This is a genomic window from Priestia sp. VA7 (assembly GCF_055710015.1).
In genome coordinates, this window is sequence record NZ_JBVQPN010000003.1 from 224,109 (window position 1) to 445,122 (window position 221,014).

General features: G+C 38.7%; 267 protein-coding genes and 3 pseudogenes (2 of these 270 only partly in view). 174 read left to right on the plus strand and 96 right to left on the minus strand.

Annotated features, from left to right (window positions below; translation table 11 throughout):
- Together AC0C45_RS13680 and AC0C45_RS13685 are read right to left on the minus strand one after the other, a co-directional pair.
- Positions 1-178: the 5' end (the start) of a DUF2812 domain-containing protein gene (locus AC0C45_RS13680; RefSeq protein ID WP_128820216.1), read on the minus strand. It extends 362 nt beyond the left edge of the window; the window shows 178 of its 540 coding nt (coding positions 1-178); the start codon lies at positions 176-178; the stop codon falls past the left edge of the window.
- Positions 179-505, minus strand: coding sequence for a PadR family transcriptional regulator (locus AC0C45_RS13685; protein WP_028409358.1), 327 nt, complete (start codon positions 503-505; stop codon positions 179-181).
- Positions 506-1,021: 516 nt separating this feature from the next.
- Here AC0C45_RS13685 and AC0C45_RS13690 point away from each other — a divergent pair.
- The 3 genes from AC0C45_RS13690 (at position 1,022) to AC0C45_RS13700 (ending at position 3,554) form a co-directional block, all read left to right on the plus strand.
- The gene (locus AC0C45_RS13690; RefSeq protein WP_472928205.1) at positions 1,022-2,224 is read left to right on the plus strand and encodes an aminotransferase-like domain-containing protein; all 1,203 of its coding nucleotides are present in this window, start codon (positions 1,022-1,024) and stop codon (positions 2,222-2,224) included.
- A 65-nt stretch (positions 2,225-2,289) separates the two neighbouring features.
- The gene (locus AC0C45_RS13695) at positions 2,290-2,829 is read left to right on the plus strand and encodes a dienelactone hydrolase family protein (RefSeq protein WP_472928206.1); all 540 of its coding nucleotides are present in this window, start codon (positions 2,290-2,292) and stop codon (positions 2,827-2,829) included.
- Between the two features lie 110 nt (positions 2,830-2,939).
- Positions 2,940-3,554 carry a GNAT family N-acetyltransferase gene (locus AC0C45_RS13700; RefSeq protein WP_472928207.1) on the plus strand — a complete coding sequence of 205 codons (615 nt, stop codon included), beginning with the start codon at positions 2,940-2,942 and terminating at the stop codon, positions 3,552-3,554.
- Positions 3,555-3,602: 48 nt separating this feature from the next.
- On the opposite strand, the gene AC0C45_RS13705 is transcribed toward AC0C45_RS13700, so the two are convergent.
- The 4 genes from AC0C45_RS13705 to AC0C45_RS13720 all read right to left on the minus strand — a co-directional run bounded on the left by AC0C45_RS13705 (position 3,603) and on the right by AC0C45_RS13720 (position 8,087).
- A complete protein-coding gene (locus AC0C45_RS13705) occupies positions 3,603-5,546 on the minus strand; it encodes an ABC transporter permease (RefSeq protein WP_472928208.1) in 1,944 nt (647 codons plus the stop codon).
- Positions 5,536-6,297 carry an ABC transporter ATP-binding protein gene (locus tag AC0C45_RS13710; RefSeq protein ID WP_098112392.1) on the minus strand — a complete coding sequence of 254 codons (762 nt, stop codon included), beginning with the start codon at positions 6,295-6,297 and terminating at the stop codon, positions 5,536-5,538. The genes AC0C45_RS13705 and AC0C45_RS13710 overlap by 11 nt, the downstream gene beginning before the upstream one ends.
- A 100-nt stretch (positions 6,298-6,397) precedes the next feature.
- Positions 6,398-7,402, minus strand: a complete 1,005-nt coding sequence (locus AC0C45_RS13715) for a sensor histidine kinase (RefSeq protein WP_237892594.1) — start codon at positions 7,400-7,402, stop codon at positions 6,398-6,400.
- Entirely contained in the window at positions 7,395-8,087 is a 693-nt protein-coding gene (locus tag AC0C45_RS13720) for a response regulator transcription factor (protein ID WP_026106650.1), read from the minus strand. The genes AC0C45_RS13715 and AC0C45_RS13720 overlap by 8 nt, the downstream gene beginning before the upstream one ends.
- A 170-nt stretch (positions 8,088-8,257) precedes the next feature.
- Here AC0C45_RS13720 and AC0C45_RS13725 point away from each other — a divergent pair, with 170 nt between their 5' ends.
- From AC0C45_RS13725 to AC0C45_RS13735, 3 genes are all read left to right on the plus strand, one after another.
- Entirely contained in the window at positions 8,258-9,172 is a 915-nt protein-coding gene (locus AC0C45_RS13725; protein ID WP_257061914.1) for an NAD(P)-dependent alcohol dehydrogenase, read from the plus strand.
- Between the two features lie 477 nt (positions 9,173-9,649).
- Positions 9,650-9,883 carry a hypothetical protein gene (locus tag AC0C45_RS13730; RefSeq protein WP_237892593.1) on the plus strand — a complete coding sequence of 78 codons (234 nt, stop codon included), beginning with the start codon at positions 9,650-9,652 and terminating at the stop codon, positions 9,881-9,883.
- A complete protein-coding gene (locus tag AC0C45_RS13735; RefSeq protein WP_257061915.1) occupies positions 9,861-11,045 on the plus strand; it encodes a M20 family metallopeptidase in 1,185 nt (394 codons plus the stop codon). The genes AC0C45_RS13730 and AC0C45_RS13735 overlap by 23 nt, the downstream gene beginning before the upstream one ends.
- A 472-nt stretch (positions 11,046-11,517) precedes the next feature.
- On the opposite strand, the gene AC0C45_RS13740 is transcribed toward AC0C45_RS13735, so the two are convergent.
- Positions 11,518-11,991 (minus strand): hypothetical protein, encoded by a 474-nt coding sequence (locus tag AC0C45_RS13740; RefSeq protein WP_257061916.1) that lies wholly within the window; start codon positions 11,989-11,991, stop codon positions 11,518-11,520.
- 93 nt (positions 11,992-12,084) lie between these two features.
- Here AC0C45_RS13740 and AC0C45_RS13745 point away from each other — a divergent pair, with 93 nt between their 5' ends.
- The gene (locus tag AC0C45_RS13745; RefSeq protein ID WP_216875418.1) at positions 12,085-12,630 is read left to right on the plus strand and encodes a GNAT family N-acetyltransferase; all 546 of its coding nucleotides are present in this window, start codon (positions 12,085-12,087) and stop codon (positions 12,628-12,630) included.
- 36 nt (positions 12,631-12,666) lie between these two features.
- On the opposite strand, the gene AC0C45_RS13750 is transcribed toward AC0C45_RS13745, so the two are convergent.
- Entirely contained in the window at positions 12,667-14,055 is a 1,389-nt protein-coding gene (locus AC0C45_RS13750; RefSeq protein WP_472928209.1) for an alpha/beta fold hydrolase, read from the minus strand.
- Between the two features lie 162 nt (positions 14,056-14,217).
- On the opposite strand from AC0C45_RS13750, the pseudogene AC0C45_RS13755 reads away from it, so the two are divergent.
- The 3 genes and pseudogenes from AC0C45_RS13755 (at position 14,218) to AC0C45_RS13765 (ending at position 17,265) form a co-directional block, all read left to right on the plus strand.
- Positions 14,218-15,817, plus strand: a pseudogene (locus AC0C45_RS13755) (gamma-glutamyltransferase family protein).
- A gap of 297 nt (positions 15,818-16,114) precedes the next feature.
- Positions 16,115-16,615, plus strand: coding sequence for a CBO0543 family protein (locus AC0C45_RS13760; protein WP_016764921.1), 501 nt, complete (start codon positions 16,115-16,117; stop codon positions 16,613-16,615).
- Between the two features lie 38 nt (positions 16,616-16,653).
- Positions 16,654-17,265: a CBO0543 family protein gene (locus tag AC0C45_RS13765; RefSeq protein WP_237892589.1), complete on the plus strand. Its 612-nt coding sequence runs from the start codon at positions 16,654-16,656 to the stop codon at positions 17,263-17,265.
- Positions 17,266-17,294: 29 nt separating this feature from the next.
- On the opposite strand, the gene AC0C45_RS13770 is transcribed toward AC0C45_RS13765, so the two are convergent.
- A complete protein-coding gene (locus AC0C45_RS13770) occupies positions 17,295-17,633 on the minus strand; it encodes a hypothetical protein (RefSeq protein ID WP_047932183.1) in 339 nt (112 codons plus the stop codon).
- Positions 17,634-17,859: 226 nt separating this feature from the next.
- On the opposite strand from AC0C45_RS13770, the gene AC0C45_RS13775 reads away from it, so the two are divergent.
- From AC0C45_RS13775 to AC0C45_RS13795, 5 genes are all read left to right on the plus strand, one after another.
- Positions 17,860-18,042 (plus strand): hypothetical protein, encoded by a 183-nt coding sequence (locus tag AC0C45_RS13775; RefSeq protein WP_013084028.1) that lies wholly within the window; start codon positions 17,860-17,862, stop codon positions 18,040-18,042.
- A 32-nt stretch (positions 18,043-18,074) separates the two neighbouring features.
- A complete protein-coding gene (locus AC0C45_RS13780; RefSeq protein WP_095379190.1) occupies positions 18,075-18,275 on the plus strand; it encodes a hypothetical protein in 201 nt (66 codons plus the stop codon).
- A gap of 90 nt (positions 18,276-18,365) precedes the next feature.
- Positions 18,366-18,704, plus strand: coding sequence for a zinc ribbon domain-containing protein YjdM (locus AC0C45_RS13785; protein WP_016764918.1), 339 nt, complete (start codon positions 18,366-18,368; stop codon positions 18,702-18,704).
- A 201-nt stretch (positions 18,705-18,905) separates the two neighbouring features.
- The gene (gene gltP / locus AC0C45_RS13790; RefSeq protein WP_016764917.1) at positions 18,906-20,150 is read left to right on the plus strand and encodes a glutamate-aspartate/proton symporter GltP; all 1,245 of its coding nucleotides are present in this window, start codon (positions 18,906-18,908) and stop codon (positions 20,148-20,150) included.
- 189 nt (positions 20,151-20,339) lie between these two features.
- Positions 20,340-20,819 carry a DUF2798 domain-containing protein gene (locus AC0C45_RS13795; RefSeq protein ID WP_237892588.1) on the plus strand — a complete coding sequence of 160 codons (480 nt, stop codon included), beginning with the start codon at positions 20,340-20,342 and terminating at the stop codon, positions 20,817-20,819.
- Positions 20,820-20,846: 27 nt separating this feature from the next.
- Here AC0C45_RS13795 and AC0C45_RS13800 read toward each other — a convergent pair whose 3' ends face one another.
- Positions 20,847-21,716 carry a LysR family transcriptional regulator gene (locus AC0C45_RS13800; RefSeq protein WP_171776942.1) on the minus strand — a complete coding sequence of 290 codons (870 nt, stop codon included), beginning with the start codon at positions 21,714-21,716 and terminating at the stop codon, positions 20,847-20,849.
- Between the two features lie 109 nt (positions 21,717-21,825).
- Here AC0C45_RS13800 and AC0C45_RS13805 point away from each other — a divergent pair, with 109 nt between their 5' ends.
- From AC0C45_RS13805 to gvpU, 16 genes are all read left to right on the plus strand, one after another.
- Positions 21,826-23,046: an MFS transporter gene (locus tag AC0C45_RS13805; RefSeq protein WP_257061926.1), complete on the plus strand. Its 1,221-nt coding sequence runs from the start codon at positions 21,826-21,828 to the stop codon at positions 23,044-23,046.
- 108 nt (positions 23,047-23,154) lie between these two features.
- Entirely contained in the window at positions 23,155-23,640 is a 486-nt protein-coding gene (locus AC0C45_RS13810; RefSeq protein ID WP_013084021.1) for a general stress protein, read from the plus strand.
- 442 nt (positions 23,641-24,082) lie between these two features.
- Entirely contained in the window at positions 24,083-24,343 is a 261-nt protein-coding gene (gene gvpA / locus AC0C45_RS13815) for a gas vesicle structural protein GvpA (RefSeq protein WP_013058000.1), read from the plus strand.
- A gap of 60 nt (positions 24,344-24,403) precedes the next feature.
- Entirely contained in the window at positions 24,404-24,907 is a 504-nt protein-coding gene (gene gvpT / locus AC0C45_RS13820) for a GvpT/GvpP family gas vesicle accessory protein (RefSeq protein ID WP_047933715.1), read from the plus strand.
- A 25-nt stretch (positions 24,908-24,932) separates the two neighbouring features.
- Positions 24,933-25,406: a gas vesicle protein GvpQ gene (gvpQ, locus tag AC0C45_RS13825; protein ID WP_025751002.1), complete on the plus strand. Its 474-nt coding sequence runs from the start codon at positions 24,933-24,935 to the stop codon at positions 25,404-25,406.
- Positions 25,407-25,425: 19 nt separating this feature from the next.
- Positions 25,426-25,692, plus strand: coding sequence for a gas vesicle structural protein GvpA (gvpA, locus tag AC0C45_RS13830; RefSeq protein WP_013057997.1), 267 nt, complete (start codon positions 25,426-25,428; stop codon positions 25,690-25,692).
- A gap of 75 nt (positions 25,693-25,767) precedes the next feature.
- On the plus strand, positions 25,768-26,034 hold the full coding sequence (gene gvpO / locus AC0C45_RS13835; protein ID WP_013057996.1) for a gas vesicle protein GvpO: 267 nt from the start codon (positions 25,768-25,770) through the stop codon (positions 26,032-26,034).
- A 28-nt stretch (positions 26,035-26,062) separates the two neighbouring features.
- Entirely contained in the window at positions 26,063-26,989 is a 927-nt protein-coding gene (gene gvpN, locus AC0C45_RS13840; RefSeq protein WP_034650430.1) for a gas vesicle protein GvpN, read from the plus strand.
- A 14-nt stretch (positions 26,990-27,003) separates the two neighbouring features.
- Positions 27,004-27,771: a GvpL/GvpF family gas vesicle protein gene (locus AC0C45_RS13845; protein ID WP_016764909.1), complete on the plus strand. Its 768-nt coding sequence runs from the start codon at positions 27,004-27,006 to the stop codon at positions 27,769-27,771.
- 1 nt (position 27,772) lies between these two features.
- Positions 27,773-28,039, plus strand: a complete 267-nt coding sequence (locus tag AC0C45_RS13850; protein ID WP_013084016.1) for a gas vesicle protein GvpG — start codon at positions 27,773-27,775, stop codon at positions 28,037-28,039.
- Positions 28,040-28,849: a GvpL/GvpF family gas vesicle protein gene (locus tag AC0C45_RS13855; RefSeq protein ID WP_016764908.1), complete on the plus strand. Its 810-nt coding sequence runs from the start codon at positions 28,040-28,042 to the stop codon at positions 28,847-28,849.
- A 17-nt stretch (positions 28,850-28,866) separates the two neighbouring features.
- Positions 28,867-29,154: a gas vesicle protein gene (locus AC0C45_RS13860; RefSeq protein ID WP_013057991.1), complete on the plus strand. Its 288-nt coding sequence runs from the start codon at positions 28,867-28,869 to the stop codon at positions 29,152-29,154.
- Entirely contained in the window at positions 29,108-29,392 is a 285-nt protein-coding gene (locus tag AC0C45_RS13865; protein WP_013057990.1) for a gas vesicle protein K, read from the plus strand. The genes AC0C45_RS13860 and AC0C45_RS13865 overlap by 47 nt, the downstream gene beginning before the upstream one ends.
- A gap of 21 nt (positions 29,393-29,413) precedes the next feature.
- Positions 29,414-29,716, plus strand: a complete 303-nt coding sequence (locus AC0C45_RS13870; RefSeq protein ID WP_013057989.1) for a gas vesicle protein — start codon at positions 29,414-29,416, stop codon at positions 29,714-29,716.
- A 36-nt stretch (positions 29,717-29,752) separates the two neighbouring features.
- Complete coding sequence (locus AC0C45_RS13875; protein ID WP_257061928.1) at positions 29,753-30,628, plus strand: YtxH domain-containing protein; 876 nt, start codon at positions 29,753-29,755, stop codon at positions 30,626-30,628.
- A 23-nt stretch (positions 30,629-30,651) separates the two neighbouring features.
- Positions 30,652-31,068 carry a gas vesicle accessory protein GvpU gene (gene gvpU / locus AC0C45_RS13880; RefSeq protein ID WP_013057987.1) on the plus strand — a complete coding sequence of 139 codons (417 nt, stop codon included), beginning with the start codon at positions 30,652-30,654 and terminating at the stop codon, positions 31,066-31,068.
- Between the two features lie 30 nt (positions 31,069-31,098).
- On the opposite strand, the gene AC0C45_RS13885 is transcribed toward gvpU, so the two are convergent.
- Entirely contained in the window at positions 31,099-31,998 is a 900-nt protein-coding gene (locus tag AC0C45_RS13885) for an AraC family transcriptional regulator (protein WP_237892584.1), read from the minus strand.
- A gap of 108 nt (positions 31,999-32,106) precedes the next feature.
- On the opposite strand from AC0C45_RS13885, the pseudogene AC0C45_RS13890 reads away from it, so the two are divergent.
- Positions 32,107-33,028: pseudogene (locus AC0C45_RS13890) on the plus strand (DMT family transporter).
- Positions 33,029-33,062: 34 nt separating this feature from the next.
- Here AC0C45_RS13890 and AC0C45_RS13895 read toward each other — a convergent pair.
- A complete protein-coding gene (locus AC0C45_RS13895) occupies positions 33,063-33,278 on the minus strand; it encodes a hypothetical protein (protein WP_013057984.1) in 216 nt (71 codons plus the stop codon).
- A gap of 273 nt (positions 33,279-33,551) precedes the next feature.
- Between AC0C45_RS13895 and AC0C45_RS13900 the strand changes: the two genes are divergently transcribed.
- The 3 genes from AC0C45_RS13900 to AC0C45_RS13910 all read left to right on the plus strand — a co-directional run bounded on the left by AC0C45_RS13900 (position 33,552) and on the right by AC0C45_RS13910 (position 35,704).
- Positions 33,552-34,487, plus strand: a complete 936-nt coding sequence (locus AC0C45_RS13900) for an aldo/keto reductase (protein ID WP_472797048.1) — start codon at positions 33,552-33,554, stop codon at positions 34,485-34,487.
- Between the two features lie 366 nt (positions 34,488-34,853).
- Positions 34,854-35,237, plus strand: a complete 384-nt coding sequence (locus AC0C45_RS13905) for a MerR family transcriptional regulator (RefSeq protein ID WP_472928210.1) — start codon at positions 34,854-34,856, stop codon at positions 35,235-35,237.
- Between the two features lie 20 nt (positions 35,238-35,257).
- On the plus strand, positions 35,258-35,704 hold the full coding sequence (locus tag AC0C45_RS13910; RefSeq protein ID WP_472928211.1) for a GNAT family N-acetyltransferase: 447 nt from the start codon (positions 35,258-35,260) through the stop codon (positions 35,702-35,704).
- Positions 35,705-36,018: 314 nt separating this feature from the next.
- Here the strand turns inward: AC0C45_RS13910 and AC0C45_RS13915 are convergent, their stop codons facing one another.
- Entirely contained in the window at positions 36,019-36,165 is a 147-nt protein-coding gene (locus tag AC0C45_RS13915; RefSeq protein WP_013057978.1) for a YjcZ family sporulation protein, read from the minus strand.
- Positions 36,166-36,681: 516 nt separating this feature from the next.
- On the opposite strand from AC0C45_RS13915, the gene AC0C45_RS13920 reads away from it, so the two are divergent.
- The 4 genes from AC0C45_RS13920 (at position 36,682) to AC0C45_RS13935 (ending at position 40,508) form a co-directional block, all read left to right on the plus strand.
- Positions 36,682-36,975, plus strand: a complete 294-nt coding sequence (locus AC0C45_RS13920; protein WP_257061931.1) for a hypothetical protein — start codon at positions 36,682-36,684, stop codon at positions 36,973-36,975.
- 457 nt (positions 36,976-37,432) lie between these two features.
- Positions 37,433-38,641 (plus strand): NAD(P)/FAD-dependent oxidoreductase, encoded by a 1,209-nt coding sequence (locus AC0C45_RS13925; protein WP_034650446.1) that lies wholly within the window; start codon positions 37,433-37,435, stop codon positions 38,639-38,641.
- A gap of 77 nt (positions 38,642-38,718) precedes the next feature.
- On the plus strand, positions 38,719-39,291 hold the full coding sequence (locus tag AC0C45_RS13930; RefSeq protein ID WP_034650450.1) for a GNAT family N-acetyltransferase: 573 nt from the start codon (positions 38,719-38,721) through the stop codon (positions 39,289-39,291).
- A gap of 80 nt (positions 39,292-39,371) precedes the next feature.
- Complete coding sequence (locus AC0C45_RS13935; RefSeq protein ID WP_034650452.1) at positions 39,372-40,508, plus strand: GAF domain-containing sensor histidine kinase; 1,137 nt, start codon at positions 39,372-39,374, stop codon at positions 40,506-40,508.
- A 57-nt stretch (positions 40,509-40,565) separates the two neighbouring features.
- On the opposite strand, the gene AC0C45_RS13940 is transcribed toward AC0C45_RS13935, so the two are convergent.
- A complete protein-coding gene (locus AC0C45_RS13940) occupies positions 40,566-41,339 on the minus strand; it encodes a DUF2628 domain-containing protein (protein WP_128820247.1) in 774 nt (257 codons plus the stop codon).
- Between the two features lie 190 nt (positions 41,340-41,529).
- On the opposite strand from AC0C45_RS13940, the gene AC0C45_RS13945 reads away from it, so the two are divergent.
- The 15 genes from AC0C45_RS13945 (at position 41,530) to AC0C45_RS14015 (ending at position 55,276) form a co-directional block, all read left to right on the plus strand.
- Positions 41,530-41,874, plus strand: a complete 345-nt coding sequence (locus tag AC0C45_RS13945; RefSeq protein ID WP_047933725.1) for a YunG family protein — start codon at positions 41,530-41,532, stop codon at positions 41,872-41,874.
- Positions 41,875-41,888: 14 nt separating this feature from the next.
- Entirely contained in the window at positions 41,889-42,767 is an 879-nt protein-coding gene (locus AC0C45_RS13950) for a PhzF family phenazine biosynthesis protein (protein ID WP_257061937.1), read from the plus strand.
- 163 nt (positions 42,768-42,930) lie between these two features.
- Positions 42,931-43,605, plus strand: a complete 675-nt coding sequence (locus AC0C45_RS13955; RefSeq protein ID WP_472928212.1) for a response regulator transcription factor — start codon at positions 42,931-42,933, stop codon at positions 43,603-43,605.
- Positions 43,602-44,984 (plus strand): sensor histidine kinase, encoded by a 1,383-nt coding sequence (locus AC0C45_RS13960; RefSeq protein WP_237892575.1) that lies wholly within the window; start codon positions 43,602-43,604, stop codon positions 44,982-44,984. The genes AC0C45_RS13955 and AC0C45_RS13960 overlap by 4 nt, the downstream gene beginning before the upstream one ends.
- Before the next feature lie 72 nt (positions 44,985-45,056).
- A complete protein-coding gene (locus tag AC0C45_RS13965; RefSeq protein ID WP_171776951.1) occupies positions 45,057-46,142 on the plus strand; it encodes an ABC transporter permease in 1,086 nt (361 codons plus the stop codon).
- Positions 46,142-46,837 (plus strand): ABC transporter ATP-binding protein, encoded by a 696-nt coding sequence (locus AC0C45_RS13970; RefSeq protein ID WP_034650470.1) that lies wholly within the window; start codon positions 46,142-46,144, stop codon positions 46,835-46,837. Before AC0C45_RS13965 ends, AC0C45_RS13970 begins: the two co-directional genes overlap by 1 nt.
- Before the next feature lie 247 nt (positions 46,838-47,084).
- Positions 47,085-47,540, plus strand: coding sequence for a hypothetical protein (locus AC0C45_RS13975; RefSeq protein WP_095379215.1), 456 nt, complete (start codon positions 47,085-47,087; stop codon positions 47,538-47,540).
- An 11-nt stretch (positions 47,541-47,551) separates the two neighbouring features.
- Positions 47,552-48,103, plus strand: coding sequence for a shikimate kinase (locus tag AC0C45_RS13980; RefSeq protein WP_472928213.1), 552 nt, complete (start codon positions 47,552-47,554; stop codon positions 48,101-48,103).
- A gap of 14 nt (positions 48,104-48,117) precedes the next feature.
- The gene (locus AC0C45_RS13985; protein ID WP_257061944.1) at positions 48,118-48,528 is read left to right on the plus strand and encodes a VOC family protein; all 411 of its coding nucleotides are present in this window, start codon (positions 48,118-48,120) and stop codon (positions 48,526-48,528) included.
- Between the two features lie 215 nt (positions 48,529-48,743).
- Complete coding sequence (locus tag AC0C45_RS13990) at positions 48,744-49,103, plus strand: hypothetical protein (RefSeq protein WP_047931972.1); 360 nt, start codon at positions 48,744-48,746, stop codon at positions 49,101-49,103.
- 441 nt (positions 49,104-49,544) lie between these two features.
- Entirely contained in the window at positions 49,545-51,047 is a 1,503-nt protein-coding gene (zwf, locus tag AC0C45_RS13995) for a glucose-6-phosphate dehydrogenase (RefSeq protein WP_171776954.1), read from the plus strand.
- Between the two features lie 28 nt (positions 51,048-51,075).
- On the plus strand, positions 51,076-53,070 hold the full coding sequence (tkt, locus tag AC0C45_RS14000) for a transketolase (RefSeq protein WP_047931974.1): 1,995 nt from the start codon (positions 51,076-51,078) through the stop codon (positions 53,068-53,070).
- 30 nt (positions 53,071-53,100) lie between these two features.
- Complete coding sequence (gene gnd / locus AC0C45_RS14005; protein ID WP_034650489.1) at positions 53,101-53,994, plus strand: phosphogluconate dehydrogenase (NAD(+)-dependent, decarboxylating); 894 nt, start codon at positions 53,101-53,103, stop codon at positions 53,992-53,994.
- A 49-nt stretch (positions 53,995-54,043) separates the two neighbouring features.
- Positions 54,044-54,712, plus strand: coding sequence for a fructose-6-phosphate aldolase (gene fsa, locus AC0C45_RS14010; protein ID WP_013083988.1), 669 nt, complete (start codon positions 54,044-54,046; stop codon positions 54,710-54,712).
- Between the two features lie 78 nt (positions 54,713-54,790).
- Positions 54,791-55,276 (plus strand): hypothetical protein, encoded by a 486-nt coding sequence (locus AC0C45_RS14015; protein ID WP_472928214.1) that lies wholly within the window; start codon positions 54,791-54,793, stop codon positions 55,274-55,276.
- Positions 55,277-55,574: 298 nt separating this feature from the next.
- On the opposite strand, the gene AC0C45_RS14020 is transcribed toward AC0C45_RS14015, so the two are convergent.
- Entirely contained in the window at positions 55,575-56,120 is a 546-nt protein-coding gene (locus tag AC0C45_RS14020) for a GNAT family N-acetyltransferase (RefSeq protein WP_237892569.1), read from the minus strand.
- Between the two features lie 297 nt (positions 56,121-56,417).
- Between AC0C45_RS14020 and AC0C45_RS14025 the strand changes: the two genes are divergently transcribed.
- The 3 genes from AC0C45_RS14025 (at position 56,418) to AC0C45_RS14035 (ending at position 59,122) form a co-directional block, all read left to right on the plus strand.
- Positions 56,418-57,695 (plus strand): glycosyltransferase, encoded by a 1,278-nt coding sequence (locus AC0C45_RS14025; protein WP_472928215.1) that lies wholly within the window; start codon positions 56,418-56,420, stop codon positions 57,693-57,695.
- Complete coding sequence (locus AC0C45_RS14030) at positions 57,667-58,374, plus strand: TetR/AcrR family transcriptional regulator (RefSeq protein WP_472928216.1); 708 nt, start codon at positions 57,667-57,669, stop codon at positions 58,372-58,374. The genes AC0C45_RS14025 and AC0C45_RS14030 overlap by 29 nt, the downstream gene beginning before the upstream one ends.
- A gap of 154 nt (positions 58,375-58,528) precedes the next feature.
- A complete protein-coding gene (locus tag AC0C45_RS14035) occupies positions 58,529-59,122 on the plus strand; it encodes a hypothetical protein (RefSeq protein ID WP_028409296.1) in 594 nt (197 codons plus the stop codon).
- 40 nt (positions 59,123-59,162) lie between these two features.
- Here the strand turns inward: AC0C45_RS14035 and AC0C45_RS14040 are convergent, their stop codons facing one another.
- The 7 genes from AC0C45_RS14040 to AC0C45_RS14070 form a co-directional block, all read right to left on the minus strand.
- Complete coding sequence (locus tag AC0C45_RS14040) at positions 59,163-59,507, minus strand: DUF1516 family protein (protein WP_047931977.1); 345 nt, start codon at positions 59,505-59,507, stop codon at positions 59,163-59,165.
- A gap of 163 nt (positions 59,508-59,670) precedes the next feature.
- The gene (locus AC0C45_RS14045; protein ID WP_013083984.1) at positions 59,671-60,093 is read right to left on the minus strand and encodes a NucA/NucB deoxyribonuclease domain-containing protein; all 423 of its coding nucleotides are present in this window, start codon (positions 60,091-60,093) and stop codon (positions 59,671-59,673) included.
- A 140-nt stretch (positions 60,094-60,233) separates the two neighbouring features.
- A complete protein-coding gene (locus AC0C45_RS14050) occupies positions 60,234-60,698 on the minus strand; it encodes a FixH family protein (protein WP_237892567.1) in 465 nt (154 codons plus the stop codon).
- Positions 60,699-60,727: 29 nt separating this feature from the next.
- Entirely contained in the window at positions 60,728-62,110 is a 1,383-nt protein-coding gene (locus AC0C45_RS14055) for a PepSY-associated TM helix domain-containing protein (RefSeq protein ID WP_237892566.1), read from the minus strand.
- Positions 62,111-62,261: 151 nt separating this feature from the next.
- Entirely contained in the window at positions 62,262-63,248 is a 987-nt protein-coding gene (locus AC0C45_RS14060) for a glycerophosphodiester phosphodiesterase family protein (protein WP_237892565.1), read from the minus strand.
- A 176-nt stretch (positions 63,249-63,424) separates the two neighbouring features.
- Entirely contained in the window at positions 63,425-64,066 is a 642-nt protein-coding gene (locus AC0C45_RS14065) for a response regulator (RefSeq protein WP_034650500.1), read from the minus strand.
- Entirely contained in the window at positions 64,067-64,888 is an 822-nt protein-coding gene (locus AC0C45_RS14070; protein ID WP_472928217.1) for a sensor histidine kinase, read from the minus strand.
- A 223-nt stretch (positions 64,889-65,111) separates the two neighbouring features.
- Here AC0C45_RS14070 and AC0C45_RS14075 point away from each other — a divergent pair, with 223 nt between their 5' ends.
- Positions 65,112-65,945 (plus strand): AraC family ligand binding domain-containing protein, encoded by an 834-nt coding sequence (locus AC0C45_RS14075; RefSeq protein ID WP_472928218.1) that lies wholly within the window; start codon positions 65,112-65,114, stop codon positions 65,943-65,945.
- 27 nt (positions 65,946-65,972) lie between these two features.
- Positions 65,973-66,602 carry a LysE family translocator gene (locus AC0C45_RS14080; protein WP_047931984.1) on the plus strand — a complete coding sequence of 210 codons (630 nt, stop codon included), beginning with the start codon at positions 65,973-65,975 and terminating at the stop codon, positions 66,600-66,602.
- A gap of 52 nt (positions 66,603-66,654) precedes the next feature.
- Here AC0C45_RS14080 and AC0C45_RS14085 read toward each other — a convergent pair whose 3' ends face one another.
- Entirely contained in the window at positions 66,655-67,017 is a 363-nt protein-coding gene (locus AC0C45_RS14085) for a transporter (protein ID WP_472928219.1), read from the minus strand.
- Positions 67,018-67,218: 201 nt separating this feature from the next.
- Between AC0C45_RS14085 and AC0C45_RS14090 the strand changes: the two genes are divergently transcribed.
- From AC0C45_RS14090 to cotJC, 3 genes are read left to right on the plus strand one after another with little or no spacing between them, the layout of a single operon-like run.
- A complete protein-coding gene (locus AC0C45_RS14090) occupies positions 67,219-67,467 on the plus strand; it encodes a spore coat associated protein CotJA (protein WP_013057939.1) in 249 nt (82 codons plus the stop codon).
- Positions 67,464-67,724, plus strand: coding sequence for a spore coat protein CotJB (locus tag AC0C45_RS14095; RefSeq protein ID WP_013083975.1), 261 nt, complete (start codon positions 67,464-67,466; stop codon positions 67,722-67,724). Before AC0C45_RS14090 ends, AC0C45_RS14095 begins: the two co-directional genes overlap by 4 nt.
- 21 nt (positions 67,725-67,745) lie before the next feature.
- Entirely contained in the window at positions 67,746-68,315 is a 570-nt protein-coding gene (cotJC, locus tag AC0C45_RS14100; protein ID WP_013083974.1) for a spore coat protein CotJC, read from the plus strand.
- Positions 68,316-68,385: 70 nt separating this feature from the next.
- Here the strand turns inward: cotJC and AC0C45_RS14105 are convergent, their stop codons facing one another.
- Entirely contained in the window at positions 68,386-68,754 is a 369-nt protein-coding gene (locus AC0C45_RS14105; protein ID WP_013083973.1) for a nuclear transport factor 2 family protein, read from the minus strand.
- A 303-nt stretch (positions 68,755-69,057) separates the two neighbouring features.
- Here AC0C45_RS14105 and AC0C45_RS14110 point away from each other — a divergent pair, with 303 nt between their 5' ends.
- Both AC0C45_RS14110 and AC0C45_RS14115 read left to right on the plus strand, forming a co-directional pair.
- The gene (locus AC0C45_RS14110) at positions 69,058-69,636 is read left to right on the plus strand and encodes a TetR/AcrR family transcriptional regulator (protein WP_013083972.1); all 579 of its coding nucleotides are present in this window, start codon (positions 69,058-69,060) and stop codon (positions 69,634-69,636) included.
- Positions 69,637-69,662: 26 nt separating this feature from the next.
- Positions 69,663-72,812, plus strand: coding sequence for a bifunctional cytochrome P450/NADPH--P450 reductase (locus AC0C45_RS14115; RefSeq protein ID WP_472928220.1), 3,150 nt, complete (start codon positions 69,663-69,665; stop codon positions 72,810-72,812).
- Between the two features lie 199 nt (positions 72,813-73,011).
- Here the strand turns inward: AC0C45_RS14115 and AC0C45_RS14120 are convergent, their stop codons facing one another.
- Positions 73,012-73,971, minus strand: a complete 960-nt coding sequence (locus AC0C45_RS14120) for a helix-turn-helix transcriptional regulator (RefSeq protein WP_034650529.1) — start codon at positions 73,969-73,971, stop codon at positions 73,012-73,014.
- 90 nt (positions 73,972-74,061) lie between these two features.
- Between AC0C45_RS14120 and AC0C45_RS14125 the strand changes: the two genes are divergently transcribed.
- Entirely contained in the window at positions 74,062-74,580 is a 519-nt protein-coding gene (locus AC0C45_RS14125) for a dihydrofolate reductase family protein (protein ID WP_047931986.1), read from the plus strand.
- A gap of 131 nt (positions 74,581-74,711) precedes the next feature.
- Positions 74,712-75,152, plus strand: coding sequence for a cell wall hydrolase (locus AC0C45_RS14130; protein ID WP_013083968.1), 441 nt, complete (start codon positions 74,712-74,714; stop codon positions 75,150-75,152).
- 141 nt (positions 75,153-75,293) lie between these two features.
- Here the strand turns inward: AC0C45_RS14130 and AC0C45_RS14135 are convergent, their stop codons facing one another.
- From AC0C45_RS14135 to gvpA (AC0C45_RS14180), 10 genes are all read right to left on the minus strand, one after another.
- Positions 75,294-75,740 carry a hypothetical protein gene (locus AC0C45_RS14135; RefSeq protein ID WP_472928221.1) on the minus strand — a complete coding sequence of 149 codons (447 nt, stop codon included), beginning with the start codon at positions 75,738-75,740 and terminating at the stop codon, positions 75,294-75,296.
- A gap of 223 nt (positions 75,741-75,963) precedes the next feature.
- Positions 75,964-76,092, minus strand: coding sequence for a hypothetical protein (locus AC0C45_RS14140; RefSeq protein WP_274447748.1), 129 nt, complete (start codon positions 76,090-76,092; stop codon positions 75,964-75,966).
- Positions 76,093-76,124: 32 nt separating this feature from the next.
- Positions 76,125-76,442, minus strand: a complete 318-nt coding sequence (locus tag AC0C45_RS14145; RefSeq protein ID WP_016764858.1) for a gas vesicle protein — start codon at positions 76,440-76,442, stop codon at positions 76,125-76,127.
- A 14-nt stretch (positions 76,443-76,456) separates the two neighbouring features.
- Positions 76,457-76,741 carry a gas vesicle protein K gene (locus AC0C45_RS14150; RefSeq protein ID WP_013057927.1) on the minus strand — a complete coding sequence of 95 codons (285 nt, stop codon included), beginning with the start codon at positions 76,739-76,741 and terminating at the stop codon, positions 76,457-76,459.
- Positions 76,731-76,982, minus strand: a complete 252-nt coding sequence (locus AC0C45_RS14155; RefSeq protein ID WP_013057926.1) for a gas vesicle protein — start codon at positions 76,980-76,982, stop codon at positions 76,731-76,733. The genes AC0C45_RS14150 and AC0C45_RS14155 overlap by 11 nt, the downstream gene beginning before the upstream one ends.
- Positions 76,979-77,803 carry a GvpL/GvpF family gas vesicle protein gene (locus AC0C45_RS14160; protein ID WP_047931988.1) on the minus strand — a complete coding sequence of 275 codons (825 nt, stop codon included), beginning with the start codon at positions 77,801-77,803 and terminating at the stop codon, positions 76,979-76,981. Before AC0C45_RS14160 ends, AC0C45_RS14155 begins: the two co-directional genes overlap by 4 nt.
- A 9-nt stretch (positions 77,804-77,812) precedes the next feature.
- Complete coding sequence (locus AC0C45_RS14165) at positions 77,813-78,070, minus strand: gas vesicle protein GvpG (protein WP_014459264.1); 258 nt, start codon at positions 78,068-78,070, stop codon at positions 77,813-77,815.
- Positions 78,067-78,837, minus strand: a complete 771-nt coding sequence (locus AC0C45_RS14170) for a GvpL/GvpF family gas vesicle protein (RefSeq protein WP_472928222.1) — start codon at positions 78,835-78,837, stop codon at positions 78,067-78,069. The genes AC0C45_RS14165 and AC0C45_RS14170 overlap by 4 nt, the downstream gene beginning before the upstream one ends.
- 23 nt (positions 78,838-78,860) lie before the next feature.
- Positions 78,861-79,124: a gas vesicle protein GvpO gene (locus AC0C45_RS14175; RefSeq protein ID WP_013057922.1), complete on the minus strand. Its 264-nt coding sequence runs from the start codon at positions 79,122-79,124 to the stop codon at positions 78,861-78,863.
- Positions 79,125-79,147: 23 nt separating this feature from the next.
- A complete protein-coding gene (gene gvpA / locus AC0C45_RS14180) occupies positions 79,148-79,426 on the minus strand; it encodes a gas vesicle structural protein GvpA (RefSeq protein WP_013057921.1) in 279 nt (92 codons plus the stop codon).
- 436 nt (positions 79,427-79,862) lie between these two features.
- On the opposite strand from gvpA (AC0C45_RS14180), the gene AC0C45_RS14185 reads away from it, so the two are divergent.
- Positions 79,863-80,687: an SPL family radical SAM protein gene (locus AC0C45_RS14185; RefSeq protein WP_047931990.1), complete on the plus strand. Its 825-nt coding sequence runs from the start codon at positions 79,863-79,865 to the stop codon at positions 80,685-80,687.
- A 37-nt stretch (positions 80,688-80,724) separates the two neighbouring features.
- On the opposite strand, the gene AC0C45_RS14190 is transcribed toward AC0C45_RS14185, so the two are convergent.
- Together AC0C45_RS14190 and AC0C45_RS14195 are read right to left on the minus strand one after the other, a co-directional pair.
- Positions 80,725-81,108, minus strand: coding sequence for a nuclear transport factor 2 family protein (locus AC0C45_RS14190; RefSeq protein ID WP_047931991.1), 384 nt, complete (start codon positions 81,106-81,108; stop codon positions 80,725-80,727).
- Positions 81,109-81,126: 18 nt separating this feature from the next.
- Complete coding sequence (locus tag AC0C45_RS14195) at positions 81,127-81,606, minus strand: RrF2 family transcriptional regulator (RefSeq protein WP_034650557.1); 480 nt, start codon at positions 81,604-81,606, stop codon at positions 81,127-81,129.
- 160 nt (positions 81,607-81,766) lie between these two features.
- Here AC0C45_RS14195 and AC0C45_RS14200 point away from each other — a divergent pair, with 160 nt between their 5' ends.
- Positions 81,767-82,750 carry a LacI family DNA-binding transcriptional regulator gene (locus tag AC0C45_RS14200; RefSeq protein WP_170943779.1) on the plus strand — a complete coding sequence of 328 codons (984 nt, stop codon included), beginning with the start codon at positions 81,767-81,769 and terminating at the stop codon, positions 82,748-82,750.
- Positions 82,751-82,809: 59 nt separating this feature from the next.
- Here the strand turns inward: AC0C45_RS14200 and AC0C45_RS14205 are convergent, their stop codons facing one another.
- Complete coding sequence (locus AC0C45_RS14205) at positions 82,810-83,970, minus strand: Ig-like domain-containing protein (RefSeq protein WP_047931992.1); 1,161 nt, start codon at positions 83,968-83,970, stop codon at positions 82,810-82,812.
- A 422-nt stretch (positions 83,971-84,392) separates the two neighbouring features.
- On the opposite strand from AC0C45_RS14205, the gene AC0C45_RS14210 reads away from it, so the two are divergent.
- Positions 84,393-85,076: a TerC family protein gene (locus AC0C45_RS14210; RefSeq protein WP_034650563.1), complete on the plus strand. Its 684-nt coding sequence runs from the start codon at positions 84,393-84,395 to the stop codon at positions 85,074-85,076.
- A gap of 36 nt (positions 85,077-85,112) precedes the next feature.
- Here the strand turns inward: AC0C45_RS14210 and AC0C45_RS14215 are convergent, their stop codons facing one another.
- On the minus strand, positions 85,113-85,664 hold the full coding sequence (locus tag AC0C45_RS14215) for a helix-turn-helix domain-containing protein (protein ID WP_016764849.1): 552 nt from the start codon (positions 85,662-85,664) through the stop codon (positions 85,113-85,115).
- Positions 85,665-85,759: 95 nt separating this feature from the next.
- Between AC0C45_RS14215 and AC0C45_RS14220 the strand changes: the two genes are divergently transcribed.
- From AC0C45_RS14220 to AC0C45_RS14245, 6 genes are all read left to right on the plus strand, one after another.
- Positions 85,760-86,485, plus strand: a complete 726-nt coding sequence (locus AC0C45_RS14220) for an AzlC family ABC transporter permease (protein ID WP_034650567.1) — start codon at positions 85,760-85,762, stop codon at positions 86,483-86,485.
- Entirely contained in the window at positions 86,482-86,811 is a 330-nt protein-coding gene (locus tag AC0C45_RS14225; RefSeq protein ID WP_016764847.1) for an AzlD domain-containing protein, read from the plus strand. The genes AC0C45_RS14220 and AC0C45_RS14225 overlap by 4 nt, the downstream gene beginning before the upstream one ends.
- A gap of 452 nt (positions 86,812-87,263) precedes the next feature.
- Positions 87,264-89,162, plus strand: coding sequence for an endonuclease MutS2 (locus tag AC0C45_RS14230; RefSeq protein ID WP_171776967.1), 1,899 nt, complete (start codon positions 87,264-87,266; stop codon positions 89,160-89,162).
- Between the two features lie 362 nt (positions 89,163-89,524).
- Positions 89,525-90,307, plus strand: a complete 783-nt coding sequence (gene phnX / locus AC0C45_RS14235; RefSeq protein WP_047931994.1) for a phosphonoacetaldehyde hydrolase — start codon at positions 89,525-89,527, stop codon at positions 90,305-90,307.
- 11 nt (positions 90,308-90,318) lie between these two features.
- Positions 90,319-91,431, plus strand: a complete 1,113-nt coding sequence (gene phnW, locus AC0C45_RS14240) for a 2-aminoethylphosphonate--pyruvate transaminase (protein ID WP_171777821.1) — start codon at positions 90,319-90,321, stop codon at positions 91,429-91,431.
- Between the two features lie 161 nt (positions 91,432-91,592).
- Positions 91,593-92,363: a DeoR/GlpR family DNA-binding transcription regulator gene (locus AC0C45_RS14245; RefSeq protein WP_171776968.1), complete on the plus strand. Its 771-nt coding sequence runs from the start codon at positions 91,593-91,595 to the stop codon at positions 92,361-92,363.
- A gap of 148 nt (positions 92,364-92,511) precedes the next feature.
- On the opposite strand, the gene AC0C45_RS14250 is transcribed toward AC0C45_RS14245, so the two are convergent.
- On the minus strand, positions 92,512-92,925 hold the full coding sequence (locus AC0C45_RS14250) for a DUF1259 domain-containing protein (RefSeq protein WP_047931997.1): 414 nt from the start codon (positions 92,923-92,925) through the stop codon (positions 92,512-92,514).
- A gap of 114 nt (positions 92,926-93,039) precedes the next feature.
- Positions 93,040-93,696, minus strand: coding sequence for a DUF975 family protein (locus AC0C45_RS14255; RefSeq protein ID WP_472928223.1), 657 nt, complete (start codon positions 93,694-93,696; stop codon positions 93,040-93,042).
- Between the two features lie 397 nt (positions 93,697-94,093).
- On the opposite strand from AC0C45_RS14255, the gene AC0C45_RS14260 reads away from it, so the two are divergent.
- From AC0C45_RS14260 to AC0C45_RS14315, 12 genes are all read left to right on the plus strand, one after another.
- Positions 94,094-94,456, plus strand: a complete 363-nt coding sequence (locus tag AC0C45_RS14260) for a nuclear transport factor 2 family protein (protein WP_472928224.1) — start codon at positions 94,094-94,096, stop codon at positions 94,454-94,456.
- A gap of 83 nt (positions 94,457-94,539) precedes the next feature.
- The gene (gene lepB / locus AC0C45_RS14265; protein ID WP_016764841.1) at positions 94,540-95,100 is read left to right on the plus strand and encodes a signal peptidase I; all 561 of its coding nucleotides are present in this window, start codon (positions 94,540-94,542) and stop codon (positions 95,098-95,100) included.
- A gap of 292 nt (positions 95,101-95,392) precedes the next feature.
- Complete coding sequence (locus AC0C45_RS14270) at positions 95,393-95,956, plus strand: NAD(P)H-dependent oxidoreductase (protein WP_472928225.1); 564 nt, start codon at positions 95,393-95,395, stop codon at positions 95,954-95,956.
- A gap of 238 nt (positions 95,957-96,194) precedes the next feature.
- Entirely contained in the window at positions 96,195-98,237 is a 2,043-nt protein-coding gene (locus AC0C45_RS14275) for a BglG family transcription antiterminator (RefSeq protein ID WP_257061980.1), read from the plus strand.
- A 36-nt stretch (positions 98,238-98,273) separates the two neighbouring features.
- Positions 98,274-98,759: a PTS sugar transporter subunit IIA gene (locus tag AC0C45_RS14280; RefSeq protein ID WP_016764838.1), complete on the plus strand. Its 486-nt coding sequence runs from the start codon at positions 98,274-98,276 to the stop codon at positions 98,757-98,759.
- 1 nt (position 98,760) lies between these two features.
- On the plus strand, positions 98,761-99,057 hold the full coding sequence (locus AC0C45_RS14285) for a PTS sugar transporter subunit IIB (RefSeq protein WP_171776970.1): 297 nt from the start codon (positions 98,761-98,763) through the stop codon (positions 99,055-99,057).
- Between the two features lie 42 nt (positions 99,058-99,099).
- The gene (locus AC0C45_RS14290) at positions 99,100-99,384 is read left to right on the plus strand and encodes a PTS sugar transporter subunit IIB (RefSeq protein ID WP_013057899.1); all 285 of its coding nucleotides are present in this window, start codon (positions 99,100-99,102) and stop codon (positions 99,382-99,384) included.
- A gap of 55 nt (positions 99,385-99,439) precedes the next feature.
- Positions 99,440-100,711, plus strand: coding sequence for a PTS galactitol transporter subunit IIC (locus tag AC0C45_RS14295; RefSeq protein WP_013057898.1), 1,272 nt, complete (start codon positions 99,440-99,442; stop codon positions 100,709-100,711).
- A gap of 26 nt (positions 100,712-100,737) precedes the next feature.
- Positions 100,738-101,784 (plus strand): galactitol-1-phosphate 5-dehydrogenase, encoded by a 1,047-nt coding sequence (locus AC0C45_RS14300; protein ID WP_047932006.1) that lies wholly within the window; start codon positions 100,738-100,740, stop codon positions 101,782-101,784.
- 5 nt (positions 101,785-101,789) lie between these two features.
- Positions 101,790-102,821, plus strand: coding sequence for a zinc-binding dehydrogenase (locus AC0C45_RS14305; protein WP_472928226.1), 1,032 nt, complete (start codon positions 101,790-101,792; stop codon positions 102,819-102,821).
- A 42-nt stretch (positions 102,822-102,863) separates the two neighbouring features.
- Positions 102,864-103,208: a hypothetical protein gene (locus AC0C45_RS14310; protein ID WP_047932007.1), complete on the plus strand. Its 345-nt coding sequence runs from the start codon at positions 102,864-102,866 to the stop codon at positions 103,206-103,208.
- Positions 103,209-103,525: 317 nt separating this feature from the next.
- Positions 103,526-103,690, plus strand: a complete 165-nt coding sequence (locus AC0C45_RS14315) for a hypothetical protein (protein ID WP_013057894.1) — start codon at positions 103,526-103,528, stop codon at positions 103,688-103,690.
- An 81-nt stretch (positions 103,691-103,771) separates the two neighbouring features.
- On the opposite strand, the gene AC0C45_RS14320 is transcribed toward AC0C45_RS14315, so the two are convergent.
- A complete protein-coding gene (locus tag AC0C45_RS14320) occupies positions 103,772-104,026 on the minus strand; it encodes a hypothetical protein (protein WP_013057893.1) in 255 nt (84 codons plus the stop codon).
- A gap of 362 nt (positions 104,027-104,388) precedes the next feature.
- On the opposite strand from AC0C45_RS14320, the gene AC0C45_RS14325 reads away from it, so the two are divergent.
- The 8 genes from AC0C45_RS14325 (at position 104,389) to AC0C45_RS14360 (ending at position 111,998) form a co-directional block, all read left to right on the plus strand.
- Positions 104,389-105,195 carry a cell wall hydrolase gene (locus AC0C45_RS14325; RefSeq protein ID WP_016764833.1) on the plus strand — a complete coding sequence of 269 codons (807 nt, stop codon included), beginning with the start codon at positions 104,389-104,391 and terminating at the stop codon, positions 105,193-105,195.
- Positions 105,196-105,591: 396 nt separating this feature from the next.
- On the plus strand, positions 105,592-106,542 hold the full coding sequence (locus tag AC0C45_RS14330; RefSeq protein ID WP_013057891.1) for an ABC transporter permease: 951 nt from the start codon (positions 105,592-105,594) through the stop codon (positions 106,540-106,542).
- Entirely contained in the window at positions 106,535-107,482 is a 948-nt protein-coding gene (locus tag AC0C45_RS14335) for an iron chelate uptake ABC transporter family permease subunit (protein WP_472928227.1), read from the plus strand. The genes AC0C45_RS14330 and AC0C45_RS14335 overlap by 8 nt, the downstream gene beginning before the upstream one ends.
- Complete coding sequence (locus tag AC0C45_RS14340) at positions 107,476-108,234, plus strand: iron ABC transporter ATP-binding protein (RefSeq protein WP_237892553.1); 759 nt, start codon at positions 107,476-107,478, stop codon at positions 108,232-108,234. The genes AC0C45_RS14335 and AC0C45_RS14340 overlap by 7 nt, the downstream gene beginning before the upstream one ends.
- A 23-nt stretch (positions 108,235-108,257) precedes the next feature.
- On the plus strand, positions 108,258-109,214 hold the full coding sequence (locus tag AC0C45_RS14345) for a siderophore ABC transporter substrate-binding protein (protein WP_047932008.1): 957 nt from the start codon (positions 108,258-108,260) through the stop codon (positions 109,212-109,214).
- A gap of 430 nt (positions 109,215-109,644) precedes the next feature.
- On the plus strand, positions 109,645-110,487 hold the full coding sequence (locus tag AC0C45_RS14350; RefSeq protein WP_034650592.1) for a manganese catalase: 843 nt from the start codon (positions 109,645-109,647) through the stop codon (positions 110,485-110,487).
- 257 nt (positions 110,488-110,744) lie between these two features.
- Complete coding sequence (locus AC0C45_RS14355; protein ID WP_047932009.1) at positions 110,745-111,599, plus strand: manganese catalase family protein; 855 nt, start codon at positions 110,745-110,747, stop codon at positions 111,597-111,599.
- 258 nt (positions 111,600-111,857) lie between these two features.
- Positions 111,858-111,998: a hypothetical protein gene (locus AC0C45_RS14360; RefSeq protein WP_013057884.1), complete on the plus strand. Its 141-nt coding sequence runs from the start codon at positions 111,858-111,860 to the stop codon at positions 111,996-111,998.
- A gap of 60 nt (positions 111,999-112,058) precedes the next feature.
- Here AC0C45_RS14360 and AC0C45_RS14365 read toward each other — a convergent pair whose 3' ends face one another.
- From AC0C45_RS14365 to AC0C45_RS14380, 4 genes are all read right to left on the minus strand, one after another.
- The gene (locus AC0C45_RS14365) at positions 112,059-112,313 is read right to left on the minus strand and encodes a hypothetical protein (protein ID WP_016764827.1); all 255 of its coding nucleotides are present in this window, start codon (positions 112,311-112,313) and stop codon (positions 112,059-112,061) included.
- A 153-nt stretch (positions 112,314-112,466) separates the two neighbouring features.
- Positions 112,467-113,546 (minus strand): PrsW family intramembrane metalloprotease, encoded by a 1,080-nt coding sequence (locus tag AC0C45_RS14370; RefSeq protein ID WP_237892551.1) that lies wholly within the window; start codon positions 113,544-113,546, stop codon positions 112,467-112,469.
- 275 nt (positions 113,547-113,821) lie between these two features.
- Positions 113,822-114,070 (minus strand): hypothetical protein, encoded by a 249-nt coding sequence (locus AC0C45_RS14375; protein ID WP_034650601.1) that lies wholly within the window; start codon positions 114,068-114,070, stop codon positions 113,822-113,824.
- 22 nt (positions 114,071-114,092) lie between these two features.
- Complete coding sequence (locus AC0C45_RS14380; RefSeq protein WP_034650603.1) at positions 114,093-114,707, minus strand: NAD(P)-dependent oxidoreductase; 615 nt, start codon at positions 114,705-114,707, stop codon at positions 114,093-114,095.
- A gap of 266 nt (positions 114,708-114,973) precedes the next feature.
- Here AC0C45_RS14380 and AC0C45_RS14385 point away from each other — a divergent pair, with 266 nt between their 5' ends.
- On the plus strand, positions 114,974-115,150 hold the full coding sequence (locus AC0C45_RS14385; protein ID WP_016764823.1) for a hypothetical protein: 177 nt from the start codon (positions 114,974-114,976) through the stop codon (positions 115,148-115,150).
- Positions 115,151-115,242: 92 nt separating this feature from the next.
- The gene (locus AC0C45_RS14390; protein WP_034650606.1) at positions 115,243-116,730 is read left to right on the plus strand and encodes a hypothetical protein; all 1,488 of its coding nucleotides are present in this window, start codon (positions 115,243-115,245) and stop codon (positions 116,728-116,730) included.
- Between the two features lie 237 nt (positions 116,731-116,967).
- Here the strand turns inward: AC0C45_RS14390 and AC0C45_RS14395 are convergent, their stop codons facing one another.
- Positions 116,968-117,690 carry a DUF421 domain-containing protein gene (locus tag AC0C45_RS14395; RefSeq protein ID WP_257061988.1) on the minus strand — a complete coding sequence of 241 codons (723 nt, stop codon included), beginning with the start codon at positions 117,688-117,690 and terminating at the stop codon, positions 116,968-116,970.
- A 326-nt stretch (positions 117,691-118,016) separates the two neighbouring features.
- On the opposite strand from AC0C45_RS14395, the gene cspD reads away from it, so the two are divergent.
- Positions 118,017-118,214: a cold-shock protein CspD gene (gene cspD, locus AC0C45_RS14400; protein WP_013057877.1), complete on the plus strand. Its 198-nt coding sequence runs from the start codon at positions 118,017-118,019 to the stop codon at positions 118,212-118,214.
- A 242-nt stretch (positions 118,215-118,456) separates the two neighbouring features.
- On the plus strand, positions 118,457-120,034 hold the full coding sequence (locus AC0C45_RS14405) for a peptide chain release factor 3 (RefSeq protein WP_016764821.1): 1,578 nt from the start codon (positions 118,457-118,459) through the stop codon (positions 120,032-120,034).
- A gap of 97 nt (positions 120,035-120,131) precedes the next feature.
- Here the strand turns inward: AC0C45_RS14405 and AC0C45_RS14410 are convergent, their stop codons facing one another.
- Together AC0C45_RS14410 and AC0C45_RS14415 are read right to left on the minus strand one after the other, a co-directional pair.
- The gene (locus tag AC0C45_RS14410; protein WP_013057875.1) at positions 120,132-120,458 is read right to left on the minus strand and encodes a DMT family transporter; all 327 of its coding nucleotides are present in this window, start codon (positions 120,456-120,458) and stop codon (positions 120,132-120,134) included.
- Positions 120,455-120,988 (minus strand): TetR/AcrR family transcriptional regulator, encoded by a 534-nt coding sequence (locus tag AC0C45_RS14415; protein ID WP_013083934.1) that lies wholly within the window; start codon positions 120,986-120,988, stop codon positions 120,455-120,457. Before AC0C45_RS14415 ends, AC0C45_RS14410 begins: the two co-directional genes overlap by 4 nt.
- Before the next feature lie 228 nt (positions 120,989-121,216).
- On the opposite strand from AC0C45_RS14415, the gene AC0C45_RS14420 reads away from it, so the two are divergent.
- Positions 121,217-121,792 carry a poly-gamma-glutamate hydrolase family protein gene (locus AC0C45_RS14420; RefSeq protein ID WP_128820283.1) on the plus strand — a complete coding sequence of 192 codons (576 nt, stop codon included), beginning with the start codon at positions 121,217-121,219 and terminating at the stop codon, positions 121,790-121,792.
- On the opposite strand, the gene AC0C45_RS14425 is transcribed toward AC0C45_RS14420, so the two are convergent.
- On the minus strand, positions 121,743-122,297 hold the full coding sequence (locus AC0C45_RS14425) for an HAD-IIIA family hydrolase (protein ID WP_016764818.1): 555 nt from the start codon (positions 122,295-122,297) through the stop codon (positions 121,743-121,745). The genes AC0C45_RS14420 and AC0C45_RS14425 overlap by 50 nt on opposite strands.
- Before the next feature lie 148 nt (positions 122,298-122,445).
- On the opposite strand from AC0C45_RS14425, the gene AC0C45_RS14430 reads away from it, so the two are divergent.
- A complete protein-coding gene (locus AC0C45_RS14430; RefSeq protein WP_016764817.1) occupies positions 122,446-123,768 on the plus strand; it encodes an AlbA family DNA-binding domain-containing protein in 1,323 nt (440 codons plus the stop codon).
- 157 nt (positions 123,769-123,925) lie between these two features.
- Entirely contained in the window at positions 123,926-124,072 is a 147-nt protein-coding gene (locus AC0C45_RS14435) for a hypothetical protein (protein WP_013057870.1), read from the plus strand.
- Between the two features lie 39 nt (positions 124,073-124,111).
- Here the strand turns inward: AC0C45_RS14435 and AC0C45_RS14440 are convergent, their stop codons facing one another.
- Positions 124,112-124,555, minus strand: coding sequence for a hypothetical protein (locus tag AC0C45_RS14440; RefSeq protein ID WP_013083930.1), 444 nt, complete (start codon positions 124,553-124,555; stop codon positions 124,112-124,114).
- Between the two features lie 118 nt (positions 124,556-124,673).
- On the opposite strand from AC0C45_RS14440, the gene AC0C45_RS14445 reads away from it, so the two are divergent.
- The 9 genes from AC0C45_RS14445 to AC0C45_RS14485 all read left to right on the plus strand — a co-directional run bounded on the left by AC0C45_RS14445 (position 124,674) and on the right by AC0C45_RS14485 (position 129,871).
- Positions 124,674-124,892, plus strand: a complete 219-nt coding sequence (locus AC0C45_RS14445; RefSeq protein WP_013057868.1) for a DUF1659 domain-containing protein — start codon at positions 124,674-124,676, stop codon at positions 124,890-124,892.
- A gap of 15 nt (positions 124,893-124,907) precedes the next feature.
- Positions 124,908-125,120 carry a DUF2922 domain-containing protein gene (locus AC0C45_RS14450; protein WP_034650620.1) on the plus strand — a complete coding sequence of 71 codons (213 nt, stop codon included), beginning with the start codon at positions 124,908-124,910 and terminating at the stop codon, positions 125,118-125,120.
- A gap of 55 nt (positions 125,121-125,175) precedes the next feature.
- A complete protein-coding gene (locus AC0C45_RS14455; RefSeq protein WP_013057866.1) occupies positions 125,176-125,313 on the plus strand; it encodes a YvrJ family protein in 138 nt (45 codons plus the stop codon).
- An 84-nt stretch (positions 125,314-125,397) separates the two neighbouring features.
- Entirely contained in the window at positions 125,398-125,811 is a 414-nt protein-coding gene (locus tag AC0C45_RS14460; protein WP_013057865.1) for a BlaI/MecI/CopY family transcriptional regulator, read from the plus strand.
- 3 nt (positions 125,812-125,814) lie between these two features.
- Positions 125,815-126,666: a M56 family metallopeptidase gene (locus AC0C45_RS14465; RefSeq protein WP_013083927.1), complete on the plus strand. Its 852-nt coding sequence runs from the start codon at positions 125,815-125,817 to the stop codon at positions 126,664-126,666.
- A 36-nt stretch (positions 126,667-126,702) separates the two neighbouring features.
- Entirely contained in the window at positions 126,703-127,410 is a 708-nt protein-coding gene (locus AC0C45_RS14470; protein ID WP_047932016.1) for a DsbA family protein, read from the plus strand.
- Entirely contained in the window at positions 127,410-127,820 is a 411-nt protein-coding gene (locus AC0C45_RS14475) for a disulfide oxidoreductase (RefSeq protein ID WP_237892549.1), read from the plus strand. The genes AC0C45_RS14470 and AC0C45_RS14475 overlap by 1 nt, the downstream gene beginning before the upstream one ends.
- 817 nt (positions 127,821-128,637) lie before the next feature.
- Positions 128,638-129,120 (plus strand): DUF2243 domain-containing protein, encoded by a 483-nt coding sequence (locus AC0C45_RS14480; protein WP_047932017.1) that lies wholly within the window; start codon positions 128,638-128,640, stop codon positions 129,118-129,120.
- Positions 129,113-129,871, plus strand: coding sequence for a cytochrome c oxidase assembly protein (locus AC0C45_RS14485; protein WP_257061992.1), 759 nt, complete (start codon positions 129,113-129,115; stop codon positions 129,869-129,871). Before AC0C45_RS14480 ends, AC0C45_RS14485 begins: the two co-directional genes overlap by 8 nt.
- Before the next feature lie 38 nt (positions 129,872-129,909).
- On the opposite strand, the gene AC0C45_RS14490 is transcribed toward AC0C45_RS14485, so the two are convergent.
- A complete protein-coding gene (locus tag AC0C45_RS14490; RefSeq protein ID WP_237892547.1) occupies positions 129,910-130,794 on the minus strand; it encodes a YitT family protein in 885 nt (294 codons plus the stop codon).
- A gap of 305 nt (positions 130,795-131,099) precedes the next feature.
- Between AC0C45_RS14490 and AC0C45_RS14495 the strand changes: the two genes are divergently transcribed.
- Positions 131,100-131,225 (plus strand): hypothetical protein, encoded by a 126-nt coding sequence (locus AC0C45_RS14495; protein WP_257061993.1) that lies wholly within the window; start codon positions 131,100-131,102, stop codon positions 131,223-131,225.
- Between the two features lie 98 nt (positions 131,226-131,323).
- Positions 131,324-131,797 (plus strand): hypothetical protein, encoded by a 474-nt coding sequence (locus AC0C45_RS14500; protein ID WP_472928228.1) that lies wholly within the window; start codon positions 131,324-131,326, stop codon positions 131,795-131,797.
- A 28-nt stretch (positions 131,798-131,825) separates the two neighbouring features.
- Here AC0C45_RS14500 and AC0C45_RS14505 read toward each other — a convergent pair whose 3' ends face one another.
- Together AC0C45_RS14505 and AC0C45_RS14510 are read right to left on the minus strand one after the other, a co-directional pair.
- Positions 131,826-132,284, minus strand: a complete 459-nt coding sequence (locus tag AC0C45_RS14505) for a GyrI-like domain-containing protein (RefSeq protein WP_013083918.1) — start codon at positions 132,282-132,284, stop codon at positions 131,826-131,828.
- Between the two features lie 242 nt (positions 132,285-132,526).
- Entirely contained in the window at positions 132,527-132,754 is a 228-nt protein-coding gene (locus AC0C45_RS14510) for a hypothetical protein (RefSeq protein WP_016764806.1), read from the minus strand.
- A gap of 128 nt (positions 132,755-132,882) precedes the next feature.
- Between AC0C45_RS14510 and AC0C45_RS14515 the strand changes: the two genes are divergently transcribed.
- Positions 132,883-133,881, plus strand: a complete 999-nt coding sequence (locus AC0C45_RS14515) for an NADP-dependent oxidoreductase (RefSeq protein ID WP_034650639.1) — start codon at positions 132,883-132,885, stop codon at positions 133,879-133,881.
- 39 nt (positions 133,882-133,920) lie between these two features.
- On the opposite strand, the gene AC0C45_RS14520 is transcribed toward AC0C45_RS14515, so the two are convergent.
- Entirely contained in the window at positions 133,921-134,553 is a 633-nt protein-coding gene (locus AC0C45_RS14520; RefSeq protein ID WP_013083915.1) for a YitT family protein, read from the minus strand.
- Positions 134,554-134,969: 416 nt separating this feature from the next.
- Between AC0C45_RS14520 and AC0C45_RS14525 the strand changes: the two genes are divergently transcribed.
- Entirely contained in the window at positions 134,970-135,794 is an 825-nt protein-coding gene (locus tag AC0C45_RS14525; protein WP_237892545.1) for a 5'-nucleotidase, lipoprotein e(P4) family, read from the plus strand.
- Between the two features lie 391 nt (positions 135,795-136,185).
- Here AC0C45_RS14525 and AC0C45_RS14530 read toward each other — a convergent pair whose 3' ends face one another.
- Complete coding sequence (locus AC0C45_RS14530) at positions 136,186-136,755, minus strand: GNAT family N-acetyltransferase (protein WP_472928229.1); 570 nt, start codon at positions 136,753-136,755, stop codon at positions 136,186-136,188.
- Positions 136,756-137,067: 312 nt separating this feature from the next.
- Here AC0C45_RS14530 and AC0C45_RS14535 point away from each other — a divergent pair, with 312 nt between their 5' ends.
- Entirely contained in the window at positions 137,068-137,859 is a 792-nt protein-coding gene (locus AC0C45_RS14535) for a sulfite exporter TauE/SafE family protein (protein ID WP_013057848.1), read from the plus strand.
- Between the two features lie 29 nt (positions 137,860-137,888).
- Here AC0C45_RS14535 and AC0C45_RS14540 read toward each other — a convergent pair whose 3' ends face one another.
- The 3 genes from AC0C45_RS14540 to AC0C45_RS14550 all read right to left on the minus strand — a co-directional run bounded on the left by AC0C45_RS14540 (position 137,889) and on the right by AC0C45_RS14550 (position 140,224).
- Entirely contained in the window at positions 137,889-138,614 is a 726-nt protein-coding gene (locus tag AC0C45_RS14540) for a class D sortase (RefSeq protein ID WP_237892544.1), read from the minus strand.
- A gap of 1 nt (position 138,615) precedes the next feature.
- Positions 138,616-139,749, minus strand: coding sequence for a processed acidic surface protein (locus tag AC0C45_RS14545; RefSeq protein ID WP_237892543.1), 1,134 nt, complete (start codon positions 139,747-139,749; stop codon positions 138,616-138,618).
- Positions 139,750-140,092: 343 nt separating this feature from the next.
- Entirely contained in the window at positions 140,093-140,224 is a 132-nt protein-coding gene (locus tag AC0C45_RS14550) for a hypothetical protein (protein WP_013057845.1), read from the minus strand.
- A gap of 335 nt (positions 140,225-140,559) precedes the next feature.
- On the opposite strand from AC0C45_RS14550, the gene AC0C45_RS14555 reads away from it, so the two are divergent.
- From AC0C45_RS14555 to AC0C45_RS14570, 4 genes are all read left to right on the plus strand, one after another.
- Positions 140,560-141,117 carry a thioredoxin family protein gene (locus tag AC0C45_RS14555; protein ID WP_026106641.1) on the plus strand — a complete coding sequence of 186 codons (558 nt, stop codon included), beginning with the start codon at positions 140,560-140,562 and terminating at the stop codon, positions 141,115-141,117.
- A 381-nt stretch (positions 141,118-141,498) separates the two neighbouring features.
- On the plus strand, positions 141,499-143,142 hold the full coding sequence (locus AC0C45_RS14560; RefSeq protein ID WP_047932022.1) for an APC family permease: 1,644 nt from the start codon (positions 141,499-141,501) through the stop codon (positions 143,140-143,142).
- Positions 143,143-143,266: 124 nt separating this feature from the next.
- A complete protein-coding gene (locus AC0C45_RS14565; RefSeq protein WP_016764799.1) occupies positions 143,267-143,890 on the plus strand; it encodes a LysE family translocator in 624 nt (207 codons plus the stop codon).
- A gap of 441 nt (positions 143,891-144,331) precedes the next feature.
- A complete protein-coding gene (locus AC0C45_RS14570; RefSeq protein WP_047933185.1) occupies positions 144,332-145,177 on the plus strand; it encodes an N-acetylmuramoyl-L-alanine amidase family protein in 846 nt (281 codons plus the stop codon).
- A 47-nt stretch (positions 145,178-145,224) separates the two neighbouring features.
- On the opposite strand, the gene AC0C45_RS14575 is transcribed toward AC0C45_RS14570, so the two are convergent.
- From AC0C45_RS14575 to AC0C45_RS14600, 6 genes are all read right to left on the minus strand, one after another.
- Positions 145,225-145,542, minus strand: a complete 318-nt coding sequence (locus AC0C45_RS14575; protein WP_013083905.1) for a DUF3243 domain-containing protein — start codon at positions 145,540-145,542, stop codon at positions 145,225-145,227.
- A 218-nt stretch (positions 145,543-145,760) separates the two neighbouring features.
- The gene (locus AC0C45_RS14580) at positions 145,761-146,261 is read right to left on the minus strand and encodes a PCYCGC motif-containing (lipo)protein (RefSeq protein WP_237892542.1); all 501 of its coding nucleotides are present in this window, start codon (positions 146,259-146,261) and stop codon (positions 145,761-145,763) included.
- A gap of 84 nt (positions 146,262-146,345) precedes the next feature.
- Positions 146,346-146,966 (minus strand): class I SAM-dependent methyltransferase, encoded by a 621-nt coding sequence (locus AC0C45_RS14585; protein ID WP_237892541.1) that lies wholly within the window; start codon positions 146,964-146,966, stop codon positions 146,346-146,348.
- Between the two features lie 58 nt (positions 146,967-147,024).
- Positions 147,025-149,586, minus strand: a complete 2,562-nt coding sequence (locus tag AC0C45_RS14590) for a heavy metal translocating P-type ATPase (RefSeq protein ID WP_257062004.1) — start codon at positions 149,584-149,586, stop codon at positions 147,025-147,027.
- Positions 149,587-149,617: 31 nt separating this feature from the next.
- The gene (locus AC0C45_RS14595) at positions 149,618-149,977 is read right to left on the minus strand and encodes an ArsR/SmtB family transcription factor (protein ID WP_306437821.1); all 360 of its coding nucleotides are present in this window, start codon (positions 149,975-149,977) and stop codon (positions 149,618-149,620) included.
- Between the two features lie 284 nt (positions 149,978-150,261).
- On the minus strand, positions 150,262-150,693 hold the full coding sequence (locus AC0C45_RS14600) for a PAS domain-containing protein (protein WP_026106639.1): 432 nt from the start codon (positions 150,691-150,693) through the stop codon (positions 150,262-150,264).
- Between the two features lie 184 nt (positions 150,694-150,877).
- On the opposite strand from AC0C45_RS14600, the gene AC0C45_RS14605 reads away from it, so the two are divergent.
- Together AC0C45_RS14605 and AC0C45_RS14610 are read left to right on the plus strand one after the other, a co-directional pair.
- Positions 150,878-151,117: a hypothetical protein gene (locus AC0C45_RS14605; RefSeq protein WP_025751108.1), complete on the plus strand. Its 240-nt coding sequence runs from the start codon at positions 150,878-150,880 to the stop codon at positions 151,115-151,117.
- 80 nt (positions 151,118-151,197) lie between these two features.
- Positions 151,198-151,350 (plus strand): hypothetical protein, encoded by a 153-nt coding sequence (locus tag AC0C45_RS14610; protein WP_237892538.1) that lies wholly within the window; start codon positions 151,198-151,200, stop codon positions 151,348-151,350.
- A 45-nt stretch (positions 151,351-151,395) separates the two neighbouring features.
- Here AC0C45_RS14610 and AC0C45_RS14615 read toward each other — a convergent pair whose 3' ends face one another.
- Positions 151,396-151,860: a hypothetical protein gene (locus AC0C45_RS14615; protein WP_236702274.1), complete on the minus strand. Its 465-nt coding sequence runs from the start codon at positions 151,858-151,860 to the stop codon at positions 151,396-151,398.
- Between the two features lie 388 nt (positions 151,861-152,248).
- Here AC0C45_RS14615 and AC0C45_RS14620 point away from each other — a divergent pair, with 388 nt between their 5' ends.
- The 6 genes from AC0C45_RS14620 (at position 152,249) to qoxD (ending at position 157,914) form a co-directional block, all read left to right on the plus strand.
- Complete coding sequence (locus AC0C45_RS14620; RefSeq protein WP_472928230.1) at positions 152,249-152,596, plus strand: rhodanese-like domain-containing protein; 348 nt, start codon at positions 152,249-152,251, stop codon at positions 152,594-152,596.
- A 309-nt stretch (positions 152,597-152,905) separates the two neighbouring features.
- Entirely contained in the window at positions 152,906-153,484 is a 579-nt protein-coding gene (locus AC0C45_RS14625) for a hypothetical protein (RefSeq protein WP_013057828.1), read from the plus strand.
- Between the two features lie 566 nt (positions 153,485-154,050).
- Positions 154,051-155,004 (plus strand): cytochrome aa3 quinol oxidase subunit II, encoded by a 954-nt coding sequence (qoxA, locus tag AC0C45_RS14630; RefSeq protein WP_013057827.1) that lies wholly within the window; start codon positions 154,051-154,053, stop codon positions 155,002-155,004.
- A 46-nt stretch (positions 155,005-155,050) separates the two neighbouring features.
- Complete coding sequence (gene qoxB, locus AC0C45_RS14635; protein ID WP_013083896.1) at positions 155,051-156,994, plus strand: cytochrome aa3 quinol oxidase subunit I; 1,944 nt, start codon at positions 155,051-155,053, stop codon at positions 156,992-156,994.
- Positions 156,994-157,602 carry a cytochrome aa3 quinol oxidase subunit III gene (gene qoxC / locus AC0C45_RS14640; RefSeq protein WP_013057825.1) on the plus strand — a complete coding sequence of 203 codons (609 nt, stop codon included), beginning with the start codon at positions 156,994-156,996 and terminating at the stop codon, positions 157,600-157,602. The genes qoxB and qoxC overlap by 1 nt, the downstream gene beginning before the upstream one ends.
- A 3-nt stretch (positions 157,603-157,605) precedes the next feature.
- Positions 157,606-157,914, plus strand: coding sequence for a cytochrome aa3 quinol oxidase subunit IV (gene qoxD, locus AC0C45_RS14645; RefSeq protein ID WP_013057824.1), 309 nt, complete (start codon positions 157,606-157,608; stop codon positions 157,912-157,914).
- 29 nt (positions 157,915-157,943) lie between these two features.
- Here qoxD and AC0C45_RS14650 read toward each other — a convergent pair whose 3' ends face one another.
- Together AC0C45_RS14650 and AC0C45_RS14655 are read right to left on the minus strand one after the other, a co-directional pair.
- Entirely contained in the window at positions 157,944-158,282 is a 339-nt protein-coding gene (locus tag AC0C45_RS14650; protein WP_013083895.1) for a hypothetical protein, read from the minus strand.
- A gap of 1 nt (position 158,283) precedes the next feature.
- Entirely contained in the window at positions 158,284-159,063 is a 780-nt protein-coding gene (locus AC0C45_RS14655) for an undecaprenyl-diphosphate phosphatase (protein ID WP_237892536.1), read from the minus strand.
- A gap of 185 nt (positions 159,064-159,248) precedes the next feature.
- Here AC0C45_RS14655 and AC0C45_RS14660 point away from each other — a divergent pair, with 185 nt between their 5' ends.
- The 3 genes from AC0C45_RS14660 to AC0C45_RS14670 all read left to right on the plus strand — a co-directional run bounded on the left by AC0C45_RS14660 (position 159,249) and on the right by AC0C45_RS14670 (position 161,267).
- Positions 159,249-159,662, plus strand: coding sequence for a hypothetical protein (locus AC0C45_RS14660; protein ID WP_047933177.1), 414 nt, complete (start codon positions 159,249-159,251; stop codon positions 159,660-159,662).
- 101 nt (positions 159,663-159,763) lie between these two features.
- Positions 159,764-160,306, plus strand: coding sequence for a GNAT family N-acetyltransferase (locus AC0C45_RS14665; RefSeq protein ID WP_016764789.1), 543 nt, complete (start codon positions 159,764-159,766; stop codon positions 160,304-160,306).
- Positions 160,307-160,439: 133 nt separating this feature from the next.
- Complete coding sequence (locus AC0C45_RS14670; protein ID WP_034650667.1) at positions 160,440-161,267, plus strand: LCP family protein; 828 nt, start codon at positions 160,440-160,442, stop codon at positions 161,265-161,267.
- Between the two features lie 34 nt (positions 161,268-161,301).
- Here the strand turns inward: AC0C45_RS14670 and AC0C45_RS14675 are convergent, their stop codons facing one another.
- Positions 161,302-161,565: a hypothetical protein gene (locus AC0C45_RS14675; RefSeq protein ID WP_013057818.1), complete on the minus strand. Its 264-nt coding sequence runs from the start codon at positions 161,563-161,565 to the stop codon at positions 161,302-161,304.
- 413 nt (positions 161,566-161,978) lie between these two features.
- On the opposite strand from AC0C45_RS14675, the gene hutI reads away from it, so the two are divergent.
- A complete protein-coding gene (gene hutI, locus AC0C45_RS14680) occupies positions 161,979-163,256 on the plus strand; it encodes an imidazolonepropionase (protein ID WP_171776983.1) in 1,278 nt (425 codons plus the stop codon).
- Positions 163,257-163,332: 76 nt separating this feature from the next.
- Positions 163,333-163,707 (plus strand): DUF7674 family protein, encoded by a 375-nt coding sequence (locus AC0C45_RS14685; RefSeq protein ID WP_013083889.1) that lies wholly within the window; start codon positions 163,333-163,335, stop codon positions 163,705-163,707.
- A gap of 47 nt (positions 163,708-163,754) precedes the next feature.
- Here AC0C45_RS14685 and AC0C45_RS14690 read toward each other — a convergent pair whose 3' ends face one another.
- The gene (locus AC0C45_RS14690) at positions 163,755-164,048 is read right to left on the minus strand and encodes a DUF3817 domain-containing protein (protein WP_013083888.1); all 294 of its coding nucleotides are present in this window, start codon (positions 164,046-164,048) and stop codon (positions 163,755-163,757) included.
- Positions 164,049-164,308: 260 nt separating this feature from the next.
- Between AC0C45_RS14690 and AC0C45_RS14695 the strand changes: the two genes are divergently transcribed.
- From AC0C45_RS14695 to AC0C45_RS14710, 4 genes are all read left to right on the plus strand, one after another.
- A complete protein-coding gene (locus AC0C45_RS14695; protein WP_016764786.1) occupies positions 164,309-164,878 on the plus strand; it encodes a TetR/AcrR family transcriptional regulator in 570 nt (189 codons plus the stop codon).
- Positions 164,879-164,917: 39 nt separating this feature from the next.
- Entirely contained in the window at positions 164,918-165,367 is a 450-nt protein-coding gene (locus tag AC0C45_RS14700; protein WP_016764785.1) for a DUF6188 family protein, read from the plus strand.
- A 120-nt stretch (positions 165,368-165,487) separates the two neighbouring features.
- Positions 165,488-168,526 (plus strand): efflux RND transporter permease subunit, encoded by a 3,039-nt coding sequence (locus AC0C45_RS14705; protein ID WP_412999090.1) that lies wholly within the window; start codon positions 165,488-165,490, stop codon positions 168,524-168,526.
- Positions 168,527-168,771: 245 nt separating this feature from the next.
- Positions 168,772-169,494, plus strand: coding sequence for a GDSL-type esterase/lipase family protein (locus AC0C45_RS14710; protein ID WP_034650680.1), 723 nt, complete (start codon positions 168,772-168,774; stop codon positions 169,492-169,494).
- Positions 169,495-169,522: 28 nt separating this feature from the next.
- Here the strand turns inward: AC0C45_RS14710 and AC0C45_RS14715 are convergent.
- Both AC0C45_RS14715 and AC0C45_RS14720 read right to left on the minus strand, forming a co-directional pair.
- Positions 169,523-170,563: pseudogene (locus AC0C45_RS14715) on the minus strand (alkene reductase); the annotation flags it as partial.
- 172 nt (positions 170,564-170,735) lie between these two features.
- Positions 170,736-170,855: a DUF4023 domain-containing protein gene (locus AC0C45_RS14720; protein ID WP_013057809.1), complete on the minus strand. Its 120-nt coding sequence runs from the start codon at positions 170,853-170,855 to the stop codon at positions 170,736-170,738.
- Between the two features lie 208 nt (positions 170,856-171,063).
- Between AC0C45_RS14720 and AC0C45_RS14725 the strand changes: the two genes are divergently transcribed.
- On the plus strand, positions 171,064-171,381 hold the full coding sequence (locus AC0C45_RS14725) for a hypothetical protein (protein ID WP_013057808.1): 318 nt from the start codon (positions 171,064-171,066) through the stop codon (positions 171,379-171,381).
- A gap of 94 nt (positions 171,382-171,475) precedes the next feature.
- Here the strand turns inward: AC0C45_RS14725 and AC0C45_RS14730 are convergent, their stop codons facing one another.
- Positions 171,476-172,663, minus strand: coding sequence for a macrolide family glycosyltransferase (locus AC0C45_RS14730; RefSeq protein WP_016764781.1), 1,188 nt, complete (start codon positions 172,661-172,663; stop codon positions 171,476-171,478).
- A gap of 219 nt (positions 172,664-172,882) precedes the next feature.
- On the opposite strand from AC0C45_RS14730, the gene AC0C45_RS14735 reads away from it, so the two are divergent.
- On the plus strand, positions 172,883-173,599 hold the full coding sequence (locus AC0C45_RS14735) for a CPBP family intramembrane glutamic endopeptidase (RefSeq protein WP_034650690.1): 717 nt from the start codon (positions 172,883-172,885) through the stop codon (positions 173,597-173,599).
- Positions 173,600-173,619: 20 nt separating this feature from the next.
- On the opposite strand, the gene AC0C45_RS14740 is transcribed toward AC0C45_RS14735, so the two are convergent.
- Together AC0C45_RS14740 and AC0C45_RS14745 are read right to left on the minus strand one after the other, a co-directional pair.
- Complete coding sequence (locus AC0C45_RS14740; protein WP_472928231.1) at positions 173,620-174,729, minus strand: GerAB/ArcD/ProY family transporter; 1,110 nt, start codon at positions 174,727-174,729, stop codon at positions 173,620-173,622.
- A gap of 15 nt (positions 174,730-174,744) precedes the next feature.
- Positions 174,745-174,978, minus strand: coding sequence for a hypothetical protein (locus AC0C45_RS14745; RefSeq protein WP_016764778.1), 234 nt, complete (start codon positions 174,976-174,978; stop codon positions 174,745-174,747).
- A gap of 222 nt (positions 174,979-175,200) precedes the next feature.
- On the opposite strand from AC0C45_RS14745, the gene AC0C45_RS14750 reads away from it, so the two are divergent.
- The 5 genes from AC0C45_RS14750 to AC0C45_RS14770 all read left to right on the plus strand — a co-directional run bounded on the left by AC0C45_RS14750 (position 175,201) and on the right by AC0C45_RS14770 (position 176,740).
- On the plus strand, positions 175,201-175,473 hold the full coding sequence (locus AC0C45_RS14750; RefSeq protein WP_016764777.1) for a hypothetical protein: 273 nt from the start codon (positions 175,201-175,203) through the stop codon (positions 175,471-175,473).
- 84 nt (positions 175,474-175,557) lie between these two features.
- Positions 175,558-175,749, plus strand: coding sequence for a hypothetical protein (locus tag AC0C45_RS14755; protein WP_014459359.1), 192 nt, complete (start codon positions 175,558-175,560; stop codon positions 175,747-175,749).
- Positions 175,750-175,791: 42 nt separating this feature from the next.
- Positions 175,792-176,163, plus strand: a complete 372-nt coding sequence (locus AC0C45_RS14760; RefSeq protein ID WP_034650698.1) for a hypothetical protein — start codon at positions 175,792-175,794, stop codon at positions 176,161-176,163.
- Between the two features lie 44 nt (positions 176,164-176,207).
- Complete coding sequence (locus AC0C45_RS14765; RefSeq protein WP_472928232.1) at positions 176,208-176,510, plus strand: hypothetical protein; 303 nt, start codon at positions 176,208-176,210, stop codon at positions 176,508-176,510.
- Positions 176,486-176,740 carry a GNAT family N-acetyltransferase gene (locus AC0C45_RS14770; RefSeq protein WP_472928233.1) on the plus strand — a complete coding sequence of 85 codons (255 nt, stop codon included), beginning with the start codon at positions 176,486-176,488 and terminating at the stop codon, positions 176,738-176,740. The genes AC0C45_RS14765 and AC0C45_RS14770 overlap by 25 nt, the downstream gene beginning before the upstream one ends.
- A 184-nt stretch (positions 176,741-176,924) precedes the next feature.
- Here the strand turns inward: AC0C45_RS14770 and AC0C45_RS14775 are convergent, their stop codons facing one another.
- On the minus strand, positions 176,925-177,674 hold the full coding sequence (locus AC0C45_RS14775) for a MerR family transcriptional regulator (protein WP_237892529.1): 750 nt from the start codon (positions 177,672-177,674) through the stop codon (positions 176,925-176,927).
- A 158-nt stretch (positions 177,675-177,832) separates the two neighbouring features.
- On the opposite strand from AC0C45_RS14775, the gene AC0C45_RS14780 reads away from it, so the two are divergent.
- Together AC0C45_RS14780 and AC0C45_RS14785 are read left to right on the plus strand one after the other, a co-directional pair.
- Complete coding sequence (locus AC0C45_RS14780; protein WP_472928234.1) at positions 177,833-178,285, plus strand: MarR family winged helix-turn-helix transcriptional regulator; 453 nt, start codon at positions 177,833-177,835, stop codon at positions 178,283-178,285.
- A 22-nt stretch (positions 178,286-178,307) separates the two neighbouring features.
- Positions 178,308-179,915, plus strand: a complete 1,608-nt coding sequence (locus AC0C45_RS14785) for an MDR family MFS transporter (RefSeq protein WP_095379292.1) — start codon at positions 178,308-178,310, stop codon at positions 179,913-179,915.
- A 34-nt stretch (positions 179,916-179,949) separates the two neighbouring features.
- On the opposite strand, the gene AC0C45_RS14790 is transcribed toward AC0C45_RS14785, so the two are convergent.
- Together AC0C45_RS14790 and AC0C45_RS14795 are read right to left on the minus strand one after the other, a co-directional pair.
- Positions 179,950-180,102, minus strand: coding sequence for a hypothetical protein (locus AC0C45_RS14790; RefSeq protein ID WP_013057796.1), 153 nt, complete (start codon positions 180,100-180,102; stop codon positions 179,950-179,952).
- A 25-nt stretch (positions 180,103-180,127) separates the two neighbouring features.
- On the minus strand, positions 180,128-180,310 hold the full coding sequence (locus tag AC0C45_RS14795) for a YolD-like family protein (RefSeq protein ID WP_047933159.1): 183 nt from the start codon (positions 180,308-180,310) through the stop codon (positions 180,128-180,130).
- A gap of 629 nt (positions 180,311-180,939) precedes the next feature.
- Between AC0C45_RS14795 and AC0C45_RS14800 the strand changes: the two genes are divergently transcribed.
- Together AC0C45_RS14800 and cysI are read left to right on the plus strand one after the other, a co-directional pair.
- On the plus strand, positions 180,940-182,748 hold the full coding sequence (locus AC0C45_RS14800) for an assimilatory sulfite reductase (NADPH) flavoprotein subunit (protein ID WP_013083868.1): 1,809 nt from the start codon (positions 180,940-180,942) through the stop codon (positions 182,746-182,748).
- Positions 182,749-182,770: 22 nt separating this feature from the next.
- Positions 182,771-184,492 carry an assimilatory sulfite reductase (NADPH) hemoprotein subunit gene (gene cysI, locus AC0C45_RS14805; RefSeq protein WP_472928235.1) on the plus strand — a complete coding sequence of 574 codons (1,722 nt, stop codon included), beginning with the start codon at positions 182,771-182,773 and terminating at the stop codon, positions 184,490-184,492.
- Positions 184,493-184,541: 49 nt separating this feature from the next.
- On the opposite strand, the gene AC0C45_RS14810 is transcribed toward cysI, so the two are convergent.
- Positions 184,542-184,733 (minus strand): hypothetical protein, encoded by a 192-nt coding sequence (locus AC0C45_RS14810; protein WP_237892526.1) that lies wholly within the window; start codon positions 184,731-184,733, stop codon positions 184,542-184,544.
- Positions 184,734-185,001: 268 nt separating this feature from the next.
- Between AC0C45_RS14810 and AC0C45_RS14815 the strand changes: the two genes are divergently transcribed.
- Entirely contained in the window at positions 185,002-185,751 is a 750-nt protein-coding gene (locus tag AC0C45_RS14815) for an SDR family NAD(P)-dependent oxidoreductase (RefSeq protein WP_047932532.1), read from the plus strand.
- Positions 185,752-185,791: 40 nt separating this feature from the next.
- Here the strand turns inward: AC0C45_RS14815 and AC0C45_RS14820 are convergent, their stop codons facing one another.
- Both AC0C45_RS14820 and AC0C45_RS14825 read right to left on the minus strand, forming a co-directional pair.
- Positions 185,792-186,322, minus strand: a complete 531-nt coding sequence (locus AC0C45_RS14820; RefSeq protein ID WP_472928236.1) for a GNAT family N-acetyltransferase — start codon at positions 186,320-186,322, stop codon at positions 185,792-185,794.
- 236 nt (positions 186,323-186,558) lie between these two features.
- Positions 186,559-187,563 (minus strand): DUF3231 family protein, encoded by a 1,005-nt coding sequence (locus AC0C45_RS14825; RefSeq protein ID WP_034650719.1) that lies wholly within the window; start codon positions 187,561-187,563, stop codon positions 186,559-186,561.
- A 316-nt stretch (positions 187,564-187,879) separates the two neighbouring features.
- Between AC0C45_RS14825 and AC0C45_RS14830 the strand changes: the two genes are divergently transcribed.
- The 6 genes from AC0C45_RS14830 (at position 187,880) to AC0C45_RS14855 (ending at position 192,390) form a co-directional block, all read left to right on the plus strand.
- A complete protein-coding gene (locus AC0C45_RS14830; protein ID WP_047932528.1) occupies positions 187,880-188,674 on the plus strand; it encodes an AAC(3) family N-acetyltransferase in 795 nt (264 codons plus the stop codon).
- Between the two features lie 269 nt (positions 188,675-188,943).
- On the plus strand, positions 188,944-190,176 hold the full coding sequence (ystJ, locus tag AC0C45_RS14835) for an NADP-dependent malic enzyme (RefSeq protein ID WP_013083861.1): 1,233 nt from the start codon (positions 188,944-188,946) through the stop codon (positions 190,174-190,176).
- A 163-nt stretch (positions 190,177-190,339) separates the two neighbouring features.
- Positions 190,340-190,645, plus strand: coding sequence for an antibiotic biosynthesis monooxygenase family protein (locus tag AC0C45_RS14840; protein WP_013057785.1), 306 nt, complete (start codon positions 190,340-190,342; stop codon positions 190,643-190,645).
- Complete coding sequence (locus AC0C45_RS14845; protein WP_016764767.1) at positions 190,642-191,007, plus strand: hypothetical protein; 366 nt, start codon at positions 190,642-190,644, stop codon at positions 191,005-191,007. Before AC0C45_RS14840 ends, AC0C45_RS14845 begins: the two co-directional genes overlap by 4 nt.
- Before the next feature lie 222 nt (positions 191,008-191,229).
- Entirely contained in the window at positions 191,230-191,874 is a 645-nt protein-coding gene (locus AC0C45_RS14850; RefSeq protein ID WP_237892525.1) for a hypothetical protein, read from the plus strand.
- 96 nt (positions 191,875-191,970) lie between these two features.
- The gene (locus AC0C45_RS14855; protein WP_013083857.1) at positions 191,971-192,390 is read left to right on the plus strand and encodes an Rrf2 family transcriptional regulator; all 420 of its coding nucleotides are present in this window, start codon (positions 191,971-191,973) and stop codon (positions 192,388-192,390) included.
- A gap of 30 nt (positions 192,391-192,420) precedes the next feature.
- On the opposite strand, the gene AC0C45_RS14860 is transcribed toward AC0C45_RS14855, so the two are convergent.
- The 5 genes from AC0C45_RS14860 to AC0C45_RS14880 all read right to left on the minus strand — a co-directional run bounded on the left by AC0C45_RS14860 (position 192,421) and on the right by AC0C45_RS14880 (position 196,412).
- Entirely contained in the window at positions 192,421-194,043 is a 1,623-nt protein-coding gene (locus AC0C45_RS14860; protein ID WP_016764764.1) for an APC family permease, read from the minus strand.
- A gap of 393 nt (positions 194,044-194,436) precedes the next feature.
- A complete protein-coding gene (locus AC0C45_RS14865; protein WP_014459377.1) occupies positions 194,437-194,892 on the minus strand; it encodes a hypothetical protein in 456 nt (151 codons plus the stop codon).
- Between the two features lie 241 nt (positions 194,893-195,133).
- Positions 195,134-195,586, minus strand: coding sequence for a DMT family transporter (locus tag AC0C45_RS14870; RefSeq protein ID WP_237892523.1), 453 nt, complete (start codon positions 195,584-195,586; stop codon positions 195,134-195,136).
- A 12-nt stretch (positions 195,587-195,598) separates the two neighbouring features.
- The gene (locus tag AC0C45_RS14875) at positions 195,599-196,027 is read right to left on the minus strand and encodes a DMT family transporter (protein WP_047932519.1); all 429 of its coding nucleotides are present in this window, start codon (positions 196,025-196,027) and stop codon (positions 195,599-195,601) included.
- 70 nt (positions 196,028-196,097) lie between these two features.
- On the minus strand, positions 196,098-196,412 hold the full coding sequence (locus AC0C45_RS14880) for an ArsR/SmtB family transcription factor (protein WP_013083854.1): 315 nt from the start codon (positions 196,410-196,412) through the stop codon (positions 196,098-196,100).
- A 295-nt stretch (positions 196,413-196,707) separates the two neighbouring features.
- Here AC0C45_RS14880 and AC0C45_RS14885 point away from each other — a divergent pair, with 295 nt between their 5' ends.
- From AC0C45_RS14885 to AC0C45_RS14895, 3 genes are all read left to right on the plus strand, one after another.
- Complete coding sequence (locus AC0C45_RS14885; RefSeq protein WP_237892522.1) at positions 196,708-198,198, plus strand: MFS transporter; 1,491 nt, start codon at positions 196,708-196,710, stop codon at positions 198,196-198,198.
- Positions 198,199-198,484: 286 nt separating this feature from the next.
- The gene (locus tag AC0C45_RS14890; protein ID WP_013083852.1) at positions 198,485-198,655 is read left to right on the plus strand and encodes a hypothetical protein; all 171 of its coding nucleotides are present in this window, start codon (positions 198,485-198,487) and stop codon (positions 198,653-198,655) included.
- Positions 198,656-198,801: 146 nt separating this feature from the next.
- The gene (locus AC0C45_RS14895; protein ID WP_047932515.1) at positions 198,802-199,194 is read left to right on the plus strand and encodes a hypothetical protein; all 393 of its coding nucleotides are present in this window, start codon (positions 198,802-198,804) and stop codon (positions 199,192-199,194) included.
- 23 nt (positions 199,195-199,217) lie between these two features.
- On the opposite strand, the gene AC0C45_RS14900 is transcribed toward AC0C45_RS14895, so the two are convergent.
- Entirely contained in the window at positions 199,218-199,574 is a 357-nt protein-coding gene (locus AC0C45_RS14900; RefSeq protein ID WP_013057773.1) for a helix-turn-helix domain-containing protein, read from the minus strand.
- Positions 199,575-199,841: 267 nt separating this feature from the next.
- Between AC0C45_RS14900 and AC0C45_RS14905 the strand changes: the two genes are divergently transcribed.
- From AC0C45_RS14905 to AC0C45_RS14915, 3 genes are all read left to right on the plus strand, one after another.
- Complete coding sequence (locus AC0C45_RS14905) at positions 199,842-200,825, plus strand: asparaginase (RefSeq protein WP_034650732.1); 984 nt, start codon at positions 199,842-199,844, stop codon at positions 200,823-200,825.
- Positions 200,826-200,845: 20 nt separating this feature from the next.
- The gene (aspA, locus tag AC0C45_RS14910) at positions 200,846-202,276 is read left to right on the plus strand and encodes an aspartate ammonia-lyase (protein WP_013057771.1); all 1,431 of its coding nucleotides are present in this window, start codon (positions 200,846-200,848) and stop codon (positions 202,274-202,276) included.
- 288 nt (positions 202,277-202,564) lie between these two features.
- On the plus strand, positions 202,565-202,981 hold the full coding sequence (locus AC0C45_RS14915) for a YhfM domain-containing protein (RefSeq protein ID WP_016764756.1): 417 nt from the start codon (positions 202,565-202,567) through the stop codon (positions 202,979-202,981).
- Between the two features lie 279 nt (positions 202,982-203,260).
- Here the strand turns inward: AC0C45_RS14915 and AC0C45_RS14920 are convergent, their stop codons facing one another.
- A complete protein-coding gene (locus AC0C45_RS14920; RefSeq protein ID WP_013083843.1) occupies positions 203,261-203,530 on the minus strand; it encodes a GlsB/YeaQ/YmgE family stress response membrane protein in 270 nt (89 codons plus the stop codon).
- 350 nt (positions 203,531-203,880) lie between these two features.
- Here AC0C45_RS14920 and AC0C45_RS14925 point away from each other — a divergent pair, with 350 nt between their 5' ends.
- Entirely contained in the window at positions 203,881-204,696 is an 816-nt protein-coding gene (locus AC0C45_RS14925; protein ID WP_034650734.1) for an STAS domain-containing protein, read from the plus strand.
- 43 nt (positions 204,697-204,739) lie between these two features.
- On the opposite strand, the gene AC0C45_RS14930 is transcribed toward AC0C45_RS14925, so the two are convergent.
- Entirely contained in the window at positions 204,740-204,925 is a 186-nt protein-coding gene (locus AC0C45_RS14930) for an aspartyl-phosphate phosphatase Spo0E family protein (RefSeq protein WP_013057763.1), read from the minus strand.
- A 168-nt stretch (positions 204,926-205,093) separates the two neighbouring features.
- Positions 205,094-205,357 carry a GlsB/YeaQ/YmgE family stress response membrane protein gene (locus AC0C45_RS14935; RefSeq protein ID WP_013083841.1) on the minus strand — a complete coding sequence of 88 codons (264 nt, stop codon included), beginning with the start codon at positions 205,355-205,357 and terminating at the stop codon, positions 205,094-205,096.
- 197 nt (positions 205,358-205,554) lie between these two features.
- On the opposite strand from AC0C45_RS14935, the gene AC0C45_RS14940 reads away from it, so the two are divergent.
- The 4 genes from AC0C45_RS14940 to AC0C45_RS14955 all read left to right on the plus strand — a co-directional run bounded on the left by AC0C45_RS14940 (position 205,555) and on the right by AC0C45_RS14955 (position 207,549).
- Positions 205,555-205,887: a hypothetical protein gene (locus tag AC0C45_RS14940; protein WP_280168564.1), complete on the plus strand. Its 333-nt coding sequence runs from the start codon at positions 205,555-205,557 to the stop codon at positions 205,885-205,887.
- A gap of 20 nt (positions 205,888-205,907) precedes the next feature.
- On the plus strand, positions 205,908-206,198 hold the full coding sequence (locus AC0C45_RS14945) for a GNAT family N-acetyltransferase (protein WP_280168563.1): 291 nt from the start codon (positions 205,908-205,910) through the stop codon (positions 206,196-206,198).
- Positions 206,199-206,457: 259 nt separating this feature from the next.
- Positions 206,458-206,934 (plus strand): hypothetical protein, encoded by a 477-nt coding sequence (locus AC0C45_RS14950; RefSeq protein WP_014459392.1) that lies wholly within the window; start codon positions 206,458-206,460, stop codon positions 206,932-206,934.
- A gap of 138 nt (positions 206,935-207,072) precedes the next feature.
- On the plus strand, positions 207,073-207,549 hold the full coding sequence (locus tag AC0C45_RS14955; protein WP_237892518.1) for a hypothetical protein: 477 nt from the start codon (positions 207,073-207,075) through the stop codon (positions 207,547-207,549).
- A 36-nt stretch (positions 207,550-207,585) separates the two neighbouring features.
- Here the strand turns inward: AC0C45_RS14955 and AC0C45_RS14960 are convergent, their stop codons facing one another.
- Together AC0C45_RS14960 and ytvA are read right to left on the minus strand one after the other, a co-directional pair.
- Positions 207,586-208,419: an STAS domain-containing protein gene (locus AC0C45_RS14960; protein ID WP_034650745.1), complete on the minus strand. Its 834-nt coding sequence runs from the start codon at positions 208,417-208,419 to the stop codon at positions 207,586-207,588.
- Positions 208,420-208,657: 238 nt separating this feature from the next.
- The gene (gene ytvA, locus AC0C45_RS14965; protein WP_034650748.1) at positions 208,658-209,440 is read right to left on the minus strand and encodes a YtvA family blue-light photoreceptor; all 783 of its coding nucleotides are present in this window, start codon (positions 209,438-209,440) and stop codon (positions 208,658-208,660) included.
- A gap of 152 nt (positions 209,441-209,592) precedes the next feature.
- Between ytvA and AC0C45_RS14970 the strand changes: the two genes are divergently transcribed.
- From AC0C45_RS14970 to AC0C45_RS14980, 3 genes are all read left to right on the plus strand, one after another.
- Positions 209,593-209,856, plus strand: a complete 264-nt coding sequence (locus AC0C45_RS14970; RefSeq protein WP_074894949.1) for a hypothetical protein — start codon at positions 209,593-209,595, stop codon at positions 209,854-209,856.
- Between the two features lie 354 nt (positions 209,857-210,210).
- Positions 210,211-210,876: a cobalamin B12-binding domain-containing protein gene (locus tag AC0C45_RS14975; RefSeq protein ID WP_034650750.1), complete on the plus strand. Its 666-nt coding sequence runs from the start codon at positions 210,211-210,213 to the stop codon at positions 210,874-210,876.
- Positions 210,863-211,687, plus strand: a complete 825-nt coding sequence (locus AC0C45_RS14980; protein WP_047932508.1) for an STAS domain-containing protein — start codon at positions 210,863-210,865, stop codon at positions 211,685-211,687. The genes AC0C45_RS14975 and AC0C45_RS14980 overlap by 14 nt, the downstream gene beginning before the upstream one ends.
- Positions 211,688-211,772: 85 nt before the next feature.
- Here the strand turns inward: AC0C45_RS14980 and pdxR are convergent, their stop codons facing one another.
- On the minus strand, positions 211,773-213,206 hold the full coding sequence (gene pdxR, locus AC0C45_RS14985; RefSeq protein WP_472928237.1) for a MocR-like pyridoxine biosynthesis transcription factor PdxR: 1,434 nt from the start codon (positions 213,204-213,206) through the stop codon (positions 211,773-211,775).
- A 144-nt stretch (positions 213,207-213,350) separates the two neighbouring features.
- Here pdxR and AC0C45_RS14990 point away from each other — a divergent pair, with 144 nt between their 5' ends.
- Positions 213,351-214,268 carry a DMT family transporter gene (locus AC0C45_RS14990; protein WP_047932504.1) on the plus strand — a complete coding sequence of 306 codons (918 nt, stop codon included), beginning with the start codon at positions 213,351-213,353 and terminating at the stop codon, positions 214,266-214,268.
- 112 nt (positions 214,269-214,380) lie between these two features.
- Here AC0C45_RS14990 and AC0C45_RS14995 read toward each other — a convergent pair whose 3' ends face one another.
- The gene (locus AC0C45_RS14995) at positions 214,381-215,295 is read right to left on the minus strand and encodes a LysR family transcriptional regulator (RefSeq protein ID WP_013083830.1); all 915 of its coding nucleotides are present in this window, start codon (positions 215,293-215,295) and stop codon (positions 214,381-214,383) included.
- Positions 215,296-215,704: 409 nt separating this feature from the next.
- On the opposite strand from AC0C45_RS14995, the gene AC0C45_RS15000 reads away from it, so the two are divergent.
- Complete coding sequence (locus AC0C45_RS15000) at positions 215,705-216,808, plus strand: citrate synthase/methylcitrate synthase (RefSeq protein ID WP_016764746.1); 1,104 nt, start codon at positions 215,705-215,707, stop codon at positions 216,806-216,808.
- A 55-nt stretch (positions 216,809-216,863) separates the two neighbouring features.
- Here the strand turns inward: AC0C45_RS15000 and AC0C45_RS15005 are convergent, their stop codons facing one another.
- The gene (locus tag AC0C45_RS15005; RefSeq protein WP_223260182.1) at positions 216,864-217,328 is read right to left on the minus strand and encodes a DUF4306 domain-containing protein; all 465 of its coding nucleotides are present in this window, start codon (positions 217,326-217,328) and stop codon (positions 216,864-216,866) included.
- Positions 217,329-217,516: 188 nt separating this feature from the next.
- On the opposite strand from AC0C45_RS15005, the gene AC0C45_RS15010 reads away from it, so the two are divergent.
- Positions 217,517-218,401 (plus strand): diacylglycerol/lipid kinase family protein, encoded by an 885-nt coding sequence (locus tag AC0C45_RS15010; protein ID WP_025751162.1) that lies wholly within the window; start codon positions 217,517-217,519, stop codon positions 218,399-218,401.
- Between the two features lie 27 nt (positions 218,402-218,428).
- On the opposite strand, the gene AC0C45_RS15015 is transcribed toward AC0C45_RS15010, so the two are convergent.
- Positions 218,429-218,992 carry a YitT family protein gene (locus AC0C45_RS15015; RefSeq protein WP_095379309.1) on the minus strand — a complete coding sequence of 188 codons (564 nt, stop codon included), beginning with the start codon at positions 218,990-218,992 and terminating at the stop codon, positions 218,429-218,431.
- A gap of 360 nt (positions 218,993-219,352) precedes the next feature.
- Between AC0C45_RS15015 and AC0C45_RS15020 the strand changes: the two genes are divergently transcribed.
- Together AC0C45_RS15020 and AC0C45_RS15025 are read left to right on the plus strand one after the other, a co-directional pair.
- The gene (locus tag AC0C45_RS15020; protein WP_047932501.1) at positions 219,353-220,522 is read left to right on the plus strand and encodes an MFS transporter; all 1,170 of its coding nucleotides are present in this window, start codon (positions 219,353-219,355) and stop codon (positions 220,520-220,522) included.
- A gap of 185 nt (positions 220,523-220,707) precedes the next feature.
- Positions 220,708-221,014 carry the 5' portion of a GNAT family N-acetyltransferase gene (locus tag AC0C45_RS15025; RefSeq protein WP_013083824.1) on the plus strand. Its footprint extends 140 nt past the window's final position, so only the first 307 of its 447 coding nucleotides appear in the window; it begins with the start codon at positions 220,708-220,710; its stop codon lies beyond the right edge, outside the window.

A 221,014-nucleotide genomic window follows, 5' to 3' on the forward strand; every position in this document is an offset into this window, starting at 1 on the left:
TTTCCTGAAAATCCAGTGAATATTGAAGGTCTTGAGGCTCTCCTTTTTTTAAGGTATATCCTAAAAATGCGAAACGATCTAAGAGCCAGCCTTTTTTAGCATAGTCGCTGAGCTTTTGTAAATCTTCTTGCTCTGCAAAAGCCGTTCCCCCGCTCATTATGTATTTTGTCTTTTTCATTTATAAACCTCCTAAAGCATCTTCAGCGTGTTTAATCATTTCTTTACGGCGCTGAATTTCTTTTTTTAAAAACTGAATTCCTTTTTCCGTTGCAACATACGTTTTCTTTTTGTCTTTGCTTTCGCTAAAAAGCATAATTAACTCAGCTGCAAGAAGCTTTTTAATCGTGGTGTACATGGATGCAGGTCCAATTGAAAACTGTTGATTGGTCATGTCTTCAATAGTTTTCATAATAAGATACCCGTGTTTTGCTTCTATGAGAGACACTAAGATGTAGTAGGACGTATCGGTAAGTTCCCCTGTCTCTAATGAATCGTTTCGCGGCATATTCAACCTCCTTATATCATTAAACGATATATCGTTAATTAATATATATCATTTAATGATATATATAGTCAATAGAAAATGTTAAATTTTAGGTTTGCGATTCCCTCATAAAACGATTTAATGAGTATAAAGGGGAAGGGATCTTACAAAATAATTTACTAAGATAAATATATTTGCATAAAAAATTAAGAATTTATAGAATTTATTGTTTATTTATTTGATTTTTATGTTATCCTTTTTAACATACATTAAATACAAGGCCATATTTATCGTACGACCTTTGATTTGTATTACAAATAGTGAATAAGAAAAATATGTACCGAAAGGAGAACATGACATCAAGAAGAAATGAAGAGTCAGAGAGCAAGCAGATGCTGGTTGTCTATTAAAAAGGCATCTTCCAAGGCTTAAAAGAAGCCTGAGCTCATAGGGAAGGTTTTTGCTTTAATTTTTCTGACTATTCGAATAATTAACTCGTTATTAAAAGTTTAAAATCTAGAAAAGGAATGATCATCAATGAAAGATAAATTTGCCCAACGAGCTAGTCTTGTAAAATCCTCTGAAACGCGTGAAATCTTAAAAGTAACGGAACGACCAGAAGTCATTTCGTTTGCAGGAGGACTTCCAGCACCGGAGCTATTTCCCGTTGAAGCAATGAACGATGCGTGCCGCGCCGTATTAAGTGAAGACGGAGCCGCTTCGCTTCAATATAGTACAACAGAGGGGTATATCCCTTTACGAGAAGCAATTTCTAAACGAATGCAGGACATCGGCATTGAGTCCACGATTTCGAACATTTTAATTACGTCCGGATCTCAGCAGGCAATCGATCTTACCGGAAGACTGTTCCTTAATGACGGAGACGTGGTAATCTGTGAAAGCCCAACGTACCTAGCGGCCATTAACGTATTTAAATCCTACAATGCGACGTTTGTAGAAGTAGACATGGACGAAGATGGAATGATTATGGAAGAGCTAGAGAAAAAGCTTCAGGAAAATCCACAGGCTAAATTTATTTATACGATTCCTGATTTTCAAAATCCTACAGGGCGCACCTTAACGCGAGAAAGACGTCAGCGAATGATCGAACTTGCGAACGCATACGACGTGCTGATTGTAGAAGATAATCCGTACGGAGGAGTCCGATTTGCAGGAGAAGCGCTCCCGCCGGTTAAGCATTTTGATACAGAAAACAGAGTGATTTACATCAGCACATTCTCTAAAATTTTTGCACCAGGTCTTCGAATCGGCTGGGTATGTGCAGACGAAGCTTTCATTGATAAGTACGTAGCGTTTAAGCAAGTGGCTGACTTGCATACGGACAGCTTTGCTCAGCGCGTAACGGCTAAGTACATGGAGCTTTATGATATCGAAGAGCACATTCAAAAAATTAAAGCCGTATACAAAGAGCGATGTACCCAAATGCTGTCGTGCATTGAAGAATTTTTTCCGGAGAATTTGTCTTACAGTAAGCCAGAAGGCGGATTGTTTATTTGGGTAGAACTGCCCCAAGGTATCGATTCAGCACATATCTTTTCAGAGTGTCTAAAAAATAACGTAGCCTGTGTGCCTGGAACGCCATTCTTTCCAAACGGCACAAGAAACAACGCGCTGCGCTTGAATTACTCTAACATGTCTGCTGAACAAATCGTTGAAGGCATGAAGCGCATGGGAGACGTATTGCACCGTGAACTGGCGAGAGAAACGACTGTTTTATAAAAGAAATGAAAAAATCAAATAAAGCCATTTTATTAATTCATGAAATATACGGTGTGAACGATCATATGAATTTTATGAAAGAGAAATTGTCTAAGTTAGAGGCAGATATTATCTGTCCTAACTTATTATCTAACGACGTTCCTTATAGCTATAAAGAAGAAGGAATGGCTTATCAAAACTTTGTTCAAAACATTGGTATGGATGAGGGTTCAAGACAAATTACTAACATGTTAATTCAACTAAAACAAGAATATGAAGAAGTAGGAGTTATAGGCTTCAGTGTAGGAGCAACAATGTCGTGGGTATGCAGTGAAAGCAATTTGTGTAACTTTGTGATTGGCTGTTACGGATCACGTATTAGAGATTATGTAAATAGAAGTCCTGTTTGCCCAACTCTTCTTATTTTTCCTGCTGAAGAGCAAACATTTGATGTAGACTGTTTAATAAACTCACTAGTCCAAAAAAGAGAACCGCTTTTGGAAATCAAAAAGTTTTATGGCGTTCATGGTTTTATGAATCCTTTTTCACAAGCCTTTAATAAAGAATCAGCGGACCAAGCCTTCCAAACAATAAGTGAGTTTCTCAAAAAACACTTAGCTGATTAATAGATATATATGCTGAAAGTGATACCTTCCAATAAGCAGAAACTGACCCTTTTTCAGTACATATACACGTATTAACATTTACTTTAAATGTATCGAAAAGGAGCGAGATTATGTTACAGTCAGTTGAGCTTGCAGGAACAGCGGTAAAGCTAATGCCGCTTGAAAAAATACATGAACAAGAATTATATGAAGCTGCAAAACCGAAAGAAATTTGGGAGCATCTCCCGATAAAAGTTCATAGTCTAAGTGATATGAAACGGCTGATTGAAAGTGCTTTAAAAGCCAAGCAAGAGGGAAGCGAGCTGCCTTTTGCTGTATTTGATATAGAGTCACATTCAATTTTAGGAAGCACAAGATTTTTAGATATATCACTTCCCAACAAAAGTGTCGAAATAGGGTGGACGTGGTATCATCCATCCGTGTGGCGCACCCGGGTCAATACGGAGTGTAAGTATTTATTATTAAAATACTGTTTTGAAGAGCTGAAGCTTCACCGCGTTCAATTCAAAACGGATGTGCGAAACAATCGCTCTAGAGCGGCTATTAAACGCTTGGGTGCCACGCAAGAAGGTATCACCAGAAAACACATGGTTTTACCTGATGGATACGTACGAGATTCGGTTATTTTCAGTGTAATTGACGACGAGTGGCCGTTTGTCAAAAAGCGACTAGAAAGTTTTTTACATGCAGCCAGTCAGGGAAATAAAGAAAATGCCAGCAATTAGTGGCATGTAAAGATCAAAAGCACAAGCTATAGCTTGTGCTTTTAATCTTTAAAGAGCTTCTTTAATAATTTTTTTATAGTAAAGAACAGATAAAATACCAAAAATAGAGTAGAGTGCCGTATAGATAATCATAACGATAATCATTGGTGTCCAAAGCTCTGTTCCAAATAAGAACCACCCGGATTGTACGGCAAAATAACTGTGTAGTAAACCTACGACTAACGGAATGCCGAAGTTAAAAAGCTGCTTAATTATTATGCCGGTTAATAAGTCTTTGTCGGTAAAGCCTAATTTTCTAAGAATCGTATAGTTAGGTTTTTCATCTTCACTTTCATCCATTTGCTTAAAGTAAAGAATGCACCCTGATGTGATTAAAAATGCTAGCCCAAGGAAAGCGACAATGAACATAATTAGACCCATAGTCTGCTTTTGGCTTTTTACCGTTTCGATACGCGAATCATTGAAGTTATGATTCCCCAACTTCATTTCTTTGAAAATCTCGTTTGCTTTTGGTAAGTCATTTTCTTGTGATATATCTACCCCTGTGTACACAGAAGATTCTTTTTGAATAGAAGGATCCACGTCTTTTTTCAGTTCATTAAACACGGAATCGTCTACAATCATAGTAGGCATACCGCTCGTAAAATAAGTAGATAAGAGAAATTTTCGATTTAAGCCTATATACTTTTGCGGAATGACTTCTTTCTTTCCTTTTAGCTCAATTTCTCCGGAATCTTTAAATGAATTTACTCGTTGAAGCATATCATTATAGCCGGTAAACAAAGTTTCATTTTGAGCTACATTTACACCATTAACAGATTTTTCACTAACAACCGAAAAAACCATAGCGGACGAGTCTACCATTGGGGCTTCTAAATTATTTTCTAAGATGCTTTTTACGTTTGCTTTTACTTGGGTGACGTCGATCTTTTTTTCCGTGTAGGCTATTTTCTTCCGATTCAGCGCAGCTTTAAACGAAGCAGCGTCTTTTGTATTATTGATAGAAAAATCGTTAGGTACATAATCTTCAGCCGACTTTTCAGCAGAATAATAAGAGATGTAGCTCAAGCACAATAGGCCAATAGCCAGAGCGGATACGGTTGTAATAACCGTTAGCAACAGTGCGTTTGATTTCATGCGAAACATAATCGAAGAAAGAGATAATACATTGTTAATCGATAAATAGCCTTTTTTGCTTTTCCGCATCAGATTTAATAAAAAGCGAACTGAGCCTTTATAGAACAAATAGGTTCCGATGATAACCGAAGCTAAAATGGATACCATTGCGATGGACAAAGCATTCATGCTTGTAAAAGATCCGTCAAACAATTTAGCAGAAATATAGTAGCCGGAAGCAATAAAGGTCATGCCAAGAATTCCAATAATAATTTCAAGTATACTAATTTTTTTTGTTTTGCCTTCTGTTGATGACGTAACGCGGAATAGGGCTAAAATGGTCTGTCTTTTAATAAAAAGATAGTTCATCGTCATAATCAGTAAATAGATGACTCCGAACACAATAAGCGTTTGAATCAGGGCTTCTTCAGAAAAATGAAGTTTTGCGATACCTTTGGTGTCCGTAATTTTAAATAAAATCATAATGATTACTTTTGAAAACGAAAACCCAATTAAAATGCCGACAATCAGCGAGCTAAAGTACAGCATAAAATTTTCAGCGGTCAAAATACGGAAAATTCTTGTTTTGGTCATGCCAATTAGCTGAAATAAGCCAATTTCTTTACTGCGCCGCTTAATAAAAATCGTATTTGCATATAATAGAAAGATAGAAACGATGGCTACAAGTAAAACAGAAGCGGCCCGAACGGCTGCGCCTCCTTTAATGGAGCCTTTGGTTGCATCAAGAGCAGGATCATACTGAAGCGTGACAAAAGCAAAATACAAAGCTGCGCTGAAAACCAGTGCAAAAACGTATAAATAATAGTTTTTTACATTCTTTTTGAAGTTGCGTAAAATGAGCTGATTAATATTCATCTTGCACTCCGCCTAGTACGCCTTGCGTTTTCATAATATCTTCAAAGAAGTCTTTTCGCGTTTGGTCGCCTTTGTACAGCTGCGTATAAATTTGTCCGTCTTTTATAAAAATGACTTTGCTGCAGTAGCTGGCTGCCACTGGGTCATGCGTTACCATCACAATACTTGCGCTTCTTTTGTCATTAAGCTCGGTCAGTTTGTTTAACAAATCGCTGGCTGCTTTTGAGTCAAGTGCACCCGTTGGTTCGTCAGCAAAAATCATACTTGGCTCATGAATAAAGGCTCTTGCGGCAGAGGTACGCTGTTTTTGTCCGCCCGAAATTTCATTTGGATATTTGTCTTTCAGCTCGTAGATGCCAAGCTGTTTGGCCAGCGCATCAAATTTTTTGTGAGCTACTGCTGAAGGAGTTTTGACAACAGAAAGCGGCAAGAGGATATTTTCTTTGACTGTCAGCGTATCGAGCAAGTTATAGTCTTGAAAGATAAAGCCCAAATGTGTTTTTCGAAAGTTTGCTAACTGCTTTTCTTTCATTCTGCTAATTTCATTTCCTTCGATTTTGATGGTTCCTCCGTTGATTTTATCAATGGAGGAAAGCACGTTCAGAAGAGTCGTCTTGCCTGAGCCTGAAGCGCCCATAATTCCTACAAATTCTCCTTTCATAATGGTAATATCTACACCTTTTAATACTTCTTGTTTATTAAATTTATTTCCGTAGCTTTTATGAATATTAGTAGCTTCTAATATGTTCATATGTATTCACTCCTTTAATTCGATACGTTTATTATAAAAAAAGGGACTTTCGTTTTCCTTTGATTCACCGAACAAATAACGAAAGCATGTGACATTTTTGTCACATGCTTTTCATCTCAACAAAATCATTTGATTTAGGAAAGGCAAGCGTAAATGTCGTGCCTTCGTTAAGAACGGACTTCACGCCAATATGAATCGAAAGAGCGTGCGCCGCTTTTTGAGCGAGATACAGACCCATGCCTGTGGCACGGCTGTCTTCATGCTGAGTAGTGGAGGTAAAACCTTTATCAAAAATGCGCGGCATATCTTGAGGAGAAATGCCGCGTCCGCTATCTTTTACCTCGATGTATACTTGACCGCGGTGCTCGTAGCTTCTAATCATCACATCAGATTCTTCACTGTACTTAACTGCGTTTGTTAACAGCTGTCTCATAATAAACGAAAGCCACTTTGCATCACACAGTACACGTTCTGCCTGTAGGTCCACATCAAACCCAATATTTTTTTGCATGCACCAAGCTTGCAGCGTTTTGATTTCAGTGAAAATAAGGGACTCTAAATCCAGATGTTCAATATACATATCATTTTGGATAAAGAAAATGCGCTTTTGATGCAGCTGTTGATCAAGTAAAAAATGAATACGTAGCCACTCGAACGTCAAGTTTGCTTTAACTTCTCGATTTTCTAAGCGTTCAATTATTAAATGCATCGCAGTTAACGGCGTTTTAATTTCGTGAATCCAAGCTAACAGTTCATCTTTTTCCTGCGTCACGTGCAGCAGAGTTTGCACGCCATCTTTTTTCGCTTGTTCTAATTGTTGCATCAGATTTCGCTGAACAATCTTTTCAAACGGACGCAGCGGATGAGAAAGAGTAGAAGAATCAAAGAAGTCTTCTTCATCTTTTAACTTTTGATAAAATTTCGTTTCTTTGTGATAGCGGAAGACGCAGAAAATAAGAAAGATAATCGATGATAAAAACACGATATAGAGAATCGAAGACAGAGGAATGGATTCATCAATATACGCGATAAAAAACATAAAAAAATGTATGATGAAAAAGAAAAGAATCCAGCTTAGACGCTCCCGAATAAAGAGTTTAATCATAGCGTTCCTCTTCAATGGCTACGTAGCCTTGGCCGACTTTTGTTTCAATAAAAGCTCCAAGTCCAATTTCATCTAATTTTTTTCGCAGGCGATTGACGTTTACCGTCAGCGTATTGTCACTGATAAACCGTTTATCTTCCCACAAACTATTAATCAGTTCATCTCGGCTTACAATCGTATTCTTTTTATGTATTAAGCATTTTAAAATAAAGATTTCATTTTTGGTTAAATCAATAGCTGTAGATCCCGCTGATACTTTATTTTTTTCATAATCAATCGTAGCTCCTTGCCACGAAAGAAGGTTTACTTGTTCAACGCTGTAATTATACACGCGGCGGAGAAGGGCCTGTATTTTTGCTACAAGCACATCAAAATGAAACGGCTTTTGCACAAAGTCGTCTGCGCCAAACTGCATAGACATTACCATATCAGAAGGATGATCACGTGAAGATAGAAAAATAATAGGGATTTTTGAATGAGAACGAATCATTCTGCACCAGTGAAATCCGTCATACTTCGGCAGCTGAATATCCATAATAACTAAATCAGGTTTTACCTCGCTAAACTCCTGCATAACGTTACTGAAATCACGGATGCCGTAAACATCATAAGACCATTGCTCCAACCGTTCTTTCAGTTCGTTAAACAGCGTTACATCGTCTTCAATTAAAAGAAGTTTAAACAATAACACGTACCACGCTTTCTGTTTTTATACTTATTTTATAGCAATATCCTTTTATTTACCATATGTGATAGTAGATTCACCAGCGTTCTTTATAAAATGTGAAAGAATAGCTTTCGACGAGCATAGTTTATAAACATATATTGAACTCTAGTGAAAAAAGGAGAGCTGTTATGAAAGCAATGGTATGTACAAAGTATGGTAAACCAGATGTTCTTCAGCTTGAAGAAGTGGAAAAGCCTATTCCAAAAGAGAATGAAATACTGATAAAAATTCATGCCACCACGGTCACATCGGGCGACTGCAGAGTGAGGAGCTTTAACAGTCCACTGCTGTTATGGCTTCCAATGCGAATAGTTTTAGGATTACGGAAGCCTAGAAAATCAATACTAGGCGTAGAGCTGGCCGGAGAAGTAGAGGACGTCGGAAAGAACGTAACGCGGTTCAAAAAAGGCGACCAGCTTTTTGCGATGACAGGCATGAAGTTCGGAGGATATGCGGAATATATCTGCTTACCAGAAAAGGGGACGATAGCCGTAAAGCCAGAGAATGTAACCCATGAAGAAGCCGCCTCTATTTCTTTCGGAGGCACGACGGCGCTGCATTTTTTTAGAAAAGGAAACATTCAAGCCGGGCAAAAAGTGCTTATCTACGGTGCTTCAGGTGCTGTAGGAACTGCCGCTGTACAGCTTGCGAGCTATTACGGAGCTGAAGTGACAGGCGTGTGCAGTGCTAAAAATAGTGAACTAGTAAAATCTTTAGGAGCAGATTACGTCATCGACTACCAAAACGAAGATTTTAATAAAAAAGAAGAAAGATATAATCTTATTTTTGATGCTATTGGAAAAATCACAAAAAATCAGTGCAAGGGAGCGTTAGCCTTAAATGGACGCTTTGTTTCAGTCGAAGGGCAAGGAATTGCCAAAGTGCAGACGGAAGATTTATTACTTCTTAAAAAGCTGATGGAAGAAGGGAGGATAAAATCAGTGATTGATAGATGTTACTTTTTAGAACAAATTCCAGCAGCTCATGAGTACGTAGAGACCGGACATAAGGTAGGAAATGTGGTTGTAGTTTTAAAGGAATAAAACTACATATTTGAAAAGATGATTTGATTTACCCGGATAGTAGGTATAACATGCAGATAAGTCAATTAAACAGCTATTTAAAACCGATCGACCAGACGACTGGAGATGCTTTGAACAATCAAAGCATCTCTTTTTTTTAAGTATTGATTTAATTATAGGAGATAGCAAGGAAGATGTAGAAAGAAGATATAGAGAGAAGATATAGAGAGAAGATATAGAGAGCTTGCCGCTTTAATTCCAATTGATCATGCCATTACATATCTATCTCGTTTTTTTGATGACTACGACTTTCATCAATTTGACGTAGACGCACCGTTTCCAGAGGTAGGGGATATCGGAGCCAATGCCTTTCAAAGTACGACAAATAAAATTAAACAAGCGGCGGCTGCTAGGAAATTAACGTTAAGAGAAGTCGCGCTTGAAACAATTTTGCCTCGTTCGCCGTTTTCAGGAACACCTGAGCACGTAGCGGATGAAATGCAAAAATGGCATGAGCAGGAAGCAGCTGATGGATTTGTGCTTCGTCCGTTTATGAGCGAGACGTTTCATCAATTTGTGGAAAAAGTGGTGCCTATCTTACAGGAGCATGGGCTTTACGATACTTCGTATGAAAGCAATACGCTGCGCGGAAATTTAAATCTTTCCGTTCCAGCCAATCGATATAGTCAAACAAAGGGGGAGTTTGTTTATGACAGTCAAATCAATCGGTGAATACAGCGTAACAGAAAGCTTAAAAAAGCAGGTAATTGAGTGGAGAAGACACTTTCATCGCTATCCTGAATTATCGTTTCAAGAGCATCGAACGGCTCAGTTTGTTGAAGATACGCTTCGTTCGTTTGGAAGCTTTATCATTACGCGCCCTACACCAACAAGCGTAGTGGCTAGATTAGTAGGAAAAGAGCAGGGAAAAGTGGTTGCGATTCGAGCGGATATGGACGCGCTGCCGATTGAAGAAGAAAACACGTTTGCATTTGCTTCGGTTCATAAAGGCGTGATGCATGCATGCGGCCATGACGGTCACACGGCTATTTTGCTAGGAGTAGCCTCTGTTCTTTCTCAGTTAGGAAATGAATTTAAAGGAGAAATTCGCTTGATTTTTCAACACGCAGAAGAGCTGCTGCCCGGGGGAGCGCAGGAACTTGTGAAAGAAGGCGTGATGGAAGGTGTGGATTATGTAATTGGTACACATTTGAATTCTGGTCTTCCCGTGGGAGAAATCGGCGTGCTTGCAGGTCCTATGATGGCTTCGCCTGACACGTTTAATATATCGATTAAAGGAAAAGGAGGACACGCCGCAGCGCCTCATGAAGCAGTTGATGCCATCGTTGTAGGAGCGCAAATTGTTACGAACCTTCAAACCATCGTTTCAAGAACGACGAATCCAATCGATAAATTAGTCGTATCGGTTACACAATTCCACGGTGGAACTACGCACAACGTACTTCCTGATAAAGTGGAGCTCAACGGTACCGTTCGAAGCTTTGACGCCGCTCTACGAGAAAAAGTTCCGGCACAAATTGACCGTATCGTCAAAGGACTAACAGAAGCCTACGGTGCAGAGTACACCTTCACATATGAAAAAGGCTACCATCCCGTCATTAACTCTAAAGAAATTACGCGTTTAATTGAAGAAACGGCTATCGAAGAATATGGAAAAGAACGTGTTAAAACGCTGTCTCCTAAAATGGGAGGAGAAGATTTTTCAGCTTACCTGCAAGAAACGGAAGGAGCATTTTTTAACATCGGAGCGCGAAATGAAGAACAAGGCATCGTTTACCCTCATCATCATCCGAAGTTTACAGTAGATGAAGCCTCGCTTGAAGTTGGAGTAAAGATGTTTTTGCGCGTTACTGAAAAGCTGTTGGCTCGTTAAAAAAAGAGGTTCAGACATACAATTACCCAATCTAAAGACGAAAAAAGGGACAAAGGAGCTCGTATGAATCGCTTGTGACACCGCTGTTGGTTTCCGTGCAAGACTTCGCTTTCCGCGGGCGGCCGGTGAGCCTCCTCGTCGCATACGCTCCGGCAGGGTCTCACCTATTCCGCTTTTCCCGCAGGAGTCTCCGTCTTGTCCTCCAACCAACAGCTAGAAGCTACTACATAGATTAAATTTAAGTTCGCCAACACAATGAAAAGATCCCAACGGTTTATGGTTCGGATCTTTTTTCAACTAAACTACGTTTGCCCCACCCACTCTTCTTTACAACGTCTTACTTCGTATCTTTATAATTCGTTGCAAATCCTGCTGCAATTAAACCAATTAGACCCAGCACTCCTACAATAACCGTTATAACCACTATGCTCACCTCAATCGCTCTTAATAATACGCTTTCATTTGTTTAATTTCACCATGAGTCTTCGTATGAAAGAAGCTTTTCTTTTAAAGACTCTAGCTTTTTAAATTTTTGATCATAGCTTTGCCGTTTTAACATGTCGTTGATTATTATCAGCGCATCTTCTTTACGCCCCGCATACAAGTAGGCTTCAATGACTTCGTCGAATCCTTCTGAGTAAGGGAATTTTTCATATTTTGCTAGTTTAAATGAGGCGTCATAGTGTTTCGTTGCTTGTTCATACTGCTTTAGTTTCAAAAGCATACGCCCGTTTGCTAAATGTAAATCAGCTCGTTCTAAATCGGTAAGGGTATGGAGTTCAATTCCTTGGTTACGTATATCAAGCGCATCTCCGTAACGCTTTTTCTCTTCCAGATCAAACGCTCTCTCGTAAAAATGATCAAACTTCGTTAGCGGTCTCCTTGATTTATAGAACTTGTAAATGCCGTATAGGATCAAAAGCAATAACCAAAGCAACTTGTTCAACTCTCTTCCATCTCTTTATGTATAAGATTTATAATAAAGGAAATAAAACCAAATTAATAGATTGAATGAGAGAAAGACGTTTGGAGGTATACAATGGTTATCAACCCGCAGATTTACAAGGTAAAAGGACTTCAATACATCATTCGCTCAGCTGACACTAGCGATGCAGACGAACTGTCTCATCTAAGAGTTCAGCTAGACGGAGAAACGGAAAATTTAGATCGTGAGTCAGGAGAAGGGTATATGGACGAATCCGATTTTGAAAAACTTATTCAACGTGACACAGAAAGTAAACGAAACTTATTTTTAGTAGCAAGTGTACATAATGAAATTGTCGGGTTTTCAAGATGCGAAGGCAACGAGTTGAAACGATTTGTCCATAAAGTAGAGTTTGGCGTATGCGTCGCAAAAGCATGTTGGGACTACGGAATTGGCAAAGGTCTTTTACAGCAATCCATACTGTGGGCAGATAGCGCGGGCATGAATAAAATGACGCTGAACGTGCTAGAGACCAATAAAAAAGCGATTGATTTATATACAAAGTTCGGGTTTGAAGTAGAAGGAGTATTAAAAAATGACAGGCTGCTGTCAGACGGCAAGTACTATAATACGGTTGTGATGGGGCGGTTTAATGGATAAGAGAACAAGGCGCTGGAAAAACAGCGCCCCGTTCTCTTATTTTTTCGTTTCACGAACCCATTTCACAATATCATCAATGATATAAGAAGGAATGTTGGCTGAAACAGCATATTCATCGGGCGTGCTTTTTTCACCAGTTCCTTCTGTGAAAAAGTGGTTGAGCTTTGGATAAAGCTTAAAAGAAGTTTTGGAACGCTGAGATAAGTTTTGTTTCCAGCCTTCAAAATCTTCCGTCGTTACTTGATAATCACGCGCTCCTTGTAAAAAAAGCAGAGGCGTGTCCTGAGATTTTGCGACTTCTGCAGGGTGCCAGTGAGCTAAGTCATACCAAAAATAAGGCGTGCCAAGCAGGAACTCTTTTGGCGGCTGAGCTGGCGAAAAGCTTGGGTCTTGTAAAATGGCAAACTGCTGCTGAAAAAAAGTAAGCTGCTCTTTTGGAAGCTGATTCAGCGATACAAGATAGGCAAATTGTTCAAGCATTAACTCTGGAAGTGTGCAGCTCGGTGCAGCAAGTAAAATAGAGCCGCGCACGCTTTTGTCCTGCGTTTGCTTTAAAATTCTGGGCATCATCATGCCGCCTTGACTGTGTCCCAGTATAAAAATATTGCGGCTGTCGATACCTTTTTGTTTCGCCATTGCTTTGACTGCGAGTACGGCATCATCCGTTGTTTCATCGTCAACGTTTATTTTACTTTCACCGGACATTTTAGCTGTATGTTCGTATGTACGCTTGTTGTAGCGTAAAACGGCGATTCCTCGAGAAGCCAGTCCAGAAGCCAGATCTCGAAACGGCTTTAAGCTCATAAACGTTTCATCTTGATCAGAAGGTCCTGATCCGTGAACTAATATGACAACGGGTACATTTTGATGTTTTGAACGTGTTGGAAGAGTAAGCGTTGCTGGAAGTTCGTAAGGTGCTTTGCCGATTGAAAGCTGTTTTTCACTGTAGTTCTTAGGGGTGTCATAAGACGGTGTGGAAAACGAAAACTGGCGCTCCTCCGGTACGATTCGCCAATCATCAATTTGACGATTTTGACTAAATCGAACGGTTAAAGTAGCTGATACGTGTTCAAATTCAATTGGGATTTCTATATTTCGATGAACGGTATTGACTTCACCTTGTACAGATGTACCAATCTTTTTTACAGAACCAAACTGAGCCGTTAGAGCTGACCACCATGTTTTTAGGTTGTCTTCACTCATTTTGGACTGCAGGCTGCGGGAAAAGTAGCGCTTAGCTTCTTTTGTTTTGCCGTTGGCGACATTCGTTAAAAATGCGTTTGCTCGTTTGACTTCAACTTTTGCTGAATGATGAGCAGCATTTGCCGCTGCTTCAGCTTGAACAGGTGAAGTGGACATAGGGAGTACTTGAAGTCCGAGTGCTAAAGAAACAGCGAGTGGAAGGGCAGCTTTTACTTTTTTCATACATCATCCTCCTTGGCGATTCTTGTACTCTATCAGTATACCAATTTTAGGTAAAAGGCGTCATGTCATTCTAAGATAAAAAAAGCCGATGCGTTATGAATATGGTAAAAAAAAGAAGTTATATTATTTAGAAAATTTAAATATCTAAAAAGGGGCGCTTTTATGACCTATGATCCGCATTATCATCCATATCCATCTTACCGAGTTCCCGTTTATGCAAAAAAAGGAATGGTATCTACATCTCAGCCGCTCGCAGCGCAGGCAGGCCTTGATATTTTAAAAAAAGGCGGCAATGCCATTGATGCAGCAATCGCGACAGCAGCGAGCCTTACTGTATTAGAGCCCGCATCTAATGGAATCGGAGGAGACGCGTTTGCGCTTGTTTGGACAAATGATCAGCTGTACGGACTAAACGCTAGCGGACCTTCTCCGCAGTCTATTTCCATTGATGCGCTAAAGGAAAAAGGATACAGAGATATTCCTAAGGACGGAATGATTCCCGTTACTGTTCCCGGGGCTCCTGCTGCTTGGGCTGCTTTATCGAAGCGATTTGGCAAACTGCCTCTTTCTCAAGTACTGCAGCCTGCCATTCAGTACGCCAAAGAAGGATTTCCGCTAGCGCCTACTCTCGCGAAACAATGGAAACAAGCGTACGATACGTTCAAACGAGTACATACAAGCGAAGAATTTGAGTCATGGTTTCAAACGTTTGCCCCAAATGGACGAGCACCAAAAGCAGGAGAAATGTGGTCATCCATCCATCATGCCCATACGCTTCAGCTCATTGGTGAAACAGATGCAGAAGCGTTTTATAAAGGCGAGCTTGCGAATCGTATTGATGCATTCAGCAAAAAATATAGCGGCTTTTTATCCAAGGAAGATTTGGCTGCTTATGAGCCTGAGTGGGTGAACCCGATTTCCGCTCACTACCGTGGATATGATGTATGGGAAATTCCTCCGAACGGTCAGGGGCTTATTGCGTTAATGGCATTAAATATCGTCAAAGGCTTTGAGCTTCAAGAAAAAGATGCCGTGGATACGTATCATAAACAAAGCGATAAAGCTTGCGTTTGCGGAAAAATACATTACGGAAGAAGCAAAAATGAGCGTGTCTGTTAGTGAGCTGCTGTCTGATACATATGCAAGCTATCGCCGAAGTCTTATAAAAGAACATGCTCTTCAGCCTGAAGCGGGAGAACCTGTCGGAAGCGGAACTGTGTATTTAGCAACGGCTGATGAAGCAGGAAACATGGTTTCATTTATTCAAAGTAATTATATGGGCTTTGGTTCTGGAATCGTTGTGCCAGAAACGGGAATTGCCTTGCAAAACCGCGGCCATAATTTTTCAATGGACCCTGATCACGATAACTGCCTTGCTCCTAATAAAAAAACGTTTCATACCATTATTCCAGGCTTTCTCACTAAAAATAATGAGCCCGTAGGACCGTTTGGCGTGATGGGAGGTTTTATGCAGCCGCAGGGACATATGCAAGTTGTCATGAATACGATTGACTTTCAGCTTCATCCTCAAGCCGCTTTAGACGCGCCAAGATGGCAGTGGAAAAAAGATAAAACGGTGCTTGTGGAGCCAGCTTTTCCCTCACACGTAGCACAAGCGCTTGAACGAAAAGGACATAAAATTGAAGTAGCTGTTGATTCAATGGCATTTGGGCGCGGACAGATTATTTGGAGAGATCCTGAAAGCGGCGTGCTATGCAGAGGAAGTGAATCACGAACGGATGGATTTGTAGCTGGATGGTAACGTTTAAAAAAACACAATAGGTGGAGGAAGAAGCCCGTACTGATTAGAGTTGGGCTTTTTTCATGTCTCAACCACATGTATAAATCTCTTCAAGGAACTTAAAACTAAAACAAACATTTACGTATGTATGGATAACGTGAACTTAGGGGTTATGTACGGGGAATTTACATTAGACGCTGCTGCGTATCTTTATAAATTAATATAAGCAATAATTGAGAGTGGTGAGAACAGCCGTCTCAAGCTGCCAATTGACATGAGGGTAGGCTAACAACACTTGGTGAAAGGAGCGAAAAGGTGATGAGAAATAAAAAGTTTGAAGTGAAATTTTTACGTGTAATGCTACTTATCGCCCTGGGAATTCTCCCTTTTTTATTTAGAAAACCACCGATTAAAGACTGGCTGCTGGCCTATGTATTTAACGCCTTAACAAATGGTATTATTGATAAATTTATTGTAACTCACGGCCTTCTTCGATATCCAACTCGCTTATTGAAAAAACAGTTTAGAATTAACGTGTTGTTCGACTTTTTGCTGTATCCTATGATATCCGTCATGATTAATCAAGCTACGTATTACGATAAAGGGTTAAAAGTTTTATATAAAATTGTGCTTTTTACGATTCCAATGTTTTTTATTGAATTATGGGCTGAAAAACGAACGAAGCTCATTGAGTGGAAAACAGGCTGGATGTGGTATCACACTTTTACTAGCGTAACGTTAAAATCGTATCTTAACCGAATGCTGATTGGATGGATTCGAAAAATTGAAAAGAAGCAGGAAGAAACGAAAATACAATAGCAGAGATTCTAAAAACGACGTTAGAGAGGTGAACAAAGGTGCATATTTCTATCCTTCTATGGCTGATTTTTCAAAATATCCATAAGAAAACGTGGAACAAAATACGCGAGCTGTATGCTGGGGTTTTATACGTGAGCTTTTTTAATATTCTCTACTACTTTTTATGTAATGATAAATTGCTTTGGGATTTTAAATCTTCTCATCTTTCATTAAAAGTACTGCGTGTTTTACACCTTATGTTCATTACGCCCCTCATGATTTTGTCGTTCTTAGCTACTTATCCGTCTACACTTGCTAAGCAGGTGAAATATATTACAAAATGGGTGTGTACAGCTTCGTTTGTAGAATGGATTGGGCTCAGGTGTAAGGGAATTACATTTAGGCACGGCTGGCATTTGGGGTGGTCAGCACTTATTTACGTAATGATGCTTATCTTCTCGAGATGGTTTCAAAAAAAGCCTTTTGCGGTCTTACTGCTCTCGGTTTTAGCAACAGTGGTTCTCAGCGTTATCTTTAAAGTTCCCGTGAGCAAACGGATGCTAAAACATCCCCTGAAACGAATATTGACTCGGCCTTTAAAAGATCATGTGACTCAAGCTGTTGCGAATAAAGTAAAGCGAAAATGCCTGCTTCTCAAGCTGTTCTCGTAAGTTCCTGCTCTTTGTGAAGAGCAGGTTTTTTAGCTTACTGGAGGAATAACGTCCGTCAGCAGCAGAACGAAAAAAATCAGGCCCACTCCCGTAAAGCTTAAAGAAGCAAAAAAATAAGCCGTCCAGCGCAGACGAAACGGGTTGTGTTCAATATTGGCCCCAGACATTAACCTCATGGAATGAGTTTTATAGTGAGAATGAGCGCTGTTGCTTCCGCTGCTTGAAAACCAAAAAGTCAAAACTGAAAACAAAAGTCCGCTAAAAAACATAAGCTCAATAAAGCGGATAGACAAAAATGATGAGCACGCATAGGTTAATCCAGTTTCAATAAGCAGTGTAATAACAAAAATAAGCTGAGTTCTCTTCAAAAAATTCTCCCCTTTTTTCTCTGTGTCTACTTTTTATTATACAATAATTTACATATATAAAAAGTCTCAAAAATGCTTTTATTATGATATAATGGTAATAAATGTATGTATGAAAAAGTATTCAAAGTTCGTATGCATCACGATTATAAGCTTTTTTATAATGATGAGACTTACTATATACGCTGCGCTTAGCTTCAGGTGCGTAGAATGAAAGTGAGGAGTAAGTATGGACTTAGGAGAGACTGTGATTGCGATACTAGCAGCGGGAGCACTTTTATTATACGGCACGTTAGAGCTTTGGTTTGCGCCTCGTAATTCTTCTTTTTTTAAAGGGTGGAAGCAAAAACTAGCCGTCATTTTACCGTTATATGCGGTTACATTCGGCATATGGTTCGCGTTTTTTTCATAACAAAAAAGTCTTACAAAAAGGAGGAATGAAAGATGGAAATCAATTCATACCTCATTCGGTTTTCATGTATGCTGATGCTCATGTTTGGAGGATTATTTATTATACGGTATGTAAAAACAGGTAACTTTTATTTAGATCAGCTTCTTGTCTTTGGAGCGGGTTTTGTTCTGTTTATCGGCTCACTTATTTGGAAAAGAAAACATCAGCAGCAAGGAAATAGAAAAGCTTGTTAATCTCATGAAATTGTGACAGTATAAAACAGATAAAAAATGTAATCTCGTGATCGTACCATTGGTTACGAGCTGCTGCTGGAGGAAAAGAAAATGAATGTACCTAATTGCCCAAGTTGTCAATCACAGTATACATATGAAGATGGAAACCTGTTCGTCTGCCCGGAGTGTGGGCATGAATGGGGACAAGATGAAAAAACAGAAAGCACGGAAGAACAGCTGACTGTAAAAGATGCAAACGGGAACCTTTTAAAAGACGGAGATTCAGTTACTGTCATCAAAGACTTAAAAGTAAAAGGAAGCTCATCGGTTGTAAAAATCGGAACGAAAGTAAAAAGCATTCGTTTAGTAGAAGGCGATCATAACATCGACTGCAAAATTGACGGATTTGGAGCGATGAGCTTAAAATCTCAGTTTGTTAAAAAAGCATAAGAATTAAAAAAGCCAGGATGAAGAACAACTTCACTCTGGCTTTTTTCTATGTGTTTTAACTGATAAAGCGAAATATATAGACCAATTTGTCTATTTCAGAAGGAATCTAGCTAAATGTCCCGAACTTACTTAAAGTGTCTGAGTGTTTGGATATTAATGGAATGGATGTCCGTTTCATGAAGGCGAAAGGGAGGTAGAAATGTGAAAAAGTTTTTAGCGTTTCAAATTTTAATTGCATTAGTAATCGGAGCTGTTATCGGGCACTTTTTTCCGGATTTTGGGATGGCTTTAAGACCGGTAGGGGACGGGTTTATCCGGCTCATTAAAATGATTGTGGTGCCGATTGTCTTTTCAACCATCGTCATAGGTGCTGCGGGAAGCGGCAGTATGAAACAAATGGGGAGTCTAGGGTTAAAGACGATTATTTGGTTTGAAATCATTACTACCATCGTATTAGGAATCGGTCTGTTGTTAGTGAATTTGCTAAAGCCCGGAGTAGGCCTCGATCTTTCTCATCTTGTTAAAAAAGATATCGGTGAATTGTCTCAGTACACCGACAAAGTCGTAGACTTTAAACAAATGATTTTAAACATCATTCCAACGAATATCGTAGATGTGATGGCAAAAAATGATTTGCTGGCTGTGATTTTCTTTGCTATTTTATTCGGTGTTGCCGCTTCAGGAGTCGGTAAAGCATCCGAACCTGCAATGAAGTTTTTTGAATCTACGGCTAAAATTATGTTTAAATTAACGCAAATTGTTATGGTCACAGCGCCTCTTGGTGTACTAGCGCTAATGGCTGCATCTGTAGGTCAATACGGCATTGCACTTCTGCTTCCAATGCTAAAGCTAATTGGAACCGTCTTTTTAGGTCTTTTTATTATTTTATTTGTTTTATTTCCGCTTGTTGGGTTTTTGTTCAAATTCAACTACTTTGAAGTATTCAAAATGATTTGGGACTTGTTTCTTATTGCGTTTTCAACAACAAGTACGGAAACGGTGCTGCCACAGCTGATGGAGCGGATGGAAAAGTACGGATGCCCTAAACGAGTTGTGTCGTTCGTTATTCCGTCGGGCCTGTCATTAAACTGTGATGGCTCCACACTGTATTTATCCGTTTCATGCGTCTTTTTAGCACAGGCTTTTAACATCGATATGCCATTAACTCAGCAATTATTTATGATGCTTATACTCGTGATGACAAGTAAAGGAATTGCGGCTGTCCCGTCAGGTTCACTTGTTGTTCTTTTAGCAACAGCCAACGCAGTAGGTCTGCCGGCTGAAGGAGTGGCAATTATTGCAGGAGTAGACCGCATCATGGATATGGCCAGAACAGGAGTCAACGTTCCAGGCCACGCGATCGCCTGTATCGTCGTCTCGAAATGGGAGAAAGTATTCCGCACCCAAACGCCGATCCCGCCCGGGTCGCACACGGAATCTCTATAAAATGAACCCCTGCTTTAGTCCATAAAGCGGGGGTTTTTGTTTACGTTTCAAAGATACAGACTAGAGTGGTTTGTCATACTCATCCCTCCACAAAAAGAGGAGCAGCCGCTTACAAGTGTTCACAAAATGTTCACTTACGAAGAAGGAAGATAAAAAGCTATACTAAGCCAAGTAAAAAGGATGAGGAATGTGCCCACAACTAAAAAAGAGAGTATGTATTTTGGAATGATGATGTGCGGAGGGATGGTGCTTGTGATGACGATGTATAACATGTTAATGAATGACGTCATCGGGCATATCACTCTTGCAGAAGGTATTTTGAACTTGGTTATCACGTTTGTAGTTGCCTTGGCTGTCGAAACTTTTTTCGTTGGTCCCGTAGCAAAAAAAGTAGCATTTTCACTGCCGCTTGATAAGTCTAAACAGTTAAAAGTCGTGTTGATTTTGTCATCATGTATGGTGATCGGAATGGTGCTTTCCATGTCGGTATACGGATTAATTACAATGTCGCTTACGAAAGGTTTAGGCGGAGAGTCGCTTCTTTCAAGCTATGCATGGATCGTGATGAAAAACTTTATCGTAGCCTACCCGCTTCAGCTTCTCATCATGGGACCTCTAGTTCGCTTATTGTTCATGAAGTTTGTGAAAAAGAATCCGGCAGCGGCTTAAGTCAAAACCCTAAGAACGCCTATTTTCTTAGGGTTTTGTAATGTAAAGCTGTTCGGTAAGAAGAGAAGAAAATTCACGTAAAGCCGCCGATACAAAAGCATCTTTTCGCGTAATAAAAAAAGTGGGAACCTTTCTATATGGCTGCGGCAGCGGAGTTAAAGTTAATGAATGGTCGTGATTAGATACAATGGATTTCATCATTACAGCTACGCCCATACCTGCTTTTACACACCCAATAATCGCTTCAATCGTACCAAATTCTAATATTCGTTTTGGAAACACGCCTTCTTTTGTCAACAGCATTTCTAACGTATGTCGATATGCGCATCCGCTGCTGAATGCTAATAAATTCATATCGTTTAGGCTGTAAAGAGAAGGAAGAGGGTGGCGGCTCACAAGTACAAGCTCTTCATCTTGAGTAAATAAAGAGTTTAGATCAGGATGTGCACAGCTGCCTGCAACAAATGCGCCTTCAAGTTTTCGGGTTAAAACCAGGTGAATAAGAACATCGGTTGTATGTGTTTCTAAAATGAAGTCTACATCCGGATAGGCAGTGCAATAAGTAGAAAGCAAAGGCGGTAGCCGAAGAGCCGCGGTGGATTCAGTTGCACCTATTTTTAAAGGCCCTATCGGCGTGTGCGCACTGCTTTGAACAGTTGCCGTGGCTTCATTGGTTAAACGCAGAATTTGTTCAGCATAACGATGCAACAGCTCTCCGCTAGAAGTTAACGTTACGCCTTTACCGCTTCGTTCAAATAGCTGTGTGCCGAGTTCAGCTTCTAGCTGTTGAATTCGCATCGTCACATTCGACTGCACGTAGCTTAAGATTTTGGCTGCCTTTGAAATATTTTTTTCTTCTGCTACCGTTGTAAAAACAAGTAAATCTTTTATATCCATAAAATCTCCTCCTTCAGCTATCATTTTTATTGATGACTTTTATCTTTATTACTTATTTTACATGATACTATTCCTTCTCTACACTGAAAGTAGAAGTGGAGGAGAGAAAATGAGCAGACAAAAAGCTTCTTATAAGTGGATGATTTTATTTGTTGCCACTCTTTCTCAGGCATGTGCAACATTTGTCACGTACGGGGTAGGACCGTTGGCAGCGTTTTGGCAAAGACTATATGATTTATCGCAGTTTCAAACAGGACTGCTCGTATCATCTGTTCAAATTGGCCCGATTTTTTCCATGCTGCTTTTTGGGAACTGGATGGATCAATATGGAGAAAGGTGGCTTGTAGGAGGAGGATCTATTTTGCTGGGGATAAGCATGCTTTTTGCCTATAGCGCTGATCATTATTTGTATCTAACAGGCGTACTTCTCGCAGCAGGCGTGTGGTATGGAACAGCACAGCCAGGAGGAAGCAAAGCAGTGGTGAAGTGGTTTCCTTCTCATCATAGAGGGCTTGCCATGGGGATTCGGCAAACGGGAATACCGATTGGAGGCGCTGTCGCTTCAGCAGCATTACCGCTGCTGTTTTATCAATACGGATGGCATGGGGCTGTTCTCGTACAGGCAGCGGCAGCTATCGGAGGAGGCCTTCTTTTTTTTGTATTCTACCGAGAGCAATCATCATCGTCAGAAAAAAAGGAAACATTTACACTTCTTCAAAAAATCAAGGGCATTTCTCAAGATAAAGCGCTCTATCCGCTGTTTTTTGTAGGTGTTTCAATGATTTCTCTTCAAATGATTCTCGTTGCGCACTTTATGAGCTATTTAACGAAAGCCATAAAGATGGATTTTGCTTCAGCTGGCATCATGCTGAGCATCACACTGTTAGGCGGAATGGTGGGGAGAATTGTTTTAGCTTGGATAAGTGATTATGTGTATAACGGAAATCGAAGAACTCCTTTGCAAGTGACGGTTTGGATGGCTGCAGGACTAATAATAGCTATTTCTTATATTGGATTTACTTTGCCTTTTTGGCTACTAACTGCAGTTTGTTTTAGCCTCGGTTTTTTTGCAATTGGCTGGTTTAGTTTGTTTATCGTGCTAATAGCAGAAAAAGCGGATGATCGTTTTATTGGTTTAACGGTAAGCATTGCGTTAACGCTCAATCAATTCGCCATCGTGCTCGCACCAATTTGGTTTGGGCTCCTTGTAGATTGGCTCCGGAGCTACGCGTTGGCTTTTAGTACGGTTGCATGCTTCATTGCTTGTGGAGGAATATGGTTAAAAAAAGAGCGAGTTCATTCATTTTTAAATAAAAACGTCACTAAATAAAAAGTGATTTAGGGCTATTTATTTAAGAATAGAGAAGACCTCTTATCCTCTAAAACGTTTCAAAGCCATACTCCCGGGTACACACAACATTAATGAGGAGGAGATAGTATGGAAGCAAAAGCAAAGAATGTTGTGGGGGTATACGAAACGGAACAAGAAGCAATTCAAGCTGTAGAGAGTTTGAAAAAAGAAGGATACGCATCAGAAGAAATATCTATCATCGGCAAACATAAAAAGACCAAAAAAGTTCAGAAAGAAACGAATACAAAAGCAGAAGGGGCAGCAACTGGAGCACTTACCGGAGGTACGCTAGGGAGCTTGACCGGAATATTAGCAGGTGCCGGGGCTCTTGCCATACCAGGAATAGGTCCAATTGTGGCGGCTGGTCCTATTGTAGCTACATTAACAGGTGCGGCAGCTGGTGCGAGCGTAGGAGGTCTGTCTGGTATTTTAGTAAGTATGGGAATTCCAAAACAGCAGGCCGAACAATATAATGATTCAGTCAAAGAAGGCAGCTTGCTTGTTTTAGTAGACAAAGAAGACTCAGATCATGATGGAAACCCGAAAGCTCCTTTAACCGGAATGATTTTATAGAACGTATGATATGGAGGAGAAATCTGTCGCAGTGCGGCAGATTTTTTTATGCACTGATTTAAACACACTAATCTAACAATAATATTCCATAATAGTTAAAAATATCAAAATATGTCATGGTGTATCGAATAATAATATCCCTTAAATTATAACGTAATATTATTGTAACAATAATGTATTTATTGTTTTATTTTGGGATTGAAATCTTGATGAAAGCTTTAACAGAAGGATTTAAGCGCAAATTTCATCCAATAATTAACTGTTAATTATTATACGTAGTAGAATAATTTTCTAATTTATTTTCAGGAATTACTTTTTAGTAAATTATTCATGTTTGAAAGAGGGCTAAAAAGTATATTTCAAAAGTATGTTTACTTGAAAAGTTAAGCAGGTTGATTAGTAGCATCATTCATTTAGCTAAATTTCGAAAGGAGCTGCTAAAATGAGTATTCAAAAAAGTACAGATAGTTCTAGTTTAGCAGAAGTGATTGATCGAATTCTCGACAAAGGGATTGTCATCGATGCTTTTGCCCGAGTATCACTCGTAGGAATTGAAATTTTAACGATTGAAGCACGAGTCGTTATTGCAAGTGTTGATACGTGGCTTCGCTATGCAGAAGCCGTCGGGTTATTAACCGACAAAGTAGAGGAAGAAGGGCTGCCTGGCCGAACAGAGGAGCGAGGAGCAGGGCTTAGCTTTTAAGTCTTTTAATCATTAGAAGATTCATTAAATAAATAATAATAAGAGAAAAGAGGATGGAACATGACAACAACTGATCAAAATGAAAAACAACAAAATCAGCAGCAGGAAGAAAAACAACAAAATCAGCAGCAGGAAGAAAAAACGCAAAACTCTTTAAATCTTGCTATTTTAGGAGGCGTAGTAGGAGCGGGAATTGGACTTCTTTCAAGTCCTCAAACGAGTAAAAAAGTACTCAGCCGCTTAGGACAATCAGAAATTGTACGTGCGACAGGACAAGAGTTAAGAAGAAACGCACAGGATATTCTAACGCAGCAAGCGATGGGAGCATTAAGACAGACGGCTACAGGCTATCTTGAAAAAGACAATTTAAGCAAGCTGCTGGCACCTAAAAAGAAAAAAGAAGATGCATCAAATGAACAGGGAAATGCGCAGGAAGAAGTCAGCCAAAGCGCAGAAATGGAAACGTCTCAGTACGAAGAGCTAAAAGAAGAAAATAAAAATATGAACGACCAGCTGCAGCGCATTGAAGAGATGCTAAACAAACTCATGGACGCGAAGAAGTAAGATATCCGTCCTTAAGGGGAATTTCATGGATAAAAAAGATGTGGAGAAAGCAGCCTTAAAAGCAGGAAAAAAGATCATCGATCATACACCTGAACCTGTTAAGGAAAAGGTAGAAGAAAAGGTTAAAGAAAAAGCGAAAGAAAAATTTGTCGAAAAAACTGAAGGGAAACTGCAGGAAAAAGCAAATGAAGCATCAGAAAAACTGCAGGAAACAAAAGAAAAAAATGCCCAAAAGGTACACGGCAAAGGGGAAGACGCAAAAGAAAAGCTCCAAGACGTCTTACTATCAGTAAAAGATAAGCTTAGCGATGTGAAAGAAGCTGGAGAAAACTTTCAAGAAAAAGTTTCTTCTTCAGACGATAAAGAGAAGTCAAAAAATAAGCGGAAAATAAAAGGCGCAAATCAGATTAAAAAAGCAACGGATATTAAAAGCTCTACTAAGATTAAAAGTTCCAATGATATTAAATCATCTACAGATTTAAAAACAATGGGCTCATAAGCGAAAGGAGAAATGAGATATGTCTATTCAAAAAAGTACTAATAGTTCAAGTTTAGCAGAAGTCATTGACCGTATTTTAGATAAAGGAATTGTTATTGATGCTTTTGCAAGAGTTTCTGTTGTAGGAATTGAGATTTTAACGATTGAAGCACGAGTGGTTATTGCCAGTGTTGATACATGGTTACGCTACGCAGAAGCAGTAGGGCTTCTTCGTGACGACGTAGAAGAAAACGGTCTTCCTGAACGTTCAAATTCAAGTGAAGGACAGCCGCGTTTTAGTATTTAATATGAAGTGATATGGAACCTTCCTTTTTTGAGGGTGGTTCCAGCTTTTAGATCTAACTATTGGAGGCTACTAAAAATGGAAATTAAAAAAATTATGCAAGCCGTGAACGACTTTTTCGGTGAACACGTAGCTCCTCCTCATAAAATTACCTCGGTGGAAGCTACTGAAGATGAAGGCTGGAGAGTTATTGTTGAAGTCATTGAAGAACGAGAATATATGAAAAAATACGCCAAAGATGAAATGCTCGGAACGTACGAGTGCTTTTTAAATAAAGAAAAAGAAGTCATTTCATTCAAACGACTCGACGTCAGATATAGAAGCGCCATTGGCATTGAAGCATAAACGATAAGATGGCAGGAGGAACGTAAAAATGACCGTCTTAACAGACAAAAGGAAAAAAGGCAGTGGAGCTTTTATACAAGATGACGAGACAAAAGAGGTTCTTTCAAGAGCGCTGAGCTATTTGAAGTCCGGCTATTCCATTCATTTTACAGGTCCTGCCGGCGGAGGCAAAACCTCTTTAGCGCGAGCGCTTGCTAAAAAGAGAAAGCGTCCTGTAATGCTGATGCACGGGAATCACGAGCTCAACAATAAAGATTTAATTGGCGATTTTACGGGATACACGAGCAAAAAAGTAATCGATCAGTATGTTCGTTCTGTCTATAAAAAAGATGAACAAGTGAGTGAAAACTGGCAGGATGGCCGATTGCTTGAAGCTGTAAAAAATGGCTATACGCTGATTTACGACGAATTTACTCGGTCTAAGCCTGCAACGAATAATATCTTTCTATCAATATTAGAAGAAGGCGTGCTTCCGCTGTATGGAGTGAAAATGACCGATCCTTTTGTGCGCGTGCATCCTGATTTTCGCGTCATCTTCACAAGCAATCCAGCTGAGTATGCCGGCGTATACGATACGCAAGATGCGCTTCTTGATAGGTTAATTACCATGTTTATTGATTATAAAGACATCGACAGAGAGACAGCGATTTTAACGGAGAAAACGGACGTAGAAGAAGACGAAGCGCGCACAATTGTAACGCTCGTAGCAAACGTGCGAAACCGCTCTGGAGACGAAAATAGCAGCGGACTTAGCCTTCGGGCTTCGCTTATGATCGCTACTCTCGCCACGCAGCAAGACATTGCTATCGATGGAAATGACGAAGATTTTCAAACGTTATGTATGGATATTTTGCATCATCCGCTTACCAAATGTTTGGATGAAGAAAATGCAAAAAGCAAAGCCGAAAAAATCATTTTAGAAGAGTGTAAGAATATAGACACGGAAGAAAAGTAAAGGAGCTTGAAAACATGAGTGAAACAAACGAAACAGGTATTTATATTTTTAGCGCCATTCAAACGGATAAAGACGAAGAATTTGGATCGGTAGAAGTAGAAGGAACAAAAGCTGAAACATTTTTGATTCGCTACAAAGACGCAGCTATGGTAGCAGCTGAAGTACCGATGAAAATTTATCATCCCAATCGCCAAAATTTATTAATGCATCAAAACGCAGTAGCAGCGATTATGGACAAGAACGATACGGTTATTCCAATCAGCTTTGGGAATGTATTCAAATCAAAAGAAGACGTAAAAGTTCTTTTGGAAAACCTTTATCCGCAGTTTGAAAAGCTGTTTCCAGCGATCAAAGGAAAAATTGAAGTCGGTTTAAAAGTAATTGGGAAAAAAGAATGGCTTGAGAAAAAAGTAAACGAAAATCCTGAACTTGAAAAAGTATCAGCATCCGTAAAAGGAAAATCAGAAGCAGCCGGTTATTATGAGCGTATTCAGCTTGGAGGAATGGCTCAAAAGATGTTTACTTCCCTGCAAAAAGAAGTCAAAACAGATGTGTTTTCACCGCTTGAAGAAGCAGCGGAAGCAGCAAAAGCAAATGAGCCAACGGGCGAAACGATGCTTTTGAACGCGTCTTTCTTAATTAACCGAGAAGATGAAGCGAAGTTTGATGAAAAAGTGAATGAAGCGCATGAAAACTGGAAAGACAAAGCCGATTTTCATTACAGCGGTCCTTGGCCTGCTTATAATTTTGTGAACATTCGCCTAAAAGTAGAAGAGAAATAACGTGCTTCACAAATTAGTAACCGCACCTATTAACCTTGTAGTGAAAATCGGCGAGAAAGTACAGGAAGAAGCTGATAAACAGTTATATGACCTTCCGACGATTCAGCAAAAACTCATTCAGCTTCAAATGATGTTTGAGCTTGGTGAAATTCCGGAAGAAGCGTTTCAAGAAAAAGAAGATGAACTGTTAATGAGGTACGAAATTGCGAAGCGCAGAGAAATTGAACAATGGGAAGAGCTAACAAAAAAAAGAAATGAGGAATCCTAGATGGGAGAATTACTGTATTTATACGGTTTAATTCCAACAAAAGAAGCAGCAGCCATAGAGCCGTTTCCATCTTATAAAGGGTTTGACGGAGAACATTCACTGTACCCAATTGCATTTGATCAGGTGACGGCTGTCGTTTCTAAACTGGATGCTGACACCTATTCAGAAAAAGTGATTCAAGAAAAAATGGAGCAGGATATGAGCTGGCTGCAGGAAAAAGCATTTCATCATCACGAGACGGTAGCCGCTTTGTACGAAGAATTTACGATCATTCCATTAAAATTTTGTACCATTTATAAAGGTGAAGAAAGTCTGCAGGCAGCTATTGAGATTAACAAAGAAAAGATAGAGAATTCACTGACGCTGCTTCAAGGAAATGAAGAGTGGAACGTGAAGATTTACTGTGATGATACGGAGCTTAAAAAAGGAATCAGCGAAACGAATGAAAGCGTGAAAGCGAAAAAAGAAGAAATTAGTCACTTATCACCAGGAAGACAGTTTTTTGAAAAGAAAAAAATAGATCAGCTGATTGAAAGAGAATTAGAACTTCACAAAAATAAAGTGTGTGAAGAGATACATGACAAGCTTAAAGAATTATCGCTTTATGACTCTGTTAAAAAGAATTGGAGCAAGGACGTAACGGGCGCAGCTGGACAGATGGCGTGGAACAGCGTGTTTCTTCTCCCGTCTTTGCAGATCACTAAGTTTGTAACCGAAATAGAAGAGCTTCAGCAAAAGCTTGAAAATAAAGGCTGGAAATTTGAAGTGACGGGACCATGGCCGCCCTATCATTTCTCGAGCTTTGCGTAAAGTGAGGAATTAACATTATGTCTCTTAAACAATCCATGGAGAATAAAGATATTGCTCTTATTGATATTTTAGATGTCATTTTAGATAAAGGAGTGGCCATTAAAGGAGACTTAATCATTTCCATAGCCGGCGTCGATTTAGTGTATTTGGATTTGCGGGTGCTTATTTCTTCGGTTGAAACGCTGGTGCAAGCAAAAGAAGGAAATCGCAAACCAATCACTTCTGAACAATTTGATAAACAAAAGGAGGAATTAATGGATGCAACCGGTCAGCCAAGCAAATGGACGAATCCACTTGGATCCTGATCAAGCTGAACAAGGCTTAGCGCAGCTTGTGATGACAGTTATTGAGCTATTGAGGCAAATCGTTGAACGTCATGCCATGAGGCGGGTGGAGGGTGGAACGTTGACGGACGAACAAATTGAAAACTTAGGAATTGCACTAATGAACTTAGAAGAAAAAATGGACGAGTTGAAAGAGGTGTTCGGTCTGGACGCAGAAGATTTAAATATTGATCTTGGACCGCTAGGCAGCCTGCTTTAAGCGGTCAGTAGGAGGAACAGTATGGCAGTCGAACATAATATGCAGTCAAGTACGATTGTAGATGTGCTCGAAAAGATTTTGGATAAAGGAGTCGTCATAGCAGGGGACATCACCGTAGGAATTGCAGATGTCGAGCTATTAACGATAAAGATCCGCTTGATTGTGGCTTCGGTTGATAAAGCAAAAGAAATCGGCATGGACTGGTGGGAAAATGATCCCTATCTCAGTTCAAAAGGAGCCAATAACAAAGCGCTCGAAGAAGAAAATAAAATGCTGCATGAGCGGTTAAAAACGCTTGAAGAAAAAATAGAAACGAAACGTTAAAAACTGTATGCTACTTAAAAAATGGAGGGATTTACAATGGCAACTGAAACAAAATTAGATAACACACAGGCAGAAAACAAGGAAAATAAAAATACGGAAAACGGTTCAAAAGAAAAGAACGGTTCAAAAGCAAGCAAAACAACAAGCAGCGGGCCAATCAAACGAGCGGTAGCAGGAGGCATCATCGGTGCAACGATTGGATATGTATCGACTCCTGAAAATCGAAAAAGTCTCCTTGACCGCATTGATACAGACGAATTAAAAAGCAAAGCATCTGATTTAGGAACAAAGGTAAAAGAAAAATCAAAAAGCAGTGTGGCCAGCCTGAAAACATCTGCGGGAAGCTTGTTTAAAAAAGATAAAGATAAAGATAAATCAAAAGATGATGAAGAAAACGTAAATTCTTCTAGTAGCGAAACAGAAGACGATAACGTTCAAGAGTACGACGAGTTAAAAGAAGAAAATCAAACTCTTCAAGATCGCTTATCACAGCTTGAAGAAAAAATGAACATGCTTGTTGAGCTTAGCCTCAATAAAAATCAAGACGAAGAAACGGAAGATACAGATTCCGACGAAGAAGAGAACGATGAAAACGAGCAGGACGATGAAAACGAAGAAGAAACATCTAAGGCTCGTAAAAAGGATAAAAAAGAAGCTGAGCAAGAAGAGGAAGAAGAAAGTGAAAGTGACGAAGACAGCGAAGAAGAAGAGGAAGATTCTCGCTCAAACAAAAAAAATAAAAAAGTAACAACAGAAGAAGACGACGAAGATGAAAACGAAGAAGAAAAAAAGGAAGCGAAGCCAAAAAAGTCAACAGCTAAAAAATCAAAAAATACAAAAGCAAAGAAAAACACGGATGATGAAGATGATGACGCAACATCTCTTTCTAGTGAAGACGACACAACAGCCTAAGGCGTAAAGGAGGAAAGAAAGACATGAGTACAGGCCCTTCTTTTTCAACTAAAGACAATACGCTTGAATACTTTGTGAAAGCTTCTAATAAACATGGCTTTTCACTTGATATTTCATTAAATGTAAACGGCGCTGTGATTTCCGGTACCATGATTTCAGCAAAAGAATACTTTGATTACTTAAGCGAAACGTTTGAAGAAGGCAGCGAAGTGGCTCAGGCGCTAAGCGAACAATTCTCTTTAGCAAGCGAAGCGAGCGAATCAAACGGAGAAGCAGAAGCCCATTTTATTCATTTGAAAAATACAAAGATTTACTGTGGAGACAGTAAATCTACTCCTTCTAAAGGAAAGATCTTTTGGAGAGGGAAAATAGCAGAAGTAGACGGGTTTTTCTTAGGAAAGATTTCTGATGCAAAATCAACGAGTAAAAAGAGTTCATAAAAAACGGCGGGGTGATTGCTCCGCCGTTTTTTAGTGATGTGATGAAATGTGCAGCTTCTTTTTTCGATACATGAGCGGAGTCATCTTCATTTCTTTTCGAAACTGATTAATAAAATAGCTTGTACTATTAAACCCTACTTGATAAGCGACATCCGTCACATTTGCTTCTGCTTGCTGCAGCATAACTAGGCTTTGCTGAATTCGATAGTTTAATACATAGGTCAAAGGCGATTTTTTTAACATTTTCTTAAAATATCGACAGCATTCAGAACGGCTCAATTGTCCGGCTTTGGCAATATCATCAAGCGTAATCTTTTCAGCAAAGTGCAAATGAATCCAATTGAGCATTTGCTTCATCCGCTGATTTTTGATCATTTCTTTTTCATTGTATTTCAGCTGCAACCCGTTAAGAATTAAATTTTTCCACAATATGTTGAGTTCAGAGGCAATCTCTATTTCATAGTGGTGCGGCTGCTTATGAATCCATGTGTGTATCTTATGTATAGACTCTAACACGTTATTTCCCCAGGATTGCTTTGGACTGATGAATAAATGTGATAGATTCGTTGCATGAATGTAGGGATAAACGTAATTTGTAAAAAGCTCTTGCGGCACAAGAAAATGAGGAGAAACATTTAAACAAATGTACACGCAGCCGGATTTGTTTATATCTTCAGTCATATGAAGACATCCGCTGTTAATAAACAGTCCGTAGCCTTGTTTTACAGTCACTGTTTTTTCATTTATTTGAAAAGACGCATCTCCTTTTATAACTAATACAAATTGAAGCTCATCATGCCAGTGAAGAGGGATGTAGCCGTTTATATGATCGCCGATCGTCGTTTGATAACATGCTACTGGCAGCTCAACGGTGCGATGGGTCGTTAGCTCTTTTAAGTTTTCATCAATTTTGAAATGGGCTGCTGGCATACATAGTCACCTCAATATATTTATATTTTTTAATGTAATATGCGTATTTTCTGCCCCGTTTTTCACTTATTATAACACTATTCTTATAATAAAAGTGAGGGATAAAAGATGAACAATCTCAGCCGAAAAAAAGGGTTCTTCTTTGCCACAACTGGAGCTATATGTTGGGGGATGGGAGGAACGGTTGCTCAAAAGCTTTTTCAAGAATTTGAAATCAGTGTAGACTGGCTTGTTTCAGTCCGGCTGCTCATTGCGGGTTTTTTGCTGCTAATGATTTCATGTATAAAAAGTAATCGTTCTCACGTACTTGGAGTATGGAAAAACAGAAAATCAGCTTTTCAGCTCGTCGTTTTTTCCATAGTTGGTATGCTCGCCGTTCAGTATACGTATATGGCTTCTATTAAGCATGGAAATGCAGCAGTAGCTACGCTGCTGCAGTATTTATCACCGGTGATGATTATCATTTATTTGCTTTTGCGCAAGCAGTCTATATTTACGCGACAAGACGTCATCACTGTTTTGCTGGCACTGGGGGGCTGCTTTTTTTTTATTAACAAACGGCTCTATTTCTCAGCTGTCTGTTCCTGTATCTGCCGTTGTTTGGGGAGTGCTGTCAGGTGTAGCAGCAGCATTTTATACGCTGTATGCCGTGCCGCTGATCAAAAAGTACAGTTCGCTTGTCATCGTTGGCTGGTCAATGGTAATTGGGGGAAGCGTAATGAGCTTTATTCATCCTCCTTGGGAAGCGTCAAGCTTATCACCAATAACCTGCGGATATATTTTATTTGTCATTATTTTTGGCACGATGCTTGCTTTTTGGTTTTATGTAGAAAGCCTGCAAAGTCTTTTACCTAAAGAAACGAGTTTGCTTGGAAGTTTAGAGCCTTTAGCCGCGGTTATTACAACCGTTGTTTGGCTGAAAGAACCTTTTGGTTTTTATCAATGGATAGGCACAGCTTGTATTATTGGATTAGTTCTATTACTCACACGAACGAAACAAGCATCATCTAAGACGACACTTTCAGCATAAATAGGGGCTTGCTAAAAGAAGAAGCAAACCAATGTCACTTTGCCGCCGAATCTGTAGAAACTCGTTTGACTTTTAAAATCTTTACATATTGAATAAACACTCTTTCTTTTGTAGAAACATTTAATTTAGCAAGTCTTGATGCGTCATCTCGGTTTTTAGCAGATTCTATCACAAAAGTTCCTTTGATTTTGGCTTCATCTTTTAGAACTGAATACTGTATTTCAAATCGTTTTGCTTTCGTTTTCTGCATAGTAATTGATAAGCTCCTTTGCCTGATAGATTAATGTATTGCTATGAAATAAGCTTCGATAAAAAGGAAGAAAAGAACGTAACATATACTACTAAATGAAATGCAAAGCGGCAGTGACTTTTATCACACCACAACCTAGTATTTCATCTTTTTACCAAAAAAGATAGGGTGTTTTACCGTCGCTGCTTATAAAATCTTTTATTCTTTCTGCTTGACCTAGAGTTAACTCTATGGTTTATCTTGTAGTAGTATCATTTCAAGGAGGGGCTTTATATGAAGTATCATACAATTGCTAATACTGACTTACACGTATCAAATTTGATTATGGGAAATATGCGTTTAACAGAGCTTTCTTTACAAGAAGCAGAGAAGCTAATCCGCACAGCGATGGAAGAAGAAATTAACTTTTTTGACCATGCTGATATTTACGGTCCTGATTATGTGGGACAATGCGAAGAGTATTTTGCAAACGCTATACAAATGAATTCAAGTCTTCGTGAGAAAATGGTGATTCAAAGTAAATGCGGCATTAACGCAGCGAAAAATTACTATGACTTTTCAAAGAAGCATATCATAGACTCTGTTAACGGCAGCTTAGAGCGTTTAAAAACAGATTACTTAGATCTTTTATTACTTCATCGCCCAGATCCGCTAATGGATCCTGAAGAAGTAGCAGAAGCGTTTAATGAACTTCAAAGCAGCGGAAAGGTACGTCACTTCGGTGTGTCGAACCACAACCCAGCGCAAATTCAGCTGCTTGAAAAATATATCAACCAAAAGCTTGTCGTAAACCAAGTGCAGTTCAGCATTGCACATACGCCAATTATAGACTCTGGTATTTCTTTAAATATGGGCATCGACCAAGCTGTGAACCGCGACAGCAGCGTGCTTGAATATTGCCGCTTAAATGATATAACGCTTCAAGCGTGGTCGCCATTCCAAAACGGATTTTTCGAAGGACCTTTCCTAGGCGACAAAGAGAAATTTGGAAAGCTAAACGAAGTGATTGATCGCATCGCAAGTAAGTATAGTGTGACGAATACAGCGATTGCCGTTGCGTGGATCACAACTCATCCTGCAAATATTCAAGTGGTGCTTGGTACTACAAATATTCAGCGTATGAATGATGCAAGTAAAGGTTCAGAAATCAAGTTAACGCGCGAAGAGTGGTACGATATTTATAAAGCCGCTGGCAACATGGTGCCTTAAGAGCTGCAGTTCTTAAAATAAAGCAGGTAACTCCGTTCGGATATGGAACGGAGTTACCTGCGTTTTACGATAAGTAACTACTGGTTAAGCTAGAAAATAATTTAGCAGCAGCTCAATTATTTTTGTAACGCCAAGACCTAACAAAAAGGCAATAAAACCGCCAATTACAATGGTAAGCATCATGTGAGCAGTATTCATCGTATTCATCCTTTCGGGTTTAAATATATGTTGCTGCTTGTACAAAAAAACTGCAGCATAAAGAGCGTAATGAAGAAGACTATAAAAGAATAAATCCTCGAGATAACTAGAGGTCAAGACAAACTCATCATGTTTTTTTGAAAAGTTTAAGGTGTAGGAGGAAGCAGTATGACGTATACCATTTCACAAATGGCAAAAAAATTGAACGTGACAATTTATACCATTCGCTATTATGATAAAGAAGGGCTTTTTCCATTTTTAGATCGTACAGCGTCAGGGAATCGTATTTTTAAAGAACAAGATATTGAATGGATTGATTTAATCTGCTGTTTAAAAAGCACAGGTATGCAAATCAAGGACATTCGGACGCTTATTGAAAACTGTACGCTTGAAAATGCCGTGCTTGATAAAAGTCTGCAAATGCTGATGGATCATAAAAAAGCGGTACAAAAAGAAATCGAAGAAATCCATCATAAGCTTGAGACGATTGATTATAAAATTAAGCACCTGCCGGAAATGTACGAGCGAATTGTTAACAAGCCTTCAAACTAAACAAAAAAGGAAGCGTAAAAATGATCAAAAAAGTAGTGCCTCTCACTGCAGAGAATATACAGCAGTGCATTAATTTGTATATGAATGTATTTACAAAAACACCTTGGAATGAGCCGTGGACAGAGAAATCAGCTAGAGAAAGGCTGACTGATTTACTGAACACACCTAAATTTATGGGCTATTTATTTTATGACCAAGGAGAGTTGATTGGAATGATTGCAGGTCACGCAAAAAAATCATACAGCGGTATGACCTTTTACGTGGCCGAGCTTTGCGTCAGCGCAAGCGCGCAGGGAAAAGGGTACGGTTCAGCTATCTTAAGCCGGTTTGAGAACGAACTTCAAAGACACAATATCAACAGTTTGTATCTCTTGACGGCGACTGGAGGAGCTGCACAGGCTTTTTATGAAAGAAACGGCTATACTGTCAATGATCAGCGCGTTGTCTTGAAAAAAACGTTTGTTTAATGTTTAGCATCTACATAGAGCAGGAAGAGAGTTGCAGAGTGACTCTCTTTTTAATTAATCTTTTTATCTATTAATATGTAGAAGAAAAGGAAGTATGAACAAGAAAAATAAGGCGATGGGAAGAAATAGACAAGAAACGGCAGATTAAAAAAGTCTATTTTTTTATAATGGCTAGTCTTATTATTACCTGGTTCATAAGCACATTTGAAAACAGTGCCCATTATGTGGACACTGCTTTTTCATAATAAAGTGGAAAGCTAGCTTTTGGTAAAAAAATTAGCGGAAATGAAGCTGTTCATCACTATTTCTAATGATTAGCAACCGCCAAATCCTCCCCAGCAAGCACAGCCGATGATGATTAATAAAATGAATAATACGATGATTAAAGCAAAGCCACTGCCAAACCCGCAGCCGCCGCCGTAACCGTAACCGCCATAACCACAGCCACCATAGAAGCCCATATATTTCACCTCCAAGTTCTGAGTACATTTTTAACATATGCCTGAAATGCAAAAGTGCTCCAAAAATATCCAATGATTTCAATGAAAATAAAAAAAGATAAGAAAATAAGATGGACACGGTACTTTTTTTTACTTTCTACATAGGATGAATCATCCCAAGATCTCATATATGAGCCCCCATGTTATAACGAAGCAGGCTAACACCACTTCCTCCTTAGCCTGCGTACATAATGAAGGAGAAGCCGAAGAATTTTTTCTTCGGCTTCTTATTTTTTACTATGAAATAAACACGTTAGTACTTTCCCTATACCATTCTAAGTCAGGATCCGCTTCTTTTTGTATGTATTAGGTACTAAAGAGAAATCAAGCTCATTTTCATATAAACCTAGTAATTTTCTTTTTTTCGTAATTCTTTTCCCTTATTTTCAGCATAACCAAGATATTTGCCCAAGACAGCGAATAGGTAAATGCATATTCATGGGTGAAAGCAAAAACAAAAAAACGGAGGTTTCTCTTATGAATTCAGAAATGCATTTTTTACCTACTATATATTCTCAAGATCATCATCAACTTCAACAAGCAGATGAAAGGTTTATTGGCAGACCGTTTGGCTTTGGCAGACCATTTGGTTTCGGACGCCCGTTTGGCTTTGGCTTTGGAGGTCCATTTTTAGGAGGATTAGCAGGGGGGCTAGTAGCAGGCTCACTGTTATCACCATATGGCTATGGCGGCTACGGTTACGGTTACGGTGGTTACCCGTATGGAGGCTACGGCGGATACGGCGGCTATGGCTTTGGCTGCGGCTGTTAAACGCAAGTAAAAGGAAAATCTCAGAAGAAATATTTTTCACATCATTCTTTTCTATAAAGAAGTCTGTTTTGGAACGTAAGGCTTTATATCCATCCACAGTTAATCAGAGCGTGCACCCCACTTAATATAAAAAACCATCTGGTGAGTTTCCAGGTGGTTTTTGCGTGGAATTTTTTATGTAGTGAAGAAGTTATATATTTACGCACTTACTGGGGTTCTGTGTCTAAAGCAGAAGATCACGACATGATGTTTATCAATACTTTAGTCATGGACTTTATATGCTCATGGTATTAAGAGTCATGATTACTTCTATTGTATAGAAGATTAGTTTTAATGGATGGCTTCTTTAATCACCTGCTTACTATCCTCAAAAAGCTTAACCCACATACTTTCACACTGCTGCATGCAAAAATTAGTTTATATTGGGCATAATACAGAGAAGAAAGGAGGCGTTTGCATGGATTTGTTATCTGGAAACCCTTATTGGCAAACAACTGTAGCGAAGCCGCCTGTATACCCATCTCTAGAGGAAGATATTGAGTGTGATGTTCTTATTATTGGAGGAGGAAGTTCAGGGGCACAATGTGCCTACTATTTATGCGAACAGGGACTTGATGTTGTTGTGGTTGATAAGCGCAAAGCAGGGCATGGAAGTACAATTGTAAATACCTCTCTTATTCAATATTTGGGAGATAAATTGTTTTACGAATTAGTCAACACGTTTGGAGAAGAAAAAACAGTCCGTCATTATAAGCTGTGTGAACAGGCTATTACAGATATTGAGGAAGCAGCTAAAAAACTTCCGATTAATGCAGAATTTATAAGAAGAGACAGCTTGTATTATGCAAGTTATGAAGAAGATATCACGAAGATAAATAAAGACTACTTTTATATGCAAAAGCATGGATTTGAAGCTGAAATCTTATCAGAAGAACAAATTGAAAAAGACTATGGATTTAAAAAACGAATGGCAATGCTTATTAAAAATGATGCAGAGCTGAATCCTTACAGCTTCACACTCGGTCTGTTAGAGTATGGAAAACAGCATGGGGTTCGGATGTTTGAAGAAACAGAAATTGTCGGTCAAAAGTTAGAAAAAGATGAAGCTGTATTTTTTACTAAAAATAAATCACAAATCAAAGCTAAACATGTCATTATGGCAGGAGGCTATGAAAATCAAGAATTTAAGAGGGAGAAAAAAGCTGTACTCACAAGTTCCTATGCTATCGTTACGACTCCTGTAAAGGATTTTACAGGATGGAAAAATCGAAATTTAATTTGGGAAACAGCTCGACCGTATATTTACATGAGAACAACTTCCGATAATCGAGTCATTATAGGCGGTCTTGATGAAAACACGATTGTGCCGCAAGAACGTGATGCTAAACTCGTTCATAAAAGAGACAAACTTTTAAAAGAGTTCAATAAGCTTTTTCCTCATCTTCAAGTCGAAGCTGATTATTACATAAGCGCTTATTACGGAGGCACTCATGACGGCCTTCCCCTCATCGGAATATATGACGAAATGCCTAACTGTTACTTTCTAAGCGGATATGGAGATAACGGAACGGTGTATAATATGGTGCTAGCTAAAATCATAGCAGAACATATCACAACGAAGAAAAGCAGTGATTTAGAACTTTACATTCAAACAAGAAAAGTTTAATATGTGAGAAAATGGAAGGTTTTTAAAAAAGCCTTCTTTTTTTACATGCATTTCTTGAAGTAGAGGAGAGACATAGTATGATAGAGGGTCACGCTATTTATTTACGCCCGTTAACTGTCAGCGATGCGCACGACAGCCTTCAGTTGCAAAAGGACAATCGCGGCTTTTTTGAACAGTTTTCTATGGTTCGAGAGGACTCTTTTTATACGTTAGAGAGCCAAGTAGAAAAAATTCAGCGTCACGAAGAGAAGAGGAAAAACGATGAAGAATACTATTTTGGTCTTTTTCAAAAAGAGAATAATAAGTTAATTGGCACCATTAGTCTTTTTCAAGTGATGCGCGAATCTTTACAAAGCGCGTTTATCGGCTATTTTCTAGATCAGCATCATAATGGAAAAGGGTACGCAACAGAAGCCGTAAAAGCACTTGTTGGCTATGCGTTCGAAGAGCTGAATCTTCACCGCATTGAAGCCGGTGTCATGCCTCGTAATATGCCTTCTCAGCGAGTACTTGAAAAAGCAGGGTTTCATAGGGAAGGAATAGCTAGAAAAAATGTAAATATTAACGGCATATGGGAGGACCATCAAGTCTTGGCTACCCTTAACCCTAACGATGAAATAGAAGAAATAAACGAGTTCTTAAAATTTTGATATACGTTTTCGGATTTAAAATTTATAATGAGAATAAGAGAATAGAACAGTCTATATTTAAATAGTAGGTGACTAAGGTAATGGAAGAGAGGAACATCAATGAAAAAGCCGTTTGGGATGTATTGCAGATGGCTAGCGAAGTAGTCGGAAGCAGGACGCTGTTTGTAGGGATTTTCGACGAACAATTTTCAGTTATGAAAGCCTTTAATAAAGAAGGGGGAAGCCTTGTAGAGGATGGACTGACGCTGCCGTTAGAACTTGCGGTATGCAACTTAGTCACATGTGATGAACCCCTTGTTATTCCCAATACAAAACGCGATGTTAGAACGTCTAATTTAGCCATCATTGATGGTGCCCGGGTAGGTTCTTATTTAGGAACACCTATTGTGCTAGAAGACGGGAGAATGTTTGGTACCCTATGTGCAGTCGATCCGGATCCTTATCAGTTTAGCGAAAGTGAAATTCAAGGGTTAAACCGGCTGGCTGGTATTTTGTCTCATATTATTTATAAAAATCAAGCGGCTGTTTTGCCGAAAATTGAAGAGAAAATTCTGCAGCTTGATAAACTGGCGCTCGTAGGGCAGCTAGCAGCAGGGTTAGCGCATGAGATTCGAAACCCGATGCAGTCGGTGCGCGGCTTTATTCAATTTTTATTTAATGAAAATGAACAGGCGGAGCCTTTTCAAAAAATTGTTCTTGATGAACTGGATCGTATGAATGAACTTATTAACAACTTCTTGCTTGTCACGCAGCCAACAGCGCCCAAAAAAGAAATCGTATCGATTGTAGAAGTTATTCATGATACCGTTGCTTTCTTGAAAAGTGAAGCTGCGCTGTATAATGTCGAAATGAACGTAAGAATAGAAGGAGCCATTCCGCTTGTCTCAATCGATCCTGCTCAAATGAGACAAGTGTTTATGAATCTTTTGAAAAACGCCATTGAAGCAATGGAGAAAAAGAAACGCGGGGAAGTAAATCTTATTATTAAAGAATGGGAAGGTTGGGCTATTATTGACATTCAAGATACCGGCTCTGGCATTCCGCTATCCATTATTAATAAAGTAGGAAATCCATTTTTCTCAACAAAAGATGGAACAGGCATGGGGTTAGGGCTTTCTATTTGTAAAACGATCATCAACGAGCATAATGGTAAGCTTGCGATTGAAAGTGATGAGAACGGGACAGTAGTGACGGTGAAGCTGCCTTTGACGATTTAAGATAAAACAAAAAAGAAAGGAGAGCAAGCACTCATCCTTTCTTTTTTGCTGACCTTTTTAATATGCTGAACTGTCTTCAATCCAGTATTCATAGTCTTCCGCATCTTTTTTATTTAACTTTTTGCCGTTGATGTAAATTTTGTCCCACTCGTAAATTTGTTTATCCAAATAAACGTTAAACACAATGCGTACATGTTCTTTTTCTGTATAATCGTAGCCGGTAAATTGTACAACGTGATGACGGCCATCTTTTTTAATATAGGTCCATTTTGGATGATCGTTGTACGTTTCAAGCGTAATTGCTTCGTCGCCGTAGCGAACTACATCTTTAATATTCGTTTTTGTTGGTAAAAGTGATAATCCCGCTCCGACTCCAAAAGTAATCACAAGCGCTAAGATGCTTAAACCAATAGCAATTCCAATATGAGTGCCGCCTTTTATTTGCAGATAAGCTTCTTTCCGCTGCTCTGGCTGGGCTTCGGCTTGAGCTAACACGTTTTTAACGTGCTTATAATACCAGCGGTTGGCACATAGCCCCGTAATAAGTGAAGCACCGCCGAACACAATTGCATCGGACCACTCTGGTATGTCTACAAAGCATAAAAGGGAAAACCAAATTACCTCAATAAGCGTTAAAATAAAAAAGTGCTTATACATTTTTCGGTATGCAAACCAAGCGCTTGTCAGAAAAAAGGCTGCCCAGTTCCACGTGTTGTTTTTAGCTGGATTGGCTGTTTTTCCCCATTTCAAATCATAATAGGACGTATTTGTTCGAACTACTTTATGCTCTTCTTCAAAAGGCATGAGTTCATTTACTACTTGTTCTTCCATTTAAAACACCTTTCATTGGTTATAATCTATCATCTAAAATGACTCTATTATTATACATTATTTCTATTATTTTTCTATTCTTCCTTAAATTATTTTTAAAGTAAGAATATTTGTGCTATGGGTTTTTCAACAAGAAGTTTCATGAAAAAGAAAAATATGGTAGATTTGAAGAAAAAGGAGGTGCTCCAACGTGAATCGTTTAAAGAAAGCCCTGCATCAATCGTGGTCAATTCATTCAAGCACGAAGTGGACGGCTGACAATCCTTCTAAGGGACAGTGCGGCGTGACAGCTCTTGTCGTTCAAGATATCAAAGGAGGATATATTTTAAAAACTCCGTGTAAAGAAGGCTGGCATTTTTATAATCAGCTTGATGAACAGCGCTGTGATTTTACCCAAGAACAATTTCGCGAGCCTCTCCATTATGCAGACATTTTGTCCAGTCGGGAAGAAGCGTTTATGGATACCAATAAGGAGCAATATGAGGCTTTAAAGAAAAACGTAATGACCTATTTTATACATGAAAATTTGCTTTAGAAAGGAACACATAAATGAAAAGTATTCAGTATTCCATTGTTGATGTATTTGCACAGAGAAAATATACGGGAAATCAGCTCGCTGTTTTTAAAGACGCAGGAAGACTTTCAGACAAAGAGATGCAGCAAATGGCTAAAGAAATTAATTTTTCTGAAACGACGTTTATCACGTCTGCTTCTGCAAAAGGAGAATATAACGTGCGGATTTTTACACCTAATGAAGAAGTGCCATTTGCAGGCCATCCGACGCTCGGTACCGCTTATGTTATCCGAGAAGAATTAAAAGAAAAAGATACAGAGGAGCTTATTCTTCATTATAAAGCAGGTCCTACGCCCGTTACATATGACGAACAAAAAGATGTACTATGGATGACACAAGGTCAGCCGACGTTTGGGAAAGTGTTAGATAAAAAGCAAGTGGCGGACGTGTTAAACCTTGATGAAGTTTATATCGACACGCGTTTTCCCGTTCAAGAAGTATCCACCGGTCTGCCGGTCATCCTTGTCCCGTTAACATCATTAGAAGCAGCTAAAGAAATAAATGTAGACAAAGAAAAATATTTCAAACTGATAGAAAATACAGAAGCGAAAGCGATTATGGTCTTTTCGCCGGAAACTCATCACCAAGATCACCACTTAAACGTACGAGATTTTGCCGACTACTACGGCGTGCCAGAAGATGCAGCAACCGGCAGCGCCAACGGCTGTTTAGCAGCATATTTAGTTAAATACCGTTATTTTAATCAGCAAGCTATTGACATATGTGTAGAACAAGGATACGAAATAGGAAGACCTTCACTGCTGTATGTAAAAGCTAGTTATGATGGAGAGGCTTTTCACATTCAAGTAGGCGGAAAAGTCGAGATGATTGCGCGCGGTGAATGGATTTTGTAACAAGCCGTTCATCTCCTGTTCATAATAAATCCTTATCCTAATAAAAACGCAATAGGACCACGGCGTTTGGTTACACTAGTAAACAGATAGATACTGAAAGAATAAGTGATGGCGGCTAAAAGGCCGCCATTTTAAATGGTTGATAAAAGGAGTGGCAGAAGAAATGATTCACATTTTACTGGCGGATGACGATGAGCATATGCGGCAATTAGTTCGTCACTATTTGCAGCTTGAAGGCTATGTGGTTCATGAAGCAAAAGACGGAGAGGAAGCTTCGGGTCTGCTTGCTAAGCAGCACATTCATTTAGCGGTTGTCGATATTATGATGCCTCATAAAGACGGATATGAAGTTTGCGAAGAAATACGCAGCTATTATGATTTTCCCATTATGTTATTAACAGCAAAAGATCAGCTGGAAGACAAAGAAAAAGGCTTTTTAGCAGGAACAGATGACTATGTGACAAAGCCGTTTGAACCAAAAGAATTGATTTTCCGAATCAAAGCACTGCTTCGCCGGTACGAAGTGGTAAATGAAAAAATGATCGTGCTGAACAACACCTCTATCGACCGAAAAAGCTATGAAGTGCACTGCAGCGGGCGACTGTTAATTCTTCCAATGAAAGAATTTGAATTATTAGCTCAGCTTGCGAGCTATCCAGGAAGAATTTTCACAAGAGAAGAATTAATTCATCTGATATGGGGAGCGGATTTTAACGGAGATAACCGCACAATCGATGTACACGTGAAAAGGCTGCGCGAAAGGTTTGAACATACCGATGATTTTGTCATTACGACGGTTCGAGGAGTCGGCTATAAGCTTGAGGTGACCGCAAAATGAAGACGCTCTATTTGCGGATTGTCCTGACAACCATTGCTGTAATGGTATTTAGCAGTCTCCTCGCGTTTATTCTAGCAAACGTTTATTATCAGTACAGCTTAAAACCTTATAACGATCAAAAGCTTACCCGTATGGCAAAAGACATTGCGAGCTTTTACGAAAGCAATAGAGGCGTGGATCAACAAGCTTATTTACAGCATATTAGTAAATTGGGCTATCAAATATATGTAGTGGACAGCACCCGACATGAGACGTTTTACGGACGGGAGTTTAGAAATCAGCGATTAGAAAAGAGTGCCGTCAAACAAGTGTTAGATGGCAAAATGTATCACGGAATTGCAAACTTTCCTTCACAGGTGTTTGTGACGGGGTTTTTTGATAATGCGTTAGCCAATACCATCGGCGTGCCGTTAAAAGGAGAAAGTAACAAGCAGCAAGCGCTGTTTATCCGCCCTGATATTCAGCTGCAGTTCGGGGAAATGCGCATTTTTTTCTCAATTATTTTACTGCTGATGATTGTATTAAGTATTTTATTTGTACTTATTAGCACGCGTTATTTAGTAAAACCAATTGTCAAGCTAACCGAAGCGACAAAACAAGTGGCAAAAGGAAAATACAACGTCGAGCTGTACGTAAAGCGCCGAGACGAAATCGGCGCGCTTGCTTCACATTTTTCCGAGATGGCTAAAAGTTTAGAGCAGCTTGAAGAGATGCGCCAAGAATTTGTATCCAACGTGTCACATGAAATTCAGTCTCCGCTGGCGTCCATTCAAGGGTTTTCGAAAACGCTCCGTTCTGCTCATCTTTCAGATAAACAGAGAAATGAGTATCTGTCTATTATTGAAGAAGAAAGCCGGCGCATGTCCTCGCTCAGCAAACAGCTGCTTACGCTTGCTTCACTTGATAAAGAAAGTGAGCATATCGAAAAAAGTACGTTTGATGTTGCAGCTCAAATCAAGCAAGTGCTGTTTATGACGGAGTGGAGCTGGCGTGAAAAAGAGCTGGCCATTGAAATGGATCTTCCTTCAACGATGATTTCAGGCGATCAAAAACTGCTTCATCAAGTGTGGACAAACTTGATTACAAACAGCGTAAAGTTCACGGAAGAAGGAGGAACGCTGTCTCTTCGCGTTGGCATGGAAGACACGCATTGCCACGTGGAATTTCAAGATACGGGAATCGGCATCTCAAAAGAAAGCCTCCCGCATATTTTTAATCGTTTTTATAAAGAAGATAAAGCAAGAAGCCGGACGGAAGGAAGCAGCGGTCTTGGTTTAGCGATTGTAAAGCAAATTGTCAAAATGCACGGAGGCTCGATTCACGTTGAAAGCGAAAAAGGAAAAGGCAGCACCTTTCACGTTTATCTTCCGAAAATGTAATGAGCCGTTCATCTTCCATTCATTTTCTATTTTTATACTTTAAATAGAATTAAAAAAGGAGATGAAAGAAACATGTTTTTGGCTTTACGTGAATTGAAACATGCGAAGTTGCGCTACTTACTCATTGGCGTGATTATGGTGTTAATTGTATGGCTTGTGCTTTTTGTATCAGGCTTAGCAAAAGGGCTCTCTTCTGACAATGCTTCAGCTGTTCAAGAAATGAAAGGAAATTATGTTGTGCTTCAAAAAGAAGCGGATCAGCGCCTGACGCGCTCTGTTTTATCCATAAACAAAACAGAAGATATTCAACAGCTAAGCGGCAAGAAAAATGCTGAGCCGCTTGGTGTAATAATGACAGCCGTTATAAATGAAGGAAAACAGAAAAAAATCGACGCCTCGTTTTTTGCCATAAGCACAAGCGGCTTTTTAGCTCCGAACGTAACAGAAGGGAAGATGATTACGGACGATGCGAAACATGAAGCTGTGGCGGACTCTTCGCTAAAAGAAAAAGGAGTAAAGCTAGGTGATATGATAAAAGACACGGCTTCAGGAAAAAGCTTTAGGATTGTTGGTTTTACAAAAAATCAGTCGTTTAGTCACGCGCCCGTCATTCATATTAACTTGAAAGAATGGACTACGCTTGAAAGCACAGGTGCTTTTAATGCGGTTGTATTAAATATGAACAGCCAGCAGGCACAGGATCTTCACAAAAAAGAAGCTGACGTGAATGTAATTAGTAAAGATGAAGCGTTAAAAGGAATTCCTGGCTATCAAGAAGAACAAGGCTCTCTTTTAATGATGGTCGCGTTTCTTTTTATCATTGGAGCTTTTGTCTTAGCCGTTTTCTTCTACGTGATGACGCTTCAAAAAATGAATCAGTTTGGCGTGTTAAAAGCGATAGGAGCAAAAACAAGCTATTTAGCGCGCACGATTTTATCTCAAGTGGTTGTGTTAACATTATGCAGTCTTGCTATCAGTATTGGATTGACATACGGAGTAGCTGCTATTTTACCGGATTCCATGCCGTTCCACTTGGACGTGTCGCTGATCGCAGGGTGTTCGGCGCTGTTTTTAGCTGTTTCTGTACTGAGTTCATTATTATCGCTGTATCGCGTAGCAAAAGTAGATGCGGTTGAAGCGATTGGGAGGGCTGTGTAATGAGTGAAGAAAAACTAGTTTTAGAGAGTGTTAGCAAGTCGTTTGGAGACGGAGAAAACGCTGTAGTCGTGTTAAATAATCTATCGCTGCGTGTAAAAGCGGGAGAGCTTGTGGCTATTGTCGGTCCTTCCGGTTCTGGGAAAAGTACCTTTTTATCCATTGCAGGCGCGCTGCTTTCACCGTCTGGCGGACGTGTGATGATTGATGGAGACGAGATTAATAACATGTCTTCAGCGCAAATGAACAGCATCCGTTTGAAAAAAATCGGCTTTATCTTTCAATCAGCTAATTTAATTCCGTATTTAACGGTTCGCGATCAGCTGCTTCTTGTCACGGAACTAGAAGGAAATCGAGACAAAGAAGCCAAAAAAAGAGCGGATGATTTGCTTGAAAAACTAGGGCTTGCTCATCGAAAGCATCACTATCCTGAAAGTTTATCGGGAGGAGAACGCCAGCGGGTAGCGATTGCAAGAGCATGGATGAATAACCCTGAAATTATCTTTGCAGACGAGCCGACGGCAAGCTTGGATTCAGAGCGAGGAAGAGCGGTCGTGCAAATGCTTGCAGATGAAGTGAAGCTAAGGGGCAAGTCAGCTGTAATGGTTACGCATGACCAAAGAATGCTAGATTTGTGTGATCGCGTTGTGTGGATGGAAGATGGAAAATTAGCAGAATCAAATAACGTGCAAGTTTAAAAAAGTGCTGCTCTTGTCAAGAGCAGCACTTTTTTGCGTTCTTCATTGTACATACATTTGTCGTATCGGTTTGGCGCCTCCATACGTTCACTATCTTATTAGCAAATAAGTTAGTTATTCATATTCCATTTCTTTAAAAAACGTGTAGCGAAATAAAACGATTAACATATGTCTCGTAATTTAAGAAGGAAGAAAATAAGAAACAGGAAATGAAAGAGCTATGAAGAAATAATAAAAAGGTGATGAAATGATGAGAATATGGAAAACAACCGCGTTTGGACTTATCATGGCAAGCATTACGGGATGTTCAAGCAGTGGATTTCTTGAAGAATCCCCGCCAAAAGTGTATCTCGAAATAAACGACCACCTTTACGAAACAAAAACTGGCACTTACTGCTGGAAAAACACGTGTGTGGATAAAGCAGGACCTTTGGAATTATTAAAAACAGAAAAGCCTATTGAAGTTAAAGCAAATGAATCGCTAGCGCTTACTATCAAACATAAGAGGCAGCCTAACGAGAGGCATATGGTACAAATACAAAACAAACACGAAGTGGACGTACCACTAAAGAAAAGTAAGCTGAAAGCACCTTCAAAAACAGGCACTTACTACTACTCATATTCGGTATGGTGGATGGATGAAAATCAAAAAAATGTATCTAATGGAGATGCGTTGTACGCGTTTGTGCTGGAAGTGAAATAAGGAGAGAGCCTATGCAGATCCCTATTATTCTCATTGGACCTATGTGCGCTGGAAAAACGACGGTCGGTGAAAAAGTGGCAACCAAACTAAATATTCCTCAGTGCTCAATGGATGAAGTGCGATTTTCCTACTACGGGGAAATAGGATTCAGCAAAGAAATACAGCAACAAATTGGAGAAAAACAAGGATTTCAAGGCATGTACGCCTATTGGAAGCCGTTTGAAGCCTACGCCGTTAAAAGAATACTAGAAGAGTACAAGCATGCGGTCATTGATTTTGGCGCCGGCCACTCGGTCTATGAAGACATAAAGCTGTTTCAACAAGTAGAAAAAACGTTAAAACCTTACGACTCCCTGTTTTTATTGCTTCCGAGTGCTGACAGAGAAGAGTCCATACAGATATTGCATCAAAGATTGCAACAAATAACGGATGACAACGATATTTTTGAACTTAACAAACATTTTGTAAAACACTCATCAAATTACAAGTTGGCAAAACAAACGATCTACACAAAGGGAAAGTCGGCAGATACCATAGCGGAAGAAATTATTTTATCTATATAAAAGGAGTGAAAGTAATGATTAAAAAAGTCGGTCAAATTATGGTATATGTAAACGATCAAGATCAAGCGGTAAAGTTTTGGACAGAAAAAATGGGATTTCAGGTTATGTCTGAACAAAATAATGAACAAGGCATGAAGTGGATTGAGCTAGCGCCGGTAGCGGGTGCCGAAACAACCATTATCCTTCATAACAAACAGCGAATAGCAAAAATGCAGCCAGAATTAAATGTCGGGACTCCTTCACTGCTGTTTTTTACAGAAAATGTGGATGAATTATATAGTGATTTAACAGCTAAAGGCGTAACGGTGGGAGAAATCGTATCTATGCCTTCAGGGCGAGTCTTTAACTTTTCAGATAGTGAAGATAACTATTTTGCGGTTATGGAAAATGGGCATTCTGCGAAGGGAATGGGAAAGTCATCGTAGTAAGAGCTGTAATAGAAAAGAATACAGAGGTGAACTAAAGCATTGATCAATATAGTCTCATTATTTAAGGCTTCTTCCTTTATGAATGGAAGAAGCTTTTCTTATGTCAATCATGTCATCTGTAAGACCTAGCGTGTATAAAATTAAAAGAAGGAACGTTTATATAAGATCTGCTCAAAACAGTTACTGTGTTAAAAACATCAGGGGGGAAATACATGCGGGTAAACTTTAAAGAATCTACAAAAAGAAGCGTGAAAAAGGAGAGAACGCTGCGATTTACGCTAAATGTAATCGGAATATTTATGTTCATAGGGGTTTTAATCAGATGGTGGACTGTCCCGTTCGCTATTAGTAATAATCTCGGAATTTATTATAATCCATATTTTCAAATGAAGCCCCGTGAGTGCAAGGAATTTCTTGCATTCGCTTTATGCGCAGCAAGCGTATATTTTAGTTTAATAAACGTCTATTTTTTAGGGAAAACAGGTAAAAAACTAGTCTATATCGCTCTTGTTTTACTAGCTGTTTTTAACCTCTATATGATGCTTATGCTTCTCGCTGTAGCTACGCATTAAAGGCGTGCGTGCAGCTTAAAAGAAAGAGGTCAAACTTTCTTTCTCCCTTAAAGTGTTCTGCGATTTTTTTACGCGAAAAATAGATAGGCCTTCAACCATCTTCATTCGTTGAGCTTTCATAGCACTTCCACCTTTTGATATTTTTCCCCGGCACATATGCAAACATTATGTATGTTTTTACTCTCATACAATTCTATCAAATCCATTAAAGCAGTTTTATTTTCTAAATTCAACTAAAAAGAATTTTCATTATTTTTCCATAAACTAACCGAGATAAGCCGCTATAAGGTTTAAAGAAAAAAAAGAAAATTGAAATGATTTTTTACGAGATTAATATCTTGACGAAAAAATATTTCAGGAATAATATAGGTTACATAAAGTAACGAGTGAAAGAAAAGTTACTTTTAAAAGATTATATTTTTCCTAACAGGAGGAAGAGATATGGAAGCGATGACTTTTGTTTTATTCGGTTCAACAGGTGATTTAGCGAAACGCAAAATTTATCCTGCACTCTATAATTTATTTGTAGACGGGAAAATCCCTAAATCAATTTCTGTTGTAGGACTAGGCAGAAGGGAGATGTCCGATGCAGATTTTCAGAAAAAAGTAGAAGAATCTATTCACACTTTTTCACGTCGCGTCGAAAAAGATTCATCTCTTATGCAGCATTTTCTGTCAGCTTTTCGCTACAGCCAATTGGATGCAACGAATGCTGAAGACTATAAAAGTGTGTTAAATCTAGTAGAAGCACGAGAAGCAGAATTAAATATTCCAAGCAACCGAATGTTTTATCTCTCCGTTGCACCAGAATTTTTCGGTACGATTGCCGAGCATATTAAAGACAGTGGCTTAGGTGCTACAAAAGGTTGGAAACGGTTAATTATTGAAAAACCATTTGGCCATGATCTACAGTCAGCTCGTCAATTAAACGAAAACTTAAGCAAAGCGTTTAAAGAAGAAGAGATTTACCGCATTGACCACTATCTTGGCAAGTCGATGGTACAAAATTTAGAAGCGCTGGAATTCGCTAATCCTATTCTTCAATCATTATGGAATAACGAACATATTGCGAATATACAAATTACAGCAAGTGAAACGGTCGGCGTAGAGGAAAGAGCAAGCTATTATGACCATTCAGGAGCGATTCGAGATATGGTTCAAAATCATATGCTGCAAATGCTGATGATGACGGCTATGCACTTACCGGCTCGCATTAGCGCTGATGACATTCGAAACGAAAAAATAAATGTGTTAAAAGCACTTCGTCCGCTTGTAAAAGAAGAGATGGATCTAGACGTTGTTCGCGGTCAATATGAGGCTGGAAAAATAAACGGGGCTTCAGTGCCGAGCTACATAAATGAGCCCGGTGTCTCACCATCTTCACAGACAGATACGTTTTTAGCAGCCAGACTATATATCGATAATTCGCTTTGGAAAGGCGTTCCTTTCTACATTCGTACAGGGAAAAGAATGGCGGAAAAAGCGACGCGAATTGTTATTGAATTCAAAGACTCGCTAAAAGAGTTGTACTTAGACAAAGGAGAAACAACATCTCCAAATCTGTTGATCATTGAAATCAACCCGCACGAAAATATTACGCTGCAGTTAAACAGCAAAAATCCATTTAATCATGGTCATATTGAGCCTGTACAAATTAATTTCTCAGGTCAGCAAGAAGGAGCGCCGGAAGCATATGAGCGTCTTATTGCAGATGCATGTGCCGGAGATTCTACATTTTTTGCTCATTGGAAAGAAGTAGAGCTAGCTTGGGAATGGGTTCAGCCGCTTCTTGAAGCGTTTGAGGAAAATACAGTGCCGCTTTATAAATATGCTGCTGGTTCATACGGCCCTGACGCATCATATGCACTTTTAGAAAAAGACGGTTTTAAGTGGTGGTTGGATGAAGAAACAGCAAGTCAATCACGCGAAGTGCAGCTAGTTTAATACAAACAAAGCGAAAGAAGGATGAAACATGAGTACCAACATAGACATACTTGCAGTTAATACGATTCGCACCCTGTCAATTGATGCGGTAAACGCAGCTAATTCAGGCCACCCTGGGCTTCCGATGGGAGCGGCTCCGATGACCTATGCGCTGTGGGCAAATCACTTACAGCATAATCCGGCAAATTCAAGCTGGTTTAACCGAGATCGTTTTATCTTATCAGCCGGTCATGGCTCAAGCTTGCTGTATAGCATGCTTCATCTAAGTGGATACAATGTATCGGTAGAAGATTTAAAGAGCTTCCGCAAATTAAACAGTAAAACACCGGGTCATCCTGAATTTGGCCATACGGACGGCGTGGAAGCAACAACAGGTCCTTTAGGTCAAGGAATTGCAAATGCAGTCGGAATGGCAATGGCAGAAGCTCATTTAGCGGCAAAGTTTAACCAGTCAAAATTCCCTGTCGTTGATCACTATACGTATACATTAGTAGGCGATGGTGACTTGATGGAAGGCATTTCTTATGAAGCGATGTCCATGGCTGGCCATATGAAGCTTGGCAAGCTTATCGCTTTATATGACTCCAACGATATTTCGTTAGACGGGGAATTAAATCTTTCGTTTGGTGAAAATATCCAAAAAAGAGCGGAATCTGCAAACTGGCAGTATTTGCGTGTAGAAGATGGAAATGACGTAGACGAAGTCACAAGCGCCATCGAAAAAGCGAAGCAAAACACCGAACAGCCAACGCTTATCGAAGTAAGAACCATTATTGGCTACGGAAGTCCAAAAGTAGCAGGAACAAATAAAGCACACGGCAATCCGCTTGGAGAAGAAGAAGCAAAAGCAACAAAACAAGCCTACGGCTGGGAAGCTGAAGAAAACTTCTATGTTCCAGAAGAAGTAAAAGCTCATTTTGAAAAGCTAGAAGAAAAAGGGATGAAAGCAGAAGCAGAGTGGAACGAACTGTTTGCTTCTTACCAAAAAGAATACCCTATGCTCGCTGATGAATTAGAACGTGCCATCACAGGCGAAGCGTTAATTGAAGTGAATGATATTTTAACATTTCCATCAGAAAAAGCGATGTCGACTCGTGTTGCAAGCGGAGAAGCGATTAATTATTTCACTAAATCTGTGCCATCTATTTTTGGAGGCAGCGCTGATTTATCGCATTCTACGATGACAGACATTAAAGAAGACGGTCCTTACGCACCAGGATATTTCGGTAATCGAAATATTTATTTCGGCGTACGTGAACATGCAATGGGAGCGGCCGGTAATGGAATGGCCCTTCACGGAGGTGTGAAGCCGTTTGTCAGCACATTCTTTGTTTTTAATGATTACTTGCGTCCAGCGATTCGTTTAGCTGCACTGCAAAAGCTGCCGGTCACATATGTATTTACTCATGATTCCATAGCAGTAGGAGAAGATGGACCAACTCATGAGCCCGTTGAACATTTAGCTTCTCTTCGTGCAATTCCAGAGCTTACCGTAATCCGTCCGTCTGATGCAAACGAAACAGCTAGCGCTTGGGCTTATGCGCTTCAGCAAGCGGAAGGCCCTGTAGCCTTAGTGCTTAGCCGTCAAAACTTGCCTGTATTTGAAGAAACAAAACAAAATATCAACCACCTAGCTAAGGGAGCTTACGTATTAACCGAAACAAACGATAAGCCGGAGATGATTTTCATCGCCACAGGTTCTGAAGTAGCATTAGCGGTCGGTGCAAAAGCTCAGCTAGAGCGTGAAAATGTATCTGTACGTGTTGTAGCAATGCCTAGCTGGGAGCTGTTTAACAAACAGTCAAAAGAGTATCAAGAGCGTATCTTGCCTGAATCTATTTCAAAGCGAATTTCTCTAGAAATGGGAATTTCACTTGGCTGGGAACGTTTTGTAGGGCCAAAAGGAAAAGTGTTAGCTGTTGACACATTTGGTGCTTCAGGAACCGGAGCTGATGTGATGAAGCTGTTTGGATTTACAGAAGAAAACGTAGTGGCACAAGCAAAAGAATTGCTAAAGGCTTAAATAAAAAGATAAATAGAAGGAGCTGTTCACATGAAAGTAGGATTAGTTGGTTTAGGGAAAATGGGGATTAACTTAGGACAAAATTTATTGGATCAGCGTCATGACGTTGTAGCATTTGACGTAAATTCAAATGCAGTGGAGCAAATGAAAGGGTACGGTGCGTCAGGAGTATCAAGCTTACAGGAGCTTGTTCAGTCACTCGAAACACCAAGAGTTGTATGGCTGATGGTTCCTCATACGGTTGTTGATTCTGTTATTAGTGAAGTGACGCCTTTTTTAACTGAAGGAGATATCGTTATTGAAGCGGGAAACTCTCATTACAAAGAGTCTATTCGACGCTATAACGAGTTAAAAGAAAACAAAATCCGCTTTATGGACGTTGGAACATCTGGCGGAATGGAAGGCGCTCGTAACGGAGCATGTTATATGATTGGCGGAGATCGTGAAGCGTGGGAAATTGTTGAACCTATCTTTCGCGATACAGCTGTAGAAAACGGATACCTATACGCTGGAGAAGCAGGGAGCGGCCACTTTTTAAAAATGGTTCATAACGGCATTGAATACGGCATGATGGCTGCAATCGGAGAAGGATTTGAAGTTCTTGAAAAAAGCCAGTTCGACTATGATTACGAAAAAGTGGCGAGAGTATGGAACAATGGATCTGTTATTCGTTCATGGCTAATGGAATTAACCGAAAATGCATTCTCTAAAGATGCTAAGCTAGACGACATCAAAGGAGTTATGAACTCTTCTGGTGAAGGAAAATGGACGGTAGAAACGGCTTTAGACCTTCAAACAGCTACGCCGGTTATTGCGATGTCTTTACTAATGCGCTATCGCTCGCTTGAAGATGATACCTTTACAGGAAAGGTAGTTTCCGCGCTTCGAAACGAGTTTGGCGGTCATGCTGTGGAAAAGAAATAACAAGTGAAATACTGGGTATAGTAAAAAAAACTAATGGAGGAATGAAAAAATGAAATTTTTTATTGATACTGCAAACCTTGACGATATTAAAAAAGCATACAAATTGGGCGTTTTATCTGGTGTTACAACAAACCCTTCTCTTGTTGCAAAAGAAGGCGTAAAGTTTGAAGATCGTATTGAAGAAATTTTAAAAACCGTTCCAGAAGTAGAATCCGTTTCAGCAGAAGTGACGCCGGATGCCGAAACAGCAGAAGACATGATTGCCCAAGCAGAAGAATTAATCAAAATTAACGGCGGGGATCAAAACATTACGATCAAGCTTCCAATGACACTCGCTGGACTAGAAGCGACTCGCTACCTTGCTAAAAAAGGTGTAAAAACAAACGTAACGCTGATTTTCACTGTGAACCAAGCTCTTTTAGCAGCCCGTGCAGGTGCAACATATGTATCTCCATTCCTTGGTCGCCTTGATGATATTTCAGAAGACGGCGTACAGCTTGTGGCTAAAATTGCTGAGTTGTTCCGCATTCAAAATATCGACTCTCAAATCATTGCGGCTTCTGTAAGACATCCGGACCACGTTACACGCGTAGCCCTTGCTGGAGCTCATATTGCAACTATTCCATATTCAGTAATCGAGCAGCTTGTTAAACATCCTTTAACCGAACAAGGAATTGAAAAATTTGCGGCTGATTGGAAAAATGCTGTTCAAAACTAAGTAAAAGATAAAGAACGTGCGCATTCTAAAAAAAGAATGCACGCGTTCTCTCATAATATCCTTAAAGAGGTAAACACCATGAATACAGTAGACGCTAAGATGATTAAAACCCAATACGGTTTAGAGGTTTATGTAGATGATGTAGAGAATATTAACTTTAAAAGCCTTCATGCGCCTAAAGTTAACCAGCAGCTCTATCGCATTGAATTTGAAATTGGCTACTTTTTATTAAAAGAACACAGATATTACGAATACGAAAAGAACTATTTTTGGCTTGCAGTAAGCGACGATTTTAGTAAGCTAATTATTCAAGAACCTGATATGGAGAGCTTATTTGGAGCTAAAAGCGAAGACGAAAGAAAGGCGACAAAAGAGCTTTTAAGTCAGTGGCTCATTCATACCGAGGCTTATAAAAAGCAATTAAACCAGCATATTAATGATTGCAAAAAAAGTAATGAAACAAATGAGGGCATAACGGCTGTTTTAGAAAAGTTGCTGAATATTTCAGCAGCAGACATTGAACAAGCCCCGATTGAGAAATTAGCTGCCTCACGATCAGTTTAACTTAAAAAAGTAGGTAGGCATTCATAGCTGCACTTAAAAAAGATGCTTCGTTTAAAACGCGAAGCATCTTTTTTTTATTCTTTATAAAGAGCGGGCTTATCTGTAGGAAAGGCTCATTTCGCATAGATTATTTCCTGATAAGAGATGATAAAATACTCTTTCAGGAGGCGGTTTCTCAATGGTTAAAGACATTATGCCACGTTTTCAGACTTCACTAAAGACGAGCAAATTCAACTATTTAACTCTTTAAAATTCCTATGTTAAAACGACTCTATTACTTATTCCGCTAAAGCCCCCGTTACTTGAATAACTTATACCAGTATAAAGTGGTTCTAATAGTAGGATTATATGACTGCTTTAGCGTGTCAACTCCACCTAGTATGAATCCTTGTTTTACATAAAATCTGCATGCACCAAGGTTATCATCTTGTGCTTCCAAGGACATTCCTATAAGTTTTCTTTGTCTTGCCCACTCTTCTGCTTTATTTAAGAGCAACTTTCCGACTCCGCTGCCTCTATAATCTTTTTTAGTAGCAATGTTTTCAATATAACAGAAGCGATTCCAATCCTTACTTATTCTAATCTGTCCTATGCAAGTAGTATTCATATAAGCTAAAAACAAAGCTTTATCCTCTCGGTTTATATATTGGCTCCAATCAAGTTTGTCATCTGGAAAACGTGTTTCTTTAGTTTCATCAAAAAGAACTTCTTTATAAGACCACTTTCCTGATTGCAAACTGGGGACAACTCTGCCATATAACTTAAAATAATCATTTGTCATATTGATGTCGTCTATTAAGTCATTATTTAATGGAGAAATAATGAGTTTACTTTCACTATCCAATAGTACACACTTCCTTTTATGATGTTTTGAAAATATTTTATTTAAGGATAAGTAAATCCTGTCTTATTCAACATGACTGCCCGTTAGCTGAATAAGCCTTTCTTTATACAATACTATAAAAAGGAAATTTCCCCTTGTTATAATTAAAAGCAGCAATCTTAAAAAAGTGCCTTAGGAAAATAAAGGATAGTAATAAAAACGACATAATTGTCGTTTTTATATTGACGAATCAATTCCAGGAGGTTACATTATATTAAAACGACAATGTTGTCGTTTTAATATAAAGAGGCTGAAATTATGCTTATTACGATGTTAACAACAGGAACGCGAGGAGACACCCAGCCTTTTATGGCTTTAGGATTAGAGCTAAAAAAGAAAGGATACCGTGTACGAATTGCGGCTTCAGAAGCTTATCAAAACTTCATAAAATCGTATGGATTCGAATATGCCATGCTTCGAGGAGATGTTTCTAAAATTATAGAGAGCGGAGCAGCAGACGACGCGATTAATGCAGACAATCCTCTCAAATTTTTTTCAAGCTTAAAAAATGAAAAGATGATGGGTATGATGATTGATATACAAGAAGATTTGCACAAAGCATGCAAAGGAGCCGATGCAATTGTATATCATCCAGGTGCGGCAATTGGTTACTTTGCTGCTAAAGAGATGAATATACCAAGCATTTTAGCCAGCCCTTTTCCAATGACACCAACAAAAGACTATCCAGCTTTACTTTTTTATGATCGACCACGATTTGGAAAAATATATAATAAGCTGACGCATCGTATTTTTGAATGGGGATTTTGGAAAGTAGTAAAGGGGCCTTTAAAAAAATATTGGGTTCAGCAGCATGGAACAGGACCTAGCGATTTTTCATGTCCGTATCCAAAGCAGCGTACAGCAGCTAACCCAACCATTATTTCGTCAAGTCCCACTGTATTTTCCTTATCTAAAGATTGGCCTGAACACGTTCATTCCTACGGAAATTGGTTTATGGACAGTGACCATAGCTATCAGCCGGAAGAGAAGCTGGAAAGGTTTTTAAAGGCTGGAGAACCGCCAGTTTATATTGGATTTGGAAGTGTTGGTGATAAAAAAAACGCAGGCGAAACGACTGCTTTAGTGATTAAAGCCTTAAAACTTGCCGGGAAACGAGGTATCATCAATACAGGAGGAAGCGGAATGAATCACACGGAAGAGATAGCAGAAGACATTTTATTTGTAAAAGATATTCCTCATGAGTGGCTGTTTCCTAAAATGTCTGCCGTTGTTCATCATGGAGGAGCAGGAACAACGGCGGAAGGCCTCCGAGCTGGTATTCCAAGTATTATTGTTCCTTATGGAAATGACCAATTCGCTTGGGGAAGAAAAATTCACGAGCTAGGAGCTGGAGCAAAAGCCATTCCGAGAAAAGAATTGACGGCTGAAAAATTATCCGCAGCTATTTCCTGTACGCAAGTTAATGAAATTCGATCCAAAGCACAAGAAATCGGAAAACAAATCCGAGCTGAAAAAGGGGCTGAAAAAGCAGCTCAGGTGATTATTGATGCACTCGAGACATTCGAAAATAAATAAAAAAGTAAGCGAGCGTGAAAAAATGCCAAAAGTAAGGGAAGGATACGCTGAAAAAAAGAAGCAAGAGATTTTAGAAGCAGCCAAAAGAGTATGCAAGAGCAAACCGGTGCATGATGTAGCCATGCGAGATATCGTTTTGGAAGCTGGAATGAGTCAGGGAGGCGTGTACAAATATTTTTCAAACCTTGATGAAGTATTTGTCGGACTTCTTAATCAAGAAAGCGTCAGCTATAAAGTAAAAGATAAAATTGAAGCCCTACTTCAGACAAAAAAAGATTCCTTTGAAATGCTGCATGATTTTATTATGTATATTGGAGAACATATCCAAGAATCGATGACAGCAGGAGGAGAAATTTACTTTGAACTAGTAGCGTTGTATTCAAAAGACCCTCAGCGTTTTATGAAAATTGAAGATCAGCTAGTTGAAGTCTCTAACCTTAAATATATTCAAAAAAAGCTTCACGACTTTATTACGCAGCAAATAGAAGTAAAGAATTTCTCTCCGGCTGTACCAACAGATGATTTGCTAGCTTTTATGGCTACAACGATCAACGGAATTACACAAAATCCAGCGCCGATTTACAACGTCGATGAAAAGAAACAAGTTGCTGAGGCGGGAAACGTAGAACGGCATGTCAATACGCTTTCAATAGCCGTTCGAAAGCTATTAGGAGAATAAGTACAGCTGTAACATTAAAATGTGTCTTATAATATTGCTAGCAGCGTTAAGTACATTTTTTAAAAAGGTTTTTTCACTTCTCCGTCTCCTTTGAATAGTTTTGCAAAAATTAAGCATAATACGACTGCAAACTATATTTAAGGAGATGGAAAAAATGAAAAAAGGACTTATCATTGCTTCTTCAGTTCTTTTTCTTTCAGGCTTAGCTGCATGTGGAGGAAATAAAGACAATAACGCAATGGACAATACTCAAAATGACTTACGCAACACTTCTACAAACGACGGGGTTGATAACAATATCCCAATGGATAACACCGATCAGCCGACAAAGTCAGTTGAAGCAGCGCAAAATGTAGAAGATATGAAGGAAGTTGACGATGCATATGTGCTTCGCGATAATAATAATGCCTATGTAACGGTAGACCTAGCTGGAAATGATGCAGCGGACAACAACGATAATGGCAAGGTGAACACTGTAACGTATAACGGCGATACTTATCATGAAGTTTCAACTGATTTTGAACAAAAAATTGCGGACCGTGTAAGAGAAGCAGATAGTAAAATCGACAAAGTATACGTGGCGTTTGTAAACACGGGCTTAGACAATATGAACAACAACAATAACGTACCTGGCGTAGATAAAAATGACAAGATGTATCGAGATGATGAAAAAGACAACAACCGTGATCCAGAAGATATTGTAGAAGATCCAAAAGATATGATGGACCGTAACAACAAAGATCAATAACATCAAAAAGGCCTCTGGATCACTAGAGGCCTTTGGTTCATTAACTAAGTTCAAGTAAAGAAATAAAAATCGGAAGAACACAGCAAGAAACGGCTGAAATAAAATCAAGCTCGTTCTGTTTTTTTGCAGAAAGCGTGAACTCCATCAAAATAATCGTCAGGATACTCATGAAAAGCGTTGCATAAAAAAGAAAATCGCGCTGACTTTCCACTAAAAACAACACCGCATTTAAAATCAAAATAACGGCATAAAGAAACTTAAGCAGCATGTGAAGCTGCATGCTGAATTTATTCTCTTGTTTGTAGCGCAAGATATACACAAAAAAGAAAATAAATAAAGTTAATTGCCATGAGGCAGGAAGTAGCTGCTGCCATAGATTGTCCAAGAAACTCATTCCTCCTATAAAACAATGATGCATATATGTAACACACACGTTTTTATTTTAAAAGTGAAGAGTATCTTTAGGCAAGAACAATTTTTCTTTTTTTATTCTTTTTCTTATACAGGCTCTCAACATAAAAAAAGAACGGTCGCGATGACCATTCTTTTTACTTCACTTCAATTAAAACCTTCGTGCCGTCTGGAAACTCGTCTACTTGATGTGAGATCCAAGATCCGGCGCCTCGGTTGTCTGAAGGCTTTACATATTCAATGTCTGCACCGTTTCCGCCTTCTTCACAAAAGGCCATCGGAAACTCATCTCGATCGTAGCCGCTTTTAGTCGGAATGCCCTTTAAAGACTCACGGCGGTTTTCTTCAGCACCGTCTCGGTCGATTGTACAAACAGCCGATTTTCCTTTATCGATTGCATGTTGAATGTGCGCTGCAGTTTCAGGGTAACGATCAGCAGGGAAGGTAATTACTTCATCGTAGGAGGTATTCGTTGAAGAGTTCTGCTCTAACGGATTTCCTTCAATCATAACAATAACGGCTAATACTAAAATTAAAATACCAGAAACAATTTTTTTCAATCTGTAAAACTCCTTTATAAAACGTTTATCACTTTTATTTTAAAGTAATAAGAAAAAAATGTAAAAACATATAATGGAACTAGCTAGAATTTATAAGAAAAACATAAGCTCACGTACAGCTGCTGAACGTGAGCTTATGTCTAATGATGAGAGTGATGATGGTGCGTTTCGTTTTCAGCTGACTGCAGTGAACGTAACTCTTCTTTCGATAATTTGCCTACTGCGACTTGCTGAGTAGGAAGGATGTGCTCACCGCGCGCGTTAATATCCGTTTTAATATAGTAAATACCATTCTCTTTAAAAGTTGCTTTTGCTTTATACATACTGCCGTCATAATGTGCCTTTGCTGTTTCAACTTTACCGGGAGCATCTTTTTTCCACACTTTAAACTGAACGATTTTGGCATCATCCACCGTTTTATTTTCTTGCATTACGTGCACTTCTAACATCTGTGTGCTCTGTGGCTCTATATTTTCAGGAAGCATCACATGCGCAGACAGAGGCTTTGGCTGCTTGTAGAGCTGGTCTGCGTTACTGTTTACAGAGCACGCGGAAAGTACAAGTGTACTGAGTATGACCAATCCGGGTATTTTCCATTTGTTCATTGTTACTGCACCTCACATCGTTTCATGCATCATGCGTTTAAAAACCGCTTCAATGCTGGAATTCGTTTGATGACAAAGAAATCTAAAAGCCACACGATAACTAAGGACAGTCCGACTAAAGGAAAGACGAGACCAAACACCACGATTATACACGTCACAATTCGCATTGCATTTCCTTCAGGAACTTTAGGAGCGCGTATGTCTTTAGCTGGTTTTCGTTTCCACCACAGTAAGGCTCCGCTGATGGCGATACCAGCAATTCCGATACAAATAATGAGGCCAATAAGCTGATTTATAAATCCAAACTGCGTACCTTTATGAAGCGTAATACCAAGTGCAATCAATTTTCCCATAAATCCATAGTTGCCGTACCGATAATCAGCTAACACAGCGCCGGTGTATTGATCAAGGTGAATGGTTGCCTCATCCTGAGCTCTTGGTGAAAAAACAGAGAGCGTATACACGCCTTGAGGTTCTTGCGGAATAGAAATGGTATAACCGTCGTGCATATGCTGTTCTTTTGCAATATCTACAATGTCATCAAGCGATACTTTTGTATATTGCGAAGCTGTGGAGCTTGGAACTTCTAACATTTCAGCTCCCCAAGGCACGTCCGCTACATCTTTTGTTTGTACGGTTGAAGTAGGGGCACTGCCTACCCAAATAGACGGAGGGTACCCCACGCCTGCGTTTGTGGCGATTTGCTGAAACGAATTGCCCCACAGTCCTGACCATGGAAGGCCCGTTAGTACGAGAAAAAGCATACCAGCTGAAATCCAAAAGGCCGGTACCGCATGAAGGTCTCGTGCAAGCACGTTTTTACCTTTTGAAAAACGAGGAATCAGCACGCCTTTTATTTTGTCTTTTTTGCGCGGCCACCATAAAAAAGCACCGGTTACAATTAAGACAATCGCCCAGCAGGCCGCAAGTTCTACGATACGATCACCCGCTGTTCCTGCCATTAGCTCTCCGTGAAATTCTTCAATTTGATTCATTAAGCGACGCGAATCATCCAGTTTTCCTACAATGTGACCATTGTGAGGATTAACAAAAATCGTATATGTATGGTCTTTTAATGAGATTCCTACTTCTGAAGAACGAGTGGAGCGCTCACTGGGCTTATACGTCAATACGTCAGCGCCTGGATACTTTTCCTTTACAGCCTGCACTTGCGCTGAAGGGGATGTAGACTGTGATTGAGCTTGAACATGATACAAGTCGTGGTACAGTCTTTCTTCAATTTGAGGCTTGAATAAATACATCCCGCCAGTAACAGCTAATATAAGAAGAAACGGAGTAAACACTAAACCTGCATAAAAATGCCAGCGCCATATGGCTTTGTATAGACCTTGAGAATGCGCCGTGCTTTTTTTAGTTGTACTCGCTGATTCTTCGCGCTTTTCCTGCATCATTTTTTCCTCCTTTTTACTAACTAACGTGCTTTTATTATAGAAGGAAAGGGAGAATTAGCCATCACCCCTGAGAGTGATTGTTGGGGCTTATAAGAGGAGGGAATTGATAAAAAAGCATCTGCTTCACGTAGAAAGGGCAGATGCTTTTCATTTATTTCTTTTTATAATAAGGGCCTAGACGGTCAATACGATTTGTCCAAATTCCACCTGAATAGTTATCCGGAAGGCGTTTTATGTCTTTGGCAGAATCAAATCCAGTGGAAAATTCGCTTCCGTTTCCGCCTACAATAACAGTTCGGGTATTGATACGATCCATTCGGTTTAAAAAGCGGTTTGGCCATCCCCACAGAAAAGGTCCGATTTTTTCAGGTATATGTAGTTCAGTGTTTTCACATGCTTTAGGCACGTATCCGGTCCACCCGGTTGCTATATACGGAATAAGACAAGATTTCATCGTTGCTTTTGACATAACTTTTAGATGGGGCATCGCTTTTTTTAACGAATCAATTGGTTCGTCTCCTCCGTACACAGTAATGGTTTTTAAGCGTTCTCTAGAGAGTTGTGACAAATACTTTGCTAGTTTTTTTCCTTCTTCAGGATCATTGCTTTTCACGTGAATAAGAAAGGATTGGTGCGGAAAGTATTTCATCACTTCGTCTAGAGAAGGCATAAGGTTGACTCCTTTGCCGCGAAAAGGATGCGTTTTTCCTCCATCTGCCGTGTAGCCGTACCCAATATCAAGCTTTTTTAATTCGGCCATCGTGTAATCCCGTGTTACGCCTGTTCCGTTTGTCCGGCAATCAAGAGTCCAGTCATGGAACACAGCAAACTGATTGTCTTTTGTAATATGAACGTCTAGCTCGACAATGTCAGCTCCGTCTTTAAAGGCTTGTTTCATAGAAGGAATCGTATTTTCTAAAAAAGAATGCTCAGGTTTGTAGATGCGTTCCGCTGTACACGTTTCGTTTTGAAGGCCTTTTATATTAAACGTTTGAGCTACGCCTCTATGAGCAAGAAGGAGAGGCTGTCCGCTTCTTTTTGTCAACAAAGAGCTATTGTTTATGTAGACAAAAACAGCGATTCCTATCAAAATAAACCATACAGATTTTCGTTTGAAAAGCGCTTTTAAAAAATTCATAGCATCCCCCAGGTAGTTATTATATGTTAATTCTTACTTCTAAAAAATCCTATAAGAATTCGTTCTTACTTTCAATATCCAGTCGCTAATAACTTCATTATAGTTTTCAGATAATTTGTAGAAAAATAGAATGTTTCACATCTACCCAGACACAAAAAAACAGCTCGTGAAAGCTGTTAGTTCATTAAGCCGTTTTGAAACGCATAGCTTGTCAGCTGCACGCGGTTTTCTAAATGAAGCTTGCTTAAAATATTTTTCAAATGGCTTTTTACCGTGTGTTCAGAAATAAATAACTGCGCGGAGATATCGCGGTTCGACAGTCCTTTAGCCACTAATTGAAGTACTTCAAGCTCTCGTGCAGAAAGGGGAGTGTCGGTTTTTTTTATCGATGTTTCTTGCGGAAACTCTTTTAAAATTTGAAACGCAATTTCTTTTGACATAGGAACTTCATCTAAAGCGAACGCACGCAAATAGTCGTACCACACTTCAGACTGCAGGTTTTTAAGCAAATAGCCCTGTGCGCCTTTTTTCAGCGCATCAAATAAATCCGTAATATCGTCTGAAACCGTGATAACCACAATTTTAACGTACGGAAACTGAAGCTTAATTTGTTTTGTCGCTTCCAACCCGTCCATCACAGGCATTCCAATGTCCATTAGGACGATATCAGGCATTAACTTTTCAGTCAGTTCAATGGCTTCTTGCCCGTTGGTTCCTTCGCCAACAATAATAAAATCTTCATATTCTTCTAAAATATCGCGAATGCCTTCTCTCGCATGAGCATGATCATCTACAATCAAAATACGAAACGGCTGCATTTACATAACCCCCTTTTTAATGCTAACAATGGTTTGGTTCTGTTTTCGCTCAATGGAAAAGTCCCAGTTCATGTCCTTCGCACGATCTTTCATAATTTGCAAACCAAGACCGGACTTGAGAGAGTCGGACGTAAAACCTGTACCGAAATCTGTAATTTCACAAATCCATCCCCCGGCCGTTTCAGTGGCTGTAATCCAGATTTTATTCGTTTTTGCATGTTTGATTACATTCATAGCCGCTTCTTTCACACAGGCAAACAGCTCGTTTTTTTCTTTTCTGGACAGCGTTGTTTCTGACAGTCTCCAATCTAAATCTACATCTAGTAAATGAGTATGTGTTAAATCATCGACGTATTGATGAATGCTTTCAGTCCAGCTTTCTGAAGAGTCTGAAGGAGAGTGCTTTAAATTTGTAATCGCTTGGCGCGTATCGTCATGAACATGCTGAAGGGTTTGTTTCATTCGGATAAAGTCAGGATCCTGTTCTAATTTATTTTTTCTTCCGAACTTGTTCATTTTAACAGATAGGAGAAACAGCGACTGTGCAATGCCGTCATGCAGTTCACGAGCTAATTTTTCACGTTCAATAAGTGCTGCTTTCTTTTCTTTTTCTTGTCTTAGTTCCTCTTGCATTTTTTCTAAAATAGAAAATAAATAGCGGACAAATACAAGCGTTACAAAAAAGACAAGGAGCGGAGAAAGCACATTTCCCATATCCATTGAGATGTAAGGGAGCAAAAAGGCATGACGAATATACTCCCAAAGCGCGATGGTCAGAGTTGGAAGAAGCAAAATCAGCCATTTAATTTGTCTATATTTCACGGTATCCCTTCTTTCGTCCATAAAATGTGTCTATATTTTATCATTTGAGCGGAAAATTACTAGAGGAAAGAAGAGAAATCACTCTTAAGAGTGATTAGTACCACCCCTAGCTGAACGGATAAAAGTAATGGAAAAAAGTCTCATCTGCAATATCATACAAGAAAAATTCTTTAGTCAATGGTATGGTTAAAAAGCTTAGGATGTGACAAGGAGGAATTTATGGATGGTAAAAGAAATTCGCACGGCGCACGGTGACGCCGATTTACATATTGAAGCTTATCGTTTTAAAGGGATTATGCAAAAATTTCCTGCTCATTTTCACGAGTATTATGTGATTGGATTTATTGAAGAAGGTCAGCGCCATTTAATTTGCCAAGGCAAAGAATACATCATTAATCCAGGAGATTTGCTGCTGTTTAATCCGTATGATGTCCATAGCTGTGAACAAATAGACGGCAAAACGCTTGATTATCGCTGTATTAATGTGGCGCCAGAAGTGATGAAAAAAGCTGTTTTTGACATTAACGGCAGTGAAAGTCTTCCGCGTTTTAACAGCAGCGTGGTGCAAAGAAGTGATGCTGTCTCTAGTTTAAAAGAGCTTCATTTGCAAATTTTAAATGGTGAACGTGAGTTTAAGAAAGAAGAGTTATTTTTATATTTGCTAGAAGAACTCATGCAGGATCATTCAAATCTTTCTTTTCTTTCGTCAGCCGTTGACACGTCCCATAAAATCACAACAATCTGCAGCTATTTGGAAGACAACTATACAAACAAGATCACGCTGGATGAGTTAAGTCAGCTAATTGGATGGAGCAAATACCGGCTACTGCGCTCTTTTACAAAGCAAAAAGGAATTTCTCCATATAGCTACTTGGAAACAATTCGAATCAATCAGGCTAAAAAGCTGCTAGAACAAGGAAAAAAACCGATTGACGTATCTTTTTTAACGGGATTCAGTGATCAAAGTCATTTGACTCGATTTTTTAAAAGTCAGGTTGGGCTAACACCAAAACAATACATGAAAATCTTTGAAAGTGAAAAGAAAACAGGATGCTAGTAATAGCTTAAAAGGGAGAGAAGAGCTGTGGATCATTTAGCTGCTTACATGCTGATGGCATTGGTCATGTCCATGATACCTGGTGCTGATACAATTCTTATCATGAAAAATACGCTTCATCACGGAGCAAAAGCAGGACGTTTTACCATACTCGGCATGGCTACAGGCCTCACGTTTTGGACGTTAATTGCTGTGCTTGGCTTGTCTGTTGCTATCGCTCAGTCGGTGTACCTGTTTAACACGATTAAATACATAGGGGCAGCGTACTTATTTTACGTAGGTATCAGAATATTTCTGACCAAAAATACGCTCTCATTAGAGGCCATTTCAGAAGAAACAAAAACTGTAAAGTCTTCATCTAATCGCTGCTATAGAGAATCATATATGCAAGGGGCTCTTAGTAATTTTCTTAATCCTAAAACGGTATTAGTTTATATTACGTTTATGCCACAGTTTATTAACTTGGATGCACACACAAATCAACAGCTGCTGATACTCGGTTTTATTCTGACGCTTATAGCAGTAGGATGGTTTTTAATCTTGGTGTATGTAATAGATTACGTGAAAAAATGGCTTAAAAAACCGGTGTTTCAAAAAGCCTTTCAACGATGCAGCGGAGTGCTGCTGATTGGTTTTGGGATAAAAACAATAGTGTAATCGCAGTTAGTAAGTAAAAAAGCCTTATTGAAAAATAAGGCTTTTTTTACGTTTAAAAACACGTAAACGAAACAATTTGTCGTGTATCCACACCGAAAATGGTCCAGAAACGTCCGTTCCATCTAAATCCTGCAACGGATCGCGGTCCTACAAAAATAGGAAAATACCAGAAGCTAGAGCCGTTTCTAAGCCATATGAACATATTGCGGAAGAGACATAGAGAAATAGCTCCTGGATCAACAGCAAATGGAGTTGCCGTTTGTTGAGCTGGAATAAATGCCGGCGGAGGGGAAGTTGGAGCTTGCTGCGGGTTAGGTGTAGGCAAACCGCCTGGTGGTCTAGGTGGACCGGGCGGGAGTTGAGGTCCAGGAAATCTTGTCGGGTACAAATAAAAATCCATGTAGCTAATGTCCATTTTTTAATCACCTCTATTTTTTATCACTATTTTATAAAGTATGAGAAAGCTGCCTAAAGGGATTGGGCAATTATAGCGTTTTTATATAGGTCTTTTTTACTAATAAAAGTTTAGTTCCTAAGTCGGAAGTAAATTCCTTCATGAACTCGATAAAAGCTGAATAGGATTAAACAGAGTGTGTTTGTTAGAGGAGGACTTCTCATGGATAACAATCCAAAAAAGATGTTTACACCGGTTAAGACCTATCAACCTTTCCACAGTATCTATGATCCTTGCCGGCCGATAGGAGTTAAATATTATTCTACGCCGCCTCAATTATACATGGGATTTCAGCCGCCGAATCTGCAGCAGTTTTCACCGAAAGAAGCCCTAAAAAAAGGAACGCTGTGGCCGGCTTTTTGGGACTACTATGAAAATCCATACAAAGATAAGAAGAGGGATGAAGAATGAAAAATCTACCTCCGGAGTACTATCAGGATTTAGAAGAAATACAGGCGATTGATTTTGCACTAGTAGAATTAACGCTGTATTTAGATACCCATCCAAATGACCAGCAGGCTATGCAGCAGTTTAACGAATACGCGCAGCAGGCTATGCAGTTAAAAAGAAACTTTGAAACAAAGTACGGGCCGCTCCAGCAATATGGAAACAGCTATACCGACGGAAAGTGGAGCTGGGGAACAAGCCCTTGGCCATGGCAAATATAAGCAGATAAAGGCGGGAGCTATATGTGGGTGTATGAAAAGAAATTACAGTATCCAGTGAAAGTAAGCACGTGTAATCCAACGCTTGCCAAATATTTAATGGAACAATACGGGGGAGCGGACGGAGAGCTTGCGGCAGCACTTCGGTATTTGAATCAGCGCTATACGATTCCCGATAAAGTGGTTGGACTGCTAAACGATATCGGGACAGAAGAGTTTGCTCATCTTGAAATGATTGCTACGATGATTTATAAGCTAACAAAAGATGCAACGCCAGAGCAGCTGAAGGCAGCGGGATTAGCAGAACACTATGTGAACCATGATAGTGCACTTTATTACAATAATGCTGCTGGGGTTCCGTTTACAGCTACTTATATACAGGCAAAAGGAGATCCGATTGCAGATCTTTATGAAGACATAGCTGCAGAAGAAAAAGCAAGAGCTACATATCAATGGTTAATTGATATATCAGATGATCCCGATTTAAACGACAGCTTACGATTTTTACGAGAAAGAGAGATTGTTCACTCACAGCGGTTCCGCGAGGCCGTGGAGATTTTAAAAGATGACAGAGACAGGAAGAAAATCTTTTAACTAGTAAAAAAACATCCCCCTTGGCGAATGCAAACGAAAGGAGGGATGTTTTTTGTTGTGACTGCGTTGATTATGCGCTAGAACTGCAGTGACAAGAAACAACCTTTAATTTCCCTTCAACATCTTTCCAAACTCGCGTATAACTGTATTCACCTCCAATAGATTCACCGGTTGCCAGTGCCCCATTTAACGCTACTTTTGTAACGGTAACGGCAAGTTCTTGAAACAGTTTAACTTCTTGTTCCAACACTTCCATGCCCGCTATATCAAGACTTTTTGAACGATGAACATTTATATCTTCTTCTTTTGACAACCATTGCCCAAGGTGATTCACAAAAATAAGCTCATCTGAAAGTAATTCTTCTAATAGCTCTATGTTATTAGAAAGCATGGCTGAGCGAAGCATTTCTTCGTATTCTATAACTCTTGCTTGATTCATTTTTAATCCTCCTTTACGCCTTGTGTAACTCTTTTCTATTTCCACGTTGCTTTTCCTTTAAACTTCTTTCCTTAATAATTCGTGCTAAATTATGTTAATAGAGGGGATAAGTGGACTAATTTTCTGTAAGCACTAAATATTCTGGAAGACTCTGTTAATTACCTTTAAATGGCATAAAATTAGAATGAAAGAACCTTTTCTTTCCACTTTTCTAGTTATCTTTTTACTATTAAGATGCAGTTTTTTATACTTGTAATTGTAGCGGAATGAACGTTCATTCCGTTTTTGAAAAGAGGTGATAAAGTGGAATCTACTCCAACAAAACAAAAAGCGATTTTTTCTGCTTCGCTTCTGCTGTTTGCAGAAAGAGGGTTTGATGCAACCACGATGCCAATGATTGCAGAGAATGCCAAAGTAGGAGCAGGAACAATTTATCGCTACTTTAAAAATAAAGAAAGCCTTGTAAATGAATTATTCCAACAGCACGTAAACGAGTTTTTACAGTGCATTGAAAGCGGTCTGGCAAACGAGAGAGATGGATACCGAGATGGGTTTCATCATATCTTTGAAGGTATGGTGACATTTACTAAAAACCATCCTCGTGCTCTTGGATTTATTAAAACTCATAGCCAAGGAACTTTTTTAACAGAAGAGAGCCGCTTAGCATATCAAAAGCTGGTGGAATTTGTTTGTACGTTCTTCAGAGAAGGACAAAAGCAAGGTGTGATTAGAAATCTTCCTGAAAATGCGCTAATTGCTATTTTATTTGGAAGTTTCATGGAAGTATATGAAATGATTGAAAATGACTACTTATCTTTAACTGATGAACTTCTTACCGGTGTAGAAGAGAGTCTGTGGGCAGCACTTAGCAGACAATCATGAAACTTAACAAGTGAAAGAGGGATAACATGACAATTAAAGAAATGCCTCAGCCAAAAACGTTTGGAGAGCTTAAAAATTTACCGTTATTAAACACAGATAAACCGGTTCAAGCTTTGATGAAAATTGCGGATGAATTAGGAGAAATCTTTAAATTCGAGGCGCCTGGTCGTGTAACGCGCTACTTATCAAGTCAGCGTCTAATTAAAGAAGCATGCGATGAATCACGCTTTGATAAAAACTTAAGTCAAGCGCTTAAATTTGTACGTGATTTTGCAGGAGACGGGTTATTTACAAGCTGGACGCACGAAAAAAATTGGAAAAAAGCGCATAATATCTTACTTCCAAGCTTCAGTCAGCAGGCAATGAAAGGCTATCATGCGATGATGGTCGATATCGCCGTGCAGCTTGTTCAAAAGTGGGAGCGTCTAAATGCAGATGAGCATATTGAAGTACCGGAAGACATGACACGTTTAACGCTTGATACAATTGGTCTTTGCGGCTTTAACTATCGCTTTAACAGCTTTTACCGAGATCAGCCCCATCCATTTATTACAAGTATGGTCCGTGCACTGGATGAAGCAATGAACAAGCTGCAGCGAGCAAATCCAGACGACCCAGCTTATGATGAAAACAAGCGCCAGTTTCAAGAAGATATCAAGGTGATGAACGACCTAGTAGATAAAATTATTGCAGATCGCAAAGCAAGCGGTGAACAAAGCGATGATTTATTAACGCATATGCTAAACGGAAAAGATCCAGAAACGGGTGAGCCGCTTGATGACGAGAACATTCGCTATCAAATTATTACATTCTTAATTGCGGGACACGAAACAACAAGCGGTCTTTTATCATTTGCGCTGTATTTCTTAGTGAAAAATCCACATGTATTACAAAAAGCAGCAGAAGAAGCAGCACGAGTTCTAGTAGATCCTGTTCCAAGCTACAAACAAGTCAAACAGCTTAAATATGTCGGCATGGTCTTAAACGAAGCGCTGCGCTTATGGCCAACTGCTCCTGCGTTTTCCCTATATGCAAAAGAAGATACGGTGCTTGGAGGAGAATATCCTTTAGAAAAAGGCGACGAACTAATGGTTCTGATTCCTCAGCTTCACCGTGATAAAACAATTTGGGGAGACGATGTGGAAGAGTTCCGCCCAGAGCGTTTTGAAAATCCAAGTGCGATTCCGCAGCATGCGTTTAAACCGTTTGGAAACGGTCAGCGCGCGTGTATCGGTCAGCAGTTCGCTCTTCATGAAGCAACGCTGGTACTTGGTATGATGCTAAAACACTTTGACTTTGAAGATCATACAAACTACGAGCTGGATATTAAAGAAACTTTAACGTTAAAACCTGAAGGCTTTGTGGTAAAAGCAAAATCGAAAAAAATTCCGCTTGGCGGTATTCCTTCACCTAGCACTGAACAGTCTGCTAAAAAAGTACGCAAAAAGGCAGAAAACGCTCATAATACGCCGCTGCTTGTGCTATACGGTTCGAACATGGGAACAGCCGAAGGAACGGCGCGTGATTTAGCGGATATTGCGATGAGCAAAGGATTCGCACCGCAGGTCGCAGCGCTTGATTCCCACGCAGGAAATCTTCCGCGCGAAGGAGCTGTATTAATTGTAACGGCGTCTTATAACGGACACCCGCCTGATAACGCAAAGCAATTTGTCGACTGGTTAGACCAAGCGTCTGCTGATGAAGTAAAAGGCGTTCGCTACTCCGTATTTGGATGCGGCGATAAAAACTGGGCTACTACGTATCAAAAAGTGCCTGCTTTTATTGATGAAACGCTTGCCGCTAAAGGAGCAGAAAACATCGCTGAACGCGGTGAAGCAGATGCAAGCGACGACTTTGAAGGCACATATGAAGAATGGCGTGAACACATGTGGAGTGACGTAGCAGCCTACTTTAACCTCGACATTGAAAACAGTGAAGATAATAAATCTACGCTTTCACTTCAATTTGTCGACAGCGCTGCGGACATGCCGCTTGCTAAAATGCACGGTGCGTTTTCAGCAAACGTCGTAGCAAGCAAAGAACTTCAACAGCCAGGCAGTGAACGAAGCACGCGTCATCTTGAAATTGAACTTCCAAAAGAAACTTCTTATCAAGAAGGAGATCATTTAGGCGTTATTCCTCGCAACTATGAAGGAATAGTAAATCGTGTGACGACAAGATTTGGTCTAGATGTATCACAGCAAATCCGCTTGGAAGCAGAAGAAGAAAAATTAGCGCATTTGCCACTCGGTAAAACAGTATCAGTAGAAGAGCTTCTGCAATACGTAGAGCTTCAAGACCCTGTTACGCGCACGCAGCTTCGCGCAATGGCTGCTAAAACGGTCTGCCCGCCGCATAAAGTAGAGCTTGAAGCATTGCTTGAAAAGCAGGCGTACAAAGAACAAGTGCTGGCAAAACGTTTAACAATGCTTGAACTGCTTGAAAAATATCCGGCGTGTGAAATGGAATTCAGCGAATTTATCGCCCTTCTTCCAAGCATACGCCCGCGCTATTACTCAATTTCATCTTCACCTCGTGTCGATGAAAAACAAGCAAGCATTACGGTCAGCGTTGTCTCAGGAGAAGCGTGGAGCGGATACGGAGAATACAAAGGAATTGCGTCAAACTACCTTGCCGAGCTGCAAGAAGGAGATACGATTACGTGCTTTGTTTCTACACCGCAGTCAGGATTTACGCTGCCAAAAGACCCTAAAACGCCGCTTATCATGGTCGGACCGGGAACAGGCGTTGCACCGTTTAGAGGCTTTGTGCAGGCTCGCAAGCAGCTAAAAGAACAAGAAGAGTCGCTTGGAGAAGCGCATTTATACTTTGGCTGCCGTTCACCTCATGAAGACTATCTGTATCAAGAAGAGCTTGAAAACGCCCAAAATGAAGGCATCATTACGCTTCATACCGCTTTTTCTCGGGTACCAAATCAGCCGAAAACATACGTTCAGCACGTAATGGAACAAGACGGCAAGAAATTGATTGAACTTCTTGACCAAGGAGCGCACTTCTATATTTGCGGAGACGGAAGCCAAATGGCACCTGACGTTGAAGCAACGCTTATGAAAAGCTATGCTGACGTTCACCAAGTGAGTGAAGCAGACGCTCGCTTATGGCTGCAGCAGCTAGAAGAAAAGGGCCGATACGCAAAAGACGTGTGGGCTGGGTAAATTAAAAAGAGGCTAGGATAAAAGTAGTTTAGTTGGTTGAAGGAAGATCCGAACGATGAATCGTTCGGATCTTTTTATTGGTAGAGTAAACGTAGATTTCATCTATTTAGTGACTTGTAGCGGTTGATTGGAGGGCAAGGTGAAGACTTCAATCAACCGCGGTGTCACATGCAAGCCATACGAAATTCATTTCTCCCATTTATTCGTCTTTTGTCCCCACTTCATTTTTATAGCGCCTTAACGTTTCTTCTGCGTGACAGCAGATCTTTTTAATTAGCTCCTGAGGTTCTTCAATAAAAGCATGAGCCCCTAAGGTATAGAAAAAAGAAGCCATGTAGTTTAATTCATTTCCATCAGTTATTGTATCGATGTACCCATTTCCATCACGCGCCACCTTCACATGATTTTCAAGCCATGGAACGCTTTTACACTGACGAACGCCTTCGTGTGTCAAGGTTACTTTTAACAAAATTGGCTGTGAGTTTACCGGTTCTGTTTCAAGCCATTCCTTTAACGTAAGAGACATATTTTTGTCTTTTTCTAAAACTTTTAACGAGCGAATACGATCCGCTCGAAACAATAATACTTTTTGCTTATTGTAAGAATAAGCAGGACAGTACCATAAACCGTTATGAGCATAAATTCCAAGGGGTTTGACTTCTTTTCTTGTTTGACCCTCCTTTGAATCATAAAGAAATTCAATATATTTTCCTGCAAGGCTTGCTTCTAAAAGCGCTTTTAAATAAGGAGTGTCAAGGTTTCTTTTAGGATTCCAAAACGCAATATGAGCACTCATTTTATCTGCTTTTTTCTTTGTTTCCTCAGACAGGTAAACATAAAATTTTTGAAGAGCCGCATGAATTTCTGCATCAAACGGAAGGTCATGATAATACTGCAGAGCTTGATAAGCAAAAAAGATAGAAATAGCTTCTTCTTCTGTAAACAAAATAGGAGGGAGAATACGATTTTTTAGCACTCTATAGCCGCCGCTCCGTCCTTTTTCACTGTAAAGAGGCAGTCCTAATTCACTTAAGTCCAGTAAATAGCGCTGGACGGTCCGCACAGAAAGACCAAATTCCTCCGCTAGTTCTTTTGCCGTAAACGTTCTTTTTGTATTAATAAACATGAGCATATCAACAAGCCGTCTAGACTTAGCCATTTATTTTCACCTTTTTCTTTTAATATGACAAAAAGTGTCGTATTAAGATGATATCATACAAAAACAGTAAAGTTGAAAGGAGAAAAGGGAATGAAGAAAAAAATCGTCGTATATATTGCGGCAAGCTTAGACGGATATATTGCAAGAGAAAACGGAGAGATTGACTGGCTGGAAAGCGTAGAAGGAGAGGGAGACAACGGCTACGAAGATTTTTATCAAACGTGTGATGCGGTCGTTATGGGAAAAGCTACGTACGACCATGTGCTGAAGCTCACACCTGAGTTTCCGTATCTCGATAAAAAGTGCTACGTGTTTAGCCGCTCAGCTCAAGGAAAAGATCAATATGTCGAGTTTATAAACGAAAGCGTGGCGTCATTTCTCAACAACCTCAGTCAAGAAACTAAAAAAATATGGCTGGTGGGAGGCGCTGACATTCTCGCTGATTTCTTAACAGAAAAGAGAGTGGATGAATTTATTATATCGATCATTCCCGTTTTGCTTGGGGCTGGTATTCCGCTGTTTAAACGAGGAATTCCCGAAATGAACTTGAAGCTTACCGATATAAAACAGTACGGGCAAATTGCTCAGCTTTATTATGAAAAAGAATAAGCTTTTCGTAATAAAAACTCTTTCTGCAGTGTCAGTGTGCTCAGCGTGTATTTAACATCCAGCTATTGTTATTTTAGGGACAGTGACATCAAGAGCGTCCTTTTTTCATAGTATATTTTTGGGGTGAAAAAATGCCAAGAGTAAATTATCGAGATTCAGACGTTGCTTTAATGGCAAGGATGATGAGAGCAGAAGCTGAAGGCGAAGGAAAACAAGGAATGCTGTATGTTGGAAATGTCATTGTAAATCGTCTTAAAGCAAACTGTTTAGATTTCAAGAATTTAAGATCCGTTCCGCAAGTTATTTATCAGGTACAGGGAGGCAACTATTCGTTCGAAGCTGTTCAAAAAGGAAACGTATTTTATCAAAGAGCAAGAGGTGTTGAAAAAAGGTTAGCCAAAAAGAATTTGGATTATTGGAGAGAACACCCGGGGAAATATGCACTGTGGTACTTTAATCCATCCGCTCCATGCCCTCCAACCTGGTACGGTCAACCCGCTTCTGGTCAATACAAAAATCACTGTTACTACGAGCCAAAGCCCGGAACATGCGCTAGCGTTTATAACGGATAGATAGCTTAGAAAATATGCTGCATTCTCAAAGTCAGGCCTCAAATCCAAACCTTTAGCTGCAGGTGACAAGGTAGTCGTTCTTCATATAATAAGAGAAAGCCCTCTTTTAATAAAGGGGGCTTTTGCTAATTGATGCATTTCTCATTTTGCTTCAAATTTTATGTTTTTACCAGCAGCAAATTCAGATTGATCCTTCGCTTTTGTATCCTTTACCACCCAGGACGTCTTTACCTTAGCTGCTGATAAAATTTCTTTAATTTGCTTATCGGTTAAGCCTTTCGTATAAAGGACAAATTCTCTTGTATAGATGTTTTTATTTTCTTGCTCTTTATCTGCACCGCTGCCAAACCAATATCTTATTTGCTGATCGTCTTTGATGTTATTAAAAGCTTCTTTATAGTTAGGTAGCTTAACTTGAATATTCGACAGGTAATCCGTGCCGCGTAAAGTAAGGATCATGTGTACTTTGTGAAAATCTTTTTTTGAAGAGCTTGTTAAACCTGATGTTCCAACTTCACTAAATTCTTTTTTCGTCAGCGGTTTAACTGTAGTAGAAACAGAAACTTTTGGATCTGAATTATTTGTCACAACGTCTTCGGTACTTCAGGCACCTAAAATGAACAGCGTTAAAAGAGCATAGACTACTCCAAATGCTTTTTTCTTCATGCTCGTTCTCCTTTGTCATTGATAGATAATGGTACTCATTCGCTATGTTCATTGTATTTACCTCCATTTGTTTCAATGTCATGAGTAATGAAGAAAAGTATAGAAACATTAAAAAGAGAAATGCCGAAGCATTTCTCTTTTGGTTCTATGAATCTGGATTAAGCGAAGTATGCGTATACTCCGGCATACGCTCTTCTTTTTCCGTTAGCTGAGTATCGGGGCTTTGCTGCTCTTGTGAAACAGGAGACAGCGTAGATTTTTGTTCAGGATTCATGTTTGTTATTCCTCCTTATATAAAGTGAGCTGTTAATCAAGCGAAAGCAAATCATCTTGAATTCGCTGCGTTAAAGATGCCACTTGCTGCGTTAAACTGTCATTTTCCGCCTGGAGTTTTTGATAAGACTGATTTGCTTTTGAACATAGGTAAGGGTCTGTTTCCCACCAGTCCATGCCAATTTCTCTTGCTTTATCAATAGAAGCGACAAGCAGCCGGATTTTGATTGTTAAGAGTTCAACATCAGCAATTTGCACTTTAATATCTCCAGCAATAACAAGACCTTTATCTAATACTTTTTCCAATACTTCTACAATGGTGCCCAGATGCCCGTTATGTTCCGCTGCCATTTTTCCACTCCTTGTTATAGCACTTTTCCTAGGGGACCTAGATCAATATTTAAATCTTCATTTGTAAAGTTAAACACTGATTTTAGCTCCTCCATTTTGTTCTCTAACTTCATCAACGCCACGCCCAGATCTTCGATTTGAGCGTCCGTCAGGTTTCCGCTGTCCACTCGGCGAATCGCATGTTTTTCAATGAGCTGCCGCAGTAATTCAATGACGGTTAAAACAAGCTGCGCTAGGCCTTGTTCAGCATTTTCCGCACTCAGCTCAATGCGGCCGTTTCGTTTAAGGTTATTTTCCATTTCGCAACGCCTCCGTTTCCTGTTCAAGCTGCTGAGAAGAAATGATTTGACGATCATGAGAGCCTATCAGCGTTTCTACAGAAGAAATCAATACCCGCAAATCAAGATAGACTAAATCAATTCCGGCAATTGAAATCAATAAATCACCTTTAATGGCAATTCCTTTATCGAGGATCACATCTAATATATCAATGAGGGCGATGTCCTTTTGCTCCAGCGTTTGTTTTCGCAGCGATGTCATCCCGCATCTTTCTCCGAGCGCAGAGTGTCGATATGATAAGCAGGCCATGGTCCCGTTACTTCGATGTTCAGTCCCATTTCACTATAAAACGTTTGCTTGTCGCTAATGGCTTTTAAAAACGATTCTACATTGTTCTTTGAAAGAAGGTAGATGCTGTTCCAACACATGCTGTAGCTCGCGCCGGTTATTTTTTGACTCCAGTTATTTTTGATTGTGTGGTAAGCGGCGTAGGGGCTTATCTCACTGTGCAAGTGATCACAAAGCGACAACTGTTCTTTTTCTGTTTCTTCTTCGATCAGCCTTTCTATCTTTTTACGTTCAAAAAACTGCCTGCCTGGAGGCAGCGTATTTATTTCTTCTTTTTTCTTTTGGATCGTTTCATTGTTCGTTAGCAGATAGTTCTTTAAAGAATTCGTATGGGCATATACTTTTATATTCCATTCTTCAGATCTTTTTAAAAGCTGAAGAGAAGAGAGGGTTTTTTGTTTGTTATCAGCAATACTTTTTTGACAGCTATCCTTGCTTTTGTAGACCGTACAAAATTTCATGGGAAGAAGCGTGTAGTGACTTTGTAAGAAAAGAAGAATCTCATGGTGATGCATGGCTTTGTCCTGCAGCCATTTCATATCGTGCTCGATCTTTTCTTTCAGCATTTCTTCTGAATACTGAGCGCTTGGCAAGTCGCATACAAATGCGGTAATGTCATCAAAGTAAAGAGCATAGATAGGGTTGTTCTGATCCATGCCCTCAAGTGAAGGAAAGGGCATTTCCTTAGCTTCTTCGGTTGGAACTAGACCATATAAATAAATGAGCTTTTCCATGTTTTAACCTCACTTTTGTTTCTTCGTCATTGATTCCCATCTTTTTAATTCATATTCCTTTGCAGCTTCATATCTCAGCAGCAGTTCTTTTTCTTTTTCCATATATGCATCTTCTGGTATTTCTCCAAGCTCATACATCATTTGAAGATGAACGATTTTTTGCTGAATAAAAGAGACATCGTAAAGTTCTTTATCCGCTTCTTCCTTGATTTTCTGTCCGACTTTTACAATGAGCGTAACAGGAGACAGCAGCAGTTTATGAATCATACATTCTCTTCTACTTTTAGTTGAATATTAATAAAGTTATAAGCAGCCCACGGTCCGGAATATTTAAAATCGGCTTTGTCCTTCCATTTTTCATACAGGTCATTTACACGTTCATCAAACGCTGCTTCTTTTTCTCGGTCAATTAAAAAAGAAGCGTTCAAAAGCATTGTTTCGACAATAGGAGGGTTGAGTCTCGACGCTTCAGCTATCGGTTCTAAATGTTGATACAGCTCTTTTTTACAGTCGTTCTGAAGCTTTAAAAAGAATTTCTGAGCTGTTTCTCCGTGCGCAATTTGTTTATAAAAATCAGCACTGGCAGAACGCTGGTTTCGTACTTGCTGCAAAGAAGAATCTTGATTCACTTTTTGTTTCAGCCAGTCCGGTTTCCCAATTACTTTTAGTCCGACTTCTATTTTTCCTTTTAACTGCGGGAAAAGAGAGGCGAACTGTGGATATAAGTTTTCTAACAGCATTTCAACATCTTGCTGACTATGAAACACGTTGCCAAAGCTGATTGGAATAACGGAATCATGCTCATTCATTACTTTGGAAATCACCTGATGGTGCGCTGTGACGTTCTCTTTTGTAGGATGGTAAATTTTAAGAGGAAAGGCAGCAGCCACTATAGCTGCATCTCGGTAATGAATGGTAAAAGTAGCTCTTTCTTGCTGATCAATCGTGACGCTGCCAAACGTATGCGCCTCGGTGGCGGGAATACTGCAAAAAATATAAATGCCCGTTTCTTCACTCATTGATTTCTGTTTCATTCCTTTCCATTAAAATAATCAGCTTACTTCTCTGCTGGAGAGCTTCGATAGCGCAGGCTGGTGCGTGAAAAAGACGTGATGTTATGCTGCTTATTGACCAGCACTTCATAGATACCAAGCAGTTCATCTTTTGCATAGCGCCTCATATACTCCTGTTCTTCAAATGCCTCAAGTGTTATTTTCCATCCTCCATTTTGAATCGATTCATACGAAATAATTCGGTGAGGAGGAGCAACGTGTTCTTTAAAAAAATCAGTCACGGATTCCATGATTTCGGCTACTTTCACTTCTCTAATCCACCTTTATGAGTTTATAAATCTAAATCTTGTAAAAGGTTTAGCTGTTCAAGTTTTTTTCCGCCGTTATTCGAAGAAAGAAAATCTTCTCTTTCATTATGAAGCAGCCGAACTGCCTCGGCATACCTCAGCCAAGTGTCCACACTGGCAATAACGATTCGAGCTTCGATGGTAATTAATTCAATACCAATAACGGAAATACGAGCGAATACGTCAATTACCACGCCTTTATCTAAGATGCGGTCAACTACTTCAGCTAGACTAGAACAATCGTTTGATTTGTTAATCGTCATGATGAAATTCCTCTCATGTTGCATAGTAAAATATATACGTTTGCTAATCTTGCTATTAATGTGCGTGCTATTGTAAAAAATATACAAATAAAACGTGCATAAATTAAAAAATAGTATAAAATACCATGATTATTTTTGTTTTAATACGGGTAGAGTTAAGTACATTACTTTTATCCATTGATGAATGAAAACACATACATAAAAAACAAAAGGAGTGGAGAAAGATGAGAAAAGAAGAGCAGCCGGTATTATCTGATTTTATTGAAAAGGACCAATTTGAGTTAAATTCATATTTAACCTCTTTACTTGAAACGACAAGCGAAAAGAAAGAAAACCAAAGTTGATGAGTTGAAAACATATAGGACTACTTTCCATCAGGAAAGTAGTTTTTTCATTTATAAGCTTGATATAATTTTTGAACAAAGAGGTGATAAAGATGAACGAAAAAGACGTCATTTCGAGAAGTATTTTAACAAAAGCGACCGGCTTTTTGGCATCGGGTTATACTCATAGTTTAAATCCGTATGCTGGATGTGCATTTTCCTGCAAATTTTGCTACGTGCGAGAGCTGCCAATTCAGCGTTTTAAAGAGATGGAGTGGGGGACATGGCTAGAGCTGAAAGTCAACGCAGTCGAAGTCTATCAAAAAGAAATACAAAAGCTCCGAAAAAAAGAACAGCCGGTGCGCATTTTTATGTCTTCAGCGACAGATCCCTATCAGCCTGCTGAACGCAAAGCAGGCATCACACGTGCCCTTTTAGAAACGATGATCAATCATCCGCCTGATTTTTTATTGATTCAAACAAGGTCGCCCCTTGTGACGAGAGATATTGATTTACTTTTACAGCTTCAAAACGTATGTGATCTTCGTGTATCGATGACTGTGGAAACAGACCGAGAAGATGTAAAACAAATTTTTTCTCCTTATGCTCCGGGGATGAAACTTCGTATGAACGCGTTAAAAAAAGTAAAAGAAAGCGGAATTTCAACGCAAGTAACCATTGCTCCAATGCTTCCTTTCACGCCTGAATTTCCTGAAAAAATAGAAGGAATGATGGACCGGATTTGTATTGATACCATGTACTTAGGAGACGGTTCCTTAGGGAAAACCTCAAAAAGGCTAGGGATGCCGGAACTATTTGAGCAGCACGGTTTCCTAGACTGGTATGACAAAGACATTCATATCAAAGCCATTCGTTATTTTGAAAAATTTTATCCTTCTTCGATGATTTACCTTTCTCAAGAGGGGTTTGCGCCGTAAAAAAAGAAGGGCCCATATAGCCCTTCTTTTCTCCATATTAATTTTTATACGTATCAAACATGTTTGTGTCATCAGGTAGGTTTTCTAAATAACTGATCTTCCCGTTTTTATCTAACTTAGCAATATCTTTTCCCGTTTGAGTAAATACGCTGCCAGATGCACGTTTTCCGCACACTGCCCAAGGCGTTTCAAACATGTCCGTACCTTCAACTGCTTTCCAGCCTTCGAACATATGCTTAATATCAGCATTTTCTTTAAAAACCATTTTCACAAACAGCTTCCAGTTTTCAATGCCTTGCTTTTCGTGGCCGTTTAAGACAAATACGATATCGTCTGAAAAAAGGCTCACCAATTCTTCAAATGCTTGTTCGCTTGTACATGATTGATCGAATAAATCAAAATATCTATTTAAGTTTTCCATGGTGATCTCCTTTGGGTGCTACAGCACCATTTTTTCTTCTACTGTTGTTTTTAGCATGTCCAGGTTTTCTTTCGGACATTTTTTGTTAATTTCATTTGTGAGCGTAGCAATGGTTTGCCGTTTCAAGATAGACTGCCACGAAGATTCGGCTTCTTCCATTAAATCGGATAATAAGCAAATATCTTTGTCTTTTAAGTTAAGCATGTCGTGAAAAATACCGCTTGATGAGTAAAGAGACTGCTTACCTTCAATGGCTACGTATACGTCATAAATACGAATTTCTTCCGGCGTTTTCTTTAAGCGAAATCCACCTTTGCTACCAGGAACGGAAGCAAGTAAATCAGCGCTAACCAGCTTGCGAAGAAGCTTTTGAAAATACGTAGGCGAGCCCCCAAGCTGAGAGCTGATGACATCTCCTGGCAACACAGCTTTTTCAGGTAAAAACGTAAGCAGCAAAATGGCATACACCGATTGCTCAACGCCTGTTTTCATATGCAAAAATATCATCTCCTGCTTTATGTGTACAATATGGATAATGGTTATCCGTATTTAGGTTATCATACCGCTCATGGAGCAAAAAGTAAAGCAGTTACTTAATATGCACGCGATATTCGTGTATACTGTGAAAGAAACAGCAACAAAATACGGAGATGAGAGAATGACAACTATTGCAGATATCGCTCGGCTTGCAGGAGTAGCAAAAAGCACTGTATCCCGCTACCTTAACGGAGGGTCTGTGAGCGATGCGACAAAACGAAAAATCGAAGAGATTATTAAAGAAACAAACTATAGCCCAAATGCGTTTGCTCAAAGCTTAAAAGCAAAAAAAACAAACATCATTGGTGTAATTGTTCCGCGTATGGGTTCTTTTGCGACTTCCCGCACATTAGATGGTATTGACCAAGAACTTAGAGACCACCACTATCAAATGATTATTTCCAATTCTAATCAAGATTTAGAAAGAGAAATTGAAAATATCTATACGCTGGCTAAGCAGAAGGTAGCAGGTATTATTCTTCTTGCCGTTCAAATCACAAAAGCTCATTTGGAAGCGTTCCGCACAATTTCAATTCCCGTTTTGCTAATTGGACAGGAGCATGAAGAAGTCCACAGTTTAATTCACCAAGACTACGAGGCTGCATGGGACATTGGAAGGTACATAGGAGAAAAAGGACATAAAAAAATCGCTTTTTTAGGTGTAACCGAAAAAGACATAGCTGTAGGTGTAAAGCGAAAAGAAGGAGTAAGGCAAGGTCTTAAAGACAGAGATTGCGAGGTCCGCTGTTATCAAACAAGCTTTAACATGAGCGACGCAATCGGGGCTGCTACGGCTGTGATGAAAGAATTTAATCCGTCCATCATTGTATGTGCTACCGATAACATTGCGCTTGGTACGTTAAAGGCAGCTTATCTAAACGGACTGCGCGTTCCGGAAGATGTATCCATTACCGGCTTTGGAGGCTACGAAATTACAGGTGTGATTCATCCTAGCTTAACAACCATAAAATATTACTATAAAGAAGCGGGACAAATGGGGGCACAGCGAATTATTAAGCTAGTCAACGGAGAAGCAGTTGAAAAGCTTACACTTTCTAACTATGAATTGATTGAAAGAGAAAGCGTTGACAACCGCTTTGCATAAAAAAACGATTTTTTAACTATATCAAAGAAGGAGGTGACCATAGTCACCTCCTTCTTTGATTAATGCTTCACGACTTTTGTTGTCGCTCCGCTGCTAACATTCCCCGCAGCATCTTTGGCCGTCACGGTAAGAGTAGTGCCTGTTTTCTGCGCTGGTATTTTTACAGAGTACGTTCCTTTAGAAGAAGCCTTGGCAGATCCGAGCGATTTACTGCCCGCTTTGACTGTTACAGTAGAAGAGGCCTCCGCTTTTCCTGTAACCACTTTATCATTATCATCGACTTTATTGACAGTTGGCTTATTAGGCGCTACGACATCGGCTACTTTCGTGGAAACACTTGGACTTACGTTTCCGGCGCTGTCTTTAGCCGTTAAGGTAAGAGTTGTTCCGGCTTTTTGAACGCTTATATTAACAGAAAATGTGCCTTTAGAAGACGTTTTGGCAGATCCGAGCGTTTTGCTGCCAGCCTTAACTGTTACCGTAGAAGAAGCCTCCGCTTTTCCCGTAACCACTTTATCATTATTACCGACTCTGTTTACGGCTGGTTTATCTGGAGCGACGTTGTCTACGAATGCTGTGCTCAGAGCATATAGATCATCCACGGTATTATCGTCGTAATCATCATCAAACTCATAATCAGTGGCGCCTATGTAATATGTTCCTGGTTTATTTACCTGATAGACTTGAACTTCGACTCCATCGCTATAGTCTGAGCCTTGGTAGATTAAATTCTTGTTATCTTTAAAGTCTTTTTCAGCTGCTGTAAAGGCAAGGTCAATTGCTGGAGAATTGGTCGTCCCAGCTACAAGCAGTGCGCCTTTAGCAGGGACATTCACTTTATAAAAATCAACGTCATACATAGGAAGCATTTGTCCGATGATTGTTTTTTCATTTGGCAAACTATTAGCTTTGTTAAAATCATTATTTGGCTCTTTTTCAAACAGCGGATCATCGTTTGAAGAGGAGCTGTTCATTTGTTTTGAATTCTGAGATGAAGAAAGAGAAGGAGCTTTTTCTAAAGAATGAGTTGCATCGTTTTTTAAATCATTAAGTACACGTGGATTTAGATTCTTTTTTTGAAGAGGCTTGTCCATATGCTGGTCTATTAGTTTTTTTGAAACATTTTCACTTTTGTTGGTATCTGCTTGAACAGACTGAACGGATAGTGTTGATGCTAATAAACCAGCAGAAACTAGGGACATTATACCTTTTTTATTCATGTTTTTATTTTCCTCCTTCAAAATATAAGACTATAGAACTGAATCTATCATACTATAAGAAAACGAATACAACTACAGGTTTTCATATTCATTTTTCGACATCATTTCTAGAAAAGCGACAGTAATTTTACTAAATTGAAAGTGAATAAAAAAACGATTGACAGAATGTAGGAGATGCTATAGTATAAGTGGTGTAAATACAAACAAATAATTGAACGTATCTCCTAAAGGGGAGTAGCTTTAACAGCAAAGTCGTCATTACAGAGATTATCTCTCGGCTTTGTTGGCGACATTATGTTGTTAGCAAGACCTTTACCGCTTATTTGGTAAGGGTCTTTTTTGTATTCAATTATAAAAAAGGAGGAAAAGACTCGGACATTTAGAGGAGAAACGTTACATAAAAAGAGAAGGTGGAGGTAACTATGGAGGAACTAATTGGCGTATCAGTGCAAGGTTTGCTGCAAATTATTTTTCTTGATTTAATTTTAAGCGGGGATAACGCAATTGTTATTGCAATGGCGGCTCGTAACGTACCAAAAGATTTACAAAAAAGAGCGATTTTAATTGGAACAGGCGGCGCGATTGGTCTTCGATTATTATTTGCGGCTATTATTGTCCCTTTATTAAAAATTCCATTAATCGGAGCGGTCGGCGGTTTGATGCTAGTGTGGATTGCATATAAATTATTAGCGGATAATCACGATCACGGCGACAATCCTCAAGGTGGAGCAACGGTATGGAGCGCGGTTAAAACGATCATTATCGCAGATGCGGTCATGTCATTAGATAATGTATTAGCTCTAGCAGGTGTAGCTCACGAATTTGTCCCGATTATGATTGGTGTATTAATTTCAATTCCGATTATTATTTGGGGAAGCAGCTTTATTATGAAAGCAATGGAAAAATTTCCGATTATCATTTACGCTGGAGCGGCGATGCTTGCATGGTCTGCTGGAAAAATGATTGTTGAAGATAAAATTATCGGCGGATTTGTTCCGAGCACAGCTTTACATCTCGCTATTCAAGTTATCTTAACTATTGCAGTTGTAGGCATTGGATATATGAAAAACAAAAAAATGAAAAAAGAACAAGCCCACGCAGCTTAAAAAAAAGAGCGTACGGATCATCCGTACGCTCTTTTTTTATGATTCGGGGTAGTGCATAAGCAAAAAAAAGCTTGCTTCTTCTTCAGAAGAATTGATATAGCTGTGAGAGGTATTTCCTGAAAAATGCAGAGCATCTCCTGAAACTAATTCATGTTCTTCATTTTCAAAACGAACCGTTAATTCGCCTTCTTTAATAAGTAAGTATTCATCTCCTAAATGAGTTTTCGCTTCGTGCACGCATCCAGGCTTTAATGTGACGATGTAAATTTCAAACTTTTTTTCCGGATGATAAGGAAAAAAAGAATATACTAAGTAATCACCTTTGTTGTCCGTGATGGGATCTAGCTGTTTTATGCTTACTTTCTGCACATCCGGGGTGTCTTCTTTCATAAATACAGAAAAAGAGACTTGAAGGCCGTTGGCGATTTTCCAAAGCGTGGTAACCGTGGGACTGGATTTACCCTTTTCAATTTGTGCAAGCATTGCTTTACTAACACCGGTTAATTCGGAAACTTGATCAAGCGTCAAATTTCGATGTTTTCGTAATTTAACAAGATTTTTAGCAATAATATCTTGAATCGCGTCCATTGTTGTACTCCTTTAATTATTATAAAGATAGTATAACATACCGTTGTTTAATATAACGTATAGATGTATAATATAGCAGAAAAGGAGGGAGTACGGTGATTGCAGAAAAAGCAGTACAGCAAAGAGAAAAAGTGGACTTAACGTTCAGACAAGGGGCTAAGGATTGTATCCCTACGCTACTCGGTTACATAAGTATAGGGCTTGCGGCTGGGATCGTTGGAGTATCCTCGCATCTTTCCGTTATGGAAGTTGCTTTATTATCAGCGCTCGTGTATGCAGGGGCAGCACAGTTTATTATTTGTGCACTGATGGTTGCAAACAGTTCGATTTCAGCTATTATTCTCACAACATTTATTGTAAACTTACGACACTTTCTTTTGAGCGCTACGGTCGCGCCTGAATTTACAAAATATTCGTTATTAAAAAACGTTGGAATCGGAGCCCTTCTAACGGATGAATCATTCGGGGTGTCTTCAAGTAAAATTGCAAAAGGTGAGCCAATTAATGACCGCTGGATGAACGGATTAAATATAACGGCTTACGTCAGCTGGATTATCGCCTGTACGGCAGGAGCTATTTTTGGCCATATGCTATCAAACCCGGAAGCCTTTGGGTTTGATTTTGCCTTAACAGCTATGTTTTTAGCTCTGCTTGTTTTACAAATCGAAAGCGTGTTACCTTCAAAGCTTAATCATTACTTACGTTTGATTCTTTATATGGCGATTATTATGATTGTGCTGTCTTTTTTCGTACCTTCACATGTGGCTGTATTGATTTCAACGATTATTGTAGCGACAATCGGGGTGGTGACGGATAAATGAGCATCCACTACCCAACACTCATCGTTATTTTAGGATGTGCCCTTGTTACCGTAGTTCCCCGCATTGTTCCGTTTTTAGTTGTGCGTAACATCGCGCTGCCAGAACCCGTATTAAAATGGCTATCCTATATTCCTATTTGTATTTTAACCGCACTTGTTGTAGAAAACTTTATCATTCAAGCAAATGACAGCGTAAAGATTAACTGGCCCGTCATTATCGTAGTCATTCCAACCTTACTGATTGCGCTGAAAACCAAAAGCTTATCCATCACCGTTATTAGCGGAGTTGGAATGATGGCGCTGCTTCGTTTTTTTCTTTTGTCATGAAAGCTCAAGTTATGCTCTTGAGCTTTTTTATTGTCTCCTTTACGCACGCTTTTTCATATAGTATGATAAGAGTGTAAATTAGAAGCCAATGAAAACTAAAATATAGATGAGGTGCTTTTATGAGCGGAGTAGTATCTAAATAGGAACAATTGAATGAAATAAATTAAATAAGCAAGACGGGTATTTTTTGGAGAATGAAGGTACCCTTTATTTGCTTATGGATTTATTTCACTGCCTATGAAGATACCTACAATGCTTTATAAAGGGTTCGGCACTTGTCGCGAAAGAGGCGTCTGTTTTTACAGAGCTTTCTTTTGTGATATGTGTTTAGACACCTTATGAACGCAAAAAGCTGTGGGATCACCACAGCTTTTTTTGTTTACCTTTTTCATTGCCTTCTAATGAATAGGTATCTTCATATGTGATGACAAATCATAGTGAGGAGAAAAACCATGAATACGATGACATTTGAAAAATTGCAGTATCAGGAATTAAAAGAAATCGTAAAATCTCACTGCATAAGTGAGCTGGGAAAACAATTAATGGATAAACTTCAGCCGAGCACATCTCTTAAAACAGTAAAAAACCGACTTAAAGAAACAACGGAAGCACGAAGACTTCTAGATGCTGAGAAATCACTTCCGCTATCAGGTGTCTCAGGTATAGGAAGAGTCATCGAAAAGCTTGAAAAAGGCATGATTTTAGAGCCCGAAGAGCTAATGCGCGTATCCGATTTTTTAAAAGGCTGCAGAAAAGTAAAACAATATATGGTGGATAAAGAATTTTTTGCGTCGCTCTTAAGTTCCTATGCCCATTCGATGAAAGAACTGACAGGTATAGAAGAGGAAATTAATTTTGCGATCAAAGCCGGAAAAGTAGACGCTGCGGCAAGCAAAGAGCTCAAGCGTATAAGAAGACATATAGAAGGAACGGAAGCTAAGATTTCAGAACAGCTTGCGAAATTTTTACGAAACGGTAAAAACAAAGAGTATATTCAAGACTTCTTCATCAGTAAAAAAGGAGACCGCTATACGATTCCGATCAAGGCATCCTATAAAAACCATGTTGGAGGAACGATTGTTGAGACATCTTCTAAAGGGTCAACAGTGTTCATAGAGCCGGCATCTATTACAAAGCTGAATGCGGAACTAGCGATTTTGAAAGCAGAAGAAGAGGTAGAAGAATATCAAATTTTAGCGTCTTTAACAGGTTTAGTGTTAGAGAAGCTAGCTGATATTCATATTAATTTAGAGCTAATTAGCCAATACGACATGGTGTTTGCCAAAGCAAAATACAGTAAACAGGCCGATGGAATCGAACCTAAAATTAATGATTATGGATATATTCATTTAAAAGGTGCATATCACCCGCTGTTAACTGGTAAAATTGTTCCGCTTCACTTCGAAATTGGCGAGAATTATCGAAGCTTAATTATTACCGGACCTAACGCAGGAGGAAAAACCGTTGTCTTAAAAACGATTGGGCTACTGACACTCGCTACAATGTTAGGCTTTCATATTACAGCTGATGAAGGAACAGAAATTGCATTGTTTGAACATATTTTTGTCGATATCGGCGACAACCAAAGTATTGAAAATGCGCTGAGCACCTTTTCCTCACACATGAAAAATATATCGACTATTTTGCAAAAAGCAACGAACAATACGCTGCTCCTATTCGATGAAATTGGCAGCGGCACCGAACCGAATGAAGGAGCTGCACTTGCGATTGCGATTTTAGAAAAGTTTTATCATATGGGCTGCATAACGGTCGCGACTACGCATTACGGAGAAATTAAGCGTTTCTCAGAAATTCATCCTGACTTTATGAATGCCGCGATGCAGTTCAACAGTAAAACATTAGAACCGCTGTATCAGCTGTTAATTGGCACATCTGGTGAAAGCAATGCGCTTTGGATTTCAAAGAAAATGAAGGTAGAAGAAGAGATTTTACAAAAAGCAAAGTTCTATATGGAAAGCAAATCGTATGATACAGAAGTTGTCAGAGAAAATAAAATAAAAAAACCAACTGTTTTGAAGGAAAAGAAAAAAGACCTTGTTGAATACCAAATGGGAGATCGAGTCAAGCTGTTAGATTATGAAAATCATGCGATTGTGTATAAGTCTAAAGACAACACAAACAATATAGTCGTACTCTATCAGAATGAGTTAATTGAAGTAAACGTTAAGCGAGCAGTTCTTGAAATCAAAGCTGCTGAATTATATCCCGAAGGCTATGACCTCGATTCATTATTTATTAGCTATAAAGATCGAAAAGAGCAGCATGATCTGCAGCGAGGATCAAAAAAAGCATTGCGGAAAATTGAAAAAGATATACGCGAAAATAGATAAAGCAGAAACCCAGCACTTATAAGAAAGTGCTGGGCTTTGTTTTTATGCAGCTTCTTAAAACTACATAGAACAAATCTCCAAATAAATTTTAAAAGAATTTACATTATTTTTATAGTTGTTTATTGTTGTGGTTTTTTGTTGTTTTGATGTGTTATAATATTAAATGGTTATAAAAACAATATAAACAACAATAATCAACATCTAAAACACTTTCATTTTGTTAAGTGTAAAAAACAGCCTCAGATATAAATGCACTCATTATTTTTACCGCTTTCGTCCATCGTAGGAATTCTCTACGAATGAGAAAACTATTTATCAAAACATTGTAAATGGCAAATTAAATAGCGAAAGGAAAGAGGAAAATGAAAAAAATCGAAGCTGTAGTATTCGACTGGGCTGGAACAATGATTGATTACGGGTGTTTTGCTCCGCTTGAGGCGTTTTTAGAGGTATTTAAAAGACATGAGGTAGAAATTACAATTGAAGAAGCTAGAGAGCCAATGGGCATGCTGAAAATTGAACATATCCGAGCGCTTCTTAAGATGCCGCGTATTCAACGGGAATGGAAAAAAGCACACGGATCAAAGCCAACAGAACATGATGTTGCAAAACTGAATGATGAATTTGAATCAAGCTTATTTTGTATATTAGAAGACTTCACCACGCCTATTCCTGGAGCTGTTGAGCTTTCAGAGCGTTTGCGAAACAGAAATATTAAAATAGGTTCTACGACGGGGTATACGAAAAAAATGATGGAGATTGTTGCGCCAAAAGCAAAAGAAAAAGGATATTCACCGGACTGTTACTTCACAGCAGATGATGTAAAAGCAGGCCGGCCATATCCATGGATGTGTTACCGTAATGCCATGGAGTTAGATGTCTTTCCTATGAATCGTATTATAAAAGTAGGAGACACCGTAACAGATATGCAAGAAGGAAAAAATGCCGGCATGTGGACAGTAGGCGTGATTTTAGGAAGCAGTGAGATGGGACTTTCTGAAGAAGCAGAAAAAAATATGGATCAAAAAGAATTGAAAATAAAAATGGAAGAAGTGCGAAGCCGTTTAGAAGAAGCCGGGGCAAATTTCGTAGTGGATCGCATATCTGACCTTGATCAAGTGATTAATCAATTGGAACAACAATAAAGAGGAGGATTATCATGAAAAATCCATATTTGCTTTTAACTCCAGGTCCATTATCTACGACAGCTTCGGTTCGCGAAACGATGCTGAAAGATTGGTGTACATGGGATGATGAATATAATAATCTGGTCCAAGATATAAGAAAGCGCTTAGTCAAGCTGGCAACGGCGTCTTCTTTATACACTGCTGTGTTAATGCAGGGAAGCGGCACGTTTTGTGTAGAAGCAGCCATCGGAACGTTCGTACCGAGAGACGAAGGGAAAATCCTGATAGCAGCAAATGGAGCTTACGGCTTAAGAATGGTTCATATGTGTGAAGCAATCGGAATTAATAACACTGTATATAAAGTAAATGAAACTGAGTCTTTTGATACAGATGTGATTGAACGAATGCTTCAAGAAGACGAAGACATCACTCATGTAGCTGTCGTTCACTGTGAAACGACAACAGGAATTTTAAATCCTATTGAAGAAGTATGTTGTATTGCTAAGCGCTATAATAAAATGACCATTGTAGACGCCATGAGCAGTTTTGGTGGTATACCCATGGATATAGAGCATCTGCAGATTGATTTACTTATCAGCAGTTCGAATAAATGCATTCAAGGCGTTCCTGGATTCGGATTTGTCATTGCTAAAACAGATGAGCTTGAAAAATGTAAGGGAAATGCCCGTTCTCTTTCACTCGACCTTTATGATCAATATAAAACGATGGAAAGAGATAAAGGGAAATGGCGCTTTACCTCTCCAACTCATGCGGTTCGGGCATTTTATCAGGCGCTCCTGGAACTTGAAGAAGAAGGGGGAGTCCAAGCTCGTTTTGAGCGGTATCGGGAAAATCAGCACTTGCTAGTGACAGGAATGAAGAAACTAGGGTTTAATACTCTGCTGCAGTCAAAACAGCAGTCACCCATTATTACATCATTTCTTTACCCTAACGATTCTCTTTTTACATTTCAAGGATTTTATCAATCTTTAAAAAAACAAGGTTTCGTCATTTACCCTGGAAAAGTTTCTCAAGCTGGCACCTTTAGAATTGGAAATATTGGAGACGTACATAAACAAGATATCGAAAGGTTGCTAGAAGCGATTCATTCGACAGTGAAGCGAAAGGAGACGCAGCAATAAACGTGTTTTTTTTAGGTGGTGCCGGCAATATTTCTCACGCACCAGTATTAAATTTAGCGGAGCACTATCTTTCAAGAGGTAAAGAAGCAATGTCTGCATGAAGAAAGAAAATATCATCTTTACATGAGCAAATTTTTTCGTAAAGTTAGGAGTGCAATAATGTGTCTTTATTGGCAGAACAACGTAAAAAAACAATTTTAGATATGATTGAACATCAAGGGCAAGTCAAAGTAAACGAATTAGCGCACACTTTTGATGTATCGACTGAGACTATTCGCCGTTATCTAGAAGAATTAGAAGAAGAAAAAAAGTTAAAAAAAGTGTATGGGGGGGCCGTGAAAATAGAGACAGAAATTGCTGAGCCCCCTATGTTTGAGCGAGAAGTCATCAGAAGCAAAGAAAAGAAAAAAATAGGGAATAAAGCAGCTAAGTTGATAGAAGAAGGCAACGTTATTTTTATAGATGAAGGCAGCACGACCATGCAAATGGTTTCGTCACTTGTTAATATTTCTAATATAACGGTTATTACAAATTCCTTTCCTCTTGTGACTATGCTAATCGACTACCAAAACAAGCAAGTTTTCAGCGGAGAAGTTATTTTTCTAGGAGGTCATGTAAGAAGCAAACATTTTCGGGCTTCTGGATCCCTAGCAGAAAGGGCTGCAAAAGAATTTTATGTAGATAAAGCCTTTATTTCAATTGACGGCCTTCATCCCGAAGCTGGAATTACGAGCTTTGACTTGGAAAAATGCCTTCTTTCTAAAGTCTTTATTGCCAATGCAAACCAGACCATTGTATTGGCTGATCATTCCAAGCTAGAAGTGAAGGCGAACTACAAAATAGATTCTTTAAAGCACATTGATTATATTTTATGCACTGCTCCTCTTCCGGAGACTTGGGGAGACTTGGACGCATGCTGGATAAAATGCTGAAAATAAAAAAGGCGAATGTTTATAAAATATTCGCCTTTTTGCTAATGACTTAAAAGGTAAGGAGGTTTCCTTTAACTATATTAGTAGTCTATAGGTATAAAAAACATCTCTCACCTCTCTAATGTACCTGAGAGACGCGTTTAATAAACTATTCGTTTGCCGGAACGGGAAGACTCTTGAGCATTGTAAAACAAAAAGCCATTTTTTTTGCAAAATGTAAAGGAGGCTCTACAGATTGAATATGAAGATACATAAGGACCGGTTCTGTAAAAAGCCAATGGTTATGCAAAGCGCTTACGATAAGACCTTGCCGCGCAGCAGCTTCTGTAAAACGGGGGATTTCTTCTTGTAAAATAGCAATCTCAGCCAAGTTTAACGCGTTTCCCTGTGCGTCTATCGCTTCAAATGATACACCAACAGGAACGACAGAGCTGCTTTTCCGCCCTTGAACATGAGCTTGAAAGCTTCTTTTAAGAGACACTGAGCATCCTGTTGGACTAACTTTGCTTTTAGCGTTTAAAATCTGGCCAAACTGCTGACAAATTTCACTTGTAGTATACATATAAGCTCCTGCCTTTCTTCTATACTCTTAGTAAGCTTTATGACATCAGAGCTTCACTTATGCAAACAGTGTTCTTATAAAAAAATCCCCTTCACGATGAAGAGGATTTTTTTATTATTCAGCATGCGATGAGCGTTCATTTAACAAATTTTCATAAAAACGGGCAAGTGAAGCAGAAAGGTATGGAATAGACCATAAAAAGCCGATTCCTAGTGTAATGATACTTAATAAAAACCAGCCCAGAAAGCTTAGCAGCAGCAGGAAGTACTGTCCTTTATAACCATTCATCAACCTGCGGCTTTCTGTAATCGCCTGATTCATAGAGTAAGCAGGATTGTCTTTACAAATATAGTACGTTTGTGAATATGCCAGTGCTTTGATAACTCCAGGAATCAGTAAAAGCAGTGACCACAACATCACATAAAGAGTCATAAGTACATAAATTCCTAGTGACTTTACATAAAGCCCGAAGTCTTGGAATGTTTTAAACAAATGTCCCAACCGGACAGATTCACCTCGCGCCAAACTTAAAAATGCCCAGTAGTTCGCCATGAGAAGAGGCGAAAAGACAATAGCAAAGGCAGTTGAAATCCATGAGGCCGAATCAGATTCATCTTTCAGCCAATTGTCATAGCCGCCGCTTGCCACAATTTCAAATGGAATAGGCAGAAGCGTATATACTCCGTACGTCACCACCGTCAGTAAAATCGCAAGTCCCCAGCGATTCTTTAAAGAAGCTTTAGCTTCTCTTTTAATCGTACCGATGTTCATGTTGTTCCTCCTTTAATGTTGCAAAACAGTATCTTTTTGCTTGTATTAACATGTAAAGCATGCACAATTGTTAATTTTGTATGAAATGAAAATAATAGTCAATAGGTTCTGAGATGAAAAGCAAACCTCCTGCGAAAAATTTTTACTAGACAGATAGAAATCGCTAAATAGGTACAATCTGCTTTTGAACTACTTTTGAAGAAAGAGGAGGTGCAAAAGCACTGTGTGCGATGCTTTATTTTAGTATGAAGTAAAACCCTCATGGACAGAGACAGACTTTCTGAGATAGGAGGGGTTTCTATGTTTGAAATGATCAAAATGATGCAACAAGTCTTAAGTGAAAACGGCAGTATTCCTTTATAATGAATGTAAGAAAGAATGAGAGGAGACTGTGAAAGTGGAAAAAGAGAATCTCACTCAAACATTTTATAATTTAGAATGCAGTCACTTAAAATCTGAGATACGCACCTCTACTAAAGAGCTTTCAAATATTCTTGCAGATGATTACGTGGAGTTTGGCAGCTCGGGCAGGGTATGGAAACGAAAAGATTACAATAACAATCATGTACTTTCGCCAGATGTATTCGAAATCTCTCATTTTCATATAGACGTATTGTCTCCTGACTGCGTATTAACTACTTATCATCTTATGAATCATACGGCAGAAAAAAAGACGCTTCGCAGTTCTATTTGGCGAAAAAGAGAAGAAAAGTGGCGTTTGTTTTTCCATCAAGGCACGGTGAGCAACGGCGATCAATAAATAAGATTATTCGGTTATTATTATACTTTCCCTCTATTTGATGCTATGATGAAAGTATATTTTGACGTAAGGGATGTTTTAAAATGAGCAAAAATAACGTAAAAAAAGAAGTATTTTCATGGATTAAGTCCATTGTTATTGCATTGGTTATTGTAGTGGGAGTTCGCCATTTTTTATTTGCGCCAACTACGGTTCACGGTGAATCGATGTATCCAACGTTTGAAGATTCAAACCGCGTCATTTTAAATAAAATCAGTGATGTTGATCGCTTTGATATGATTGTATTTCATGCACCGGATGCAGATGAAAATTATATTAAACGTGTAATTGGCCTGCCAGGAGATACGGTAGAAATGAAAAACGACGTTCTGTATATTAACGGCAAAGCTTATAAAGAGCCGTATTTAAAAGAATCTAAAAAATCTCTTGCACCTGATGAGAAATTCACGGAAGATTTTACGCTTCAAACGCTGCCTGCAACTGATGGCAAAGTGAAGGTACCGAAAAATTCACTGTTTGTCATGGGAGACAACCGTCCTGTAAGTCATGATGGACGAGCATTTGGCTTCATTCCACAAAAATCAGTTATCGGAAAAGTGCAGTTTCGCTACTATCCGTTAAATGAAGTAGGCGAACCGAAATAAAAAAGACAGAAAGACTGACGAAATTTAATTCGTCAGTCTTTTTTTGTTGGGTGAAAAGAACTGATTTTAAAAAAACGATTTGCTTTGTGAGAGTTAAACATCTTCTAAAGAATTAGTAAATTAGACTTTGTTTTTTTCTTTGTTTAGGAAATTATAAGGGTGTTTAAAAAGGGACTTCTAGGTACCTATGTTACTTCAAAGTAAGAGGTAGTACTGATAGGTAAGTAGTTTTTATGGGTATACAGATATATGAAGATAAAGAAACAAAGATTTGGGAAAGGAGCAGGTCAGCATGAAAAACGTATTAATCATTAATGGACACGAGTATTATAAAAAGTCAAAAGGAGAGTTAAATCAGACGATTTTTAACGAAATACAGCATTTACTCACTGATCAATTTGACATTAAAACAACGGTGGTTGATAAAGGCTACGAAGTAGAAGAAGAAATTGAAAAGTGGCTATGGGCTGATGTTGTGATTATGCAGACGCCTATTTACTGGTTCAGCATTCCCGGAAAGTTTAAGCAATATATTGATCGCGTGTATATGGATAACATTTTCTTTAAAGGTTCAAATCAATACGGGCGAGGGGGCTTATTAACAGGGAAAAAATACATGTTTTCTCTCACATGGAATGCACCGGAAGCTATTTTCGACAATGACGAAGCTTTCTATGAAGGAAAAAGTTTAGACGAAGCCATTATGCATTTGCATAAAATGAATCAGTACGTCGGTATGAGTCCACTTCCAACTTACTCTATTCATGATGTAGTTAAACATCCAAACATTGATCACTACAAGCATAAATTAAAAAATCACGTAGCAGAAGTATTTGGAATAGGAGAGTATCAATAAAAACCGATACTACAAAAAACCTGACTAAACAGTCAGGTTTTTTTATTCACTGTGACGTAAAAATCGTAGTCAAAAACAGTTTTTCTTTTTCTATCTAATCACTAGCGAAATGGCTACAATGGTAAGGAAGAGTTAACCATCAAGTTGCACAATAATTCGACCAGAAGTGGTAATGAAAGCGTAAACATTTTGGTGGAGATCAGTGATAGAATAAATTTAAGCAAGGGGGGAGCAATTGATGCATCTAGATGAAAGGAGCAATTTAATTTTAAAACGAGTGGTTAGTAATCCAGGTATTTCCAATGCAGAATTAGAGAGAAAGTATCATCTTTCACGGAGGCAGATTAGCTACAGCTTTACAAAAATTAATGACTGGTTAAAGAGTAATAACTACCCAAAAATTCAGCGAACGAACGGGGGGAAATTTATTATTGATCCTCTTCTAATGGAACTGTTTGCTGAAAAAGTCGAACACTCTGCTGGAAGTTATATTCCGTCTGAAAAAGAAAGAGCTCAATTGGTTTTGCTTATGCTATTAGGCAGCGAAGAAGAATTATCTTTACTTCATTTCTCCAGCTCGCTATCAGTGAGTAAGAATACAGTATTAAGAGATATGAAATATACACAGAAAATTGTAAATGGTTATCATCTTGAAATTATTTATTCGCGAATGCATGGATACGACATAGTAGGAAGTGAGTGGAATAAAAGGAAGCTGCTTATTGAAGTACTGCGGACCGTATATGACATGTATCAAGGCGAGACGTATATTCAGGCATATACAGGAATTTCAAGAGAAGAAATTCAGAGATTAAAAGAGCAAATGGAAAAAGTAGAAAAGCGTTTAGCACTTCAATTTATCGATCAAAAAATAAAACTTCTTCCATATACAATAGCCATTTTGTTAAAACGAATTAAAAAAGGAAACTTAATTAAAGATTCTTATCATATCGACTATGAAGAACTATCGGATACAAAAGAGTTTGAAGCTGCCGAAATTTTAATTGAAGATGCTGCTTGTATCCCAAAGGAAGAACGTTTATTTATTACATTACAATTGCTTACTTCTAACGTTCTATCCTCCCAATTTTTAAGAGAGGAAGAAACTCTTGAATTAAAATCTTCATTAAAAAACAGCCTTGCGTTATTTGAGAAAAAAGCATGTATTACTTTTAAAGAAAAAGAGAAGCTGCTTCAAAAATTAGTGCTGCATATGAAACCAGCTTACTACCGCATTAAATATCAGCTAACTACTAACTATTCAATAATTGAAAAAGTTAGTGAAGAGTTCGAAGCCATTCACTACATTGTAAAGGACTCATTAAAGCCTTTTGAAACTTATATTGGCTGCTCTATTCCTGAAAGCGAAGTGATGTTTATTACCGTTTTTATTGGCGGACATTTAATTAACAGTGGCGAAACGATACAGCTGAAAAAGCGAGCGGTTGTTGTTTGTCCTAACGGGGTATCCATTTCACATTTGATGGAGCACACGCTGCGTGATCTATTTCCAGAGTTTTATTTCTACGAAGCTCTTTCAATTCGAGAATTTGAGCAATCAAAAGCAGAATTTGATATGGTATTTTCTCCTGTTACTGTTCAGACTTCTAAGCATTTATTTATTGTGGAACAATTTATTTCCGATTTTCAAAAGCTGCAGCTTCGGCAGCGAGTCATTCAAACCATATTCGGTTTAAATACATCCGTGGTAAACATTGAACAGTTAATAAGTGTCATTGAAAAATACGCAAAAGTTGAGCAGAAGTCTCAACTTCAAAAAGCATTGCAAGACTATTTTTCTCTCCAAATATTAAACGAAACAAGTAAAAATCAAGAATACAGTTTAGCAGATTTAATTACACCCGAAACAATTGTGCTGCGCGATCAAGTGGAAAGCTGGAAGGAAGCTATTTCAATAGCCGCTGCCCCGCTTTTACATAAAGGTGTTATTACTGAAGCTTATATTGATAAAATGCAGGAACAATATCCGTCTATGTCTCCACATATTGTACTAAGACTTAATGTTGCCATACCTCACGCAAGCCCTGAGGACGGTGTTCAAGCAGTAGGCATGAGCTTACTTAAGTTAAAAGAAGGCTTATTATGCGGAGAGCAAAAAGTTCATTTTATTGTTGTTATCGCAGCTATTGATAAAAAGAAACATTTAAACGCTATGCTGCAGCTGATGAAGTTAGCGGAAATGAACGGGGTAATAAATGAGATGAAACAGCTAAATGAAAAATACAAAATCTATGAAATAATTAAAACGCACTCTATCTAATCATGGTACAGAATGTATAGCAAGGAGGATACAATCGTGACATTACAGCCTTTTTTAAAAGAAGAGTTACTGAAGTTAAATAGTGTATGTAAAGACCAAGCCGATATCTTTGAAATGGTGTACAAAGAGGCATTTGGCAAAGGGTATGTCAGTGAAAACTTTCTGGCAAAAATCAAAGAAAGAGAAGCATCTTTTCCGACAGGCCTCCAAATAGGCGATTACAGTGTAGCAATCCCTCATACAGATCCAGAGCACGTTTTTGAACAATTTATTAGTGTGGTTACCTTACAAAAACCTGTATCATTTTATTTAATGGATGATAATACAAAAAAAGTGGATGTGCGCATTGTGCTTCTATTAGGTTTAAACCAGCCTCACACCCAGTTAACAGTACTTCAGGAGCTGATGCAAACAATTCAAGATCAGCAAAAAATAGAGCAATTATTACAGGCTGAAAATCAAAGGAATGTTCAAGCTATTTTTAATGGAGTTGAAAAAATTAGTACAAAAGGGGAGAAGTAAAATGAAAAAGTATACGGTATTAGTAGCGTGCGGAGCGGGAATTGCAACATCAACAGTGGTGTGTGAACGAGTGGAAAATCTATTAAAAGACAACGGCATTAACGCGGAAGTTGTGCAGTGTAAAATTGCCGAAGTAGCTTCTCGCCAAGAAGGAGCAGATTTAATTGTATCGACAACGATTTTACCCACAACGTACAGCACCCCGGCATTAAGCGCAACCTCCTATCTCACAGGGATTGGCATGGAAGCACTGGACCAAAAAATAATAGATGCCTTAAATAAACCAGTTGCAAATTGATTAGTCAGAAAATTAAAAATAATAAATCAGGAGATGATTAGAATGAAAAAATATACGGTATTAGTAGCGTGCGGAGCAGGAATTGCAACATCAACAGTGGTGTGTGAACGAGTGGAAAATCTATTAAAAGACAACGGCATTAACGCGGAAGTTGTGCAGTGTAAAATTGCGGAAGTAGCTTCTCGCCAAGAAGGAGCGGATTTAATTGTATCAACAACGATTTTACCCACAACGTACAGCATCCCGGCATTAAGCGCAACCTCCTATATCACGGGAATTGGCATGGAAGCACTGGACCAAAAAATTCTGACGCATTTACAGGCATAGGTATCACGCGTTGCCTCCATTTTAGAAAATGACAAAAGAAAAATGAGGGATGGATATGGATAAACTTCTATCAGGTGTGCAAGCAGTATTAAATCTAGGACCTACAGTTATTTTACCAATTGCCATTTTTATCTTAGGCCTGTTATTTAAAACAGGTGCAAAAAAAGCGTTTAAATCCGGAATTACAATAGGAATCGGTTTTGTCGGGATCAACTTAGTTATTGATTTACTTGTAAAAAACTTAGGACCAGCAGCACAAGCAATGGTTGAACGATTTGGTCTAAACCTAACTGTTATTGATACAGGATGGCCTTCTGCCGCTGCAATATCTTGGGCATCTCCCGTTGCAGCTATACTAATTCCTGTTTGCTTGTTTGTAAATATTATTTTGCTTTTATTAAAACTGACTAAGACGCTTGATATTGATATTTGGAACTACTGGCACTTTATCGCTGCTGGTGCAACAGGATACGTTGTCACAGGAAGCTGGTGGTTTGCAATATTGTGTACCGTTCTGTATGAAATTGCTGTTTTATTTGTAGCAGATAAGACGGCGCCAATGGTTCAAAAATTTTACGGGTTAGAAGGAATTTCTCTTCCTACAGGCTCTACAGCTGCGTTTGGACCAATTGGTATTTTGGTAGGTATGGGTGTATCAAGGATCCCAGGGATTAAAAGGTTGAATGCAGATCCCGAATCTATTCAAAAACGTTTTGGTATTTTCGGTGAACCAATGATGATGGGGTTAATCTTAGGGTGTGTAATTGGTATATTAGCAGGCTATGATCTTGGTAAAGTTTTTCAAGTAGGTATTTCAATGGGAGCGGTTATGCTTTTGATGCCTAGAATGGTTAAAATCTTAATGGAAGGACTTATTCCAATTTCTGAAGCAGCTCGTTCTTTTCTTCAAAAACGATATGGTGATCGTGAAATATATATTGGATTAGATGCCGCTCTTGCAGTAGGACATCCATCCGTTATGGCTACAGCACTATTACTTGTCCCGATTACATTACTTTTAGCTGTCATTCTGCCTGGGAATAAAGTGTTGCCTTTTGGGGATTTGGCTACCATTCCTTTCTATGTAGCTTTTGTTGTGGGCTCATTAAGAGGAAATATTATACACTCTCTTATTTCGGGCACCGTTATGGTAGCGCTATCACTTTACATGGCGACGAATTTCGCAGATGTGCATACGCAAATGTTATCAGGAGCCCAGTTTTCTATGCCGGAAGGTGCAACACAAATTTCAAGTTTAGACATGGGAGGAAACTTATTTAACTGGCTTATTCTTAAGTTCTCTCAGCTGTGGGCTTCTATTTTTTAAAATAGACACAAACAGGAGGTAAGGCAATGAAAGCGGCCGTGCTGCATGAAAAAAATGAAATTATTTATCAAGATATTAGCATTGATTCCTGCCGAGCGAATGAAGTCAAAATAAAAGTAATGGCAGCAGGAATATGCGGATCGGATACACACAAAATGACAAGCAGATGGAAGTATCCGCTGCCTGCCATTATGGGTCATGAATTTGCTGGATATATCGTCGAAATAGGGGCAAAAGTAACAGATTTGAACGTTGGGGACAGAGTAGCTGCTATTCCATTTAAACCGTGCAGCGCATGTGAATATTGCCAAAAAGGACAGTATTCGTTATGCGAAAACTATGGAATGATTGGTGCTCAAGCATTTGGCGGATTTGCTCAGTATGTCAATATTCCAGCTTCTAATGTTATACAAGTAGGAGAGATGGACTTTGAAGAAGCAGCGATGATAGAACCTTTAGCAGTAGCGCTTCATGGAGTACTTAATATTCATCCGCAAATAGGAGACACCGCAGCGGTCTTTGGAGCAGGAGTCATTGGCATGCTGACGATTCAATGGTTGAAAATTGCGGGTGTAAAAGAAATCATCGCCATCGACATTTCTAGTGAAAAGCTTGCAGAAGCGAAGGCCCTGGGTTGTGAAAAAGTGATTCATGCCCGTTACGAAAATGTCCTTGAAAAAATTAATGAATATACAAAAGGAAGAGGAGTGGATCTTGCGCTCGAATGTGCAGGTTCCCCTCTCACTCAAGAGCAGTGCCTGCTCGTTACTCGTAAAAAAGGGAAGGTTGGATATTTAGGTATTGCTTATTCAGATGTTTGTTTATCTGAAGCAGCATTTGAGAGTATTTTTAGAAAAGAGCTTACGTTGCAAGGTTCCTGGAACTCTTATTCTGCACCGTTTCCCGGGAAAGAGTGGAAAACAAGCGTTGACTTTATTTTAAATGGAAAGATTAGATTAAAGGAATTAATTTCTCATCGATTCAAGTTAGAAGACACGCAAAAGGCATTTAATATGATTATTAATCGAGAAGAAGCTTATGGAAAAGTGTTAATAATTCCAAATAAGGAGTGAAAAGAATGAAGGCAGTCATGAAGGTAGAGCCAGGCTACGATAAGATGCTGTTAAAAACGATCCCTGAATTAGAAGTTCAGAAAAACCAAGTGAAGATTAAAGTAGCGTATACCGGAATATGCGGTACGGATATTCACACGTTTACAGGTCAATATAAAAATTCCCAGACGCCGGTTGTGCTTGGGCATGAGTTTTCCGGTATAGTCGTTGAAGTAGGGGAAGATGTAACAAAAATAAAAGTTGGCGATAAAGTAACGAGTGAAACAACATTTGTGACGTGCGGAGAGTGTGATTATTGCTTAGAAAAAGACTATAATCTGTGCGCTCATCGAAAAGGAATAGGTACACAAATAAACGGCAGCTTTGCTGAATATGTTATTTCACGTGAGCAAAGTGTCCATGTGCTGCCAGATGCAGTCGACCTAAAAGCAGCTGCTTTAACTGAGCCTCTAGCTTGCTGCGTTCATGCAGCTTTAGAAAAAACAGTTGTTAAAAAAGAAGATAAAGTATTAATTTTTGGTCCAGGTCCCATTGGTTTACTGCAAGCACAAGTCGTAAAAGCACAAGGAGCGTTTGTTATATTAGCAGGTATAACAAAAGATCAGAAGCGTTTAGAGTTAGCTAAGTCTTTAGGAATCGACGTAACTGTAGATATCCAAAAAGAAAGCTTAGAAGAAATTGTGCTGACTTATACAAAGGGATACGGTGTTGACAAGTTATTTGAGTGTTCAGGTGCTGTCCAGGCGTTAAACCAAGGGTTGCCTCTGGTTAAGAAAAAAGGAACGTTTGTACAAGTAGGGATTTTCTCCGAAAAATTAAACCTTTTAGATCAAGAATCTATCATCCAAAGAGAAATTACATATATTGGAACCCGTTCTCAGAAACCAAGTTCTTGGCATATTGCTTTGAAACTCCTTGAAGAAAAGAAAATTAATACAGATAAAATGATCACTAAAATTGTACCTCTTGATTATTGGCGTCAAGGATTCGAAGCCGTTCTATCAGGTAATGAAATAAAAGTGCTTATTCAATCGTAGAAACGAACTATATAAATAATGTAAATCAGGGAGGGAGGAAGTGTGAAAGATACCCAAATGGAAGCAGGTTTATATTGTAACAGTTGCAAAGAAGAGCTTCCTCACCACGTTTATTATATTAACGGCAAAATTGTACGTGTAGAGTGTCAAGAATGTAAGCGTACAATGGTATTTAAAGTTGATGTTTTGAAAGAGTTCTATAAAGAGGTCTACAAGCGCGTCTCTACGAAACCTAACCGAGTGTCAAAAGAATATAAAAAAGATATAAATAGATTTTTAACTGGAATTCCAATAAGGTTAGTGAGCAAGCCTTATCGTCTAATGAAAGATTTTAACGAATCTATGCATACTATTCACTGCTACAAAAAACGAACTGCTAGAAAATAAAGGGCCGGTTGCCTGTTTTTATAGCTGATGCATCAATGCATTTTTTCTAGCTATATAAAAAAGCTGCTTTCTATACATGTAATGTATAGAAAGCAGCTTTTTTACGTGACAGTTTCAAACTTCAGGGTGTGAGGTGGGATAGTTTTTGTTTACCCGTCTATATCTAAATAAAACAATCTAAATGATAATGAAGTAGAAATTATTTATTCCGTTTGTTTATAAATTGTTTAAATATAAGAAGAAGCAGTTTAGCTTTAGAAAATAAGGGAAGAAGCATACTAACTTGCCTGTGTATATTTAGAAAAGGAGGGATAAAGATGTCGTTAGCTCATTTTGATGATATTTCAGAAATTTGCTATGCATGTGAAAAACAGCCTCTTGGAAAAAGACAAAAACGCATTGGCGTATGGACGGAAAAAGAAATGAGAAAGCCTGTTGAAGAGAGAGTAGAAAATCAGAAGGTGGTCGCACTTTCTCGTTAATGTAAAAAAGCCTTTAGCTCATCTAAAGGCTTTTTTACATATTGGCGTTTGGACATGTGTGAAGGGTCATAGAAGCAATCGTTATAAATCTTCTAGTCTTTGAACTTTTTTGCCTTCTATTTTATGCTGTTCCATTGTTTCTTTTAACTCTTTATTCGCCGTTGTCATCGTTGTTTCATTTGTTACGCCCATAAATGACCAGCCGTGAGATTCAAGCCAGTACTTGAATTCCCTCAAAAACTCTTCCTGCGTTCCTCCCGTATGATAAAAAGCTCCTTGAATTGTAATAGCCGGTTTCTCCGTGTTATACGTCACATACATTTTATTTGCACACATCCAAATAGACCTCCTTTATTAATAAACAAACGTAAATTGACAAAGAAGCGCTGAATCATTCCTCAATAGTTACACTATTTCTCTATTTGACTGCTGTTTTCCTTTTTATCTCTGCGATTAATCATAATTAAATCAAGTTTTTTACAGAAAGAGGAATGTAAGTAAACAGATAAAAAGCTTGTTTCGCAATGAAATCGTCATATTTCTACATATTCTTTAAGGGTCATGTAAAAGTTGTAACATAATGAATGGCACTGTAAGAAACTTAATCCAATTAGAACAAATGTTACTGTTTTTTTTAATGAAAAGGTGAATCTATGTGCTAAGGTAATAACAGGTTCAAATTTTAGGAGGTAGTTTTTGTGAGTAAAAAACGTGTAAAAAAATGGGCAGTTGCTTCTGCAGCGTCTGTAGCATTTCTAGCAAGTCAAGGAACAGCATCAGCAGCAGCTTCGCACAAAGTCGTAAAAGGAGATACCTTGTGGGGGCTTGGCCAACAAAATGGGGTTACGGTAGATGAGCTGAAAGGTGCTAATAACCGCCAAAACGACATGATTTACGTTGGAGAAACATTAACGATTCCTGACCAGGGACAAGCACAACCTGCCGCTAGTCCGGCAACATCTGTACATACAGTAGCACAAGGCGAAACGTTATATCATATTGCAACACAAAACGGCATGACTGTGGATCAGTTAAAAGCTGTTAACGGTTTACAAAGTGATATCATTACCATCGGACAAACGTTAAAACTTCAAGGAGAAGCACCGGCGCCGGCACAAACTGCTCCGTCTACATCGGTTTCTGCACAAGATCAAGATTTACTAGCAAGATTAGTAGAGGCAGAAGCAAAAGGTGAGCCGTACCAAGGAAAAGTAGCGGTAGCAATTGTGGTATTAAACCGTGTAGCTTCACCGGAATTCCCAAATAACATTCACGACGTTATTTATCAGCAGCTAGGAAACGGCGTATATCAATTTTCACCAGTAGCAAACGGCGCAATTAATCAGCCTGCATCAGAAGAATCAAAACGAGCGGTAAGCGAAGCAATATCAAACCCGCATGAAAACGATGCGCTGTTTTTCTATAATCCCAAAATCGCTGAAAGCCAATGGGTTGCAACGCAGCAAGTAACGGCAGTTATCGGAAACCATGTATTTGCAAAATAAGTAGATTTCTTTCAAATATAAACATATATTTCATATATATAAAGTTGATACAAAAAGGTTGCCACAGAAGTATTTTGCTTAAAGTTAAATCCAAACCATTAATAGTTATTAATGGTTCGGATTTTTTTGTTATGATGAATGTAGATTTCATGTATGTAGTTGTTTCAATCTCTTATGTATGAAGAGAGAAATAGCTATTTTTAAGTTTAATTAAACCTTAAAATACCTTAACAGATCCATCTGTTAAGGTGTTTTTTTGCTTAAATTTTAAGAAAACCATTGATTATTTAGAGAATAATGATATGATAAAGAAAGTCAATTGATAATGATAATCATTTACATATGATAAAGGAGGAGATAACTAGACTTATAGATGAAAGAAAGGAGTAAGGAAAGTTGAAGTTTTATCAGTTAATTCTTGTGTTTGCTGTACTATCGATTTTGTCTCTTTTTGTAGGAGTACAAGATCTGTCAGCGATGGATCTGTTTCATTTAACAAAAGAAGAAAGCCAAACGCTGTTTTTTAGTCGTTTTCCTAGGCTTTTGAGCATTATTATGGCGGGAATGAGCCTTAGTATTTGCGGATTAATTATGCAGCAAATTACGCGAAATAAGTTTGTATCTCCAACAACGGCAGGAACGATGGACTGGGCAAGACTTGGTGTGTTGATTTCTCTACTAGTATTTGCTTCAGCAAGTCCTCTATTAAAAATGAGCATTGCTTTCATTTTCTCACTGGCGGGCAATCTATTGTTTATGAGAATACTAGACAGAATTAAATTTAACGATACGATTTATATTCCGCTAGTCGGTTTAATGCTCGGCAGTATCGTAAGTTCCTTAGCTACCTTCATCGCCTACAAATACGATTTGATTCAAAACCTTTCTTCATGGCTGCAAGGCGACTTTTCGCTAGTAGTCAAAGGGAGATATGAACTTTTATACCTGAGTATACCTCTCTTAATAATTGCTTATCTTTACGCAGATAAGTTCACGGTTGCTGGTATGGGAGAAAGCTTTTCAATCAATTTAGGCGTGAAATACAAACAAATTGTAAACATTGGATTAGTCATTGTGTCGCTTATTACGTCGATTACGATTTTGACCGTTGGCATGCTGCCTTTTTTAGGATTAATCATTCCAAATATCGTATCGATTTACCGTGGAGATCATTTGCGGAAAAGCCTGCCTCATACAGCGCTGCTTGGAGCTGTGTTCGTACTGGCGTGCGATATTTTAGGCAGAGTCATTATTTTCCCTTATGAAATCTCTATTGGGCTAATGGTCGGTGTAATAGGAAGTGCGATCTTTCTTTTTATGCTGATAAGGAGAGGTCGTTATGCATAACAAACATAAAATCATCATTCTCGCCGCGCTGGCCATTTTATCAGTAGCGCTGTTTATCAGCTACGATTTAGGCTACTGGCAGTACACGCTGCCGCGAAGAATTGAAAAAGTCGCTGCGATTGTTTTAACCGGAGGAGCCATTGCGTTTTCATCCGTTATCTTTCAAACAATTACTAATAATCGAATTCTAACTCCTAGTATTCTAGGACTGGATTCACTGTATTTATTTCTGCAAACGTTTATTGTGTACATCTTTGGCTCGACGAATATTGTCATCATGAACAAAAATCTTAACTTTCTTCTTTGCGTTTCGCTGATGATTATCTTTTCGGTCTTGCTTTACATACTGATGTTCAAAAAAGCCGGTAAGAATATTTTCTTTATTTTACTGGTTGGAATTGTGTTCGGCACGTTATTTAAAAGCATGTCTTCATTTATGGAAATGCTGATTGACCCGAATGAATTTCAAGTTGTACAAGATAAATCATTTGCAAGCTTTAACAATGTTAATACCGATTTGCTATACATAGCAGCCGTCATATTTATCCTGCTTGGCATTTACGTGTGGCGCTTTACATCCATTTTTGATGTACTGTCGCTCGGAAGAGAACATGCGGTAAATTTAGGTATTGATTATGACGGGCTCGTCAAAAAAATGCTGATTGCGATCGCCATTTTTGTCTCAGTGGCTACAGCATTAGTTGGGCCGATCACCTTTCTTGGACTGCTTGTTGTGAACCTTGCGAGAGAGCTGTTCAAAACGTACAAGCACACCTATTTAATGATGGGATCACTGCTGCTTAGTGTTATAGCCCTCGTCGGAGGAGAATTTATCGTTGAAAAAGTGTTCACCTTCAGCACCACGCTGAGCGTCATCATTGACTTTGCCGGCGGAATTTACTTTATTTATTTGCTGCTAAAGGAGAATAAATCATGGTAGAAGTAACAAATGTCAGTAAAACATACGGAGAAAAAACCGTTTTAGAAAAAACATCCGTCGTGATTCCAAAAGGGAAAATCACGTCATTTATCGGTCCAAACGGAGCGGGAAAAAGTACGCTGCTTTCAATTATGAGCCGTCTCATTAAAGCTGACTCAGGGTCAATATCTATAGAAGGAAAAAATATAGAGAATATTGACAGCTCAGATTTAGCCAAAAAAATGAGTATTTTAAAACAGTCTAATCAGCTGAATATCAGGCTTAGCGTACGTGAACTCGTCAATTTTGGGCGGTTTCCTTATTCAAAAGGCCGGTTAACCAAAAGCGATGAACAAGCGGTTGATCAGGCGCTAAGTTATATGAAGCTTGAAAGTATTCAAGATAAATACTTGGATGAACTGAGCGGGGGACAGTGTCAGCGAGCTTTTATTGCCATGGTCATCGCACAGGACACGGATTATATTTTCTTAGATGAACCGCTCAATAACTTAGATATGAAGCATTCTGTTGAAATTATGAAGCTGTTGAAACGTCTCGTAGAAGACTTAGGCAAAACGATTGTAATTGTCATTCACGATATTAATTTTGCGTCTGTTTATTCGGATTATATTGTGGCACTTAAAAACGGTGAAGTGATCCGTGAAGGCCCAACAGAAACCATCATTCAAACGTCTGTATTAAAGGATATATACGATATGGATATTCCAATCGAAACGGTTGGCGGACAGCGTATTTGCGTGTATTTTTCATAAAATTTATTCATGAGGTGACGAAAGTGAAAAAAGTGTTAGTAATGTTTGTAGCAGTCTTAACTGCGATTGTTGTAGCTGCTTGCGGTAATCAAGGAGCAAAAGAAACAACAGGTGGAGAAAGTAAGCAAAAAGAGACGGTAACAGTAACCGATCAGTTCAATAAAGACGGAATTAAAATTAAGAAAAACCCTAAAAAAGTTGTAGTGTTCAGCATGGGTGCACTTGATACACTAGATAAACTGGGGGTTGAAGTAGCGGGCTTGCCAAAACAAGCGATTCCTGAGTATTTATCAAAGTATCAAGATGATAAGTATGCGAATGTAGGTGGCTTAAAAGAACCTGATTTCGAAAGAATTGCAGAGTTAAAGCCAGACTTAATTATTATTCAAGGCCGCCAAGCAGATTCATTCGATGAATTTTCAAAAATTGCGCCGACGATCTATATCGATACGGACACCCAGCACTATATGAAGTCATTTAAAGAAAATACAAAAGTACTAGGACAAATTTTTGATAAAGAAGATCAAGCAAAAAAAGAGCTAGCAGCAATTGATAAGCAAATTGCAGATTTGAAAAAACAAGCGGACAAACTAGATAAAAAAGCGCTTGTAATGATGGCAAATGACAGCAAAATGACAGCGTTTGGTCCAGGTTCTAAATACGGATTAATCCACGACGTATTCGGTATTAAAGCTGCAGACGACAGCCTAGATCCATCGGCTAAGCATGGCCAAAGCATTTCATACGAATATTTAGTTAAGCAAAATCCAGACTACTTATTCGTCGTTGACCGCGGTGCAGCGATTGGTGAAAAATCATCTGCTAAACAAATTGTTGAAAATGAGTATGTAAAAGAAATCAACGCGGTGAAAAACAATCACGTTGTGTATCTTGATCCAGGCCTTTGGTATTTATCTGGAGGAGGCCTTGAGTCAATGGCTGGCATGATTAAAGAAATCAAAGCAGGGATAGAGAAGTAATAGAGAAAAGAGAAACTGGAACAAAAGTATTTTAATTGAAAGTAGATCCGAATGATTAATCAAATCATTCGGATTTTTTATTGTGGTGGAGAGAATATAGGTTTCATATCTGTAGTTGCTTCTAGCTGTTTATTGAAGTGATTAGTTATGTCTGAATCTCATTTTTAAGTGAACATTTTTCTGTCTGGCAGTGGTTTTGACTATAAAATGTTATAAACTGAACGAATACTAAAGAGCAAAGCGCAGGTATTTCCTTCTTTTTAGGTGCCTTTCTACTTATTAAATTAAATTTCTTAATAGGCTTTTTTACCCATTTTTGTTCCAGCAGGAAAAAGATACAAGTTTAGCGATTAATTGAATAGGGAGAGGGAACAGAAAAAAGAGGAAAAAATCTCTAAAAGGAATTTATTATATTAAAGGAGGAATTAACATGTTTCGTCATCAAAAAGAACTGCAGTTTGAAGTTAAAGTAGATCGCCCGGATCCGATGCTTGCTCGCCAGATTCAAGAAGTACTAGGTGGACAATTCGGTGAAATGACGGTAATGATGCAATACCTCTTTCAAGGATTTAACTGTCGAGGAGAAGAAAAATATAAAGATATGCTGATGGATATAGGTACAGAGGAAATTGGACACGTAGAAATGCTTTGTTCACTTATTAGTCAATTACTTGATGGAGCCTCTCCAGAAGATCAAGCAGAAGCTGCGAAAGATCCTGCAACAGCAGCTATCATGGGAGGAATTAATCCTCAGCATTTATTAGTGAGCGGGCTGGGTGGTTTGCCTACTAATTCAAATGGAGTTCCATGGAACGGTTCATATATCGTAGCAAGCGGCAATTTATTAGCAGATATGCGTTCGAACTTGCATGCAGAAAGTCAAGGCAGACTTCAAGTAGCTAGGTTATATCATATGACAAAAGATGAAGGTGTACGCGCGACATTCCGAAAAATGCTAGCGCGTGATCGCTATCACCAGTATCAGTGGATGGAAGCTATAAACGAACTAGAAGAAAAAAATGGAGTGGTTGTTCCTGCATCTTTCCCTCCTGAGGCTGAAAAAGAATCACAGCCAGAAGCGTATGAGTTTTGGAACCTCTCAGAAGGCGCTGAATCAGAAGAGGGACCGTGGGCTACTGGAAGTGCCCCAGACGGAAGCGGTGAATATGTATATATCAAAGACCCTGTAGCAAAAGGACAGGTTCCCAATCCGGAAATTCCTGATACTTCGTTGCATCATGATTTAACTCGTAAAAAAGTTTCCTCTAAATAAAAGAAAGAAAGGCCCTCGATATGTGCGAGAGGTCTTTTTTTTGCCTATAACAAAGGGTGTTATCCACGTGTTTCAATCAAGTTACCTTTTAATATCTAGAATAAAAAAGCCGCATATGGAAACAGTAGGTATGTGCATACGTTAGAAAGGTGGCACACTAGTATGAGCATGTTAAAGAGAATAATTTGAAATAAAAAAAGGTACCTCTGCTTAGTATGGGCTACCTTTTTTGCTTCAGAATAAAAGGAGTGTTTGAAATGTACTATTACAAAGAAGGATTAATTAATGAAATTAAACCGGATAAGCCCGATCCTGCGGCCGCGAAGGTACTGCAAGAAGCCTTAGGCGGGCAGTTTGGTGAAATGCGGACGATGATGCAATATTTCTTTCAAAGCTCTAACTTCAGAGGGAAAGAGACGCAGTATCGCGATTTAATGAGAGGTGTTTTTTTAGAAGAAATTGCTCATGTAGAACTCGTTCAAAATACCATTAATGCATTGTTAGATGAATCTGGCGGAGCCGGGGTAGGAAGTCAAGGTTCAGATCAGGCTCCTCTTGATGAAGCCGTAAAACATGCTAATCCTCATCACTATATCATGGGTGCTCAAAGCTCACTGCCAGTGGATGCGGGCGGAAATCCATGGAACGGCTCATGGGTTTATAATCACGGAAATCTAGTGGCTGATTTGCTCAATAACGTCGTATTAGAATCAACCGGCGTTTTACAAAAAACAAGAATATACGAAATGAGTTCTAACCAAACGTTAAGAGAAACGCTAGGTTTCTTAATTGTTCGAGATAATGCTCATCAAAATGCGTTTGCAAAAGCTCTTGAAACATTAGGCGTGGACTGGGGAAAACTATTCCCTGTACCAAATTATGATATTAACAAATACCCTGAATGCAGAAAATTTGTCGAGATGGGGTATCATAACACGCAATTTGATTTTAGGTTAGATCCGCATCGAATGGGAGAAATATTCCAAGGACAGACGCCAAGTAGAAATGGCGGAGACTTGAGCGTAACACCTCCACCGGAAGCTTTTCCAGTCCCTCATTTATCTGAAATGCCAAATGAGCATGCTCCAGGTTTAGGAGATATGAACGCATAAAAGTATGTGAATCGACTTTAATTAAACAAAGCTAAAACAAATAAAAAACATTGACTGAGAGCTAGTAGTCAATGTTTTTTATTTGTTTTAGCGCAATTCTTTCATTTGTCTAGCGCAAAGCACATCTCGCCATTCCTGTAAGCGCATGATAAAGGGCTTTTTTACATCTGTTTGTGAATTTATTTGTTTTTCACAAGAAGAAAAGGGAATACTTTCTTTAATCGCTTGTGATAGAAAGCTAATAAGGGGCATGCTGCTATGAGTAACCAAAAAGATGAATTTTTATTTAAACGAGAGCTCTATCGCTTAGTACAAGAATACAAACGCTGTAAAGTTGAAGAAATTAGACGGGCAATTAAAAAGGATATTCTTCTTTTGAAGAAGGTTATAAATAACTAAAATAGATAAACACCGGCAAAAAAGCTCATGTTAGTTGATAAATGAGCTTTTTTTGCTGCTTTAAACTTGTTCAAACGAATTAGTATGTCTATAAATAGTCTCAGGAAGATTATGGACCATGTTAAACAAAGCTAACGCAGTTGTTTCTGCTTCCTCATAACGATGAATGATATCGTTTTCAATATCGCAGATTTGAAAACTGTTTAATTGTTTTGAATAACTTAGTGTAAACCTATTGGCAAGAGTATGAGTAATGTCGCTATCTCTATAATTTACTAAATTTTCTATCATGTGCTTAATTTCAGTTAGGTTCATCCACCAAGTCACCCTTTCATGTTATTGAATTTATCATACCATGTACAGGTAGTTTGAATACTTTTTTTTACAATTTGTAACAACAATTTTCAAAATGAAACATAAAGGTAATAAAAAGTTAAAACGAGCAGCTTAACGCAAGCTGAAGACTTCCTAGGAGGGGGTAGGTTTTTCTTTGCAGTAGGTCAACTCCAACTTTTTATCTGCGATTTCTTTTAGCCCAATACGAATCATACTGAATACTAAAATCCATAATATAACCGTTAAAATTGTATGTCCAGCGGGCAAAATACCTAGTATAGGTGAGTCCCAAAGAGCGTGCATAAAAACGACAAGCAAAAATACACCGAGAAATTTTGATTTTATCAACATGCTCCACTGAAATTTCTTATTTCCTTGGACGATGCAGACGGCAGCTCCAGTCAAGGCAGCCCAAGCTACATGTCCTCCGGGAGCAAAAATGCTGCGCCAAAGTATTGTAGAATAAAGCATGTGAAAGCTCCCGGAAAGAAGTGCCCGTAACGCATAGCCAGCGGTTTCAAAAGCAGCAAAACCAGCTCCTATTGCAGCTCCCAAGAGGAGTCCGTTAAGGATATATCTATATTTAAGATTGCGCACAAAATAAATAACCGCGATAACTTTAGCCAGTTCCTCGCATACTCCAATCATGATCACGTTTGTGTTATTTCCAAGAATATCATAAAACACAAGTGCTAATAAAAGTGAGAGGATTCCGCCAATAAAAACGACATACACAATTTTGTAAATAGCAATATTCTGCGGAGCGTTCATTTCCCAAAAGAAAATAAGCGTAGTAAATGGCACTGCAAAAGCACCGACTACAATAAGGCCGGGTATGAAGTTGATGTTTTCGAACAAGCTTACGCCTAGATATAGCCCTAAGTATGCGACAAGCGCAATAAGAAAGACTCTTGCAAAAAGCCAAGGCTTTGGCCATGTATTTACAACTTCTTCTATTTTAGGAGTCGTAAGCCCTGTTCCTACAATAAAAAGCCGTTCAGCTTCCATTTCACTGTGTTGTCGGAAGACTCGAGAGAATATATTTCGAAATTTAGGTTCAACCGAACGTTCATTTCTTGGGATTTTATCAACACGATGGGCAAACAAGTAGAATATGCTGTAGTTTTCGTCGTGGTCCACGATTTCATGGCCGCAATTTAAGCAGAATTTTACCCCTTCCGGATTAGAGTAAGCGCAATGGGGGCATTTCATTTATCTTCCTCCTTTTTCTACATACAAATCGTTTGACGCTTGTCTTATGACATCTTCTACATCTATTATGTGAACTGATGAAAAAAGCATAAGAGGGTTTGATAGGTAATTTGCTTAAATAATGGAATGGTATGTATATAAAAGACAGAAGCTATTGCTAAAAGAAAACTCATGAAACCAAAAAAGGCTGCGTCATAAGCCGAACATTCGACTTACAGCACAGCCCTTTATATGATTGAAAATGTGGATTTAAGCCTGTTTTCTTTACAATGCTACTACGCAATAAAAAAGCTTCCTGAAATAAAAACGATGACACCAATGACCATCATTAATATTTCGCGGTCTTTTTTTTCTGGTTTTTTATTAGCAGGAAGCAGCGATTTTGAAAGAGGCTTGGCAAAAATAATAACAAGCATGCAAACAGCAGCAAAGATGCCAAGTGCTACCTGAAAATTACCTTCAATAAAGACGCATGCCATTAAAAGTACAAGACTTATTTTTAGAAAAATTTTTGATAGGTTCACTATCGACACTCCTTTAGAACACTTAATACGAAAGACTTAGTGATTTTTTTATATGCCTGTTGTTTTCTACGGCTTGAAGAAGAAAATGAGCGACGTCAGAACGGCTGATGTTGCGTCCGTTTTCTGGTATGCTAGCTTCTCCTATACGGTAATACGTGGTTAATGGACCACTCGTTAGACCCATTGGCCGAGCAACTGTCCAGTCGAGTCCGCTTACCTTCAAGAGCTTCACAGCTTCGTGATGGTCGCGAAGCACATTTTTTAAAATACGCTGAGCAAGCCAGCCCGTCATGCCTGGAATTTCTCCGTCGATTCCGGCTGAAGCCGTGTAGGCGATACGCTGAATTCCATTTTCGTTCATACATTGAATGAGCAGATTTGTCGTTTCTACTAAAAGGGTAGAATGCCCTAGATTTTCGGTTCCAAGACAAGAAATTACTGCATCACACCCTCGCATAGCCTGGCACACTTCATAATAATCAAGCACGTCGCCTTGTATGATGTGTACGTTCGCATGCGTTAGCTTAAGCTTAGATGGATTTCGCACAAAAGCTTTTACATAATGTCCGTTTGTCACTGCTTGCTTGATCACTTCCTGTCCCGTCCTGCCGCTTGCGCCAATTAAAAAAATGTTCATACGATCAACCCTTTCGTTTCAATGTAGGTAGTAAAAACGAAATTTTCTTTTACCATAACACATTTTTCACGATTTAGCTTGTCAAAACATAAAAGCTGCTTACGAGATTCACCAAAGTAAGAGCTATCCTCTGTTCTTTTTTAAAACTTATGTCATAGACTGTCTAGAAAACAAAGAAATGTACGAACGGTTTATAAAGGTGTTTAATGCTATAGAAGAGAAAGGGTATTATAAGAATAAGGGACGAACAGAAGGGGCGATGCACGATGAAAAAATCGGTAAGCCGAGCACGTGTTATCATAGTACTAATAGGTTTTCCACTCATCTTTCTTATTATGGCGCTTGTGACCGGTGAGTGGCGATATATGACTTGGACCATTCCGCCTGCGCTGATGTCATGTTGGACGGCACTTTTTGTATTAAGGAAGCAAGAAGAAAGATAACAGGAAATTTGAACTATTGCATCGAATTTATAGAAAAAGTATAAAATGATAGAAAGCTATAGTAAGAAAATTTAATGAAGGACGGTGTGAAGATGAACGGACAACAGTTATTGTATGGGTTGCTTACGTCTAAAGGCGATATCCTGAGAGCTGCTTATGTGTTATGTGACCACCGCATTTATACGGAAATGTCAGCACAGTATCAGCAAACGGAGCATACGGATTTTCAAGCATCATTGGTAGAAGAAATGAAATTGCTTGAAAAACAGCCTGAAGTAGACATGCATCTGCATATTTTGCTTGAAATGGCGAAGTTTTTTGAACTTTCCGTTTCTCATGCTACAACAAATGGCGAGCTGTACGAGTTAAGCGATAACATTGGGAATTTGCTTGTATCTAAATACAATGAGCTATTTTCAATTGCACGCTGTCATACGCTAGAAGACATAATGCGCCATCAAATCCGACTGTTCTTTCATCTAATTGATTCGCAATACATGATTGCTACAAATCGTCAGCAAGCTGTGTTTCAGCAGCAGCTGATGAATTGGATTGAACAGCTGCCCCCCATGTATCAGGAAAGAATGATTGATGCATTAGGAGAATATCAGCAGGAAGCACTTGTGAAACTGCTGCAGAAAAAAGGGACAATTGAACTGTACAAACAGCTTCCTCCGCACGCATACCCTGCTATTTCAGGCCTTATGGCAACCGTAATGAGTATCTTTATTCCCGTGAATTACCCGCCAGCACTGCTATTTAGTATGAATGCGCCGCTGTTTTTAATGGCGAGCTTTGAAAGTCATGAAATTATTGCAAAACGCAAAGAAGCTGGAACTTTTTTACCGCTGTTATTGGTAGTTGTTCAGCTGATGTGGACGTACAAGCTTGAGCATCAGGATGAGCTGTTGAATTATCAGTCTCTGCTGATCAAGTGGTCATCTGTACACACAGCGTATCAAGATTATATGAAAAAGAAAGAGCAGTCACTGTTTGACCGTGAACGGTTAGACAGCTTTATTTATAAAACAGAGCAGTATGTTAAGCAGCTCCGCGCTACGGAGAAAAAGACGGTGAAGCAAATTGAAACGCTCAAAACAGCCATTCGCCATCAGCTTGATGAAATGGAGCTCACATCGTTAAACGGAGGGCTTGTGCTTCAAAAAATGATTGAAGAGCATGAATCATTAAAACAAGATGTAGAAGAACTGCAGCGCAAGCTTTCGATTAAAGGTGACTTCTTCTCTAAAGTAAGACTGACGTTCCGTTCTGCAGAACGAGCCGTCAAAAGCAAAGTGAAAGAAGTAGAGCGTAAAAAAGTGCTTATGCAAATGACGGACTTTATTTTAGCAAATCGCTTGCCCGTATGCGTGGATATTCAAAATGAAATTTATGATTATCAAGACGAGCTGGCGACGACTATTTTTCAAATTAATCAGCAGGTCGAGCTGCTTGAAGAAACAAAACAAAGCCGTCAGCTAGCCGATGCAAAAGTACGCCGCTATGATCAAGAAATAAAGCGATTTGAACGGAACTACTATGGCTTGAAAGAAGGAACCGTTGAAGAGATGGCCCAGTGAAACTGGGACAAACATATTTTATCCGAACGAGTTTGATTCTCTATCAAGAATCAAACTCGTTCGGATTTTTTTATGGTGATCGTGAACATAGGTTTTATATATGTAGCTGCTTCTAGCTGTTGATAGGAAAGCAAAGCCCTGCACGGAAATTAACAGCGATGTCTCAAGCGATCCATACGAACTCATTCACTCCGTTTGTCTGTCTTTAGATTGGCGTAATTTAGTTATGTCTCAATCTTATTCTCTGTCTGTAGGAGCGGACAGCTGATCTTTATACTGATCTACATAGAGCATGCCGTTTGTGGACACAACTGCATACAGCACTTGGTTCAACTGAAGCTGACGATTTGAAAGCTCAAGGTTGATCCACTGTTCGGTATATTGAGATGTTAAGTTTTTATGAATAATTTCTCCGTCCATGATGAGTTCTACCGGTAAACTCATTTCTTTAAACGGCTTAGACAAAACGTCCTGTTTGGGAATGTTTTGATAAGCAGTTTTCTTTAATACTGACAGTTTTCCGCTTACTTCTAAAACAGCAAACTCTACTTCAGCAATGTTGAACGTTCCTAGTTCTCGTAAATGCTGATTCAAGTCGTCAATAGAATATTTGACTTTTTTCATATTTGCTTCAAGAAGCTTTCCTTTTTCCATAATAACCGTCGGGCGTCCTGTAATCCATTTTCGCAAGCGCCTGCTTTTTAGAGCTGTTGATTCTAAAAGAAAATGAATGGCTACAAGAAAAGCAAAAGAAGCGAACATCGGCAGAAATTTTAATTTTAAATCAAATCCCATATTTGCGATGAACGACCCAATAATGATGGACATCGCAAATGTAAAATGATTATTATGCGTGTTAATTTGTTTTCCAATCAGGAAAGTAGTAATGCTTAAGATAATGAAAGAAACAAAGGTTCTAAGAAGGGACGTGAGAATGTCTTCTATAGGTTGTGATGTCACCTGCTTTCTCATAAATAGAAAGAGTATCTATCTCTATAGCGTTATCCATTTAAAGGATCGCTATACAAGAAAAACACCAAGAAAAAGTGCGGATAATGCGTTCACATTCGGCTGCTTAAAAAGGGGCGGAAAGGCTGTAGGTAAGGGATCAAAGCAAACAAAAAGAATGTGCAAATTCCTTTGAAATTTTTTGGAGGATTTGTTACAATAAAGGTGCTTATTTTTGTTCGGTAAGGATAGTTCGAAGTGTTCGTCTTGACTTATTGTAAGAGCAGGAATAGAGTAATACACAATGTGTGGATTGTCACACAAGGAGGAATAGAGATATGTTACAAGGTAAAGTAAAATGGTTCAACGCTGAAAAAGGTTTCGGTTTCATCGAAGTAGAAGGACAAGACGATGTATTCGTTCATTTCTCTGCTATCCAAGGCGAAGGTTTCAAAACTTTAGAAGAAGGTCAAGAAGTTACATTTGAAATCGTTGAAGGCAACCGTGGACCACAAGCTGCTAACGTTCAAAAGTAATTTTTTTTATAAAGTTTAAGCCGATCAGCAGAACGTTTCTCTGGTCGTTCGTTAAACTAAACTGGGAGAAGGCCCCTTTTACAAAAGGGGTCTTTTCTTGTTCGCTTTTTACACCTTGTTGACGATTTCTTTGATTTTGTAGAAGTATTCAAATATGAAAAAAACTAGTCACGCAGTATAAAAAAAGCGTATAATGAAATGATGAAAATAGGAATTGTAGAGCAGAAAGGATTTTAAAACGTATGAACAACCAACTTCAAGAAACGATGGTCGATTCACGTCGTACATTCGCCATTATTTCTCACCCGGATGCCGGGAAAACAACGTTAACAGAAAAAATGCTGTTACTGGGCGGAATGATTCGTTCAGCCGGAACGGTTAAAGGAAAAAAATCAGGCAAGTTTGCTACATCTGACTGGATGGAAATCGAAAAACAACGTGGAATTTCGGTTACATCAAGTGTTATGCAGTTTGAGTATAAAGATCACTTTATTAACATCTTGGATACACCAGGACACGAAGACTTCAGTGAGGATACGTATCGTACCTTAACGGCTGTAGACAGTGCGGTCATGGTTATTGACGGAACGAAAGGGATTGAAGCACAAACGCTTAAACTTTTTAAAGTTTGTCGTATGCGTGGTATTCCTATTCTAACATTTATCAATAAATTAGACCGTGAAGGAAAAGAGCCGCTTGAGCTGCTTGAAGAAATTGAAGATGTACTCGGTATTGAATCATACCCTGTAACGTGGCCAATTGGCATGGGGAAACGATTCCAAGGAACGTATGACCGTTTTTCAAAACAAATTGAAGTATACCAAGGAAACAAAGAGTCCTATTTTGCAGACTTTGACGGTGAAAATATCGACGATGAAATTAAAAAACACGTCGATGAAATGTATTTACCAGGCTTAGTGGATGATTTATCTTTACTAGACGAAGCAGGTAATGATTTTTCAATTGAAAAAGTAAAGCAAGGCCTATTAACACCTGTTTTCTTCGGAAGTGCGATTGCAAACTTTGGTGTACAGTCTTTCTTTAATTCATTTTTACAATTAACATCACCGCCGCAGCCTCGTGAATCAACGAATGGCACCGTTCAGCCTACGGATGAAAACTTCTCAGGTTTCATCTTTAAAATTCAGGCGAACATGAACCCAGCTCACCGCGACCGCATTGCGTTCGTACGCGTATGTTCAGGGAAATTCGAGCGTGGAATGAACGTGACGTTAGCAAGAACGAACCGTAAAATGAAGCTAGCGCAGTCTCATCAGTTCTTGGCATCAAGCCGTGAAACAGTAGACACAGCGTATCCTGGGGATATCATTGGCTTGTATGACTCGGGTACGTATCAGATTGGCGATACCATTGTAGGAGAGGGAAAAGTATTCGAATTTGATGCTCTTCCAAAGTTCCCGCCTGAACTGTTTGTAAAAGTTCGTGCGAAAAATGCAATGAAATCTAAGCACTTTGAAAAAGGGATTAATCAGCTTGTACAAGAAGGAGCCGTACAGCTTTACCGTACGCCGTTCTTTGGAGATTATATTTTAGGAGCAGTCGGTGAACTTCAGTTCCAAGTGTTTGAACACCGTATGAAAGGTGAGTACAACGTCGATCTTGAATTCACGCGCATGTCTCATAACATTGCAAAATGGGTAGACAAATCAACAATTGAAGATCGCATGCTAGATTCTCGCGTGATGCTAGTAGAAGATCGTGATAAACATGCCGTTCTTATGTTTGAAAACGATTTTGTATGGCGTTTGTTCCAGGACAAATATCCATCTGTTAAATTCCTAGACCCGTTTAATCTATAAAAGAGTATAAAAAAAGGAAAACGATACATACTACTTTCATAAGTAGACAGTCGATTTTCCTCCTTTGCTTAAGAGTCAGTATTTACTGGCTCTTTTTTTAGTGAGCCACTGATTTTAAATTTAAAAGAATGACTCCTGCAATGATTAATACGATGCCAAATACCATCGTGAGACTGCCGCTTTCTTTCCAAATAACTACGCCAATCACAGCTGTCACAGCAGTTCCTACACCAGACCAAATGGCATACGCAACGCTGAGTGGAATGTGCTGAAGCGATGTGGAAAGCGCATAGAAAGCAAGACCAAACCCTAATAAAACACCAAGACTAGGCCAAAATTTTGTAAATCCGTTTGATGCTTTTAACATAGATGTACCAAATAACTCTGAACTAATAGCAATCGCTAAAAATAAATAGGCTTTCATCGAAAACCCTCCTCTGTTAATTTCCGAAGTTGTTGTTGAATCTGTTTTTGCATGTCTGGATCCACGGGTGCGAGCCCAAACATTTGACTGAACCATAATCCGTCAGCTGCTAGGCGCACAATGGTAGCAAGGACTGGATCAATGTCGTCTTGTTCAATGTGCTGCTGCCACTTTTCGTATTGCTTTTGAAAGTGCTGCAGGAGTTCAGGGTTGGTTGCAATACCTGCAAGTAACCCCGCGCTCATCACTTGTTCACGCTGAAGGTCATGAAGCGTCTCAGCAAGATAAGCCCGGCTCCATTTGCCAGGAGAATTGTCACGTTCAACTTGTACGTTTAGTCCGTCATCATATTTCTTTGTGACTGAATACAGCATTTGCTTAATCAATTCATCTTTTGAAGAGAAGTGATACAACAAACCGCCTTTACTGACGCCGGCTTCTTTTGCTACTTTTTCAAGCGTCAAATTTCCAACGCCGTCACGCTGTACAACCTGCGTAGCTGCAAGCAATATATCATCAAATGTAGACACACGAATTTCCTCCTTTTTGATTTTCCCTAGAATACTTTACCGTCTGGACGGTTTGTTTGGCAATACTTTTATTTCGAATTTCAAAAAAAAATTTTGTGCACACTAAAATATAAAGTATAAAAACAAAAATAAACGAGTAAACAAAGGGTTAATACCTTTACTATATGAAGAAAAACAAAAAATAAAGCCTGGGTATATGAAAGATAAAAGAAAGGTGTGAAGAAACCGATGAGGGATGTGTATCAAAGTTTTCAAGAACTATCACAGTGTGAACGAGCGGGAATTGATTACGAAATAGAATGTGTCATTCGCCGGAGAGAAATTGTCGTGCTTGCTATTCACGGAGGAACGATGGAAATTGGGACAGAAGAAGTGGCAGAAAAAATAGCAGAAAAGCTGAACGCAACGGTGTACGTATTTAAAACACTGAAAACAGAAAATCCGTTTGAATTGCATGTTACGTCTGCAAACTACGATGAAGAAATGGCGCGTCACCTCGTTAAAAAATCAGAGGTCACGATTTCTCTTCACGGTGCCTACAGCGACGTCTGCACAACTTATATCGGAGGAAGAGACGAAAAGTTAGAAAAAGCGGTGCGTCATGCACTCTCAGGTTTTCCGATCAGTGAAACGCCCGTGCATTTAAAAGGCGTTTCACCTCGAAATATCGCAAACGGCAATCAGCGGCATAAAGGACTGCAGCTTGAAATAACCACTCCGCAGTATGAACAATTATTACAGGATAATCAGCTGTTTAACGAGTATGTGAATGCGGTAGTATCGGCTGTGAACTCAGTGATGTAAAGATAAATTCAACAGCTTCCTGTATATTGGCTGCAATAAAGGCCGCTTGTACGTCAGCCCATTTTTCCCGTACATGTAACGTGTCGTGCCCAGCTCCTGTTAACACTAAAATACATTGTGCTCCTGCTGCATGGGCCGCTACGAGGTCTTTCCACCGGTCGCCAATCACGATGCAGTTAGCCAAATTTAAGCTGTGCTCCTCGGCTGCTTTTAACAGCATGCCCGGCCTTGGTTTGCGGCACGAACAATTGTCTGAATCTTCATGAGGACAAAGGTAAACATCATCAAATCCAAAAGCTAAAAGCTCAGAGATAAAGTCTGATTTCTTTACCTTTCCTTTTGTAATATCGGGCTGATTCGTAAAAGAAAACAGCGGAATGTTTTGTTTCTTTATGTCTATAATCGCTTGCTTTGCTTGGGGGAATAGCTGAAAATCACCCGGATATTGTATTTCATTACTGCCGCCAATCGTTCCGTCTCGGTCTAAAAATATTGCTTCAATCATATTCTTCACCTCTTTTTCTATCATAATATAAAACAGGATTAATTTGATAAAAAATTTGTTTTTTGAAAAAAATCAAAGAAATATGACTGTCTTTTTACTTCTCATCATATGGATAAGTTAAATAGAAGTGGTGAGGAGGGAAAGACAAGTGAACGAAGAATCGTTTTATTCACCATTTATAAGCGAAGACGGAAAGAAAAAAACAATTGGAGAAATTGAGTTTTCAGATGTGCAGCGCATGATGGAAAAACATTTAGAAGAAGGCTATCAGCTTGAGTTCAAGCGCGAAGTAAGCTCAACGGTCAAACGGAAAATCCCAAATATCATCGCTTCGTTTGCCAATGAAAAAGGAGGGTGGCTTATTTTTGGCGTAGATGAAGACGACCATTCCATTAACCTGCTCGAGCGCAAAGAATATGAGCTGTTTATTAATAATATGCTTAAAGATGTCACCAATCCCATTCCTCGTATCGTTACGCGTTTTTTATCACCTGAAGATCACTCCGGGCAAGGTGTTTTTGTTATTTGGATTCCCGAAGGTCCGAACCCTCCGTACATGTCTTACGGGAAAATTTACAGAAGAATTGGAAGCGGCACATCTCCCGTTACGGAAATCGATGATCGCTATCATTTAGATCGACTCTATCAAAAATCCGAGGATCAAACGCAGCGAATAGAGGAATTTTGCACAAAAGAACTGTCTATCTATAACAGAAAATGGCCGATGCACGGGAAAAGCTATATTCATTACGGGATGTGTAATATGTACGTGCTGCCACTATATGATTTGCATTTAGTTGAACAAATGGAAGAAGAACGGTTAAAACAATATATTTTAAGCAAGTCTAGCGAGCCAAAATACTATCGTTTGGACGACGAGAGTACGGTGATGCTGCATACACCGTTTGTTAAAGCCTCTTATTCAGCGGAATCCATCATTTTTCGAAGCACAGATGTGATTGATGCGTATGATAAAACAATTGCGTGGGAGCAGTTTTATAACGGATCAGCTAAGTTTCATATTCCTATTCCGTACATGGAAGAATCAAAACAAATTCATGACGTATTAAAGTCAAGTATTTCAAGCTACATCGATGAGACGATTTTTGAGCAGTTTCAATATATAAACGGACCCTTTTTTCTCACATCTTTAATCAGCTGCATCGGCGGATACATTGATTGTATGATGGAATTAAAAGCAGAGCTGGAAGATATGATTATTGTGATTGACTTAGAGAACGTTCGAAACGATGTGCTTTACTTTCCGCATGAGCAATTTCAAACATTTCTAGAAGAAGAAGGGCTCGTCTTTTCAGATAAAAAGCAATATCGATTTAATCGATCATTTAAAACAACAAAATTAGGAGAGAATCTGGAGCTTCTTGCCTACGTTGATTATATCGTGACAGCGTTTGGCCTTTCAAAAAATCAGTCCATTGACTTTCTTAAACACTCATTAAATCAAGAATAAACTATACAATTTTTTGACAATAACTAAAAAAATGACAAAAGTGAAAAAAAGTATGATAATATCTTTCGTAAGTAATGAGCAAGTAAAGAAGAGAAAGGGGACTCTTTTTTAGGGATGCCGTTGCTAGGTAGGGTTAAACATAAGGGGAGAAAAGGCAATGAAAAAAGCGACATCCATACTTCTAATTGTCCTAGCACTGGCTGGGTTAGGAGGAGTATGCGCTGCTTATTACCATTTGGAGCAGCAAAAGCAAACGGAAGAAATGACGTATGAACAGAAGTACATAACCGTAAGAAATGCATGAAAAAACCAGCCGATCGGCTGGTTTTTTTGGGGTTTCAAGTCATAGTAAGTAAAATAAAGATTTTGCTTGTTCAGTTTTTTTAAATAACTCCAATGATGTATAGACGCAAAATAGAAAGCCAACGCTTGAAAAAACAAAAAACAAGCGGAGAAAAGGGCGTTTTCTTTGAATGCGAAAGTACGTAAAAACAACGAGTGAACATACAAGCAGTACGCTCATAGCAGCAAATCGAATCGCGAGGTCTGCTAAATCATCAACCGTACGCTGAAACAATTTTAGCGTTTCATCATTCAAATCAGTCTCAGGAATGTTCGTTTTGTCTTGCTGATTTAACACCCCTACATCCCATTTTTCTCGACTATAATCATGAGAAACCGTGTAGTAAAACGGACCAAGCTTTTTTTCATCTGCACCGTCGTCAGCAAGTGCTGAAGCTGGGTGCATGAATGCTAGAACAAAAAATAAAAAGCTCCACTTTCTCATTACCAAAGCCTCTTTCTAACTCAGACTATCTCCCATTATAAACCAAAAAATTTTATGTTTCCATCATCCCTCTTTCCTATTTCCATTTCTATATATAAAGTGAAAGGGGGAATAAAAGATGGCAGAAAAAATTCAGCATTCAAGCCAGCTTCGCTTAGTATTAGAACAAGGAATAAAAGAGGATGGAAAACCCGATTTAAAGACAAAATCCTATATGAACATTCAGCCTGGAAGTTCTGCAGATGCACTCATTACAGCAAGTGAAACCATTGCCAGCCTGCAGTCACTGCCGCTTGTTGAAATCAACGAAGTTGTCACGTTTTCACTTTTAAAATAAGAAAAGAGGTAGAGTATGAAAACTTTAACGATGCAGTTTTTGAATGAGTCACAAAAAGCAGTAAGCCTATCGATTGAATCACCTAAAGATACGTTAGACGCGGCAGCCATTACAGCAGCAATGAACGCGCTGATCGCAAGCGATGTCTTTACTTCAAGCGGCGGAGCGCTCGTTTCCAGAAAAGGCGCTCAAATCGTCGAGCGAAATGTAACCGAATTTACGATTTAAAAATGAAAGTCCTTCCACTTCGGTGAGAAGGGCTTTTTTAAAAGGAGAGAGGAAGATGACAGAGTGGTTTACGCTTGTCTCAGACGTTGGTTTTCCCGTTGTGGTGACGCTTTATTTACTTCACCGAATTGAAGCCAAGCTCGATACAGTTGTGCTATCCATTCAGCATTTAACCGATGAAGTAAAAAAGTGATTATGACAATTGTAAGGCAGTTGTCATGGAAAAGTTGACGGATTTGACACCTCACACTACAATTGGTAGTGTGAGGTGTCAAATATGAAAATTGAAAAATTCAAATTTAACGAAACCGGCCTTAATCGCTTTTTTGGCCCGCTTGAAGCAAAAATTATGACGGCTTTATGGAACGGAAGTGAAATGTCCATTAAAGATGTGCAGCACGTGCTTGAGAAAGAAAAAGCAGTGAACTTCAACACCGTTATGACCGTTATGAATCGATTGGTGGAAAAAGGCGTGTTGCAAAAGCGTTTAAAAGGACGTACGTCGATGTATCAGCCGATTCTTTCTAAAGAGGAATTTATCGACGCTCAGTCGAAAGAGTTAACTCACGAATTGATCGACGAATTTGGCTCGCTTGCTGTTACTCATATGCTTGATGCGTTAGAAGAAGTTGATGATTCACTGTTAAGCATGCTCGAATCAAAAGTCAAACAGTTAAAAAAGGATGAATAATCAATGAATCAAGGAATACTAAAGCGTTCTAAGCTTATTTTTAACCTGTGCTTTTTTATTGCCGTGACGTTGCTTATGCAAATGGGCATGTATGTGCTGCATTTGCTGTTTGGATGGAATTTATCGTTTAACTTAATTTTACTTTGTAACAAAGTAGCCCACTTTTTTGGCTTGTTTTTTATTGAATACATGCTGAATGCGGTTATTTTTCATACGATGTTTGTACTGTTCATTAAAGCTGTAAAGCAAGTGATTCAAATGCGGAAAGTCCGTAAAATGATTACGAAGCTGCGAAATGAAACAACAACGGCTCACCTGCAAAAAGCGTACGGAAAGAATTTAACAGTTTTAACTACAGATCAGCCCATTGCATTAACAATGGGGTTGTTTACACCGCATATCGTTCTGTCTACAGGGTTGCTCTCGGTGCTTGATGAAAATGAACTAGAAGCTGTTATTTACCACGAGCAGTCACACGTTGCAAACAAAGATCCGCTCAAAACATTTTTACTAAGCACGCTTGCTTCTGCATTATGGTATATTCCGTTTATTAAATGGAGCCATAAACGTTTCAAAGTCATGCGTGAAGTGCTGGCTGATCAAGATGCCATTGTGAAAAATGGCACGTCTGCTCACATCGGCAGCGCCCTTTTAAAAATGGTTAAAACGGGACAGACAAGTCTTTCGTGTGCGCACGTATCGTTTGCTGATACGTCGGTTAATTATCGCATTCAATATATTTTAAATCCGGAAACGAAAATGCCGATGCAGCCTCCTGTCATTTTAACGCTGACGTCGCTATACGTGTTTTTTATTTTGTGTGCGCTAATTTTTACCGCTCTAACAGCTTTGTAAGTTTGTAAGAGAGAAAGAAAAGAAGGAGATGAGATTGTGTCAAAAGCAAAGAAAAAGAAAAAAGTAACGCCCAATCAGCAAACGTCCTCGAGCAAGTGGATTTTTTGGGTGATTGGAATTATTGCGGTCTGTATTTTAGGGTTAATCGTCCTTTCTAATATGTCAAAGGGCGGAGGAGATGAAAAGGCCGCTCTTACATATGATAATCAGCCGTATCTTGGAAAAGAGTCAGCTCCGGTAGAAGTGGTAGAGTTTGGAGATTACAAATGTCCGGCTTGTAAAAACTTCACGGAATCCTTTTTCCCGCTGATTCAAAAAGATTATGTAGATACAGGCAAAGTCAAATTCTACTTTATGAACTATGCGTTTATCAACAATGACTCATCTCGTGCAGCAGAGTTTGCCGAGACGGTATATAAAGAGCTTGGGAACGATACATTTTGGAAATTCCATGAACTTCTTTATAAAAAGCAAAACGCAGCGGATGAAAAGAAAGATGTCTTAACGGAATCTTACTTAGAAGATACGCTGAAAGAAGTATCTAGCGATGCCGATGCGAAAAAAGTAGCGAGTGCTTTTAAAGATGGAAAAGGAAAAGATGCGTTTGATCAAGATATGAAGACAGCCAATAACTTAAGCATCACGGGTACACCAACCATTTATGTAGGCGGCAAAAAATTCGAAGGAAAAACAATCGATGACTTTGATCAAATGGTCAAAGATGCGGCTAAGGAGAACAAATAATGAACAAGTCTTTGGTCTTCGGGTGGATTACAGCGCTTATCGCGATGCTTGGAAGCTTGACGTTTAGTGAAGTTCTTCACTTTATTCCGTGTGAACTTTGCTGGTATCAGCGAATTTTAATGTATCCGCTCGCGATTGTGCTAGGTGTAGCCGTGTATCGGAATGATACGTTCATCTACAAATACGTCCTGCCGTTTTCAGTGATTGGTATGACGCTTTCAGGCTATCATTATTGCCTGCAGAAGATACCGGCTCTTAAAGCATTTGAAACGTGTACAAGCGGTGTTCCTTGCTCAGGTCACTATATTAACTGGCTTGGATTTATCACCATTCCTTTTTTAGCGTTTATTGCGTTTACTATCATTACAATTATGATGCTTGTTCTTCGCAAGCAGGCGAAAAAAGCTTAACCTCCGGGTTAAGCTTTTTTGTATGGAAACAAAAAAAGTCCCGCTTCCAAGAAGCGGGTGCAAATAGGGTACATCTATGAAAAATGATGAAATTGTTTTGACAAGAACAGTATATAAAAGAAAAGTGAAAAAACGGTGAAAAGAGAAAAGCTTTTTTAAAAAATAAGGTGAAAAGATGCTTTTCTTACAAAAAAAGCCCCGCTCACAAAAAGCGGGGAATAAATAGGGGTCATTTATGAAAAATGATGAAATTGCTTTGACGAACTTAGTATACAAAAGAAAAGTGAAAAAACGGTGAAAAGATGGAAGCTTTTAGAAAAAATAAAAAAAGACCTGTTTTGGGGAAACAGGTCACTAGAAAGGGAGTAAAACTATGAAAAAATATGCTAATTGGCTTCGCAAGTACTATCCTATACCTTTATGGTGAAAAAATGATGAAAAGAGAAGCGGGATATAAAAAAAGACCTGCTCTGGGGAAGCAGATCTTCAAAAGGAGTAAAACTATGAAAAAAATATGCTAATTGGCTTCGCAAGTACTATCCTATACCTTTATGATGAAAAAATGGTGAAAAGAGAAGCGGGATATAAAAAAGACCTGCTTTGGGGAAACAGGTCTTTAGAAAGGGAGTAAAACTATGAAAAAAATATGCTAATTGGCTTCGCAAGTACTATCCTATACCTTTATGGTGAAAAGATAGTGGAAATGATATTAGGATATAGTTCCTATTTTTCCATATTATAGATTAATTTCTCTTTAATAGGGTATACGTACATTAGAATCGATATAAACTTAAAGAGCTGCCAGGGAGGTATATATATGGAAAAGAAACACGAAGCAACTGCAAATCAGCGCGTGGTTCATCGCACTCGAAATAGCTGGTCAGGCTTTTTGTTTGGCGTAGGGTTAGTTGCCTTTATTGATGAAGCAGTGTTTCATCAGCTGCTTCATTGGCATCATTTTTATGATAAGTCCTCAACGGCCGCTGGTTTAGTGTCGGACGGTTTGTTTCATGCATTCAGCTGGTTCGCTACAATTGCATCACTTTTTATAGTGGCAGATCTAAGGCGCCGAGGCGGCTGGTGGGTGAAAAGGTGGATAGGAGGAGTATTGCTTGGAGCCGGGGCGTTTCAGCTTTATGACGGGATCGTGCAGCACAAGCTTATGGGACTTCATCAAATCCGGTACGGAGTGAAGATTGCACCTTACGACATTACGTGGAATGTACTTGCATGTTTAATGCTGCTTATTGGCATCATTTTAACATGGTTTACACGTAAACAAGGTGCACATCATGATTAAATATGAAATATTGTCTCAGCTTTTATTAGCCCTGCCTTTTGCCGCTGCCTTTTTTTTATACATATGGGCTGCAGCGTCTTCGAATGCAACGTATAGAAAATGGTCATTATATAGGACGTCCAGCTGGACACTTGGTATTTTATGCGCCGTATCTTCTGTAGCCGGACCGCTCGCAGCCCGCGCTCATATGGACTTTACTGCGCATATGACGGGGCATTTGCTTTTAGGTATGCTAGCTCCGCTTTTAATGGCGTTAGGAGCACCTCTTACGCTGCTGCTTCGCACGCTTCCGGTTCATGCAGCCAGAAAAGTGTCAAAACTTTTAAAAGGGCGGTTTGTTCGGTTCATCAGCAGTCCGGTGACAGCTTCCGTTCTTAACGTAGGAGGACTTTGGATTCTTTATACAACAAGTCTGTATGGCATGATGCATCACTCTTTTTTCGTGCATGTCGCTCTACATATTCACGTGTTTTTAGCCGGCTATTTATTCACCGTATCGATGATTTCAATCGATCCTTCGCCGCATCAAAAAACTTTTACGCACCGGGCATCCGTATTGGTTTTTGCTCTTGCTGCTCACGGTATTTTATCAAAATATGTGTACGCTCACCCGCCTATGCACGTCTCGGCGGAAGGGGCGCAGCAAGGGGCTATGCTGATGTATTACGGAGGCGATTTAATCGACTTATGTTTAATTGTGCTTCTTTGTTATGAATGGTTTAAGCGGGTTCAAAAAGTATCTCTTACATAAAAAACGCGCAGAAAGCATGGTGCTTTCTGCGCGTTTTTTTAGTGAATGTTTCGTTTTTTAAAGCGTCCGCCGCGGACTTCGGTAATATCTGCAACGGCTAAAAAGGCAGTAGGATCAAAATCTTCAACAATGGTTTTTAGCTTTGATTCTTCAAGGCGCGTAATGATGCAGAAAATCACTTTTTTATCATCGCCCGTATAAGCACCTTCACCGTGCAAATAAGTAACGCCTCGACCTAGACGCGCATTAATCGCATCGCCAATGTCATCAGAATGATCACTAATAATCCAAGCTGATTTTGATTCTTCCAATCCTTCTACAACCGTATCAATGGCTTTAGCTGCAATGATGTAAGCAAGGATAGAATACATGGCGCGGTCCCACGTGAACACAAATCCCGCTGCTCCTAAAATGAAGAAGTTGAAAAACATCACAATTTCTCCTACGGAAAACGGAATTTTTTTACTGATTAAAATGGCAAGTATCTCCGTACCGTCAAGCGCTCCGCCGTAGCGAATTACGAGTCCAATTCCAATTCCGAGAATAATCCCTCCAAAAACGGTAGCAAGAAGAACGTCTGCGGTAAACGCGGGGACATCATGAAACATAGAAGTTAAGATGGATACAACCAGTATGCCAAAAATAGTGGAAAGGGCAAATGTTTTTCCCATTTGCTTGTACCCGATAAATACAAACGGAAGATTTAGTACAAAAAGAAAGATTCCTAGATTTACGCCAGTAATATGCGAAAGCATGATCGAAATACCGGTAATTCCCCCGTCGACAACGTGGTTTGGGACAAGAAAAATTTCAAGTCCTGTGGCCATGAGCAGGGCACCGATCGCAATGGCGAGGGCCCTACCAAATACCTGTCCCTTGGACAGCTTTCGGTGCTGAATTTTCGCTTTTTCGAGTTCTGTCATTTGCATGTCTCCTTTGATGCCTCATATGTATTTCTCACTTTAGAAAAGTGAAACTATCTTTAATTATACCTTACTATGCACAATTAGTGGGGATAGACGGCTTAATTACTCGTTTCACCATATAAAAAAAAGCCTGCTTTAGAGTCATAAGCAGGCTTTTTAAGGAGTAAAACGATGAAAAAAAGTATGATTGGCTTCACAGTTTTCACTATATAGAGGCTTGATGAAAAAATGATGAAAAAGCCAGCATGTGCGGTAAGAAAATCGGGGATACTAGTTAAAAAAGGCCAAAAGGAGATGACGAAATGAGCGTGTGGATGATGTATAATCACTTGATGCATTCGCAAATCTTTTTAAGCAGCGTAGTAATTAGCGGTATTCTTCTTGTTAGCGGAGGATTTGTGTACGGCAGAATAATGAGCAAAAAGTGAACCTAATATTGCCACGGATAGGTTGTTAATGGAAGATGCTCAATAGCTGCTTGGTTAATGTTATACTTGCTCCATAAGCTTAGCGTGGAGGTGTCAGCATGAGCAAGCATCATGATCTAACAGCATCATACGGAGAATCGTTAGTGACGTGTGAACATCAGTTTGAAGCTAGCTATTACTATCATCAAGTGCGTGAACAGTGCATGAATCGCATTCATGAAATAAGCAAAGCGGTAGATGAATTCACCGTTGATTTTACAGATGAAAGTTTGAAAATATTAGAGCTTCTTTACTATGATCTAGAAGACAGCAACTGCTTTGACTTTTTTTCAATGACAAAAGAAGAATTCGAAGAGTGTATGGGCGTATACTTTGGTGAAATGGTTACGTCAACTATTGACGAAGCGCGCTGGATTGTGAAAGAATATCCGCTTATGGAAAACAAGTATGTGACCGGAATTGACAAAGGGAATCTTTCACTCATGTTTCCTCACGGATTTTTTAACCATAAAGAGCGTCATCCAGAGTGCGTTTTTACTCTTTATCATTTATATAAACAGCTGCAAAAATAGGAAAAAGGTGAACGTAAGTTCACCTTTTTTATTGTCCCAGCTTTATGGGAATATAAATATCCATTTCATATGTATCACTATATAAATTGCTGTGTATAGCTGTATTTACAATTTCAAGAGCAGGACCTTCAATCATGCTGTAAGGAGAGTTCGGCAGCCATTCATTCCAGATGCTGTTGTACGTCGACCCGAGCGATGTAATGGGACCTCTGTGTTTAAACTGCAGGTATGTAAACGAAGGAAACGTATGAACGCTCATACCGTTTGGAATAAAAGCCGTATCAGCCACTTCTGTCCCTGCAATATAAAAATAATTTTCTTTTTTCGGAGCCATGCAAATGCCTGTAACCATATGAGGTTCTTTTGAAGAGCTAATCATTTCTTTTTCTTTAAGTATTTGCTTCAAAAGATTCTCTTTTTGATACTCTCCGTTTTTTGCTATGCCTATCACTGAAAATCCTTCTTTATATACAACTTTACCTTGCATAATCCACCTCGAATTTTTCAAGCTCTAGCTTTTATTCTATCAATCATAAATTACTTTACCGTGATTGTAACATAATCTTAAGTAGATATCGATGCAGAAAATGGAACATGATCAAAGCTTCAAACACACGCTTGGGATACTCTAATTATTACATAAAAACAGCGCCGGAATTCGCACGCTGTTTTTACGAATGCAACACTTTATTTATATAACGTTTACGAAGAGTAAATCCGGGAAACTCCTTAATATAAGTCAAAATGGTAGCTAAACCAGTAGTCGTCCTGCACATTCTTTGTGTTTGAAGCGACAATATGCTCATGACCTTGTTCGTCCGTGGCAATCCAGTTGTAGTTGATATCCATTTTAATCGGATACATATTGCCTTTTTTAAACAAAATAACGGGGGGAGTTACTTCAACAAACTCGTTTAGTTTTTTAACAACATCTTCTTTACAGCGAATTAGCTCCATGTCTTTTTCTCCTTCGGTGTTATTGCACAATCATATTTTTTGCGTTGTGCACAATATATAATTTAAAATAACAAAGGTAAGTTTAGCACATTTTACAAAAAACAGAGAAATAAAAAGGAGCAATATCGATGAATGAACAAATTTTATTAGCAGAACGCCCAAAGGGAATGCCAACAAAAGATACGTTTAAATACGAAAAAATTGAAATGCCTACAGCGAAAGAAGGCGAGGTACTTGTTCAAACACTGTACCTTTCTGTTGATCCGTATATGAGAGGACGCATGAACGATACAAAATCATATGTTCCTCCATTTGAGCTAAACGCACCGCTTGCAGGCGGCATTGTAGCACGCGTAACGGAATCAAAATCAGATCGCTTTAAAGAAGGCGATATCGTGACGGGTATGCTTCCATGGAAACGCTATTCAGCTGCAGAAGCAAAAAACTTACAGAAAGTTGATCCAGAGCTAGCGCCAATTACAACGGCTATCGGCGTTCTTGGTATGCCTGGTCTCACAGCTTACTTTGGACTGCTTGAAATCGGTCAGCCAAAAGAAGGCGAAACAGTAGTCGTTTCCGGTGCAGCAGGTGCTGTTGGATCTGTTGTTGGTCAAATCGCTAAAATTAAAGGCGCACGTGTTGTCGGCATCGCAGGTTCTGAAGATAAAATTGCTTATTTAAAAGATGAGCTTGGATTTGATGAAGTGATTAATTATAAAAAAGGAAATGTAAAAGAAGCGTTGAAAGAGGCGTGTCCTAATGGCGTTGATGTTTACTTTGAAAACGTCGGTGGAGAGATTTCAGATGCAGTTGTTAGCTTATTAAATAAATTTGCGCGCATACCGCTTTGCGGCCAAATTTCACTGTATAACTTAGAAAAACAAGATGTTGGACCGCGTGTTCAAACACCTTTATTAATTAACAGTGCGTTAATGAAAGGCTTTATCGTAGCCGACTATGCAGACAAATTCCCTGAAGGCATTAAGCAGTTAGGGGAATGGGTGCAGCAAGGAAAAATCAAGTACAGCGAAAACATTGTAGAAGGTTTTGAAAATGTACCTGAAGCGTTCCTTGGTTTATTTGAAGGAGCAAACTTAGGAAAACAGCTTGTAAAAGTAGCAGAATAAGCGTAAAAAACCGTGCAGGATTATTCCCGCACGGTTTTTTTACATAGTTGAAGCCGTTTGTTGTTTCGCTTCTTCTTCCATATGTTCACCAGTTCGTTCGATTGGCGAGCGTTTGTGATAGCGTCCAAGCAGTCCTGTCATGATGAAGATACCGATTAACGAATAAAGAACTTGAACTACGCCGAATACCACTGTTGCAGAGCCTACAATCAACACATCTGTCAAAAGCATTGTTTTACCTGGATTAATGCCAAAGCGTTTATCAAGAAACACGCATAGCATGTTGATTCCGCCAAGAGAAGAGCCGTGGCGAAACAAAAAGATCAGTCCAATGCCGACAATAATGCCGCCCACAATCGCAGCTACAAGCGGATGCGGAAGCGCAAACGAAAAGTTGGCAGCTAATAAATCCGACATCACTGACATCAGGCTAACGCTGATGAAGCTTTTTATCGTAAATTGCAGACCAATTTGCGTAAGAGCCATAAAATAAAATGGTAAATTGATGATAAAGAACAATACCCCAAATGAAATACCGGTTAAATGCTGCAGGACGATTCCAAGTCCTGCTGTTCCGCCGATAACGAGGTTAGAAGCGGTTAAAAATTGAATCCCGATGGCAACGCACAAACAGCCAAAGGTAATCCATCCCCATTGTTTTACGTGATTCATATCTCCATCCCCTTTTGTATATTTATACAATACTTTCGATAGAAAACACCGTCATTTAATTCACAAAATCTATTTTACTATATATCTTTTCAAAAAAAAGCACTTTTGTGAGAGAATCTAACACAAGATTAAAAGTTAGATAATTCAGATTTATTAAGTTTTTTTGAAGCGAATGAGCGATAAACCAATATGTTTCTAAAAAAAGATTACAAAGAAAGAATGAGAAAAACGGATTTTGGAAAATGTATAAACAAATATTTGGATAATGGTTAAAAAAAGGGAGAAAAAAATAATTAAAACGAACAATTTTAACTAAAATTAAAATATAATTCGGATTTTTATTGATTTTATGTTTAATTGAGGTAATATGTAACATTATTAGCATAAAAATATGTAGAGATGGAAGTGGATGCGAAATGAATAAGAAATTATCAGCGTTGACAGGGGCGGGTGTACTTGCTTTTTCATTGACGGCATGTGCCCCTCAGCAGGAAAAAGAAGTGTCTGCTGAGAAAAAAGAACCCGCTCAACACCTAGCTGATCAGCAAATCATGGCCGATGCTTGGTACCAAACATCCGGCGAAATGAAAGCTTTGTATTACCAAGGCTATAATACTGGAAAGCTTCGTTTAGAGGAGGCGCTTGCAAAAAGTACCGATAAAAAGCCTGCCATTATTTTGGATTTAGATGAAACCGTGCTTGATAATAGCCCCTTTCAAGCTTCAGCAATCAAAACCGGAAAAGGATTTCCTTATAAATGGGATGAGTGGGTGCAAGCAGCAAAAGCGAAAGCAGTACCAGGTGCTGTTGAATTCTTGACGTATGCGGATCAAAAAGGTGTAGATATTTACTATATTTCGGGCCGTACAACTTCTCAGCTTGAGGCAACAATTAAAAACCTAAAGAATTTACATATTCCTCAGGCAACCAAAGACCATGTGCTATTAACGGGTCCAAAAGATGAAGGAAAAGAAACGCGCCGTCAAAAAGTAGCGACAAATCATAATGTAGTCCTGCTGTTTGGTGATAACTTATCTGATTTTAGCGGCTTTGATAAAAAGTCCATTACTGATCGAAATAAGCTTGTAGAAGAGCAAAAAGAAACGTTTGGCCAAAAGCTAATCGTATTTCCAAATCCAATGTATGGAGACTGGGAAGGAGCTATTTATAACTACGACTACTCAATTTCGGACAAACAAAAAGATAAGCTTCGCCGCGAACAGCTTCAGTATTTCAACTAAAAAAAAGAGGCTGGGACAAAAGGGTTTTAACCCAAGTGAAAAACGAACGATTGATCAGCATGTGATCAACCGTTCGTTTTTTTGTTATGGTGAATATAGTTTCATCTGTCTTGTTCCTTCTAGCAGGTGATTGGAGGGCAAGGTTAAGACTCCTGCGGGAAAAGCGGAACAGGTGAGACCCCGCAGAAGCGCAAGCGACGAGGAGGCTCAGCGGCCGCCCGCGGAAAGCGAAGCCTTGCGCGGAAATCAACTGCGGTGTCATAAGCGGTTCAGTTCAAGTATCTCATTTGTTCGTCTTTAGGCTGGATTCATTTCGTTATGTCTTCAACCTCTTTTTAATTTTTCCAATATAGTCAGTTCAAACGATAGCTTGTCCAAATGATCCTGCTTTTTAAGAAAGAAGCCAAGGAGCATAAGGAGCTTGCTTCCACTCGTGTTTTAACATGCCATAAATCACAAGGTCATGGTAGTGATCATATAGGTATTCACCTTCTCTGCAAATACCTTCTTCTGTAAAACCTAGACGCGTAGGGATGGCTTTACTTTTTTCGTTATTAACACCGCAGCGTATTTCGACTCGATGAAGGTTTAACGTATTAAATGCATAATTCAGGCATCCGTGTACGGCTCTTGTCATAATACCTTTTCCTTGAAAATCATGTCCAATCCAATAGCCGAGACTTGTACTTTTGTTTCCCCAATTAATTCCGTGAAAACCAATCATCCCGGCGATTTCTCCGTAGTACCGAATGATGGCCTGGAATCCTTGGTTATTATAATATTGAGCTCTCCATTCAGGGATGAGTTCATCGTAGTCAGCAATACTTTGCATGCTATCTACCCATGGGAGCCATTCTTTTAGGTAAGGTCTTGACTCGTTAATAAGAGAAAGCAAGGGGAAAGTGTCAGTTGATTCAATCAAATGCAAACTAACTTCGTCATCAATTTTGTATTCAAACATACGAAAGCCTCCTGTGATGATGGGCCTGCTGAGATAAGCGTAGCGTGTAGGCAGTTCTAACATCTAGTTTTTCTTTATTCTACCACAAGTAACAGAGAGAAGAGCGAGGAAGTTTAGGCTACAAGTAAATAACGCATAAAGCCGATAGGATTTTAATGATTAAAAAAATTAATAATTGAAAGCACTTTTATCAATATTTTTACAAAAAAGAAGCATATACAGTGATACAATGGAAGAAGAGATAAGGCGTTGTATGTATACATACTTTATAACAAACATGATATTGGATTGATAAAAGCAGGTGGTAAAAACATGGATGTACAACTATTAATAACGGTATTTGCACTCGGGTTTTTCGGGTCATTTTTAGCAGGTATGCTTGGAATTGGAGGATCAGTTGTTTTGTACCCGCTGTTGCTATTTGTTCCGCCTCTTGTAGGAGTGGGAATGTTCAGCGCGCACGAAGTAGCTGGTATAGGAGCCGTACAGTCGCTGTTTGCGTCTGTTTCAGGAGCTCTTGCTTACAAAAAGGGCGGCTATTTGAATAAACCGTTAATTTTATATATGGGTATCAGCGTCCTAGTTGGCAGTCTCATTGGTTCAACGCTATCAAACTCGTTTTCAGAAGGAATGATCAATTTCATTTACGGCGTGATGGCAACAATTGCTGCAGGATTAATGTTTATGCCAAAAAAAAATAATCCAGCGGCCGACTCATTCGAAGTGACGTTTTCAAAACCTTTGGCAGCAGCTCTGGCGTTTTTAGTTGGAATTTGCGGGGGGATTGTCGGAGCAGGGGGCGCATTTTTACTTGTTCCTATTATGATTACCGTGTTAAAAATTCCTGTGCGCGTAACGATTGCAAGCTCATTAGCCGTGACGTTTATTTCATCTATGGGAACAACATTCGGTAAAGTAATGACGCATCAAGTCCTTTTGCTTCCGGCGCTTATGATTATTGGAGCAAGCTTACTAGCAGCTCCAATCGGCGCTTTTGTTGGGCAAAAGACGAAGGTAGCGTCGCTGCAAGTTATCTTAGCGATCGTTATTACGGCGACTTCGCTGAAAATATGGTTTGATTTACTAATGAAATCTATTCATTAAAAAAAGCTGCCTTTTTAAGGACAGCTTTTTTATTTTGTTGTTGATGACACAAGGTGAGCGACTAAAATATAGCGTTCAGGTGCTGAACCAACGTAGTTAAACGGATAACAGGTGCTGACGGTTAAAGTGGCTCTAGGCTTTGGCACAATAACAGTCCGGTCATCCGCATCAACGATTCGTACTTTGTTCACTTTGTATGTGAAGGTACCTGCTGCCGTGTCCACCACGAGCGAATCGCCTTCACCCACGTCGCCAAGCTTACGAAAGACCGTATCGCGATGTCCTGATAGAACAGAATTGTCGTTTTGACCAGGCAGCACGCTTCCCGCAAAATGACCGACGCCTTTTTCTAATTCATCTTCGTTCGTACCGTGATAGATCGGCAGCTTAGCGTTTAATTTAGGAATATATAATTCTCCCATTAAATCACCGATTTTTGGCTGTTTCGGGTAAGACACATTTGACACTTTCGGCTTTTTCTCCGGGCTAGCAGTACGAGAGTGTACCGTTTTTTTAGCTTCAACAGCAGACTCTTCTGCTGAAGCTTCTGCTGTTGAAGCGTCCTTGCTTTTAGAAACTGAAGCTGCGGCTGGTTCTTCTGTATCCATTGTTTTAAATGCCAAATAGCCTCTTGCAAATTTATAGGCGTTTGTTGTTGTAAACCAAAGACCAAAGCAGATGACAGCGGCTAAAAGGGAAAGAACAATCAACCGCTTTTTGCGATTGATTGTTCTTCTTGTTTTTCTTGGTTCCATTTTATGCGCGTCTCACTTTGCGGAAAAGAACAAAGCCAGCGGCTACAAGCACTAATCCAATTAATGTATTTGTTACATAATTAGAAGCCGTTTCCGGAAGTTTTCCGCCTTTAACGGTTTTTTGTACAGCGCCATTCGTTTGTTTCTTCACAGGTTCTTGTGTCTTTTCTACTGCTGGTTTTTGTGCTTGAGCTGGTTTTGCTACAGCTTCAGCAGATTTTTCTACTTCTTTTCCTGTGTCTGTGATGATATCAGAATTAAACATATCGCCTGTGATCACCATGTCTGCTAAAAATTTACCGTCTGTCGTATAAAGAGAAATTTTTAGACTTGCATTTTTTAATTCTTCTAAGTTGATTAAATCAGTAAGAGAAAGCGGTCTTTCATTTCCGCCTTGTACAAGTGAAAATTTAGCGTCTAAATGGAAGATTGATAGCATTTCTTTATAAATAGACATTAATTCAGCGATTTGATCAGCAGATAATTCTGTTGCTGTATCAAAATCTTCGAATGCCGCTAAGCGCTCGCCTAATTGATCTAAGCGGTTAAGCGTTGCTTCATTTGAAAGCTCATCTTCTAACGATGTAAAATGTGCTTCAATTCGATTTAACTCTTCTGAAGTTAAGCCTAATTCAGACTGCATAAATGATAGTAAGCCGCTTAAATCTTCCTCGCTTAATTCCTCATCGTAAGAAGTGTCTTCTTCGTCATATGACTCATCATCTTCATACCAGTCGTCGCCCTCTAGATAGAAGCCGACATCATCGTATAAATCATCTAGGTATACATAATCGTCTAAGCTTTGGCCGTTCTCTTTTAATAACGCATTTAAGCTTGTTTTGTCTAAGTCAAAATCTGCATACACATCTTGCACGTTATGTAAGTCAGCTGCAATTGGTTCACCTAAAAAATCTTCTAAATCTGCGATTGTATCGAAGTTTTCAAGACTTTCATCGTACAGTGAAAGCGAATATTCAACGTCGTCTTTGGTTACTTCAAAGCCTCGCGTTTGGCTTACCGATTTTAAATACTTGTTGAAATCTGCGTCAAATGTTGACACTGCTGCGAATGAAGACGTTGGAAATACGCCAACAAACAGCAGAAATGATAATAGTATTGCCCCCAGTTTTTTCATCAATTTTCTCCTTTTTTTACGTTTTCTACAAGATTATATAGGAAGAGTTATAAATTTACAATATATACTTATATTATATATACCTTGAATATAGTGGTAATTTAAGGGATTTATAGAACTATATATCTTGAGAACACCGTACGAAAGGGAGTGGAAAGCCCTAGATAGAAAAAGGAGGAACTAAAGAAAAAGGTTTATAATTTTTTTTAACAGAGGCAGAAATATAAAAAAGTATCAAAAAAGAACAGCACTTTGAAGCTGTTCTTTTTGAAATGATATGTAAGCCTTAGCATAGATAGTTGAAATTCGATACCGTTCCGCTTTAGAAAAAGGTGGTTACGAGTTATGATTTTAATAAGGATAGTGAAGAAAAGTGAGAGCGCGGTTTTGTCAGCTCTATTTTGATTCCTTTTAGCCTTAAACGTTCTACAAACTGTTTGCGTTTTTTTCGCTTTTCATGCGGGGATTGATTCATATTTGCCTCATCCTCCATATTTAGTCAAGTAGCTAACATATCATTATCATAATCAAAAGATGACGGTTACACAATAAACATTCTCAAATATTCACAAAGATTTAAAATTTGTTACATTGATAGTGTACATGTACCCCATTCTCTTTTTTTATAACATCTCAATGTGCTGTTTTTAAATTGAAGTTTTGTAAATCCTGTCGCAGGCTAAAAAACGCGCTGACTTTTATATTTTGATTCACTGTGCTTAAAAGCTATACTAGTAGTGCGTGTAGAAAAGAGTAAACCGAATTTTTACATCTCATCTATTTGTATACAAAAAAGAAAGAGGGATTTTGATGAAAACAGAACAGCAGTATTTTGAAGAAGGAAAATCAATTCAAACATATATGAACGACATGAGTACATTAAAAGAGGAAAGTTTAGCTGTTTATGAACAATTTCAGCTTCCTAAAGATGGACTGGCTGACAAATTAAAGGCTCACAAGCTTCATTTCTTAGCGATTACTGAAGATTGGTGCGGAGATGCGATGATGATTAACCCAATCATTCGTAAAGTAGCTGAAGCTGCCGGTATCGATGTGCGCGTTGCACTGCGAGATGCGGACACCGAATTAATTGACCGTCACTTAACAAACGGAGGACGTGCCATTCCGATTATTTTAATTTTTAATAATGAAGGGACGCTACTTGGGAAGTGGGGCCCCCGTGCTCCCGAAGTTCAGCAAATCGTCGATGAGCTTCGTGCCACGCTTCCTTCAAAAGAAGATCCTTCGTTTGAAGAAAAACAAAAAGAAGTTTTTTCTTCGTTACGAACAAGATATAAAGAAGAACCAGCTCTTTGGTCGCATGTTTATAACAGCTTTAAAGAAACGGTATTAGCAGTTGTGAAATAACTTAAAAAAGCAGGATAAAATGAAGCGCTCATTTTATCCTGCTTTTTTCTGGTTATCGCAACAAGATCGTTTGTATATCACTTTAATGGAAAGGCAGCTCTTATGAATGTTAGTGTTCAAATCGCGCACTTTTAATTGAAAAAACGTACAAAATTCTAAAAATAAAAATATTTTTTATTCAAAACGCGTACTTTTTAACTTGATGATGATATAATAACAAATAATAAATGAAGAAAGGGGACGCGTAAATGAATGGAAAAGTTTTTGGATAGTATTTTTAAGCAGCATTTTTAAAGTTCAAAATGAATTTTATTTTTTAAATTTAATGAAAGCGCTTAATAACTCACTTCTCAGAAAATATAGAAGAAAGGTGTTAGATACATGAATAACTTACATAGAAAAATGGGAACGTTTTCTCTCATGATGGTTGGTCTTGGATCTATTATTGGATCAGGATGGTTGTTTGGGGCATGGAGAGCTGCTCAAATTGCAGGCCCCGCAGCAATTGCTTCTTGGATTATTGGAATGGTTGTTATTTTATTTATAGCTCTTTCTTACAGTGAACTAGGATCGATGTTTCCAGAAGCAGGAGGTATGGTTAAATATACGCAATACTCGCACGGCTCATTTCTTGGCTTTATTGCGGCTTGGGCAAACTGGATTGCAATCGTATCGGTTATCCCTGTTGAAGCGGTTGCTTCTGTTCAGTATATGAGTTCATGGCCGTGGGAGTGGGCGAAATGGACAGGCAGTTTAGTAGAAAATGGGATTCTTACTGGAAAAGGCTTGGCTATTGCTACAGGACTATTAATCATTTATTTTCTTCTAAATTATTGGACCGTAGGCTTATTTTCGAAGGCTAATTCACTTATTACTGTTTTTAAGATTGTAATTCCAGGGCTTACAATTGGTGCTCTTTTATTTGCAGGGTTTCACGGAGGAAACTTCTCCTCTGCAGGAGGCGTTGCTCCAAATGGATGGGCAAGCGTTTTGACAGCGGTTGCTACGTCTGGGATTGTGTTTGCTTTTAACGGTTTTCAAAGCCCTATTAATATGGCGGGAGAAGCAAAAAATCCAGGTCGCTCTATTCCGATTGCAGTAGTAGGCTCAATTTTAATTGCAACCGTGATCTATGTATTGCTTCAAATTGCGTTTATTGGAGCGGTAAATCCTTCAGAAATCGTAAAAGGATGGAGTCATCTTAACTTTAATTCGCCGTTTGCCGATCTAGCGATTGCGTTAAATATTAACTGGCTTGTTATTGTGTTATATGCCGATGCTTTTGTATCGCCATCAGGAACAGGTATTACGTATACAGCTACCACGTCACGCATGATTTATGGTATGGAAAAAAATAAATATTTGCCGAATATACTGGGACGAGTTCATCCGCTTTATGGAGTTCCTCGTCAAGCCATGTTCTTTAATTTATTTGTCTCATTCATCTTTTTATTTTTATTTAGAGGCTGGGGAATTTTAGCCGAAATTATTTCTGTAGCTACATTAATTTCATATCTTACCGGTCCTATTACCGCTATGACGTTAAGGAAAACGGGGACCGAGCTTTATAGACCTTTACGTATAAAAGGGTTAAACGTAATAGCGCCTCTTGGATTTATTTTTGCTTCACTTACTCTTTACTGGGCAAGATGGCCGTTAACTGGACAGGTATTATTTATTATTTTAATTGGTTTGCCAATTTATTTTTATTACCAAGCAAAATCAAAATGGAAAGGCTTTGGTCAAAACTTCCGAGCCGGCGTTTGGATGATTGTCTACTTATTATGTATGATGACAATCTCTTGGATAGGAAGTGAAAAGTTCGGGGGACTCAATATTATTAAATACGGCTGGGATATGGGTCTTATTGCAATTGTTGCACTTTTCTTTTATGCTTGGGCACTTAAAAGCGGATACAAAACCGAGTATTTAAAAGAAGCAATCAATGTTAATAATGAAATGAAAGCAGCGGAAGCACAGACTGCCTCAGCTAAAGAACAGATCATAGAAAAACAAATTAAATAAGTAGTAAAAAAGCAGCCTGAATAGTTGAGGCTGCTTTTTTAGGAATGGATTTTATTTTTTTTGAATACTAGATAGTAAAAAATGCTATAATGGTGGGCAAAATCATGCAGGGGGAGAACGACTTATGGATATCGTATCAATCACTTCTTTTTTAGGCGTAGCCGCTTTGCTTACGGTTATGCCTGGACCTGATAACTTATTTGTTTTAGCACAAAGCATATCAAACGGCAGATATGCAGGAATCTCGACTTCATTAGGGCTTTGTACGGGCTTGCTTGGTCATATAGCTGCAGCAACATTGGGTCTATCGGCTGTTATCTATCAATCGGCTTTAGCGTTTGCTATTGTAAAATACGCTGGAGCAGCTTATTTATTATATCTGGCTTATAAGACGTTTACAGCAAAAGATTCCGCTCTCGCTGTTGACAACAAAGAAGCCGTTGAGTACAAGGCGCTATATAAAAAAGGAGTGATTATGAATCTGCTAAATCCAAAAGTTTCGCTCTTTTTTCTTGCTCTTTTACCTCAGTTTGTTAATCATTCAACCGGACACGCCACACAGCAAATGCTTGTTTATGGCGCCGTATTTTTAGTTCAAGCGCTGATTATTTTTACGTTAATTAGTCTATTTGCAGGGAAAGTAGGAGAGTTTTTGCGAAAATCTCCAGCTCTGTCTAAGCGGCTTAATCTCGTGCAAGGCTCTATCTTTACGCTTATTGGCTTAAAAATTGCTTTTAGTGAGAAATAGCAGAAGATAAGATGGCGAACCTGCTTTTTATCTCCATTAAAAGGCGTGGACGTTAGTTAAAGGGAGATCCGAACGATAAATCCAATTCGCTCGGATTTTTTTATGTCTATGGTAAAAGTAAGTTTCATGTATGCAGTTGCTTCTAGCTGGTGATTGGAGGGCAAGGCGAAGACTCCCGCGGAAAGCGAAGTCTTGCACAGAAATCAACAGCGGAGTAACGAGATTCACGCTAGCTCATTTATCCGTCTTTATTTTGTGCTTTAAAACAGCGGAGAATACCTAGCAAAATCCTGCTTTCTTGTGTGAATTTTTTTGAATGTTTTAAGGGGACGAACCCTTCTTGTCCAATCACATATATATATAGAATGAGAGATAAAACATCAGGCAAAGCCGGTGTTAATCACAAGTTCTTTCATATTATGATTGAAAGGAAAGGTTCACATGAAAAAAGTATGGCTAGATGCAGGACACGGCGGTACAGATTCAGGTGCTTTAGGAAATAATTTGCGTGAAAAAGATATTACGCTGCAGCTTGTACTACACGCGCGGGCGTATTTAGAACATAACTATTCCGTAGATGTGCAAGTAACTCGTTCAACCGATGTGTTTGTTTCATTATTAGATCGAGCGAACCGGGCTAATGCATGGGGAGCGGATATTTTTGTTTCTATGCACATTAATGCTGGCAGCGGTACTGGATTTGAAACGTATCGGTATCCATCACAAGAGGGAAGTCAATCTTCTCTTTTACAAAAAGAGCTGCACACGGAAATTTTAACAATCATGCGGAAATTTGGAACGATTGCAGATCGCGGTTTAAAAACGGCTAATTACGCTGTACTGCGTGAAACAAATATGCCAGCTGTTTTAACAGAAAACTTGTTTATCGATACGACAGCCGACGCTGAAAAATTAAAAAACGCTACGTTTCTTCGGGAAGTGGGAGAAGCGCACGCGCGTGGAATTGCTAAGTATTTAAACTTACCTTCTAATCAAGTTACATTCTATACCATTCAATCTGGAGACACATTTTATAGCATTGCAAAGAAGTATAATATCACCGTTCAGCAGCTGCAAGATGCAAACCCTGGCGTAGATCCTGCAAAACTGCAAATTGGTCAGCAAATTGTTCTTCCTGTCACTACGTATACTGTACAAGCAGGAGATACGTTCTATAGCATTGCGAAAAAATATAGCATGACCGTTCAGCAGCTGCAGGATGCAAACCCCGGCGTAGATCCTGCAAAATTACAAATTGGCCAGCAAATTATCATTCCAGCTGTTTAATATCTGTAAATAAAAAAGATGACACGGCAGCGTGTCATCTTTTTTATTTATTGAACCAATCTTACAAGCATATGGGCAAGATGATGCTGCTGTTCTTTGTCTCCAACCTTCCACAGTTCGTGAAGCAGGTTTTCCTCTCGATTGCGCGGCTCTTCATGCTTAGCAAGGTAATCAGCTACTTTCTGAGCGGTTTTAGCCAGCTGTTCTTCGTTCATCCCTAACTTTTCACCTTTTGAGACCTTGTCCCCTAGATAACTTTTAAATCCTTCGAAGCTAGAGAGAATATCCTCTTTTTTCTCCTCGCTCATAGAATTAATTGCTCCTTCAACTTTTGCTGAATGATTTGTTTCTACAGAATTACTCATAGTTTTTTTCTCCTCTCATGGTTATATTTGGGTGTTAGAAAGCATATTCCCTGAGGGTTCAGTAAATAAACGTCCAAATGTGTTATTTTTATATTATGGCGTTTTAGAAGGACTTAAAAAGGTGAGGTCAAATAAGGTTTTATCAATTAATAATAAAATGACAAAAAAGACTTTGAATAAAGAAATCAAAGTCTTTTACTGATTTTTATACTGAAGCATCATACTTCTGGCGTAGGCGTGGCATAGCCTTCCTTATATTTATCATCGATTTCTTGACGAATGTCTTCAATGCTTTTGCCTTTGCTGTAGTCTACTACAGCTTGAGCGGCTATTTCTAAACAGACGCCGCATTTTGTTCCGTGATCATCCCACGTCACTGCGCCGTTTTCTTTGTTTTCAAAGATAAAACAGTCGTAGTTGTTTTGATGATTAGCTTCTTCTCCACATCCGCAGTAGCAAGGAATGTTTTCTAGTAAGGTTTGATGCTTAGCAGCGGCTGCATAAATAAGCTGCATGTCTTCGGGCTTGTCACTTAGAAAAGAGGGAAGAGTTTCACTATTTTTTGTTTCTTCTCGTTTATCACCTAATGTGTGCTGCTGATGTTCTTCATGTTGTGTTGCTTCTGTACGTTTGTTGCCTGAACTTTCTTTACTTTCGTTTTCGCAGCCGGAGACCATGCTTGCTGCAAGGACAACTGTTATGACCTTTGATTTTATCATCAAAATGTTCATCCTTTCTTCAATTAAAGCTAGACAATAATATGTACATCCATCATGTGAAAAAGGCATCATTCGTCTTTGAAGTCATTCATCAACTTTCTGCAAAATAATTTTCCGATACATACCTTTCAACATGACGCTTGAATTCTCCTTCAAGATAAGCTGATCCCGGCTCGCTTCAAACACATATTCAAAAGAGAGTCCAATATCCGTTCCTAGTAATTTTACGAAAGGGCGGAATATTTTTTTAGGAAAAGCCGCTGATTTCTTTTTAGTTTCAAATTTATCAAAAATCAGGATAGTTCCCTTAGGCTTTACTACTCTTGTCATTTCTTTTAAAGCTTGCTCCGCATCAGGTACTACGCTAAGAATTAAGCTTGCTACAACTACATCAAACGAAAAAGAGTCGAATGTTAGCTGCTGAGCGTCCATTTGGTGAAAGGTTATAGATGGATTTTTGTATTTATCTTTTGCTTTTTGAAGCATTTCACTGGAATGGTCGATGGCTGTTACATTTACTTCATGAGGAATAAAAGCTAAATCTGCACCCGTTCCAACACCTACAAATAAAATGCGCTGTTCAGATGAAAAGTGGACGTCTTGAAAGACTTTTTTTCTGGCTCGATAAAACATCCCGTTATTAAAAAACGCATCGTAAAAAGGAGCCCAACATTTATAAATAAATTGATTCCAGCGGTTATTCACGTAAACCCTCCTAGAGAATAAGCTTTCCAACGCCTGCTGGAAAGCTTATGGATTACATTTAATTTTTCATTTTGAGTAAGCGAAGACTGTTTAAAATAACAAGTAGCGCTGCTCCTGTATCGCTTAAGACGGCAATCCACAGAGTAAGCCACCCTGGAAAGATAAAAGCTAAGGCAATGACTTTAACAATAATAGAAAACCAAATGTTTTGTTTGATAACAACTAACGCTTTACGGCTTAGCTTCATCGTATGAGGAAGCTTTTCTAAATTGTCTGCCATGAGAACAATATCAGCTGTTTCCATGGCCGTATCAGTACCAGCACCGCCCATTGCAATTCCAAGATCAGCAGTAGCTAGAGCAGGGGCATCATTAATCCCATCTCCAACCATAGCCGTTTGATAGCCTTCATCTTGAAGCTGCTGTATGGCTTTCACTTTGTCTTCAGGCATCAAATCGGCGAAATAGCGGTCTATCCGAGACTGAGAAGCAATCATTTTAGCTGTTCCTTCGTTATCACCGGTTAACATCACAATTTGCTGCATCCCGTTTTGTTTAAGGCTTTCTAAAGCAGATACGGTTGTATGTCTGATGGTATCAGCTACGCTAATAATACCTAGAACACTTTTAGCTGTTCCGACAATAATAATTGTTTTACCTTCGTTTTGAAGCTTTTTAATATGAGACCAGCAGTGGGATAGAGGTATTTCTAAATCTGAGAATAATTTTGCATTACCTGCGTAATAAACCGTTTCTTGAATTGTTGCCTGCACGCCTTTTCCTGTAAGGATTTTAAAATTTGATCCTTGTAAAGAACCGACTTTTTTCTCCGCTGCATAATCCACGATAGCACGGGCAATGGGGTGATTCGAATAGTCTTCAAGCGTCTTTGTTATCGCTAAAAGCTGATTTTCTTCAGCAGCAAGGGAAACAACCTCTGAAACGGCTGGTTTGCCTTCTGTTAGCGTTCCTGTTTTATCAAAAGCAATCGCATTGATTGCACCAGCTTTTTCTAAAAACGTCCCGCCTTTAATGAGCACGCCATTTTTCGCCGCGTTTCCAATCGCAGATACAATGGCGACGGGAGTAGAAATGACTAGCGCACATGGACAAGCCACAACTAATAATTCAAGCCCCTTGTAAAACCACTCACTCCATGCACCATCAAACAGGGGAGGGATGACCATAATGAATAAAGCTAAAATAAAGACGATAGGCGTGTAAATGGTTGCAAATTTATCAACAAATGCTTGAGTAGGCGCTTTTTTCTCCTGTGCTTCTTCCACTAAATGAATAATTTTAGAAATCGTCGTATCTTCCACTAGTTTTGTTACCTTAATTTCTAACGATCCGCTTTCGTTAATGGTGCCTGCATAAACAGCATCACCGATTACTTTATCAACTGGAATAGATTCACCTGTAATAGGAGCTTGGTTAATACTGGATTCGCCGTTTATAATTTCACCATCTAGCGGAATTCGGTCTCCTGGCTTTACGACAATCGTAGTGCCGATTGAAATATCTCCCGCTGCTTTTTTAATCAGCTGGCCGTTTTCTTTCACCCATGCTTCAGAAGGAGCTAAGTCCATCAAACCTCGTATCGAGTTTCTTGTTTGTTCAATCGACCTTGTTTGCAGAGCAACACCTAAAGCAAATAGCCAAACGACCGTAGCACCTTCAAGCCATTCACCAATAACAGCTGCTCCAAGTGCTGCAACGGTCATTAAAACATTCATGTCTAAAGAACGGCTTTTAATTCCGTAATAAGCACTTTTAGCCGGCTTATATCCGCTGACAATCATGGCAATAGCGTAGAGTACAGTTATCATATAAGAAGCAATTCCTGTATGAGAACCGATAAAACCTAATGCGATGAAAATACCCGAAAAAACAATCGGTCCATTTTGCCCTTTATGGTGCCGCGACTCAGCAGACTGCCTGCTGCTAGTTACTAAAGTAGCGGTATACCCAGCTTTAGATACTTCTTTAATAATGTCATCGGCTTCGTTATCGTGCTCAATTTGTGCTTTTCCCGTTGAAAAGTTAACGCGTACATCTTTGACAGCAGGAACTGTTTTTAAATGATTCACAATCGTGTTCGCACAAGCCGCGCAGTCCATTCCTTCAATCAAATACGTTTTCATTTTTTTATTTGATTGGATAGCCTCAATGTTAAACCCTAGTTTTTCTACTGAGCTTGGAATGAGTGACAGAGCTGACTCACTTGCCGCCGCTACCTGGAGCTTTCCTGTATTATAGTTGAGAGTTACGTGTTGAATATCGTTTAATGTTTTTAAACTTTTTTCAATCGTCGCGGCGCAGGAAGGGCAATCCATTCCATATACGCGGTATTCAGCCGTTTCTTCTATGTCACTGTCGCCTGGTACTATATCGTGATCACTGCAGCAAGAATGCTGGCTTTTATCGGTCGTTAACGCAATCGCATCTGAACAACAGCTATGACTGTGTTCATGACTCTTTGTGCCACAGGAAGAAGGCTCTTCAGTAGATGCGGCTTCTGAAGAAGAGGAGCAGCAGGTCTTGCTTTCAATTTCTGCTGAAGAAGATCCGCTGCAGCAGCTTCCGGTATGCTGATGACTTTTTTTATCTTCGTGTTTCATTGTGTCCCACTCCCTATACGGTAAGAAAAACTTAAATGGTTACGTCTTCTTTTTTAGCAAACATGATATCAATTACTTGTTTAATATGTGCATCCCTTAAAGAATAAAAAGCTAACTTTCCTTCTTTGCGATAATTGGCAATTCCTATATTACGCAGCAGTCTTAAATGGTGAGAAGCAGTAGCAACCGTAGAGCCTACTATATTGGCTACGTCACATACACATAATTCCTCGCCTTTATACAGAGCCAAGACAATTTTAAGCCTCGTTTCATCTCCTAACGCTTTGAACAGGGCAGAAACATCTTGAACAGCTTCGGCATCGATAGCAGGCTGAATACGATTTACTTTTTCTTCATTAAAACAATAAATATCACAGCGGTCTTTTGGCATGATTTCCTCCTTCATTCAAACATTCAAATGATTGTTTGTTTATAATATATGTCAATTTTAAAAAATGTTCAAACATTTATTGAGTATTCGGAATTTTTTTCTGAGCAAAACATAAATATAGAAAGTATGCCTATTAGTGTATGTACTCTGTACTAAATGGTGCGGGCGAAAAGAGAATGACTTTACAGGCAGAACAAAACAAAAAGCCACCCCTGTAGGTAGCCTTTTAATGATTTTAAAAATGATAGAAATAATGAAATATAGCTTAGACTTTGTTTACTTAATTAGCGTTTTAATCGGTTAAATAATAAATCTGCTGAATTATTTAACACCTTGTCCGACTCTTTTAATCGTTTGTCCGAGTTTTCTAAATAGGATTGAGCAGATAATACAACATCTAACGGATCCTTGACATTCTTCTTTTCGGTACATACTAAATGCCCTACACCATTTTTCCAATGAATCGTGCATTTAAAATTCACAAATGTATCATCGGTCGTTCTCAAACGCAAATGCCTGATGATGGGGTTAGATGAGGAGTGCTGTGACAGCATCCACATTGCTTGTTTCCGGTCGTCTTTATGAATAATGCTCCACAGACTGGAGACTGAAGAAAAATAAGAATGTGCTTGACTAGAAAAATGAAGGATTTCACCTTCTTGATTTAATTGAAAGTAAGGAACGGGGATCCATTTAAGTATGTTACTTTCCATCATGCACCTCTCCCAACTTAAGTAATCTCTTTTACCATATCACAATTACCTAATATTTGTATGATTTTTATTATTTTCCCCATGCTTTTCCCCGTTTTAAGCTGTAAAAGCTAAAGAATTATTCAGTTTAAAACACTTGAAAAAAGAACATATGTTCGGTAAACTAAAAATTAAAGGAGCGAATTCTATGCGACAGCTACTTCAAGAAAGCTACTCTTCAAAACGACCTGTTGAAATTATTTATATGGACGATAAAGGATGTTTGACACAGCGATTTATTATTGTGTATAAAATTTATCCTCAGAGCGTAAAAGCTTGGTGCTTACTAAGGAACGAGAAACGAACGTTTAAAATAGAGAATATCCTTTCATGCGGATTCAGCAATAAAAGGAAAAGCAGTTTTAGGCAGAAAGCTCACTCAATTTAAGAGGGGCTTTTTCATATCATTTCCTCTTATGGCGTGTGAGTTATTCTCATACACTATATCCACCAGAAAGGGGAATGAACATGACATTAAACCAAGGAAATAAAACTAAACACATCGCTAAAGGAAGAATGAAACAAACAGATATGACAATGCAGAGGGAGCAAAAGCAGCATCAGGCACAAAATGCATCTTTATCTCATAATAATTGTCGGGCAAATCTTGATGGAGATTGATTAAAAAAGGAAAGCTTCTGAAACTGAAGCTTTCCTTTTTTTGCATTAAGTTAACTCGTATTTTTCTGATCCAATTACAATATAGTCTCTTGCTTGATATATGAACTTTACTGATTTTTCACAAACTTCGTACGAGTAATTCTCTAAAACATTGCTTTTTTGATTAATGTAATGCATAAAAGCACGCTGAAAATAACCATTCTCCACAAAAAGTTCACCGGTTTTGCACAGTTTTTCATGTGCTTCTTCCAGCCATTTTGCAATTTGGCTGTCGTTGTTAGCAAATGTCAGGATGTGCGCATAGTGATCTGATAAATCTGTCATATCCTCTTTATCCTGGTCAAAATAAAACACTTTTTCTTTTTTTGACTGCAGCCTTTGTTTATGCAAAGTGATATTTTTTAACAGTTCTTTTTCAACGTCTTCTTCGGGACTTATATAGATGGGGCAGGTGCCTGCTACCTCACCTTGATCTGTAAATAATACAACATAGTACAAATCAAACATCATATCTCTCCCTTCACGTGTTCATACTATCCTATCTCGCATCCTTCATTTTTAGAATCATTTTTCTAACGTTTGTGCAACATTGGTTCTAATGTATTGTATTACTCATAAGCGAACCTCAGTTTTAACGGGAAAGAAAAGGGGAAATGAAAATAAAAATTCTGCGTTTCTTCATTATAATAAGAAAAAACGATCTGTTTACTAGTATTTAAATCTTTCGAAAAATCAAAATAAATAATGATTGATTTCGTCACTTTATTGTGGTTTCATAATAAAGTGTAAAAAGACCATTTTTCTTTCAGAGAGAAATGAGATAGAGTGCTTCTGTGTTGATTCTTTCTTTCGAATATAGTATACATACAGGGGTATAGAAATTAATTGGGAGGAAAACATGGCGATACTATATATGAGCATAGGTATTTTACTTTTATTAATGTGTTACAGTTTTTATAAACGCTATGTGCCGGTGCAGGGAATAAAGAAAGTGACGACCGTCGACTGTGGTTCTACAACAATTTCGTATGTAGATGTTCGTCATTTTCATGAAATGAAACAAAACCCTTGTCAAAAAGCAATCCATATTCCGCTTCCTTATTTAGAGAGACAGCATGAGGAAATTCCATATAAAGAAGTGGTCGTAATTGTTCCTGACAGCATTTCCCGAAATTTAAGCATTCGTCAGCTCAAAAAACATGGGTACCAGGTCAAGGGATACATGTGTGCGGAAAGATGTGTGTAATAAAAAGAACAGCAAATGACCCTGTATAGGGTTTCCTTTTGGAAAGCTGTGATATATAAGCTGAGAGATACCTGTGTCAAAACGGGTATCTTTTTTTGTTATGAAGATGAGAAGGGGGGGCAGGGATCGGTTTCTTTTGGTTCAACAGCTACTGAGTCTTTTAGCGTATTTTTATGACAAAAGGTTTGAAAAATCCCTTTTGTGGTAAAAAAAAACGTAGTTCTCCTAGTGCATAGACAGAGGTTTAATAGGAAGTTATAATTTAGGCAATTACATAAAAGGGGAGTAAGCTAAGGAAGGTGAATAGATGTGCGAAAGATAAAGCGGTTGCTATTTCTGTTCATTTGTATAGCGGTTGTAATTGTTGCGTATGAAATGATTCGATATCCGATTGAAAACAATGCTGCAAGTGTGCAGCAGCATTTGCGAAATTGGGAGCATAAAGAAAGTATTGATGGTTCTGCAAGGATTACGCTGCAAGATTTTAAACGGGTTGATCACTCTAATACATACATAGCCTTATTCTCCATACCTGGTGATAAAGAAGGAATGGCCGTATTGAAGCAAGGATGGAACAAACGCCTGCGTATTGAAGTCAGTACCAAAATGAGCAATTTAGTGGATTATGATGATATCCATACAAATAAAGGGACATATGCGCTGTTTACAGGAACAAATAGAAGTAAACAAATTGAGCGAGTAAAGGCGGCTTTAGTGCACGATACGTATACAATTGATGCCGCGGTTCCAAAAAGTGATTATTTTGTGCTGTATGAAAAAATACCGAGTCATATTAAACATCCGTTTCCAGCAACGACAACGCTGCTGGATAAAGCAGGGGATGATATCACGGTTAAAGAATTTATGGATCAAGAGCTGCGTGAGTAACACGCAGCTTTTTTCTGTAATAAAAAGCTTTTTAAAAAAATTCACGTTTTGTTCATATTTTCGAAAGAAAGAATTTTAAGCAAAAAAATCAAATATTTGCTACAAAATAAAAGGGAATTAACGGGCAAAATAAGTTTCATACAGGACGTCACATTTTCTTTGAAAATTTGTCACAAAATATTCAATTATGTCGATGTGTATTGATATATCAATGTTGAAGCAAATATGCAAAGCTAATTTTGCAGTTATTCCTAAAGAAATAGTTAAGAAATGGGAGCCGAATCCTTTTATTTACATTTATTCATACCAAATTATGTGATAGAATATCGCAAGGTTGAAGCACTCTAACCCCATTGGTACAGTCACTATATTAGAATATTTTTAATATAAAAAAATAAAGCAAAAGGGACGAAAAAAATGTCATTTTGTATTACAATAGTAGTGGCCTACAAATAAGGGGGAAGAGAGTCTGTATAAAAATGTCGTTATCTAGCGAAAGATAGCGCATTTTGAATGTTCATCAATATAGGCTTCGCATCATGTGTTGTTAGAAAGGAGAGTTTTAAGTGAAACCAAAAAAAGGATTTTGGAAGCTAGTAGGTTTACTATCTGCGCTTTCACTAGTATTTTTGAGCGGTTGTTCAAAACTTGCTGTATTGAACCCGCAAGGTCCTGTTGCAAAAACGCAATCTGATTTAATCATTTGGTCTATGTGGATGATGTTGATCGTGGTTGTTGTCGTATTTGCTATTTTTATATTTGTTCTTGTCAAATATCGTGAAAAACCTGAAAACATGGACTATGAGCCACCTGAGCAAGAAGGTAACTTAAAGATGGAGGTTATTTGGACAGCTTTCCCAATCATCATCTTAATTCTATTAGCAGTGCCAACTGTTAAAGCGATCTACTCTGCAGAAGAAGTACCGGCAGAATCAAAGGATAAAGATCCAATCGTGATTCACGTTACATCTGCAAACTGGAAATGGATTTTCAGCTATCCGGAACAAAATATCGAGACGGTTAACTATGTAAACATTCCAGCAGATACGCCAGTGAAATTTGAGTTAACGGCTCAAGGACCTATGAACTCATTCTGGGTACCAGAACTTGGCGGACAAAAATATTCGATGAACAATATGTCAATGCCATTATACTTAGAAGCTGATAAGCCTGGTTCTTATATGGGACGTAGTGCTAACTTCTCGGGTGAACATTTCACTCAAATGCAGTTCGAAGTTCAAGCTCAAACGGACAAAGACTTCAAAGAGTGGGTTAGTGATGTAAAAGGTACAGCTGGTAAACTGACTGAAAAGAAATATGATCAAATCCTAAGCCCAGGCGTTGTTGGTCGTCAAACTTACAACGGTACACATTTAAAATGGATTGACCATGCAAAAGATGTATACATTCCTGGCAAAGAGCTAGAACGTGGTACAGGACATGATCACAGCAAGATGAAAGAAGACGAAAAAACGAGTAATGAAGAAATGGAAAACATGGATCACTCAAATCATGAATAACATTCATTTATTACACTAAATAACGTAATGATTGGGGGAAGACATAATGAAGCTAGATGAATTTTTCGTCACTGGCGAACCTATGATTTACGCTGCTGACGCAGCAATCGCTATGACGGTCATCGGTATCGTTTTTGTCTTAACATATTTCAAGAAATGGAAATGGTTATGGACAGAATGGTTAACAACAGTTGACCATAAAAGACTCGGTGTCATGTACATCCTTTCAGCTGTATTAATGCTTTTCCGCGGCGGAATCGATGGAATCATGATGCGTATGCAGCTTGCATTCCCGGGTATGAATATTTTAGATGAACATCACTACAACGGAGTCTTCACGGCTCACGGTGTTATCATGATCTTATTCATGGCAATGCCATTTATTATCGGACTAATGAACGTAATCGTTCCATTACAAATTGGTGCGCGTGACGTAGCATATCCGTTCCTAAACGCAATTAGTTTCTGGACATTCTTTATGGGAGCAATGCTATTTAACCTTTCTTTCGTAATCGGAGGAGCTCCTGATGCAGGTTGGACAAGTTACTTCCCGCTTGCAGGTAAAGAATTCAGTGAAGGTATCGGAAATAACTTCTATGCCGTTTCACTACAGATTGCTGGTGCTGGTACATTAATGACTGGTATCAACTTCTTTGTAACAATCTTAAAAATGCGTGCCCCTGGCATGACAATGATGAAAATGCCAATGTTTACTTGGTCAATCTTCATCACATCAATTATTATTATTTTCGCGTTCCCTGTATTAACAGTAGCGCTTGCACTTATGACACTTGACCGTGTATTCGGAACAGCCTTCTTTACAATGGCTAATGGCGGTCTTCCAATGATGTGGGCTAACTTATTCTGGATTTGGGGTCACCCTGAAGTATATATCGTTATTTTACCGGTATTCGGTGTCTTCTCAGAAGTTATCAGTACACATTCTCGTAAGAACTTATTCGGTTATAAAGCAATGGTTGTATCAATGGTCGGTATCGCATTCTTAAGTTACCTTGTATGGGTGCATCACTTCTTTACAATGGGTAACTCACCGTCAGTTAACTCGTTCTTCTCAATTACAACGATGTTAATCGCCGTACCAACTGGAGTTAAAATCTTTAACTGGCTCTTTACAATGTATAAAGGCCGTATCAAATTTACGACTGCGATGCTTTGGTCATTAGCGTTTATTCCAAACTTCGTAATCGGTGGGGTAACAGGGGTTATGCTTGCGATGGCATCAGCCGATTATCAATATCATAACAGTTACTTCCTAATCGCTCACTTCCACTATGTATTAATCTCTGGTACAGTGTTTGGCTGTTTCGCAGGTTTATACTTCTGGTATCCAAAGATTTTCGGTCACACGTTGAACGAAAAATTAGGAAAAATTTCATTCTGGATTTTTGTTGTTGGATTTAACGTATGTTTCTTCCCACAATTCTTCCTAGGTTTAGACGGTATGACTCGTCGTATGCAAACTTATGCAGACAACCTTGGCTGGAACGGATTAAACTTAGTTTCAACAATTGGTGCATTCTTAATGGGTCTTGGCTTCTTCGTATTAGTAGTTAACTTATTATACAGTGCATGGAAAAACAAACGCGACACTGCAAACGATCCTTGGGATGGTCGTACACTTGAGTGGTGGACTAAATCACCAGTTCAAGCTTACAACTTTGCAGTAATTCCTCATGTGAAAGAAATGGATGCATTCTGGCACATGAAAAAACGTAATGAAACAGAAATTAAAGCAGAAGACTTAAAACCAATTCACTTACCAAGCAACTCTGGTGTGCCGTTTATCTCAGGTATTTTCTGGTTTATCGGTGGATTTGGCTTAGTGTTTGAATGGATTCCAATGGCAATTGTTGGATTAGCAGGTATTTTTGCTTGTATGCTTGCTCGTTCATTTGATTATGATCCGGGCTTCTATGTAAAAGTAGATGAAATCAAGAAGGTTGAAGGAATTACAGGGGGTGACAAATAATGGCAGGACATTTAGATAAATCATTGCCGTTAGAATACCAAGAAGAACAAAGTCGCCTGAATATCCTTGGATTCTGGATTTTCTTAGGTGCCGAGATCGCGTTGTTCTCTACGCTGTTCGTAACGTACTTAACGTACCATACGCGTACAGCGGGTGGCCCTACTGCAGAAGAACTGTTCGTTGTTAAAGATTTTATGATCGAAACGCTGTTACTACTATTCAGTAGTTTCACGATGGGAATTGCCATCTTTAAAATGCGTAATAATGATTTAAAAGGACTTTTAGTTTGGTTCGTGATTACGCTTGTTCTTGGTGGAGGATTCCTTTTCTACGAAATTCGTGAGTTTTACATGTACGCAGTTCACGAAGGTGCAACAATGCAAACAAGTGCCTTCTTATCAGGGTTCTTTACACTACTTGGAACGCACGGTCTTCACGTAACAGTCGGTGTATTCTGGGCAATCAGTATTATTATTCAATTAGTAAGACGAGGATTAACACCAGTTACTGCTCGTAAAGTATTTATTATCGGTTTATACTGGCATTTCCTTGATGTTGTATGGATCTTCATCTTCACGCTTGTATACTTGAACGGATTGGTGGGATAAGACATGGAAAATAAACAAGGCCAAAAAGCAGGTTTTCCGCTTAGTCATGTATTTGGGCTTATCCTTTCACTAGCCTTAACATTCGCAGCGCTTGGTTTAGTAGTGCTAGCTGATCTATCAAGAAGCATTACGATGACTCTTATCATGATCCTAGCGTTATTACAAGCAGCAATGCAGCTAGTAATGTTCATGCACATGACTGAAAGTGAAAATGGTAAAGTACAGGTTGCAAATATTCTTTACAGTTTCTTTATTGCACTTTGTATCGTTGTTGGTACACTGTGGATTCTTGCAGCTCACTTTAACCATTAAAAATAAAACCACTTACTTCGGTAAGTGGTTTATTTTTTTTCATTCAGTTTATATTTCAACGTTTGATATTCTCCCGTGGGAACTTTTTTTACTACTTTTCCTTTATCATCTCTATAAACATTTACTTGTTCGTACACTTCAATTCGGTATCCGCCTCTTTTTTCTGTTTTAACATGAACTTCTTTGACCGACATGTTTAATTGTTCCGCCTCGTCTTCATCTGCAGAGGTTTCAACAGCTCCTCCATCAAGTGAAAGGTGAGATAGACTGTTAAACGACTGCTGGGAATTGTTATCAACATAGCTTGTCACGACTAAAATGCCGGCAAAAAACAATACTAGAAAAAGCGTCCGGACTTTCATCTTCATCTTAAAACACCCCCGTAAACTGACAAATCAGCACGACTGCACCTAATATCCAAACGTAAATTGCAAACGTTTTTAATGAATGATGCTTTAAATAATTGATCATCCATTTTACCGCTACATAACCAAATAAAGCAGATGAAAAGGTGGCAACGAATAAAAAGAAAACGGAAAGCTGCTCGACTTCACCTGTGACTACATCTTTTAACTGAAGTAACACCGCTCCGCAAATGGCGGGAGTCGACAATAAAAATGAAAAGTAAGCGGCTGTTTCACGGTCTAATTTTCGCATTAACGCAGCTACCATGGTTAAACCAGATCGAGATACAGCAGGGAATATCGCAGCTGCTTGAAACGAGCCGATAAAAAAGGCATCTCCGTATGAAATATGATCCATTTTTTTATAGCCATTTTTTACGGAATCACCAAACCATAACAGCAGTCCTGTCGCAAGAAATTCCCAGCCGATCGTTAAGCCAGATTTAGAAATACTGTCAAAATAGTCTTTGAACAAAAGACCAATCGCAACTGCAGGGATCGTTCCCATCACTAAAAGCCCTGTAAGCTTGCTAAAGGGATGACGAATAATATGCCATAGCTCACCCTTATAAAAGACAAATACAGCAAGCAGAGTGCCCATATGCAGCATCGTATCTAGATACAATCCTGCATCGTCTAAGCCAAATAAGTGGCGCCCTAAATACAAATGCCCCGTGCTGCTTATCGGTAAAAACTCTGTAAGCCCTTGAATGATTCCCAAAATAAATGCTTCAAACCACGACATCTTATCACCTCATACAGCGTGTCCTTATTAGTAGTGTATAGAGGAAGTTCTGAGAACATGACAAAAACATGGAAGTGTAGGCATTCATTTAGTGAAATAAATACATAAAAATAGGTCATAGTATAAGAAGAGACGACCATTCTTATCTCCATCTCATCCACAATGAATGGAAAGAGGTGCTAAAAATGATACGAAAATGGGTGGCTGTATGCGTCGTATTCGCTGCTTTTATTTTTCCGCAGGCAGTAAATGCTGAACAGCCAAAAGTAGAGATATTTCAAATTGAAACGGGCAGAGTCGTTCGTTCAACGCTCAAACCTCCAAATGTTCAAAAAGAAGCTGAAAAAAGTATTGCGTCCATTACTGGTTTATATAAAAAGGCAAGTCCGCTTCCTAAAAAAGGCTATCTTGTTAAAGTACCTCTTGATCCAGCCGTAAAAATTGAAAATAGTGCGGTCAACACGCTGGCAAGTGAAGTTATTTTTGTTCTTGAGCCGAACCAAAAGCCAATCATGATGGTATTTGACAATGAAAATAGAACCTATTTTTTTGAATTCACTCATGATTTAACTCTTCTCAGAAAAGCATTACAGCTATAAGTCATCGAAATGATGGCTTTTTTTTACATAGACAGTTGACAGTTTATTATGATAAATGTAATATATTTAGAAAAGTCAGAAATAATAAGGGGGAGAATTATGTGATAGCTCTACGACCGTTCTCCAAAAAAGACTTTAAACAGCTAATGGATTGGATTCCCTCCGAGTCATTTATGGTGCAATGGAGCGGCTCTAGCTTTTCTTTTCCGCTTACTCCTAGACAGTTAAAACACTACATTCGATATGCAAATGAAGATGGTGCTTCTACCTATGCTTTTTCCGTCATAGATGAAAATGAACAGCTTATTGGGCATATTTCTCTTGCTCATATTGATTATTATCATAAAACAGGAAGAATTGGCCGAGTGCTGCTTGGTGAAGAGTATAGAGGAAAAGGGCTTTGCTCGCACATGTTTGAAAAAGTGTTAGCTTTCGGTTTTGAAGAACTGGGTCTTCACCGAATTTCGCTCGGCGTCTTTGATTTTAACGAGCGGGCGATTCAGTCCTATGAACGAATTGGCTTTACACGCGAAGGCCTTCTTCGAGATGTCCGGCTTGTAGATGGACAGTACTGGAGCTTAATTGAAATGAGTATGTTAGAAAGTGAATGGGCACAGCGTGATGTGCATCAAAAATCAAGCTAAAATCTACTAGTGAAAAGCCAGCTTCTCAACAAGCAGGCTTTTTTGACGTGTGCTTAAATTTCTCTAAAAAGGTATAAATTTTCATTCATTAAGGCATATAGAGAGTAAGTGACGTGTAAAGGAGACCGTATGAATGAAAAAATACAAAATAGGGATCTTAGCGGCATGTATTTTACTTTTAGGAACCGCTGGATTTGGAATTGCCTATCAACAGGAAACATCTGCTAAAGAGCAGCCTCACTCGTTTAATGTACTGGTTATGGGCGTAGATGAAAGGCCAGGAGATACAGGCCGCTCAGATGTATTAATGGTGGTCAACTTAGATACGAGCCACAATAAAGCAAAAGTTATGCCGATCCCTAGAGATACGCGCGTGCACATTGATGGAAAAGGGCCGGATGAGAAAATTAATCATGCTTATCGATACGGAGGCATTCCTTTAACCGTGCGCACGGTTGAGAACTTCTTAGATATCGATGTCGATTATTATGTGAAAGTAAATATGGAAGGCTTTAAAGATGTAGTAGATGAACTTGGCGGAGTATACGTTAAGAACCCGTTTCCTTTTGTGTTTGATTCATTTATCTTTCCTGAAGGAGAAAATGCGTTGAACGGCGAAAAAGCTCTTGCCTATGTGCGGATGAGACACGAAGATCCAAAAGGAGATTTAGGTAGAAATAATCGCCAGCGCCAAGTAGTGGAAGCTCTATTAGATAAAGGAATGAACATGTCAACGGTTAAAAACATTCCAAGTCTCCTCACGCTTGTAAAGAAGCATATTCGAACGAATATTGATGTCAGCGATGCATTTACGATGTATAACGTTATTAAGAAGGGCCGGCCTGATTTCGAAACGGTAACCGTAAAAGGAGAAGGACAAATGGTAGATGGTACATGGTATTATGTTGTCAAACCATCTGAAAAAAAACAGCTGAGCGCTATGTTTCAACAAACCCATTAATAAGAAAGAGGACTGAAGAAATTCAGCCCTCTTTTTATTCACCAATTTCTTCTTGACGCTGCAAGCAGGAAATTTGTTTTTTCTCTGGATGGACACCAAATGTATAGCCCCACGTTTGCAATTTATCTAGAATGATTTCGTCTTTTTTAAAGCCAAAGATCATCACTACATCTTGGTTTTCATCTAAAAGCAAATACTTTTCATCTTTGCGCCACATCGTTAAGTTTGACGCATAGAAAAGATTCCAGCCGTTATTCATGCGATGACCGGTTGCTTGGTTTTTATAGTTGACAATCATATTTCTTCCTCCATTAGTGAATCTTTCTAAAAGTAAAACTTCAAAGAATATTATAAACGTTCTATTCCTAGAAATCTATTATTTATCCTGTTGAGGGGAAATCGCCGTGATATTTATAAAATACATGTGATAAAAGATTTAGTATATAGGGATATATTTGGATAAAACGAGAATTAATAAGTAATAAAACGGAGAAAAGAAGGGTCTAAAAGCGTATATAATTGAAAAAATTATAAGTTATCTAGCTTTAAAGACTTAAAAACACGCTTTTCAGACCATGGACATGCTTTTTCAAATTTCTACCTACAAGAAAGAAGGCAGAGGTGCGAAATGTGTAGGTGAATCTAAATGAGTTTACGGTAAACATGAGGCCCCAAAACGTGGTACACGCTAGAAAAGGGGGGAATTCAACGATGTCAAAAAAAGCGCTATGGATTAAAAATGCTTCGCAAGTTGTAACGGCCAAAGAAAATAAAGGTCCTTTAGCTGGAAGAGAAATGAGAAACTTAACGGTGATTGAAAATGGCTCAGTCTGGATAGAAGGAGATCAAATTGTGACCGTAGGTACAACAAAAGAGCTAGAACAAAAATATGAAAGGGAAAGAAATGACGCAACGATTCTTGATGCTTCTCATAAAATTGTGACTCCGGGTCTGATTGATCCCCATACACACGCTGTGTACGCTGGCTCGCGTGAAGAAGAATTTTATAGGCGGTTTGAAAGGCCAACTTCTTACTTGGATTTATTAGAAGAAGGTGGAGGTATTCACTCCACTGTCGTTCAAACACAGGAAGAGTATGCGTACCGGATTTATCAGCAGAGCTATGAGCGTCTTACGTCTTTTCTAGCTCACGGAGTCACAACTATAGAAGTGAAAAGCGGGTATGGCTTAGAACTAGAAACAGAACTAAAGCAGCTGCAAATCGCTAAAATGCTGAACGATACGCACGCAGTTGATGTAGTAAGTACCTTTTTAGGCGCACACGTCGTACCTCTTATATATAAAAAAGATACGCAGAAATACGTCAGTTTACTTATTCACGAAATGATTCCTCAAATTTCTTCTTATAAGCTTGCAGCATTTAATGATGCTGTATGTCTTCCAAATGCTTTTTCATTCAAACAATGTCAAGAAATACTAGAAGCCGGGAAAAGCCATGGCATGCTTCCTAAAATACATGCCGACCCCTTTGAATACTGCCGAGGAGCGGAGCTCGCAGCAGAGGTAGGAGCGATATCAGCAGATTATCTTTTGTATGCTTCTGATGAAGGATTAAAGAAACTGGCTGAAAAGCGGATCGTAGCGACACTTTTACCGGGGAATTCCTTATTTGTTGGAATGAAATGGCCAGATGCTAGAAAAATGATCGATTTAGGAGTGCCGGTTACTCTTTCTACAGACTGCAATCCTGGTTCATCTCCAACGACTTCACAGCAATTTGTGATGAACCTGGCATGTATGAATATGAACATGAGTCCTGAAGAAGTGCTTGTAGCCACAACTATTAACGCAGCTCATGCTATTAATCAAGGAGATAAGATTGGGAGTATTGAAGCCGGAAAACAGGCTGACTTAGCGATTTTTAATGTCCCTAGTTATCGAACCCTTCAATATCAGTATGGCTTAAATCATATTGACTGCGTAGTGAAAAAAGGAGAAGTAGTTGTAGAAAACGGAAAAGTTTTGTAAAACAAGTTTATAGAAAAAGAGAAAAGGGTAAAGAAATAGAGAATTCGTCACACATGCAAAGGCAGGGAATTTAGATATGATTACAAAACAAAATGTTATTCCATTACTAAAAGAAGCTTGCCCATCTTTTGAGCCAAGCGAAGAAGTGGACCTCAACGATAAAGACGAGCTGCAGCATGAATTAAGCCGTGTTGCGGGTCATTTAATCTCTCTTGAATATAACGGCCAGCTCCAGCGTGAACCGGACGTATTTGAAGCGATTGAACAGCTGTATATAGAAGGTGAAGCTGATGTGAAAGAAGCTGTTACAACGGGACTCTTTCAAGCAATGCATGAAATGATTATAGATCAGCAAATTAGCCCAGAAGAAATTGGAATGCTATTAAAACCTCACTCACTGAAGTGGTGGAAAACGATTGACCATTTTAGCGAAAACAGTGGTGGACAGTAAGGAAAAAGAACGTCATGGAAACATGATGTCCATGACGTTCTTTTCTTTTACTGTTCTTTTTTCAGCTGTCTCTCTAAAATAAAAGGACCAAATGGAATAACCGACATAAGAAATGCAAATAAAGAGCGGCCGATTGACCATTTATGCGCGAATTTTACATGAACTACTGCAAGAGCGTACAGCACAAAAAGTGCACCGTGTGCTGCGCCTACAACTGATACAGCTTCTGGTATGCCTGCTGCATATTTTAGCGGCATAGCAATGCCAAGCAGCAGTAAAAATGAAATTCCTTCTAAAATTCCTACTAAACGCAGGCGACCGATTGGTGATGTAAGAACCATGTTTTCTCCTCCCGTAACGACGGAATAAATTTCTGTATCAATGACAAAAATGTACCATAGCGAGCTCTTCATATACAAGCATCATTTGTATCTGTCACAAAAAAGTCGAAAACGCTTTAATTTGCTCTATAGAAGTGTTTTGTTTAAAAAACTGACATACTCTTGTGATGCAAGGGATAAAAGAGCACACTACGTGTTGACAAGTTATTTTAATTATTTTATATGTATAGTATCGAAAACGTATGAGAGGATTTTTTACCATGACAAACCGAAAACAGCAGAGAGAGAAAATTTTAGATGCTGCTTTTGAAGTGTTCGGATCCAAAGGCTACTATGAAGCAAAAATGATTGATATTGCTAAACTAGCGGGTGTATCTAAAGGAACGCTTTACTTGTACTTTTCGTCTAAAGAGTCGCTTTATATCGCTGTGAACAATCGTTCGTTTGATGAGTTTTTGTATCATGCAAAGCGAAGAACGGATGAATGCCAAACTTTTCATGAAAAGCTGTATTCAATTGCGAAGCATCATCTGCTCTTTTTTTACGAAACTAAAAAATATCCCGACTCTTTTTGGCAAGCCCCTCACCAAATGCCAGAAATGATGGGGCGTCTTCATCAATTTTTTGAGGATTATCACGGGCTTGTTGCTAAATTGATTGAAGAGCAGAAAATAAAAAATGCTTTTTTACACTCAAAAGCGTTTTGCAGCATGTTAAATGGGTATAGGATGGATATCGTTTCCGATGATGATATAACAGAAGAAGATATCATGAACTATGCGGAGTTCATTGTGAACTTATACATTGAAGGCTGCTACTTTGAGACCTAAAAATGACTCGTCGGTACTGGTTGATAATGGAGGGATATGATGAATACCAGCAGCACAGTAATTAATTTTTCATATTTTCAAGAACAAACCGTTACCAAGGTTAACACAGACAATACCCTGCCGTTTTCTCTTGGATTTAGTAAAGGTGGACTTGTGGCAGAATGTCCATGGAGACTAAAAAACAAACGCAGCATCTTGCTTGGTCAAGCGGACTGGAAATCGCTACATTCTGCCGAGCAGCGTCAGCAAGTCGAAGCACTGCTGCTTGGCCAGCACATTATCTCTATACAGTGGTATGAAGATATCGGTATACTTCGAATTACATTTTCTAATGGGTATGCGCTAGATATGTTTCACGACAGCTCTTTTTTCGAAGGTTGGGATTTATATGGTCAAGACGGCTTTTCCTTTATCTCGCTGCCAGGGGGAGCATGCGACCATCAAATTTCAGTTTTTATAGAGAGTTCATCAGCACATGAAAGGAGGTGAGTTTTTTCGCGAAAAACTGACCCGCGGGTACTCTAAAATTGTTAAAAAAATAAAACGGGTCTGCAGCTATTAAAGGATGAAGGCTTCTCAAATAACTTAGTTACGTAACGGAGGAAAAAGATGAATTTTTTGACGAGATTTAGTTTGAAAAATGCAGTAGCTGTGTTTATCGTTTCATTTTTACTTATTTTAGCGGGGCTATATTCATTTTCAAAACTAAAAATTGATTTACTGCCGAATATCGAATTTCCGCAGCTGTCCATTGAAGCAACGTATCCCGGGGCTTCTCCTGATGACGTAAATGAAAGCGTCACGTCGAAAATCGAAGACCAAGTGAAAGGAATTGAAGGCGTTAAAAGCGTACAAAGCGTATCGTACGAAAACGTCGGTATTATTAATTTAGAATTCCCGTTTAATACGGATTTAGATAAAGTTGAACAGCAAATTAACTCGTCGATAAAAGAATTAGATTTACCAGAGTCATCAAATGTAGACGTAAACCGTTTTTCATTTGGTTCATTCCCGATCTTCAACATTTCACTGTTTGCGAAAGATGATGCAAATCTTGAAAAAGTATTAAATGATGAAGTAATTCCTGAATTGAATAAAATTCAAGGTATTAACTCCGTCTCAGTTGGCGGCGTGAAAGAGGACCTTTTACAAATTACGGTCGATAAAGAAAAAGCAGCTCAAGCTGGCTTAACGCTTGATGAGATGAAAGAACAAATTAATCAAAAAGCTGTTTCATTCCCAGCAGGAACATTAAACGGAAAAGAGCTTCAAATTCCAGTGCGAGTAGAAGAAAAAGTTGCGACGATCGATGCATTAAAGAAAATCCAGCTGAAATCTACGATGAATCCTGAAGCAAAGCCTGTGAAGCTTGGCGATATTGCCAAAGTCGAAGCCGTAACAGACCAAGGCGAATATACACGCTATGACGGCAAAGATGCACTGTCGATGGCCATCACAAAAAAACAAGATGCTAATACGGTTGAAGTGGCGAGCGAAACGATGAAAATTTTGAAAAAATATGACGATCAGTTAGACTACGCAATCGGCTTTGACTCAGCTGACGGCATTGAAAAGTCTGTTGAAACATTAGTACGCGAAGGATTGCTCGGAGCATTATTTGCGTCACTTGCCGTGCTGATTTTCTTGCGTAACTTCCGCGCTACGATCATTGCGATTATATCGATTCCATTATCGCTGTTAGTATCAGCTATTTTCTTAAACCAGCTTGATATTTCACTTAACATTATGACACTAGGCGGAATGGCTGTAGCCGTTGGGCGCGTAGTGGATGACAGTATTGTTGTGATTGAAAATATTTTTAGACGCGTTCGCCGTTCAGAAGAAGGCATGAGCAACGAGCTTGTCGAATCGTCCACAAAAGAGATTTTAAAAGCTATCACCTCGTCTACGATTACAACGGTTGTCGTATTCTTGCCAATCGGTTTTGTAGGAGGAATTACAGGAGAGTTCTTCTTGCCGTTTGCCTTAACAGTTGTTTTTTCACTGTTAGCTTCTCTTCTTGTAGCGATTACAATCGTGCCGATTTTAGCAAAGTTTGCATTTAAAAAAGTACCGCCTGAAGAAAAAGAAGGAAAGCTGCAGCGCGGATATGCAAAAGCGATTGCATGGTCGCTTAATCATAAAATCAAAATTTTAATTTTATCCTTTATTTTACTGTTTGGCTCATTTGCGCTTGTTCCTTCACTTGGCTTTACGTTTATTCCAAATGAAGAACAAAAAATGCTTCAGGCCAACGTTCAATTACCGGCATCTACATCACTTGAAAAAACAAACGATGTATCTTTAAAAATTGAAAAGATGTTTGCGGATCAAAATGAAATTTCAGATGTGACTACGGAAGTTGGATCACGCGACTTTTCAACAGGTGTAAAACGCTCGAACCAAGTTGGCTATTTCTTGAACGTAAAAGAAGGCGTGAACGTTGATACGTTTATTGATAAAGTTCAAAAGAAAATGGAAAGCATCACGAAAGAAGAATCACCGAAAGCAACAGTTAATGTACAAGAAGCATCAACAGGAGGGCCTCCTACAAATAATAACGTAACCGTTGATTTATATTCTTCTAATTTAGATGACTTGCAAAAGGCAGCTAAGCAAGTGGAAAACCACTTAAACAAAGACAAACGTCTTAAATATGTAACAAATAACTTCTCAGATAAGCAAAAGCAGCTTGTAGTAGAAGTAGATCCTGATAAAGCCGCAGAGTACGGAGTATCTGGATTTCAGCTGCTTGGTACAATCTCCGACCAAACCAAACCGGTATCCGTCGGAGACTTAAAATTAGATAATACAAAACGAGCGGTTCAGCTTTCGTACGATAAAGACCTTAGTTCAGTAAAAGAAATTAAAGATCTTCAAGTATTTACAGAACGAGGACCTGTGTTAGTAAAAGATATTGCTGACGTTCGTACAATTGATACGTTCACTTCTATTCAAAAGCTTGACAGCAGAGTATTTGCGCGAGTAGAAGCAGACATTAAAGGCGATGATGTTCAAGCTGTGACCAAAGATGTTGTAGATGAAGTGAAAAAGTTAGACTTGCCAAAAGATGTGAGCTTGGACGGTGGAGGCGGAAGCGATGAGACAGTGGAAGTCTTCCAATCTCTAGGTCTAGCTATTTTAACAGCAATCGGTCTTGTGTATTTAACGATGCTCGTTACGTTTGGAAAAGCGCGTATTCCATTTATCATTTTATCGTCACTCATTTTTGTGCCAATCGGTTCGTTAGTTGGTCTAGTCCTTGCAAAAGAACCGCTGTCTGTCAGCGTAATGATTGGGTTCTTAATGCTGATTGGAATTGTTACAACAAACGCGATTGTGCTTGTAGATCGAATTACCCAAAATCGTGAACAAAAAGGCATGACGATCCGCGAATCCCTTATTGAAGCTGGGAAAACGCGCTTGCGTCCAATTTTAATGACGGCATTTGCTACCATTGCTGCATTAATTCCGCTGGCGCTTACTACATCAAGCGGAACGCTGATTTCAAAAGGCTTAGCTATCACGGTAATCGGAGGGCTTGCGTCATCTACCCTTCTTACCTTAATTATTATTCCAGTGGTATACGAACTCTTCTTCGCAAAGCAAGTGAAAAGAGAAAAGCAGCTGGAAAAAGAAACGACATAAGAACTATTTTCTAATAGAGGAAAATATGACCATAGACTATATGTTATAATAAAAGTACGTTTTAACCCCTTATATTATAGAAAAAGAAGCGGCGCTTTCGAGCGCCGCTTCTTTTTTATATAAAATCATTATTTACAAAAAATGATTAAATGTCTTGTATGGAGGGAAAGAGTGTTAACAGGAAGCTTTACTATATCACCGTAGAGTTATCTAAAAAACATACAAAGTACAGGAGTGTCGTTTTCGTGAGTTCAACAAAGAAAGTTGTATTTATCAGTTCCATTATTTTAAATGTCCTTTTCCTAGGTGTTTTTGCTTTTTATGCCACAAGCAGCAGCGCAATGAAAAATCCGCTGTCATCTAAGGATTCGTCTAAGCAAAGCTATAGGGATAATCCTTATTACATTGAGCGGACCACTTTGTTTAAGCAATTAAGTATTCCTAAAGAGTCAATCGTATTTCTGGGTGATAGCATTACCCAGCGCTCTGAATGGAGCGAACTTTTTCATAATAAGCAGATTGTCAATCGAGGCGTAGCTGATGATACAACAGAAGGGGTATTGCATCGTCTAAAAAGTATTACAGATGCTAAGCCAAAAAAGATTTTCTTAATGATTGGCATTAACGATTTAAACGAGCAAAAATCTGTAAAAAAAACCAAAGCCAATTATACTGAAATTCTTGAACGTATTCATAAAGAATCACCGAATACAAAAGTCTACGTTCAAAGTGTACTGCCCGTGAACAATAAAAAATGCGGCGACGCAGTGGACAATAAAGATGTTATCGCATTAAATAACTATTTAGAGCGTCTGGCTAAGAAACACAACGATTCTTACATCGATCTGTATTCAAAAGTATCTACACATAATCAGTTAAAAAGTAATTTCACGGTTGATGGTCTTCATTTAAAAGGCCAAGGCTATGCTATTTGGAAACAAGAGGTTCAGGCATACGTAAACCAGTAAAAAAAGCGCTCCGGAAGGAGCGCTTTTTTTAGATAAGCTCTGGTAAATGTTTTTTAGCATCGTATTCGACAAGAGACTCACCGTTTTTAATGCGCTGTAAATAATCAGGATTTGAAATCAGCGGGCGGCCAATAGCAGCTACGTCGATCCAGCCGGCTTGAAGCGCTTTTTCAGCTGATTCAGGCGTTAAGTCACCTACACCGATAATCGGTCCATCCCAGTACTTACGCGTAATTTCATAAAGATTTTGACCGTTTTGAACATCTTCATAAAAATCCAGCATAGACGGATGGATGATCTCAATTCCTGTTTCTTTAAATGCTTCTGTATACGTTTGAATAGCTTTTTCAGTATCATCCCAGCGGTAGTCTGGTTTATCAAGCTTATGAGGAGAGAAGCGAATCACAATGCGCTCTTTTCCAATGGCGTCGATAACAGCGGAAATCACTTCTTTCATAAACGTTAATCGCTGTGCAAGGCCGCCTCCGTATTCATCAGTGCGTTTATTAGACCAGTCTGAATTAAACTGATCGATCAAATAGCCGTGAGCACCGTGAATTTCAACGCCGTCAAATCCTGCTTCAATGGCATTTTTAGCGGCTTGGGCATACTGTCCTACAACTTCTTTAATATCTTCTTTCGACATTTCTTCAGGCTCTTCATAGGGCTTGCGGAAACGAGGCACTTGGCCTTGTGCTGCAATAGCGGAAGGGGCCTGAGGCTTATGCCCATTGATTAACCCGGAATGACTCAAGCGGCCAACGTGCCAAATTTGAGCGATAATCGTGCCGCCTTCTTCATGAACAGCTTCTGTTACAGGCTTCCATGAATCAATTTGTTCTTGGGTATAGATACCCGGAACGCCAGGATTTCCTTTTGCGCGTTCGCTGATAACAATTCCTTCACTAATAATTAAGCCAATACCATCCTTTGCGCGGCGGCGGTAATAGTCTACAACGTCTTGACCGACTACGCCTGTCTCTGGATCAGCAAAGCATCTTGTCATCGGTGCCATTGCTGTACGAGTGTGTAAATCAAATGCTTCAATGTTTGTTGGTTGGAATAGTTTTTCAAATTTACTCATTTTATATTCAGCTCCTTAAGAGGAAAGTATAGCTGCGAACGTTTTGCAGCGGGTTCAGTTTATTGTAACAGGGGGTTTGTTTTATCTCCAAACATTTCGACTTCCGAAGAAAGTTCAAAAAAAAAGCCGGCTGTCTTTACAGCCAACTTTTACAACATTAATGCTGTTTGTTAGGAAGTTTTTTCTCAGGATGCCCAGTAGCTTGCCCCTGCTTATTTTTACGCTGCTTTTCTTGATTATCGTTCAGCTTTTGAACAAATTCATTTGTGTTTTCCATATTATCTAAACCTCCTTTATGAGCTTTCCCTGTTACTATAACCCATTGCACTCAAAAACATGACGCCAATCCGCTAAAAGCCGCTCCATATATACACCGGTATATAGAAATTAATAGGAAAATCGTGTATACTGTTGTAAAAATAATGTTAATGTTTCGTGAGTTTATAATTTCTTATTCATTCATGAACAAGAAAAGGTGTTACGCAATGAGTGATTTTTTTAGCGGGAAAGAAATGTCGTTTATTTTAATTTTGACATTCAGCGTGTACATATTTGTCTGGAATGTGCCCCTTCAGGCGACAAATGCCATGATGATTTACTTTATCCTGCTGTTTTTGTATACAGTCAGTAAGCTGCTTTTTTCTCCTCAGTTCCGACAATTTCCGCTTGTTAAGGTGCTATTGGCCATTTTATTCGTTCTTATGCTGGCTGAAATAATCGTTGCTTACAGCACTCATAGCATAAAGATTACAGATTTAAATCATATTTTCGATTATTTCAGTCATATGGATTTGTATTCATAAGTTTTTTAGCCGTCATTTTGCTAATCATTGGCGTATATACAGTTTGTACATAGCTGGTTTAATGAAAAAAGGTGCACAAATGTGCACCTTTTCTTTATGAATATTGCTTCACTACGTGATTTACTATTTTTTCGGCTGCAGCGGCGGGGCCAGCTGCCTGTTCGAAACTTACGTTGATTTCTTTTATCCCTTTCTTGTAGCGGTCGTCATGTATGACTTCGTCAACTGCATTCCTTAAAAGAGAAGCATTTACCGTTTCTTTTGCTAAGCGATACCCGGCGTTTAGTTCCACGAGCCTTTGAGCGACGAGAGGCTGATCTTTCCCATGAGGTAAAACGACTAACGGTACGTTAAAATGAATACTTTCATTTACGCTGTTCATACCTCCGTGCGTGATAAAAACATCAGCTTCTTTTAACACGTCAAGCTGGGGAACATAGGGCGAAATAAGAAAATGCTCTGGTGCTTTTTTTATCTTTTTAAAATCAGCTCGGTCTCCTGCTGCAATCACAACTTTGCCTTCAAAGTCGCTAAATGCGTCGATGCAAAGGTTGAAAAAGCCTTCTACATCATGAAGCACCGTTCCCATTGAAATATAAAGAACTTTTTCGTCTTTTAGCTTTTCTAGCGGAAAATCATGAGAGCCGTGACGCTTTGGAAAGCTTGGCCCAATAAATAAACACGAGTCATCAAAATGTTCATGAAGCGGCTGAAAAAAGCGGCTTGTATATACGACCGTTAATTCGCCTTCATTGTTCATAAATTGAAGCAGATTTTTAGGTTCTACCCCAAACTGATTTTTTAGCAAACTGAGCCCGTACTGAGCTTTTTCGTCAGGTTTAAATGGAATGCCTGAATCCGGATGCAGAGGCATCATTGCTAAGCGTTCTTTTGGCATTAAAAAAGAAGCGGATGATACAATCCCGGGAATCCGCAAATAATCACGCACTAATTCGCCTGCTCCAAACTTGTCGTAAAACACAAAGTCAAAGTCAATTTTTTTTGATAACGTATGAACAAGCTTTAGCGTATCTAAAGACGTTTGGATGTGGATATTTAAAAAAGCGTTGATTCCTTGAGGAGTTTCAGGCTTGATGGATACACCGCTTAATAAGTCCCGGTGAGTGTGTACGATAGCCCCGGCGTTTTCAAGACGCTCTTTAAAACGCTCGGCCGTAATGTAATGAACGGTATCACCTCGGTCTGAAAAAGCTTTTACCATTCCAAGCGTTGGGTTTACGTGACCTTCAGCGGGAAAATTGATCATTAAAATGTTTGCCATTTTTTCACTTCACTTTCGGTAAGATTTCTTCAAGCGTAATCAAATATAAGGAAGTTGACAACTAATTTGGCTAGCTCATTTATCTTTTCAAACCTTATCTTTGGGTGTGAAATGTGAAAAAATATAACTTTTTTCCTAAAAAATAACATCATTAAGCGGAAGTTATGGTAGAATTTTGAGAGCACTAGAGAGAAAGAATCATTTTTGGAGGTTACTATTTTGAGTACGTTATCAACAAATTTAGAACCGGTTTTAAAGCCTAAAAAGAAAAAAGAGTTTACTTACTTCACGCTGCTTCTATTTATAGTGTTGGGCTTTGGTCTGCAGATTATAGCTGGAATTGGAGTAGCTATTTACGATGAAGTTACGGGTTCAAATATGACGGGAATTTTATTAGAAGGACCATATGCTCTGCTGGTAGACGCGGCGTTTTTTCTAGGCGTTTCCGTGCTGTACAGGCCTGTGCGCAGATTTTTAAAGCCTATGTGGAACTTCTCAGTATTAAAAGAAAGAAAAACGTATGTATATATTGTAGTAGGCTTTTTAATTGTAGCCGCGGTGCAGTACCTGATGCTTTCATTTTTAAACGTAGAAAGCGCAGATCAGCAGCAAAAGGATTTAAATCAAGGCAGTTTTAATCAAACGCTGCTTTCGAGCTGGATATTTTTTATAAGTGTAGCAGTCATTACGCCTATTAAAGAAGAGCTGCTTTACCGGGGTGTTTTATGTGGCTTTTTAACTAAACGTCATCACGTGCTTGTAGGCATTTTCATTTCCGCTCTTGTATTCGGTCTTTTACATATTGGTTTCCCAATTACGGCTACTGTAATGGGACTTGTTTTTGCCATTATTTATTATCGAACAAAATCTATTTTCCCATCTATGATTTTACATATGCTGTGGAATGGATTAGTGAGTATAACTGTATTCTTTTAAAAGCCGCTTAAGCGGCTTTTTTATTTGGATAAAGACGCGGAATGCTTTACGCGAATTTTCCCAACAATTAATAATCCAAGAGGGTAAAATAGTCCAAATAACAGACTGTACGGAATCCACGTATCTCTGTCCCACGTTTGTTCATATGGAATGCTTGGATACACGATAAGTGAAAATGTAACGGCAATCACGCCCAGCGGAAGAGTTAAAATTCGGTAGTTTTTTAATTCAAGAATTTGAGCGAGTCCGGAAACGGTCGCATAATAGTAGAGAGACGTTTTGAAATAAAGAGATAAAAACCACATAATGGCCATGATTACTTCAATGTTTTTCAGAAAATCGGCCACTTCGATACGCCTTGCAAGTTCATAGCTTGGATATAAAGCGATACGTGTATACGTATTTCCAAGTACAAGAATGCCAAGCAATAAAATAATAATCATAATGCCTCCACCGATTAAGCTTCCTGTAAAAAAAGCCCGATTTCGCTGATCAGGTTCCGCTACGTGAGCAGGGAAAACGGTCAGCAATACAATAAAAGTGAGAGAAGTAATACTTGTAAAGGCCAGAATAGATCTGATAATAGGTTTAACGCCTACCTCTAACAACGGCTGTAAATTCTCATAATGAATTTGAGGAAAGATCGAAAAAACTAAGATTAAAAACGGAATAACAAACCAAGGGAAGAGAATTTCAGCACAGCGGGCAATCGTTTCAATGCCAAGCCGAACGCCGACAGTCACAATTCCCATAAACAAAATATGAACAGCAAGCATAGGCGTTTGAATAATAATGCGAGTTGTTAGAAACGAGCCCACGTAAAATAAAACTTGACTGCAAAAAAGAAGAGTAGAAGCGACAAATAAAAGAGAGACAAACTTTCCTAGCCACTTGCCTAAAATGGCTTCGTTGAGTTCTATCAGGGTTTTATTCGGGTAAAGGCTAGAGAGTTTGATATACATCCATACAAGTAAAACGCCTACACCTACACCTAAAATAGCTGGAATCCATGCCTCTTGTTTAGAATCAGCCGTTAAGCTTCCAGGTACAACTAAAATAGTGTCGCCTAAACTATAAAAAATCACGAGTATTCGAAACTGTGCTGCGGATAATTTCATCTGACTATGCACGTTGTTCACTTCCTTTTACTTCAACAGACTGAACAAAAAATCACTAAAAGGCTTTAATAAAAAAGCAATGCCGTCCCCGGGGTTGGGGATTTCCACACCGCCGTATTTTAAACTAACAATCAACATACTTACTGTGAACAAACTCCAAAAAATTCGCTTTTCTCTTTTACTTTTCACTTTTTTTAAATAAGGTATTTCTACTAAACAAACAGCTACACAAAGTAAAAAAATCCCTAAAAATATAAGCATGTATCAACCTCAATTAGTAACCCTTCAAAAATAATAAAGGGATGTTAAAGACGCCTGTGTTTCAAAAATAGTATCGCCCAAGATGGCTTCATTTATGAAAAGTAAGACTAAAGGCAGTGCAAAACCGTGTTATAATGACCAAGTTAAGCGTTATAATAGAGAAAAAACAGCATGATTACAAACAAGTAGATACATAACAAGGTAAGGATGGGAGAGAGATAGATGGCAGACGAATTCAAAAAAATGCTAGATGACAAAGAAAAGGTACAGCTTATGATCGCAGCTGTTGTCATGCTCGGAGGCCTGGTCGTTTTGTTAAAAAGCGTTGCAACGGGTCAGGCAATGGGCCAAAGATGGCTAGAAAGTAAAGGGAATGCAGACACAGATCTGTATCTTGAAACGGTAAAAAGCTACATACACCTGTATCAAATTGTGGGTGGCGTCATGTTTGGAGGAGGCCTTCTCACGTTACTTCGTGCTAAGCTAAAGAAATAAAGCGGCAGCAAAATAAAAGATCATAGTCCAAAAGAAGTATCATATCTTTTTAATAACTTAAAAAATAGTGAAAAGGAGTTATGTATGAATAATGAAGAAAATACACCGGCATATCATCTGTTTATGATGATAGGAGCGCTTGCTATGCTGATTTTTGGTGTTGTCGGTTTCTTTATTCAGTATCCTGCTACGTTAAGTTTTGTGATGTGTATTGGCGGAAGTATTATATTTTTGCTGCATTTATTTGAATATATGAAACCTAAAAATGAACTATAGCATCTTCAAACGAGGAAATCTAGAAGAAAAGGAAGATGAGAAATGCAGAAACATCGTACGTACGAAACGCTAGTTGATCTTTATCAAAAAAGCGCAAAAATTCATTATGAAATTGATTATCGAAATAAGAAATCTGTAAAAAAAGGAAACCGAGCTGCAGAAGATATGAAAAAAATTGCGCAGCTCATCCATTTATACTATCCAGGCATGCTGTTTGAATTTTCAACACTGCTGACGAATCCTACTTATCGGATTGACCTATGGGCTGCACATCATATTTTAGAAATTATGAGCTATTCACCAATGCTTGAGGACAACGCGCTTTCCGTCATTGAACGCTACGCCGATGAAAATGATTTTACGGCTTTAGGAAATCGCATGTGGTTAGGTCAGTGGAGAGAAAAACAACGCTAAAACCCATATAGGCAAACAAGAATAACTAAAAGGAAGATAGGTATATGAGTTTACGTACATTAAAGAATGGTATAGGCATCACCATTCGAGAAGCAGAATCAAAAGATGCAGAGAAAATGATTGCTTTTTACAATCGAGTGGGAGGAGAAAGTGATTTTCTTTCATTTGGAGAAGGGGAGTTTCTTAGACCTGTTTCAGAGTATGAAGTGTTTTTAGCTTCTGTAAAACAAGAGCAAAATTCTCTTATAGTCCTGGCTGAAAAAGAGAAGAAATCATTAGTATTGCATCCATCACCTCGCCTCAAAACCCGCGTAATAAGCATGTGGGTACCCTTGGTATCGTGGTAGACAAATCTTATAGCGGGCTAGGGTTAGGAAGACAGCTAATGATTGAGCTGATTGAATGGGCACGTATGAATAAACAAACAAAAAAAATCGAACTTGTGACGCGAGAAGATAATCAAAGAGCTATTTCTTTATACAAGCAGCTAGGGTTTCAAATAGAAGGATTAAAAGAAAAAGACACCTATATAAATGGCTTGTACTATAATACAATGCTTATGGGGCTTCATTTATAAAAAGAGGCTGGAACAAAAGTAGTTTCGTTAAAGGAAGATCCGAACGATGAATCGAGATTCTTGATGGAGAATCAACGTCGTTCGGATTTTTTTATGCTTGCGCTGTAACAAGCAGTTCAGCCCATGTATCCAATCTATTTATCTTTAGATTAGAATGATTTAGTTATACTTAAATCTCTTTTGTTTATTGTTTGTTAGCATCAGCAAATGCACTCATCGCCTCGCTCATGAATTTCGCTAATCCTTTTCCGTAGCGATTGATGTTAGTTGTAAATCGCTCATCTTGCACATACATTTCTCCAAGACCTTTAAAGGCTTCTAATGAATACGTTCCAAAGTTTTTATTTAAAAATTGATACCATGTCGCAATAGCTTTTTGAGCTTCTGTAGAGGATGGTGACAGATCACGAAGCGAAGCTAAGTGAGTGTAGATACTTTCCCATTCGTTTGACATGTGCTGCTGTTCTTCTTGTGAGAAGCTTTGTACTTTTTCATTCGCTTCATCTACCCGCTGGTTTCCCCAGCGCTTCCGTGCTTCTTCTTCGTATGGGTTATGCGAAAAATCCAGTCCGTTAAACCGCTCTTTTTCGTTCATTTCAATCGCTCCTTCTTCATATTGAATCGTTTTATTAATGGTTACAATCATTTGATCGAGCCGACTGCGTTTTTCAATCAGCATGTTTTTTTGCAGTATCAACGCTTCTATGCGATTAAACGTCGGTTCTGTTATAATCTCGTGAATTTGTTTTAAAGGGAAGCCAAGTTCTTTAAAAAATAATATTTGCTGAAGCATATCGAGATTAGCCGGCGAATAAAGCCGGTAGCCGGATTCACTAACGGCATCAGGTTTTAATAGCCCGATTTCGTCATAGTGATGCAGCGTGCGGACGCTGATTCCTACTAAGTCAGCAACCTCTTTTACTTTTCTGTTCATTCTTTCATCTCCCTTCTGAAATCTACTATAAAATATAACGCAGCGTAAGGGTCAATACTAAAAAAGAAATAATTGACTTTTAGTTTATATGCATTTATATTTAATTAGCATTAACTATTTATAACATGAAATAAATAAGCAAGCCTGGAGGAATAGATGTGACAAAAAGCAATCAGTATCTTGGAGAGATTCGTTCATCGCTTCAAGTGCTATTTGAAAAAATGCAGCCCGAAATAATGGAGAGTCTAAATGAGCATGAGATGACTCCTACGCAATTATTTGTTCTTTCTTATTTAAAGAAAGTAGGGAGCAGTAAGGTTTCTCAAATTGCAGAGCTAATGGATGTCAAACCGAGCGCCGTGACTCTTTTAGTGGATCGTCTCGAACAACACAATTTTGTTGTAAGACAACATAATAAAGAGGACAGACGAGTCGTTGATATTACCTTAACGGAGTTTGGGCATCGCAAGCTTGAAGATGTGCTGAATGGTCGAAAAGCCATTATGGACCGCTACCTTTTGCATTTAACAGAAGAAGAGCTTTCTATGATGGCTTCTATTACGAAAAAACTTGCAACGTCAGCTGCTTCTTATAAAGATAAGCAGCAGTAACAAAAAAGAGGAGAGACACACGATGGAAAATCAAAAAAATTCAAAGCGCACGCTCTTATTAATTGGGTTAATTATTGCGATGTTCTTTTCTGCACTTGATGGAACCATTGTCGGAACAGCTATGCCAAGAATTGTAGGAGACCTTGGTGGATTGAGCATGATGACATGGCTGACAACAGCCTATTTATTAACGTCGACAACGGTTGTTCCGATTGCAGGGAAACTCGCTGATTTAGTAGGACGCAGAGTAATTTATGTTACAGGACTTATTATTTTTATGGTCGCTTCTGCTCTATGTGGAATGGCAAATAACATGACAGAGCTTATTTTATTCCGGGCATTACAAGGAATTGGCGGCGGCGTTATGATGCCGATGGCAATGATTGTAATCGGTGATTTATTTACAGGAAAAGCACGAGCTAAGTTTCAAGGAGTATTCGGAGGAATTTACGGTCTTGCTTCTGTCATCGGTCCACAAATTGGCGGATGGATTGTTGATTCACTGAACTGGAAATGGGTGTTTTACATCAACTTGCCGGTAGGGATACTCGCTACCGTTTTTATTGCACTGGGACTTCAAGGAAAGAAACAGACGGGACCTGTTAAATTTGATGTAGCCGGTATGTTGACAATGGTTATCGGAGTAGTGAGCTTGCTTCTTGCCCTGAGCTTTGGAGGAAAAGACTACGACTGGAACTCATGGCAAATTATTAGTCTATTTACACTTGCTGTTGTTGGGGTCATAAGCTTTATTATTGTGGAAACGAAAGCGAAAGAGCCGATTCTTCCGATGTATTTATTTAAGAACCGAACGTTTACGCTTTTAAATATCATTGGCTTTTTTATGAGCATCGGCATGTTCGGAGCCATTACGTTTGTTCCGTTCTTTATGCAAGGAATCGTTGGAGTCAGCGCCTCGGAATCCGGTACCATTATGACACCGATGATGATTTCAATGATTGTAACAAGTATTATTGGAGGGCAGCTTGTTTATAAAGTTGGAATCAAGCCTCAAATTGTTACGGGTATGCTCATTATGGCAGGAGGGTTCTTCTTGTTAACAACATTAGACCTTCATACTAGCAAACTTGTTGCCACTTCTTATATGGCCATAATCGGTTTAGGAATGGGTCTTGTAATGCCAATTTTAACACTTGCTCTTCAAGAGAGCTTTTCAAAAGAAGAGCTCGGTGTGGTTACATCATCAAGTCAATTTTTCCGTTCAATTGGAGGAACGTTCGGTATTACGATCTTAGGAGCAGTAATGAATGCAAAATCAGGTACGCTTCTTACTGACAAACTCGTTCCATATTTAAACACATTGCCTGCTCAAGCAAGTGCTTTTGCAGACGGGTTTAAAAAAGCGATTGATACGAATCCTGAAAGTGTGCTGCAGATGCTGTTTAGCCCTGAGGCGCTAAAGAGTATTCCAGCTGCGCTTTCAGACAGCATTGTGCCAATTTTGAAGACCTCGCTAATGAGCGCATTGCACAGCGTCTTTTTCATGGGCTTAGCTTTTATTATTTTAGGAGCGGTATGCACATTGTTCTTAAGGCAGATCAAGCTTTCAAATAAAAAAGCCGAAGAAAAACCAGAAGAAGGCATTGTTGAAGTAGAGCCATCACATTAAAAAAAGCGCACAAATTTGTGCGCTTTTTTCTATATTAACTAGTTGTTTCATTAGGCTTACGAAGAAAAGGAGATTGTTTAGAGGTGTCATACGAAATTTGATCAAGCAAATACGTTAAATATAAGTTCAGTTCAAATCGATCTTCCGACACAAAATCTGTAAGCGCTTGCTTATTATCTTTCCACATGGTAATTCCTCCTTAATTTTACATACTAATGAATGGATTTAATATCAGAAAGCAAAAGGGAAACAACGGCTTCATTTTCGTCTTTTACGGATAGAATTTGCTGATGGAGATTTAAGTTGTGCACGCGGCCTTTGCACGTTTGCAACTTCCCATCTTTATAGTAAGAAACAGTTATCGTCCCACTTTTCGTTAATTCTCGTAAAAACATTCAAGAAGCCTCCTTAAAAAAGATTACCTGATTTAAAAGCCAGTCCTTTCATTTGAGATGAGCAAAAGGGAATTGTATGTACTGCAAGCTTCCCTTTATATTCTTCAACGTGTATGAATAGATGGAATAAAAGGTTGCTAGCTCACCTATAAACTGTCCTAAATTTCAGAATATACTGTCTTTTACATATAGTGTTTTTTAAAAGGATTAATGTTACATTTATTATGTAACATTCTGATGAGAAAGAAAACCGTTTCTACAAAACTTCTCTAAAAATTACAAAATATTCATATTCATGGGAAGGATGTAGAATGAACAAATAATGAACAAATATAGAAGTAACTGCGTTTATAAAAAAAGTAAACATAACTTCAATTATTAATGATCTTAATACTAGTTATCAATTATATGTATTTTACTAATTTATTCTTCTCCGATAAAATGCAGGTAGACGAATTTGATAAGAATTTTCTAATGATTTATATAATTAAATTTGATATAATCTATAGGAATAATAATGTATGAAAGGAAACATCATTGATTAATTAGACACAGGTATTAAATGTTGTTGAAGATGATTCGTAAAAGCATACATATTTAAATTATATATTTTTGTGAGGTGGACAGTGTTGCAACTTAAGGTAGTAAACAGCCCTTTTAATCAAGAACAAGCAGATTTGCTTAATCGCCTTCTGCCGACATTAACAGAAGCACAAAAAATGTGGTTGAGCGGTTATTTAACAGCAGCTCAATCTACGTCTGCCGAAGGAACGCCAGACGTTTCTACAGCAGCGCCTGCTCAAACGAAACAGACAGTTTCAAAAGACGTAACGATTCTTTATGGATCACAAACAGGAAATGCTCAAGGACTTGCTGAAAATACAGGCAAAACGCTTGAAGCAAAAGGCTTTAATGTAACTGTATCTTCTATGAATGATTTCAAACCAAATAATTTAAAGAAACTTGAAAATTTATTAATTGTCGTAAGTACACATGGAGAAGGAGAGCCGCCTGATAATGCGCTATCTTTCCATGAATTTCTTCACGGCCGTCGAGCGCCAAAACTTGAGAACTTCCGTTTCTCTGTTTTATCGCTTGGAGACAGCTCATACGAATTTTTCTGTCAAACAGGAAAAGAATTTGATGTGCGCTTAGCAGAACTTGGCGGTGAAAGACTGTATCCGCGCGTTGACTGTGATTTAGATTTTGAAGAGCCCGCCAATAAATGGCTTAAAGGTGTTATTGACGGATTAAGCGAAGCGAAAGGACACAGCGCTTCGGCAGCTGTTCCAGCGGAAGCTCCTGCAGGAACTTCACCATATTCAAGAACAAACCCTTTTAAAGCAGAAGTGCTTGAGAACTTAAACTTAAACGGCCGCGGATCAAATAAAGAAACGCGACACTTAGAACTATCTCTAGAAGGTTCAGGTTTGACGTATGAACCAGGAGACAGTTTAGGTATTTATCCTGAAAATGACCCGGAGCTTGTTGATCTTCTTCTTAACGAATTCAAGTGGGATGCAAGTGAAAGTGTAACGGTTAATAAAGAAGGAGAAACGCGTCCTCTTAGAGAAGCGCTAATCTCTAATTTTGAAATTACCGTTTTAACAAAGCCGCTTTTAAAGCAAGCAGCTGAGCTTACTGGAAACGATAAGTTAAAAGCGCTTGTAGAAAATCGCGAGGAATTAAAAGCATACACACAAGGCCGTGATGTAATTGACTTAGTTCGTGACTTCGGTCCATGGAACGTATCGGCACAAGAGTTTGTAGCCATTCTACGTAAAATGCCAGCGCGTCTTTACTCGATTGCAAGCAGCTTATCAGCAAACCCTGATGAAGTTCATCTAACAATCGGAGCGGTACGCTACGAAGCGCATGGACGCGAGCGTAAAGGTGTTTGTTCAGTCCTTTGTTCAGAACGTTTGCAGCCAGGCGATACGATTCCTGTATACCTTCAAAGCAATAAAAACTTTAAGCTTCCTCAAGATCAAGAAACGCCAATTATTATGGTAGGACCTGGTACAGGTGTGGCTCCGTTCCGCTCATTTATGCAAGAGCGTGAAGAAACAGGGGCAAAAGGAAAGTCATGGATGTTCTTTGGAGATCAGCACTTCGTAACAGACTTCCTTTACCAAACAGAATGGCAAAAGTGGTTAAAAGATGGCGTACTGACAAAAATGGACGTGGCGTTTTCACGCGATACAGAAGAAAAAGTATACGTACAAAACCGTATGCTCGAACATAGTAAAGAATTATTCCAATGGTTAGAAGAAGGCGCATCTTTTTATGTGTGCGGAGATAAAACAAATATGGCACGCGACGTGCACAACACGCTAGTTGAAATTATCGAAACAGAAGGCAAGATGAGCCGTGAACAGGCGGAAGGTTACCTTGCTGAAATGAAGAAACAAAAACGTTATCAGCGTGATGTATACTGAGGATTGAAAGGAGATTTTCAACATGGTAAACAAAATTTTAAAAGCGCCCGAAGGTCCTCCAAGTGACGTTGAGCGCATAAAAGATGAAAGTAATTATTTGCGCGGTACATTAGGAGAAACAATGCTAGACCGCATTAGCTCAGGTATTTCTGAAGACGATAATCGTTTGATGAAGTTCCACGGAAGCTACTTGCAAGATGACCGAGATCTTCGTAACGAACGCCAAAAACAAAAGCTAGAGCCAGCTTACCAATTCATGCTTCGAGTCCGTACGCCAGGCGGTGTTTCAACACCAGAACAGTGGCTAGTGATGGATGATTTAGCACAAAAATACGGAAATGGAACGTTAAAGCTGACAACTCGTCAGGCATTCCAAATGCACGGAATTTTAAAGTGGAACATGAAGAAAACGATTCAAGAAATTCATGCTTCGTTATTAGATACAATTGCAGCTTGCGGAGATGTAAACCGTAACGTAATGTGCAATCCGAATCCCTATCAGTCAGAAGTACACGCTGAAGTATTCGAATGGTCAAAAAAATTAAGTGATTACTTATTGCCTCGTACAAGAGCGTACCACGAACTTTGGCTAGATAAAGAGAAAGTGATCAGCACACCGGAAGTGGAAGAAGAAGTGGAACCAATGTATGGTCCGCTCTATTTGCCAAGAAAGTTCAAAATTGGCGTAGCTGTTCCACCGTCTAATGATATTGACGTGTATTCACAAGACCTTGGCTTTATTGCCATTTTAGAAGACGAGAAACTTGTTGGGTTTAACGTAGCAATCGGCGGCGGTATGGGTATGACGCACGGAGATAAAGCAACTTACCCTCAGCTTGCAAAAGTGATTGGGTTCTGTCGACCTGATCAAATTCTAGAAGTAGCTGAAAAAATCATTACGATTCAACGTGATTACGGAAACCGCTCTGTACGTAAAAACGCGCGTTTTAAATACACGGTTGATCGTCTTGGATTAGAAACGGTAAAAGAAGAGCTTGAAAATCGTCTGGGCTGGAGCTTAGACGAAGCAAAATCTTATCACTTTGATCATAACGGCGACCGCTACGGCTGGGAAAAAGGTGTAAAAGGAAAATGGCACTTTACTCTTTTTGTTCAAGGTGGACGTATTGCTGACTTTGAAGACTATAAGCTTATGACGGGTCTTCGTGAAATTGCAAAAGTTCATAGCGGTGATTTCCGTTTAACGGCCAATCAAAATTTAATTATCGCGAACGTATCAACTGAAAAGAAAAAACAAATTAGTGACCTCATCGAACAATATGGATTAACTGACGGCAAGCATTATTCGGCTCTTCGCCGCAGCTCATTAGCTTGTGTATCGCTTCCAACTTGCGGGCTTGCGATGGCAGAAGCTGAGCGTTATCTCCCAGTTCTTCTTGAGAAAATTGAAGCAATTGTAGATGAAAACGGCCTTCGCGATAAAGAAATTACTATTCGTATGACGGGCTGTCCTAACGGCTGTGCACGTCCTGCTTTAGGTGAAATTGCTTTTATCGGTAAAGCGCCAGGTAAATACAATATGTATCTTGGAGCAGCATTTGATGGCAGCCGCTTAAGTAAAATGTACCGTGAAAATATCAGTGAAGAAGAAATTTTAAACGAGCTGCGCGTCTTGCTTCCTCGCTATGCAAAAGAAAGAGAAGAAGGCGAGCACTTTGGTGACTTTGTCATCCGCGCTGGTGTAATCGAAGCTGTAACAGACGGCACGAATTTCCACGCGTAATATGTATAAAGGGACTTTTCTAACTTACAGAAAAGTCCCTTTTTCTATTTTAATATTCTCTAACAAATACAGCTACTCCAAATACTCCTAATCTTTCAGCAGTAATTTGTTCAAAGCCGTTGTCAAGTAAACAATGAGCTGCAGTGCGGTAGCGCTGACCTTGAGCTAACAAACGTCGGCAAGGATTTGCGCTGCCGATTACTGTTGCTTCTACGACGGTACGAGGAGCTTGTCTATCCAAAGGATTTCGCTCCCACAGAATTGTCACCACATCCGGAGGACGTGGGATAGATACATTTCCTGTGTGTTCATGCATAGCCATCCTTACACTATAGTAAATGCAAAAAATGCCAGAATGCTTGTACACACGCTGATTTTTATTAAAAAAGGCGTTCAACTATGCCTAACTCGGCTAATTTCATAGCAATGAGGTGACTAATAGAAACGGATGGTATAAAAAAGAATGCTATAATGTAAAAGAAAGGAACTTTTATCAAGGAGGGAGAAACATGCAGCAAAAACGAGTAGCGGTTATTACAGGGGGAGCAAGCGGAATTGGCAAAGAAACTGCCTTAAAGTTTGCGCAAAAAGGAGACGCGGTGGTCATTGCTGATTATGATAAAGGGAAAGGCAAAGAGGCCCTTCAAAAAATTGAAGAAGCTGGAGGGAGCGCTTTATTTGTGCAAACGGACGTCACGAAGTTTGAAGAAGTGGAAGCACTGATTGAAGAAACCGTGAACCGCTTTGGGCGAATTGATGTGATGTTTAACAATGCAGGTATTGGGCACCCAACATCTATTTTAGATCAAGACTTAGAAGAATATCACCGTATTATTAATGTAAACCAGCACGGCGTTACATACGGGATTATGGCAGCGGGCAGGAAAATGAGAGAGTTAGGTATTAAAGGCGTCATTATCAATACGGCATCTATTTTTAGCTTCTTAGCCTCACCCGGTACCTATGCCTATCACGCAACGAAAGGAGCTGTTGTGATGATGACGAAATCAGCTGCGCTAGATCTCGCTAAATACGGTATTCGCGTTGTCGCCGTTGCGCCAGGATTTGTTGATACGCCCATTATTCAAGGCTATAAAGACAACGGTATGATTGAAGGAATGAAAGCGAAAACGATGAGCAGAGAGCTCACTGCACCAAAACAAATTGCAGATATGGTTTATTTGCTTTCCTTAGAAGAAGCGGGAGCTGTAAACGGCAGCGTCATCATGGCTGATGATGGGTATGCGGCATTTAAATAAAATGAAAAAGGATTCTTTTTAAGAAAAGAATCCTTTTTTATTATGTAGCAGGCAGGGAACTATAAACAAACGTATCGTGAGCTTTTCCGTTTTGATACATATAGTTTTTTAACACGCCTTCTTTTTGAAACCCGAGCTTTTCAAGCACATGCTGTGATGCTTTGTTTTCAAGAAACACAACAGCTCCAATCCGCACTAGCTGAAGGGTATCAAAGCCATAAGTCATAACAGCCGAAGCAGCTTCTAAAGCATAGCCGTGACCCCAGTGCTGAGGGTGTAGCTCATAGCCAATTTCCGCGCGCTTATGCTTTTGGTTCCACTGATTAAATCCAACTGTCCCGATTAATTCCCCCGTATCGAGCCGTTCAATTCCCCAGCGCACGCCTTTTTGATTTCTGTAATTTTCAGCAAAAATATCAATCAGAACCAGAGCTTCTTGAATAGTTATGAATTTTTCTTGCCCGTAATATCTAATAACTTCTTTCTGAGAGAAGCAGTCAAAAATACTATCTGCATCGACTTCTGTTATTTCACGAAGTGTAGTGCGAGGTGTAAGAAGAATAGGAAACATGCTTTTCTCCTTTCTATTTTATATAGAAAGATTTCGTCAGCTCAGGGAAAATACCTTTTATTTTATTTTTCTGTTATAAATTAAGTAGAAATACGGGCTAAACGACTAAGAAAAAGATGGGAACAACTTCTAAATAACGCAAACAGTTGTTACGTACTAGCCCTAAAAACAGTATACTAAAAAAACAAATAGAGCTAGCTGCACGTAGAGCAGCTAGCTTTCCTACAGGAAAGAACCTATTTTTTAGTTAACTGATTGCGATCTTCAATTTGAGGAGGCTCTTCAAGCCATCCGTTTTGAATCATGATTTTACCGCCTTCTTTTGCCAAACTGTAAATGTCTTTTGCAAGCTGGAGCATCTTTAATGGCAAATCACTTCTTAAACTAAAGGCTCCTCCTAAAGCGTTACTCCCAAGACCGAACGTACTCAAAAGACTCGTATTGTACATCATCAGCTTATCTGAAAAAGGAGGAACGGTTGAATTCGTCGCTTTTCCGGCATGAGTAGCCGGAGGTTCTATGTAGCTATGGCGTAAAATATCACCTAGTTCTGTTTCAATTTTCTTCGAAAGCTTCATACCCCTGACAAAATGCTGCTGTGCCTCTTTATTGTTGGCCACTTGAGCAAAACCAATCATCAGCTGCATTCCTACAAGATTTGTATCAACAGCATGTTGAATAAGTGACACTTCAATGGTATTCAACGATCTTTTTTCGCTAAACCAGCTCAATCCGCCTATATAATTTTGCGCATGGACAAAATGGACTTCCTTAGGCATAGAAACGTATGGGGGTTTTGCGATGACACCCGTTTCTAACAATACTTGTGTGGATTGATTGTATATGTCCTGTGCTTCTGCTGTTGCCTCTACGAAGAAATTCCGGATATCTTCTCGGTAAGACATGGTCGAATGCAAAGCAAACAGTCCTGTTTCAATTTGAGACATTAAGCGTATATACATGACTTCGAACATATGATCGTATAACTTAGGAACTCCTACATTCACGTCATCTTTCGTAAAACCAATTGGGATAACAGCGCCTTCGTTCTCAAATATTTCTTTAATTTGCGCTACACTTTTTAAAGATCGGCTGTAATATAGCTCAAAAAGTTCTTTGTAATCCTGTTTATCTTCCAGAAAATATTCTAAAAACCTCAAAATCATCGTTTTTTCCTGATAAGTCATCCATAAGTTAGCAAGCTCTGAGGACGTGAGCGGCGGAAGTTTTGATGTGCTCATTGTACACATTCCTCCTGAAAATAGTGATAGGTAAATATGTATAGCTTTATTAGTATTTCTTTTATTTATAGGAATATTCTTCTTTTTAATTTATTGAAAAGCTTCAGTAGCGGTTATTATAGTAAGATAATTGAAGGAAATGAAGCTTACCAACAAGTCAGTTGTATGATAACTGATATGAATAAAACTGAGTTTTTCTATTACTTTAAATAATTTGACAATTGGTGTTATTCTTACTATTATGAAAACATAAGTTTTACATATATTGCTAGAGTTCAGCACAAATTCTAGCAGCACTATAAGTAAGGAGCTTACGATGAAGCACATTGTCCAAGCAACAGATCATCCTAGAACGAAAGATACATTAAAAGAAGATTTACGCAGGTTAGGCATAACAAAAGGGATGACTATCACGGTTCATTCTTCGCTATCTTCATTAGGGTGGGTAAACGGAGGTTCAGTAGCCGTTGTTCAAGCTTTAATGGAGACAGTGACAGAGGAAGGAACGATCGTGATGCCGTCACAGTCGGTCGATCTTTCGGATCCATCAGAATGGGGCAATCCGGCTGTGCCAAAAGAGTGGTGGGAAACTATTCGGGAAACGATGCCTGCATATGATCCAGCTCATACACCAACAAGCGGGATGGGACAAATCGTGGAAACTTTTCGAACATATCCTGGTGTAAGAAGAAGCAGCCATCCAATGTATTCATTCGCCGCTTGGGGAAAGGACAGCGAAGACATCTTAAGAGATCATCCTCTTGAATTTAGTTTAGGCGAAAATTCTCCTCTTGAAAGGCTTTACAAAAAACATGCCTTTGTTTTATTATTAGGTGTCGGGTTTGGAAATAATACTTCTTTTCATCTAGCAGAATATCGGATTCCATATCGAAACGTGATTCAAAAAGGGTCTCCAGTTATGGATTCAGGAAAGCGAGTATGGAAGACGTATAAAGAATTAGAGTTTCGAGAAGAGCTGTTTGAAGAGATAGGTGAAGCGTTTATTGAAGCAAAAAGAATAAAAGCTGAAAAAATCGGTTCAGCACGTGCATACTTCTTTTCAATGCCTAAAGCCGTCGATTTTGCTGAAACGTATTTGAAAGCGCTATAGTGAGCGCTTGTATGCTTTCTAAGTTGTCTGTATATCAGACAACTTGAAGTGAGACAAACAAGAGTCCCGCCGTCTCTAGACTTTATATTAACAAAGCGCAGCAGTCGTTTAAGCAAGATAGTTTACTTTTTATGTTTCTTGTTTCATAATGGCACTTGTCTGTGAATTTATTCGGTCAGGTTGTCTTACAATTATGGAGATAAAAAGCAAGTGTTAAATAAATTCATTAAAAAATTTAAATGTATAGAAAAAAAGGAGAGAATACAATTATGTCACTACGTGATCAAGCACTACATATGCATCAAGAAAAACAAGGTAAGTTAGAAGTTAAATCAAAAGTTGAAGTTCAAAACGCTCAAGATTTAAGCTTAGCTTACTCTCCGGGAGTAGCAGAACCTTGTAAAGAAATTCATGAACATCCAGAAACGGTGTATGATTACACAATGAAAGGAAACATGGTCGGCGTTGTGACAAATGGTACTGCTGTTCTTGGTCTTGGAAACATCGGACCTGCGGCTTCACTTCCCGTTATGGAAGGAAAAGCAATTTTATTTAAAAGCTTTGCAGGCGTAGACGCATTCCCAATTGCCCTTGATACAACAGATACAGATAAAATTGTTGAAACTGTGAAATTAATGGCTCATACATTCGGAGGCATTAACTTAGAAGATATCGCAGCTCCACAGTGTTTTGAAATCGAAGAGCGCCTGAAAAAAGAAGTAGATATTCCTGTGTTCCATGATGATCAGCACGGTACAGCAATCGTAACAGTAGCAGGACTTGTAAATGCATTAAAAATTGTAAACAAATCAATGGAAGACTTAAAAATCGTCTTAAACGGAGCAGGAGCTGCCGGCATTGCCATTACAAAACTTCTTTATTCTTACGGCGTACGTGACATGATTATGTGTGATACAAGAGGTGCTATTTATGAAGGACGCCCTCAAGGTATGAACAAAGTAAAAGCGGAAGTGGCTTCTTATACAAATGTAAACAAAGAAAGCGGTACGCTAAGCGATGTAATTAAAGGCGCAGATGTATTTATCGGCGTATCTGCAGCAGATGCATTATCTCAAGAGATGGTTAAATCAATGAATGGAGATGCAATTATCTTTGCGATGGCAAATCCTAATCCAGAAATCAAGCCGGACGCTGCAAAAGAAGCAGGAGCGGCTGTTATTGGAACAGGTCGTTCAGACTTCCCTAACCAAGTAAACAACGTTCTTGCATTCCCTGGAATCTTCCGTGGTGCGTTAGACGTTCGCGCTACTCATATCAACGAAGAAATGAAAAAAGCTGCTGTTGAAGCAATTGCAGCCCTTATTACAGAAGAAGAGCTAAACGCTGATTACGTTATCCCTGGACCATTTGATCCTCGCGTAGCGCCAGCTGTAGCAGAGTCTGTAGCAAAAGCGGCAATGGATTCAGGCGTTGCCCGCATTACAATTGATCCAGCACGTGTAAAAACACATACAGAACAATTAACAAAAATCGAAAACTAATAACGGTAAAAAAGCCCTTTGAAACGCTGTTTCAAAGGGCTTTTTGTTTTAAAGACCTGCTGTAACCGCTGTGAAATCTAAACGTAACACCATTTCATCTCCCATATGATGTACAATAAAGAGAAAAGAACCCAGGTTTTGTATCATAAAGGGAGGAACAAAGATGTACACCGTATTTTCAACATTTAATGTACCGGATGAAAAAGCTGAAGAAGTGATTGGAATTTATAAAAATCGTTCAAAATCAGTCGACGAGGCTCCAGGATTTGTAGACTTTCTACTTCTTCAAAACGATAAGCGAGCAGGGGAGCTCACCGTTCAGCTTACATTTGATACGAAAGAGAATTATTTAAGCTGGGTACGAAGCGAAGATTTCAAGCGTATTCATGATTTAGAGAAAAAGTACCCTGATCAAGAACTGGCAGCTGTCATCCCAAAAGTTTCTCAGTACAAAGTGGTGGCACGATGAGTTCACTTCCCGTTAATAAGATCGTCGAAAGAGTAACGGAGAAAATCTACGAGTTAGAACCTTCTTTGCTCGAAAAATTCGGAGAGCGCGGCAAAGAAAGATGTTATGAAGATAATCATTATCATATGAAGTATCTGGAGACAACATATAAGTTAGACAACCTGCAAATTTTTACGGACTATGCCTTATGGTTAAACAATTTACTCACAAGTAGAGGCATGAAAACACAGCATATTATTGATAATTTTAAGTTTATACAAGAAGCGCTGTTTGAATTAGATAATTACGGTGATAAACAAGTACAGGCTTACGTGACTTACTTAGAAGAAGCAAATCATATACTGAAGCAACAGCAGCTTTAAAAAAGAGGCTAGGACAAAAGTGTTTTAGTTAAAAGAAAATCCGAACGGGTTTGATTCTTGATAGAGAATTTAACCCGTTCGGATTTTTTCATTGGTAGGGTGAACGTAGGTTTCCTGTATGTAGATGCTTCTAGCTGTTGATTGGAGTAATGTAGTTATATTTCACTTTTTTGTTTTACATATGTATAAAGGTGGAAATAAAAAAGAAAAAGGAGAATACATATGCAAAAACAGCTAACAAAAGGAATCCTGTCCTTAGTCACTCTATGTATGATTGGAAGTGCGGCAGCTTGTTCAGGTGAACCAGCTAACAAGACAAAATCTGATAATCATAAAGCAGAGGAAAAACCAATTGAAGACCGTCAAGAATTAACAAAGCTACAGCAGTATTCCAACGACCCAGACATTAAAAAGGGGAAAGAAGAAGATTTTGACTTGATCGGTACGTTAAAAAAAGACGCTGAAAAAGAAATGACGCTGAATATTGATGATCAACTCGTTAAAGTACCAAAAAGCTCTAGGATGGAAGTGGAAGGCTCACAGCTAAAAGATATGCTTAATAAAGAAGTAGAAGCTGAAATTGACGCAGCTAAACAAGAAGCAATTAGTATTGAATTAACTCCAAAAGCAAAAGCAGACAAAGATGGCGTGTATGAACAAGATGGAGACGAACGTAAAATTGTGGGTATTTTTATAGAAGAAAGTAACAAACATATAACGGTAAAAGTTCCAAGCGGCAAAAAAACGTATCAAAAAAGCACTGACTTTGAAAAAGAAGAAAAAGGCAGTTTAAAAGAAAAGACGGTATACCTTGAAATCAACTCAGCTAACGAAGTAGAAAGTATAGAAAAAGAAGACCGTGAATAAATAAAGCTACACTTCTTTCCCTCCTTGCTCTCTTGACTTTTTGAACTGTGTCACTTAACGTTACAGTAGAGAAAGAAAAAAGGTGGTTTATGGAAGATGAACAGTGAATTTACCATTGCCGTGCACAGCTTAGTGTTCCTAGCAAATTTGCCAGATCACCGAGCAAGCAGTGAATCGATTGCTTATAATATCTGTACCAATCCTGCACGGGTTCGGAAAATAATGAGTACACTCAGAAAAAACAACTTGGTTCGGACAAAAGAAGGGCTAGGCGGCGGTTATACTTTAGGCTGCAGCCCTGCTGAAATAAGTCTTGGGGTGATTTACCGAGTTATATCGACAGGAACGCTGAAGCCTCACTGGTGCAGCGGCGATCCTGACGCTGACTGTATTGTCAAATCAAACATTCAAACAGTGATGGACGACATTTTTACAGAGAGTGAGCAAAGTGTAATTAGGCATTTAGATCAAATTACGATCGAAGACGTGCTGAAAAAAGTTAAAACTGCTCACTAAAAAGCACCTTGCTCATGCAAGGTGCTTTTGTTATGACTCTTTGGAAGCGGCTGTTTCAGCCGCTGCTGCTTTTAAGCTGTCATTTACTTTTCTTCCATTCTCTAAATACTCTGTTTTGAAGCCGCTTTTTAAAGCCCATGTGTAGAAGAGAAGAGAAACAACAACAATAATTCCCATATCCCATCCATATTTAATAACGTTAAGACCCCCAAACTTTTCGCTTCCAAGCCATGAAATAGTCATCATACACAGTAAGTATACAACCATCCATACGCCACCTTTGAAGTTCTGGCGGAATCCCTTCCATTTAGCCTTTGCTTGATAATAAAAATAAATAGGCAGGCCGATTAAAATAATAAACAAAACTTGTCCAGTTAGCGGCCAGCGTGCCCAATATAGCGTTAATGAAGCAAAAATAAAGCCGAGCGGCGCAATAATGCTTAATCCTTTTAAACGAAGGGGACGATATAAATCGCTTCCAGTTCGTCTTAGCGTCATAACCGTAACAGGGCCTGTAATGTAAGAAATAAGCGTAGCGACTGAAATAATTTCAGCAAGCACGCCCCAGCCCCGAAATAAAAACAAAAAGACAAGAGCAACAGCTAAGTTAAAAAACATGGCTTGACGCGGAACACCATAAATAGGATGAAGACGTCCTAGAACACTTGGCAAATATTTATTTTGTTCCATACCATAAATCATTCGAGCAGTAGTAGCTGTATACGTAATACCTGTTCCAGATGGTGAAACAAACGCATCTGCATACAGGACAATGACAAGCCAGTTAATGTTAAGAGCAATGGCTAAATCTGCAAATGGAGAGTTAAAATTTAAATGACTCCATCCCTTCGCAATATCAGAAGGGTTTACCGCACCGATAAAAGCAATTTGAAGAAGCAAATAAATGACTGTAGCCACTAAAATTGAGCCTACAACCGCAATTGGAATAGATCTCCCAGGATTCTTTGCTTCTCCAGCCATATTAATAGGGCTTTGAAAGCCGTTAAAAGCGAATACAATTCCAGATGTAGCAACAGCTGTTAGCACACTAGCCCAGCCGTTTGGTGCGATGCTGCTTCCAGAAGTGAAGTTCTCGCCGTGAAAGCCGACAAATAAAAGTGCTCCAATTGTAAGTCCCGGTATAACAATTTTAAAAATAGTGATTAACGAGTTGGCCTTGGAAAATAGTCCAACTGTCCAATAATTCAGTAAAAAGTAAATAATCAATAGCACAGTAGCGATAGCTAATCCTTCGCCAGTTAACGTTCCTTTTTCTACGAGGTGGCTTGTCCACTGTGCCCACTTCCAAGGCCACGAACTCATATACTGTACAGAAGCTACTGCTTCGACTGGAATAACGGATACAATCGCAATCCAGTTTGCCCAAGCAGCGATAAAACCAATAAACGAACCGTGTGAGTACTGCGTATACTTGACCATCCCGCCGGCTTCAGGAAACATGGATCCTAATTCACTGTAAGAAAGTGCAATAAATAAAATAACAACCATTCCAATGACCCATGATAAAATAGCAGCCGGCCCTGCAATTTGAGCTGCTCGCCACGCTCCAAATAACCAGCCGGAACCAATAATTGATCCAAGTCCCGTCATGGTTAACGCGAATGTTCCCATTCTTCGATGTAAATTGTTCATCTGACTAACACCTTTCATGTAAAATAAGTCTTTCATTTAAACATTGTTGCTTTATTATTATTATTCTGAAATCTTTGGTTAACAACTTTTGTCGTTACACGCAGTTCTTAATGCCTATTGATTTCCAGTTATGCAGGAAAGCTATCCTCAACCTTTCTGTCACGGTAATTAAAGCGCTTTACTTTCTTTTTCATCCTACAGGAAACCCTACAAAAATAGATAAAAACCGACAAAAAGTTATCAAGTTCATATCTTATGCACTAGCAATATGAAAAAATTAGGGGATAAGTGATAGTTATATTCCCTAAATATGTGAAGAGAAAACGCGCTTCATAATAAAGCCCCTTTTGAATAGAGGAATAAATACCTTCAAAAGGGGGGAGAGTTGGAATTTTATCTTTCTTGATGTTTATACTCGAGTAGTTTTACGACGTTTTCTACATCATTTTCAGCAGAAAGTTCGTTGATATTCACTTTATAAATAAGCGTATCCGTTGCAAAAAATTCATCTTCTCCCTCGGGTTTTACTTTTAAGTTTAAGATTTTCACCCGCACAATATGAGTGAACTTACCGCCTTTGCCGGGCTGTATTTCACCCATTTGTATCCCGATATCATCTTTTTTAATAGGGCGAACTTTTACTTTTTTATGCTGTTTACCGTAAACCTTCTCATAATGAGAAGTAATATCTTGATGTACCCAAGGTTCAAGAGATTGATAAATAAAATCTTTTACAACAGGCTGACTTACGTGTGATTCTATATTTTCTTCTGGTATATTTTCTTCTGCGGAAATGGAAAGCGTAAAACAAAAAAAGACAAATGCTGCTAAAAATAAAAATTTTCCCACGAAAAAACCCACCTTACCTGTTCGTTTATGTAGCTGATTTTCTAAATCTGCCTCTTTATCTTTTGAACAAAGGCAGGAAGGTATGCACAATTTTTTTGGTGGAATTTACCTTATTTAAAATCAATTTAGTTTAAATAAAATATGTTCTAAATAATTGATTGAAAATTCAAATGTGGTTTACGTACAAAGAATAGCCAAGTGCGCCTTTACATAGGGGCACTTGGCTATTTTCATGAACATTTTATGCTGCTGTTTTCTTATTGCCTTTAAAAATAAAATAAAGAGCTAATAACATAAATGCTACACCAATCCAGCGGGATAGATCAAAGGGTACTTCCTTGCTTCCAAACCAGCCAAAATGGTCGATAATCATACTTGCAAATAACTGACCGATAACAGTTGAGATATTAGCTGCTGTTACACCAATTTTAGGTACAGCTAAAACCGTTAGAAATAAATAAGATGCTCCGAATAAAGCGCAGGTAAGCTGCCATTTAGGGACATCGAAAACCGAGAGAATGTTTCTTTGACCAAAGAACACAACGACAATTGTTAAAATCATGGCACCTGTCGCAAAGGTTAAAAAAGCTGTTTCAAACGTACCTGTTTTTTTACTTAGTGTCCCGTTAATAGAAGACTGAGCGCTTAGCGTTAATCCTCCTATTAAGGTAAGTATCACCATCAATAAACTCATCGTAAAACCCTCCTAGAAAATAAGTACAAGCGCAATTCCCATACATACAATAGCCATTACGCGTTCTTTGTTAATTTTAATTTTATTGCTGCCAAGCCAACCAAAATGCTCAATGATCATGCTTGTAATCATTTGACCCACAATAACAGCAACCATTGAAACGCCAATTCCAATAAAGGGGATACTAATCACTAGAATTGTTAAATAAACCGTACCTAATAAACCGCCGGTTAAATTCCACTTAGGTGCTTTTAAGACGTAAGGTAGATCTCCTTTTCCAGCAAATAAAGTGGTCAGACCTAAAATGAGCGTTCCCATGATAAAAATATAATAACTGCTTTCAAGTTTCCCCACTGTTTTTCCAAGTTCTCCAGCAATAGCGCCTTCCATACTTAAAGCAGCGCCGCCTAGAACCGCAACCAAATAAACCAACAACTTCACGTTTATCACTCCAATATTTCTTTATATTTGTATATCTAGAAAAATAGATATAATGAGTGAAAAAAACTCGTTAAAGTTTTTTTCGTAAGAATGAAGAAAGCTCTTGAAGCGTTTCTTCATTTCGGCGATAGTATGTCCATTGACCGTGCCGAATTGACTCTAACAAACCTGCTTTTTGCATCATGGAAAGATAACTGGACACTGTGGACTGAGACAGCTGAGCTTTTTCCTGAATATCTCCCACGCAAACACCGCCTCTGCTGCTGACCTCCTTAGGCAAATGTGCTTGTTTGTCTTTAAAATGCTTTTCAGGTTCTTTTAACCACTCCAATATATTTAATCGAGTTTCATTAGATAATGCTTTAAAGATATCAATAGGTTTCATACTTATTATTTTATTCGTCACAGCTCAGATGTCAAATTTTCAAGTTTGCATTTTATAGTTGAATAACAAGCAATGCGTTGAATTATAACAGCTGTGAACAAAAAGTCAACTTATAATAGAGTATAAAAAAGAACGGTTTACCCAGCGCTTTTTCTATTTATATGATCAAGAAGTATCTTATTCTCTTGAGTAGAAAAGGTGACATATTCCTTATTTTTCAAGGGGTAGTTTAGTAAAATAGAAAAAAGTGAATAACAAAGGAAGCTAGTCTATTTACTCAGGGGGAGGGCTGCATATGCAAGGGAAAACAAAACAAGTGCGCTTTCGTAATATGGTAGCGTATGGATTTGGGGATTTGTTTGGCGGAGGATCCTTTTTTATTATCGGCACATTATTTATGGTTTTTTTAACGGATGTAGTCGGGCTTTCTCCTGTAGAAGCAGGAACGATTGTAGCTCTTGGAAAAGTGTGGGATGCTTTGTTAGATCCAACCATTGGGTACATATCTGATCATCTTCAGACAAAAAAAGGACGAAGAAGAGTCTTTTTTCTTTTTGGAATCATTCCAGTTGCTATCACGTTCAGTATGCTGTGGATTCCTATTGAAGGCTCGCATATGTTCAAATACACCTATTTTATCTTAGCTTATCTTTTATTTAACACGGTGTTTGGTATGGTCATGGTTCCTTACAATACGCTAGCAGCGGAGATGACGACAGATTATAGTATTCGTTCAAAAATGACGGGAATACGCATGGTCTTTTCACAAGGCGCTTCATTTTTAGGCGCTTTCTTCCCAAAACGAATCATTGATGCGTTTCCAGGTGGACAAGGATACTTAATCATGGGCATTATCTTTGGTCTTCTTTTTGCTCTTCCATGGATTTTTGTCTATAAAGGAACTTGGGATAGCGGAGAAGTAGTGGAACGAAAAAAGAAAAGCGGATTTTGGTTAGAATTTAAGCAGCTTTTTATCAGTTTTGGAAGTGCATTTAAAAATAAGTCGTTTAACGTGTATCTTGCTATGTACTTAGCATCTTACATTGCAATGGATGTATTTAATGCTCTTTTCTTTTATTTTATTGCCTATTACATGCTGCGCGAAGCTATTTATGCAGACACCCTAAGCTTTGTGCAAATTACACAAGTGCTATTTATTCCTCTTGTTACGTACATAGCCATTAAGTTAGGAAATAAATTAACCTATAACTTCAGCATGATCATCTGGGGAACGGGCATTGTTTTATTCAGTTTCCTAACAACAGACAGCTCTTTAGTTCTTATTTACTTAGCAGCATTTTTCTTAGGAAGCGGTCATTCTGGAGCGATTATGATTCCATGGAATGTACTGCCGTTCGTATCAGATGTAGATGAAATGATTACGACAAAAAGAAGAGAAGGCGTGTATGCAGGGCTGATGTCGTTTATTCGAAAATCTTCTCAGGCGCTTGCGATTTTTCTTGTTGGTGTTGCCTTAAAGGATATTGGCTATGTACCAAACGCCGAGCAGTCAGCGTCTACGCTAGCCGGCTTGCAAAAGCTGTTCATGATTGTACCTGCTATTTTGATTCTCGCTGGAATTATCGCAACCATATGGTTTAAAATAAGTCCGGAAAATCACAAAATCTTATTAACTGAAATTCAAAGAAGAAAAAAGGGAGGCCGAGCGAAAGATGTTACTCCTGAAGCGAAAGCGGTTTGTGAAAGTTTAACGGGTTATAAATACGAACAGCTTTGGAAAGACGTAACCATTTCAAAAGAAATTCGAGATAAAACGGTTGTTTAACCTATAACTTCGCGAAAAAGCGCAAAATTTTCAGCGCAAACAATCGCTAATTATATCCAATAAGAAACTTCCTCTGACGTATTGCCTTTTGACAAGAAAAGAAATTTTCCTGTCTATCGACTCATTTTTCAGGTGAATTTTAGAAAAGAAGGATTTCTTGCCATTAAAGATGTGCAATTTGGCACGTCTTGATAGGGTGGATTGTACAACTTATAATAAAACTATAAACTAGCCACAGGCGCTTTCAAGGCGCAGGTATAAATTAGAAAGAAGGAAGGTACAGTTTATGCCAATTCGATATGTTTGTCCACAATGCCAAGGAGCCGGTAAGAAATTTGGATTGATAAAGTGCAAAGTGTGCAACGGCGAAGGAAACATCATCATGTCTTCTAATGAGCCAGATCCAACTAAAAATAAGAAATTAAAATCATCTTCTAAACAAGATAAAGCAATGTAGGCTATTGCTAATAAAGGTATGTATGAACCCCGCTTTTCTATAAAAAAGCGGGGTTTTCTGCTAGACAGATAAAAGCTTTTCTTATGATACAATAAAATGAAAGTCGCTAAAATAAGGGATAGGGAACGGAAAGAAGAGGGAAATAGATGGAATACCCAGCAAAACAATTTACGCCGCAGTTAGAACAACATATACATACAGTTGAAAAATCTATGCAAGAACTTCTCAAATCAATATATGCACAATATAAAGAAGCTTTTGAAAAAAAAGGGATGGAGATTTCTGTAAAAGTGATCCGTGAAGGAGAAAATCCTTTTCAGCCCGGTTACCACGCCACTATTCAAGTGGGTATTTTCGAAAAAGATGAGTTTTTAGACAGTCTTTTTATTCCTATCTGGCACTGTGTACGCACGTTTTGGGGCATCCGTTCTTCGAGGAAGCTCCCAGGCAGCAAGATAACCGGCGAGCTGCTGGAAGAAACAGAAGAGGAAATAACAAAAGAAGTAGTAGGGTATTTAGAAATGCAGCTAGAAGATTAGAAGCGCCCTGCTTCTAATCTTCTTTAAATTGAAGAAGGTGCAGTTTCTTTTTCAATTTGTCTTTTAGCACGAATAAAAGCCGTCAGCTGCTGAATTTCTTCTTGAGATAGTTCCGCACCGTCGACCGTAATCGTATGAGTTTGAGGCGATGTTAATTCGATGGGTGCATCTGAAAGAGAGTGAGGTTCCTTTTCCTTACCTAGCAAGTAGTCTGTTGATGTATCAAATAGTTCTGCGATTGTAACGAGTGCTTCAAGAGAAGGACGACGATAGCCAGATTCGTATCCTGCGTAGGTGCTTTTAGCAATTTCAAGCTGGTCAGCTGTATATTGAAGAGACCATTTTTTTTCTTTCCTGAGTTGAGCTAATCTGCTTAACATTCATGACGCTCCTTTGTAGGTGTAGTATGTAAAAAACCGAGGCATTCAGCTCGCGCGCAGATCTTTGTAATCAAACCGTGAGCTAATTTACATTTTTATTCATTATATCATTGCTGCAGAGAAAAGTGTACGCGAAACGAATAATTTTTCTCTTGATTTATTGATTTTTGGTTACTATAATTACAGGTGAAGTACGCGAAATGAATATAATTTATTTGATAGATTGTCAGGTTTTTTTACAAAAATTAAGCAAAGGGGATGTCAGTTTTGAAAAAACTATTATTGTTATCAACTGGTGGAACGGTCGCTTCACTTGAAGGTGAAAATGGACTTGTTCCTGGAATGGAGCCGGATCAATTACTAAGCTACATACCTGATTTAAATGAACACTGTCAAATTGACAGCAAATCTCTTATGAATCTTGATAGTACAAATATGCAGCCAGAATGTTGGATAGAGATGGCAAAAGCGATTGAAGAGCATTATAATGAATACGATGGTTTTGTTATTACCCATGGAACTGATACAATGGCCTACACATCGGCAGCTCTTTCTTACATGCTTCAGCATTCTAAAAAACCAATTGCGATTACCGGATCTCAAATTCCTATTTCATTTAGTAAAACGGACGCGAAGCGCAACATTGCAGATGCGATTCGCTTTGCATGTGAAGAAACAGGCGGAGTTTATGTAATCTTTGACGGTCGTGTGATTCAAGGTACAAGAGCAATCAAGCTTCGTACAAAAAGCTATGATGCATTTGAAAGCATTAATTATCCATACGTGGCGTCTATTCATGATAATACGGTGGAATATACAAAATCCGTTCACTCTAGTAAAGAAGAGTTGACGGTTAATACATCTCTTTGTACGGATGTAGCGGTTGTTAAACTGTTTCCCGGCATTAAACCCGAATTTTTCGATGGATTAAAGGATGTATATCAAGGCGTTGTTGTTGAAAGCTATGGAAGTGGAGGTATTCCATTTCAAGTTCGCAACATTTTAGCCAAGCTTGTTGAGTTAACAAACCATGGTGTATCCGTTGTCATTACGACTCAGTGTCTTGAAGAAGGAGAAGACATGGGCATTTATGAAGTGGGCCGAATGATTAATCATGACAGCGTCGTTCGCTCAAAAAACATGAACACAGAAGCCATTGTTCCTAAATTAATGTGGGTGCTCGGACAAACCAAAGATCCTCACCAAGTTAAAAAGATGATGGAAACATCGATTGCAGAAGATATTAATTAAAAAAGAAAGCAGGTACAGCTATGAAACAAGAAACAGCAGGATATCGTACAGAAGCTGATTTTCTAGGAGAAAAACAAATCCCAGCAGACGTATACTACGGTGTACAAACCGCACGTGCCGTAGAAAATTTTCCGATTACGGGTTATAAAGTACATGAAGAAATGATTAAAGCGCTTGCTATTGTAAAAAAAGCGGCAGCGCTTGCAAATATGGATACAAAGCGCTTATATGAAGGTATTGGAAATGCAATTGTTCAAGCAGCTGATGAGATTTTAGCAGGTCAGTGGCATGAATACTTTATTGTTGACCCTATTCAAGGCGGAGCAGGAACGTCAATGAATATGAATGCCAATGAAGTTATTGCGAACCGTGCTCTTGAAATTATGGGAAATAACAAAGGGGAATATGGTAAATTAAGTCCTAACAGCCATGTGAATATGTCTCAGTCAACAAATGATGTATTTCCAACGGCTATCCATATTTCAACGCTGAACTTATTAAATAAACTTCTTGTTACAATGAATGACATGCATGATGTGTTTAAACGAAAAGCGCAAGAATTTGATCATGTAATTAAAATGGGCCGTACGCACCTTCAAGATGCTGTACCCGTTCGTCTTGGTCAAGAGTTTGAAGCATACAGCCGCGTGTTAGCGCGCGACATTAAGCGTATCAGCGCAACGCGTGACCACTTGCATGAAGTAAATATGGGGGCGACAGCTGTTGGAACAGGCTTAAATGCAGATCCTCGCTATATTGAAAATGTAGTCAAACACTTAGCGGATATCAGTGGTCTGCCGCTTGTGCATGCAGAGCATTTAGTAGACGCTACTCAAAATACAGATGCTTATACAGAAGTATCTGCAGCGCTTAAAATCTGTATGACGAATATGTCTAAAATTGCAAATGATCTGCGTTTAATGGCCTCTGGACCTCGTGCAGGTCTAGGAGAAATCAGCCTTCCTGCTCGTCAGCCTGGTTCTTCAATCATGCCAGGAAAAGTAAACCCGGTTATGGCTGAATTAATCAATCAAATTGCGTTTCAAGTAATGGGAAATGACCAAACAATCTCTCTTGCTTCAGAAGCAGGTCAGATGGAGCTTAACGTCATGGAACCTGTGCTTGTATTTAACTTGCTTCAATCAATCAGCATCATGAACAACGGTTTCAGAAGCTTTACAGATCACTGTTTAGCAGGAATTGAAGCAAACGAAACGCGCATGAAAGAATATGTAGAAAAAAGCGTAGGAATTATTACAGCTGTTAACCCTCACTTAGGCTATGAAGTCGTATCGCGTATTGCGCGTGAAGCGATTTTAACAGGAAAACCAATTCGTGAGCTTTGCCTTCAATACGATGTGTTAACAGAAGAGGAATTAGATCTTATTTTAAATCCATTTGAAATGACGAACCCTGGTATTGCAGGAAGTTCATTGTTTGATCGTCAGTAAAAAAACGGCTTCCATAAGGAAGCCGTTTTTTTATAAAGACATTTGCTGAATGACTGAGCGCATTCAACATACAAAAGTAAACGCTGCTATTCGCGCTGTTCATGTCATAGAAGATGTCGAATCGTAACGAAAAACTGGATCCTTTCGGGGATTCAGTTTTTTTGAGCAAATGAAGCAGGGATTTAGATGAAGAAAGGAGAATGCAAAAAGAGATTTAAAAACGAGCAGCTGGTAGCATCATTCAGCAAGAACATCTCATTTCAATTACACAAAGAAAGGTAGATGTAAATGAAAAAAGTATGGTCTGGATTAGTTGTTCTCATTGCTATTTGTTGGGTGATAACAGGATGTCAGCAAAGCAGTGCTTCAAGCGGTACTGTTGAACAAAAGCTCGTAATCGAAAAATACATAGCCGATAATCAATATGGCCATGCGGTTAAAATGAAAGACCAAAATCAAGTGCAGAAAGTGCAGCAGTGGTTAAAAGATGTATCATGGAGAGAAGAAAAAGCTGAAATGATTCGAAAACCTAACTACATTCTTCACTTTGAACCGGTGGAAACAAAAAAGGATATAAAGGTACAATCTTATCGCATGTGGGTCAACTTAGAAAACGAAACCGTTGAATTAGCTACAGATACACACTACGCACAGTTAAAGGGCAAACAAGCAAGATCATTTATTGAATTAGTAGAGCCGAAATAGAAAGCAGCTATACAACAATGTCCAATGAAAGCTAAAACTTCACTTGTTCATATCGAAGCTATCTTCACCGATATGCTTGATGATCTTGAAGGTCCAGAGCTGCTCATTACTAACGCGCTTGATATGAGGGTGTAGAAGTATTAAATGTGAGAGGTGACAAGCCGCAATTATTAAATGTAGCAATAAAGAATTACACTTACAGGTAGGTCATTGTTAAAATATTTTACTACAAGAAGTAAGGAAAAAAGAGAAATCAAGACGCTGATTTCTCTTTTTCATTCAGGCATGTCGATGATTGTTATTTCCGCGCATTTTGCGTAAAACAAAACTCACAATTAAGACTAAAATAACAGCACCAATAATAGCAGGAACAATTGCGAATCCGCCGATCTCTGGACCGAAATCTCCAAAAATTAGAGAGCCTAACCATGCTCCAATGAAACCAGCAATGATGTTTCCGATAATTCCACCTGGAACATCTCGTCCCGTTAACACACCAGCAAGCCAGCCGATAAGTCCTCCAACAATAAGCGTCCAAATAAATGACATATACCTAACCTCCTTTTTATAGGGAATTCCTTTTCATTCTTTCCTAAAACACATCCTGTCATGCGACATGCTTGCTGCAAACCCGTTTACATTTTTTCATCTATTTATCATATATGCTAAGATAGCCCACCATTAAACTGAAGAGTTATGTATGAGAATTCACTGTGAAAGTAACGATAAAAGGAAGGAGAGAAGTTCAGCTTATGTACGTTTTAGATTCAATTTAGCTCATTCTATTCGCAAAAAGGGACATCCGGTTCATTTTTTAAAGCTTTTTCCCTTAGTTTTACTTTTTTTAACGGTATTTGTGATATCATTTTAATTAAACAAATTCTTAACGGGAGAACAATATGGAGTCATTATTATTAGATAAAAAGCTTAAACACATTACGAATTTAATTCTAGAAAAAAAAGAAGAGTTCTCAAAACAAAAAAATTATGAAGAAAAAGATATTCAACAACAGTTAGAACCGTGGCGCGTTCATTTAATTCAAATATATGCTGATTCTGTCTCAACAAATGATACAAAAAACTTTGAAGTGCTTGAGGAGTGGGGAAGAGAAGTAGCGAATTTACTCGTTGTCCTTCAGCTTCCGTTGGATGTAGCATTAGAAGAAATCAGCTATTACCGAAATCTTATCGGGGAAATTATTAAAGAAGAAGCAAAAGCTGAAACGTTTACGTTTGATGCCTTCTATCAAGTTATTTCTCGTTTCAACGTAGTAGTAGATAAGGCCGTACACTGGGTTAGTAAATCATATATGACCGACTTTGCAAACAAAATCCAATCGGCTCGCTATGCAATTGATGAACTTTCAATTCCTGTGGTACGCATTACGAAAGAAATTGGCGTGATTCCTCTTGTTGGCGATTTAGATACAAATCGCGCTCAAATTCTAATGGAAAATGCGCTTCAACACGGCAGCGACTACAAGCTAAATTGGTTGATTATTGATTTATACGCGGTTCCAATTATTGATACGATGGTAGCGGACCAAATTTTTAAAGTAATCGGTGCTTTAAGATTATTAGGAATTCAAGTGGTTTTAAGCGGGATTCGGGCTGAAATTGCTCAGACGATGGTGAACTTAGGGTTAGATTTGGCTGACATTACGACTTTCAGTAGCCTTCACCAAGCAGTGGAACACGTTAATCAAGCGGACTAATACAACACAAAAGCCCATGAGTATGTAACCATATCATGGGCTTTTATTGGTAGAAGAAAATTTGAAGCTTATTTAATAAAGCATCTAATGATTGACTAACTTGAAGTGTGTTAGGACTTGTCATTCCTTCACGGACAGCCGTTTGAATCATTAACGTTCGTGTCTGTTCGATTTCTTCTATTAGTATTTGGTACATGGATTTGTCTTTTGAGTGGGTTGAAAGCAGCATGTTAATTCCTCTTTTTTCTATAGTGATTATGAGTGATTATGGTTAAATTAACATTAATAGGTTTATTTTTCAATATTATGAAATTAAAAATAGTAAATTTTAAGAATTTTTCATATAAAAAAAGAACCTCTTTTTTAACAGAGGTTCTTTTTCTAATATAATAATTTATTAGGCATGTTTATGACTGCCACGCATTTTTCTCATAATGAAACTTACGATTAACACTAAGATGATTGATCCAATAATAGCAGGAATAATAGCAAATCCACCTACAACCGGTCCGAAGCTTCCAAAGATAGCTGAACCTAACCAAGAACCGATAAAACCGGCAATAATGTTACCAATAATACCTCCCGGAACGTCTCTTCCCGTAATTAATCCGGCAAGCCACCCAATAATACCACCTACAATAAGTGCCCATAAAAATGACATAAATATCATCCTCCTTTTTAATGATGTATTGCTTATATAGGTTAATACCCCACTTAAAAGAAAACTATTCATGGAATAGCAAAAAAATAAAAAAAACTTGTAAAAGAATTTAAGAACTGCGATAGAGTCATAGAAAATAGACTAACTAGTATATAATAGAAAAAGGAACATAGTTTTGAAGAGAAAGGAGACATGAAGTGAAAATAAAAAATCAAAGCGAGGTAGTAGAACAGCACTTGATTCAGCATTGGATGTATTTTCAGCATACGAAGAAATCTGTGAAGGTGGATACATCAGAAATTAAATGGATTTCTGCATCTCCTTACAATCGGGGCATATATGCAGGAACCCGTCATATTGAGCCTGCGTTGAGGATATGCCCTCCGCAAGGGGAGGAACCTCTATGGATTGTTGGTCCATCTTCATATGATAACCTTGGTCCAGTTCTTCATAAAAATGGATTTGTTCCTTATGAAAAATGGATCGGAATGATTCAGCACATTCAAGAAAAAGAATACATACAGGAGTAGAAGGGTTTCAATGTAAGCGAGTGCGCACAGAAGCTGAACTGAAAGAATGGATCACGGTATATATAGACGGCTATCAAAAACCAAAAGAATATCAAGCTGAATTTTTTGAAAGGTTTAGGGAGCTTATGCAGCACGCTGACCAATATCAGTTATATCTGGGCCTTTATCACAACCGGCCAGCTGTAGCTGGGTCTCTCTTTTTTTATGACGGTACAGCGGGTTTGTATTGTATCACTACAGCTAGACATATGAGGAGAAAAGGCCTGGCCACCGCATATTTGAAGGAAGTTATTACTGAAGCAAAAAAATAGGCGGATACGTGTATTTTGCATGCTACAAGTGCAGGAAAGCCAACTTATGAAAAAATTGGTTTTACAGCGGTTAACGAATTTGATGTATATAGATGGAGAAATAGAGATGGAACATAATGTGCTGCGGTTTGTGAGAAAAGAGACAAATTTCGACAAATTTTTAAAAAAGTGTAGCTTCCACTTCGTTTTTGGTGTATCCTAGGAAAAAGCAGCAGCATGAGCTAGTGTTGTACATAGAACACAGATAAAAGGAGTCATTATGAAACATTTTTTTAAAACGAGCACGTTTTGGATAGGTTTGGTTGTCGGAATCGCGCTCACATTTGGGGGATATTTTACTGTTACTAGTATTTATGATTATTATTTAGGACGAGAACAGCTGAAAGTATTGACTGCCTCTCAGAAAAACCTTCAAACTGCTTTTAAAGAGTATAATCAGCTTATGGCCGAAAAAAAAACCAAAAAGCAATTTATCAATGAACTCGATGATATTTCAAATACTATAAACTATGAATATAATGAATTAGCTTCCCTTGATCCTACGATGAAAACGATGTATAAGCATACGGGCGTCATCGATGATATGGAACTGATGATTGATAATATCGATAGCATCTATGAATTAACGATGAATGATCACAAAGACGCAACAAAACCACTTCAAACTTATGTATCTGATTTAATGGAATATGTAGAAAAAGATATGAAAAAAGAAATAAGCATGCTAAGTAAATAGAACAGAACAGCTGTCTAAACAAATAGGCAGCTGTTTTTTTGTTGATTATAAAAGGAATCTTTTGGTTGCAGGCGAAAGAGTATATTATGTATCCACTCGGTTACGTGCACCACGTTTACAAAAAAGGGAGGACATAGTATGAAGAAAGTGGTGATTATCCTATTTAGTTTGTTTTCATTAGCCGCATGTCAGATTCCTACAGCTGAAACGCTTGAAGATTCTTATCCACCCGCTATAAAAATAATAGCCGAAGGCAAAGAAGCCATCATCAAGCCCTTATTCTTTTGCTGGACCGAATGTGAAGCTGATTTTGGCGAACGAAAAAATTTTAGACAAATTGTTATGAAAGATAGTATTCCCGTCTCTGAAGGTGGTCAAGTGTCCATTAAAATAGATGGTAAAAAACCTAATGCCCTTTATTACAAACAAATTCGTAATCAGTCTATTTATGAAAACATAGTAGAAAAAAAGGACATAAAAAAAACATCTGCTATTACAGTAGATTCTGCCTCTCGCAGTGATCGGTATATAGTCGTAGCGGATTGGAAAGATAACAAAGGAAAAAAGCTAATCGGGCGTGTCTATTACACTCCAGTAAAATTTGAAACACCATAGATAGGGCTCTCTATGCTGTAATAGAGAGCCATATGCTTAACCAATAGAATTAAGTGCTTGTGCAAGAGAAGAAGTAGTTTTAACATGTTCAAATGAAAGCCCTAAGCGAATGGCAGTTTGAGAAATTTCCGGTCGAATTCCAGATAAAATTGTTTGCACACCAATTAAACGAAGAGCTTTTACCAAATTAAAAATCTCTTGTGCCATCATCGTATCAATTGTAGCTACACCGAGCAGGTCAATACATAAATGTTCAACGTCTTTTTTCGAGCATTGCTGAAGCGTGTTTTCTAAAATAAACTGACTTTTGACCGTTCCAATATCCCCCACAAGAGGCAGAAGTGCAACTTTATTTTGAAGCATGATCACAGGAGAACTTAATTCATTAATTAACTCTTTCTGAGCGTTCAGCTGTTCTTGCGTATTTTTATGATATTCTTGAATAAAGATATAAATAGATAGATCAAAAGCTTTAACAATAATGTCATACCACATAAATATCTTATCTGCGCTTACTTCATTCGAATGCAAAGAGATAAACTTCTTTAAGTAATTGACGGCAATTTTTTGTGAATTAAAATATTCTCGAATAATAAAGTGAAGAGGCGTACTTAAATGCTTTGGATCACGCGCTAGTTCTATCGACCACTGCTGAAAATCTGAAAAAAAATACTCCTCATCCTTTATAAACACGTCAAATAAATGCTGAAAATAATCTTGATTTTGCTGCTTCAGTTCTTTCACAATTGCTGGATTTTTACTCGAATAGACAGAGAACTCATTTTCATCGTCGAGCTGATTGTACCAGTCTTCAGTTAATTGAAGAGAATGTTCTTTGAAAAAATGATATAAGTCCTGATTTTTATGCATGAAGACTCTCCTTATATATGTATAGTCTAATTGATTTATAAATAAAGGCATAAAAGCATCCCCTGATCTAGAGTGAGGATGCTTATAAATAAATCCATTATGAAGCGCATTTATTTTCCTATACGCCTTGTTTTCCCTAACTGTATACTCTCAAACCCAATTTATTAAAAAATGAACATTTATTAACTACCATATTCATGCATTTTACCTATTTTTCATAAAGAAACACTTCTTGTGCTTATAGCTTTAGCTTGGGTAAGGCATCTTTAATGCTTTGATAGACTAAAATAAAGGACATATCATCTTCCATAGTGCTCATATGTATGGCCATGTCAGGAGAAATTCCTGTTAGAACAAGCTGAGTTCCCATGAGCTTCAGCCAATTGTAAATATTAAGAATATCACGGCCGAATGAATCATTAAATCGAGCTAACCCTGAGACGTCTAGGATTAAATAACGATCTTTGCTGCTTGTGTTACGCGAGGTGAAGCTATTAAATAGCATTTCTATACGCCGTTCGTTTAACGTTCCGATTAATGGAAGAACAGAGATTCCTTCCTCTATTGGCACGATAGGGGTGGATAGCCTTTCAACTTCTTCTAAAGCTTGCTGTAGCTGTTCCTGGGCTGTAATCTCTATTGTTACATCTTTTTGAACACCAATAAAGTAGTATTTATCTTCTTCTTCTATATATGTCGGGTCAATCGTTAGCTGATTATGAAAGAAAGAGCCGTCTTTTCGATAATTAACGAGCGTAACAGAAACTGATTGATTGCGGCTAATAGCGCTGCGAATTTCATCAATGTGGTGCAGGTTTGTAAGAGGCCCTTGTAGAAAACGGCAATTTTCTCCTAATACTTCTTCTTCCTCATAGCCGGTCATAAGAGAAAACCCTTGATTGAGGTAAATAATTGGGTTATCAGGCAAAGAAGGGTCTGTCACGATAATGCCAGATTGTGAGCTATGAAGGGCTTTATTTAAAATGGACCATTTTGAATCTTGAGCTTCAGGTGTAGTCAATGCATTCCCTCATTCCTTGGAATTTTTATAAAAATATTGTGACATAAACACATTAAAAAAACAATTTTCGACGCGTTCGCTCCTAGAGAAAGAATGGAGATAAGGAAAAATATGTTATAATAGTTTCAGGGGCAAAGGGAGTGTGAACAAACGTGATAACCATCAATTTATTTAATGTTAGTTTCTTTGTGATGGCGCTAGTAGGCTTTATTCTCATTTTTTGTTTGCGTCTAAAGTTTAACCGGCCACTGTCATTATTTAAATGGTCTTTTTTGTTCGGAACGGTGCTGCTGTCGCTAAGCTTGTACTTGTTTATAGCGACCAGCCAATATATTCATTTGATATGCAATACAATCGGCTCAGTTATGGCAGCGCTCTATCTTATCAGTATTATGGTCGGAGCAGAAGAGTCATAAATACATATGTTTGAAAGTCTATTGAAAGTGGAAAAAAGGAAAGATGCATAAAAGAAAAAGAGACGCACTTACATTCTTTTAGCCGACGAAATGATAACAACTTGAAAAACACCTCGGTACAAAATGCCGAGGTGTTTTTCATAAATAAAAGGGAAAGGAGAATATTTAGAGAAATACTAGTCATATTTTACTGAGTGTAGTAAAATAAAAAGTTATTATTCTATTTTTATGTTGTTGCTATTGGCAACATGTGTTAGTCTAAAAATGGTATACATTTTAGGCGATCTTGAAAAAGAGAGACGAGAAGCTTTTATTCAAGTTTCTTAAAAGCTTTACGTTTACTGAGGTGAAACAATGAAATCTCAAGTACAAAAATTTGTAGGCTATTTATTAGCTGGTGATCAAGACAGCGCTTGGGAAATTGTGCTGGAAGAAATCCAACAGGGAAAGAACAGCCTAGATATTTATGAAAATTTAATTACAACCGCAATGCGAGTAACTGGAGATATGTGGGAAGAAAATATCATTTCTGTAGCTGATGAGCATGTGGCAACTACGACATGTGATTATGTGCTAACTCGCTATCGCTTTTATAAAAAAATTCAGGGACACGCTTCAGACACCGCTCCAAGAGCACTGCTTCTATGCTTGGAACAAGAACAGCACTTCATTGGTTTAAAGATGGTGGCTTTATTGTTTGAGGAACATGGTTGGAATACTCGCTTTTTAGGGGCCAATCTCCCTCTGGAATACGCTGAGAAAATGGCTATAGAATGGAAGCCGCACATGGTAGGATTATCTGTCAGCATCCCTTATCATATTGAGAGGCTTGCTGAATATACCAAAACTTTGGACAAATTAGAACCAAGACCAACGGTAATGGTAGGAGGGCGTTTAGTTTCTCAAATTGATTTCCGTTCTTACTGTTCTGAGCATACACGCCTAATTCCGGATCTTTACCAACTAAATAACTGGTTACTCAGTTATCACAAAGGAGTGGAAGTTAATGTCGATGCTTGAATATGTTCCAATTCCTTACTTTTTAGTGGATACTGAATTTAATATTTTGGAATGGTCGCAACAATCAGGTCATTTATTTAAGCCTTCAGCTAATTTTTTAGATCTTGTAGACGTATTTAGTCAAGAAAAGGCGAGAAAGTTTTTAAGCTTGCGCCAAAAAGATTCTCGAGAATTATCTGTAGACGAACCCCATGATGAGCAAACGCTTGTCCAAAGCCGAGGCCAGGCTATTCAGAAAGTAGAGCTTGTGATGCAAACCAATGATTCGCCTTATTCACTGTTTGAATGCTTAATTCAATGGGATAGCGATATAGGTCATTTAGTTTGTATTCGCCAAGATGAACGTATACAAGAGCTAACGAGTCTTGTTCAAGACCATCGGAAACGATTAGCAGATACAGATTTTGAACTGCTTGAACAAAAAGAACGTCTTGAAAAATCATTACAGAAAATTAAGCAATTGTCCGCTTCTTTTATTAAATTATCCTCTAAAGTAGGACTTATACCTCTTTTTGGAGACTTAGATACAGATCTTGTAGCTGAAAATACGTCCATTTTGCAAAACTTTGCACATGAAGGAAATTACACCACGCTTCTATTTGACTTTGGAGGACTAGATATATTAACGACCGAAGGAATCCAAGCTTTTGCAGGCTTTATGCAGTCCTTTTATCTCATGGGTATCACATGCTATATTATTGGCATGAAGCCGCACCATACGGCTGCTTTGAAAAATAGAACGTTTGGTGACCAAATTATTTATATGAATAACCTGAGTGAAATTATTGCTGTGAATAAAAATGTGAGTTAAAAGAGTGGAGGAGAAGAAAGTTATTCTTCTCCTCTTTCTGTATACACTTCTCTTCTTATAATTAAACATCTATTAAAGAATCTTTTTATATTTCAGCTGAAAGAATGGTGTTAAGACGTTGAAGTCCTGTGTTCAAATCAGTATCACTAAGGAGGGAATAGCTTATTCGAATGTAAGCATGAAGCGGTTTGTGAACAAAACAAGCTTCACCAGGTAAAAAGCAGATATTGTGCTCCTGGGCTTTTTTTAATAACCCAAATGTGTTTACTTTTTGAGGCAGTTTTAACCATAAGTTGAATCCTCCTTTAGGAACTTGGAATTGAACGGATTCGGAAAGAGACGAAAGCAGATCGCTTGCATGATCTCTTCTCAGTTGCAAAGCGGTCCTCAGTTTTTCCATGTGATGTTTCATTCGCTCAGTGCGCAAAAAAGCTAGCACGGCTTTTTGAGTTAATAAGGGACTACCAATATCCATCAGTGCTTTAACCGCATATAGCCAATCAAATACAGAACCTTGTGCATAAAGTAATCCTATTCGAAGTCCTGGAGCCAACGTTTTACTAAACCCCTTCAAGAACAAAACATGCCCATTTTTATCAAACGTTTTGATCGGTGGAGGCACCGATATATCATCGAAATAAATCTCTCCAAACGAATCATCTTCAACAATAAAAAAGTGATACAATTCGGCCAAATCAACTAGTTCTTTGCGACGCTGTCTGCTCATTAGTATACCTGTAGGGTTTTGAAAAGAAGGGTTCACGTACAAAAGCGAAGGTTTTATTTTTTGGCAGACTTCTTCTACTAAATCAGATTGTATTCCTTCTTCATCTAGTTCAATTGAAATGACGTTAACACCTTTATTGGTGAAGACATCAATTGCAGCTCCATAGCATGGACTCTCTACTATAACCGTATCCCCTGGCTTTAAAAGCGTTTGAGCAATTAAATCAATACCTTGCTGAGCGCCACTTGTAATCATAATTTCATGAGGCTCAGCTTTTATTCCTTGCTCTCTCTGTAAATAAGAAGAAAGCTCCATGCGAAGCTCCCGATCTCCTTGAATTGGACCGTATCTGGCTAAAACAAGCTCATTGGTACGTAACAGACTTTGCATTTCTTGCGCTAAAAACTGATTAGGAAGGAGGCGAGGGAAAAGAATAGCCTGAGAGAAATCATAATATTTACGATCACGATTTAAGCTGTACTGAGAGCGCGTGATATTTACGTTTAATTCATCTTGCCATGAAAAATTATTTAATACCTTGGAAGAACGTTTAGTAACCCCTCTAACAAAAGCTCCTTTTCCTGACTGTATTACGATTAATCCTGATTTTTGTAAGAGCTGATACGCTTTTCGTACCGTTAATAAGCTTATTTCTAACTCTTGTGATAGCTTTCGTAAAGAAGGGAGCTGATCACCAGGTTTTATCATGCTCGTTTGGATGCGATAACGAATCTGCTCATAGATTTGCTGATAAATGGGGGTAGAAGATTTTTTATGTACATTAAATCTCATTGTGTCACCTAACTATTCTTTTTCTTTAGTTAACCTCAAAATAAGCATGGGCGCAACTGAAAAAATAGCAACTGTTATAGTCAAGGTTTTACTGTTATACTTCCTTTCTTTTATACTCGTGGCATATTTAAAGGAGGAAGATATATGATTATTATTAATTACGTACTTATCTGTTTTATTTTCGGGACGACATTTTTAACTATTAAATTAGGGATTGAAGCAGGAATGCCTCCACTTTTCTCAGCTGGAACTCGGTTTCTTTTAGCAGGAATCTTAGTAATCTCGTACTTTGCATATAAAAAAGACGTTCGACGCTCGTTATTATTTTCAAAAAAAGTGATGATGGTAGGGTTTTGTTTGACCTTTATGACATTTTCAACGCTCTATTGGGCAGAACAACATGTGACATCGGGTCTTGCAGCTGTTTTATCTGCTACTGGCCCCATGATGATATTGCTTATTCAAGTGATGCAAAGAAAAATGGAATTAAAAAAAGAGCAGTTATTCGCTTTGCTTCTGGCTTTTACCGGTGTTATTTGCATTTCACTTCCAAATGTGACAGCCACTATGTCTTATTCGTGGACGTTAGGGTGTATCATTATCATAATAGGAGAGGTATTTTACGGTATAGGCAGCAATTATTCGAAAGCTTTGTTAAATGAACTAAAAGAAGTGTCACCATTTTTAATTAACGGTATTCAAATGTTTTACGGGGGAATATTTCTGCTGGTGCTATCTTTATGTACAGAGCAAACCCATGTTTCAACTATTATGCCTCGGAACGCAGTATGGTCTATTGTATATTTAATTTTTGTTGGTTCAATTGCTGGACACGGCTTATATTATTGGCTCATCGCCCAAACAAATCCCATTTTTCCATCTACTTGGTTGTATGTATCTCCTTTAATCGCGGTGTTAATCGGCTATGTAGTCTTAAATGAAGCTATCACGCCTTCTATTATTGGCGGAGGCCTTCTTATTTTAATAGGAGTGTTTATGGCCAATCGTGAAGCTTTGGGAGTACATTTTAAAAAAAGTGTGCTATTCAAAAAGCAGCTGTAAAACAAGTCGCCATTTGCTGACTTGTTTTTAGTTGATCGCAAGACAAAAAAATTGAAGAAAGATATAAAAGATGACTAAAAGCCTCTTCCTAATGAAAGAAGAGGCTTTTTTGTTAAGAGTTTGCTGACATCGTATGAGACGGTAAAATGATATCTTGGTCTACTAGGAAGGATAAAAGCTCCCGTGTAGCATATGACATATAGCGATCTTTTTTCAAAATGATGCCAAGCTCCCACATTGGAGTAGGTGCGGCAATTGGAATACTTTTAATAAAAGGGTTATTGATCTTTGGAAACACGGACTTTGGTAAAATTGCAATACCTAATTCAGAAGCGACTAGTTCAATAATCAAATCCCATTGCGAACTTTCATATGCTATTTTCGGATGAAAACCCGCTTGAATGCACTCGTGAATAATGCGATCATGAAGAGAGAAATCTTTGCTGAACAGGACAAACGGTTCTTCTCTAAGCTCGCTCAAAGCAACGATTGATTTAGCTGCCAGCGGATGCTCATGATGAATGTATAAATTAAACTCTTCTTCAATAAACGGATAGACGTGAAAAAGAGGATTTTGAATAGGCAACACGATAATGCCAAGGTCTACTTGTTCGTTTTCTACAAGTTCGACAATTCGCTTTGCGCCAAGCTCCACAAGCTCTAATTTCACCTGAGGATGTTTTGATGTAAAGTTTTTTGCAATCATCGGGAAAACAACAGTCCCTACTAAAGGAGGAATTCCTACTTTAATATCTCCTGTAGGGAGATTTCGTAAATCATCTAACAGAGCATGCAGCTCGTGAAGAGTGGATACCAGCTTTTGGCTTTGCCCATACACAATCTGTCCTGCATCGGTTAACGTCAGCTTTCGAGTAGAGCGATCAAAAAGATCTACGCCGAGTTCTTCTTCTAGTTTTTTTACAATTTTACTTAATGCTGGCTGAGACAAGTGAATTGCAGCTGCTGCTTTCGTGAAACTTTTTTGATTAACTACTTCCATGAAATGTTGCAGTTCTCGAATATCCATAAATTCTCCTCACTAGTATTCTTAGTTTTCATACTATTTATTCTATTTATCTATTTTACTTATGATTCAAATAAATGTAAACTCTTACATAAGGAAGTGAATAGTGATTCATCCAAAAATAGCACATCAAATTCCTCTAAATACGTTAGAAACCCGCATATTTGTAAGCGTTAACAAAAAAGTACCCTCGAAAAAAATCCTAGAAAAATATTTTTTTCTCCCGTAAAACAAAGCCGCGAGCGCAGAAATAACACGTGTTGAAATGTTCATTTTGTATACTGTTCTGACAATTAAGAAAGAGGAATAAAATGGTATAGTGCACCACTAAGGTGAGTCTATTCATTCTGCAAACGAGCCGTACATAGAAAAAAGGGCCGGTTTGTTAAAAATAATTGGGGGAGTGGTTGAGATGACATACGTTAAAGGATTAGAAGGAATCGTTGCAGCTGAAACAAAAGTAGGGCATGTTGATGGAGAGAAAGGTCAGCTGATTTATCGCGGATATTGGGCAAAAGATTTGGCGATCAATTATTCTTTTGAAGAAGTTTCTTATTTAATTTGGAACGGCACGCTGCCAAATCATGATGAGTTAAAAGCATTTAAACAAAAAATGGTGACTCATCGTACGCTTCCGGCTAATATTGTTGCATTAATGGACTGTTTGCCAAAAGATACAGAAGTGATGAGCGCGCTTCGCACATGTATCTCAGCTTTAGGAGACCCTTCATACAGCTGGCCTCCGACAAAGGAGCAGGCACTTGCGATTACAGCGGTCACACCTACCATTATTGCCTATTGGTATCGTAAAATGAATGATTTAGAAGTGGTAGAGCCTAACGAGCATTTGGATCATGTAGCAAACTATTTATATATGATTAACGGAGAAATTCCAGATCAAAGTTTGGTTACTGCGCTGAACGCATATTTTGTTTTGACAATTGAGCATGGGATGAACGCCTCGACCTTCTCATCACGCGTTATTTCATCTACCGAATCTGACATGGTTTCAGCTATTTGCGGAGCAATTGGCGCGATGAAAGGTCCGCTTCACGGAGGAGCTCCTTCTGGTGTTATTACCATGTTTGATGAAATTGGAAGTGAAGAGAATATTGAGCCTTGGGTTCGTAAAAAATTAGATAATAAAGAGAAAATCATGGGATTTGGTCATCGCGTTTATCGTACACATGATCCAAGAGCAGAAGCATTAAAAGAAGTATCGAAACAAATCTCAGGAGATAACGGGCTATTTGATTTAATTGTTAAAATTGAAGATAAAACCATTGAATTACTCAATGAATACAAGCCGGGTAGAGGCATTTATACTAATGTAGAATATTTCGCTGCAGCGGTTATGAAAGCGGTTGAGCTTCCGTCTGAACTATTCACCCCAACCTTCACAGCAAGCCGTGTAGTTGGCTGGACAGCTCATGTCGTAGAGCAGTCAGAAAACAATCGTATTTACCGACCTCAGTCTGCGTATATAGGTTATACGCCAGTTGAACAAAATCAATAAATACAACTGATTTCACATAAAAAACGTCGGTAGATCCGACGTTTTTTTCATATGGTTAAATATATTCTTTTTGAGAATAAAATCGCTTTAATAAATAGAATAATCCGACTGCTAAGCATAAACTTGCTGCAGCTAAGCTAGAGGTAATCATGGCGTGCTCACCTTCGGTAGGGGTATGTGAAAGTTTATAGCTGCTGTAGCATAAGAGAGCTGTGATACATAAACAGCAGGAGCTAATCAATCCATACCGCTTTTTGAAGCCAATAATAGATAGTAATACAATCAAATAAATTCCGCTCACCATCATCATAATTGGAAATTGAGGGTGGAATTTAATTGTATATAACAAATAATCGATGTGAGAATAGTGATGAACCGCCGAGGACTTTGTTAGCCCTCCGGTCAAACTGGCTGATAAAGGTCCTTCAAGCATCGAAGAGCCGTTATACCAAGTAGCGACTGAGGAAAGTAAAAAAACAAAACAACTTGCAAATAGCTGCGTCATGCATTTTATTGACACGTATAGAAAGCTCCTCTCAATAACCATCTTTTGTTAATACAAGTCCGAAAATTATTATAGCAGGTTTTGAAAGTAAAAAAAGTCCTATTGGAATGGTTTCATAAAACGTTCATATTTGAAAAGGTTTGTTTTTTTAAAAGAAAGGGAAAAAAAGTGAAACGGAAGATATGAATAGAGGAGAGAGAAAGATGAAGGCAGCAGTGATTTTGAATCCAAACGCAGGAAACAAAAAATTAGTAAATGAAATTGACTTTATATGTGATCGGTTAAACACTGCATTTGAGACGGTTACTTTATATAAAACAGAGCAACCTGGAGATGGTGCCGATCTGGTAAGGAAATTGGAAGGCAAAGCGGATGTCATTATTGGAGCAGGAGGAGACGGGACAATTTATGAGCTCATCAACGCTCTTGCTCCGTTGCAGCAACGTCCTGTATTTGCTATTTTACCTGGTGGAACGTGTAACGACTTTTCGCGTGCAATTGGAATGAATCAAAATCCTTTAAAAGCGGTGGAGCAAATTATAGAAAAGCAGACGGAGGCAGTGGATGTTGGAAAACATGGCGAAGATTATTTTTTAAACTTTTGGGGAATCGGCCTCGTAGCTGATGTATCTGAAAATATTTTGGAAGAAAATAAAGAGAAGTTTGGTAAGCTCTCTTACTACATGAGCGTAGGCAGAACTTTAAATCAAGCAGAGCCTTTTCAATTAAAAATGACGAGCGAAAAAGCTTCCTATGAAGGAGAAGCTGTTATGGTGTTAATTGGAAATGGCCCTTTTTTAGGAGGAACTCGCGCTATGCTAGGAAACAGCTCATTTCAAGACGGATTATTAGATGTATTCGTTATTAAAGAAATGGGAATCGAGCCGGTTATGGCATGGTTACAAACAAGCCCTGATGAGGAACAGCTTAACCCTGAAAGCAACCTTATGCATTTTCGTGCAAAAGAAGTTCATATTGAAACTACTCCTGAAAAAACGGTAGATTGTGATGGGGAAAAAGAAACGACGACACCTTCAACGATTACGGTTCTCCACAATCACATCAATATGATAGTCGGAAACAGATAAAAAAACGCTGGAACTTCCAGCGTTTTTTTATGAAGACAGCCATCGCGGAGAAGTAAAAAGCATAATCATTATGCTGCTCATCGTAATAACAAGCATGGAGTAGCAAAAAGCAGTAAATCCGATAATATGTAAGCCCACTATCATAATCGTACTGTCTAAGATAAAAATGGTTATTCCTATATTGATTTTCCATTTTTTCGATACAATAATGGCAATTAAATCAAGCCCATCCGAGCTGATGCCGTAGCGAAGCATCAGTCCTATTCCCATCCCTACGAGTGCGCCTCCAAGCAATGAGCTAAAGAGCAAAGGAAGCTCTAGCGTGCCTTCGAGAATAGACAGCCATTCTGTCATAAAAAAAGAAACAAATAAACCTATACTTCCGTAAAAAAAGCTTTGACGATGACGAAAAAAAGCATATAAATAGACAGGTACATTCAAAAAGAAAATGGACAGTCCGATAGGAGTTCCAAACACATAGTATACGATAAGCCCAAATCCTATAAGTCCACCGTCTAGTAAGTGATACGGAGCAATAAATCCGTTTAGCCCTAGTCCAATTAATAAGCTGCCACAGCAAATCGAAACCACTCTCGAAAAAATATTCCTCACCCTATACGTTAAATTTTAATAGGAGTCCTCGTCCCTCTATGTATATGGCAAGCTTAGGTTATTTAGAAGTGAAGAAGAAGAAAAAGAAAATTATGTAAAAAGTATTGATTCTATAACTCTGATATTCTATAGTTAATCTAACTTCGTTTTCACGACAATTTCTTGATTTTTTACGATACTGTTTAACTGTTTGTATTTTTTACTATATAAAAAAGTTTCGTTCTGCAAAAAGCATACGATTGTAATAAGTCGATAAAAGCACGCCGCTATATAAAAGGGGTTGATTACGTGTAGGGTTCTCTTTCTTTTCAGTCATACTAAAAAGAAAGAGGGATTGTCGTGAAAAATCGTTCCGTACTTTTTTTATGGTTTGGCCAAAGTCAAGCCAATTTAGCAGATGTATTATATATTGTTGCGTTAATCAGCATTCTTTATGCTCAAAATAGTTCTCCTGTGCTGCTTTCATGCATTCCATTTACCATTACGACTGCTAAGTTTTTGAGCAGTTTTATTGTGCCTTTTCTTATAGATCGCTACAGGGCTAAGCGTATTCTTGTTGTGTCTCAACTGTTAAAAACCAGTGTTTTATCTATGTTTTTCTTGTGGCATATGTCGCTTATCAGCATGCTGTGCTGCGTGGCGCTTATTGCTTTTTTCGATGGGTGGGCAGCTCCGGTTCAAAGCTCTATGCTTCCTCATTTAGTAGATAAAGAGAAGCTGTTGAAATGGAACAGTATGTTTAATGTCACTGATCAAATGATTCAAATTGCAGCCTATCCGCTTGGAAGCTTTCTGATCATTAGCTGGGATGCTACTGGCCTTTTATGGCTGTCATTTTCGTTATTCAGTTTGTCAATCGTATTTATGCAGGCTATTCGCATTAACGCTCATTCTTCTAAAACGAAGCAAAAACAAGGGTTAAAAGAGGGATGGAAGCTAATTTGGCATTATCCGCGCCTGCGGGTTTTATTAGTCATGGAGGTTTTAGAAGGGATGGCTGCCGGCGTTTGGGCATCAGCAATTGTCTACGTGTTTGTGAAAGAGATATTAAATAAAAATGAAGCTTGGTGGGGATATATCAACAGCAGTTTTTTTGTTGGAACGGTTCTTGGAGGTTTCGTTTTGTTGAAGATTTCAGTTGAACAAGAGAAAAGTCTTTATCATATCGTAACACTAGGCAGTCTTTTATCAGGTTTCTTTACATTATTGTTCGGAGTGATGCCTGCTCCTTTTCTTTCACTTTTACTTAGTTTTGCTATTGGCATTGCCCTTCAAATAAGCGCTACATGTTCTTACACGCTTACACAAACGGCCGTTCCTTTAGAAAAGCTTTCTAAGGTACTTTCCGCTACGCTTAGCGTTTCATATGTGACGTTTGGGCTTTCGGTGCTGCTGCTTGGAGCTGTTGCTTCGCTAAATGTAACGGCGGCGTTTCTAACAGCAGGAGGACTGATTGTAATCAGCGGCTGTGTAGGTTTATTCTTGCGAAATTATGCGCTTGCTAACTAAAAAAGGTTGCTATTTGCAACCTTTTTTTAAAACATCTTATTTTCTCTCATCAACCATAAGCCGTATAAGGTTGTTTGCTTTAAATATCCCTTGTGTAAAAGTAGGGAGCTTTTCACGAAAACGAAAGGAAAAAGAGTATGGCTATCGAATTATGTTAAGAGCGTTGAGCTAAAAGGAGTGATTAAATGGTTGTCATTCGACAGGCGGTTGAAACTGATCGAGAGCGACTGGCTACGTTAATGCAAGAATATATAGTAAAATTCTGTGAGCAGCCTGCCCCTTCCCGGAAAGCTTTAACTTTACATATTAAGCGCTTATTGAATAATCCTTCCTATGGTATCCAGTTTGTTGCTGAATTGGAAGGGAAACTAGTAGGTTTTGCGACGGTGTACCTATCGTGGAGCACCTATTATTTTAAAGAAACAGCCATCTTAAAAGACTTGTACGTATCTCCTTTAAACAGAGGAAATAAAATTGGTGAACGTTTGTTTA

Excerpts from the sequence above, each read along its gene's own strand:
- AC0C45_RS14615 (WP_236702274.1), bottom strand. The coding sequence starts at position 151,860 with ATGATGTTTGATTTGTACTATGTTGTATTATTTACAGATCAAGGTGAG.
- AC0C45_RS14445 (WP_013057868.1), top strand. The coding sequence starts at position 124,674 with ATGGCAGAAAAAATTCAGCATTCAAGCCAGCTTCGCTTAGTATTAGAA.
- AC0C45_RS14655 (WP_237892536.1), bottom strand. The coding sequence starts at position 159,063 with ATGTCGTGGTTTGAAGCATTTATTTTGGGAATCATTCAAGGGCTTACA.
- AC0C45_RS14845 (WP_016764767.1), top strand. The coding sequence starts at position 190,642 with ATGAGTTCACTTCCCGTTAATAAGATCGTCGAAAGAGTAACGGAGAAA.
- AC0C45_RS14405 (WP_016764821.1), top strand. The coding sequence starts at position 118,457 with ATGAACAACCAACTTCAAGAAACGATGGTCGATTCACGTCGTACATTC.
- AC0C45_RS14410 (WP_013057875.1), bottom strand. The coding sequence starts at position 120,458 with ATGAAAGCCTATTTATTTTTAGCGATTGCTATTAGTTCAGAGTTATTT.
- AC0C45_RS13845 (WP_016764909.1), top strand. The coding sequence starts at position 27,004 with ATGAGTGAAACAAACGAAACAGGTATTTATATTTTTAGCGCCATTCAA.
- AC0C45_RS13710 (WP_098112392.1), bottom strand. The coding sequence starts at position 6,297 with ATGAACATATTAGAAGCTACTAATATTCATAAAAGCTACGGAAATAAA.
- AC0C45_RS14580 (WP_237892542.1), bottom strand. The coding sequence starts at position 146,261 with ATGATAAAATCAAAGGTCATAACAGTTGTCCTTGCAGCAAGCATGGTC.
- gvpA (WP_013057997.1), top strand. The coding sequence starts at position 25,426 with ATGTCTATTCAAAAAAGTACTAATAGTTCAAGTTTAGCAGAAGTCATT.
- gvpA (WP_013057921.1), bottom strand. The coding sequence starts at position 79,426 with ATGACGATTAACAAATCAAACGATTGTTCTAGTCTAGCTGAAGTAGTT.
- AC0C45_RS13970 (WP_034650470.1), top strand. The coding sequence starts at position 46,142 with ATGAGTGAAGAAAAACTAGTTTTAGAGAGTGTTAGCAAGTCGTTTGGA.
- AC0C45_RS14540 (WP_237892544.1), bottom strand. The coding sequence starts at position 138,614 with ATGGAACCAAGAAAAACAAGAAGAACAATCAATCGCAAAAAGCGGTTG.
- AC0C45_RS14520 (WP_013083915.1), bottom strand. The coding sequence starts at position 134,553 with ATGAATCACGTAAAACAATGGGGATGGATTACCTTTGGCTGTTTGTGC.
- AC0C45_RS14035 (WP_028409296.1), top strand. The coding sequence starts at position 58,529 with ATGAAAAAAGGACTTATCATTGCTTCTTCAGTTCTTTTTCTTTCAGGC.
- AC0C45_RS14850 (WP_237892525.1), top strand. The coding sequence starts at position 191,230 with ATGCAAAAACAGCTAACAAAAGGAATCCTGTCCTTAGTCACTCTATGT.
- AC0C45_RS14480 (WP_047932017.1), top strand. The coding sequence starts at position 128,638 with ATGGAAAAGAAACACGAAGCAACTGCAAATCAGCGCGTGGTTCATCGC.
- AC0C45_RS14885 (WP_237892522.1), top strand. The coding sequence starts at position 196,708 with ATGCAAGGGAAAACAAAACAAGTGCGCTTTCGTAATATGGTAGCGTAT.
- AC0C45_RS13965 (WP_171776951.1), top strand. The coding sequence starts at position 45,057 with ATGTTTTTGGCTTTACGTGAATTGAAACATGCGAAGTTGCGCTACTTA.
- AC0C45_RS14275 (WP_257061980.1), top strand. The coding sequence starts at position 96,195 with ATGCATCTAGATGAAAGGAGCAATTTAATTTTAAAACGAGTGGTTAGT.
- AC0C45_RS15000 (WP_016764746.1), top strand. The coding sequence starts at position 215,705 with ATGACATACGTTAAAGGATTAGAAGGAATCGTTGCAGCTGAAACAAAA.
- AC0C45_RS14090 (WP_013057939.1), top strand. The coding sequence starts at position 67,219 with ATGGATAACAATCCAAAAAAGATGTTTACACCGGTTAAGACCTATCAA.
- AC0C45_RS14730 (WP_016764781.1), bottom strand. The coding sequence starts at position 172,663 with ATGGCAAACATTTTAATGATCAATTTTCCCGCTGAAGGTCACGTAAAC.
- AC0C45_RS14925 (WP_034650734.1), top strand. The coding sequence starts at position 203,881 with ATGGAGTCATTATTATTAGATAAAAAGCTTAAACACATTACGAATTTA.
- AC0C45_RS14620 (WP_472928230.1), top strand. The coding sequence starts at position 152,249 with ATGGCGATACTATATATGAGCATAGGTATTTTACTTTTATTAATGTGT.
- AC0C45_RS13875 (WP_257061928.1), top strand. The coding sequence starts at position 29,753 with ATGGCAACTGAAACAAAATTAGATAACACACAGGCAGAAAACAAGGAA.
- AC0C45_RS13725 (WP_257061914.1), top strand. The coding sequence starts at position 8,258 with ATGAAAGCAATGGTATGTACAAAGTATGGTAAACCAGATGTTCTTCAG.
- AC0C45_RS14795 (WP_047933159.1), bottom strand. The coding sequence starts at position 180,310 with ATGTTTTTACGAGAATTAACGAAAAGTGGGACGATAACTGTTTCTTAC.
- AC0C45_RS14190 (WP_047931991.1), bottom strand. The coding sequence starts at position 81,108 with ATGGAAAACTTAAATAGATATTTTGATTTATTCGATCAATCATGTACA.
- AC0C45_RS14920 (WP_013083843.1), bottom strand. The coding sequence starts at position 203,530 with ATGTCATTTATTTGGACGCTTATTGTTGGAGGACTTATCGGCTGGCTT.
- AC0C45_RS13870 (WP_013057989.1), top strand. The coding sequence starts at position 29,414 with ATGGCAGTCGAACATAATATGCAGTCAAGTACGATTGTAGATGTGCTC.
- AC0C45_RS14895 (WP_047932515.1), top strand. The coding sequence starts at position 198,802 with ATGGAATACCCAGCAAAACAATTTACGCCGCAGTTAGAACAACATATA.
- AC0C45_RS14525 (WP_237892545.1), top strand. The coding sequence starts at position 134,970 with ATGAATAAGAAATTATCAGCGTTGACAGGGGCGGGTGTACTTGCTTTT.
- AC0C45_RS14605 (WP_025751108.1), top strand. The coding sequence starts at position 150,878 with ATGCGACAGCTACTTCAAGAAAGCTACTCTTCAAAACGACCTGTTGAA.
- AC0C45_RS13975 (WP_095379215.1), top strand. The coding sequence starts at position 47,085 with ATGATGAGAATATGGAAAACAACCGCGTTTGGACTTATCATGGCAAGC.
- AC0C45_RS14320 (WP_013057893.1), bottom strand. The coding sequence starts at position 104,026 with ATGTGTGCAAATAAAATGTATGTGACGTATAACACGGAGAAACCGGCT.
- lepB (WP_016764841.1), top strand. The coding sequence starts at position 94,540 with ATGAGCAAAAATAACGTAAAAAAAGAAGTATTTTCATGGATTAAGTCC.
- AC0C45_RS14695 (WP_016764786.1), top strand. The coding sequence starts at position 164,309 with ATGACAAACCGAAAACAGCAGAGAGAGAAAATTTTAGATGCTGCTTTT.
- AC0C45_RS14545 (WP_237892543.1), bottom strand. The coding sequence starts at position 139,749 with ATGAAAAAACTGGGGGCAATACTATTATCATTTCTGCTGTTTGTTGGC.
- AC0C45_RS13760 (WP_016764921.1), top strand. The coding sequence starts at position 16,115 with ATGAGAAATAAAAAGTTTGAAGTGAAATTTTTACGTGTAATGCTACTT.
- AC0C45_RS14075 (WP_472928218.1), top strand. The coding sequence starts at position 65,112 with ATGGTAAAAGAAATTCGCACGGCGCACGGTGACGCCGATTTACATATT.
- AC0C45_RS14590 (WP_257062004.1), bottom strand. The coding sequence starts at position 149,586 with ATGAAACACGAAGATAAAAAAAGTCATCAGCATACCGGAAGCTGCTGC.
- AC0C45_RS14950 (WP_014459392.1), top strand. The coding sequence starts at position 206,458 with ATGAAACATTTTTTTAAAACGAGCACGTTTTGGATAGGTTTGGTTGTC.
- AC0C45_RS14570 (WP_047933185.1), top strand. The coding sequence starts at position 144,332 with ATGAAAAAAGTATGGCTAGATGCAGGACACGGCGGTACAGATTCAGGT.
- AC0C45_RS14385 (WP_016764823.1), top strand. The coding sequence starts at position 114,974 with ATGAAAAAATCGGTAAGCCGAGCACGTGTTATCATAGTACTAATAGGT.
- AC0C45_RS13745 (WP_216875418.1), top strand. The coding sequence starts at position 12,085 with ATGGTTATCAACCCGCAGATTTACAAGGTAAAAGGACTTCAATACATC.
- AC0C45_RS14150 (WP_013057927.1), bottom strand. The coding sequence starts at position 76,741 with ATGGAAAATAACCTTAAACGAAACGGCCGCATTGAGCTGAGTGCGGAA.
- qoxC (WP_013057825.1), top strand. The coding sequence starts at position 156,994 with ATGGCAGGACATTTAGATAAATCATTGCCGTTAGAATACCAAGAAGAA.
- AC0C45_RS14915 (WP_016764756.1), top strand. The coding sequence starts at position 202,565 with ATGAAAAAAGTATGGTCTGGATTAGTTGTTCTCATTGCTATTTGTTGG.
- AC0C45_RS14360 (WP_013057884.1), top strand. The coding sequence starts at position 111,858 with ATGAGTAACCAAAAAGATGAATTTTTATTTAAACGAGAGCTCTATCGC.
- AC0C45_RS14185 (WP_047931990.1), top strand. The coding sequence starts at position 79,863 with ATGAACGAAAAAGACGTCATTTCGAGAAGTATTTTAACAAAAGCGACC.
- AC0C45_RS13700 (WP_472928207.1), top strand. The coding sequence starts at position 2,940 with ATGTTACAGTCAGTTGAGCTTGCAGGAACAGCGGTAAAGCTAATGCCG.
- AC0C45_RS13895 (WP_013057984.1), bottom strand. The coding sequence starts at position 33,278 with ATGCAGAAAACGAAAGCAAAACGATTTGAAATACAGTATTCAGTTCTA.
- AC0C45_RS14125 (WP_047931986.1), top strand. The coding sequence starts at position 74,062 with ATGAAGAAAAAAATCGTCGTATATATTGCGGCAAGCTTAGACGGATAT.
- AC0C45_RS14550 (WP_013057845.1), bottom strand. The coding sequence starts at position 140,224 with ATGAATCAATCCCCGCATGAAAAGCGAAAAAAACGCAAACAGTTTGTA.
- AC0C45_RS14465 (WP_013083927.1), top strand. The coding sequence starts at position 125,815 with ATGAATCAAGGAATACTAAAGCGTTCTAAGCTTATTTTTAACCTGTGC.
- cspD (WP_013057877.1), top strand. The coding sequence starts at position 118,017 with ATGTTACAAGGTAAAGTAAAATGGTTCAACGCTGAAAAAGGTTTCGGT.
- AC0C45_RS14250 (WP_047931997.1), bottom strand. The coding sequence starts at position 92,925 with ATGTATACTACAAGTGAAATTTGTCAGCAGTTTGGCCAGATTTTAAAC.
- AC0C45_RS14575 (WP_013083905.1), bottom strand. The coding sequence starts at position 145,542 with ATGAGTAATTCTGTAGAAACAAATCATTCAGCAAAAGTTGAAGGAGCA.
- AC0C45_RS14025 (WP_472928215.1), top strand. The coding sequence starts at position 56,418 with ATGCTTATTACGATGTTAACAACAGGAACGCGAGGAGACACCCAGCCT.
- tkt (WP_047931974.1), top strand. The coding sequence starts at position 51,076 with ATGAGTACCAACATAGACATACTTGCAGTTAATACGATTCGCACCCTG.
- AC0C45_RS14515 (WP_034650639.1), top strand. The coding sequence starts at position 132,883 with ATGAATGAACAAATTTTATTAGCAGAACGCCCAAAGGGAATGCCAACA.
- ystJ (WP_013083861.1), top strand. The coding sequence starts at position 188,944 with ATGTCACTACGTGATCAAGCACTACATATGCATCAAGAAAAACAAGGT.
- AC0C45_RS14595 (WP_306437821.1), bottom strand. The coding sequence starts at position 149,977 with ATGCCAAAAGACCGCTGTGATATTTATTGTTTTAATGAAGAAAAAGTA.
- AC0C45_RS14450 (WP_034650620.1), top strand. The coding sequence starts at position 124,908 with ATGAAAACTTTAACGATGCAGTTTTTGAATGAGTCACAAAAAGCAGTA.
- AC0C45_RS14980 (WP_047932508.1), top strand. The coding sequence starts at position 210,863 with ATGTCGATGCTTGAATATGTTCCAATTCCTTACTTTTTAGTGGATACT.
- AC0C45_RS14725 (WP_013057808.1), top strand. The coding sequence starts at position 171,064 with ATGAGTGATTTTTTTAGCGGGAAAGAAATGTCGTTTATTTTAATTTTG.
- AC0C45_RS13910 (WP_472928211.1), top strand. The coding sequence starts at position 35,258 with ATGATCAAAAAAGTAGTGCCTCTCACTGCAGAGAATATACAGCAGTGC.
- AC0C45_RS14610 (WP_237892538.1), top strand. The coding sequence starts at position 151,198 with ATGACATTAAACCAAGGAAATAAAACTAAACACATCGCTAAAGGAAGA.
- AC0C45_RS14975 (WP_034650750.1), top strand. The coding sequence starts at position 210,211 with ATGAAATCTCAAGTACAAAAATTTGTAGGCTATTTATTAGCTGGTGAT.
- AC0C45_RS14890 (WP_013083852.1), top strand. The coding sequence starts at position 198,485 with ATGCCAATTCGATATGTTTGTCCACAATGCCAAGGAGCCGGTAAGAAA.
- AC0C45_RS14855 (WP_013083857.1), top strand. The coding sequence starts at position 191,971 with ATGAACAGTGAATTTACCATTGCCGTGCACAGCTTAGTGTTCCTAGCA.
- AC0C45_RS14105 (WP_013083973.1), bottom strand. The coding sequence starts at position 68,754 with ATGAATCAAGCAAGAGTTATAGAATACGAAGAAATGCTTCGCTCAGCC.
- AC0C45_RS14820 (WP_472928236.1), bottom strand. The coding sequence starts at position 186,322 with ATGTTTCCTATTCTTCTTACACCTCGCACTACACTTCGTGAAATAACA.
- AC0C45_RS14420 (WP_128820283.1), top strand. The coding sequence starts at position 121,217 with ATGAGGGATGTGTATCAAAGTTTTCAAGAACTATCACAGTGTGAACGA.
- AC0C45_RS14060 (WP_237892565.1), bottom strand. The coding sequence starts at position 63,248 with ATGAATTTTTTAAAAGCGCTTTTCAAACGAAAATCTGTATGGTTTATT.
- AC0C45_RS14990 (WP_047932504.1), top strand. The coding sequence starts at position 213,351 with ATGATTATTATTAATTACGTACTTATCTGTTTTATTTTCGGGACGACA.
- AC0C45_RS13855 (WP_016764908.1), top strand. The coding sequence starts at position 28,040 with ATGGGAGAATTACTGTATTTATACGGTTTAATTCCAACAAAAGAAGCA.
- AC0C45_RS14995 (WP_013083830.1), bottom strand. The coding sequence starts at position 215,295 with ATGGATATTCGAGAACTGCAACATTTCATGGAAGTAGTTAATCAAAAA.
- AC0C45_RS14765 (WP_472928232.1), top strand. The coding sequence starts at position 176,208 with ATGAGTTTACGTACATTAAAGAATGGTATAGGCATCACCATTCGAGAA.
- AC0C45_RS14870 (WP_237892523.1), bottom strand. The coding sequence starts at position 195,586 with ATGAGTTTATTGATGGTGATACTTACCTTAATAGGAGGATTAACGCTA.
- AC0C45_RS14170 (WP_472928222.1), bottom strand. The coding sequence starts at position 78,837 with ATGAAACAGAAATCAATGAGTGAAGAAACGGGCATTTATATTTTTTGC.
- AC0C45_RS14300 (WP_047932006.1), top strand. The coding sequence starts at position 100,738 with ATGAAAGCGGCCGTGCTGCATGAAAAAAATGAAATTATTTATCAAGAT.
- AC0C45_RS14935 (WP_013083841.1), bottom strand. The coding sequence starts at position 205,357 with ATGTCATTTTTATGGGCACTTATTGTAGGTGGTATTATTGGGTGGCTT.
- AC0C45_RS13810 (WP_013084021.1), top strand. The coding sequence starts at position 23,155 with ATGGAAGCAAAAGCAAAGAATGTTGTGGGGGTATACGAAACGGAACAA.
- AC0C45_RS13750 (WP_472928209.1), bottom strand. The coding sequence starts at position 14,055 with ATGAAAAAAGTAAAAGCTGCCCTTCCACTCGCTGTTTCTTTAGCACTC.
- AC0C45_RS14350 (WP_034650592.1), top strand. The coding sequence starts at position 109,645 with ATGTTTCGTCATCAAAAAGAACTGCAGTTTGAAGTTAAAGTAGATCGC.
- AC0C45_RS14500 (WP_472928228.1), top strand. The coding sequence starts at position 131,324 with ATGAGCAAGCATCATGATCTAACAGCATCATACGGAGAATCGTTAGTG.
- gnd (WP_034650489.1), top strand. The coding sequence starts at position 53,101 with ATGAAAGTAGGATTAGTTGGTTTAGGGAAAATGGGGATTAACTTAGGA.
- AC0C45_RS13685 (WP_028409358.1), bottom strand. The coding sequence starts at position 505 with ATGCCGCGAAACGATTCATTAGAGACAGGGGAACTTACCGATACGTCC.
- AC0C45_RS14120 (WP_034650529.1), bottom strand. The coding sequence starts at position 73,971 with ATGGCTAAGTCTAGACGGCTTGTTGATATGCTCATGTTTATTAATACA.
- AC0C45_RS13715 (WP_237892594.1), bottom strand. The coding sequence starts at position 7,402 with ATGATTAAACTCTTTATTCGGGAGCGTCTAAGCTGGATTCTTTTCTTT.
- AC0C45_RS14510 (WP_016764806.1), bottom strand. The coding sequence starts at position 132,754 with ATGGAGCTAATTCGCTGTAAAGAAGATGTTGTTAAAAAACTAAACGAG.
- AC0C45_RS13955 (WP_472928212.1), top strand. The coding sequence starts at position 42,931 with ATGATTCACATTTTACTGGCGGATGACGATGAGCATATGCGGCAATTA.
- AC0C45_RS14390 (WP_034650606.1), top strand. The coding sequence starts at position 115,243 with ATGAACGGACAACAGTTATTGTATGGGTTGCTTACGTCTAAAGGCGAT.
- AC0C45_RS14270 (WP_472928225.1), top strand. The coding sequence starts at position 95,393 with ATGAAAAACGTATTAATCATTAATGGACACGAGTATTATAAAAAGTCA.
- AC0C45_RS14700 (WP_016764785.1), top strand. The coding sequence starts at position 164,918 with ATGAATACCAGCAGCACAGTAATTAATTTTTCATATTTTCAAGAACAA.
- fsa (WP_013083988.1), top strand. The coding sequence starts at position 54,044 with ATGAAATTTTTTATTGATACTGCAAACCTTGACGATATTAAAAAAGCA.
- AC0C45_RS14365 (WP_016764827.1), bottom strand. The coding sequence starts at position 112,313 with ATGAACCTAACTGAAATTAAGCACATGATAGAAAATTTAGTAAATTAT.
- AC0C45_RS14815 (WP_047932532.1), top strand. The coding sequence starts at position 185,002 with ATGCAGCAAAAACGAGTAGCGGTTATTACAGGGGGAGCAAGCGGAATT.
- AC0C45_RS14675 (WP_013057818.1), bottom strand. The coding sequence starts at position 161,565 with ATGATTGTCAACTATAAAAACCAAGCAACCGGTCATCGCATGAATAAC.
- AC0C45_RS14160 (WP_047931988.1), bottom strand. The coding sequence starts at position 77,803 with ATGGAAAAGCTCATTTATTTATATGGTCTAGTTCCAACCGAAGAAGCT.
- gvpN (WP_034650430.1), top strand. The coding sequence starts at position 26,063 with ATGACCGTCTTAACAGACAAAAGGAAAAAAGGCAGTGGAGCTTTTATA.
- zwf (WP_171776954.1), top strand. The coding sequence starts at position 49,545 with ATGGAAGCGATGACTTTTGTTTTATTCGGTTCAACAGGTGATTTAGCG.
- gvpQ (WP_025751002.1), top strand. The coding sequence starts at position 24,933 with ATGGATAAAAAAGATGTGGAGAAAGCAGCCTTAAAAGCAGGAAAAAAG.
- AC0C45_RS14230 (WP_171776967.1), top strand. The coding sequence starts at position 87,264 with ATGAATACGATGACATTTGAAAAATTGCAGTATCAGGAATTAAAAGAA.
- AC0C45_RS14775 (WP_237892529.1), bottom strand. The coding sequence starts at position 177,674 with ATGAACAGAAAAGTAAAAGAGGTTGCTGACTTAGTAGGAATCAGCGTC.
- AC0C45_RS14290 (WP_013057899.1), top strand. The coding sequence starts at position 99,100 with ATGAAAAAATATACGGTATTAGTAGCGTGCGGAGCAGGAATTGCAACA.
- AC0C45_RS14555 (WP_026106641.1), top strand. The coding sequence starts at position 140,560 with ATGAAAACAGAACAGCAGTATTTTGAAGAAGGAAAATCAATTCAAACA.
- AC0C45_RS14340 (WP_237892553.1), top strand. The coding sequence starts at position 107,476 with ATGGTAGAAGTAACAAATGTCAGTAAAACATACGGAGAAAAAACCGTT.
- AC0C45_RS14065 (WP_034650500.1), bottom strand. The coding sequence starts at position 64,066 with ATGCAGCCGTTTCGTATTTTGATTGTAGATGATCATGCTCATGCGAGA.
- AC0C45_RS14140 (WP_274447748.1), bottom strand. The coding sequence starts at position 76,092 with ATGAATCCTGAACAAAAATCTACGCTGTCTCCTGTTTCACAAGAGCAG.
- AC0C45_RS13950 (WP_257061937.1), top strand. The coding sequence starts at position 41,889 with ATGAAAAGTATTCAGTATTCCATTGTTGATGTATTTGCACAGAGAAAA.
- AC0C45_RS14565 (WP_016764799.1), top strand. The coding sequence starts at position 143,267 with ATGGATATCGTATCAATCACTTCTTTTTTAGGCGTAGCCGCTTTGCTT.
- AC0C45_RS15010 (WP_025751162.1), top strand. The coding sequence starts at position 217,517 with ATGAAGGCAGCAGTGATTTTGAATCCAAACGCAGGAAACAAAAAATTA.
- AC0C45_RS14355 (WP_047932009.1), top strand. The coding sequence starts at position 110,745 with ATGTACTATTACAAAGAAGGATTAATTAATGAAATTAAACCGGATAAG.
- AC0C45_RS14255 (WP_472928223.1), bottom strand. The coding sequence starts at position 93,696 with ATGAACATCGGTACGATTAAAAGAGAAGCTAAAGCTTCTTTAAAGAAT.
- AC0C45_RS14285 (WP_171776970.1), top strand. The coding sequence starts at position 98,761 with ATGAAAAAGTATACGGTATTAGTAGCGTGCGGAGCGGGAATTGCAACA.
- AC0C45_RS14535 (WP_013057848.1), top strand. The coding sequence starts at position 137,068 with ATGGATGTACAACTATTAATAACGGTATTTGCACTCGGGTTTTTCGGG.
- AC0C45_RS14860 (WP_016764764.1), bottom strand. The coding sequence starts at position 194,043 with ATGAACAATTTACATCGAAGAATGGGAACATTCGCGTTAACCATGACG.
- AC0C45_RS14530 (WP_472928229.1), bottom strand. The coding sequence starts at position 136,755 with ATGTTTGAATACAAAATTGATGACGAAGTTAGTTTGCATTTGATTGAA.
- AC0C45_RS14685 (WP_013083889.1), top strand. The coding sequence starts at position 163,333 with ATGATTACAAAACAAAATGTTATTCCATTACTAAAAGAAGCTTGCCCA.
- AC0C45_RS14200 (WP_170943779.1), top strand. The coding sequence starts at position 81,767 with ATGACAACTATTGCAGATATCGCTCGGCTTGCAGGAGTAGCAAAAAGC.
- AC0C45_RS13985 (WP_257061944.1), top strand. The coding sequence starts at position 48,118 with ATGATTAAAAAAGTCGGTCAAATTATGGTATATGTAAACGATCAAGAT.
- AC0C45_RS13735 (WP_257061915.1), top strand. The coding sequence starts at position 9,861 with ATGACAGTCAAATCAATCGGTGAATACAGCGTAACAGAAAGCTTAAAA.
- AC0C45_RS14760 (WP_034650698.1), top strand. The coding sequence starts at position 175,792 with ATGCAGAAACATCGTACGTACGAAACGCTAGTTGATCTTTATCAAAAA.
- AC0C45_RS14475 (WP_237892549.1), top strand. The coding sequence starts at position 127,410 with ATGAACAAGTCTTTGGTCTTCGGGTGGATTACAGCGCTTATCGCGATG.
- AC0C45_RS14145 (WP_016764858.1), bottom strand. The coding sequence starts at position 76,442 with ATGGCAGCGGAACATAACGGGCATCTGGGCACCATTGTAGAAGTATTG.
- AC0C45_RS13800 (WP_171776942.1), bottom strand. The coding sequence starts at position 21,716 with ATGGATATAAAAGATTTACTTGTTTTTACAACGGTAGCAGAAGAAAAA.
- AC0C45_RS14305 (WP_472928226.1), top strand. The coding sequence starts at position 101,790 with ATGAAGGCAGTCATGAAGGTAGAGCCAGGCTACGATAAGATGCTGTTA.
- AC0C45_RS14600 (WP_026106639.1), bottom strand. The coding sequence starts at position 150,693 with ATGATGGAAAGTAACATACTTAAATGGATCCCCGTTCCTTACTTTCAA.
- AC0C45_RS14955 (WP_237892518.1), top strand. The coding sequence starts at position 207,073 with ATGAAGAAAGTGGTGATTATCCTATTTAGTTTGTTTTCATTAGCCGCA.
- AC0C45_RS14880 (WP_013083854.1), bottom strand. The coding sequence starts at position 196,412 with ATGAAACCTATTGATATCTTTAAAGCATTATCTAATGAAACTCGATTA.
- cysI (WP_472928235.1), top strand. The coding sequence starts at position 182,771 with ATGGTAAACAAAATTTTAAAAGCGCCCGAAGGTCCTCCAAGTGACGTT.
- qoxB (WP_013083896.1), top strand. The coding sequence starts at position 155,051 with ATGAAGCTAGATGAATTTTTCGTCACTGGCGAACCTATGATTTACGCT.
- AC0C45_RS13785 (WP_016764918.1), top strand. The coding sequence starts at position 18,366 with ATGAATGTACCTAATTGCCCAAGTTGTCAATCACAGTATACATATGAA.
- AC0C45_RS14015 (WP_472928214.1), top strand. The coding sequence starts at position 54,791 with ATGAATACAGTAGACGCTAAGATGATTAAAACCCAATACGGTTTAGAG.
- qoxD (WP_013057824.1), top strand. The coding sequence starts at position 157,606 with ATGGAAAATAAACAAGGCCAAAAAGCAGGTTTTCCGCTTAGTCATGTA.
- AC0C45_RS14505 (WP_013083918.1), bottom strand. The coding sequence starts at position 132,284 with ATGCAAGGTAAAGTTGTATATAAAGAAGGATTTTCAGTGATAGGCATA.
- AC0C45_RS14690 (WP_013083888.1), bottom strand. The coding sequence starts at position 164,048 with ATGGTTCTTACATCACCAATCGGTCGCCTGCGTTTAGTAGGAATTTTA.
- AC0C45_RS14085 (WP_472928219.1), bottom strand. The coding sequence starts at position 67,017 with ATGGACATTAGCTACATGGATTTTTATTTGTACCCGACAAGATTTCCT.
- AC0C45_RS14485 (WP_257061992.1), top strand. The coding sequence starts at position 129,113 with ATGATTAAATATGAAATATTGTCTCAGCTTTTATTAGCCCTGCCTTTT.
- gvpA (WP_013058000.1), top strand. The coding sequence starts at position 24,083 with ATGAGTATTCAAAAAAGTACAGATAGTTCTAGTTTAGCAGAAGTGATT.
- AC0C45_RS14155 (WP_013057926.1), bottom strand. The coding sequence starts at position 76,982 with ATGACATCGCTGCGAAAACAAACGCTGGAGCAAAAGGACATCGCCCTC.
- AC0C45_RS14900 (WP_013057773.1), bottom strand. The coding sequence starts at position 199,574 with ATGTTAAGCAGATTAGCTCAACTCAGGAAAGAAAAAAAATGGTCTCTT.
- pdxR (WP_472928237.1), bottom strand. The coding sequence starts at position 213,206 with ATGAGATTTAATGTACATAAAAAATCTTCTACCCCCATTTATCAGCAA.
- AC0C45_RS14055 (WP_237892566.1), bottom strand. The coding sequence starts at position 62,110 with ATGATGCAGGAAAAGCGCGAAGAATCAGCGAGTACAACTAAAAAAAGC.
- AC0C45_RS14830 (WP_047932528.1), top strand. The coding sequence starts at position 187,880 with ATGAAGCACATTGTCCAAGCAACAGATCATCCTAGAACGAAAGATACA.
- AC0C45_RS14495 (WP_257061993.1), top strand. The coding sequence starts at position 131,100 with ATGAGCGTGTGGATGATGTATAATCACTTGATGCATTCGCAAATCTTT.
- AC0C45_RS14050 (WP_237892567.1), bottom strand. The coding sequence starts at position 60,698 with ATGAACAAATGGAAAATACCCGGATTGGTCATACTCAGTACACTTGTA.
- hutI (WP_171776983.1), top strand. The coding sequence starts at position 161,979 with ATGTCAAAAAAAGCGCTATGGATTAAAAATGCTTCGCAAGTTGTAACG.
- AC0C45_RS14960 (WP_034650745.1), bottom strand. The coding sequence starts at position 208,419 with ATGCATAAAAATCAGGACTTATATCATTTTTTCAAAGAACATTCTCTT.
- AC0C45_RS14705 (WP_412999090.1), top strand. The coding sequence starts at position 165,488 with ATGAATTTTTTGACGAGATTTAGTTTGAAAAATGCAGTAGCTGTGTTT.
- AC0C45_RS13780 (WP_095379190.1), top strand. The coding sequence starts at position 18,075 with ATGGAAATCAATTCATACCTCATTCGGTTTTCATGTATGCTGATGCTC.
- AC0C45_RS14490 (WP_237892547.1), bottom strand. The coding sequence starts at position 130,794 with ATGACAGAACTCGAAAAAGCGAAAATTCAGCACCGAAAGCTGTCCAAG.
- AC0C45_RS14225 (WP_016764847.1), top strand. The coding sequence starts at position 86,482 with ATGAGCATCCACTACCCAACACTCATCGTTATTTTAGGATGTGCCCTT.
- gvpU (WP_013057987.1), top strand. The coding sequence starts at position 30,652 with ATGAGTACAGGCCCTTCTTTTTCAACTAAAGACAATACGCTTGAATAC.
- AC0C45_RS13690 (WP_472928205.1), top strand. The coding sequence starts at position 1,022 with ATGAAAGATAAATTTGCCCAACGAGCTAGTCTTGTAAAATCCTCTGAA.
- AC0C45_RS13860 (WP_013057991.1), top strand. The coding sequence starts at position 28,867 with ATGTCTCTTAAACAATCCATGGAGAATAAAGATATTGCTCTTATTGAT.
- AC0C45_RS14785 (WP_095379292.1), top strand. The coding sequence starts at position 178,308 with ATGGAAAATCAAAAAAATTCAAAGCGCACGCTCTTATTAATTGGGTTA.
- AC0C45_RS13990 (WP_047931972.1), top strand. The coding sequence starts at position 48,744 with ATGCGGGTAAACTTTAAAGAATCTACAAAAAGAAGCGTGAAAAAGGAG.
- AC0C45_RS14755 (WP_014459359.1), top strand. The coding sequence starts at position 175,558 with ATGAATAATGAAGAAAATACACCGGCATATCATCTGTTTATGATGATA.
- AC0C45_RS14460 (WP_013057865.1), top strand. The coding sequence starts at position 125,398 with ATGAAAATTGAAAAATTCAAATTTAACGAAACCGGCCTTAATCGCTTT.
- AC0C45_RS14660 (WP_047933177.1), top strand. The coding sequence starts at position 159,249 with ATGATACGAAAATGGGTGGCTGTATGCGTCGTATTCGCTGCTTTTATT.
- AC0C45_RS14455 (WP_013057866.1), top strand. The coding sequence starts at position 125,176 with ATGACAGAGTGGTTTACGCTTGTCTCAGACGTTGGTTTTCCCGTTGTG.
- aspA (WP_013057771.1), top strand. The coding sequence starts at position 200,846 with ATGAAACAAGAAACAGCAGGATATCGTACAGAAGCTGATTTTCTAGGA.
- AC0C45_RS14650 (WP_013083895.1), bottom strand. The coding sequence starts at position 158,282 with ATGAAGATGAAAGTCCGGACGCTTTTTCTAGTATTGTTTTTTGCCGGC.
- AC0C45_RS14840 (WP_013057785.1), top strand. The coding sequence starts at position 190,340 with ATGTACACCGTATTTTCAACATTTAATGTACCGGATGAAAAAGCTGAA.
- AC0C45_RS14720 (WP_013057809.1), bottom strand. The coding sequence starts at position 170,855 with ATGGAAAACACAAATGAATTTGTTCAAAAGCTGAACGATAATCAAGAA.
- AC0C45_RS13905 (WP_472928210.1), top strand. The coding sequence starts at position 34,854 with ATGACGTATACCATTTCACAAATGGCAAAAAAATTGAACGTGACAATT.
- AC0C45_RS14165 (WP_014459264.1), bottom strand. The coding sequence starts at position 78,070 with ATGATTCATAAACTGCTGCTGTCTCCTGTTACGCTCATTGTAAAAGTC.
- AC0C45_RS13775 (WP_013084028.1), top strand. The coding sequence starts at position 17,860 with ATGGACTTAGGAGAGACTGTGATTGCGATACTAGCAGCGGGAGCACTT.
- AC0C45_RS14335 (WP_472928227.1), top strand. The coding sequence starts at position 106,535 with ATGCATAACAAACATAAAATCATCATTCTCGCCGCGCTGGCCATTTTA.
- AC0C45_RS14130 (WP_013083968.1), top strand. The coding sequence starts at position 74,712 with ATGCCAAGAGTAAATTATCGAGATTCAGACGTTGCTTTAATGGCAAGG.
- AC0C45_RS13730 (WP_237892593.1), top strand. The coding sequence starts at position 9,650 with ATGCAAAAATGGCATGAGCAGGAAGCAGCTGATGGATTTGTGCTTCGT.
- AC0C45_RS14750 (WP_016764777.1), top strand. The coding sequence starts at position 175,201 with ATGGCAGACGAATTCAAAAAAATGCTAGATGACAAAGAAAAGGTACAG.
- AC0C45_RS14370 (WP_237892551.1), bottom strand. The coding sequence starts at position 113,546 with ATGAAATGCCCCCATTGCGCTTACTCTAATCCGGAAGGGGTAAAATTC.
- AC0C45_RS14670 (WP_034650667.1), top strand. The coding sequence starts at position 160,440 with ATGAAAAAATACAAAATAGGGATCTTAGCGGCATGTATTTTACTTTTA.
- AC0C45_RS13900 (WP_472797048.1), top strand. The coding sequence starts at position 33,552 with ATGAAGTATCATACAATTGCTAATACTGACTTACACGTATCAAATTTG.
- AC0C45_RS13940 (WP_128820247.1), bottom strand. The coding sequence starts at position 41,339 with ATGGAAGAACAAGTAGTAAATGAACTCATGCCTTTTGAAGAAGAGCAT.
- AC0C45_RS14930 (WP_013057763.1), bottom strand. The coding sequence starts at position 204,925 with ATGCTGCTTTCAACCCACTCAAAAGACAAATCCATGTACCAAATACTA.
- AC0C45_RS14560 (WP_047932022.1), top strand. The coding sequence starts at position 141,499 with ATGAATAACTTACATAGAAAAATGGGAACGTTTTCTCTCATGATGGTT.
- AC0C45_RS13960 (WP_237892575.1), top strand. The coding sequence starts at position 43,602 with ATGAAGACGCTCTATTTGCGGATTGTCCTGACAACCATTGCTGTAATG.
- AC0C45_RS14210 (WP_034650563.1), top strand. The coding sequence starts at position 84,393 with ATGGAGGAACTAATTGGCGTATCAGTGCAAGGTTTGCTGCAAATTATT.
- AC0C45_RS13920 (WP_257061931.1), top strand. The coding sequence starts at position 36,682 with ATGAATTCAGAAATGCATTTTTTACCTACTATATATTCTCAAGATCAT.
- AC0C45_RS13805 (WP_257061926.1), top strand. The coding sequence starts at position 21,826 with ATGAGCAGACAAAAAGCTTCTTATAAGTGGATGATTTTATTTGTTGCC.
- gvpO (WP_013057996.1), top strand. The coding sequence starts at position 25,768 with ATGGAAATTAAAAAAATTATGCAAGCCGTGAACGACTTTTTCGGTGAA.
- AC0C45_RS14095 (WP_013083975.1), top strand. The coding sequence starts at position 67,464 with ATGAAAAATCTACCTCCGGAGTACTATCAGGATTTAGAAGAAATACAG.
- AC0C45_RS13930 (WP_034650450.1), top strand. The coding sequence starts at position 38,719 with ATGATAGAGGGTCACGCTATTTATTTACGCCCGTTAACTGTCAGCGAT.
- gvpT (WP_047933715.1), top strand. The coding sequence starts at position 24,404 with ATGACAACAACTGATCAAAATGAAAAACAACAAAATCAGCAGCAGGAA.
- AC0C45_RS14425 (WP_016764818.1), bottom strand. The coding sequence starts at position 122,297 with ATGATTGAAGCAATATTTTTAGACCGAGACGGAACGATTGGCGGCAGT.
- AC0C45_RS14205 (WP_047931992.1), bottom strand. The coding sequence starts at position 83,970 with ATGAATAAAAAAGGTATAATGTCCCTAGTTTCTGCTGGTTTATTAGCA.
- AC0C45_RS13695 (WP_472928206.1), top strand. The coding sequence starts at position 2,290 with ATGAATTTTATGAAAGAGAAATTGTCTAAGTTAGAGGCAGATATTATC.
- AC0C45_RS14745 (WP_016764778.1), bottom strand. The coding sequence starts at position 174,978 with ATGCTTATATTTTTAGGGATTTTTTTACTTTGTGTAGCTGTTTGTTTA.
- phnX (WP_047931994.1), top strand. The coding sequence starts at position 89,525 with ATGAAAAAAATCGAAGCTGTAGTATTCGACTGGGCTGGAACAATGATT.
- AC0C45_RS14380 (WP_034650603.1), bottom strand. The coding sequence starts at position 114,707 with ATGAACATTTTTTTAATTGGCGCAAGCGGCAGGACGGGACAGGAAGTG.
- AC0C45_RS13705 (WP_472928208.1), bottom strand. The coding sequence starts at position 5,546 with ATGAATATTAATCAGCTCATTTTACGCAACTTCAAAAAGAATGTAAAA.
- AC0C45_RS14790 (WP_013057796.1), bottom strand. The coding sequence starts at position 180,102 with ATGTGGAAAGATAATAAGCAAGCGCTTACAGATTTTGTGTCGGAAGAT.
- AC0C45_RS13935 (WP_034650452.1), top strand. The coding sequence starts at position 39,372 with ATGGAAGAGAGGAACATCAATGAAAAAGCCGTTTGGGATGTATTGCAG.
- AC0C45_RS14215 (WP_016764849.1), bottom strand. The coding sequence starts at position 85,664 with ATGGACGCGATTCAAGATATTATTGCTAAAAATCTTGTTAAATTACGA.
- AC0C45_RS14440 (WP_013083930.1), bottom strand. The coding sequence starts at position 124,555 with ATGAGAAAGTGGAGCTTTTTATTTTTTGTTCTAGCATTCATGCACCCA.
- AC0C45_RS13915 (WP_013057978.1), bottom strand. The coding sequence starts at position 36,165 with ATGGGCTTCTATGGTGGCTGTGGTTATGGCGGTTACGGTTACGGCGGC.
- AC0C45_RS14115 (WP_472928220.1), top strand. The coding sequence starts at position 69,663 with ATGACAATTAAAGAAATGCCTCAGCCAAAAACGTTTGGAGAGCTTAAA.
- AC0C45_RS14435 (WP_013057870.1), top strand. The coding sequence starts at position 123,926 with ATGAAAAAAGCGACATCCATACTTCTAATTGTCCTAGCACTGGCTGGG.
- AC0C45_RS13885 (WP_237892584.1), bottom strand. The coding sequence starts at position 31,998 with ATGCCAGCAGCCCATTTCAAAATTGATGAAAACTTAAAAGAGCTAACG.
- AC0C45_RS14030 (WP_472928216.1), top strand. The coding sequence starts at position 57,667 with ATGCACTCGAGACATTCGAAAATAAATAAAAAAGTAAGCGAGCGTGAA.
- AC0C45_RS13865 (WP_013057990.1), top strand. The coding sequence starts at position 29,108 with ATGCAACCGGTCAGCCAAGCAAATGGACGAATCCACTTGGATCCTGAT.
- AC0C45_RS14295 (WP_013057898.1), top strand. The coding sequence starts at position 99,440 with ATGGATAAACTTCTATCAGGTGTGCAAGCAGTATTAAATCTAGGACCT.
- AC0C45_RS14315 (WP_013057894.1), top strand. The coding sequence starts at position 103,526 with ATGTCGTTAGCTCATTTTGATGATATTTCAGAAATTTGCTATGCATGT.
- AC0C45_RS13925 (WP_034650446.1), top strand. The coding sequence starts at position 37,433 with ATGGATTTGTTATCTGGAAACCCTTATTGGCAAACAACTGTAGCGAAG.
- AC0C45_RS13980 (WP_472928213.1), top strand. The coding sequence starts at position 47,552 with ATGCAGATCCCTATTATTCTCATTGGACCTATGTGCGCTGGAAAAACG.
- cotJC (WP_013083974.1), top strand. The coding sequence starts at position 67,746 with ATGTGGGTGTATGAAAAGAAATTACAGTATCCAGTGAAAGTAAGCACG.
- AC0C45_RS14825 (WP_034650719.1), bottom strand. The coding sequence starts at position 187,563 with ATGAGCACATCAAAACTTCCGCCGCTCACGTCCTCAGAGCTTGCTAAC.